Origin of the sequence: Nitrospira moscoviensis (assembly GCF_001273775.1) — a bacterium.
Classification (GTDB): Bacteria; Nitrospirota; Nitrospiria; order Nitrospirales; family Nitrospiraceae; genus Nitrospira_D; species Nitrospira_D moscoviensis.
On the sequence record NZ_CP011801.1, the window covers coordinates 228,340 to 445,968 of the forward strand.

Here is a 217,629-nt window from a genome sequence, read left to right on the forward strand (position 1 = left end):
CATTATCGTCTTTAATACTTTTGCTACTGTTGACGCATGTTGACTCTGTGCAAGGAGAGCCTACAACGCTTGAGCTTGTGTCGAATCAGAGGCGGTGTGAGCAGGCTGCAGATAAATCTCTCAAATGCGAATATAAAATTGGAAAGACGCTACATATTTCAATTGACGGTATCGGACAGCCCGACACAGGAATCACTTTCATGAAGTCTGATTTTGACGGAGACTTTTATGCCAGCTTTGGTGTATTGCACGGTTGCATAATTGTCAAAAGTGGCCCCAAAAGTAGCTCCCCAAACGCGCTGGATTTTGCTTTCATCTCTCCTCGGAACGGAAAAGCCTATGGGAATTGGGAAGATTGTCAGTCTGATATGTAGTTCCCTTGTAGATGCTCTCGATGCTGCACATATCGTCTCACGTTACCATTCCCGATTCCGAAATAGACATTCATGCCGTCCGATCCCAGGGGGCCGGCGGGCAGAATGTCAACAAAGTCGCAACGGCCGCCCATCTCCAATTCGATATCCGCGCGTCCTCGTTGCCTCCGTTCTACAAAGAAGAGCTGCTTAAGCTGAAGGATCATCGGATTTCGGCCGACGGCATCATCACGATCAAGGCGCAACAGCATCGGACCCAGGAGCGGAATCGGGAAGACGCGCTGGAACGGCTGCGCAGCCTGATTCAAAGCGTGGCGATTCCCCGGAAAAAACGAAAACCCACGAAGCCGACCAAGATTTCAAAACAGCGGCGGCTGGAAAGTAAAGCGAAGCGAGGGCGCCTGAAAGCGCTCAGGCGAACGATTGAGTAGCCGTTGTCCGTATCTCGTAGAGTTTCATGCGCTTCACGCTTTACGAGATACGCTTCACGTTACTCCATCGAAGCCAGTGATCCCAAAATGTGATAACCCCCGTCCACATAAATCACCTCACCGGTGATGCCCCTGCCCAAGGGACTGACCAAGAATAACGCGGTGTCCCCTACCTCTCCCTGTTCGGTCGCCCGGCGCAGCGGCGCAAATTCTTTGTGGTGGTCCACCATCTTGCTGATGCCTGATACACCGCGGGCGGCGAGCGTCTTGATCGGTCCCGCGGAGATGGCATTCACCCGAATGTTTTTCGGGCCAAGGTCATGCGCCAGATAGCGCACGGAGGCTTCCAACGCCGCTTTGGCGACGCCCATGACGTTGTAATGCTGCACGACCCGTTCGGCGCCCAGGTACGTCAGCGTGACGATGGAGCCGCCGTCGGTCATGAGCGGCAGCGCGGCTTTCGTGACGGCGACGAGAGAATAGGCGCTCACATCCAGCGCGATCGCAAACCCCTGGCGGGTCGTATTGACGAATTGACCGGTGAGTTCCTCCCTTGGCGCGAAGGCGACGGAGTGAACGAGAAAGTCGAGCCGCCCGAATTCCTTCTGCGCATGCTGCATCAGCGCAGCGATCTCCGCATCGTTCCCCACGTCGCAAGGGAAGGCTTTGGCGCCCGGCATGGTGGCGACGAGTTCCTCGACGTTCTCCCGCAAGCGCTCATTCTGATAATTGAAGAGGAGCTGAGCCCCCTGGTTCGACACGGATTGCGCGATGGCCCAGGCGATGCTGTGTTTGTTCGCCACACCGATGACCAGGCCTTTTTTCCCGCTCAACAACATAGACGCTCCCCTGACATATGGACGAGTGACGGATAGCCCTTCCAGGGCGCGCTGAAGATAGCACGATTTGCGGGACGGTTCTAGAAGGTAGCCGTAGCCCGTTTCACTGGGTGGCGATGACCAAACGGTTATTCTCGACCCTGATGGATGCGATCTGCGGCGGCAATTGAAAGTGGTCGCGATTCTGCGGTGAGTCGAAGAGCTGATGGACGACCTGGTTCAGGGTCGCCGACGGAATGGGTAGTGTTCCCAGCTTCCCGCCGTCGGTTTCAGGCGCAGCATGCCGCCCTGCGTTTCGAGCTCTCCGTCCAGTTGCAGGGGAAATATCTCTCCCATACAAGGTAAAGAGCGCGTAGGCCCGGAGCTGATGGCCGGTGAGCGCGACCCGGAGGTCTTTGAGCGCCGATTGCACCTCGTGAATCGTAGCCTCGTGGCCGGGCGGTACTGAGATTCCCGCTTGCTGCGCTTGATGGGCTACGGCGACGGCGAGATTGTCCCGCATCCACTGATTCAGCTCCGCTTCGTTGAGCGTCACCGTCCGGGGCAGGCCGCCCTCCATCGCCAGCTGTAACTGAGCCATCTTCTCCGCCACGCGCTCCGCCGCCTGTGGATCGGTCTGTATCGGGAGCGGCGGGGCCTGGCGAAGAATCAGCGTCAGCACCGTCGTTGTGCCGAGAAGCGAGATCCATGGAAGCCAGGCCAAGAGACGGGCGATCATGCCCGAGGCAGGCGCATCCACTCGCCGCACATCTCTTTCGGAGCGGGACCGTTCTGCGGCCGGAGACGGCGGTTTATATTTGGAAAAGACGATCCCGCATCGTCGGCAGTCGAGGTCCCCGATCTGTTCCCACCCGCATTTCGGGCAAGCGAGGGTGGGATTGCGCTGTAGTGCAGCGGGGAGCAGATGAAAAGAAATACGTAAATAGCCGCCGGCTAACGCGGCGAACACCGCGCCGCGGCCCGGCGGAGATCCCGAAAGGCGGTCAGCATCCGAGCATGGGAGTAATGGGCGTTGCGCCCACTGGGATTGGGGAGGAGGAACACCGGCACGCCGGCCAGGCGGGCACGGGTTCTGCCTAGTTCCCCGTAATCTTCATCTGGGAAAATGATGTGAAAGATGGTCACGCCCAGCAACGCTACGAGGCGGGGTTGATAGCGCCGAATTTTTCGGAGGAGACTCCTGAGGCCTCGGCGATATTCAGCCGGCTCCAGCGTGTCAATGCCGGCACTGCAGCGGGCGATGATATTCGTGAGACCCAGGCGCCATTCAGGCAGCCGCCAATCGTCCCGATACATGAGCGGTTCGGTGACCAGTCCGGACTCGTACAAGAGTTTCCAAAATCGGTTGGAATGGCCCGCAAAATGATGACCGGTAAGGGCCGAACGCAGCCCCGGGTTGATGCCGACGAAGAGAATCCGCATGCCCGGTTTCATGTGATCCGGGAGACGGCCAAACGTGGTGCGGCGCCGCTTCATAGGCTTGAGGCAGTTTAGTGGGGGTTTCACCATTCCGCCACAGAAAAGCGCGGGAGGAGTGAATTCCATACATAAGGCAAGTTCGATCTAAGTGATGGAAAGATAAACGATTTGAAATGGCATGTCGGTCGGCACCAAGCTTGCTCACTCTCGAGGCCAACGCCGAATGGTCGGCGTGAATCCCCAACCTTAAAGGAGGTGACTTCGTATGAAGCGCATGCTTATGGCAATCATGGCGGTGGCAGTGGCGATTTCCTTCAGCGCGCCTTCTTTCGCGGATGAAAAGAAGAAGGACGAGAAGAAGTCCGGCGGAAAGCTCATCGAGCAGGTCTACGGTGAGGAGAAGAAGGACAAGAAGGACGAGAAGAAGGGCGGCCATGCCGACACCTTCGGCGAGAAGAAGGACGAGAAGAAGAAGGACGAGAAGGGCAAGTAACTTCCGTCCATTGGCGAGGCTTAGCTGGCTTGAGAGGTTCCCCGCGTCCTGCGGGGGACCTCTTGGGCGGTTCCCCTACCGAGCGATTCCCCGAAGATAGGCCGCCTGCACACCGACGATCGTCTTGGCGTCTCGAATCGTTCCCTCCGCTATCTTCCTGACCGCTTCGGCCAACGGCATTTCGACCACCTCCAGGACCTCATCCCGATCCAGTTGTTGTCGTCCCTTCGTCAAGCCGGTGGCTTGATAAATATGGATGACTTCGTCGGCGAAGCCCGGCGCCGTGAAGATGCTGGTGAGCAGGACGAAGGACGCGGCTCGATAGCCCACTTCTTCCTCCAGTTCTCGGGACGCACAGTGGAGCGGGTCCTCGCCGGGATTCAGCTTGCCGGCCGGGATTTCATAGATGAAGCCACCGGCCGCATGGCGGAACTGGCGGATCAACACGACCGTACCGTCGTCCTTCACCGGGACCACCGCCGCCGCGCCGGGATGGCGGATCGTTTCCAGATCCACCGTCACGCCGTTGGGCAGCTGTACGGTCTCGATGTTCAGCGTCACGACGCGGCCGTTGTAGATATTTCTGATCATGAAGAGCCGACGACTAACGGCTTATAGCCGATAGCACAAACAACAAAAAGATTCCGATGGTGTTCGTGCTCTCAGCCATCAGCTATACGCTCGTGGGTTTTTTATAGAACGGTGTCTTGACGACCTGGGCCGGAAGGGTTTTGCCGCGGATGTCGATTCTGAGGACGGTGCCTGGTTGAGCATAGGGGGATGGGACATAGCCCAGCCCGATCCCTTTTTGGAGGAGCGGCGAGAGGTTGCCGCTGGTGATTTCTCCGATCGGTTCGGCTTGGTTCCGGTCAAGAATCTTATATCCGTGGCGCGGGACGGCCTTTTCGAGCAACTCCACTCCGACGAAACGCCGCGGGACCCCGCGCTCGTTCTGTTCTTGAAGAGCGGCCCGTCCGATGAACTCCCCTTTGGAAAAATCCACCGTCCACTCCACGCCCGCTTCCAGCGGAGTCGTCTCTTCGCCGATATCGTTACCGTAGAGCAAATAGCCCATCTCCAGTCGCAGCAAGTCTCTGGCTCCCAGCCCGGCCGGCTTCAGCCCTGAGGTGCGACCTTGCTCCATGAGGCGTTCCCACAAGGAGGCCGCCTGATCGGCCGCGACATAAAGCTCGAAACCCAATTCGCCGGTGTAGCCTGTTCTGGCGATCAACACGGGGATCGAGGCCACCTTCGCATCGCAGGACCGATGCAGCTTGAGGCTCGCGGCTTCGGAAGCTCCGAGCGAGGCGAGAATCTCACGCGACCGGGGACCCTGTAGCGCGAGTTGCGCGAGGGCGTCCGATTGATCTTCGAGGACGACCGTGCCGCCCCCCGAGCGCTGCTCGAGCAGCCAGGCCACGATCTTCCCGCGGTTGGAGGCGTTGACGCAGAGCAGATAGTCGTCGGCGGTGCGGCGGTAGACGAAGATATCGTCCTTGATGCCGCCGCGTTCGTTGCAGACCATGGAATACTGGGCTTGGCCGACGGCGAGCTTGCCGATATCGTTGGTCGTGGTGCGTTGGAGAAACGCCGCTGCGCCGGATCCCGCGACCAGCACGCGCCCCATGTGGCTGACATCGAAGAGGCCGGCCTGGGAACGGACGGCATGGTATTCGTCGACCACGCCGCTGTACTGGATGGGCATTTCCCATCCGGCAAACTCGACCAGCTTGGCGCCGGCTGTCCGATGCTGTCTGATCAGCGGCGTCTGCAGCATGCGCTACCGCAGGCCGAGCAGTTCGACGTCAAAAATCAACGTGGCGTGGGGAGGAATCACCCCGCCTGCTCCTCGTGCGCCGTAGCCCAGCTCCGCCGGAACGGTGAGCTTCCGCTTGCCGCCGACTTTCATTCCCTGCACGCCTTCATCCCATCCCTTGATGACGCGCCCGGCTCCCAGGGGAAATGAGAAGGGCTGGCCTCGGTCGACGGAGCTGTCGAATTGTTGGCCGTTGGTCAGCCAGCCGGTGTAGTGCACGGTGGCGGTTTTGCCCGCGACGGCCGCTTCTCCGGTGCCGATCACCTGGTCGACATACTTCAACCCCGACGCGGTCGTGATTTCCTGTGCGCTCTTGTCCGCTTCTGCCACATTCCCTCCCCATCCCGCCGCCGGTATGCCGATCAGCGTGATCGTGATCATGAGTCGGCCTATACAACGTGTCATGGCTACTCCCTGGTGCAACGCTTGAGACCGCGAGCCCGCCTAGTGGTGAATCGTGCCGGTCGGCCGCTCCGCGAAAATGGCCAAACTGGCCGTATACCCGTGGAGAAAATTCCGTCCGCCGACCGGGCCGATTTCACCCTGGGCAAAAAAACCGGCCAGCGGAATCGTGCCCAACCGCTCCGCGGCCGTCTCCGAGTCGTGGTGCAACCGCCCGAACAACCCCTGGCCGCGCCCGCAGCAACTGAACATCAGGGCCCCGAGCGGCGGATTACGATGATGGGCGCGGTCCGCGGCGAGGAGGAGATTCAGGTCTTCGCTGGCGGACTGCGCGTCGCGCAAATGGAACTGTACCGTCTGCCCTTCCTGCACGATATCGCCGATGGCGACCGCTCCGGTCGCCTGGTCGGCCCCGACCAGGTTACGCACGAGGAAATCTCCCCGCTCAAAGTGATTTCGCTGCTCGTCGATGACGATGCCGATGTGGAGCGCGCGATGCGCCCGGCGCCGGTCCTCGCTTCCCAACGACTCGTAGACGGCTTGCAGGCGTTGGAGGGCGGGCGCGCCGCTCAATTCGTGAATGAGGTTGTGCTCGGCTTTGGTCACCACATAGCGCTCACCGATGGGGCGGCAGCCCTGGGAGATGATCGGACGAACGTCCAACGGACCGGACAGACGCGCGCCGACCAAGCCGTCCTCGAAAACCTCTTCCTGGAGGATCAGGCGATTTTCTCCGGCATCCTGTCCGCCTCCGGCCAAGCCCCCGACAGCCGGGGTTCCCGGATAGCGGTGATTGAGCATCGTGAGGACTTCCTGCATCGGCGTCGTGAAAGGATCGGCCAGCAGAAGAAAGGAGGCATCCGGTACATCGGGATCCGGCCATCCGGCTAAATCGAATCGATCCTGCGCCGGCGAAAAGGTCAGCCGCACCGGCTCGACCGTGACAGCCGGGAGACAGGCTGTCCAGAGCGCCACCGCCGGGGCGGTTTCCAACTCCTCCGGACCGGCGATCACTCCCTCTCCGCTGCATCCGATCATCAGGCGCGGGCGAAGTCGTTCGACGAGGATCTCCGACAGTAAGGAGACCTGCCCGCGGTGATGGGAGGAAAAAAACAAGCAGGCCAGATCAGACGGTGAGGCGTTGAGCTTCGCTTGAATGTCGTCGGCGAGGTCCCGCGCGGCCGCTTCGGTGTCGGTTTTCCGTGAAAGGGAGGCGGCAAAGTGAAAACCGGTCGTCGGCCGGGATGAGGTGGAAGAAAGGCTAGGCATGAGCGCGACCCGACAGCTTAGACGCCTGGGTCCATCCGCTCCGAGCGGGCCTGGGCGAGCTTTTTGTAATACCGCCACATATAGGAATAATAGTCGTCCAGTTGCGCGAGGAGATAGTGCAGCTCCGTGGGATCTTCAGTTTCCAAGGCTCGAACCATGCGGGTCTTAAGAAAATCGGCAAAGGCATCGGTTTTTTCCACCGCCGTCAGCAGACGCAGTCCGCCGCCGATCTGGTATTCGTTCATCGCTGGTCCCCACCTCTCCGACCCCACGGCAGAATAACGAGCCGCGAGAGCAAAATGCAAGTCGCGGACATCCGTCAACGGCCGCGGCCCACCAGCGTCTTGAGGCGATCGAGATCAATGGCCTCAACCCGGTGGCCGTCCCGCCCGACGACGGTCGTCGCCATGGTGAGGGCATTCAGGATGGCTTCTTCCGTGGCCTCGACCGTCGCGGTGAACAAGGGATTCAGATAGGTGTCGGCCAGATGGGTCAGGCTATACGTCGGTTCTTTTGGATAGTGCGGGATCACGTTGGCCGTGGAGAAAGCCAGGATGAAATCCCCGCTGCCATGCCTGCCGGTGGAGCCGGTGCGCGCAAGCCCCAGCGCCGCGCGCTTCGTGAGCCGGGTGAGCTGGCGGCCATCGAGCGGAGCGTCGGTGGCGATCACGATGATAATGGAGCCTTCGCTCAGGCCCGGGTGGACGGGTTGCGCCAGCGGTGGGGGGACCTCATACAACCGGCCGACCGGCACGCCGGTGACGAGCAGTTCCGACCGGCGGCCGTGATTCGCATTCACGAGCACGCCGACGGTATACCCGCCCTCGCCGCTCGGGAGACTCCGTGACGCGGTGCCGATGCCCCCCTTGAATCCGTACGACACCATGCCGGTTCCCGCACCCACCGCGCCTTCCGGCACCGGACCTCCGGCGGCGTTGTCCAAGGCCGCCATCACATCCTGCTCGGACACGTGGCGGCCTTGAATGTCGTTCAATCGCCCGTCGTCGCATTCCGCCACCACCGGTGTGAGCGTATCGTCCGAGATGCCGATTTCAGGATACTTCCGGATCATCCAGCTGATGACTCCATTGGCCACGCGCGGCACGTTGAGCGTATTGGTGAGCGCCACCGGATACTCTAGAAATCCTGATTCGGCGATCCATGACACGCCGGTCATTTCCCCGGTGCCGTTCAAGACGAAGGCGCCTGCCGCCACTTTGTTGTGCCACACGTCGCCGCGGGGAATGACGACGGTGACGCCGGTTCTGACCGGCCCCTCGCCCGGCTTGAGCGGCCCTTCGCCGCGGATGAGCGTCGTATGTCCGACTGTGACGCCCGCTACATCAGTAATGGCGTTCAGCGGGCCCGGGTCGTACTGTCCCACCGTGATGCCGAGTTCCCGCACGCGGTGGCGCCCCTCACCTGATTCCGCAGCGGCGGCCGTGACGCCCGCGAGGAGCGCGAGAAGGCAGAAAGCCGGCAGCGCCGCGTGCAGCGGCGGGCCGCTGCGAAACGATCCGAAGCCGTCACACGTCATGGGTACTGCCTCGGTGAGGAATACGGACGTCGAGCGCGGGATGCTCGGCCTGGATGGCTGCGCCCAATGAAAGGGCCTGCTTTTCTTCTCCATGCACGAGGAACACGATACCGGGCAAGGGGTCGATAGCCCGGATATAGGCGAGCAGATCGTGGCGGTCGGCGTGGGCCGAGAGCCCGTTGAATTTCACCACCTGAGCGCGGCGCGGCGTCGGCACGCCGAAAATCGGCACGACGTCCCAGCCCTCGACGAGTTTTCGGCCCAACGTATGCTCGGCCTGGAATCCCACAAATACAATGACGTTGGCCTCGTCCTGAATGGCATGTTTCAAATGGTGCAGGATCCGGCCCCCTTCGCACATGCCGGACGACGAGATGATGACACAGGGGCCTCTCATCGCGTTCAGCCGTTTGCTGTCCTCGACGGTGGAGACGAAGTGAATATACCGCGAGGCGAAGGGATCGCCGTCCGCCGAAAACGTCTTAGAGGTCTCTTCGTCGTAGCACTCGGGGTGTTGCCGGAACACGGCGGTCGCCCGCGCCGCCAGCGGCGAGTCGATATAGATGGGGATCGGCTCGATGCGGCTTTCTGTGACGAGCTCCTTGATCCGCATGACCAGTTCTTGGGTCCGCCCGACGGCGAAGGCCGGCACGATGATCTTGCTCTTGTGGGCTCTGGCATGGGAGATGAGCGCTTCGGCCTTCTTTTTCATCTCTTCGGCGGCCTGCTCGTGCAGCCGGTCGCCGTAGGTCGATTCGAGGATCAGGATGTCGCAGGGCGGCGGCGGATCCGGGTCGCGCAGGATCGGCATGTTGGCACGGCCCAAGTCTCCGCTGAACAGGACCGTCGTGGTGTTCCCGCGCGCGGTGTATTTGACGCGGATGGCGGCGGATCCCAGGATGTGTCCGGCGTCATGGAACGACGCCGTGACGCGGGGCTCAAGTTTCAGCGCATCGCGATAGCGGGCGCCCGCGAACCGCCGGGTGATCGCCTCGACGTCGTCCGAATCGAAAAACGGACGGACGCATTGCATGCCGCGCCGCCGTTCCTTCTTGTTGACGTAGGCGCAGTCGCTCTCCTGAATGCGAGCCGCGTCCTGTAACATGATGGCGGCCAGGTCGGCCGAAGCTCGCGTCATATGCACCTTGCCGGAGAAGCCGTGTTTGGCCAACACGGGGAGCGCTCCCGAATGGTCGATGTGCGCATGCGACAGCAAGACGGCCGACAGGGATTTCGGCTCGAATCCCAGCTCGCGATTCTGCCGGGCCGCTTCCTCTCGCCGTCCCTGGAACATGCCGCAGTCCAATAATAAGCGGGACGTGGGCGTCTCGATGAGATGGCGGCTTCCCGTCACCGACCGGGCCGCGCCGTAGAACGAGAGCTTCATGCTGGCCTCGGGCGATGGTGTTCGAGGATGAGGTCCCAGGCCTCTTGCGCGGTTTCGGCAAAATGGAATAGGCGCAAGTCCTGCGTGCTGATGAAGCCGTCGTCGACGAGCATGTGCCAGTTGATCGCCCGTTCCCAAAACGCCCGCCCGATGAGAATCACGGAGAGCCCGACGGCCTTGCCGGTTTGAAGCAGCGTGAGCGTCTCGAACAGCTCATCCATCGTGCCGAAGCCGCCGGGAAACGCGACGAGCGCTTTGGCGCGGATGAGGAAGTGCATCTTGCGCAGGGCAAAATACCTGAACTGGAAGCACAACTCCGGCGTAATGTAGGCGTTCGGCCGTTGCTCGTGCGGCAAGGTGATGTTCAAGCCGATGGATTTGCCTCTCGCATCCGCCGCCCCCCGATTTGCCGCCTCCATGATGCCGGGTCCACCGCCGGTGACGATCACGTAGTCGCACCGTCCGTCGGTTTGACAGGTGGCGGAGACCAGCCGTCCGAATTCGCGGGCGATGTCGTAATAGGCGGACAGCTCAAGCTGCCGGCGGGCCGCGGCCGCCGAGCGGGCGAGCTCCGCATCGCCAGGAGCCCGAGCCGCGGCGTCTTCGGCGAGCCGGAGCGTTTCCCGCGCGGTGGCTGGTTCTTGCAGCCGGGCGCTGCCGAAGACGACGATGGTCGACTGGATTCCCTGCTCTTTTTGAATCAACTCCGGTTTCAGCAGCTCAAGCCCGAGGCGGAAGGGACGGAGTTCTTCGCGTTGGAGAAAGTCGAGATCGCGATCGGCGGGAATGTAAGAAGGAGCGGCAAGAATGGCGTCAAGGAAGCCGGAATCCCGAGCAGGCGGATCGGACATGGGACGGCATTATAGCCAGACGGACAGAGGGCGGCAATCCGATCCCTCGTTCAGCGGGCTGACTCGCGGAACGGCCAGAAACGGAACTCGGAGGAATTGGCGTGCCAGGCAAAGGCATGCTCGCGGACGACCCACTGAGCGTCGCACGTCACTTGGAAAATATCCGTGCCGAACCCGCCGCCTCCGAGCACGAGATCCGGCGCGAGGAACGGGATCACGAAGCGCAATCCCCACCCATAATCGGCACGGAAATACTTGCCGTCGGAAAAGTGATAGCGTGCGATGACGGACTCTCCGACGGACTGCACCTCGTCCGGAGCGCCGAGGCGGCCGACGACTTCCGTGAGGTGGGTCGTTCCGTCGGTAATGAACGCGATCTCCTGTTCCGAGATGTGGTCATTCAACGTCAGCCGCTGCCACGCCAGCGGACCGCGCAGGCAGCCGGCCAAGCTCCCGGCGAGCATGAACGCGAGGACGCTGCGGAGGACCACGGCCAACATGGCTAGGGCCAGTCGAAGGGCCAGAATTGGAACTCGAGCGGCGGCTTCTTTCTTCCGACGAGGACTTCTTCGACGATGCCGGCCTTGTCATAGATCACAAAGACATCTTCGCTCTTGATGTTGGTCCTGGAAAAAAAGAGCACAAAGCCCGATTTCACGTCGAATCGATAGTAATGGTGGATTTCATGATCGTTCGCCTCGACAATCTTGTCCGGGGCGCCCAGGACCGCAGCCACGTCCGCCCGCGTGCTGACGCCTTTCTTGATCGCCGTCACGTCTCCTTGGTTCACCTCTTCTCCATAAGTGCCGCGGACGAAGGCACAGCCCTGTGTGAGCACGAGCAGAACGAGCAAGCCGATCAGTGTCTTGGCCCCCGACATAACGCTCCTCGGTTAGGCTTCATCGGGACGGTCCTGCAAGACCGGCCGACGGGGATATAAAAAGTCCTGCTCAAAGACGACGTAGGGCGACGGAGTCAGCCCGACCCGCCGGTAGGCGGTCTGCGCGATGCGATTGGTTTCGTCCACATAGAGCCGGATTCCGCAGACCGCGGGATCAGCCTGGGTTCGGGCCAAGATGGCGCCGTGCAGGCGGCGAAAGACCCCCTGCCGACGCCAGGCCGGATCCACGTAGACGCTTTGAATCCACCAGAAGACACCGTCGCGCCAATCGCTCCATTCATAGGTCACCATCAATTGGCCGACAATGCGCCCTTCGGTTGTCGCCTCGGCGACCTGGAAGAACCCATACCTCGGGGAATCGAGAAATGTCACAGTTCCACGCCGGAGGCGCTCGCGGTCGAGGTGTCGGCCCTCGGTTTCCATCGCCATGGCGGCGCTGAAGGAGACGATCGTGTCGACGTCTTCCATGCGAGCGGGTCTGACGAGAAGGGGCGATACGGGTTCCACGGTGTTCGTCAACGCGGGGACTGTAACCAGCCCCGCTGAGGCTTGAAGAGACCGGCGGAAAATTCCATTTTCATCGCGTCCTCCGGCAAAAGATTCAGCCGATGCACGTGGTCCTCCGGAACAAAAGCCAGGTAGCCGGTGAACGGATGAATGGCCGTCGGGACGAACACCATCAGCAGTCGGCCCAGTGTGCCGATTTGGAGAGCGGCGGGAGCTGTGCCCATGACGAAGCCCAGCGCCCAGAGTCCATCTCGGGGGAACGGAAAGGCCACAACGGTGCTTCGGCCGAACCGGGACCGGAAGTGAAAGAGATCCGTCATGCCCTTGAGGGTCAAATAGATGCTTTGGACCAGAGGAATTCGTTCCAGGCGTCGTTCAAGGCGCTCCAGCACATGTTGGTCCAACACATGGGTGGAGAGAGCGCCCGCGAAAAGCAAGAGGAGCACCAGCAGGAGCACACCGAGTCCGGGCACCGGGTATGGTATATAAGCTCCGACCAGGCTGTCTAACGCCCGAAAGAGGGCGAGCAGAATGAAAAGAGTCGCCCAGGCAGGCACGATGAGCAACAGGCCCGTGAGGAAAATTTTCCACGCCGTGGTGAGCATAGGCTGGATCACGGTGAAACCCGACAGTCCGGCCCTAGTGTAACAGAATCGCCACGCGGAAGGGACAACGGATCCTCTTGTCCTTGGTGGGGCGCTGCTCTATGCTACAACCATCTCGTGAAGAGAGGGGGCATCCATGAGCATCGACAAAGATCTTCTGGCCATCTTGTGTTGTCCGGAAACCAAGCAGCCGGTCAGTCTGGCGGACCCGGTCTTGGTCAACAAAATCAATGAGGCGGTGAGTCGCGGCAAACTGCAGAACAAAGGGAAGAAGAGCGTGGCGGAGCCTCTCGATGGAGGACTGGTCCGCGCGGATCAGAAAATTCTGTATCCCATCAGGGAAAACATTCCGGTCATGCTCATCGACGAAGGGATTCCGCTTGAACAAGTCAATTAGCGGGTTCAGGGCACGGCCGCGGGTTCCGTATCCGCCATGCCGACCGGCGGTTTTGCTAGGAGCCCGGCGTCGTAATGGAAGCTTGCGGGCCTTCGGTCTTGGATCCCGTGGATGTCCCGCATTGCATGCAGAGATACTCGTAGAGATTGCCGGTGGGCAGAACCAATAACAGCCGCTCCCTTGTCGGCGTTGCGACGCGGCAACGGGGACAGTACAGCAACGACGCCTTGAGTGACTCGAACTGATCCTGCTGGTCCGCCGAAGGGCTCAACCTGGTCGACCGACGCCCCACGCCGGGCGGCCATGGAGGCGGTGGTTTTCGAGGAGGTTGCATGGCGCTATTCTAGGCAGAGCCCTCCCGATGGTCAACGGTGCGGAACAAACCCTCAATAGCGGCGAGGCTGAGAATCAGAGGAGCTGTTGTTCTTTAGGAGGTGCCAGAGCCATCGTGCCAGTTGGACCATCACATAGACGGCCAATCCGCTGAGCAAACCGTACAACCCAGCCCTGCTCCACGGCCACAGATCGGGAGCGTGAAGGACGAAGGCCAGCGCAATATGCCCGCCTATTCCCAAGCATAGCGCGAAAATGACCCACTCTCGGATCAACGCCATACAAGACAAGATCCTGCGGGGGACGTCGGGAAGACCGGAACGCAAACGGGAGGACTATACCGATGTCTTTGCAGACTCGATCTCTGTCGCCGTGATGAGGCTGGACAGGTAATCGGCGACAAAGTTCAACGCTTCTTCTCGGCCATCCGCTCGACGACCCTTCTCACGCCTCTGCACCGAAAGCTCATGGTCCAGGTCCGATTTCACTTCTCCCAACACACGCTGTAGGGAAGAAGGCGTGAGATTCGCGTCCATTTCTTCGAGCTCTTGACAACGGTCAAGGACCCAGTTGAGGCCCTCGATGCGTCCGGCATAGTGCTCTTGCTCGGCGGTATCGATGCGCGCCATCGCGGTCGCGAAAGTTTGGGCTTCATACACCAAGTTGTAAAAACTGGTCACGGCTCGCTGTAGGGATGGATTCATTGAGGCTCCCTTCTCTCGTAAGTGAACCAGTGAATTATACATGAGATTGAGGGCGTCACAAGGGTTTTTTTACACCCTTTTTACGCCTTATGTGAAGAGAAGGGAATGGAACTCGTTCATGAACCCATAATACAGGGGAGCGAAGTCTTTGAGGCTTTCCGGGCTGGTCTCTTTGAGTCGTTTAAAGAAGAAGACTTGCGCACGGGGGTCCAGCTGCTCGAGCAACTGGCTGAGTTGAGCCATCGTATAACTACCTGTCGGTACACTGAGGACGTAATGAACGAGACGTTCGACGAATTGCTGAGCAATATATTCGCTGGTCAGGTAGCCGTCCGGCAGCTTGCCCGAAGCCAGGAATTCGTTGAAAGGTATAGCCTGCGCCGCAAATGGGAGCGCCTGCTGATGAGAGGTCACGCCAGAGCCCTCGGTAAACCAAGCGATTGGTGCGATCACTCTACTGGGTCCCCTATGGGCCGTCAAGTGCGCAGATGGAGCACGTGTGTCTGAGGCTAAAGGCGAACGGCCGCTGGGTATGACGCGCGCCTTTTGTACTGTCTTCCCCGTTCTTGTCAGCCGGTAGACCTACTTGAAACTGATCACGCTTCTTTGGCTGGAGGTTATTGCCGAAGCAGAAAGGGCGAGGCCCCTTTCGGAACCTCGCCCTTCCATGAAGCGATCCCTAGCTGAAGCTTACAGCCAGGTTACGCGCTCGGCCGGCCGAATGTAGATCGGCTCTTCGACCTGGATGCGCGCCACTTCCTTGCCCGACTTGTTGAAGCCCAGCACGGTGTCGTTGTACATCTCGAACCGCTTCCCGTGGATCTGGGTTTCGAACACCTTCGGGCCCGGAATCACATCGTACCGGAAGATGATCTGCTGGCTCGCTCGCCAGAGCTGGAGGACGGCCAACAGTTCCCGACTCGGTACCAGGTACTTCTCGATGGCGTTGTCCACGCCCGGGCCGAACATCTGCCGCGCATACCCGCGCGGGCTGTGCCGCGGCGGAATGTAGTAGCCGTTGGGCTCCGTCCCCCACTGCGGGTATAGCGGGAGCGCCACCTGCTCCACGCGGATCGCGTAGTACAGGGGATGCCACCGGTCTTCGGCCCACAGGCCGTCCTCCCCGATGCGCACCAGGCTCTGCATGCGGATCTTCCCCACGCAGGCCGCCATACAGCGCGTCTCCATCGGCTCGCCGCCCGTCAACGGATCTTTGCCTTCGATCCGCGGATAGCACGCGATGCACTTCTCGCTCACGCGCGTCGTGCCCCGGTACATCGGCTTCTTGAACGGGCACTGCTCCACGCACTTCTTGTACCCCCGGCAGCGGTTCTGGTCGATCAACACAATGCCGTCTTCCGGCCGCTTGTAGATCGCCTTCCGCGGGCAGGCCGCGAGGCAGCCCGGGTACGTACAGTGGTTACAGATCCGCTGGAGGTAGAAGAAGAACGTTTCATGCTCCGGCAGCGAGCTGCCCGTCATCTTCCACGGCTCGTCCCGCGAGAACCCGGTCTTGTCGATGCCTTCGACCAAGGCCCGCATCGAGGTCGCCGTATCCTCATAAATATTGACGAACCGCCACTCCTGGTCGGTCGGGATGTAGCCGATCGCCGCCTGGCCCACTTTGGCCCCGGCGTCGAAAATGGTCATCCCTTCGAACACCCCGTAGGGCGCATGGTGTTTGCGGCCCACCCGCACGTTCCACACCTGCCCGCCCGGGTTCACTTGCTCGATCAGCTGCGTGATCTTCACGTCGTAGAACTGGGGATACCCGCCGTAGGGCTTGGTCTCCACGTTGTTCCACCACATGTACTCCTGCCCTTTGGAAAAGAGCCAGGTGGACTTGTCGGCCATGCTGCAGGTCTGGCACGCCAAGCACCGGTTGATGTTGAACACGAAGGCAAACTGCCACTTCGGATGCCGCTCCTCGTAGGGATACAGCATCTTCCGTCCCAGTTGCCAGTTATAGACTTCTGGCATTGTGACTCCTCCTTCTCATAATCAAATGGTTAACGGGCTTACACCTTGATCTTAATGTGCTCACCTTTGAGCCACTTGATCATGAACTCGTTCTCTTGGCCCGGGGTAAAGCCGGTCCGGACCGGTTCCCACGGCCCGCGCGCCCCGATGCCGCCGTCTTCCGCCTTGGTGATGCGGATCAGACATTCCTTCGGCACCGTGTTGATCGCGTGGTGGTCGACCTGATAGCCCCACTTGAACTTCCAGGCAATGGCATGTTTGCCCGGCAAGCTGTCGGTCTGGTGCATCGGCATCAACCAGTTCCGGGTAAAGGACTGCTGCGCCCCGTACCGGAAGTTGGATTGATAGCCGGTGTCGACCGCAATCGCTCTGCCGTCGGGTCGGGTCTCGTGGCCCTTCACCGACTTCGCCGTCGACACGTACGGGGCGTGCTTCGCCATCGTGACGTGGTACGGGTAGCTGGGGTTGTACTTGGCCCGGATCATCAACCGCGCGACCTTGTAGTACGGGTCCGAGGGCTTCCAGCCGCGATAGGGCCGGTCCACCGGGTTGCCGTCCACATAGACGTAGTCGCCGTCGTTGATGCCGCGGTCTTTGGCCGCCTGCGGGTTGATGTGCAACTGGTGCTCGCCCACGCCCGGCGTCCGCTTGTCCATCCGGTACGGATCGCCGAAGTTGCTCTCGTAGATCTGCACCCAGTCGTTCACCGACCACTGGCTGTGCACCCGGTGCCGGGTCTTCGGGGTCACGCAGTAGAACTGGTACCCCTTCTCCCACAACGGATTGCTGTGCCGCTTGATCTCGTGCCACGACAACTTGATGTTGCGGACCGTCTTGTCGTCGTGGTGTTGCGCCGTGATGGGAATGCCGTAGTCATCCGGCCGACAGTACGGGTTCGTCGTAAAGATGGCGTTCGGCAGGTACGGCGTGGCCTCCGGGCCTTCCCGGTGGCTGATGAAGTTCTCGCCGTACTCGATAGCTTCCGGCTCGATGCGATAGTTCTCGTACCGGCCGCTGCGGGTCCACATGGGCTTCGACTCGTTGGTCTCTTCCCAGAACGGATGCCGCGGATACGTCCGGACCATCACCATCCAGCCCTTTTCCGACTTCAGCATCGTATCGGCGCTGTAGCCGTAGAAGGTGCTGGAGGCGTCGAGCATGCGCTGCGCATAGACGTCCACGCGATTCAGATAGACCATCGCGAAGTAGTCCTTCATGCGCTTGTCGCCCGTCATTTCACTGAGCTTCGCCGCCGTGCCCGCAAAGGTGTCGAGGTCGTTGCGGGTGTCGTACAGCGGCCGGATGCCGCCCTTCCAGATCTGCACCCAGGGATTGGACACCGTCACCGTCATTTCCGGATAGGTGAACTCCATCCAGGAGTTGCAGGCAAAGGCGATATCGTTGTGGTTCACGTCCGAGGTCATCTCGATGTCCTGCGTGATCAGGGTCTCGATGTTCGGATCGACGTTGCGCACCATGTCATAGTGGTGCTTCGCATTGTTGAGCACGTTCACGTTGGTCACCCAACGCAGTTTGCTGGGCGTCGGCATGTGGGTCTTGCCGGTGAAGACCTTCCGCCCATATTTCGGGGTATTCACAATGAGGGCGGTATCCCCGTGGTTCCAATAGCCGACCTCTTCACCGTAGTAGTACGACTTGGTCTTGATCTCCTTGCCGTGCGCGTTCGGATCCGTGGTGATGTTGAAGGGATCCTCACCCGTGTGCACGGCCAGACCCGCGCCGGACCACGGCGTGGCCGTCCAGGTGCCGGCCTTGTAGTTGCCGGCCCAGGTGTGCTGCCCGGTGCCGAACTTCCCGACGTTGCCGGTGATGATGAGCACCATCGCGGCGCCGCGGGCATTGATGGTCTGATGGAAATAGTGGCAGGTGCCTTCACCGTTGTGGATCGCGGCGGGCTTGATGGTGCCCGAATCCCGCGCCCACCGGACGATCAGGTCCTTCGGTGTCCGGCAGATCTGATGCACGGTGTCCAGGTCGTAGTCCTGGAAGTGCACCAGGTACATCTGCCAGACCGGCATCGCGTCGATTTCGCGGCCGTTGAGCAGCTTGACACGGTAGGTCCCGGTCAACGCGGCATCGATGCCGCTGTTCACGTAATGCCAGCCCACCTGTTCACGATGGAGCGGCACGGCCTGCTTCTTGTTGAGATCCCAGACCATCATGCCGCCCAAGCGCTCGATCTGCTCCGGCTTCAAGGACTGAATCCGGCCCGAGTAGCTCTTGGAGAAGTCCGGGAACTTGTAGTCCGCCACCACGTCGCGCGGATCGAGGTATTGCAACGTATCCGTGCGAACGAGGATCGGGGCGTCGGTGAAGCTCTTCAGGAAGTCGATGTCGTGCATGTTCTCATCGACGATGATCTTCATGGCCCCCAGGAACAAGGAGCCGTCCGACTCCGGCCGTAAGGGCATCCAGTAGTCGGCGCGATAAGCGGTCGGATTGTATTCGGGCGTGATGACGACCACGCGGGCGCCGCGCTCGATACATTCCAACTTCCAGTGCGCTTCCGGCATCTTGTTCTCGACGAAGTTCTTGCCCCAGCTGGTGTTCAGCTTGGAGAAGCGCATGTCGGAGAGGTCGATGTCGGAGCCTTGCGCCCCCGACCACCAGGGATGGGCCGGGTTCTGGTCGCCGTGCCAGGTGTAGTTCGACCAGTAGCGGCCGCCCTGCGCCTGATCCGGGCTCACCTTGCGGATCCAGGTGTCGAGCAACGCATTGATCCCGCCGTTCATGCGGGTGTTGCCCATCTTGCCCAGGATGCCGAGGACCGGCATGCCGGCGCGGTGCTTGAAGCAGCGCGTGCCCGCGCCCTTCATCATCTCGATCATTTCCGGCGCATAGCCCTGCTCGCGCAGCCGCCGCGCGCCCGCTTCACCGCTGTAGCGGGTGGCCACGATGATCATCGCCTTGGCGGCATAGGTGAAGGCCGTGTCCCAGGACACGCGCAGCATGTCGTCCAGGAAGCGGCTGTCGAATTTGTACTTGCGCTTGGTTTCGGGCGTCAGCTCGGGGGAGCCGTCGTCCATCCATTGCTTCCAGCCCTTGCGCATCAATGGGCCCTTCAACCGATACGGGCCGTACACGCGGCGGTGGAACGTGAACCCCTTCAAACACATGCGCGGGTTGTGGGCAAAGGTCCCGCGGTTCCCGTAGAGGTCTTCGTAGGTCTGGTGGTCGTAGTTCTGTTCGACCCGCATCACGACGCCGTTCCGGACGAAGGCCCGGATGCGGCAGGCGTGTGTGTCGTTGGGGGAGCAGCACCAGGTAAAGGATGAATCATACCGGTATTGATCGTGATAGACGCGCTCCCACGACCGGTCCGGATAATCGCCCAGCGGGTTCCCGACTTCGATGACCGGCTGCAACGCGGTCAACGCCAGGACCTTGTCCGCCACGGCCACGGCCGCGACGGTCCCCGCGGAGACTTTCAAGAATTGCCGACGTGACAAAAACATTGTGGACACCTCCTAAGTTGAGGGCTGCCGTCAGCCCACGCTTCCTGACTCAAACTCCTGAAATTTTTCCCACCCCCTTCCGTCCTCAAGCTGCCAACCAGACCGAATAAAAAGGGTTGATTTACGGATCGCGGATGAGGCGAATCTTTCAGTTCTGGTGGGCATAACGGTCTATTATGGTTCGCAATAACCAAACCATAGGGCCGGATGGTCTTCTGAAACAGGAGAGCAGTATAAACGTAAGACAAATAAAGAGAATATTCTTACATGGAGAAAGGAAGCCAGAGAGGAGAGAGCCTGCTCTTGAGTAGTTCTGGTACCAGAATTACAATATCCTCAAATGAGAACACACAAAAATACTAACGAAATCAAAACTTTGTGATGAACTGAAGGGGAAATATCTGACGTTACTGCAGAGTAACGGTTTCTGGAGCTGTAACCTAACACTGTGAGGATTCAGAGCCGTATCGTTGCTTGACAGCGCAGCTGTGTGTCAGTAGAATCCGCCCCTCTTCAACACGCCATGATCGAGCGGGAATAGCTCAGTGGTAGAGCATCGCCTTGCCAAGGCGAGGGTCGCGGGTTCAAATCCCGTTTCCCGCTCCAAACCGCACTTCGTGCGATCCGGATGCCGTTCATCATCCCTTGCCGGGGATGCCCGGAGGACAGAGGTCAGGGTGCCGGACCCGATCCGCCGTTCGGGATTTGTAGCCTGATCGAGACTGCATGCCCGTCCGCCGTCATCGCCGCCTCGATTTTGTCACCGGTCTTCAGCTTGCCGGCGACTCCTTCGATCTTGGTCTCAGCGTTCACATGCAAGCGCACTTCGCGGCCGCTCATTTCTTTGACGACCAACTCCTCGCCTTCCCAGTACAGCACGTCGCCTTTGACTACGGCGCTGGGCTTCGCGCCCTCCTGCGACTGGGCGAGGGCCCCGGTCGGCACCAGTGCGAACAAGAGCAGAATGAACCACGCCATACCGTCCTCCTTCCGCACAGCCTATGAAAAGTCCGTAAGCCCTGTCAATGAAGAGAACCGGTATGGGCGTGTTGGCTGGACGTAGCCGAAGCACTATATTCGTTCGGTAGCCGACAGGACGGCGCTCACCGCGGTGGTGGCATGAATGAAACCCTGTCGTTTTCTTCCATCCTTAGAGCGGCGGACACGTTGCGCGGGGTCGCGCATGTGACGCCGGTTGTGACCAGCGGACAACTCGATCGGCTGGCGGGCGCGCATGTATTCATGAAATGCGAGAACCTTCAGCGGACCGGCGCGTTCAAGTTTCGCGGCGCCTACTATGCCCTCTCACGTGTGAAGTCCGGCGGGACTGCCCGGACTGTGGTGACGCTCTCGTCCGGCAATCATGGTCAGGGTGTCGCTTTGGCTGCCCGCCTTTTTGATCTGACAGCCCATGTGGTGATGCCGGCGCCGCGCTCGGCGGTGAAGTGTGAAGCCGTGGTCGGCTATGGCGGCATCGTATGGCCCACCGACGATCGGCAGTCGGCCGAACGCAAGGTGGCGGATCTCCAGGCCGAGGAGCGGGCCGCTTCTATCCATGCGTTCAACAACCTGGATGTCATGGCGGGACAAGGGACGGTCATGCTGGAGCTGCTCGACCAGGTCGAGTCGGTCGATGTGCTGTTGGCGCCGGTCGGTGGGGGCGGGCTGCTGTCCGGGCTCTGCGTCGCAGGACATCAACTTCGTCCCGCGCTGAAGATCTTTGCGTGTGAACCGGAAGGAGCGGCGGATGCCGGGGAGTCGATCAAGCTGGGTCGGATCGCTCCGATGCCGAACCCCCGGACTATCGCCGACGGATTGCGAACGAGCTTGGGGAGCAGAACCTTGCCGATCCTCCGCGAGCATCTCGCCGGCATGTTTCTCGTCAGCGAACAGGAGATCGTCGGAGCGATGCGCTTTGCGTTCGAGCGGATAAAAATAGTGATCGAACCATCAGCCGCCGTCGCGCTGGCTCCGATCCTGCGCGCGGAACCGCGGCTCGCCGGCCGACGGATCGGCGTGGTCCTCACGGGGGGGAATGTCGACTTGACGGGCTTGTGGAGTTCCCTGACGACGACGTAGAGGAGCGGTGTTCTACGCCCGCTCCAAGGCGAGTAATTCCCGAAGCGAATGCTGCGCTTGGAGTAGGTCTTCTTCCGACAACGCAGCCGGGCCGAATCGTCCGCGGCAGTACAGGTCCGTGAGGATCGCCGCGGGGGCGCCGGCCTGGGTCCATTCCTGCCGGATCAGGGCAAGAAACTCGAGCGGCCCGCTCGCGTCGGGTTTGGCGAAGCCGTTTCGCGCGAAGTGATGAAGCATGGCCTTGTAAAGCCGGGTGATCGGTTGTTCTTCTCTGCGTACGGCGGTCGATCCCAACCCTCTCCATGGGCGCTTCCAAGCCAGCCAGATCATAGCCCCCAATCCCAGAAGAACCAGGCCGAGAAACTTGCCCATGAGTCGGACGTTGCCTTCGCCGGCATAGGCCACAAGACTGCCAATTTTGTTCGCCAGCGGATTCAGAAGCGATGCAAAGGAATCCCAGACGCGGGTGCGCACCGTCTCTCCGCCGGCTTTCAACTCCCGCACGACGGCGAGTTGGTCGGCCGCGCTGTATTGGACGAAAAAGCGATTCCACCGCAGCCGGAAGCTGTCCACGATCCGGCTGAACGCCTGCCAGCCGGGCACCGAGACGGCTTCTGTCACGCTGGGCGTGGGGTCCATCGTGATCCAACCGGAATGGGGCAGGTGGACTTCCACCCAGGCATGGGCATCCTGTTGGCGCACCACATAGTAGTTCCCATACTCGTTCCATTCGGTCGCCAGAAACCCGGTCACGAGGCGAGCGGGAATGCCGATCGCGCGGAGCATCAAGACCATGGCCGTCGCATAGTGCTCACAGTAGCCGGTCTTCCGCGTGAAAAGAAATTCATCGATCGGCCGGGCCTGGTCGGAGAGCGGGACATCGAGGCTATAGCGGAAATTCGTGGAGAGATATTGTTCGATCGCGAGGGCTTTTTCGTAGCGGCCGGATTTGTCCTGCGTGACGGCCACCGCGAGCGCAGCGAGACGTTCGGACTGCCCAGGAATCTGCAAGAAGTGCCGGATGAAGGATTCAGGATAGGCGACGGATTGGGGTTGCAGATCGGCCGGAAGAAGCGGATTGATCCGGGACAGGACGGAGTACTCAATGCGCGACGAGGCCGGGAACGGCAGCGACAAGGCTCCCGCCGCATCGGCATGGACGGTTAAGAAGCGGCCGGAGACACTTTCCGCAAACGGGGCCGCGAAGAGCACCGCCGTGTCCAACGGCTCCAGCAGAATGTTCTGCCGGACGGCGGCGGACTTGGCGGGCGGGCGTGACGGGTTCGGGCGGACCGAGAAGGTCATCGGCGCCGTCTCCGCCAGGGAGCGCCGATGGGTCAGTTGATTCGTCCAGGAAGTCCCGTCGTACCGGTCGTAGGCGGCTCCGCGAAGATACAATCGTCCCACGTCACGAGCGGATCGTTCGGAGAGCTCCACCCGCATGACGATGCTGGGGTCACGTTTGATGGGACCGATGGCGCCCAAGTCGACCGTGTCCGAGAATCCGGACGTGCGAATGCTGTCGCCATAGCCCTTCTGAAACAATCCCGCGCTCACCCGGGGAATCGCAAAGAAAATCACGAGGGTCAGGCAAAGGGCGGCGGCCGCCAGCCCGTTCGCCAGCCAGAACAACTGCGGAGTGACGTGGCTGTGGGGTGGTGGCTGATGCTCGGACTGGCCGGGTGTGTCGTCCGACTTCTTCGACAACTGGAACAGCAGCAGCGTCCAGACGCCGGTCAAGAGATAGGCGAGGAAAATGGGGAGATACCAGAGATCCGTCGTCAAGGCGGCGGAGGCGACGATGGCCATCAGGCTGATGGCGTACAGATGCAGATAATCGCGGCGCGTCTGTAAATTGCACAGCTTGATCACCATGAGGACCAAGAGGAAGTGAATGCCCGCCGGGAGGAATTCAGCGGAGATCCACAGCGCATCCATCCAGAACCCGGCGAAGCCGAGAATGAGCAGGATGTTCCAGGTCGTCGTCGACAAGACGATGAGATTGGCCAGACGCTCCATGGCCTGTACCCGTAAAGCGCGCACCAGCACCAGAATGAGAACGGAGCCGGTCAGCAGCACCAGCCACTCCGGCAGGCTGGCTCCCAGCGCCAGGCCGATGAAAGAGGCCGACGCCAAGAGAATGGACGTAAGCCGCAGCGCGTGATCAAACGACATGCGAGACTCCGACGACATGAGCCGCATCAAGAACCGTCACGCCCTGCCCGGCCGGTGGATCGGCTCCATCCCACGACCGTACGAAAATCGTCATAGCTTCTCCGGCCTGGCCGGTATCGAACGAGGCCTCCGCCGATGGGGCGGCGCTTCCGGGCGGGCGCCGTTCGCAGAGCGCGACCGTACGCAACAGCTGGATCATGTGAGGCTCGCCTTGCCCGAAGGAGGACGCGGCGTCGCCGGCGACCAGCCGGAGATGATACCCGCGCTCGGCCAGATGGACCATCAAGGACGCGGTGAACGCCACCGCTGCTTCGAATTGGGCCTCGTGCGTCGCGGGTGCCGTGGTCGGGAGATGAATCGTGGCGCGGCGTTGGTCCTCCGCTTCGGTCTCGCGCACGATCAGTTTGGACGTCTTGGCCGTCGTCACCCAATGGATGTTGCGCGAGTCGTCTCCCGAGTGATAGAGGCGCAGATTGTACAGATCGCTGCCATGCCCTCGCCGATAGGCATGCTGCTCGCGCCCGGCTGAGACGAGGCCTTGCACGAGCGACTCATCCAGGGGGGTGATCTTGGGACAGGCGACCGTGGCGCCCTGGATCGGATAAAAGGCTTTCTTTACGAAGAGGCCGAAAGGAAAGGACGTTACGACACGGATGCCGTCCAACTGCAAGAAGCCGCGCTTGCGGGCTGTCAGCGGATAGGACAAGAGCCCGCTTCCGCCGGGAAGCAGCTGGCGAATCGCCAACCCGCGGTCGATATCCTGCCCGTCGATCACGTCGAAGAGCTGAAGCGAAAAGCTGGGCAGCCGGCCGTTCCCGTTTTTAATGACCAGCGAGACCGTGGCCGGTTCCTCGACGAACAGCACATCGGGGAGATGTCGGTGGAACTCCAACCGGCGCAGGCAGTGTTCCGCCACGATACCCGACAATAAAATGAGGCTGAGCATCATGGACAGGAGCAGGTAGAAGAGATTGTTGCCGGTATTGATCGCCGCCACACCGACTGCGAGCGTGAACAGCAGGAATTGCACGCCCTCCGATGTAAAGCGCGTGGACCGATGTCGCGTGAGCCGGTGAACGATCGTGCGAAGGCGAGACAGCATGCGTCACCAGACGTTGGGGCGGAGAGCCGGAGCCTAGACCGGAACGGGGACCGATTCGACGAGGTCGCGGATGAGGCGTTCGGCTTGCTCGGAGCTGCGCTGGCGCAATCCCTGTCCCCGCGCCAGCATGACGCGATGGGAGAGGACCACCGGGGCGAGCTCCTTGATGTCGTCCGGCAGGCAGTACGTCCTCCCCCGCGCCAGAGCCAGAGCTTTGGCCGCCCGACTCAACGCCAAGGCGCCTCTGGTGCTCACGCCCAACGACAACAACTCGGTCTGCCTGGTCGCCAGCACGATGGCGAGGAGATAGTCCATCAGGCTTTCTTCCATCAGCACCTTGTCCACCTGGGCCTGCAGGTCCAGCACATCCTGGGCGGCGAGCACCGGTTGCAGCTCCTCGGCGGGATGGAGACCTTGTGGACGGTCCAGGACTTTCTTTTCTTCGTCCGGCGTGGGATAGCCGATGCGCAGGCGCATCAGAAATCGGTCGAGCTGTGATTCGGGGAGTGGAAACGTCCCGTGGTATTCGGCCGGATTCTGCGTAGCAATGACCATGAACGGCTGGCTCAGCGGGTAGGTCTGGTTATCCACGGAAATCTGCGCCTCGCTCATCGCCTCCAACAGGCTGCTCTGGGTCTTCGGCGTCGTACGATTGATTTCATCGGCCAGCACGATATGGGCGAAAATGGGACCCGGCATGAATTCGAAGGCCTGTTTCTGTCGATTGAAGATCGACACTCCCACGATGTCGGACGGGAGCAGATCGCTGGTGAACTGAATGCGCTTGAAGGAGCAGTCGAGCGAGCGGGCCAGGCTGTGGGCGAGCGTGGTTTTCCCGACGCCCGGCACGTCCTCGAGCAAGAGATGCCCGCGCGCCAAGAGCGCCACGACGGTCATCTCGATGACCTGCGGCTTGCCCTTAATGACCCGCGCAATATTCTCCTGAATGGCCTGGACCGTTTGGGTGGCGTTCATGATGGGAAATTAAATGGGATGATGACGGGTGAATGGGTGGTCAACAGACACCGCTGAAGTCTAGCAAAGGGTCGTAAGACGGTCAATTTTTCGCGCTCTTCGCACCTAATGTCGCGGTCGCCGGTGGTTATGATGGGACCAACGCCAGACACCAGGGGGTCGTTTCCTCGATCATCGAAGCAAATTTGCGGGCCGTGCTGCTGGCAGGCGCGTCGGGAAACGTGGGGCCTCGCCGTACTTGAACGTGGCGGAAGGAGGGAACACCCACAGCCTTTCGCATCGAGCTAACGTCCGCCAGGTTGAGAGACGAACCGATCGGCATCCGGTCGAGTCTTCGATAGACCTCGCCGAAGACCTCCGGGATATTGTCCGGCGTGAACGGCGTTTCGGACGGTCGATAGCGATCGTCGTCGAGCAGCTGCGCCAGAGTTTCCCAGAAGACTTGCGCATCCACTGCGCCGAGGACGCACAAGGAGCCGCGCCGCGCGAGGAGATTTAGGAGCGCCAACGGACCCACGATCTCGAATTTCCAGGGAGGAAACAGGAGCGTCCGGTCGCCGTGCTTCACTTCCAGCGCCGCTTCGCCCTCCACTTTGGTGTGCCGGAACGTCCCCTTGGTGCGTCTCAAATGCTCGGCGATCGTCGCCGCGGACAAGCGGGAAGGCTCATAGGCGAAGGTCGGAGTGGCCGGCGCCCAGCAGGCCGCGATCGCATAGCGCGGGGCGAGCTTGCCCTGTTCGTCCAGGGAATCGAGCGCGAACATGTCTTGATCACCGAAGAATCCGAACGAAGGGCCCAGCCGCTCCCGCAAGGAGCGCAGCCGTTCCGCTTCCGGATGGAGCGGGCCGCCGAGCTTGGAATAGGGATGGAGACGGTCTATGCAATGCAGGATGAGAGGACGATTGTTTTGTTGCAAGTGCGGGAGATAACGATCGGTCAACTCGGCGGCGAAAGACAAGTCGCCCGCGCCGAGATCCAGCACGGAGGCGACCTCGCTCCCGAGCAGGAGATCGAAGGGGTTGGGACTCTGCTCCGAAATGCGTTCGACGATGTCACTCGACATCGTCGGCACCGGCCAGCGGGCCGCCGGATGCTCGACCAACTCGAAATAGACGCACAGCGCCCGGACGGCTTTGGTCGCCGGCAAGCCGGTCAGCTGCTTGAGGGCATCCCCATCGAGATCATGAATGCGGTGCGCTTGTTGACCGAGGGCCAGACGCAACCGGTCTTGGACGGGCCCGGGCAGCGCGTGCTCTTGAGAACAGACGCGCAGGCGTTCCAGCGTGGAAGGAACCAGATCATCCTGGATGAGACGCCGGGACCCTTCCCACTGGGCCGCCGACTGTTTGGCGCGCCGGCTGACGAGTTGGCGAAATTCGGTGAGAGGGTCCGGCGAAGACGTCATGAAAGAGTCCGAAGCAGGCGATGACGACGAAGTGCAGGATAGTGGCGGGCCCACGGCATCGTCAAGGCAAGGCTTGTGGCCCGTCGCGGCCCTGTGCTAGGAGATGAGCATGCTTGTGTCATCGTGGATTTCTGCGGCGCGACTGCCGGCGCTCATTATCCTCGTTCTGAATCTCGGCTGCAGCCCCGGCATTCATACCGTTTCCACTGCTTCACAGGCCGAGCCATGGCAAGCCGGGCAAGTGATCGAGACGAAGAGCGGCCGTGTGGTGTCTCCTGCTGAACTGCTGAAGGAGTTGGAACAGTACGACATCATTTATATAGGCGAGGAACACTACAACCGGCACCACGTTGAGGCGGCCATCGGTGTGCTGTCCGGATTGCTGGCGGACGGTTTCAGTCCGGTGCTCGGGATGGAAATGTTCGCGTGGGATGCGCAGCCGGCGGTGGATCGTTATCTGGCGGACCCCGGCGTCGGCAGGGGCGCGTTTCTCGAACAGGCCCAATGGAAGGCGAACTGGGGCGGTGAGTTCGACAACTATGAACCGCTCGTGACGTTGGCGCAAGCGCGCCATCTGCCGTTGCGGGCGCTGAACCCTCCCAAGGCGCTCATCCGGCGGGTGGTGAAGCTCGGCTTGGCCCAAGCCCGCGACGGAGACGATTGGAAACGATGGGGATTGACCGAGGAAGAAATCGTCGATGATCCGGCCTACCGCGCGAAGATCCTCGATCAGCTTCGCCGCTGTCACGGAGGAGGAGCCGAAGAAGATTATCGGACCATGTATGAAGCCTCGATGGTTCGGGACGAAGGCATGGCGAAAACGCTGGCGGCGGCGGTTCGTGACACCGGCCGCAACGCAGTCGGACGCCGCCACATCGTAGTGAGTTACACCGGCGGCGGGCACATTCAGTACAACCTTCCCGTTCCCAGACGGGTGGCGCGGCGTCTGGGCGGTGACATCCGTCAAGCGACCGTCTATCTCACTGCCTATGATCCAACCCGGACGGACGACATCCGGGAGCTTCTCAAGGAGCCGATCGCCGATTACCTGTGGCTCACGCCGACGGCGGGATCGGGGCCGGTCCAACGCTGCCGTTAGACCGGCCAAGCCACCTCGCGTTCCCGTGCTAAACCAGGCTGTCCTTGACAGGACGGGGCTTGCTCGTCAGACTGGGAGCACGCGTTGTGCCCGGAGCGCGCCGCCGATGCGAAACAAGATACCCTGCAGCGCCGATCGATTAGGCCTCCTGGATCCGCAGATGATCCAGGGCGTATCCGAACCCTCGGCCTTTCAAATCGGCCACCAGTATCTGACCGAAAACCGCGTCCGTATCGTGGAGGCCGACGACGCGCAGATTTCTTCCGCCGTCATCGGCAACTCGGGTCTCTACGAACAAACCATCCGGCTCAAAGACGGCCACCTCATTTCCAAGTGTTCCTGTACGCTGCCGGAAGAACCGATGTGCCGGCATTCCATCGCGGTGTTGCTGGAGTACCACCGGTGGGCCCATCCCCGTCAGTCGCGCAAACCTCCAGAATCACGGGAGGCAAAACCGCAGCCCACGACCCAGACCCATCCGGCCGGCAACGCCCAAGCTTCCACGACCGAGGCCTCTCCGCCTGATGTCAAATTAAGTGAGGTGATGCAGTTCGTGGAATGGCTTCAACCGGCCATGAAGGCGATTGAAAAAGGCGCGCCGATCCCCGAGGCTCCCAAGCTGCATCCCGGCGAGGTCGCCACCTGGATTCAGACCATACGCAACCTTGAGGACCGGCGGCGCGAGAGCGAAGAGGTGCAGGTCAATCTCGAAGCGGACATGAGGGATCGTGAAGCCTACGTCGGCCGCTTGACGCAGCAGCTTCAGGCATCGATCGCCGAGGCCAAGGCGGCGCAGGCGGCGTCCCAGGATCTGCAACGTGAAGTGGCGATGTATAAGGGCATGTTGGCCAAGGTCGGCGAGCTGGCCGGTGAGGTGGCCCGGTACGATACCCAGATCAAAGCGGTGGCCGGCGACCTGCTCGGCAAAGGCGCCCAACTCGATAAGCTCGCGCAGTCCTTCAAGGAAGTGGCCGAGGCGCTCAAATCGGCCGCCAAGCCCCACGACTCCCGATAACCCGGCCCTGCCGTTTTCTTCACAACGGAAGCCTGTCAGAGTCCTCTTGCGCCATCGCGGGGGACTTCAGTACAATGCGCCCACTTTTTTGCCATAGGGAGGAGTGCCATGAGGAAGGTCCTTGCGCAGGTTGGTGCGATAGCGGTGACGCTGTTTCTGATCGCTGCCTCTCAGGTGTCGGCGAACGCTCCGGCGGCCGACGGACATGTCGACTATAGCGGGATCACCGGCATGTATTATACGCTGATCGGGTTGATCCTGGCCTACGGCGTGTACGACACGTTTCTGAAAAAGTCTTAATTCCCTCGGACACCCAGTGTGTTTATCTCCTGCCCGGCCTCTGAGGCTGGGCGGGGGAAACCCTTCCGTTCCGGTGATCCAGTATGGGTTGCAGTGTCGTCAGGATCTGGCTGACGATCACCCGGTACCCTTCTTTCGTCGGATGAATGCCGTCCGCTTGGTTCAAGGTGGCTGACGCGGCCACGCCTTCGAGAAAAAACGGGATCAACGGCACGTCATGGCGCGCCGCCAAGGCCGGATAGATCGCCTCGAAGCCGTTCCTGTACTCGGCTCCGTAATTCGGCGGCAGTTTCATGCCCGCCAGAATAACTTGCACCCCGGCCGCAGAGAGTTGTTGCATAATCCGGTCGAGGTTCTGTCTCGTCTGGGCCGGACTCAAGCCTCGCAGGCCGTCGTTCGCGCCGAGTTCCAGAATCACGAGGTCCGGTTTGCTGTTCAATATCCACGGCACCCGGCGCACGCCGCCGGCGGTCGTATCGCCGCTCACGCCCGCGTTGATCACGCGAGCGCGATACCCCAACTGGTCCAAGCGCTGCTGCAGTTGCGCGGGGTAAGATTCATGAGGGCCGACGCCGAGTCCCGCCGTAAGACTGTCGCCGAAAGCCACGATGCGGAGCGCCGGCTCGTCCGCCTGCGACCATGGCGGAAGCAGGACGACCTGAAGACACCACCACAGGCCGATGAGCCATCGAGTCGAGATCATATGCCGCTGGTTCACTCGGAATCGCGCCTCCGTCTAGGAGTCTGTCGGACAGTGATCTTCTACTGTGGCGAACGGCAATGTCGGACGGACTCCTAGTATAATACCAGCCAATCCTCGCACAGGGACGGGAAGGAGCAGTGATTCATGATTGCGGTGAGCCATGTCTCGATGGTGCTGGAGGCGGCCGGCCGTTCCGTCACGATTCTGGACGATGTGACGGTGACGATTCCGGCGAAACAAACGGTGGCGATCGTCGGGCCGTCGGGCAGCGGCAAGTCCACTTTGCTCGGGCTCATGGCCGGGCTCGATCGCCCGACGTCGGGCTCCATCGAATTGGACGGCGTCGACATTACCCGCATGTCCGAGACGGTCATGGCGCGGTTTCGGCGTGAGAACATCGGCTACATCTTTCAATCCTTCCATCTGATCCCCACCCTCACGGCGCGCGAGAACGTGGCGGTGCCGCTGGAACTCGCCGGCGATCCCCACGCCGGCGCGCGAGCCGCCGAGTTGCTGGCGGCCGTGGGGCTCGCCGACCGCATGGACCATTATCCCGTGCAGCTCTCCGGCGGCGAACAACAGCGGGTGGCCGTCGCGCGGGCCTTTGCCTGCCGGCCGCCGATTTTGCTGGCGGATGAGCCGACGGGGAATCTGGATACCGCGACCGGCACGCAGGTGATCGAGCTGCTGCTCTCGCTCCATCGCGATCACGGCACGACGCTGGTACTGGTCACCCATGATCCTGCGTTGGCGGGATCGATGGAGCGGGTCGTGTCTTTACGCGACGGGCGTATCGAGGCCGATTCCCTGCCGCCGATCGGCGCGCATGCGGGAGACTCCTCCGCGTGATCCCGTTTGTCCTCACCATGGCCTGGCGGGAAACGCGGGCCGGCTGGCGGCATTTTCTCTATTTTCTCGTGTGCATCGCGGTGGGCGTCGGAGCCTTGGTCGGCGTGTCGCTCTTCGGCGCGCACGTCGAACGGGCCGTGACCAAAGAAGCCCGAGGGCTGTTGGGCGGCGATCTCGAAGTTCGGCTGTCGCGCCCCATCAGTGCCGACGGCCGGGCCGTCCTCGATTCCTTGTTGGAGCGCGGTGTCGAAACCACGCATGTCAGCGAGCTGGTCGCGATGGCGGCAACACTCCAGCCGGCACCGGGTCAGGGACAGCCGACTCAAATCATCGAATTAAAGGCGGTCGAGCCGCAGTATCCGTTCTATGGCTCCGTCAACGTGGAGCCGGAGGGGCGCCTACAAGAATTGCTCGCGCCTCGTGCCGGATGCCAGGGCGCGGCGGCACCCGAGACCTGTTACGGCGCGGTGGTGCAGGAGTCTCTGTTGATCCGGATGGGACTCCGCGTCGGAGACGGGCTCAAGATCGGGCAGGCGTATGTCACCATCACCGGCGTCGTCCGGACGGAGCCGGATCGGATGGCCAACGCCTTCAGCCTGGGGCCGCGCGTCTTGATCTCACAGGAAGGGCTCCGCGCGACGGAGCTGGTCCAAGTGGGCAGCCGCATTCGGGAGCGGTATTTGCTGAAGGTCCCGTCCGGCTTGGCGCCGGAGCCGCTGGTCTACGAATTACGCGGGCGGTTGTCGTCCGAGGCGGCCCGTGTGTCGGGCTATCGGGACGCCCAACCGCAGCTCAAGCAGTTTCTCGAGCAACTGACGAGATATTTGGGGCTCATCGGACTGACGGCCCTGTTCATCGGAGGGCTGGGCGTCGCTACGTCCGTTCACGCCTTTATCCTTGAAAAGTTGAACACCATCGCCATTCTGAAAACCGTCGGTGCCGGATCGGCGACGGTGATCTGGGCTTATGCCCTGCAGGCCTTGATATTGGGCTCGATCGGAAGCGCCGCCGGTCTGGTCATCGGCATTCTGCTCCAGCAGGCGCTGCCCTGGGTCATCGCCGGCTTCTTGGCCTCCGATCTGCTGGCGCAGCTTGGGTTTACGGCGGACCTTGGCCTGTCGTCGCTGGTTCCGCTTGGGAAGGGCATGGCGCTGGGGCTCTTGTCCACGATGCTGTTCGCCCTCTGGCCGCTGCTCACGATCCGCGAAATCAAGCCCGCGATGATCTTTCGCCGTGATGTGGCGCCGTTGGCTTCCGATCAACCCGATCGGGTCTCTCAATGGGGGCGATCATGGAGGACGATCGACCGGGTGAAAGGGGCGACGGCTTCCGGCATCGGCATCGGCCTGGTCGGACTGTCCATGTGGCAGGCGGGGTCGTGGAAAGTCGGAGTCTTGTTCATCGGCGCGTTTCTCGCCGCGGTCATCGTCTTACGCCTTTCCGCCTCCGCCGTGGTGCAGGCGCTGAAGAAAAGCCCGCGTCCCGCCGCCCTGACTCTGCGCCAGGCGCTCGGCAACGTGATCAGGCCGGGGAGCGGGGCGGTCGGCATCACCATGGCGATCGGCATCGGCGTGATGGTCGTGGTCACGGTGTCGCTCGTGGAGCGGTCGCTTCTCCTGCAGGTGGGGGAAAATCGTCCCACCAATGCGCCGACGTTCTTTTTCATCGACATTCAGCCCGATCAGAAGGACGGCTTTGAACGGCTGATAGGAGAGCTGGCTCATGATTCCGCGCCGCAGCTCACGCCGCTGGTCCGTTCCCGGCTGTCCGCGGTGAACGGACATCCGATCAAGCTGGAAGCCGCGACGGAGGACGAGGAGCGGAAGGAGCAGGACGCCGAGAAGGACGAGCGGCGGAAGAAGTGGTACTTCACGCGCGAATACGTCCTGACGTTTCTGGACGACCTGCCGAAAGACAACGAGGTGGTGCAGGGAGCATGGTGGAAGCCCGGTGAAGTGTTTTCGACGCCGCTGGTGTCGGTGGAGGAAGAAGCCGCGAAAGCGTTGGGACTGGGGATCGGCGGCACGGTGGAGTTGGATATTCAGGGAACGGCGATCACGGCCGCAGTCAGCAGCATCCGGAAGGTGGAATGGGGCAACTTTTCGACGAACTTTTATTTGATCCTGTCGCCCGGTTCGCTGGACGGTGCGCCGATCACGTACGTCGCGACGGTGCGCGTCCCTCCCGCTCAGGAGGTGCCGGTGCAACAGGCGGTCGTCGCCGCCTTCCCCAATGTGACGGCGATCAATATCGGCGACGTGTTCCAGACCTTTGCGACTGTGCTGGATCGGTTGTCGCTCGCCATCCGCGCCGTCGCGCTGTTTTGCGTCTTGTCCGGCGCTCTGGTCATGGCCGCGGCGTTGGCGGCCACGCGCTATCGCCGGCTCTATGAATCCGTCATCCTCAAAGCGATGGGGGCCACGCGGGGCGTCATCGCCCGTTCGTTTGCCGCCGAGTACGCCCTGCTCGGCGCGGTGGGGGGCTTGCTCGGGTGCGCGCTTGCGAGCGCCCTATCCTGGGGCGTGCTGGCCTTCGTATTCGATCTTTCCTGGAGTCTTCAGCCGATGATTCTCCTGGCCGGTTTTTCCGCCACGATCGCCCTCACCGTGCTCGTAGGGTTCTTGAGTACATATCGGATACTGGGGCAACCTCCGTTGGCGGTCCTGCGATACGAGTAGGGGTCGTTGAAAAGGCGGGACGGCCGTTTTGAACGACCCCCATAATAGAATAGAACGACTAGGGTTGAGATTCGGCCTGTTCGGGCAGCCAGAGATCGATGATCTGCCTGATGCGCCGCTCGTCTGCCCGTTGTAGCTGTACGAAGCGGAGCCCGATGCCGTCCTCCGTTATGGATCGGACGACTGCCTCATCGATGGTGATGGGGAACGAGGTGTCGGCGTACTGGAATTCCAACTCCACCCGTGTTCCGAGCGCGAACGGCGTCTCAGCACGGATGCGACACCCACGAAGGGATAGGTTCTCGAGAACTCCCTCCCGGCCCATATGCAGCGGGGGAGCCGGTCGTGGTTTGATCCACACCGGAAAAGAAACCGACACCCGCTCGAAGCCGCGCCGCGGCAGCTTCGCCCGGTGTCCGAGAAAGGTGCGGAACCGTTTCGCGCACAGCTGACAACGGAAGGGATAGATGGTGAAGGCGCTACAGAGGCTATCCGACAGAGTCTTGCGCGGAGCCAGTTTCGTCTTGATGGTCCCGCAGCGCGGGCAGCGGCGGCTGGTCACGCAAGCACCTCCCAAGGCTCGGCGCCTTGAGGGTACCGGGATGGGGGATGGCGGGGCAACCCTTCTAGAGAGGTAGAAGGGGGCGGTCTTGAGCGAGCCGGCCGCGCGCATCAATTCGGCGCAATGCGCCACAGGCCGCCGCCCTGCGTCAGGATATACAGCTCGCCCTGGGCGTCTTCGCCGAAGCTGGTGACGAACCGTCCCGGCGGGCGGAGGGTCGGCCAGTCAAATTGATCGAGCACCTGGCCATTCTGAAAGCGGAAACTTCGCACGAAGCCGGCGCAGAAATCGGCATAAAAATACGTGCCGTCGAGTGCGGGGATGGCGCTCCCGCGATAGACATAGCCGCCCGTGATCGCGCAGGCCTCGCCGGTACGGGGGTAATCAAGCACGGGGCCGTTCAATGTGGCTTGCGCGCAATTCGCGTCGAAATTGAACGTCTGCTGGGTACCTTCCATGCAGCGCCACCCATAATTGACGCCTCGTCCGCCGCCCTGCGCTTGAAGCACGACGTTGATTTCCTCCCGGGCGCTTTGGCCGACGTCGGCGATGTAGAGATCGCCGGTCCGGCGGTCAAATGAAAAGCGCCAGGGGTTCCGCAGCCCGATGCTCCAGACTTCCGGAGCGCCGCCCGCTAAGAACGGGTTGAGCGTCACGTTGCTGCAAGGCCCTCCGGTCTGCGGATTGAGCCGAAGCAGTTTACCGAGACGCGATGATGGATTTTGGGCATGGTTATCGGGATCGTTCGCACTGCCGCCATCGCCAGGGCCTGCATACAGACAGCCATCCGGGCCAAAGGCCAACATACCGCCGTTGTGGTTCGTAAAGGGATGAGGAATCGTTTGAAGAATGATGCCGGTCGTGCCGGCGAGATTCGGATTGCTTGGATTTCGTTCGTATCGGGCGATGACGATGTCGCCGTTCAGGTCGGTGTAATGCACGTAGAACCGCCCGTTCGTGCCATAGTCGGGATCGAACGCCATCCCGAGCAGCCCTTGTTCCCCGCCGCTTATGATGATGCCCGCAATAGTGAGGAACGGCGTGGAAAGGAGTGCGCCGCTGGTCAGATCGAATATTCGAATTGCTCCCCCTTGTTCGACGAGAAAGAGGCGCGTGTGGTCTCCCGGAGCCGAGGTCATGAATACCGGATCCGCGAGGCCGCCGACGATGGGCTCGAGTCGAACACTGATTGACGAGGCGGGCGGAGGCGCCGGTTCTCCTCCCGCGGGGGCGGAGTCGTTTCCTCCGCCGCAGGCCGACATGATCCCCGCCATGGCGAGGGAGCCTATGATGAAGCCAGTTCGCATTGTGCGCTCATCCTCAGGCGCGATCAGGATGACGAAGGCGTTCGCAAGGAATATTCCCGTGCGCCTGGAAAGCAGAAAGCTTTCCAAGTTCAATCCCTTGGCAGATCGAACGGAATAAAGGCGCGACTACCTGAAACCAGATAATGACTTCAGTGTAGGAGGCGGAGTACTAGGGACCTTCCCAGGCGTTGAAGATCGGCGCGGTTCTTCGCTGGAAGAGAGAAGACGGCCGGGCAAACGAAAGGATCAGACCTTCAGGCGGTCTTTCAGGGTGGGCAACTCGCGCTCGCGGAAGGCGACGGTCACGCGCAGGTGTTCCAGATACTGCTCCAGCGTTTTCCCGCCGAGGTCGATGTGGCGCGAAGCGAAAAACTCGCGGACGTCCCGTTCGAGCGCGGGCGTCGCGAGGGCCACGATCCCGCCGCACATGCGGCGCAAGCCCTGTTTGGGGAAGAGGCGGTCCATCTGATCCCAGTTGGTCTTCACGAAGGTCCAGGCCAGCTCCCGCCCATAGACGTTGCCCAGCACGGCGCTCACGATGAAGGGCGCGTCCTGCGTGCGGATCTCCCCGTTGATCGTGCGGGACAGGGTGCGCGAGAGGAGCGCCGGATCCCGGAAGGACGCCAGCGAGAACAGATAGCGCCGCTCCTCTTGGGGAGTGGCCGCCGTTTTATAGTGCTGTGAAAACTCTTCATAGCGAGCGGCGTCACCCAGGTACGCCAGAATCTTCACGAACGCCGGGATGACGTTCGGATCGACAGACGCAGGATCAGTTCGATACCGCCGATAGCGGTCCACGGCCTGCCGTTGGGTGGCCGGATCGTTGCCGAGCTTGCCGAGCGCGCCCAGCAGCTCGCCGCGCAATTGGCGGGTGAGATCCGATTCGCCGGGACGGGGATCCCAGCCGAGATCCTTGACGGCCGGCTCCACCCGGTCGCGGACGAAGGCTTCGAGGGCCGGGCGCTCGGCCGGCGTGATGATCCGATTCAGAAACGAAAACGAGTCGAGCAAGACCGTCCAGACGTTCTTGTCGCGCTCCTCTTTGAACTGCGCAGTGAGGTGGAGGTATTCGGCGAGCGGCATCAATCCGGCCACGGTCGTGGCCCAGGCGTCGCTCACGAGGTTGAACCGTTCGATGGGCGCCAATCGTGCGAGCCCTCCGTCAATCAATTGCCGGAGCAAGGGAGCGCGGTGGCGGACGCGGTAGAATCCCTGTCCGCCCGCGTTGACGAACAAGGCCGTGACGCCGGCCGGCAGCGCCACCGTGACATCGCGCTCGGTCAACAACAGACGACGATAGTCCTCGCGACCGCCGATGGAGAGGCGAATTTGGATCGGAATGTGCCACAGTTGCTCGGACGCCGGCTCTTGCGTCACATAGGTGAAGCGCTGTTGTGAGAGCCGGAGTTCCCGCTCGCTCTGCAGCTCCGCCGTGACCAACGGGAAGCCCGGCTGGAAAATCCAGCCGTTCATCAGCTCGGGCACCGGTTGGCGGGCCACGCTGCCGAGCGCGATCCACAAGTCCTTCGTGTCGGCGTTGCCATAGGCATGGGTCCGCAGATACTCACGCACGCCGTCGCGAAAGACGGCGGGGCCGATGTGCTGCTCCAACATGCGCAGCACCGAAGCGCCTTTTTCATACGTCAGCACGTCGAACATCGCTTCGGCGTCCTTGGGGGCGCGCACCGGATACTCGATCGGCCTAGTGCTGTGCAGCCCATCCAGGGAAAAGGCCGCGGCCCGCGAAACCGCGAAGGTCTCCCACCGTTTCCATTCCGGTTTCCAGGCGTCCACGGCCAGCATCTCCATGAAGGTGGCGAAGGCTTCGTTCAACCACAGGCCGTTCCACCAGGACATGGTGACGAGATCGCCGAACCACATGTGCGCATTCTCATGCGCGACGACATCGGCGACTCGTTCCAGCTCGCCGTGCGTACCGGTGCGCTCATCGACCAGCAGGGCGGTTTCGCGGAAGGTGATCGCGCCGAGATTCTCCATGGCGCCGGAGGCGAAATCGGGAATCGCCAGCAGGTCGAGCTTGTCGCCCGGATAGGGGATGCCGTAATAGTCCTCGAAAAACTTGAGCGAGGCGGCTGCGATGTCCAGGCCGAAGCGGGTCAAGGCGTGCTTCCCGGGAACGGCCCAGAGCCGCAGCGGCGTTGGGCCGACAAACACCGGTGCGGTCGATTCGATGCGCCCGACGATGAACGCGACAAGATAGGTGGACATCTTCATGGTGTCTTCGAAGCGCACGGTCTTCTTGCCGCCCTCCACCGATTCCGACGCAATGCGAGTATTCGAGACCGCCGTCAGCGCCCGGTCGATGACCAAGGTCGTGGCGAACACGGCCTTGAAGTCCGGCTCATCCCAGCAGGGAAAGGCCCGGCGCGCGTCCGTGGCCTCGAACTGTGTGGCGGCGATGGTCTGGGTGGCTCCGGCGAGGTCCGTATAGGTGCTGCGGTAAAACCCGCGCAGCTTGTCGTTGAGGATCCCGGCGAACGTCAGATGCAGGCGCCACCCGCCCGGCGCGATCGGCTGTGGAAACGACAGCCGGCACCGTTGAGTGGCGGCCTCCATCTCAACGGTGGCTGTAAGCGGTTGTGTGTTCGGTCGGTCGATCGTGGCCGACGAGATGGCGAGATCCAGCGCATTGAGCAAGATCGTGTCGGTGACCTGATGGACGGTCAGGCTAATGGTGACCAGGCCGGAAAAGCGAGCCGACGCCAGATCCGGCTCCAGCCGGAGCTCGTATCGATGCGGAACGACGTGGCGGGGCAGGCGATAGGGATCGATGGTCGGGATGGCACTCTCGGAAGTCATGTCCTCCTCTTTCGGCCGACCGGCGGCAGCCAGTATGGAAGTCGGCCGCTGCGCGAGCGGGACCGCGAGGAAGGCGCAAGCCCACTGAGCGAGGCATCGGAGCAGCCGCCGCCGGCCGACCGGCCCGCTCATCGACGCGGCGCATACTGCACGTCGACGCCCTGCGGGGTCCCGACGATCAGGATATCGGTGCGGCCGACGAAGAGACCGGTTTCCACCACGCCGGGAATCAGGTTCAACGCCGACTCCAGTTCCTCCGGCCGGTCGATGCGGTCGATATGGGCGTCGACGATCAGGTTCCCCGCTTCGGTTCGAAACGGATTTCCCTGGCGTTCCCGGAGCACGACGCGACTCTTGGTCAGGCGCTCGATCTCCCGCGCGGTGCTGCCCCAGCCGAACGGCACGACTTCGATCGGCAGCGGAAAGGTGCCGCCGAGCGCCGGCACGCGCTTCGTATGATCCACCAGCACGATGAACTGCCTGGCCGAGGCGGCGACGATCTTTTCTTTCAGCAGCGCCCCCCCGCCGCCTTTGATGAGATTGAACGCCGGATCGACCTGGTCGGCCCCGTCGATCGCGACATCGATGTCCCATCGGTTCTCGGTATCGATCAGCGTGATACCAGACTGCCGCGCCAACGCGGCGGTTTCCTGCGACGTCGGCACCCCGCGCAATGTCATCCCGGCCTTCACCTTCTCGCCCAGCGCGATCACCATGTGTTTGGCCGTCGAGCCGGTGCCGAGGCCGATGACCATCCCGTCTTTGACATAGTCCACCGCCTTCAGCGCCGCGGCCTGCTTGAGTTGATCCAGGTCTTGGAGGGTCGTCATGGTGCGGGTGTATAGGCGGCCAAGGCGGCGGCCACCGAGGCGGCGCCGAGCAGGCCGGTCTCTTGGTTCATCACGACCTTGACCGGGATGGTGCTGAGGAGGCGTTTGTACCGTCCCTTATTGGTAAAGGCCTTCATGAAGGTGCCGTCCTTCATCTTTTGAATCAGCTTCGGCGCGATGCCGCCAGCGACATAGACCCCATCGAGCGACAAGGCCTTCAAGGCGAGGTTCCCGGCCTCCGCTCCGTAAATGGACGCGAACAGATCGAGCGCCTGCTTCGCGATGTCCGCCTGTCCTTTCAGCCCGGCTTCGGCAATTTCCGCCGCCGGGATTCCGGCCTTGATCTTTTCCGCCAGCCACGTCGGCTCGTTCTTCTTGGTGTCCCGAATGAATTCGTAAATGGCATGCAGGCCCGGACCGGATAACACCCGCTCATAACTCACGTGGAGATATTGGCCGCGCAGATACCGGAGCAGCTCGATTTCATAATCATTGTTGGGCGCAAAATCCGCATGCCCCCCTTCGGAGGGCATGGGACGGTACGACTTGCCGTCCCAAAACAGAATCCCTTCGCCCAGTCCGGTGCCGGCGGCGATCAGCGCCAAGGCTTGGCGCTTTTTCGGCGGATTGCCCAGATTGAGCACCTCAACCTCGTCAGGCCGCAGCCAAAGAATGCCGTAGGCCGTCGCTTCCAAGTCGTTCAACAGCTGCACAAGCGGAATGTCGAACTGTTTGGCGATGGAGGACCCGTCGATCACCCAGGGCAAATTCGTCGTGCGGCTCCGGTTCTCTATGACCGGCCCCGCGATGCCGAAGCAGGCGGCGGTGAGCTTCACCGGTTCAGGCGGCGGCTCGTCGGGTTTCTCGCCCTCGTCGCCTTCATCTATGGCGTCCAGGGGTGTCGGCGGCTTGGGCGGCGTCAAAAACTCCACCAGAATGTCTTCCAGCGATTTGTAATCCGCGCTGTGAAAACTTTCCATCCGGACCGGGTCCACCCGCTCGGTGGTCCAGTCATACAGAGCCAAGTTGGTTTTCGTGCCGCCGATGTCGCCTGCGAGAATCATGTCGCGTTCTGTCCGGTCGCTACGCCGTCCGCAACTGTGCGGCGGCGGACTGATCCAGCATCCATATGAGCCGGCCCGATGCAGGGGAGACCCTCGCGGCGGGCAACGCACGGTCGGCCTCGGATTGCGGTTCGACGACCCTCCGCACCATCGAGGCCTTGCCGGATCCGGTCACGAGGAACAGTACCACAGACGCCCGGTTGATCACACCTAGGGTGAGCGTGAGGCGCAGCGCAATGCCGGCCGGCGCCCGGCCCACCGTGACGAGATGGGATCGGTCGTTCAGCGCTTCAGTACCGGGAAACAGCGAGGCGGTATGGCCGTCCTCACCCAAGCCGAGAAGGATGAGATCAATTTCGGGCATGTCAGGCGGCCGACAATCGGTCAGGCTCCTCAGGGTGTCCTCGTACTGCCAGGCCGCCTCCATCGGCTCCGGCAGCTCGCCTTTCATCCGCGAAATCTGGGCGGGAGGAATTCCGATCGGCTGAAACAGCTCCCGATCCGCCATGCCGAAATTGCTTTCGGGGTGATCGGGCGGCACGCAGCGCTCGTCGCCGAACAGGAAATGCAGGCGCGGCCACTCACATCGCCGTTTCCACTCCGGCTGTGCGAGGGTGCGGTAGAGGGTTCTCGGCGTGGAGCCGCCCGAGAGGGCGATCAGCATTCGCCCGCGCGCTCGGATGGCATGGTCGCAGATGGAGCGCAGGAATGTCGCGGCCTCATGCGCCCAAGCCTGACCGTCGCCGGCTATGCGGATCTCAGGCTTGATCGACATGTCAGCGGCGGCTCTTGGCGCCCGGGCGCTTCGCCGGGCGCCGCTGGCTGTGCGAGCGAGGGGAAGTCAAGGCGGCCAACAGGGCGGAGACCGTCGCTGCCGGGTCTCGGCCGAATTCGACGGAGACAGCGATACGCTGGTGGGCCCGGAGTGATTCCAGATCGCCGGCGGCCTGCGCGCGGGCCAAGGTTCCGAAGGAGAACCGTTTTCCGGGAATCGGCAGATCGGGGGTCATACGATCGATCAACTCAAGAAAGATCCCGCTGTTCGGTCCGCCCTTATGGAGCTGACCGGTGGAATGGAGGTAGCGCGGCCCGTAGCCGAAGGTGGTCGCCGCGCCATGGCATGAGACGAGCGCCGCGCGCAGCCGGCGGATCGCCGACTCCAATGAACGCGAAGGGGTCGTATAGGCCAGGATGGCCACATACATGCCGGGCTCTGCGCGGGCCGTCAATTCCTGAGCGGCCTGGGCCGGTGAGGAGCGGGACTGTTTCGGCAGGCGGCCGGCCGATTCGAACTGGGCGAGGACCCGGTTCGTGTTGTCTTTGCTTTCTTGAACGTTCGGTTGGTCAAACGGCTGGATGCCGAGGACATGCCCTGCCACGGCGGTGGCGAATTCCCAGCGAAAGAACTCCGCGGCCAGGTCGTAGCGATCATTCAGATCGAAACGGAGCACCGGGTGGGAGGCTTTGCGCAGGGCCTGCTCCTGACGATCCAGTTCCGTGTTCTTGTCGCCCCTGAGCCGGAGGTAGAGAAAGAGGCGATCGCTTCCATACAGGCGGGGCGCCACGAGCGGCTCCTGCGCGACCGGGATCAGGCCGGTGCCTTCCTTGCCGGTGCTTTCCGCCAACAGTTGTTCCGCCCAGAGGCCGAACGTCGCGATGGACGGCGACGCCATGATGGTCGTCTTGTCGCGGCCGGCTTTGGCGAGCGCGCCCATCGCCGCGCCGAGATACGCGCCGGGGTTCGCTGCGGACTCCGCCTTGCGGCAGCGCTGAGCCATCCCACCGGCGCGGGTCAGCAATCGCTCGACGTCCACACCCATCAGCGCGGCGGGAACCAGGCCGAACAGCGAGAGCACGGAATAGCGCCCGCCGATGTCCGGAGGATTGATGATCACCTGCCCGAATCCATACTCCAACGCCATCCGTTCAAGGCCGGTCCCGGGATCGGTAATCGCGACAAACTGCCGGCCGCCGTGGTTGCCTTTGGCGTTGGAGACCAGGTCCCAGAAGTGCGCGAAGAGCGACAGGACCTCGATCGTGCCCCCCGACTTGCTGGCGACCAGAAACAGGGTCCTGGCAGGAACGATCGCGTGGGACACCTGTTTGACCCAGCCGGGTACGGTGGAATCGAGCACCCACAGACGCGGCGCGCCTTTCTGTCGTCCGAAGGACGTGCGGAGCACCTCGGGACCGAGGCTGCTGCCGCCCATACCGAGCAGCACGACATGTTGGATGCGCAATTCATTCGCCATCGAGACCAGCGAGCGGAGCTCATCGACCCGCTCCGGCATCTGCTCATGAAGGGTCAGCCAGCCGAGTCGATCGGCAATCTCCCGCGGCTCCGGTTTCCAAACCCGATACTCTTTGGCCCAAATTCGGTTGATCAAGTCCTGCTCGTTCAGTTGCCGGAGAGTCGGGCTGATCGCGTCGGCAAAGGCGGGGGGAAGTGTGTGTCCGGTAGGGGTCGCCATAGCGGTCCTCAACAACCCGTTCAAAAGCAATCGGGTCATCTTAGGTAGAGGAGGAGGAAAAAGGCAACGCCAAACGAGCGCGCACGGATCCTTACGGGTGTGAGGAAGCGGCGGGGCGACGGATCACCAACGCCATTCCGTCCACCAACGACCAGGCGAGGGATCGGGCGTCCTCGGCGGAGAGCGTCAGCTGGAGGTGCGGCGGCGATGGCCGATCGCGGTCGCCGAAGAAGCTGCGGCTCCACTCGATGAAGGAGCGCCACCAGATTCGGCGCGAGGACCAGGCCCATTGGAGAGGATGCTGCGCCACGCTGGGCACGACCGCCAGCGTCAGCGCCGGCGTGCAGGACAGATCGTAAGCCACCGGCATGTCGGCGAGCGAAATCGGTTCTTGCTCCACGGTCGCGGTCGGATTGATCTTGCGCCGCACCACCGGGGGGCGCTCGACGATGCGAAACACGCCCGTCGCATCCTCGCCCGCGGCAAAGGACCATCGTTCGATCGGAAGTCGATGCAGCACGACGCCGCGGCCTTTGATCAGGACGGAGGCGGCGGCGAGATCGATTACCAGATAGGTCTGCGGCTTGGCCGCCAGCTTGACCTCTTCTTCCAACACGCGGGCGGCTTCCTGGAGCGAGACCGGATCGTCGAAACGCAGGTTGGGAAACGGTTCCGGTTCGGCCGCGAAGCCCGGCGTCGTGAACGAGAGGAGCAGGAGGACGGTTGCGCAGCGGCTCATGAAGGGGTGTCTGGGCCGGATCGGCGTGGTCAGAAAATCAGGATCGGCGTCCCGACCCGCGCCAATTGGTAGACGCTCTTGAGGTCGCCGTCGTTCAATCGGATACAGCCGTGCGTCACGTTTTTGCCGAGGAGGCGCGTATAGAGTGTGCCGTGAATGAAATAGCCCTTCCCGAAGCCGAGCGCATATTCGCCCAGGACTCCCTGCTCCACCCGGTCGGCGGGGTTCTTCGGCACCGCCAGGCCCTCTTCGATGAAGGCCCAGTCTGGTTTCACCCAGACCGGATTCGTCAGTTTCGACTGGACGAGAAACTCGCCTCGCGGCGTATCGAAGACCCATTGCCCGCTGGCATCGCCGGGCTTGTCCAGAATGGTCCCGCTGCCGGTGGAGGCAATCGCGTCGAGCATGATGTCTTGGTGGTGCTTTACGTACAGATGGTTCCGGGCCGTATCAACCAGGATATACGGTTGCTGTGGCATCAACTGGGACAGTTGCTTGGAGAGGCTGCGATAGCGGGCTTGCAGGGCACGCAGGTTCGCGTCGTTCCGAACGGAAGGCTCGGGCGGATCCCTCTCGGTGGAGACCTGGCTACTGCCGGGGACGGTCGAGGCCAGGAGCCCGATCACCACGAATGCGGACAGGGAGGGCAGCACTCTTGGCATAGGGCACGCTCACGTGTCTTCTTTTTGCTGCCCGAGCTGCGCCAACGCCAGCGCCACGGAGTTGTTGCCGGTCAAGGCTCCCACGATCGTCACCGGCGTGCCGGGCGACACCCGCTCGAACAGCACGGCCATCTGCGGATTCTCGAGCATGATGCAGCCCAGCGTCTGGGCCATCAGCTCATTGTCCACTCCGTGGATTTCGATCTGGCCGCCGATGCTTTTCGTGGTGGCGATGCGGCCGGCCTGCTTCGCAGACTCGAAGCGCCGCCGATCGTCGGCGTTGGGATAATCCAGCGCCAGCGCCCGGTAGAACTGGGTGTGACCGGGGCCGCGCTTGGCGGTGATATGGTACCGCCCTTCCGGCGTGGCCCCGTCGCCCTGATATTGCTTTTCCCGGATCCCATTGAATCCCAACCGGACAGGGTATGTTAGCACTTTGCGACCGTTCTTGTAGAGGATGAGCATACGGTCGGCCTTGCTCACCACGATGGCGGCCGCCTGATGGGTTCGGGACCATTCCACCGTCCGTTTGACCATCGTTTGCCAATGGCTGATGCGGGCATCGTCGGCGTAGCGGCCCAGCTCGCGCGCGAGCACGGTCGTCTGCGCGGCGACGGCGTGGGCGGCCTTCTCCGCCGCGTCGATCGAGCGGTCATAGTCGCCTTGCTCGAAGAAGGCGCGTGCCTGCTTGAGCAGGAGATCGGTCTGCACCGGCTTGTCGCCCAGCACGATCCGCCCGTCGATCGAGTCCACCTGCGCGGCGATCGTCTGCAGCCGTTCTTCCACGCGATGGAGCTTGGCTTCCGCCAGCTGCCGGCGGGCGCGCAGGCGTTCCTGCAGCCGGCTCACCGTCGCGCCGCCTTCCTCCTGCAACCGGTGGAGCGCCTCTTCGAGGTCGTTCGACTCCCAGGGCCATCGGATGAGATCGTCTTCCGCCTGCACGCGCGCCCTGAGCGATACCCATTGCTTGACGAATTGTGCGTAGTCCTCCGGCGCCGCCTCCGGCGCCCGCACGGCGATCAGCTCCCGATCGATCGACTCGACGGCGGCGATCAGATCGGACGGCACGGCCTGGACGCAGCCGGCGGCCGCGAGCGCGCCGAGGCCCATGCAGAAAATGAAGATGATGTGTGGCCGCACGTTCATACCGGTCGTCCGCCGCGGGAGCGCCTACTTCTTTTTCGCCGGCGCGGGCTTGCCTTTGCCGACCTTCGCCAGCGCCTGCTGGATCTCCGCCGACACGGCTTGGCTCTTCTCGTGAATGGCCTTGGCCTGAGTTTGGGCGGCCGGATAGTCCTCTTTGTCGATGGCGATCTGCACCTGGTTCAGCGACGCCTTGAGCGCCTCGGTGTCGTTCTTGATCGCTTCCAGCGCGGCGCGATCTTTTCCGACGGGAGCCTGCGCCACCAAATCGACCGTCGATTTCACCGCTTCCTGCGCGACTTGCTGGGCTTGCAGGGCGGCGGCCTTGGCTTCCTCTTTTTTCTTGGCCGCCTCGGTTTTCACGCGCTCGGCGTCGGCCTTCATGGAGGCGGCCAATTGCTCGGCTTTGCCGTAGTCGCGGAACAAGGCAAACTTGGCATCCTGCTCGCCGACTTCCTTCTTCAACGCGGCGAGGGTGCCTTCGAGCTTTGCGTATTCATCCGCCGTATAGGTGGCGGCGCCGCTTTGCCGCGCCTCCGCCACGGCCTTTTCCGCCGCGTCGATCTGCTCCGTCGGCGGTTTGGCGCAGCCGGCGGCCAACACCACGGCCAGGGCGACGGGCCCAAGGATCTGTCTGGTCAGCTTCATAGTCTCCTCCTCGTCATACTCGACGGATGTCGCGGCGCGAATCGTGCCCTGTTCCTCGTTCGGATTCTAGTGGTCAAAACAGGCGGACGCGATACATTTCACACAACCTGCAGCCGGCGCCGCCGGACTTTTCGCGGACCCTGCGGCTTCGACCGGACGGCTCCGGCTACCCGTTCTTCTTGTCCTTCTTCTTACCCTTGCCGCCTTTCTTGCCCTTCTTGTGCTTCTTCTCCTTTTCCTTTTCGCCGTCCATTTTCTTCTCGGGCTCAGCAGGGGCCGGAGCGGTGGTCGGCGGAGCGGCCGGAGCGGGGGGCGGCATGCTCGGGGCGGTTTCCTGCGCGCGAGCGACCGTGCCGGTCGCGAACGTTGCCAGCACAATCAGGGCCAATCCAGTCACGAGCACTTTCGGCATGATTGATGACCTCCCTTTCACGGTTGATATCGTAGGCCGCTGCCAGGCCGCGGCAGGATGCGAAACCTCTACTCTCTGGCAAGGGCAGTGCCACGGGCCATGCGCTCAAACGGGACAAAAGAACCACCTAATCCGATGTTTAGCCAAAGTTTTCTCGGTTGCCGTGGGGTGTTCTGTGGCGGTCTGGCGCAGCAAGGGCAAAAGCGCCTCAAAAATCCCGTGCAGCTTGCCTTGTGCATCGCGCATCTTTGCCTTACGTTGGCCAGCCATGCCGGTCTTCTCTAAATTGACAGCTCTGGAAGCGGCTCATATAATGCGACACTTAATTCGCGCTGCAATGAATCACCAAAGAGGAGCGTCATGTCATTCACCTATCAGCAGCCGTCCAAACTGAAGCGCAAACGCGAGCACGGCTTTCGGAAACGCATGAGTACCAAGAACGGACGGAAAGTGTTAGCCCGGCGCAGGGCCAAAGGTCGGGCGCGGCTGACTGTCTAGGGTCCGGGCGGTGGGCCTGACTGTGGGCGGTCCGGGCGTAATCTCCAGCCCCTCCACGCTTCTTCGATAGAGGCGTGCTCCCTGAATCCGTCGCGTGCGTACCTGCCACTTGCTTTCCTGAACGGTATCACGAGTAACGCGCCGGTGTGGAGTTGTCATCAGAGATGATGCCGAAGCAGCGAGGACCGGGCATCTTCTTGCGCGCCAGCCGGGACATCGAACTGGTGAAGCGCCACGGACGGCGCTGGTCCACCAGTTTCTTCAATCTGCTGGTGTATAAGATGGAGGGCGCGCCGAGTCGGGCCGGTATTGTGGTCGGAAAACGGTTCGGCAACGCGGTGCGCCGGAACCGCGCCAAGCGCGTGTTCCGCGAGCTGATCCGGCAATCGCAGCCGGACCTGCTCCCGGGGCAGGCGCTGCTGGTCTTTCCCAAGCGCGAGGCGCTGCTCCAGCCCTTTGGAGAGATGAAACAGGTATGGGAGGCGACGCTACAGAGAATGCGCGTGGTGCGGTCGAGGCCGGTCTGATGCGAGGGCTCTGTCTCTCTCTCATACAGGGCTATCGCGTCCTCGTCTCTCCGTTGCTCGGCCCGGCCTGCCGGTTCGAGCCGACCTGCTCCCGCTACGCCATGGAGGCCGTCTGTCGATACGGCGTCTTGCGAGGATGCGGGATGGCCGTGTGGCGGTTGCTGAAATGTCATCCCTTTCATCCCGGCGGAGAAGATCCGGTCCGGTGAACATGAGACGTCTGTAAGGATCTATCGCCGATATGGAGAAGCGCGTCATCGTTTTCCTGGTCCTCTCCCTGGCCATTATCTTTGGCTATGAATTTGTGTTGAAGGAGTTGGGGCTTGCCCCGCTGCCGGCGGTCACGACGACCGAGAGCCCGGCGTCGCCTCCGGCGACTGAGGCTCCACCGTCGGCGGTTCAAAGCAAGACCGATGCTGCTCCGTCTCAAGCGGCCGTCGAGCGCGCCGAGGACCAGGCGGCTCAAACTCCGGCCCCTCCTCCAGCGGGCAAACCGGAGGCGGTGGAAGTCTTCGAAGTCGAGACGAACCTGTATCGCGCGACGTTCACCACCCGCGGCGCGGTCCTTACCGGCTGGGAGCTCAAGCAGTACCGGGGCGCGTCCGATGGGCAACAGCCTGTTCAACTGGTGCGGCAGGGAACGAAATTTCCCGCGCCGCTCACGGTTAGCACCGACGGCCCGGCCGCGCAGGAATTGCGCGAGGGCCTCTATGCGGTGGAGAAAGATTTTGCCGCCCTGGATGCGGCCCATCCGACCGGCCACGTCACGTTTCGCTACGACGGCGGTGCGACCGGAGTTCGGCTGGAAAAGCGGCTGACCTTCCATGCCGACAGCTATCTCGTCGACGTGGCGTTGACGCAGCGAGGCATCGACGGATCGATGACGGTGGTGCTCGGCACCAATTTCGGCATCGTCGAATGGGGCGACGGATTCATCGGGCTGATCGGCTCGGCTTCTCTGGTCGACGGAAAGGTGGAGAAGGACACGCCGGAGCAGGAAGCCGAGCGCAAAGGCCATATTGAATGGGCGGGACTGCAAGACAAGTATTTCCTTTCCGTGTTGATTCCCAAACAGACCGGGACCGTGCACGTAAGGAAAGAGGGAGACAAGCTGGTTTCCACGAGTGTGCGCTTGCCGGCGCCGCCGTCCGAAGGCAGGGTGGATCTGCAACTGTATGCCGGCCCGAAGGAATACGATACGCTGCGAAGCCTGCAAATCGGACTGGAGGATACGATCGACTTCGGCTGGTTCATCTTCGGCAGCTGGGGCGTCGTCAAGGCGGTCGCCAAGCCGATTTTCTATGTTCTGCGGTTTTTGAACGAATTCACCCACAACTACGGCCTCACCATCATCCTGCTCACGATCGGCATCAAAATGCTGTTCGTCCCGCTGCAATACAAGAGCTACAAGTCCATGAAACAGATGCAGATGATTCAGCCGAAAGTAGTGGCGGTGCAGGAAAAGTTCAAGGACGATCGGGACCGGTTGAACAAGGAATTGATCAAGCTCTATCGTGATCACAAGGTCAATCCGGTGGGCGGCTGCCTGCCGATGGTCCTGCAGATGCCGGTGTTCGTGGCGCTGTTCAATATTCTGTATATGACGATCGATCTCCGTCAGGCTCCCTTCATGCTGTGGATCCAGGACCTGTCCGCGCAGGACCCCTATTATGTGCTGCCCATCATCATGGGCGTGACCATGGTGATTCAGCAGAAGATCACTCCGACGACGATGGACCCGACGCAAGCGAAGATCATGCTGATGCTGCCGGCCTTCATGACCTTCCTGTTCATCAACTTTCCCGCCGGGCTGGTGCTGTACTGGCTGACGAACAACACGCTGACCATCATGCAGCAAGTCGTGACCGACCGATTCATCTTCCGGAACAAGCCGGCCGCGCCGGAACAGGCCGACAGTTCCGGCAAAAAGTAGTGATGCGGGTTCCGCTATGGATCAGGCGCCTGAGGAGACCATTTGCGCCATCGCCACTCCTCCCGGTGAAGGGGGGGTGGGGATCGTCCGTATCAGCGGCGCCGGCGCGCTCCAGATCGCCGAGAAAGTCGTCCGCCTGCGGTCTGGTCTCCCGTTAGCATCGGTCCCATCCCATACGCTGCATCTCGCCGATATCAGTGCGACCGGCCTCTCGGGGTCGAGCTCGCCGTCTGCTGTGGCTGCTCCTTTGGACGAAGGACTGGTCGTCTATATGGCGGCACCGCGATCTTACACGGCCGAGGATGTGGTCGAGCTTCACTGCCATGGCAGCGCGCTCGTGCTGGCCCGGGTCTGTGCCGCCTGTATCGCGGCGGGCGCCCGCCTGGCCCGAGCGGGCGAGTTCACCAAACGGGCATTTTTGAACGGGCGGATCGACTTGTCCCAAGCCGAGGCGGTGTTGGATACGATCCGGGCGAAATCCGATGAAGGACTGAGGCTGGCGCAACAGCAGTTGCGCGGTGACTTGGGCCGTGAAGTGGAGCGGTTGCGCGCGAGGCTTCTGACGCTGTTGGCTCATGTAGAGGCCGGTATCGACTTCGCGGATGAGTCGATCGAGTTCGTCGGCCGCGACGAGTTGCTGCGATCACTCAAGGAGACCACGGCATCCATTGAAGCCATGCTTACCACCTGCCGCAGCGGCCGAGTCTTGAGGGAGGGGGCGCGGGTCGTCATCGTCGGGCGGCCGAATGTCGGGAAATCCAGCCTGTTGAACCGGCTGCTTCAAGAGGAGCGGGCCATTGTCACCAGCATTCCGGGCACGACGCGCGACGTCATTGAAGAAGGGACCGTTCTGGACGGTGTGCCGGTGACGCTGGTCGACACAGCCGGGTTGCGTGAGACGACCGACGAGGTGGAGCAGCAAGGCATTCAACGGGCGAAGGCGGCGCAGGAGGAGGCGGACATCATCCTACAGGTGCTGGATGCCGCCGAGGTGGCAGCGGACCGGACGCCGGAGTTGCCGGAGGACGCGGTAGCCGGAAGGCGGCTGGTGCTGTTGAACAAGATGGATCTCTTCGGAGAAGAACGCGGGCGCCGGCTGGCCGAGGTTCTTCGTCATCGGACGAACGCTCCGGTGATCCCGGTGTCCGCCGTGACCGGTGTAGGGTTGGACGACGTCAAACAAGGCATCCGATCACTGCTGTCGCCCGGCTCCTTGGAATCGCGCGAAAGCGTGGTGGTGACGAACGTGCGGCATCAAGCGGCTTTACAACAGGCGGCTTCATCTCTGCAGCAAGCCTATGCTTCGATCGAGGCACGGATCGCTCCGGAATGTGTGGCGGTGGATCTGCGGGGTGCCGCCGACGCGTTGGGAGAGATCACCGGCGCGATCACCTCCACCGAAGTGCTGGAACGGATTTTTTCGGAGTTTTGCATCGGAAAGTAACGATCGAATGGCGCAGGAATTCGACATCATTGTGGTCGGAGGCGGCCATGCCGGCTGCGAGGCGGCCCTCGCGGCCGCCCGCATGGGAGCCAAGACGCTGCTGCTCACGATGGAGAAAGATCGGATCGCGCAGATGTCCTGCAATCCGGCCGTGGGCGGCATCGCCAAAGGACATTTGGTCAAGGAGATCGACGCGCTGGGCGGTGAGATGGGCCGGAATACGGATCGGGCCGGGATCCAATTCCGCTATATCAATACGAGCAAAGGTCCGGCTGTCCGGGCGCTGCGGGTCCAGTGCGACAAGGCCAGGTACCGCAGCGCGATGCAAGACACGCTTGCCGCCTGTCCAGGTCTCACGATCGGCGAAGGAGTCGTGGATCGGCTGCTGACGTCCGGCGAGCGCGTGTCCGGGATCGTCACCGGATCGGGAGCCGCGATCGCGGCGCGGGCAGTGATTCTGACATCAGGTACATTCCTTAAGGGACTCATCCATATCGGGCTCAATCATTTTCCCGCCGGCCGCGCGGGTGAAGTGTCCGCGGAGCATTTGTCCGACTGCATGAGGGACCTCGGGTTCGAGCTGGGGCGCCTCAAGACCGGCACGCCGCCCAGGCTGGACCGGCACACGATCGACTTTTCCGTCATGGATCCTCAGCCGGGCGACGATCCACCACCGCCGTTTTCGTACCGGACCCAGCGCATCACCACGCCGCAAGTGTCGTGTCACCTCACGTACACGAATCAGCAGACGCACGAGATCATCCGGGAGAATTTAGATCGATCTCCGTTATACAGCGGCGTGATCGATTCGATCGGCCCTCGTTACTGTCCGTCGATCGAAGATAAAGTGGTTCGATTTGCAGAAAAAGAACGCCATCAAATTTTTATCGAGCCGGAAGGCCTCCACACGGATGAATTTTATCCGAACGGGATTTCGACCAGCCTGCCGGTCGATGTGCAGGCGGCCATATTAAAGACTATACCAGGGTTACAACAGGCCAAGATGCTGAAGCCCGGCTATGCGATCGAATATGACTACTTTCCTCCGCGTCAGCTTCACGCCACGCTGGAGACCAAGCGTATTAAGGGTCTGTACCACGCTGGTCAGATTAATGGGACGTCAGGATACGAAGAAGCCGCGGCGCAAGGGCTGATGGCCGGCATCAACGCCGTGCTTAAATTGAAGGGCGAGGCGCCGCTGGTTCTGGATCGTTCTCAGGCCTACATCGGCGTACTGATCGACGACCTCATCACGAAAGATACGCTGGAGCCCTATCGAATGTTTACGTCTCGGGCCGAGTATCGTCTGTTGCTGCGCCACAGCAATGCCGACCTTCGGCTCATGGAAATCGGGCACCGGCTAGGGCTAGTGAATGCCGATGCCTATGACCGGCTCGTCCGTAAGAAAGATTGCATCGACCGGGAACTCCGGCGATTGCACGAGACCAAGCCGCGTGTGACGCCCCAGATGGTGGATCAAACCAAAGGAACATTCCTCGATGACCTCTCTGCCGCTCAGACTGTCGCCCAGCTCCTCAGGCGACAGGACGCGACGTACCAACATCTTCTGCAGATGTTGGACATGCCGTTTGTCGAAGACCAGGAAATTTCTGATGAGGTGGAGCTGCAGATCAAGTATGATGGCTATATCCGACGCCAGCTGAAGCAAGTCGCGCAAGTGAAGAAGTTTGATAGAAAAGTCATTCCACCAACATTGGATTACGATGGCATACCAGGATTCTCACGAGAAGTCAGAGAGAAGCTCAAGAAGGTCCGTCCGGAGACATTAGGTCAGGCGTCCAGAATCTCCGGCGTCACGCCAGCGGCGGTCTCGCTGCTCATGGTCGCGATTGAGAAATTCAAAACCGGCAGCCGAGCCTAAAACCATTCCTTCCATATTGATCTTTTTCTTCCGTTCAAGTAATTGTTCCACGTGGAACGTGGGCATCTCGCCGAATTCTTGCGAAGCAGCACACGCGACCTCTTCGGCATTCCACTCGCCGATCAACAGCTTGAGCAGCTTATGATCTATCTTGATCAGCTGAAGGCCTGGAATGCATCCACGAACCTGACCAGCATTACCGTTGACGAAGATATTGTCGTGAAGCACTTCATTGATTCCCTTGCTGCTCTATCAGCAGACGTGATCAGTCAGGGAGTGAAGGTGCTCGATGTCGGATCAGGGGCCGGATTCCCTGGGATTCCAATGAAGATTGTACGACCAGATCTCTTTGTGACGCTGTTGGAGCCGGCACACAAGAAAGCCTCCTTCCTCCACTTTGTTGTCGGTGTATTAAGACTCCCAGGTGTGAGCATTGTCGCTGAGACGCTAGAGCGATTTATCACTGAACGCGGCGGGCAGTTCGATTACGTGGTCACCAGGGCACTCAGGTATGACATTGTCTTGCGATTCGCTCGTTCACTATTGAAGCAGGGTGGAAAGATCCTTCTCTATACATCCAGGCCCATTGCGGCTGAAGGCCGCCATGATTGGTCCCTTGTTAAAGAATTTCAATTTGATCTGCCAAGGCAGGGTGGAAAGCGGGTGGTTTCTGTTCTGCAAGCGGCAGCTTGAGCACAGAGTTCCACGTGGAACAATGATGAGAAGGTCTACGTGATGGGGCGCATTATCGCTGTTGCTAACCAGAAGGGAGGTGTTGGGAAAACAACTACTTGCGTCAATCTTTCTTCTGCAATCGCCATTCAAGGCAAGTCCGTCCTCCTCGTAGATCTTGATCCACAGGGCAATGCGACCAGCGGTCTCGGTGTCGATCCAAGATCATTAACTAAAACTGTCTACAACTGCTTGATAGAAAAAGATAATCCAAAAGATATTTGGATAAAGACCGATGTGCCGGGACTGTTCTTGCTGCCGGCGAACGCAGATCTTGCCGGCGCTGAGATTGAGCTGGTCAATGTAGAAGGACGGGAACAACACCTCAAAGAGGCCTTGCTCAAGGTTGCTGGGCTCCATGATTTCGTCTTTCTCGACTGCCCTCCGGCTCTCGGACTGTTGACGATCAATGCCTTGAACGCCGCTCAGTCGGTGCTTGTCCCCGTTCAATGTGAGTATTACGCCATGGAAGGACTGAGTCGTCTTCTAAGCAGCATTGACCGTGTTCGCCAATCCTGGAATCCCAGTTTAATACTTGAAGGCATTGTTTTGACGATGTTTGACGCTCGCAATACCCTCGCTCGACAAGTTTCGGAACAGGTTCGTTCCCATTTTGGAGCGCAGGTGTTCCAGGCCGTGATTCCCCGCAATGTGACATTGGCCGAGGCGCCCAGCTATGGGCGCCCGGGAATCCTGTATAACGCGGCCTCGTCCGGATCACAGGCCTATGTGGCCCTAGCCAAGGAGTATCTTTCCCATGGAGAAAAAAGCGCTCGGTAAAGGACTCGATGCCCTCCTGCCGTCTGCGAAACCCGCTCAGCCGGCCGAAGGGGCGGAAGTGCAGTATCTCCGCGTCGACTCGATCGTGCCGAATCGGTACCAACCCCGGCATGTCTTCGCGCCGGGGGAACTGGCGGAGCTCACCGCGTCCATCAAGGAGAGCGGGGTGCTGCAGCCGGTCATGGTCCGCCGGAAGGGAGACGGCATGTATGAGCTCATCTCCGGAGAACGGCGTTGGCGGGCTTCGAAAGAAGCCGGATTGGAAACGATCCAAGCGGTGATCCGGAATTGCAGCGATCAGGAATCGCTGTTGCTGGCCCTTGTCGAAAATTTGCAGCGTGAAGACCTGAACCCCATGGAAACGGCCCGCGCCTATACCAGAATGATGAAGGAATTCGGGCTGACTCAGGAAGTCATCGCACAGCGCGTCGGCTGTGACCGATCCTCGGTGGCCAACGCCGTGCGCTTGATGAATCTGCACCCCGACGTGCAATCCCTCGTCGAATCCGGAACCATTTCAGCCGGACATGCCAAAGTGATTTTGAGCCTGGAGTCGCCGGAAAGCCAGGTCCGCATCGCCCGCATGGCGGCGTCCCACGGCCTCTCTGTGCGCGAAGTGGAAAAGCTCGTCGAAGCGGCCCTGGCCGGAAAAAAACGGACTCGCAAGTCCGCCACCGTCTCTCCGTTTGCGGACTTGGAAGCGCGGCTCCAGAAAAAGCTCCGCACCAAAGTCCTGATCCAGCCAAGAGGACAAGCCGGCAAGATCGTCATCCATTATTTTTCTTCACAGGAATTGGACGGCCTCGCCGAGTCGCTGTTGTCCTGATCGCGGCCTCGTTCACCGCCTGAATCCGCCCGCCTTGTCGGGAAAAGGCATATTGATTGCTTTTTTCTCGATCAACGCTAAATATCTTCTTCAGACAGACCGATACAGCACACAACGGTCCCCAACCCTTTATCAACGACCCTGTCAGCGGAGAAGAGGAGGCAGCGCTATGTGGAAGCAGGATAAGCAGGACGGGAAACGCTCCGACGAGATCGAAGTCGAAGACAACGGCTCGCCGGCACAGTCCACGAGGCCGGAAACCGGCGAGGACGTGAGCGCGTTCGTCGGAAAAGGCGTCGAGTTCAAGGGCACGATCACCTACAACGGGACCGTCCGCATCGACGGATTCCTCGACGGGGAGATCCATACCGAAGGTGTGCTGTTGGTCGGCGAAGAAGCCGTGATCACCGCGAAGGTCACCGCCGGCACGATCGTGTGCAAAGGGAAGATCACCGGGGACATCAACGCGAAGGAAAAAATCAAGCTGCGGGCTCCGGCCGTAATCAACGGCGGCGTGAAAACGCCGATGCTATCGATCGAGGAAGGCGTGCTGTTCAACGGGACCCTCGAGATGGTGCAAGGAGTTCGCGACGCGCAGCGCGAGGCACAGTTGCATCCCATCGGGGTCGCCGGGACACAACCCGCGGTGCGAAGAGTCAATGGCTAGTATTTAATCCTAGTTAATTAACCTCGTTTACGGGGCGCCGCAGATGGAATCAGCGGGAGCAGGAGACACGCATGTGGGCCATCGGCGATAAAAAAACGCAGGATGGAAGCGATCAGGAGAATTTCACGTTCCTCGGCAAAGGCGTCGATTTCAAAGGTGTCGTCAATTTCGACGGCACGGTCCGTATCGACGGCCGGCTGGAGGGGGAAATCCACACCACCGGCACCCTCATCGTCGGCGAGCATGCGGTCATCAAAGGAATCATTTCCGCCGGTACGTTGATGACCAGCGGCAAGATCAATGGGACGGTGACGGCGACGGACAAGATTCAGATTCTCAAACCCGGCATTCTGATCGGCGACATTCGCACGCCGGCCATCTCGATCGAAGACGGCGCGCATTTCCACGGCATGTGCGACATGGGCGCCCATAAATGGGTGGAAGACCACACCGCGCCCGGCAAGAACGTCCACGATCTCACCGTCCATCGCGGAAAAGTCCGGAGCGCCGATCTCTAGCCGGCCTCCATGCGGGCTGGCCCTTTCACGCCTCACCCAGTACAATACTGGTCCTATGGACCGTCCAACCGTGCTGCTTGGGATGAGCGGCGGAGTCGACAGCTCCGTCGCGGCCGCCCTTCTGGTTCGCCGGGGCTATGACGTCCACGGCGTGACGCTCCAGGTGTGGGAGCACGAAGACGAAACCGTCGCCGCATCGAAGAAGTGGCAGGAGCGCGGCTGTTGCAAAGTCGGCATCGCCCGCCATGTCGCCGGCCGCCTGCAGATCCCCCACGAAGTCATCGATACCCGCAGCCGATTTCATCGGGCGGTGATCGACGATTTTCTTGCCGGCTATATGGCCGGCACCACACCGAATCCCTGTGTGCGCTGCAACGAACGCGTCAAGCTCCGTTCGTTGATCGATTTGGCCGATGCGCGAGGCATTCAATATGTGGCGACGGGACATTATGTCCAAACCGTCTGCGAGGACGGCCTGCGCCGCTTGCACCGGGCGGAAGATTCCAGAAAAGATCAAAGCTACTTCCTCTATCGCATCCAAGGCGCCTGGCTTCCGAGACTCCTGTTCCCGGTCGGCGCCCTGCAGAAGGCCGATGTCTGGGCGGAGGCCGAGGCCCTGGGTCTTCCCGCCGACGAACTGAAGGAAAGCCAGGAAATTTGCTTCGTGAGTCATGGCGACTATCGGACATTCATCGAAAAGGAGAAGCCCGAAGCCAAGCGGCCCGGCCGCATGGTAGATGAGCACGGCCGCTACCTGGGCGAACACGAGGGCATCGCGTTCTACACGCCCGGTCAACGCCGCGGTCTCGGCGTCGCCGTGGGTGAGCGTCTCTATGTCCGGGAAGTCCACGCGGCAACCAACACCGTCATCCTCGGGCGGGAAGAGTCGCTGCAGCGCAGCACCTGCGAAGTGGCGGATCTGAACCTGTTCGATGACACGCTGCTGGCACGTGACGCCACGCCGGCGGAAGTCAAGATTCGCTACGCGACCCCTGCGGCGCCCGCCACCGTGCGCCCGATCGGACCGGGGCGCTTGCGGATCGACTTTGACTCGCCGCAGCGGGCACTGGGTCCCGGCCAGTCCGCCGTGTTCTATCGCGGCGGCGCGGTCCTCGGGGGCGGCATCATCCAACCCTTCGCGTGATGAATCCTGCCGCATCGTATTGACAGTTCCCATCATCCAGTGATACGTTTCTGGGCCATTTTTTCGTGCGACCCGCACGGAAGCTTCCCGTTTGTCTCAAGAGCAAAGAGCGGATCTGGACAGTGATTAAGACAGCGGTTGCGCGACGTTACGCCCAAGCACTCTTCGAGCTTCTCGATTCAGCTCACATCGAAGCGACGCGGAGTACGCTGAACGGCCTGAGCCGGGCATTGAAGGAATCCGTGTCGCTCCGGCACGTCACGGCTTCGCCCGCGTTCGGCATGGAGGAGAAGATCGGGGTGCTGACCGCGCTCGGCGATCGACTTGGATGCCCGCCGGTCGGCAAGGTCTTTCTCGGACAGTTGGTGAAAAAGAACCGCGTCGGGTTTCTCCCGGACATTGCCGAGGCCTTCGCCAAATTGGTCAATCAATCCAAAGGTACACAGCAAGTCACCGTGTCCTCCGCGGCGGCCCTGCCGTCCTCGGAGCAGGAACGGATCAAGACCCGCCTCCGCGAGACCCTCAAGCGCGATGTCGATGTCACCTTTCAGCACGATGCCGGCCATCTGGCCGGGCTGCAGATCCATATCGGCAGCATCGTCGTCGATAGTACCGTCCGCGGCCGGTTGAACAGCCTGCGCACGACGTTGACGCGCGACTAGCCGAGATCCCATTCAAGGAGTAGCCATGCAGATCAAAGCGGAAGAGATCAGCGCGATCATTAAAGAAAAAATCAAAGGCTTCGACAAACAAGTCGACGTCAAGGAAACCGGCTCGGTCATCCAGGTCGGCGATGGCATCGCGAAGGTCTACGGCCTCGAGGGAGCCATGGCCGGCGAGATGCTGGAGTTCCCGGGCGGCCTGTACGGCATCGCGCTCAACCTGGAAGAGGACAACGTCGGCGCCGTGTTGATGGGCGACGAGGTCGGCATCAAGGAAGGCGACCCCGTGAAGCGGACCGGCCGCATCGCGGAAATTCCCGTCGGCGAAGCCTTGATCGGCCGCGTGGTCAACGCCATCGGCCAGCCGATCGACGGCAAGGGGCCGATCAAATCGTCACTGTCCTCCCGTATCGAAGTGGTAGCGCCGGGGGTCAATACGCGTCAATCGGTGCGCGAGCCGCTGCAGACCGGTATCAAAGCCATCGACGCCATGATTCCGATCGGCCGAGGCCAGCGCGAATTGATCATCGGCGACCGGCAGACCGGGAAGACTGCCATCGCGGTGGACACGATCATCAATCAGAAGGGCCTCGGCGTCTTCTGCATCTATGTCGCCATCGGCCAAAAGCGCTCCACCGTCGCCCGCGTGGTCAAGACGCTCGAAGAAAACCATGCGATGGATTACAGCATCGTCGTGTCGGCGACGGCCAGCGACGCGGCTCCCATGCAGTTCCTGGCGCCCTTCGCCGGTGCGGCGATCGGCGAGTATTTCCGCGACAACGGCAAGCACGCGTTGATCGTTTACGACGATCTGTCGAAGCACGCCGTCGCCTACCGGCAGTTGTCCTTGTTGTTGCGCCGCCCGCCGGGCCGCGAGGCCTACCCGGGCGACGTGTTCTATCTGCATTCACGCCTTCTGGAACGGGCCGCGAAATTGAGCGACAAGCTGGGGGGCGGCAGCCTCACGGCGCTTCCGATCATCGAAACGCAAGCCGGCGACGTGTCGGCCTACATCCCGACCAACGTGATTTCGATCACCGACGGCCAGATCTATCTCGGCAGCGATCTGTTTTATTCGGGCATCAGGCCGGCCATCAACGTGGGTCTCTCCGTGTCCCGCGTCGGCGGCTCCGCGCAGATCAAGACGATGAAGCAGGTCGCCGGCACGCTGCGGTTGGATTTGGCGCAGTATCGCGAGATGGCGGCCTTCGCGCAGTTCGGCAGCGAACTGGACAAGGCCACGCAGATGCAGCTCGCCCGCGGCGTCCGAATGGTGGAGTTGCTCAAGCAGGGGCAATACAAGCCGATGCCGGTGGCCGATCAAGTGCTCTCGATTTATGCGGGCGTCAACGGCTTTCTCGACGATGTGCCGGTGGACAAAGTCCAGCAATTCGAAGCCGACTTGCTCCATTATGTCCAGCAGCACCATCCCGAGGTCAAAAAGGAAATCGTGACCATCAGCAAGATCGACGACAAAGTCGGCGGCCGGCTCAAAGAGATCATCACCACCTTCAAACAGAAGATGGGATATGGGGGAAAGTAAACATCGGTGATTGGGTGATTGGGTGATTTGGTGAAGTGAGGGAATCAGACGGATGTCTTCATACTTCATGAAATCACCACTTCACCCACTCGTACTTTCGTAATCGATGCCAAGTCTACAAAGTCTCCGCCGCAAGATCGCGGCGTTCAAAAATACGCAGAAGATCACCAAGGCCATGAAGATGGTGGCCGCGGCGAAGCTCAAGCGGTCGCAGGACCGCATCCTGGCCGCGCGCCCCTACGCGCACAAGATGCGCGGCGTCCTGGGCAATCTGAGCCAACGCGTGAACCGGGCCGCCCATCCCCTCTTGCAGAAGCGGGAAGGACGGAAGGTCGAAGTGCTCGTCATCACCAGCGATCGCGGACTGTGCGGAGCCTTCAACGGCAATATCGTCAGAAAGAGCGCGGAATTCCTCCGGCAATGCGAGGCGCGCGGCCTGCACGTGAACCTCAGCATCGTCGGCCGCAAGGGACGCGACTACTTCCGCCGGCGTGCCTGGCCGATCCGGCAAGAATGGACCGGGGTGTTCGACAAGCTGTCTTTCGAGCATGCCCTCGACATCGGCGGCGACCTGACCGACAACTTCATTAAGGGCACCTTCGACGAACTGTACGTCGTCTACAACGAATTCAAGTCCGCCATCCAGCAGCGGGTGATCGTGGAAAAGCTGTTCCCCATCGATCCGGCCGTCGAGTTCGGCATGCCCCAGACCGAGTCGGCGGTGGGCGGCAGCTATCTGTACGAGCCGGACGAGGGTGATCTGCTCAATGCCCTCGTCCCCAAACATTTTCAGGTGCAGACCTATCGCATTCTCTTGGAATCGGCCGCCGCGGAGCACGGCGCCCGCATGGCGGCCATGGACGGGGCGACGCGAAACGCCGGGCAGCTGATCAAGAAGGTGACGCTCTATTACAACAAGACGAGGCAGGCCGCGATCACCAAAGAGCTGATGGATATCGTCGGCGGGGCAGAGGCTCTCAAATAAAATGTTGAATGGTCAAGGTTCAATGTTGAATGGCTGCTGTCCTGCACGGCATTCCGTCATTGAACATTCAACATTCAACATTCAACATTTCAGTGAAGGTGAAAGATGAGCACAGGAAAAGTCATTCAGGTTATCGGCCCGGTGGTCGACGTCGAGTTTCCGCCCGGCCGTCTGCCGAACATTTACAACGCCCTGAAAGTGAATCAGGAAGAGAACAAGGCGGCGGGAAAGCCGGCCGTGCGCTTGACGCTGGAAGTCGCCCAGCACCTCGGCGAAAACCGCGTGCGCGGCGTCGCCATGTCATCGACGGATGGCCTGACGCGCGGGATGGAGGTTCAGGACACCGGCGCGGCCATTGCCGTCCCGGTCGGGCGTGAGACCCTCGGGCGCTTGATCAACGTACTGGGCGAACCGGTCGACGAGAAGGGGCCGATCAAGGCGAAAAAGACTTATCCGATCCACCGGCCTGCTCCCAAGCTGGAAGATCAGGAGACGAAAACTGAAGTGCTCGAGACCGGCATCAAAGTCGTCGACCTGCTCGAACCCTACAGCAAAGGCGGGAAGGTCGGTCTGTTCGGCGGCGCCGGCGTGGGCAAGACCGTCATCATCATGGAGCTGATCAACAACATCGCGCTGCACCACGGAGGCTTCTCGGTCTTCGCCGGCGTGGGCGAGCGCACCCGCGAAGGCAACGATCTCTGGCATGAGATGCAAGAGTCGAAAGTCATCGATCCCGATGATTACACCAAATCGAAGGCGGCGCTGGTGTACGGCCAGATGAATGAGCCCCCCGGCGCCCGGCTGCGCGTCGGCTTGACCGGCCTGACGGTCGCCGAATACTTCCGAGACGAAGAAAATCAGGACGTGCTGTTGTTCATCGACAACATCTTCCGGTTCACCCAAGCCGGCTCCGAAGTCTCCGCCTTGCTGGGTCGTATGCCGTCCGCCGTCGGGTATCAGCCGAACCTCTCGACTGAAATGGGTGCGCTTCAAGAGAGGATCACCTCGACCAAGCGCGGCTCCATCACATCGGTTCAAGCCATTTATGTGCCGGCCGACGACCTGACTGATCCGGCGCCGGCCACGGCGTTCGCGCACTTGGACGCGACGACGGTGTTGTCCCGGCAGCTCGCCGAGCTCGGGATCTACCCGGCGGTGGACCCGCTCGACTCCACGTCTCGTATTCTGGACCCACAGATTATCGGGGAAGAACATTATAAAGTGGCGCGCGGCGTGCAATCCGTCTTGCAGCGGTACAAAGACTTGCAGGACATTATTGCGATTCTCGGTATGGACGAGTTGTCCGAAGACGATAAAACGGTCGTCGCGAGGGCGCGCAAAATCCAACGGTTCCTCTCCCAGCCGTTCCACGTCGCCGAAGCCTTCACCGGCGCGCCGGGTAAGTACGTCAAGCTCAAGGATACGGTCCGCAGCTTCCGGGAGATCCTGGACGGCAAGTACGACCACCTCCCGGAGCAGGCGTTCTACATGGTGGGGCCCATCGAAGAAGTGGTGGCGAAGGCGGAAAAGATGGGCGTGAAAGTATAGGCGGAGCAAGCGAGATGTCCTCCGTGCTCGCGCACCCCCCACGATAAAACTGTGGTCGGTGCATGCGCGCAGTTTGAGGACATCCCGCTCCCTCCGCCTGGGTGAAGTGCAATAGAGGAAGGGAAGATGCCAGGCAAGATTCTGTTGGAGGTCGTCACTCCGGAAAAGCAGCTCTTGAGCCAGGAGGTCGATGAAGTCATCGCGCCGGGCTCGGAGGGCGAGTTCGGCGTATTGCCCGGCCATTGCCATTTTCTGTCGACGCTACGGATCGGCGAGTTGCGGTATCGGATTGCCGATCAGGTCAACCACATGGCCGTCCTCTGGGGCTTTGCCGAAGTCACGCCGAACAAAGTGACGATCATGGCCGAGATCGCCGAGAAAGCCGAAGACATCGATATTGAGCGGGCCACCGCCAAGGTGGCTGAAGCCGAGCGGCGTCTTCAGGTCGGAGGCCTGCCGTCCGAAGCCAAAGAAGCTCAAATTAGCCTTGAAAAAGCGCGCCTCAGAAAAAAAATCGCCGAACGGTCCCGCCGAAGCGGTGCTCCTGCCTGAACGTTCCAATCCCCTCTTCCGGACTTGTAAATTCAATAGGCATGCTCCCTGTCCAAGGGTATGCTAAGGACCGTAAGCACCCTATCGCCACTGTTCGGGTATGATCCATGGCGAGAATTCTCGTCGTCGATGATGAGCCGTCCATTCGGGATCTCCTGCAGACCGTTCTGACTCGGCGCGGCCATGAAGTCATCACCGCTTCAACCGGCCGCAACGGGGTGGCTCGTTTTCGTGAAGATCGCCCGGGCCTGACGATCCTGGACCTGGCCATGCCGGATATCGGAGGGTTCGAAGTGCTCAAACAAATCCGGACCCTCGACCAGGCGACGCCGGTGATCATCCTGACCGGGGTCGGGACGGAAGAGCATGAGGCCCAAGCCAAAGAATACGGGGCGACGGACTTTCTCCGTAAAGGCTTCTCGCTCCATGCGCTGGGCGAATCGTTGAAGCGAGCCTTGCGGGAATAGACGCCGGTTCCCCTCCTGCCCTGTCGGCCCATCATCTCATCAACGTACCCGAGCGGATGGAGAGGCCCAATTCTCTCCATCTGCTCCGCCTGCGCGGCATGCGTGCGCCGCTTGCAAGACTCCCCTCAAGCCTGGTACCTACCTCTGCCGCCAATGATCACTGAATTCATCGTGACAGCCGGCGAACAGCCGAAGCGACTGGACGTCTTTCTGGTCAACCGGGAACGGGACATCTCCCGCTCGGCGCTCCAACGCTTGATTGAGTTGGGCCGCATCCGGATCAACGATCAAATCGTCAAGGCCAGCCACAAGATCAAGCCGGGCGACAAAATCACCATGGATGTGCCGAAGCCCGAGCCGCTGGAACTCAAAGGCGAGCCGATCCCTCTGGAAGTGCTCTACGAAGATGATCAGCTCCTCGTCCTCAATAAGCCGGCGGGTATCGTCGCGCACCCGGCGCCGGGCAACTGGACCGGCACATTGGTGAATGCGCTGCTGCATCATTTCCAAACGTCCGGCGGAACGGTCTCGACCATCGGCGGCAAGGAGCGGCCCGGCCTCGTCCATCGCTTGGACAAGGAAACGTCGGGCATCATGGTCATCGCCAAGACCGATGTGGCGCATCGCGCGCTGGCGGCGCAGTTCAAGCTGCATACCATCGCGCGCGTCTATGAGGCGCTGGTCTGGGGCGTGCCGAAGAAAGGCCATGGGCTCATTGAGCTCGCGATCGGCCGCGATACCAAAGAGCGGAAAAAGTTTTCGCCGCGGACGACCAGCCCCAAGGCATCCATCACCGAATACGCGGTCGATCGACGATACGGCAAAGCGGCAGCTCATGTGCTCTTATACCCGCGCACGGGGCGGACTCATCAATTGCGCGTGCATCTCACGTCAATCGGGCATCCGATTCTGGGCGATCCGACCTATGGCGGACGCAAGGTGTGTCTGGTCGGCGGGATCGACATTCCGCGGGTGATGCTGCACGCCCGGACGTTGGGATTTCGCCATCCCACCAGCGGAGCCTGGCAGGAATTCACCAAATCCTTTCCGTCCGATATGGCGGCGGTGGCAGAGGCCTTGGCGGTGGCGCGGCACGAGCCATCGGCGAAATCTTGACCGGCTCTTCGGCCTATCGAATGGACTGAACCGGTCCTGATAGGATACGGACATGCAGACAGCGGACGTTCTCGACGCCATCGGTGGGCTTACCTCGCAGCTCAAAAGCTACGCTTCGAAACTGCCTCCGGTGGTGCATCTGGCGGCTGTGCCCACCGGTGTGAAACCCAAACCGGAAGCAGTGGACGACTATGAAGAGATCGTGACGCGATTCCGGCAACAGACGGCCGGGACGCCCTACAAGGGACTCACCGAGTCACTCATCGAATCGCTGGAGGCTTTCGAAGCAGGAAAATTGCTTGGGTCGGTGCAGCCGTTGCTGGCCGTGCTGGATCATCTGGAGCGGATGCAGCGGGACAAGGAGATCGAAGTCGGTCGGATCGACGAAAAACGTCTCGCCGAATACCGGGCGGCGCTCCACAAGATTCTTCCTGGGAACAAGCCCGAGCTGGACGGTGCGGGACGGGGAATGTAAAAGAGGTCGCAACTCACGCCTGCGTAGAGCTAATGGCCCATTTTGGGCCCGGTCGCGTTGGCTCCTTCGGTCACGAGTTTGAACCGGACCGTCGAGCCGCAGTGGGGACACTTCGCGCGGACGGTCCACTCATCAAGCGGCTCGTACTGGTCGGTTTTCAACCACATCAATCGGAAACATTTCGGGCAGCTACGGACTTGCGTTGACATGCGTTTCCCCGTACACTCGCACCCCTTGGCATTTCTGTGACCGGCGTAATTTAATACAAGATGCCCTCGACCCTCAAGAGCGCCATTACCTTCTCTGAAAAGAAGGATCTGAGTCCCGAACAACTCCTGAAGCTCTTTCACCAGGCTCCCTGGGCCAAGACCCGGACGCTGGAGGACGCCCGTGAAATGCTGCGCCATACGGATGTCGCGCTTTGCGCCTGGGATGGTGACCAGCTCGTCGGCTTCGGCCGCGTGTTGACCGATTTTGTCTATCGCGCCACCATCTGGGACGTGATCGTCGACAAGGGCTATCAAAAGCAGGGCATCGGCACGGACATCGTCCAGCGCATTCTCAACCATCCCCGTCTCAAGAAGGTGGAACTCTTCTGGCTCTGCACCAGACGTCCGGGATTTTACGAGAAGCTGGGATTCAGCTCGAAAGAACAGACCGGCATGGTCTGGAGCCGAAATAAACCGGCTCGGACTGAATAGCCGGTCGGCGGTACCGGCTGCTAAGGCGGGTCAAGGTCCCGGTGCCCCTTCAGAACACCGGGACGCCAGCACTTTTCTAGAAAAACAGCTTCGCACCAACCAAGAAGCCGAACGACGACGCATTCCAGTCGTCCACGCGGAGGCCATTGATCGTGGCGTGGCCGTCGTTTCGCTTGTAGGCCATCTCGGCGTTCAGCGCGAATTGCCTCGTCAACATGTAATCGGCGCCCCAGCCGAGGCGCCATGCGAAGGTATTGCTGGGAGAAATGCGTCCAACGCCGCGGTCTTCGCCAAAGCTGTTGACGTTCACACCGAAGCTCATATTCACATAAGGGCTGATGGGGCCGAATTTGATCGGACGAAGCTCGACGGTCGGCAAGACTGAAACGGTATCCTGATGCCCCAGGTCGGCGGACGGACGTTCCTGATCGACGGCGTGCCGCTCCCATTCCAGCATGAGGCCGACCAGCAGCCACGTATTGAGGCTGTACATCGCTTGGAAGTTGACCAGTGAACCAACATCCGTGGAGCTCCGGAAGCTGTCTGTGATCGATTGTGTCAGCGGAGCGAAACCGGCCCGCATTCCGAGCACCCATTTACCTGCTTCGATGCCGCCAAAATTTTGCCGGCCCTCCTCGGCCCACGCGCTCGGCAGTGGCGCGAGAATCGTGAGAAGCGCTGCCGTGAGTCCTATCACCATCCCGGACCGTACCTGTACGTGCATTGACCCCTCCTGTATGATGGACGACACAGTATCGTTATCCTGAGACTAAGCCGCAAGTCTCATGCCTTGGTGATTCTGCACTGGGAACGCACGAAGAAGCGCGAAGGCAGTGAGTTTCCTCGGTCACGGTGTACCATCTAAGCATTGGTGAGTACTCTGTGACACAGGCCTGTACGGATGAACCTACACGTGCAGCACCGAACTCAATGAGAATGTGCGTGCAGAGTCGTTCGCCTACGCTTCGGCGAGAAAAACACTGACAGAAAGAAGACTGTGGTGGCAAGAAGGACAATGGCGGGACCTGAGGGCACATCCCACCGGGCCGAAATCAGGACGCCGGTGATGGCGGTGGCGACGCCGATCACCACGGAATACCATGTCAGCGTCGTCAAGCTATTCGTCAATTGATAGGCGGTGGACGCAGGGATCAGAATCATGGCGAAGACCAGAATGGCGCCCACGGTCTTCAATGAGACGACCACCGTCAATGCGACCAGTGTCAGCAAGAGGAAAAAAATACGGCGGGCCGGAATACCGGAGGCTTCGGCCATTTCTTGGTCGAACGCGATGAAGTACAGTTCCTTTGAGAACAGCAGCAGGAGGCCCAGCACTAAGACGCTGAGCGCCCCGATCACTCGTAATTCCTCCTCCGTCACCGACAAGACGCTGCCGAACAGATAGCCATACACCTCGGCATTGTAGGTCTTCATCAATCCGATGAAGAGGATGGCGAGCGCCATGGTCGTCGTGTAAAGAATCCCGATCGACACATCCAGCTTCATCCGACCCTTTTCTTCCATCCATCCGGTAATCCACACCGTCGCCAGGCCGAACAGAATCGCCAATCCCAGCGGCGGCCAGCCCATCAAATAGCCGAGCGCCACCCCCGCAAACGCCGCATGCGACGTGCCGGCTCCGACGAAGGCCAGACCCCGCAGCACCACGAACACGCCGATGATCGAACAAAGCCCGCCCACCGTCGCCGCCGCGAGGAGAGAGCGCTGCATGAAGTCGTAGGTCAAAAGATCGAGCATGGAATCAAGCTACTGAACTAGTGATGATGGTGATGATAGTCCTCCACGATGATGAGGTCCCTGTCTGTGATCACCAGGTCTTTGCCGTACACTTGCCTCAAAATATCTGGCTTCAGCACGTCGGCCGGAGGCCCGGCCGCAAACAATCTGGTCTTCAATAAGACCAATCGATCCACCCGTGTGCGGATCAAGTTGATGTCGTGCGTGATCAGTAAGACCGTCAGCTTTAGCTCTTCATGAAGATGTTGGACGAGTTCGATCACGTTATGCTGCGTGGTGATGTCGAGTCCCGTGGTCGGCTCGTCGAGGATCAACACTTTCGGCTGCTGGGCGAGCGCGCGCGCGATGAAGACCCGTTGCTGTTGGCCGCCGGACAACTGGCCGAGTGCGGTATCTTTGTGGCTCTCCATGCCGACATGAGCGAGCGCGTCCATCGCGATGTCCCGATCGTTTCGGCTGGGCCGGCGGAAGAGGCCGAGTGCGCCGTAGCGTCCCATCATGACGGTTTCCAGCACCGTCACCGGGAAATTCCGGTCCACCACGCCCTTCTGCGGCAGGTAGCCGATCTGCGCCCGATGGTGGCAGCGCAGTTCGTCGCAGGCGCAATCGAAAATATGGAGATGTCCCTGGCTGGGCGCCATGAGGCCCAGCACCGCCCGGCACAGGGTCGTCTTTCCAGATCCGTTGGGGCCGATGACACCGACGAACTCGCCGGCCGTGATCGACAGGGTAATATCTTTGAGAGCGACCACGCCCCCCGGAAATTCGAAAGAGGCCTGATCGAATCGAATAATGGGTTCGCGCGACTGGCCCACGGACACGATGCTCCTTCCGGCAGGCGCTCGATCGACTACGTCGTCTCCAGAGCGTTGCACAATTGGAGCACATTATAACGAAGCATGTCGAGGTAGGTTCCCGTCCCCGGCACGCCGCCCGGAAGGGTGGTCAGCACGACGACGCGGGCTTTCGTTTCCTTGGCAAGGAGATCGGGAATCTTCTGGCTCAGCTGCACCTCGGACACAATCACCTTAATCCGCTCTTTCTTGATCCGGGCGATCAGCGATTGCAGATGGAGCGCGGACGGTTCGGTCCCTGATTGCAGTTGGATGACTCCTGCGATCTCGAACCCGAACCGCCTGGCGAGATACGGCCAGGCCGGATGATGCGCGATGAACCGGCGGTCCGATACCTGGCGGACTCGGATGGACAGGTCCCTGACGAGGCGATCCAGTTGTTGGAGATAGGCGGCTTGATTATTCCGAAAGTCGGCGGCATGAGCTGGGTCCGCCGCGATCAGCGCTTCCGTAATATGGCGCAGCATGATGGCGGCATTTTCCGGGTCCAACCAGATGTGCGGGTTCCCGGCCGCTTTCCTGTCCTCACCGGTCTGGTGGTGATCGTCCAGTTGATCGCGCACGAGGCCGATCCCCTGCGATGTGGTGACCACCCGCAGCGACGGGGTGCCGGCATTCTTGACCAGCGAGGAGACCCATACCTCCAGTCCGACCCCTACTTCGAACAGCAACCGCGCCTTCCGGACCGCCACCAAGTCGCTGGGCTTCGGTGAATAGGTGTGTTCATTTTCATAGCCGCTCAGCAACGATGTGACGCGGACATGGCCCTTTCCGACTTGTTCGGTCAAATCCTTGAGCACCGGGATGGTGACCACGATGTTGACCGGCTCCTGGGCTACCGCCGGTGGAATGATGCCGGCGAACATGACCAGTGCGATGAGAAGCGGTGTGACTCGCTGTCCTGCGGATCGGACTGAAAACATCGGCGCGGACCGTAACATCCGGATCGCGCCCTGTCAACGAGGGACGCCGCCTTCTTGACCGCAACGGAACATTCGATTAGCGTAGCGCCGGCTTGGCACTGGAAGTTCGCCTCACACAGACGTCACATTCCGAAGAAAGGATGCTATGAAAGTCGTTGGGTTGATGTCGGGTACATCCGGTGATGGAGTCGACGCGGCCCTCGTTGAGATCGGTCGCCTGAAATCAGGGCTGCACGTGAAAATGCTGGCGTTTCAGCCGCTCCCCTATCCACGCTCATTGCAGCAACGCATTCTGGCCGCCTCCGTCTCAGGGACGGTATCGGAACTCTGCCATCTCAACGCTCTGTTAGGGGAATGGTTCGCCAATGCCGCGCTCGGTGTCATCCGCGCGGCCAATGTGCATCCCAAAGACGTCGGGCTCATCGGATCGCACGGCCAAACCGTGCATCATTTGCCGCACGGCATCAAAGATGCCGGGGTGGGTGCAATCCGCTCCACATTACAGATTGCGGAACCGGCCGTCATCGCTGAGCGAACAGGCATTACGACCGTCGCCGATTTTCGCCCCCGCGACATCGCAGCCGGTGGACAAGGGGCTCCGCTGACCCCGGCGGTCCATGCACTCCTCTTTCGCCATCCGAAGCGGGCCCGCCTGATCGTGAATCTCGGCGGGATCAGCAACGTGACTTATCTGCCGCCCGGCAGCGGCTATGCGGGATTAGTGGCGTTCGATACCGGTCCGGCCAACATGGTCCTCGACGGCCTCATCGCCCGGATGACGAACGGACGGTCGTCCATGGATCGAGACGGGCGGCTGGCCGGTCGCGGACGCGTCGATGGAAGGCTGTTGGCTAAGTTGCTCGCCCATCCGTACCTGTCTCAAGTGCCGCCCAAATCGACCGGTCGGGAAGCGTTCGGCGCCAAGATGATCGACGAGCTGGCGGCCTTGCAACAGACGCGGAACTTGTCCATCGAGGATCTGCTCGCAACCTGCAGCCGGTGGACAGCCGAAGCGGTGGGGACGGCCAGGCGATGGATCGGCGGACGAATCGACGAAGTCCTTGTCGGCGGCGGAGGCGTGCGCAATCGGGCGATCATGGGCTATCTGGCCGACGTGTTCGCCCCTCTCCCCGTCACGACCGTTGAAACCCATGGATGGGACAGCAAGGCGCTGGAGGCCGTGGCCTTCGCGATTCTCGGTTATCAGACGGCCATGGAGCAATGTGGGAACGTTCCGGCCGTCACCGGCGCCGATCATCCGGTCCTTTTGGGCTGCATCGTGCCGAGCGGTCCCGGCTGGATGGCGCGACTCCGGAACGGCGGAAGGGCGCCGAGGCGCTGAACGTGGAGATCACACTTCTTGTCGGCGGCGCCGCCTCGTTGTTGGCGATTGTGTGGCTCTCCCTGCGTGGCACACGGCCATCGGCCGAGGGGGCACCGCCGCCGGTCCTCTCTCCCGGCGTACAGATCAGCCCGACCCCGCTGCTGACTGAATCGGACCTCTCACTCTACAACATGATCCGGTTGGCCGTTCAGGATCAGTTCCTCGTGTTGGCGCAGGTTCCGCTCCTGGCGTTTGTCTCCGTGGAGGCGATGGGGAAGGCGCGCGCGCAGGTGCTCAATCGGATGGCACTCAAGCGGGTGGATTTCGTCCTGCTGCATCCGGGGTCGAGACAGGTGGAGCAGGTGGTGCAGATCGAGGAGCCCTCCCCCCGTCCCCATCAAGTAGAACGTCAACGGGTGATTGAGGCGGTGCTGGACGCGGCGGGGATCAAAGTCGTGAAGGTGCGGGCGCAGAAGGCCTACAGTACGCCGGACCTCGCTACGCTCTTAGGGCTTCAGTCCGAAGAGTGAATTGGAGTTGGGCTGGAGAACTTATTCCGTCTGGGGAGAAGCGTCCGACTTACCGGCCGCCAGTTCGATCGCCTTCCGCGCCAGTTCCGCCTCGGAACTGTCCGGGTACTGGTCGACCACGCGGTCGAACATCATGCGGGCCTTTTCGTGATCTCCCAACTTGCTGTACGTCTGGCCGATCTTCAGGGTCGATGCCGCGAGTTTCGGGCTGAGGGGATAATACGACACGACGTTGTAGAAGGAATTGAGCGCGTCTTTATAACGCCCCAGCCGGTATTGGCATTCGCCGATCCAATATTGGGCGTTGGCGGCCAAGGCGGACTGGCCGTGTAGTTCCATGAACAGTCGGAAGCCGGCCAACGCGGCTTCATAGTCACGATGCTTGAACTCTTCCATCACCCGGTCGTACAAGCGGCGAGAGGTATCGTGCATCTGGGCTGGAGCGGCGATGGCCGGAGCCGCGACTCCCAAGACGGCAACGAGCAGGAACGACGAACAGAATATCCGTGCCATACGGTGCCTCCCTACTGCTCAGGCGAACGTTCCGGTGATTACGCAATCGCTGTGCCATATGGAGGCCGCCATGCTCCGGTGAAGAGACATGAAAACAATGGCTTACGCGTGAATCCTGGGTACAGAAGCAGAACAAATTTTGTCCCTTCCAGCGCCGCCGACAGATTTGTACGACTTGTGTCTGATCCGCCTCGATACGGTCATCGCCGCCGTATCGACGGAAACGTTCAGGCCGGTGACGGAATGAACAGCAACGGTGGTGGGATATGAGCGCGGCTGCCGACTCGATTCCTCCCAATCCGCACGGAGGCAGGACGCTCATTGTGGATGCACAGGATGCCCGGCATTATCCGCGGCCGAGTGCCGCGCTCGAGGAGGCAACCGAGCATGATCAAGTGTACGTCCGGCCGGGGAGGTATGAGGACAAAATATTTCTCAGTGACCGGCCCGTGTGGCTGATCGGTGCGGGCCGCGATGCGGTGCAGATCTTCAATCGGCGGGGCGGTCCCTTGTACTTGCAGCGAGTGTCAGCAGGACGGATCGAGGGCATCACGTTCCGCTACGTCGGCAGTGATCAGCATGCGGCCATGAACGTGCTCGATTCCACCTGCGTCATTACCCATTGCCGGGCAACGGAAGGCATCCTGTCCGGCGTGCTGCTGTACGGCCCGGACTGTCGCGTGGTCCTGGCGGAGAATGAGGTCTGCCGCAATCGCGAGTCCGGTATTTTTGTCTTTGCCGGCGCGCAACCGCGCATCGTGGGCAATCAGTGCCGGGAGAATCACCATTTCGGGATTGCGGTCCGGGACCCGGGGAGCCAGCCGGAAATCGTCCGCAATCACTGCGAAGGGAATATGCTCAGCGGCATCCTGCTCTTTCACCATGCCGCAGGCCTGTTGGCGGACAATGTCTGCCACGGCAACCAGCAATGGGGTCTCGTCCTGACGCCCGATTCCCGTCCCAACCCATCCCTCCAAGAGCTGCCTGCCGCCAACCGGCTCACGGGGAATCCGCGTGGAGCCTATGCTCTGTTGGACCAGCCGCTGGCCGATATCGGACGGTAGCCCGATGTGTAGGCTGGATGTGCTTACGACGATGTGGAGGACAGCGAAGGACCGGACGCGTGCAGCGGCGTATGGAACTGGAAGGAATTGCCCCCTTGCTGTTTCGCGCGGTACATCGCCGCATCCGCGTGTTTCAGCAGGACATCGATCTCGTGGTCATCGGACGGATAGACGGTAATGCCGATGCTCACGCCGATGGAGGCCTGGTGTTCCTTCAGAATGAACGGTTGGGCGAGTGATTCGGTAATGCGCCGTGCGACGATCGCAATATCCCCTTCGCAGGAGAGCCCCTCCAGAATGATCGTAAATTCGTCTCCACCCATTCGCGCGACGGTGTCGACCTCCCGCACGCAGTCCTGCAGCCGTCCCGCCACCGCCTTCAGCAAGTGATCGCCCACGTCATGCCCCATCGTGTCATTGACGGCCTTGAAGCGATCCAAATCGAGCAACATCAGCCCCAAGGGTTGCTGTAGGCGCTTGCTGCGGGCCATGGCTTGGATCAGCCGATCGCGAAAGAGGGTGCGATTCACCAATCCCGTCAGTTGATCGTACTGCGCCAGATAAGTCAGCCGCTCTTCGGCGCGCTTGCGCTCGATCGCGTAACGGATGGAGCGCGTGAGCAATTCCGGTTGGCCTTGTCCCTTCACCAGATAATCCTGCGCGCCGTTCTGCACCGCCTGCAGCGCCAAGGCCTGATCACTGACTCCGCTCAACACGATGATCGGGATCGTGGGGTTCGCCGCCTGAACCTGACGGAGTGTCGGCAGCCCGTACCCGTCCGGGAGCGAGAGGTCCAGCAGCACCGCGTCAAATCGTTCCTTCCCCAAACGTCCGAAGGCCTCGCTCAGCCGGGTGACGTGAACCACGTCGAACTGCTCGATGCTCCATTCGGCCAGAATATCCTGGGTCAGATGGGCATCGACGTCGTTATCTTCGACCAGCAAAATCTTGATCATCGCTCTTCAGGCGCGGTGACCTGTGTCTAGCGCCAATTATAGCGTAAGCCGTTGTGCCAACAAGCGATTGCTGGTTTCGGGGGAATCGAACGCAGTCAGGGGCCGCAGAAAGCAGGCCTCAGGAGAAGAGGCGGCACGTCGTGCCGCCTCTTCTCCTCAAAGAAAGGCTTAGCTGCAGTGCAGGGCTTCGGCTCGCCGGCGGACTTCTTCGGCTTTCTGCGCCTGGCCCAGGTTTTCATACAAGGAAGCGATATTCGCATGCAGATGGGAGAGAAGCTGGCCGAGCTGTGCCTCTTGCGCGATCACGTTGGCTTCGAGCGCCAGCTTCTTTTCCTCGCTCCGGCGGAAGCGCTCCTCCAAACGCTGCACCAACTGGATCCAACCGCGCACTTTGCCCGAGTCCAGATCAGGCAGGGCGGGAAGCGGTTCTGCGCGATCAAGCGCCTTCTCCGTTTGGTTCATCCAGTTGATGAACACCAGAAAGTCGCCCAACGTGATTTTCAGTGCGGATGATGTGCCCTCTTCTTCGATGACGAGATCTTCCATGCGTACTCCTTTGTCTGCTCTGATCGTCCAGAGAAAAGTATTCCCGTCCCCTCTCTTTGCTGATGCAGCCGGCACAGAGCGATGATGTTGTCTTCGGTTCAGGCACCCGGCGCGCAGGACCAATACGCCGGCTGTCCGCTTTCACCTCCCTTCCTCTGAAACGGATGGGGAAGATGCGACTCCTCGGCACCCACAACATCATGTGGAGGCGGAGTAATACTGCGCAACGGCCGGTGTTGTCAACGGTGAAATCTACTGGAAAGGGTTTTTTTCTACTGGTTTCGTTCGAAAGGGCCGACGGCGCTGAAGGAACCGGTCATCGTGGTAGGCGTAGGGGGTATGTGAAAGGTCTCCATGGGATAGGCGCCGCTCGGAAGCTCTTCGGGGCCAACGGCCGCTTCGCAGGCATAACCCGGCTCGAACGGCCATAGGAGCGAACGACCGACGGTGGATCCTCTGACGTGGATATGACGGAAGGTCACCCCCAGCCGGGCGGCGTCCGCTTTCACCTCGTCCAAGCACCCCTCGGGACTGAATGCGCGGCGGGAAATGATGAGAGGGGCGCCGCTCTGGCTGTGATACACGATGAATTCCTCAGCGCACCCGCCCAACAGGCAGCCGATGAGACCGAACGCTGTAAAGAGAGAAGCTTTGGCTCGCATCCCAGTTCCCTATTACGCCGACCCTCTCCTCATAGCATAAGAGCCCCTTATCTGTCCTCCCTCAATGCGAATACGACAAAGTGCGGTTCGCTGACAAAAAACGCCTGTGGCCGAGCAGCGCATTCCCTACGGAAGTTGGGATGGAGGACGGGACCTAACTGATTGCTTTACCAATGGAAAAGACATTCTTCTCGCAGCAACGGAATGGCATGGAAGGTGCGCATATCCCTGCCGTGCGGGCGAGCAGACAATGGAACACCTGTCAGCCACCTAGCTGATGGAGGAGGAGGAGATGAAGATCAAGACGCTGACAATCGCTGGACTGGCGACCCCCAGCAGAGATGGGATGACGTCCACTTATGGGTTGATTCGGAAGGGGCGCCTGGCGGGCTGGGCTGCCCTCATGATCCTTGTAACTTCGACCCCGTCAGTCCTGGCGGATGCCGACATTTATCGCTACGTCAGCCCGAACGGGACTGTCTATATAACCAATGTGCCGTCTGACGCGGCATTCACGCCGATGACGGGCAAAGGACGCTACCACGCGTCGATCTCCGATCGTGAGCTGGAAGAAGCGGTGGCGCGCTATGCTCGGGAATACCGGCTGTCGCCCGCCCTCCTCATGGCGGTGATGAAAGCGGAGTCCGACTTCAATCCCACCGTCATCTCCAAAGCAGGCGCCGTCGGCCTCATGCAGTTGATCCCGGAAACCGCCATTCGTCACGGCGTGCGCAATCTCTATGACACGGGGGAAAATATCGCCGGCGGCGCCAAACATCTTCGCTATCTGCTGGACCGCTTCAATGGAAACATTCGCCTAGCTCTGGCCGCGTACAATGCGGGCGAACGCAAAGTGGACCGGTACCGACAGATCCCGCCGTTCAAGGAAACGAAGACGTACGTGAAGAAGGTGATGGGCTTTTATCGGGATTACCGTTCGAGCACGACGGTGATGGCACTGAACGACACTCTGACCTTGAGATGAGGGTGAACGGACGGCTCTGGACGTATTCCGAGCTAGACCGGCTTCTCGGCGATGTATTCAATGTACTTCCAAAACTCCTTGGCTTCTTCTTCGTTGAGCACTACGGGCGTATTGTTCGCCATCCCCGTCATATAAATCTTCACCGATACTGCATCGTGCCACACCTGCACCTCGCAATGCGTGACGCGATCGAGGTTCAGCGCGCGGTTGCCGATCCGGACGAAATGCACGGAACACTCCCTTCGTCGCGCTGGCGATAGTACAACAAGTCGCTGAATGGGTTCAAAGAGGAGAGAGGAAAGAGAGGCGATTGGTTGCGGGGAGAGGATTTGAACCTCTGACCTTTGGGTTATGAGCCCAACGAGCTACCAGGCTGCTCCACCCCGCGGTCGGATGCTAACAAAGCGCTGAACGGCAAGTCAAGCTGATGGGCCACGCGATTGCATTCCCAGGACCGCGGTGCTAAAGCCTTAAGCATGCGTATCGTTTTTATGGGCACACCGGATTTCGCGGTGCCGTCGTTGGAGGCGTTGCTGCGCTCGGATAATCAAGTCGTCGGCGTGGTGACGCAGCCGGATCGTCCGAAGGGACGGGGCCAGCACCTCATGCCCCCGCCGGTAAAGCTCGTCGCCGAGCGCGCCGGCATTCCTGTCCTGCAGCCGCTGAAGATCCGGACACCGGAATTTCTTGCAGCTCTCTCGGCCTGGAAGCCGGAGCTGATCGCTGTGACGGCCTTCGGGCGGATTCTGCACGCGCCGATCCTGCGGCTTCCACCGAGGGGCTGCGTGAACGTGCATGGCTCCCTGCTGCCGAAATATCGGGGCGCCGCGCCGGTACAATGGGCCGTCATCAACGGCGAAACAGAAACGGGCATCACCACCATGTTGATGGACGAAGGGATGGATACCGGGCCGATGCTGCTGCAGGAGAAGCTCGCGATCCTACCCGAGGATACGGCCGGCACGTTAGCCCCTCGCCTGGCGAAGCTCGGCGGACGGCTCCTTGTCGAGACGATCGCACGGCTCAAGGCCGGTACCCTCACGCCGCAAAAGCAGGATGAGACGGAGGCCACCATGGCACCGCTTCTCAAGAAGGAAGACGGCCTGATGGATTGGACGATGGGGGCTCAAGCGCTGGCGAATCGCGTCCGCGGCTTGTCGCCGTGGCCCGGCGCCTATACGTTTCTCAGTGCGGAGCGGTGGAATATCTGGAAGGTGGTTCCTAACGCCGCTTCGTCCACGGACAAGCCGGGAACCATCGTCGCGATGACGAAACAGTCTATCATTGTTGCGACGGGCCATGGTCTTCTGGAAATTCTCGAAATCCAGACAGCCAACTCCAAGCGCATGCCGGTCGCGCAATTTCTTGCCGGCCATCGTGTGGCGGCCGGCCTTCAGCTGGGCACGGCTGCTCCATAAGACTGTTTAACATCCCGCTCTCATCGCAATCGGCTCACAATGCCTGCTGAACCAATTCAGCTTGCCGACACACCGGCCTCCTCCTCCCGGGCCATGGCGCTTGCTGTCCTCCTCGCCTGTCAACGCAACGATCGTGGGCTCGATGAGCTGATCGAGCAAAAAACTGCGGCCTTGCCGGATCCTCGGGATCGCGCGTTGGTGATGGAGCTGGCCTATGGCGTGCTGCGGCGACAGGAAACGATCGACTGGCGGTTGGGCGCTCTTCTCGGCAAGCCACTGTTCCGGCTTCCGATGATCGTTCAAATGTTGTTACGGTTGGGGACTTACCAGCTTCTCTACTTGGATCGGATCCCCGCTCGCGCGGCGGTGGATGAGACCGTCACGCTGGCGAAATCCTCTGGCAAGCACCTGGGGCGTGATTGGAGCGGATTGATCAATGGAGTCTTGCGCAATCTGATCCGTCTGCCGGAACCACCGCTGCCGGATGCGGCCGCTCATCCTGCAGAAGCCTTGTCTGTCCGTTACGCCGTTCCCTTATGGCTTTGCCGCCGATGGATCGAGCGCCTGGGGGCCGAGCAGGCGGAGGCTGCCTGCCGGGCGAGCAGCACGATCCCCGGCGTGACGCTGCGCGTCAATCGCCGTCGTGTCGACAGGGAGGCGTTGCTGGAGCGTTGGCGGCAAGAGGGGATCCCGGCCCATCCGACCTCCGTCAGTCCATCCGGTGCGACACTCGACAAAGGCCAACCGGTGACCTCCTTGCCGGGATTTCTGACCGGTGACTTCTATGTCGAAGACGAAGCGGCTCAGCTCATCCCGCCGCTCCTCGATGCGCGACCGGGGCAAGTGGTCTTCGATGCCTGTGCGGCGCCGGGCGGGAAGACTACTCATCTCGTCGAATTGATGGACAACCGAGGCCACATTGTCGCGATGGACCGGCAGCAGGAGCGGCTCAAGCTGCTCCAGGAAAATTGCCGGCGGCTCGGTGCCTCGGTCGTTCAACCGGTGCTGGGTGATGCGCGAACGCCGATCGCAGCCTTGAAACAGGCGGCATCCCCGGGAGCATTCGATCGGATCCTGCTCGATGCTCCTTGCAGCGGTGTAGGCGTGTTGCGCCGCCATCCCGACGCGAAATGGAAGAAGCACACCGGCATGTTTGAGCGGCATCGCCAGTTGCAGAGAGACCTCCTCACCGGGGTCTCCGCTGTCTTGCGGCCCGGCGGGGTGCTGGTCTATAGTACGTGTTCGACGGAGTGGGAAGAAACCGAAGCGGTGGTGGGCTGGTTCTGCGAGGCCCATCCCGAATGGACGCGCGAATCCGTGGCCCCGTGGCTTCCCCCCGCCGCTCTCCCCTTTGTCACCGTTCGCGGCGCGCTCTCGACCATGGGCAATGATTGCGGAATGGACGGCTTTTATGCCGCCCGTCTGCGAAAGAAAACGTGATGGGTCATCCGATTTACATCGCTCCGTCGATTCTCTCGGCGGATTTTGCCCGCTTGGCCGATGAGGTCGCAGCGGTCGAGCGGGCCGGCGCGGACCTGTTGCACGTCGATGTGATGGACGGCCATTTCGTGCCCAATCTGACCGTCGGCCCGCCCATCGTCGAAAGTCTGAAGAAGGTGACCAGGCTGCCGCTCGACGTCCATTTGATGATCACCAACGCCGATGCCTTCATCCCGGAATTTGCCGAGGCCGGCGCGGATTATTTGACCGTCCATGTCGAAGCTTGCCCGCACCTGCATCGTACGATTCAGTCCATCAAGGAACGCGGGGTCAAAGCCGGGGTGACGCTCAACCCTGCCACCCCCATCGGATCGCTGCAAGAGATCCTGGGTGATGTCGACTTGGTCTTGATCATGTCGGTCAACCCGGGATTCGGCGGCCAAAAGTTCATTCCCTCGGTGCTCAAGAAGATCGCGGCCGCCCGGACCATGCTGGACCAGATCAAGAGCCATGCGCTGCTCGAAGTCGACGGCGGAGTCAAAGCCGACAATGCGCGCGAGATCGTGGCAGCCGGCGCTACCGCTCTCGTCGCGGGGTCGGCCATTTTCTGCCAGCAGGACTACACCGCCACCATCGCGGCCCTGCGCGCGGCGGGAGAAACGGTCGCGTCTCCGACGCCGCGAGCCGCCGCCCATCGATAGGCAATCAGGGTGGACATTTCCGCACTCATCGACAGTCTGCATCCGTTGGAAGTCAAAGTCCTGACGGCTTTCGGGACCCGTCCGCCAGGGACCGTGCTCGACAGCGAGCAGCTGGCGGCTGCGGCGGAGTTGGAACCGTCTCAGCTCAGCATGGCGATCGAGTGGCTGCTGGCCAAGTCCCTCATCGCGGTTCACGCGGAGACCGTGACTCCCATCGTGTCGCTGACCAAGGTCGGGGAGCAGTATGTCGCCGCCGGCGCCCCGATTGAGCGGGTATTGGCCGCCGCGCGGGAAGCGTCCGGCACGGGCAAGCGGCTCACCATTCCCGATCTCCAGGCGCACGATGGGCTGGATCCCTCCGACGTCAGCAAAGCCATCGGACGACTGAAGAAAGAAGGGGCCGTGCTCATTGTTCAGGGAGGGTGTATCGAGTCGACCGGGCGCCCCAGCCAGACCGTTGAAGCGCTCCGCACCCTGCTGCGGCAAGTCCGCGAGTCGTCGCGTGAGCTGCAGAGCTTTCCCGAGGCCCATCGGCAGGTAATCGAAGACAATGCCGTCAAACGCGGCAACGCCCAAGAGCCGTTCCGGGTGGACGAACGGGTGGCGCGCTCCTTCACACTGTCGTCTGCGGGAGCCGGGGCGGCAGAACAGTTGCTGAAACAAGGCGTGGCGGAAGAGGTCTCCCAATTGAGCCCGGAGCTGTTGAAAGACGGCAGCTGGCGACAGAAGCGCTTCCGGAAGTACACCATCAGCCTGCGCGCCCCCCGTGTCGGGATCGGAAGGAAGCACCCCTATCGCGAATTCCTCGATACGGTGAAGACGAAGCTGATGAGCATGGGTTTTCAGGAAATGCGCGGGTCGCTGGTCGAGACGGAATTCTGGAACATGGACGCCCTTTTCATGCCGCAGTTCCATCCCGCCCGCGACATTCACGACGTGTACTTCGTCAAGCAGCCAACTCACGCGACGAAAATCACCGAACCGTTTTTGACGCGCGTGGCCCAGGCGCACCAGGACGGAGGGAAGACCGGGTCCACCGGGTGGAACTATGCGTTCAATACTGAACGGGCGAAGCGGTTGGTGCTGCGCAGCCAGGGAACGGCCGTCTCGGCGCGGACATTGGCGTCGGCTCCGGCCGTCCCGGGGAAATATTTTTCCATCGCGCGTTGCTTCCGCTACGATCAGGTCGATGCCACCCACGCCACCGACTTTTTCCAGGTGGAAGGCATCGTGCTGGGCGAGGACATCAATTTTCGCACGCTGTTGGGACTGCTGAATCTCTTCGCGCGCGAAGTCGCTCAGGCCAAGGACGTGAAGTTCCTGCCGGCCTATTTTCCGTTCACCGAGCCGTCGGTCGAAATGCACGTGCGCCATCCCCGCCTGGGCTGGATGGAGCTGGGCGGCGCCGGCTTGTTCCGCCCGGAGGTCACGTTGCCGCTGGGCGTCGGCGTACCCGTGATTGCCTGGGGGCTCGGCCTGGACCGGATGGCGATGGTCGCGCTCGGCATTCACGACATTCGCCAGTTGTTTACGGACGACTTGGACCTCGTTCGGACGATGCGAGGCATCTTCTAGACACCGCCATGCCGACGATTTCCATCTTCAAAGACGATTTCGAAGCGCTGCTCGGCGGCAAGGCGAAGGGAGTGGTCTCGATCGAGCAACTGGAGGAGTGGCTCACGCTCGTAAAGGGCGAGCTGAAGGGGCACAATCCCGAAACGGGGGAATTGCGCGTCGAGTTGCAGGACAGCAACCGTCCCGACCTCTGGTGCTGTGAAGGGATCGCGCGGCAGATCCGCATCAAGCAGCAGGGGAAACTGAAGCCGTATGCCTTCTTTGGGAACAAACGGAAGTCGCATCAGCGCCTGATCGTCGGGCAGGGCCTCGAAGAAGTCCGTCCCTACGTCGCCGCCTGCATGGCCAAGGGTTACCGAGTGACCGACCAGGGATTAGCTCAGCTGATTCAAACACAGGAAAAGTTGGCGGATATTTTCGGTCACAAACGCAAGACGGTCTCCATCGGGATCTATCAACTGCCGAAAATCGTGTTTCCCGTCGTCTATGAGTTGGTGAAGCCGGACGAGGCGCGGTTCACGCCGTTGGGCATGGAAACCGTGATGACCTTGTCGGAAATTCTCATGGTCCATCCGAAGGGCTTGGAGCATGGGCATATCTTGGCCGGGCAAAAGCTGGTGCCCTTCTTGCGTGACGCGCAGCATCAGCCGCTCTCGTTCCCTCCCATCATCAATAGCCGCGAGATCGGGGAAGTGCGGGTGGGCGACGAAGAACTGTTCGTCGAGGTGACCGGGACCGACCTCTCGATGGTGATGCTCACATTGAACATCTTCGCGGCGAATCTAGCCGACCGCGGCGCCGACGTCGAGCCGATCGAAGTGCAGTATCCACGAACCACGCCGCTCGGCAAACGGGTCGTGGCGCCGCGAGACCTCGGCCGGCCGCGGACCATCGACATCACCACCATCGAACGGGCGCTTGGTCAGGAACTCGGCGCGAAAACGGTCAAGCAGGCTCTGGAAGTCTACGGATACGACGTCTCGATCGGAAGAGGGACGGTCAAGGCGAAGCTGCCGCCCTATCGCCAGGACCTCATGCATGCGATGGACGTGGTCGAAGACGTGGCGATCAGCCGCGGCTATGGCTCCTTCCTGCCGGTCATGCCGGCGCAGTTCACGGTGGGAGGGCTCTCGCGAATCGAACAGACGTCCGACCGGGCGCGCGAGCTGATGGTCGGGATGGGCTTTCAGGAAATCATCTCCAATATTCTCGGCTCGCCGGAGAACTATTGCAGCGCCATGCGCCTGGACGGTACGGAATGGGGCCGAATGGTCGAGGTCGATAACGCCATGGCCGCGACCTTTTCCTGCCTGCGGCAATGGATGCTGCCCTCGCTGCTGCGCGTCGAAGCCGCGTCGAGCCGGGCCTTCTATCCGCATCGGCTCTTCGAAGCCGGCGAGGTGGCGATCCCTGACGGTTTTCATGAGTTGGGGTCCCGCAGCGAAACCGTACTGGGAGCCGTCATCGCCCACGCGTCCGCCCATTTCTCCGAAATCCACTCCTGCCTCGACGTGCTGTGCTATCACCTGGGCAAAGAATACGGCCTGGAACCGGTCCAGCATCCGTCCTTCCTTGAAGGCCGCGCGGGGCGGATCGTCGTTGGAGGCCAGTCGCTCGGCGTGATTGGCGAGGTTCATCCGGAAGTGCTGGAACGGTGGCAGATCGCCGTGCCGGTGGTGTCGTTCGACCTCAACCTCACGCAGCTCATTGAGGCCGGCGGATAACCTCTCGCCGCGAAGAAGCATTCGACAAGGGGCGGCAGATCGCCGCCCCTTGTGTTGCCCATGTGCGCCAAATCGGAAGAGCGGACGGAGTTACGCGGTGGCGGGAGCCAGGTGCTGTTTGGCCAGACCGCACAGCTTTTCAAAGCCGGCGGCATCCTTGATCGCCATGTCGGACAGGACCTTGCGATCCAACAATACATTGGCTTTCTTCAGCGCGTTGATGAACCGGCCGTAGGTCAAGCCCTGCGCCCTGACCGCCGCGCTGATCCGCGCGATCCACAATTGTCGGAAGTCCCGCTTTCGGTTCTTGCGTCCGGTATAGGCATAGGTCAAGCCCTTATCGACACTCTCCGTAGCCGACCGGAAGAGCCGACTCTTGCCGCCGTACTGTCCTGACGCCAGCTTAATCCGCTTCTTACGACGTTGTCTGGTTTTTGATCCACCCTTTGCGCGAGGCATAATCCATACTCCTTTTCGTGACGACCGTCTCGATTTCCGGTGTTAGCAATAGGGGAGCAACCGATTGAGGGCCATGGTGGCGGTCGTATCCACTACGTCGGTCCCGCTCAAGCGCCGCTTCCGGTCCCGTCCCTTGTGGGTCAGGAGATGCCGTCTGCCGGCCTTCCGCCGGACGATCTTCCCCGTTCCCGTTTTTGCGAAGCGCTTGCTGGCGCCCTTGTGCGTTTTGGCTTTCATAGGTCTTCCTTTGGTTAATCCGTTCGCTGTTCTTCAGTGCTTCGGCGCCACGATCATGATCAGACTGCGGCCTTCCATGCGCGGGGCATATTCGATCGTGCCGGCGTCCGCGAGTTGCTCGATGACGGAATTCATCACCGCCCGTCCCATTTCCTGATTGGCCATTTCGCGTCCGCGAAATGTCAGAGTAACCTTGGTCTTGTTGCCTTCTTCCAGAAACCCCTTCATCTGCCGGATCTTGATCTCTAGATCGTGCTTGTCGGTCCGGGGCCGCAATTTGATTTCCTTGACCTGGGTCGACTTCTGGTGCCGCCGGCTTTGGTGCTCCTTCTTGCTCAGTTCATATTTGTACTTGCCGTAGTCCATGATACGGCAGACCGGGGGCACGGAGGTCGGCGCGACTTCGACCAGATCGTAGCCCTGCTCCTGTGCTTGACGGAACGCTTCAGGCGTGGGAAGGATGCCAAGCTGCTCGCCCTCGGGACCAATCACCCGCACTTCTCGCACACGGATTTCACGGTTCACGCGCAGTTTTGGGACGATAGGCCACCTCTTAGTGTGTAGGTTGAAGATCCTGCTGCGGCCGGGCGGTCTCCTTGCGGAGAAGATCCAGCACTGCCGTCACGGTCATACTGCCCAGGTTTGCCCCGCTCCGTCCTCTGACCGACAAGGTGCCGCTTTGGACTTCGCGGTCCCCCGCCACCAGCATGAACGGCACCTTGGCCTTTTCCGCCTCACGGATTTTGAATCCGATCTTTTCGTTCCTCAGGTCCGCTTCGGCCCGGAAGCCGGCCGCCTTCAACTGAGCGACCACGGCGGCGACGTAATCACGCTGATGATCGGTGATATTCATGACCATGGCTTGCACCGGAGCGAGCCAGGTCGGAAACGCGCCGCCGTAATGTTCGATCAAAATCCCGAAGAACCGCTCGATGGAGCCCATCAATGCGCGATGGATCATAATGGGCTGATGCGGCTTGCCGTCTTCGCCGATGTAGGACAGCGCGAACCGCTCCGGGTTGTTGAAATCCACCTGCACGGTCGAACATTGCCAGGAGCGGCCCAGCGCGTCTTTGATCTTGATGTCGATCTTTGGCCCGTAGAACGCGCCGCCGCCGGGGTCCAGCTCGTATGGAATGTTGCGGTTTTTCAGGGCTGCTTCCAACGCGCTGGTCGCCAGCATCCAATGTTCATCCGAGCCGACCGATTCTTTCGGCCGCGTCGACAAAAACACCTCGAACTCGTTGAAGCCGAACGTCCGCAGAATGAAGAACGTGAAATCCAGCACCCGGCTCACTTCCATTTCCATCTGGTCCGGGCGGCAGAAGAGGTGCGCATCGTCCTGCGTGAATCCGCGGACACGCAACAATCCATGGAGCACGCCGGTCCGCTCGTAGCGGTACACCGTCCCGAGCTCTCCGTACCGGATCGGCAGATCCCGGTAGCTCCGCAGATGCGATTTGTAGATCATGATGTGATAAGGACAGTTCATCGGCTTGAGCTGATATTCACTGCCCTCGATCTTCATCGACGCAAACATATTGTCGCGGTAGTAGTCGACGTGGCCGCTGGTCTTCCAGAGATCCAGGCGGGCGACATGGGGCGAATACACCAATTCGTATCCGTCCTTGATGTGCTGCTCGCGCCAGAAGTTTTCGATCAGGAGGCGGATCGCCGCCCCCTTGGGATGCCACAGGACCAGACCGGGACCGATCTCGTCCTGCACGGAAATCAAATCCAATTCCTTGCCGACTTTCCGATGGTCGCGGCGCTTGATTTCTTCGAGCCGCGCCAAGTGCGCATCCAACTCCGCCTGGGTCGGAAACGAGGTGCCATAGATGCGCTGCAACATCGGATTGCGCTCGTCGCCGCGCCAATAGGCTCCCGCGGTCGTCAGCAGCTTGAAGGCCCCCACGCGGCCGGTCGCGGGCACATGCGGGCCTCGGCAGAGGTCCACGAAGTCGCCTTGCGTGTAGGCCGAGATCGGTTCGTTGTCGGGAAACCCTTGGATCAGTTCGACCTTGTAACCCTCGCCGCGCGACTTGAAGAACTCAATCGCGTCGGCCTTCGTGAACTCGCGCCGTGAAATGGTCAAATTGCGCTTGATAATTTCGTTCGCCCGTGCCTCGATTTTCTCCAAATCGTCGGGCGTAAAGGGCCGTTCGAAGGCAAAATCATAATAAAAGCTGTCTTCCAGCGCCGGCCCGATGGTCAATTGGGCAGAGGGAAATAACTCCTTCACCGCCTGGGCCATGATGTGGGTACTGCTATGCCGATAGACTTCGCGTCCTTCGGCACTGGCGAACGTAATGGGCTCCAAGGTGGCGTCTTCATGCAGAGGTTTGGAGAGGTCCACGATCTGTCCGTTAACCTTGGCAGCGAGCAAGTCGCCGCGATCCCTGACGCCCAGCGCCGCGAGTGCCGCCCCTACTGTTTCACCGGGCCGCACCTCGCTGCTGCGACCGTCGTTCAGTGTGATCTTCATGGATGTAGAAGGTTCTGTCCCAAAAACGACAAAGGCACCCGCCTCCGAGAGGCAAACGAGTGCCCTCAGTTGGATGGTAGGCGCGGACGGTCTTGAACCGTCGACCTCTACCGTGTCAAGGTAGCGCTCTCCCCCTGAGCTACGCGCCTATCGTCCGGATGGGCATGCTAATATAGGCCACGAGGCAGTGTCAAGAAATGCACAGCGAAGGAGGCGGTCATTCAATAGGAAAACCGCCTCCTTCGCGACGGCAGGATGATCCGTGCGGATAAAAAACTTATTTCACAGCCGAGCGGAGCTCTTTCCCGGCGGAAAACTTCGGAACCTTGGCGGCCGGGATCTTGAGAGCTTCACCCGTTCGGGGATTGCGGCCCATGCGGGCCTTGCGCTTGGAAATGGTAAATGTGCCGAAATTGACCAGCGATACCCTTTGGCCCTTCTTCAGCGAGGACGTGACGGCTCCGGTAAACGCTTCGAGGGCGGTACCGGCGGCGACTTTGGTGATTCCGGCTGAGGCGGCCATCTTCGCGATGAGTTCTTCCTTCGTCATCTAGTCCCCTCCTTGGTTAGTTGAATGATTCGCCCACATTGATTGCGTACAGGCCCAACTTCATGGAGCTATACCGTACGGACGGCTTTCGTCCTGATGCGCTTCAAGGGAATATGAAGATCGACGATTTTCTTCCGCAGCGTGTTGCGATTGAGCCCCAGCAGTTCCGCAGCCTGGATTTGATTGCCCTGTGTTTCACGGAGCGCGGAGGCGATCAACGGTCGTTCGACCGCAGAAATGAGAATCGGGTGCAGATTGCGGGCCGACCCATTGCGCATGCCTTTGACGAAGTCGCCCATTTTCATTTCGAGGTAGCCTTCCAGCGAGGCGTCGCGGAACTTGCCGTTCAGCGCATGGCCGTTGGGCTGAGTCATCGATTGCATCACCTTGGCGGTGCGCTTCAGGACGGTCCGCGAGCCGGTCAGGATCAACGTACGAGAAGGGTCGATGTATGGTGGCAGCGCTGCGGCGGCGTCCTGCCCGTCCCGAGCCTCCACGACGACGGCGTCGAACGGCCGTTTCAGCGGTTCTTTTTCAAGCGCAGCGCGATCGCGCACGATGGTGATAGAGGCGTCCTTGAAGAGTTGTTTGAACTGCGCCTGCACATCCGCATCGGCCGTGAGCAGCAGGACTGTAAAGACAGATGAAGAGACCGGCATGAAGGCACCACGCGAAGAGGGCGGGATTATTGCCCAGGGTGCACAGGATGTCAATTGCTATTTGGATCAATCGGCTGCGATCTCCGACTGGTCTGACTTTCCGACAATCGGGTTTGAAAATGCGCGGGGACTTTCCCGGCACATAAAAAAGGTTGTTCACGGGAGACAATAGGACATCGGATGAGGAGATCATTCGACCGAACCGGGTCGCCGGTTCACAAAGGAGGTCTTGACACAAGCTATCAAGCGTCTGTATAAGAAGCGGTATTTCCTACCGGAATACTAGAGTATGAAGGTGTCCCAGCGTGTAACTTATGGAATCCTGGCAGCAGTTGACCTCGCTATGAACGGCAAGGAGATGCCGATCCAGGCGCGGGCGATCGCGCGCCGCCAAGGAATTCCGGTCCGTTTTCTGGAACAAGTCCTCCATGCGATGAAAAAAGCCGGCTTGGTCGAAAGCCAGAGAGGGGCACAGGGAGGTTATCTCCTGACACACGAACCGGCGGCGGTCTCGATCGCGGACATTCTCGAAGCGTTGGAAGGACCGGTGTTTCATCGATCATTTGCCGGCCATGGAGTCGGCGCCCGACGCGCCACCAAACCGGAACTGTTATTGGGCGATGTCTGGGAACAGGTGCAGCAGGCGGAGCGGAAAGTGCTCGAAGGGATTACCGTCGAACAGTTGGCGGGGCGCCAACGAGCGATCGACGCCCAACGCAACCCGATGTACCACATTTGACGTGCAGCCCTCCTTTACGACGAGAGAGGAGACGAGATATGGATTCGGTCCAGCCCCTCGCCATTCCCAAAATTGAAACCAGTCCGATCCCCCCGGCGATCGCTGAAGAAATCGAAACCTTCGAGGCCGAGGCCCAACGGGCGTTGACAGGAGAGGTCTCCGGCGATCTCTTCAAACCCTTCCGCCTGCAATACGGCATCTATGGGCAGCGGCAGCCCGGCGTGCAGATGGTGCGGATCAAGATTCCATTCGGCGGCATTTCCGCGAATCAGCTCCGCCGGGTGGCCGAATTGGCCGATCGTTATGCCACCGGCGTCGGGCATGTCACGACCAGGCAGGACATCCAGATGCATTTCGTCGAGCTGAAGGATGTGCCGGCCATCATGCGCGGCTTGGCTGAAGTCGGCCTCACGACCAGGGAAGCATGCGCCAATACCGTTCGCAACGTCACCGCCTGCCATCTGGCCGGGGTGTGCCAGGGTGAAGTGTTCGACGTGACGCCCTATGCGAAGACCGTCGCCTATCATCTGCTGCGCAACCCGCTGAACCAAAGTTTGCCGCGGAAGTTCAAAATCGCCTTCTCCGGTTGCCTGCACGACTGCGCGCTCACGCCCATTCACGACATCGGGCTGCTGGCCTTAAAAAAGACCGACGGCACGATCGGCTTTCGCATGGTGGCCGGCGGCGGGCTCGGCGCCGCGCCGCGCTTGGCCCAAGTGCTCCGTGGGTTCACGCCGATGGACGAGTTGATCCCGAGCATCGAAGCGGTCATCAAGGTCTTCGATACATTGGGGAACCGGAAGAACCGCAACAAGGCTCGCATGAAGTTCGTCATCGAAAAGTTGGGGTTCGAGGAATTCAAGCGGCGCTGGGAGGCGGCCTATACCGCCATGGGCTTCGCGCTGCCGAATCACAAGCCCCTCACGCTGCTCCAACATCGGGACGCTCCACCGCCGCTCATCATGCCGACCCGTAACGGTACAGTGAATGGGAACGGGAACGGCAGCGGCGTCCATGCAACCGGTCGCGAAACGCCGTTCGAGATGTGGAAACGCACCAACGTCGTGAAGCAAAAGCAGGACGGCTACGTCACGGCGGCGGTCAAATTGTTCATGGGGGACATCACGGCCGAGCAGATGTTGTTTGTGGCGGATCTGGCCGAGCGGTATTCCAACGGCAATCTCCGCACGACGATCAACCAGAATCTGGTCATTCGCTGGATTCCGGCCGACATGATCGCGGACCTCTACGAGGACCTCGCGTCCCGCGGCCTGGCGGATCCGGGCGCTGAGCTGGTCGAAGACATCATCGCCTGTCCCGGCACCGATACGTGCGGTCTCGGCATCACCTCATCCAAAGGCCTCGCGCGGGCTTTGGCGGAAGTCTTTCCGGCCGGCCGCGTGCCGGCGGATCTCCAGGATGTGAGCGTCAAGATCAGCGGCTGCCATAACTCCTGCGCGCAGCATCATATCTCCACGATCGGCCTGCACGGGGTCGGCAAGCGGCTCGGCGACCATGTCGCCCCGCACTATGAATTGCACCTCGGCGGCTCCGTCGACGGCACGCCCAAGATCGGCCAGATGACCGTGAAGCTGCCAGCCAAGGCGGTGCCGGCCGCGATTTCCCATTTGATCGACGTCTATCGGCGCGACCGCCGACCGAACGAAGGACTGCCGGCCTTCATCGCCCGCGCCGGCAAGAACAAACTCAAAGACGAATTGATTCCCTACACCATCGTGCCGCCCTACCACGAGGACCCCACCTTCTACTACGACTGGGAAGGCGAGGAAGAATTCGTCCTCGAGGATCTCGGCCCCGGGGAATGCGCCGGCGGCGCGCTCGAAATGATCGAGAACGGCATCCTGGAGGCGGACCAGGAGCTGTATCAGGCCAAGCTGCTGGTCGAGAAGCATCAATATTCCGTGTCGGTGAACAAGTCGTATCGCGCCGTGCTGGCCGCGGCGAAAGCGCTTCTGGTTACGGAGGGATTGGATCCGGCGACCGATGCGGAGGTGTTTCAGGAATTCGAACGCCGCCTGGCGCCCAAGGGCATTGTCCCATCGATGTACCGGGATCTCGGTAAGCAAGTGGGAGATCTGGGCCCGAAGGATACGACGGCTCAATCGGCGCAGGAGAAGATGACCTTTGCCAAGGGCTTTGTCGATGCCTGCCGTGCCGCAACAGAGAAGATGGGCAAGGACCTCAAGTTCGGCGCCGTGCCGGAAGAACCTCGGCAGGCCGTCGCAGCCAAGCCAGCGGCGATTCAACCTGCGCCTGCGCCGGCCGCGCCCGCTCCCACCGGCGCGCCGGTCTACGATCTGCGCGGCGTCGCCTGCCCGCTGAACTATGTGAAGACGAAGCTCAAACTGGAAATGATGGATGCGGGCGAGCGACTGGAAGTCTGGCTGGACGCCGGGGAACCGATCAAAAACGTGCCCATGAGTCTCAAGAACGACGGACACAAGATCCTTTTGCAAGAAGCGCTGGAGCCGGAAGCGGCCCATTACCGCGTGCTGGTGGAAAAGGTCGAAGCATAACGGAACGGATCACTGTGTGACTGGGAACGGACAGGCGGACAGCGCCAAAGAGTTGAAGACCTGGAGCGATTCATTCGAAGCGAAGCAGCCGCAAGACGTGTTGGCTGCCGTGATCGAACGCTACGCGCCCAAGATCGTGCTCGCCTGCAGTTTCGGGGCGGAGGACGTCGTTCTGTTGGACATGGTGCATCGGCTCAATCCGACCGTGCCCTTGTTTTATCTCGACACGGATTTCCTGTTTACCGAGACGTATGAAACGCGGGACCGGGTGATCGAACGGTACGGTTTAAAGCCGGCGCAGGTCATTCAGATGAAGTCCCTGCTGACTCCCGAGCAACAGGCGGACCAGTATGGCGCGGCACTCTGGTCCACCGAGCCGGATCGCTGCTGTCAAATCCGTAAAGTGGAACCGCTCACCCGCGTCCTGAAAGGATTCGATGCCTGGATCACCGGCATCCGCCGGGACCAGGCGGCCACCAGAGCCCATGCCGGCTTGATCGAGTGGGATACCAAGTTCCAGCTCGTGAAGGTGAATCCGCTCGCCCGCTGGACGTGGGCGGACGTGTGGACCTACATCAAGGTGTACGAGGTGCCGTACAATCCGCTCCACGATCGGGGCTATCCCAGCATCGGCTGCACGCATTGCACCGCGCCGGTCGCGCCGGGAGAAGATCTGAGAGCCGGCCGCTGGAAAAATTTTGCCAAGACCGAGTGTGGGTTGCACAAGTCGTAAGATGTCGTTCCAACCGATCCTCGCAAAAATCGCCAAAGGTCCCAAGGTCTCCAAGGATCTGACCTGGGAAGAATCCAAGCAGGCCATGAAGGCCTTGATCGAGGGAGACGCCACGCCGGCTCAGGTGGGCGCGTTTCTCATTGCGATGCGCTTCAAAATGGAGTCGGTGACCGAATTGGCGGCGTTCACCGCCGCCGCGCGTCAGTATGTGGCTCCGCTGCCGATCTCAAAAGATCTGGCGCTCGTCGACGTTCCCACCTATGCGGGCAAGCACGATACGTTTCACGCCTTGGTGGCCGCCTGCATTGTCGCGGCTTCTGCCGGGGCCGCGGTGTTGATGCATGGCTACGATGGAGTGCCCGGCCGGCTCGGTGCCGCCGGCGTGCTGAAGGCCTTGGGCGTCCGGATCGATGCGGAGGCGAAAGCCGTTGCCGAAGAAGTGAATCAGAAAGGGTTCGCCTATCTCGATATCGGCCTCTATCATCCGCCGGTCTATCGCTTCCTCGAGATGCGGCAGGAATTGGGCGTGAGAAACGTCTTCCATCCAATCGCGCGGCTGCTGAACCCGGCCAGGGCGCGCGCCCAGCTGGTGGGGTTGTCGCATCCGCCGCATTTCGAGAAAACCGCCGAAGCCCTGCGGATGCTCGGCTCTCCCCGCGCGCTCGTCGTGCGCGGGGTGGAAGGCGACCCCGAATTGTCGGCGTCGATGACGACGCGCGTGCTGGAGCTGCGGGACGAACGCCTCACGCCGTTGGGGGTCAGCCCGAAAGATTTTGGGATGAGCGTCGCGTCGTCGCGGGACATGGCCGGCTTTCCTCCCGATCAACGCGAGAAGGAAGCGGATCTGCTCAGGCGCCTTCTTCACAACCAGGTCCAGGGCGGACAAAAGGACTGGGTGCTCATGAACGCCGCAATGGTGCTGTACGCGGCCGGCAAAGGCGCCTCGCTCGCATCCTGTCTCCCGCTGGCCCGGACGGCGATCGAGGGCGGAGCGGCGGCCCGCAAGCTCGAAGAATTGGTCCAGCAGCCGATCGCCGCGTAAACCACGACGCAGAGGAAGGGAGCCAGGGTCGTGAAACATCTCCGGCAGCTCGAAGACCAAAGTGTCTACATTCTGAGAGAAGCCTACAAACACTTCGACAACCTCGCCATGCTGTGGTCGATGGGAAAAGACTCGACGGTCCTGCTGTGGCTGGCGCGCAAGGCTTTCTTCGGCCATGTGCCCTTTCCGCTGCTCCATGTCGATACGAGCTATAAGATTCCCGCCATGATCGAGTACCGCGATCGGCTGGCCCGCGAATGGCGGCTGAATCTGGTCGTCGGCCAGAACAAAGAAGCCCTGGCCGCCGGCATGAACCATACGATGGGTCGAGTCGTCTGCTGCACGGCGCTGAAGACCAACGGGCTGAAGCAGTTGCTGGAGAAAAAGGGCTACACCGGCGTGATTCTCGGCGTCCGCGCGGACGAGGAAGGGACGAGGGCCAAAGAGCGCTATTTTTCTCCCCGCGACAAACACGGCGATTGGGATTTCCGCGATCAGCCGCCGGAACTTTGGGATCAGTACAAGACGACCTTCCCGCCCGGCACGCATATCCGCATCCATCCGCTGCTGGATTGGACCGAAATCAACATCTGGGAATACATCAAGCTCGAAAATATTCCGTTCATCGATCTCTATCTCGACAAGGGCGACGGCACGCGTTACCGCAGCCTCGGCTGTGCGCCTTGCACCACGCCGATCAAATCGACCGCGAAGACCGTCGACGACATCATCGAAGAGCTGCGCCATACGACGGTGGCTGAGCGATCAGGACGGGCGCAGGACGAAGGCCGCGGCATGGAATTACTCAGGAAGGATGGTTACATGTAGCCATGAGCAACGCGCCGGTCGTTTCAAAACCATCCGAGAACCTCAATATCGTCATCGTCGGCCATGTCGATCATGGCAAGTCCACCCTGCTGGGCCGGCTCTACGCCGATACCGGTTCACTCCCTGACGGCAAGCTGGAGAAAGTCCAGGCGATCTGCCGCCAGCAGGGCAAAGAATTCGAATACGCTTTTCTCTTCGACGCCTTTTTAGAAGAACAGGAGCAGGGCATCACGATCGACACGGCCCGCACGTTTTTCATGTGGAAGGGTCGGCAGTACATCATCATCGACGCGCCCGGACACAAGGAATTCCTCAAGAACATGATCTCGGGCGCGGCCCGCGCCGAGGCGGCCTTGCTGCTCATCGATGCGCTGGAAGGCGTGAAAGAGCAGTCGAAGAAGCACGGCTATTTGTTGTCGCTCTTGGGCGTCCGGCAATTCGCGGTGATCGTGAACAAGATGGACCTCGTCGGCTACCGCCAGGACGTCTTCGACGGCATCGAAAAGGAATATCGGGAATTTCTGGGACAGTTCAAAGCGGTGCCGGCGCAGTTCATCCCCGTGAGCGCCAAGCTCGGCGACAACATCGTGAGCCGGAGCGAGCAGATGCCGTGGTACAGCGGTCCGACGGTCCTCGATACGTTGAGTTCATTCAAGAAAGAAACCGCGCGGGTCGAGCAGCCGCTCCGGCTGCCCGTGCAGGACGTGTACAAGTTCGACGCACGCCGCATCATCACCGGCCGCATTACGGCGGGACGGCTCAAGGTCGGCGATCACCTCGTCTTCTCGCCGTCGAACAAACGGGCCAACATCCGCACGGTGGAAGCCTTCAACATCGAACCGCAGCCCACTGAAGGGCAGGCGGGGCAGTCCATCGGCATCACGCTGGACGAACAGATTTTCGTGGAACGAGGAGAGATCGCCGCGCACGCGGAACACCTGCCGCTCGTGTCGACGGCCTTTCGGGCCAATCTCTTCTGGCTCGGCAAGCGGCCGCTGGAGAAAGGCCGCAAATATCAATTACGCGTGGCGACCAAAGAAGTGGACTGCGAAGTGGCGTCGATCCATCGGATCATCGACACGATGGACCTCGCCCAGCAACAGGGCAGCAGCACCGTAAACAAGAACCAAGTGGCCGAACTGATGCTGCGCACGAAAGCGCCGGTGGCGTTCGACCTGTCGTCTTCGTTCGAAGCGACCGGCCGGTTCGTCCTGGTCGACGAATACGACATCGCGGGCGGCGGCATCATCACCGAGCTGGTCCACGACGATCAGGAATTCCTCCGCGAGGAAGCCAGACGCCGGGATTTCGCCTGGGTCAAAGGCGAAGTGACGGTCGAAGACCGGGCGCAACAGTACGGTCATCGCGCGGCCGTCATCCTCATCACCGGCGGGCGGCACACGGGCAAATCGTTCTTGGCGAGAACGCTCGAGGGGCGTCTGGTGGCCGACGGCCGGCATGCCTATTTATTGGACGGCCAGAACCTATTGCGTGGGCTCGATGCGGATCTCAGCGAAGCCGAGCGCGGGCAAACCGCGGAAATGGCCCGGCGCTACGGCGAAGTGGCGCGACTCCTCATCGATACCGGCTTGATCGTCGTCTCCACCACGAATCCCTTCGGCTTGGCCTATCGGGAAGCCTCGCAGGTGATCCGGACGCTGGTGCATCCCGCGCCGGTCATCGCGGTTCACATGAGCAAGTCGGAGGAAGAGTCGCCGCCGAATACCGACGTCGTGCTCAGCGGTCCCATCGACTTCGATGCGGCGACGAAGCGGATCATGGAAGAACTGAAGCGGCGCGGCGTGCTGGCGCAAGCCATCGGAGCCAAGCCGACGTTTCAGTATTCCATTTAGCCGTGGCGCATCGGCCGGCGGCAAGAAAGAATCGGCTGTTCAGATGCGTGCTGCTTCCTTTGGGTGGTTTGACTCGTCAGAAATCGCTGTGCTACCGTACCTCCCTTAACGTTCCCTTTCACGGGGTATGGAATGGATATGGCGCCTGAAAAAGACCTCAAGACGATCCTCGGGAAGCTCCAATATTCCGACGACGCCAAGGTCATCCAGCAGATTACAGAACAAACGAAGCAAGTCCATGCCCGTATGGCGGGCATCAAGCACAAGCTGGTGGTGATGAGCGGCAAAGGCGGGGTGGGGAAGAGCATGACCACCGTCAACCTCGCGCTGGCCTTCGCCCGCCAAGGTTCGCAAGTCGGTTTGCTTGACGTGGATTTGAACGGTCCCTGCGTGCCGCGCATGCTGGGGCTCCATGGGCATCAGCTCACCATGACGCCTCAAGGCGCCGTGCCTCCGACCGGACCGCTGGGAGTGAAAGTGGCATCGATGGATTTTTTCCTCGACGACGCGTCACCCGTCCGCTGGAAGGGGCCGATGGACGTGAGCCCTGTCTGGTTGGGTCTCATGGAAATGAACGTCATTCGCGAGTTCCTGGCCGATGTGGCTTGGGGCGAGCTGGATTATCTGCTCGCGGATTTGCCCCCTGGCGCCGCGGCCGATAAGCCGCCGGTGATCGCCGGCTTCATTCCGGACTTGGCCGGCGCGATCGTCGTCACCACGCCGTCGGAGGTCGCTTCAGATGTCGTCCAAAAGTCGGTGACGTATGCGCGCGACATGGGGATCAAGGTGCTCGGCATCGTCGAAAATATGAGCGAGTACCGCTGCCCCTCCTGCGGCGAGTTGAACGAATTGTTCGAAGGCAATACCGAAGCGATGTGCGAGGTGCTCGATCTGCCGCTGCTCGGCCGGATTCCGTTCGACCGCAAACTGGCCCGCACCTTCGACAAGGGCGCGCCGCTGTTGGATGAGTCGTACCCGACGATCCAGCGGTACCAGGAGATCGCCGGCCGCATCCGGACGTTGCTCGACTATAAGAAAGTCTTGGCGGAGAAACTGTAAGCCTCTGCCGCCGAGAGAGGAGTCTCTATGAAATTTGTTTGCCTCAACTGCGAAACCTACATGAACTTCGAAAAGGTCGAGAAGCCCGGCGAAGGATCGCTCGGGGTCTTTTTCGGCTGTCCCTCGTGCAACGCGAAGTTTTCGATGGTGACCAATCCCGGCGAAACCCAGATGGTCAGTTCTCTGGGCGTGAAGCTCGGCGGACGGACGGACGCCGCGGCGCCGTTTGAAATGACGCGCGGCACGTTGAAGGACGAAGCGCAGGCCGGTGCCGGCCAGATGGGCGCCTATCTGAACGAGAAGATCCAGGGTGGCCAGCCGGTGGCCGCTGCCCCTTCTCCGGCCAAATCGGGCGAGAAGACCGGCGGCGGCTGTCCCTTCTCCGCCATGGTGGCCGAGATGGGGCTGGCGACGGGCGGCAAGCCGGGCAACGGCACCACGCCGGGACCGTCCGAGTTCACCTGGACTCCCGATGCGAAAGAAAAGCTGGATCGGCTCCCCTCATTCGTGAAGCCGATGGTGCAGGGCAGCGTGGAGGCCTACGCCCGCAAGCAGGGGTTCAAGACCATCACGCTTCAAGTGATGGACGACTCGAAAAACGACTCGCCGAACGGCATGACCTGGTCGCGTGAGGCGGAGCAACGGTTGGAAAACATCCCCGACTTCATTCGCCCCATGGCACGCAAGGAGATCGAGCGTCTGGCGAAGGAACGGGGGCTTGCCACCATCACGGCGCAGGTGATGGATGACGCGAAAGACAAGTTCATGAAGTTCATGTAGCCGCGCTCGCTCGACGGTATGCAGTCGAATTCACCAAGGCCCATCCGGCCGTCCGGATGGGCCTTTCGATTCTTATCCCTCCCCCGTAAGGTGCCGGTCCTGTTTCTCGGGCTGCTCCTGCTGCTCGCTATTTTTACCGAGTCGACTTCAGCGCAGCATGGCGCAGAGGGGTACGAGCCGGATCATGATTCCGCCTCACCGCATGAGCACCGTGGAGCGGCGTCAGCCGATGCCTGGGAAGGCTCCGTCGCCGGGGTGGCCTATTCGGAATTCAACCATCACGTGGCCGGGTGGCTGCTGGTGCTGCTTGCACTCGCCGAACTGCGTCTGGCTCTGCCGCCACCGGTGCCACGCTGGATCGGGTTCTTATTGCCCGGAGCGCTGGGAGTCACGGGGATCTTCCTGTTGATATGGAGTGATCATGAAGCCTGGCCCATTGGATCGATGAGCCTGTCCCAGACCTTTCTCAGCGGCGACCGTGAAATCCTTCAGCACAAGATCTATGGCGTCTTGGCGTTGACGATCGCGTGCATCGAAGTGCTCCGCCGATCGGGGATGATCAGACACGCAGTCTGGATGGTCCCGCTTCCCGCCTTCGCCTTGATCGGCGGGTGGATGTTGTTCAGCCATTCTCATGGAGTTCATCCCTCCGCAGACAAGATCGCCGTCCACCATGCCATCATGGGCACGCTCGCCATCACGGCCGGCTCCTCCAAGCTCGTCGGGGTCTGGAAGAACGGCCTCTCGCTCCCCGTTTCGTCGCGCTGGGAACTCCTGTGGGCTGGATTGATTCTTCTGATCGGCGTGCAATTGCTCTTCTATAGCGAATAGACACGTCCGCTTCGTCCTCCCCAAAAATTCGGTGACAGAAGGAATTCGATTTTTCCTCGGCACAGCCGCCGTTTCATCTTACTATCCGGGGATGCATCGCGCCCCCCTGACTGATCAGAGCAATCCCGCCACACCGGTTCTTTTTGCTGGGACGAGCCGCGTGCCGGAAGGTGAGCAGCTAGTTTCTGCCATGTCTGCGGGGATCCTGGGACTGTGCTGTTCCCCAAGCCTCTTCAGATGGTCCCCCGGAGGCTCGCGGCCGAGATGAGATGGACATTTCAGCCGGCCGCTGAAACGTTTTCCCGTTATCGTTCTTTCTGGGACGAGATCAACCGCGCCAACGGCAATCACATCCTGCTGGACTCGGCCTTTGTCGGACCGCTGCTGTCCCACTTCGGGTCGAAGCGGATACTCCTGGGACTGCTCGATAGAGATCACGGCCGCGGGGCCGCGCTGCTCCGCCACGTGCGGGCGGGCGCATGGGAAACCTTTACTCCTTCCCAATGTCCGCTCGGGCTGATCGTCTTGGAAGACGACATCGAGGCCGTTGAACAAAGCCATGCGCTGTTGAAATCGCTGCCTGGCTATCCGCTGAGCTTCTCCGTATTGCAGCAGGATCCCCTGGCAACTGCGTTCACCGACGCGGACTGTGTTGGGTTGGCCGAAAAGATGGAGTATATTGAGACCCCCTGGCTGGCCGTGAAGGGGCGCTTTGCCGACTATTGGCAAACCCGCAACCGCAACTTCGCCCGCAATCTCGCTCGGCAAGAACGGCGGTTAGCGGAGAAAGGGATCACCCTGGCGCTTCAGACGATCCGCGCGCCGGGCCTCGTCTCGGATTGTATCGCTCGCTACGGTGCGATGGAGTCGAACGGCTGGAAAGGCAGGGAAGGCAGCGCCGTGTCGGCGACGAACGCACAAGGACTGTTCTATCGCGAGTTGCTTGAAGGATTCTGCGAGCGGCAGGAAGGCGTCGTCTATGAGCTCACGGCCAACGGCAAGACGATCGCCAGCGACTTGTGCCTGGAGCGAAACGGATCGCTGATGATCTTGAAAACCGCCTACGATGAAAGCCTCAACGGGATCTCACCCGGTCTCTTGCTGCATAAGTTGATCTTGCAATCCCTGTTTGCCGAAGGGCGCATCCACACGGTCGAATTCTGCGGCCGGATGGTCGAATGGAACAGGAAATGGACCAACGAGGCTCGTCGGCTCTATCATGTGAACGTGTTTCGGCACAGGTGGGTCCTGCGGGCCCGCGAAGCCGTGAGGACTGTCGCGAGATTGTGGAGCGGCATACCGATGGGTATCGGATCGTTCGGGAAGAGGCCGGACGGACGGCCCGCCGCAATGGAAGATCGCGTGGCCTGACCGCCGTGATCGATGTCAGTTCGTGAGTGACGGTGGCATGACCTATATCCTGGGACTCTCAGCCTACTATCATGACAGCGCAGCCTGCCTCATTCGGGATGGAGAGATCGTCGCGGCGGCGCAAGAGGAGCGCTTCAACCGCAAGAAGCACTACGCCGGATTCCCGGCGCAGGCCGTCCGTTACTGCCTCAAGGCCGGCGGGATCTCGCTCGCCGAGCTGACCTACGTCGTCTTTTACGATAAGCCCCTCCTGAAGTTTGAGCGGCTTCTGGAAACGTACCTCGCCTTTGCCCCCGCCGGGCTTCGATCGTTCCTTGCCGCGATGCCGGTGTGGCTGAAAGAGAAGCTCCTGCTCAAATCGCAACTGCAAAAGGAATTGTCCTCCCTGCACCCGACCGCGTCCAAGGTCGGGTCGCTTCCGATTCTGTTCGGCGAGCACCACGAGTCCCATGCGGCCTCGGCTTTCTATCCGTCGCCGTACGAGCGCGCGGCGGTGCTCTGCATGGACGGAGTCGGCGAATGGGCCACCACGTCGGCCTGGGTAGGAGAAGGACAGGCCCTGACCCCGCTGTGGGAGATTCCCTTTCCGCATTCCCTGGGGCTTCTCTATTCGGCCTTCACCTACTACACCGGTTTCAAAGTCAACTCGGGCGAGTACAAGGTGATGGGGCTGGCTCCTTATGGGAAGCCGAAGTACGTCCAAGCGATCTACGATCACTTGGTCGATCTGAAAGCCGACGGCACATTCCGCCTCAACATGACGTACTTCAATTATTGCACCGGACTCACGATGACCGGATCGCAGTTCGACCGCTTGTTCGGCGGGCCGCCCAGAAAGCCGGAGAGCCCCTTGACCCAGCGGGAGATGGACCTGGCTCGGTCTATTCAGGACGTGACCGAAGAGGTGATGCTGCGGCTGAGCCGTACGCTGCATCGGGAAACCCGGATGGACCAGCTCTGTCTCGCGGGAGGGGTGGCCTTGAACTGTGTCGGGAACGGAAGAATCCTCCGCGAAGGACCCTTCACGGGGCTTTGGATCCAGCCAGCGGCGGGCGATGCCGGGGCCGCAGTGGGCGCGGCGCTGGCGGCCTGGCACCGGTTCGAAGATCAGCCGCGCCGCCCGGCGCCGACCGGCGACGGGATGAAGGGAACATATCTGGGACCGGCCTTTAGCGACGAAACAATCGAGCAGGCGCTCGCGACAAGGGGCGCCGCCTACAGCCGGCTGCCCGATCATATCCTCTTCGATCGGGTGACGGACGAGTTGGCTGCGGGAAAAATCGTGGGGTGGTTTCAGGGGCGCATGGAGTTCGGCCCTCGGGCGCTCGGCGGACGGAGTATTCTAGGAGATGCGAGAAATCCCACAATGCAATCCGTGATGAACCTCAAGATCAAGTACCGGGAATCCTTTCGGCCGTTTGCTCCCTCGGTGCTCAGAGAGCGCGTGTCCGACTACTTCGATATGGCGGTCGACAGCCCCTACATGCTCCTGGTCGCCCCCGTAGCCGGCAAGCGACGGCTGCCGACCACCAACCAGGACGGTGATCGGTGGGGAATCGAGCGGCTCAATATTCCACGATCCGATATTCCAGCGGTGACCCATGTGGATTATTCCGCTCGTGTTCAAACCGTCCACGAAGACACGAATCCCCGCTACTATGCGCTCCTGAAAGCTTTTGAAGCCAAGACCGGCTGCGCGGTTCTGGTGAATACCTCGTTCAACGTCCGAGGGGAGCCGATTGTCTGCACCCCGGACGACGCCTATCGGTGTTTTATGCGGACCGGTATGGACGTGCTGGTCATCGAAAACTGCCTGCTGCAGAAAGCGGATCAGAAGCCATTGGACGGAGATTCCAACTGGCAGGAAGAGTTTTCGCTGGATTGAAGGGGAGAGAGCCATGCAGGACGGCGACGGAAAGGCGCTTCGTTCGTTCGGTTTGATTGTGGGAGGGGTCTTTGCGGCCATCGGCGCCGGCCCCCTGCTATTCGGTCGGGGCCTCCGAGGCTGGGCGCTTCTGTTGGGCGGCCTACTCATCGTGTCAGGCGTGGCGTGGCCCGCTGCTCTGCAACCGGTCTACCGGATCTGGATGGCCGCCGGCCATGTGCTGGGACGGATCAACACGGCCGTGCTCCTCAGCGTCGTGTTCTTCGGCCTCATCACTCCGATGGCGGTGGTGATGCGAATGCTCGGCAGAGATCCCATGCGGCGGAGTTTGGCGCCCCAGGCGGAGAGCTATCGGGTCGTGCGAGGGGCGCGACCGGGAGCGCACATGAAGCGCCAATTCTAGAAAAAGGAGCCCTATGAAGGAATTGCTCGGCGAGCTGTGGGCGTTCATGCGCGAGCGCAAGAAGTTTTGGCTTCTGCCGATTTTTGTCGTGCTCATTTTGCTCGGCACGCTGATGATCCTGGCGCAGGGCTCCGCGGTCGCCCCGTTTATCTACACCTTGTTTTGAGCGGATCTATTCACGACGGTATCACCATGGCGCTTCGCGAACGCATCGAGAGAACGCTGGTGTGGGTGAGGGACGCGTGGAGCATCGCGGGAATATCCCTGCTCTTGCTCATCGTGGGGCATTACGCCGTCGGGGCCGCCTTGGGCCTCAGGCAGGGCTCCGGCGGCTCCGGTGGATCGGACCCTCGGGCCAACCTTCCGGTCTACGACGGTTTCCCGGAGAAACATGCATTTTGGAAAGAGCAACTCGAGGCGCGGAAGGCGAACCACTTCGAGCCGTACGTCCATTGGAAGAAAGACGGATTCACCGGCACCTACACGAACATCAGCCCGGACGGCGTTCGACGCACGGTCAAACAGCAGAAAGAGGCCGGGACGACGACCGTGTACATGTTCGGCGGTTCCGCGCTCTGGGGAGACGGCGTCCCGGATCAAGAGACCATCCCCTCCCTCGTGCAGTCGGCGCTGGGTGGCGCCTACGACGTCTATAACTTCGGCGAAATCGGCTATGTGTCCGCGCAGGAACTGAACGCACTGCTCTATCTCCTGAGCTTCGGGAATACTCCGGACATCGTGATATTCTATGACGGAGTGAATGACGGCTATGCGGGCGCCTATTCGCCCGCCATCCCGCGCGATCCCGAAAACCTCCGGGAGAAATATAAGCGGGAACGCCACCCACCGAGCCCGGTGGTGGAGCTTTTCAACCGCACCACCTACAAGCTGCTGGGCGACTATCTCATCGCCAAATTGGCCGGCGGCGGTGGTGCCAGCCATGCGTGGGATGAAAAAGTCGCGCCGCATATCGAACAGAACGCCAAGGCCGTGCTCGACGTCTACGAGGCCCACATCAGGCAAGTGAAGGCGCTCGCGGCGGAATACGGCTTCAAGCCGTTGTTTTTCTGGCAACCCAATCTCCTCAGCTTGACGAGAACGGTCTTGCCGTATGAGCAAGACATCATTAACGGACATTCTCCCGTGATGGTCCGGTCGCAAACCGCCGTGTATGAGCAGGCCCGACGTCGGCTGTCAGGACGTGAGCGAGAAGGGATCGTTTTCTTGGGAAATGTCTTCGATAGCGTCCAGGAACCGATTTACATCGACTATGTCCACTTGGGCCGACGAGGGAACGAAATTATTGCCGATGAAATGGTGAAATCGCTGCGGAACTATGAGGGCCTTCCGCATGTGGTGAAAGAACACCGCCTTTCACGGTCGTGAGCGATCCTCCGCCTGACGGCCGGCCTCCTTCGCCGTTCGGTTCCACCGGCTCGACGATGTCTCCCGCCAGAGCTTTCGGGGGAACCCGCGCGTCAATTGACACTTCCGGCAGCCCTGTGTTACCTGTACGAATCCCAAATCAAACCGCGAGGCAGATCTGGATCGGATGCCGATCCAGGGGAGGGTTCCATGGGCGGCCATAGCCATTGGGCGACGATCAAACGCCACAAATCCGCGCAGGACGCCAAGCGTGGCAAGATCTTTACCCGCATCATCCGTGAGTTGACCATCGCGGCTCGATCCGGCGGCGATCCGGACGGCAATCCCCGCCTGCGCCTCGCGATCGCCAAGGCTAAGGAAGCCAACATGCCCGGCGATACCATGAAAAAGGCGATCCAACGGGGAACCGGCGAGCTCCCGGGTGTCACGTACGAAGAATTTTCATTGGAAGGATACGGTCCCGGCGGGACGGCGCTGCTCATTGAAATCACCAGCGACAACCGTAACCGGACCGTCGCGGAAATCCGCAGCCTGCTCACCAAAAACCACGGCAACATGGCCGAGGCCGGCTCCGTCGCCTGGCAGTTCCAGAAGAAGGGCCTGATTACGATCGAGAAGGGTAAGGTGGACGAAGACACGTTGCTCAGCCTCGCGCTCGATGCGGGGGCTGAAGACGTGAAGGTCGGTGAAAAGGTGTATGAAGTCGTGACGAGCCCCCAGGATTTTGAAGCGGTGAAAAAGGCGTTAGGCGATGCCAAGATCGAGACGGCCTTGGCCGAGATCACCTACATTCCCCAAAATACGATCCGCCTGGAAGAGAAGTCCGCCGAGCAGATGCTCAAACTCATGGAAGTCATGGATGAGCACGATGACGTGCAGAAAGTGCACGCAAATTTCGACATCCCCGATGAAGTGATGGAAAAGGTGGCGGCCACCGCCGCGGGATAGGCCCTGCGGCATGGCGCCATCCGGCACAGGTCAAACAGACTGGATGAGATGATCGCCTTTCTGACGGGGCGGTTGGCGTTCAAATCCCCCACTCACCTCACGCTCGATGTGCAGGGAGTCGGCTACGAAGTCCATATTCCCCTCAGCACGTACTACGCCCTTCCGAATCTCGACGAGACCACCGCGCTCAACATCCATACGCATTTGCGTGAAGATGCGATCCAGTTATTCGGCTTTTTGTCGCAAGCCGAAAAGGAATCGTTTTTGCTCCTGACCACCGTATCGGGAATCGGCCCGAAGCTGGCCCTGAGCGTGTTGTCGAGTCTCTCGGTGACCGATCTGCTCTCCGCCATCCAATCGGAAGATGTCGACAAACTTTCGACGGTGCCGGGCATCGGCAAAAAGTCGGCCGGCCGCATCGCGCTCGAGCTCAAGGATAAGGTGGGCAAGATTCACCTGCCCGGTGCGTCGCGCGCCGTGGCGGATCAATCCGACCTGGGAGGTCCCTACGAGGATGCCTGGTCGGCACTGGTCAATCTCGGCTATCGTCCGCAGGACGCGAGGGACGCCCTGAAACGGGTCTCCAAGAAATCCAACGGACCCGTTGTGCTCCAAGAATTGATTCGTGAAGGGCTGAAAGAGCTGACAAGGGGGTAAGCATGTCTCGATGTTTCCGGACGACCCACTTCCTCGGCCGATCTGTTGTGGCGCTGGCGTTGACCACGATCCCCGTCGCCGGTTTGGCCGAAGACGCCAAGGAGCCGAAAAGCATCAGGATGACCTGCGGGGCCTGCCCGGAGGGCTACGCGACAACCGGTGTCACGCAATCGCCGGAAGTGTGCAAGGACGGAGATCCCACGTTGGTGCAATGTGTGCCTATCGGCGCCAACATGTTGCCGGTCTGCGGGTCCTGTCCGGAGGGGTACAACGAGATCGGCAGTTCGTCAGTGCCGGCCCGCTGCGGCAGCAAGGACGGAGGCCGGTTGACGCAATGCCAATTACGGAGCATGGAGTCGAATCTGCCGGATCCGACTCAGGGATTCAAAAAGTGCCCGCCCGACTGCGGCAGCACCGCAACACCGGGGCAAGGCGCCCTCCCGCCGCCGCCCAAATATCAACCGGCTCCCGAGAACAAGTGAAAGAGCCTCGATGAGCGAGCGCCTCATGACGAATCGCATCACGGAGGAGGAACGCAGCATCGAGAACGTGCTGCGGCCTCAGTCGCTGGACGACTACGTCGGTCAGGACAAGATGAAAGAATCGCTCCGGATTTGCATCGAGGCGGCCAAGCAGCGGAGAGAGGCGCTCGACCATGCGATTTTCTATGGTCCCCCCGGACTGGGCAAGACCACCATCGCGCACATCATCGCCAAAGAAATGGGCGCCGCGCTGCGGAGCACCTCGGGTCTCGTCCTCGCGCATGCGGGAGATCTCGCCGCGATTCTCACGAACCTCCAGGAGTATGACGTGCTGTTCATCGACGAAATCCACCGGTTGCCGGCGTCGGTGGAGGAAGCGCTCTACCCGGCCATGGAGGATTATCAACTCGATCTGGTGATCGGGCAGGGGCCCGCCACGAGGACGGTGAAGCTGGACTTGCCGCGGTTCACGTTGGTCGGCGCCACGACGAGAGCCGGGGCGCTGACTTCTCCGCTCAGAGACCGCTTCGGCCTGGTCTATCGCCTGGAGTTTTATTCGCCGGCTGAGCTGGAAGCGATCGTCGTCCGCTCCGCCGGGGTGCTGGGGATCGGCATGGACCGTGAGGGTGCGGCTGAAATCGCGCGGCGGGCGCGCGGCACCCCACGGATCGTCAACCGGTTGATCAAGCGGGTCCGGGACTACGCTCAGATCAAGGCCGGCGGACGGGTCACCCGCCGGGTGGCCGAAGAGGCCCTGGCTTGGCTGGGGATCGATCAGGCGGGATTCGACGACATGGACCGCAAGATCCTGCTCACCATCATCGAAAAATTCAACGGAGGTCCGGTCGGCATCGAATCCCTCGCCGCGGCGGTCCAGGAGGATAAGGGCACGCTCGAAGACGTGTACGAACCCTATCTGATCCAGGCCGGGTTTCTTGAACGAACCGGGCGCGGACGCCAAGTCACTCGGGCGGCCTTCGATCACTTTCACAAGCCTTCCACGCTCCTGATTTAGGACCCGCCGTTCACGCACGGCGCCGTGGCGGATCGCTCCAAAGTTTTTGAAAGTACAGGACTATCCTTGCAATCGCCTCCACCGTTCCGGTAAGATTCACCACTTGTCCCAGCGGGTTCAAGCCGTCCGAAGAGAAATCGGAGCGTCTTCAATTCCAGCCGTTCGAGGTACGGTCGCCCATGTCGAAGGATCTGTCCGACTATCGCAAGGAAATCGACCGGATCGACGACGAGATCCTTCGTCTGCTGAACGAGCGTTCGAAGAGCGTCATCGAGATCGGTAAGCTCAAGAAGGAGCGGGACGCAGGGGCCAACTTGCACACTCCGGGGCGGGAAGCGGCGATCATCGAACGGCTGACCAAGCAGAATACGGGACCGTTTCCGACCGACGCGATCCAGTCCGTGTATCGCGAGATCATGTCGGCGTCGCTGTCGCTCGAAGGCCCGCAAAAAGTCGCCTACCTCGGCCCCAGAGCCACCTTTACCCACATGGCGTGCATGCAGAAATTCGGCTCTTCGGCGCAGTATGTGCCTGTCCACAGCATCAAAGACGTGTTCAGCGAAGTGGAACGGGGCCGCGCCAACTTCGGCGTCGTGCCGATCGAAAACACGACGGAAGGGGTCGTCAATCATACGCTCGACATGTTCATCGACTCCAACCTGCTGATCTACGGGGAGGTGCTTCAAGAGGTCTCACACCATCTCCTGTCGACGTCCGGCCTGTTGGACGATGTCAAGAAAATCTACTCCCATCCGCACGCCATCGCCCAATGCCGCAATTGGCTCGAAACGAACCTCCCCCACGTGCCGGTGTCCGAGGTGGCGAGCACCGCCCGAGCGGCCGAGCTCTGCATGGACGAACCGTCGTCCGCGGCCATCGCCTCCGAATTGGCCGGGCAACTCTACGGGCTCAAGGTGGTCAAGGCCCGCATCGAAGACAATTTGAACAACTTCACCCGCTTTCTCGTGCTGTCGCAAAAGCCGCCCGAGCGGACGGGCAAGGATAAGACGTCGTTGATGCTCTCCGTAAAAGACAAAGTGGGCGCCCTCTATGACCTGTTGCGGCCCTTCGCCTCGCATGGCTTGAACATGACGAAGATCGAATCGCGGCCCTCTCGCCGGAAGGCCTGGGAGTATATCTTTTTCGTCGATGTGGAAGGGCATATCGAAGAGGAACGGGTCAAGAAGGCCGTGGAAGAAGTTACGCCGCGCTGTCTGTTTCTCAAGATCCTCGGCTCCTATCCCGCGCACAGTTGATTCCATGGCACTGCACGTCCACCACGATATTGCGTCCTTGAGCCCCTACGTTCCGGGCAAACCGATCGAGGAACTCCAGCGGGAACTGGGGCTGAGCCGGGTCGTCAAGCTCGCGTCCAACGAAAATCCGCTCGGACCGTCACCGAAGGCGTTGGCGGCGCTGGCCGGGGCAGAGACGACGCTCCATCGCTATCCGGACGGCGGCGCCTATCGGCTCAGACAGGCGATCGCCGACCGGTGGAAGGTAGCGATGGACCAGGTCATTCTCGGCAACGGCTCCGACGAGATCCTCGGCTTGTTGGCGCGGGCGTTCCTCGCGCCGGGCGACGAAGCGGTCATGGCGGATTGCACCTTCGTCATCTACAAAATGGAAGTCACCGCCGCCCACGGCAAGCCGGTGGTCGTGCCGCTCAAGGAGTGGACGCACGATCTGGAGGCGATGGCCGCGGCCGTAACCCCTCGCACGAGATTGCTGTTCGTCTGCAATCCCAACAATCCCACCGGGACGATGGTGTCGGCCGAGGCGGTCCGTCGCCTCATGGCGAGCGTGCCGGAGGATGTCATCGTCGTCTTCGACGAGGCCTACTTCGAGTACGTCCGCGATCCGCATTTCCCCGATGCGCTGGACTATGTGAAGCGGGGCCGGAACGCGATCGTCCTCCGCACGTTCTCGAAGATCTACGGGCTCGCGGGGCTGCGGATCGGCTACGGCATGACGACGCCGGAGATCAACGGCTATTTGAACCGCGTTCGGCCGCCGTTCAACGCCAATACGCTGGCGCAGCGCGCGGCGCTGGCGGCGCTGGGAGACGACGAACACGTGGCGAGAAGCCGGGCGGTCAACGCGGCCGGCATGGAGCACATCGAAAACGGCCTGCGAGCGCTGGCATTCGACCCGGTGCCGAGTGAAGCGAATTTCCTATATTTCGATGTCCGGCGCGACGGGCGGCAGGTGTTCGACGCGTTGTTGCGCGAGGGGATCATCGTGCGGCACATCGAGGGCCCCATGCTGCGGGTGACCGTCGGGCAACCCGAGGAGAACAGCGCCTTCCTGCACGCGTTGAAAAAGGTTGTAGCGTAGCGAGAGCCGAACAGCGAGGGAATTATGATCATCGTCTTGAAACCTGAGGCGACGGAACGGGAAGTCGATCATATTATCGATCGGCTGCGCGAGTTGGGGCTGAAGTCGCAAATTTCCACTGGACAGGAGCGCACGATCATCGGCGTGATCGGCGACGACCGGATTCTTCAGAACCAGCCCCTGACTGCGCTGCCGGGCGTCGAAAGCGTCCTGCCGATTCTGGCCCCATGGAAGCTGGTGAGCCGGGAATTCAAGCGCGAGGGCACGATCATCGAAGTGGGCGGCGTGAAAATCGGCGGGAAGAAGCTCGCCATCATGGCCGGTCCCTGCGCCGTGGAACGGCTGGAGCTGACGGTCGGCATCGCGCACGAGGTCAAGTCGGCCGGCGCGACGGTGCTCCGCGGCGGGGCCTACAAGCCGAGGACGTCGCCCTATTCCTTCCAAGGCTTGGGCCGCGAGGGGCTCGATTATCTGGTGGAGGCCAAGAAGCAGACCGGGCTGCCGGTCGTGAGCGAGATTCTCGATACCCGCGACATCGAGCTGTTCCTGGAAAAGGCTGACATCATCCAGATCGGCGCCAGGAACATGCAAAATTTCGAGCTGCTGAAGGAAGTGGGCGCCTATGACAAGCCGGTGCTGCTGAAGCGGGGCTTGTCGGCGACGATCAAAGAATTCCTGCTGTCCGCCGAATATATCATGTCGCGCGGCAACCGGAACGTCATGCTCTGCGAGCGCGGCATCCGAACCTTTGAAACCCAATACCGCAACACGCTCGACCTCGCCGCCATTCCGACCCTGAAAGAACTATCGCACCTGCCCGTCATCGTCGATCCCAGCCACGCCACCGGCAAATGGAACCTGGTGGCCCCGATGTCCAAGGCGGCTGTGGCGGCCGGCGCGGACGGCCTGTTGATCGAGGTCCATTCCAATCCGGAATGTGCTCTGTGCGACGGGGAAGAATCGATCAAGCCGTCCAAGTTCAAAGAACTGATGCACGATCTCAGCAACATCGCCCGCGCTGTCGGCCGAGAGATTTAGACGAGCACGGTCATGGCCGTTCATTTCAAACAGGTGGCGATCGTCGGCGTAGGCCTCATCGGGGGATCGCTCGGGATGATTCTGCGCCGGAGGGGTTTGGCTGATCAGGTCGTCGGCATCGGGCGCCGGGTGGAGAATCTCAAAACCGCCGTCGAACTGGGCGCGATCGATCGGTATGTCTCCGATCCCAAGGAAGGCGTGCGCGGAGCGGATCTCGTGGTGCTCGCAACGCCGGTGGATACCTACGATCGGCATCTCAAAGACTGGGCCTCTTGCCTCGCGCCGGGGGCGATCGTGAGCGATGTGGGGAGCGTGAAGGGCCCTTTGGTGGAGCAGTCGGAGCAGGCCATGCCGGCCGGCGTCCATTTCGTCGGGGCACACCCCATCGCGGGGAAGGAAAAAACCGGCGTCGCGGCCGGCACCGATCAATTGTTCCAAGGCGCGCGCTGCATTCTAACCCCCACGGCGCGAACCGACCGGCAGGCGCTGGAGCGGATTCACGAGCTGTGGCGGGAGACCGGCTCCATCGTGCTCACCATGGATCCGTACCTGCACGATCAAATTCTGGGCGCCGTCAGCCACTTACCGCACGTCGCGGCCTTTGCCCTGATGAACGCGCTGGCAGAATTGCGCGATCGACAATTGCCTGCGCTTGATTTGGCCGGCCATTCGGGCGGCGGCTTGCGGGACACGACGAGGATTGCCGCCAGCTCGCCGGAAATGTGGCGCGATATTTTTGTCTGGAATCGGGCCAACGTCGTGGCTTTCATCGAACGCTATGAACGGGCGTTGGGAGAATTAAAACGCTTGATCCAAACCGGCGATGCGGCGGGCATCGAAAAGGCGTTGGAACGGGCCAAAGCCGAACGCGAGAAGTTGAACGCGCGTCCTCCCGTCACGGTATGAGCAGCATGACCGCACTGACCATTACCGCCGGCCGGCCGTTGGCAGGCACGACGACCGTGCCGGGCGACAAGTCCGTTACCCACCGGGCGATCATGCTCACGGCCCTCGCGGAGGGAACCAGCGTCATTTCACGCTACTGCCGGGGCGAAGACTGCCTCAATACGATGCGGGCCTTGCAATCGCTCGGCGTCCCGATCGACGAGACGCCCGAACAGTTGACCGTGCACGGGAAAGGGTTCTGGGGACTGACCGAACCCCAGGGCCCGATCGATTGCGGCAATTCGGGAACCGGGATTCGCCTGCTGGCCGGCCTGCTCGCGGGCCAGGATTTTTTTACGGTGCTGACCGGCGACGAGTCCATCCGCCGCCGGCCGATGGGACGGGTGGTCAAACCGTTGCGTCAAATGGGGGCGGTGATCGCCGGCCGTAAGGGCGGCGAGCTGGCTCCGCTCGCGATTACCGGCACGCGATTGTGCGGCATCGACTACCGGTCACCGGTCGCCAGCGCCCAGGTGAAGTCGTCCCTGCTGTTGGCCGGTCTGTTCGCCGAGGGCGCCACGCGCTTTTCCGAGCCGCGGCTCTCGCGGGATCATACGGAGCGGATGTTCCGGTTTTTCGGCGTCCCTCTCACCCGGGAGGGCGACACGCTGGTGCTGCAAGGCCGCCCGGCGGTCGGGTGGACCGGCCGCGACCTCGTCATCCCCGGAGATTTTTCGGCGGCGGCGTTTTTCGTCGTGGGAGCGACGATTGTCCCCGGCTCGGATATCACGATTCGGAACGTCGGGATCAATCCCACCAGGACCGGCCTGCTCGACGTCATGCGTTCGATGGGCGCGGACATCCAGGTGCTCAATACCCGGGAGGAAGCGGGCGAACCGGTGGCCGACCTTCGGGTGAGGTCCGCGCCGTTGAAGGGCGTGACGATCGGGGAGGATCTGATTCCGCAAACGATCGACGAATTTCCCGTCCTCTGCGTGGCGGCCGCCGTGGCGGAGGGAGACACGGTCATCACGGGTGCAGAAGAGTTGCGCGTCAAAGAGAGCGATCGCATCGCCACGATGAGCGCGGAATTGCGGGCCATGGGAGCCCGCATCACGGAACGATCCGATGGGATGGTGATCCAGGGCTTGGGCAAGGCCGCTGAAAACGGGAGGCTCCAGCCGGCGCGGCAGGCGCAGAGCCATGGCGACCACCGTGTCGCCATGTCGCTCGCGATCGGCGCCTTGACCGCCGCGTCACCCATGACGATCGGGGACACGGCTTGCGTAGAAACCTCGTTCCCGGACTTCGAATCGACGCTGACCGCGTTGTTGACGGAGCCCGCGCGAGGGCTATAATACGGCTCCCTATGATGCAGGGCCGAGTCGGAGGATGGACCAGGGCGTGATCATTGCGATCGATGGACCGGCGGGAGTCGGAAAGAGCACCGTCGCCAAACGGCTGGCGGCGCGCTTGGGCTACTTGTATCTGGATACGGGCGCGCTGTATCGCGCCGTCGCCTGGAAGGTGCTCCAGTCCAAGATCGAGCCGGCCGACGCGGAACGGGTGGCGCGCGTGCTCGGCCATACGACGCTGCACATGCAGTTTCAGCACGGCGCCATGCAGGTCCTCGTCGATGGACAGGACGTGACCGCGTTCCTCCGCACGCCGGAGGTGACCGCCGCGGCCTCGGTCGTCTCCGCGATTCCGGCCGTCCGCGAGTGGCTGCTGCCGGTGCAACGGCAGATCGGCCAGCGCGGCTCCGTGGTGGCGGAAGGCCGCGATGTCGGGACGAAGGTCTTTCCTTCCGCGCCGGTCAAGTTTTTTTTGGACGCCGATGCCTCCGTGCGCGCCGAGCGCCGGCACCGGGAACTGGTCGCCGCCGGGCATGGGGGGGCGCTCGAAAAGACGCACCAGGAATTGTCCGGCCGCGACAACCGCGACCGCAGCAGAGCCGTGGCGCCCTTGATGGCCGCCGCCGATGCCCGCCATATCGACACCTCGACGCTGAGCGTCGACGAAGTGGTGGAGCACATGATGGCCGCGGTATCCGCCGTCTCGTGAGCAGCGTCGCGTATGCGGTCTTATGGCTCCTGACCCGCGCGATTGCGCGGCTCGTGTTTCGTTACCGGGTCGATGGGGAGGTGCCGTTGACGGGCGGGGTGCTCGTCGCCGCGAACCATGCCAGTTACCTCGACATTCCGCTGCTCGGCTGCGGCATGAGGCGGAGGGCCTGGTATCTCGGCCGCAGTGATTTGTTTCCGGTCCCGATCGTCAATGGGATGCTGCGGTCGCTGGGCTGGATTCCATTACGGTTGGGACGGTTGGATCGCGAGGCGTTCGGTAAGGCGATCAGCCTGATTCAGGCGGGAAAAGTCGTGGTGATCTTCCCCGAAGGGGGCCGGAGCCACGACGGGCATTTGCGGCAGCCGAAGGCCGGTATCGGCGTGATCGTCTCTCAGACCGGCTGCCCGGTGGTGCCGGCCTATATCAAAGGGACCTTCGAGGTCCTCCCGACCGGGGCTCGGTGGCCGAGGTTCCGGCAAGTCACCGTCCGGTTCGGCGCGCCGCTCACGTTCCAGACAGGCGGCCACAAAGAAACGGTGGAATCCAAGCGGTTTTATGAACAGGTCAGCCGAACGGTGATTGAACAGATTGCTGCCCTCGGCAATGTTCCCCTGCCGAAGGGGCATCACGAGGCAGCGCAGGAGACACCGAACAGGACGGCCGCCGGGACTCGCAAGGCTGAGTGAGCCCGGCCATTTCACCATCAGCACCCGGCGCAAGCCGGAAGAGTAGGATGCTCACATGGGTACCGTGTCCACAGGCAGTGACGCACAGTTAGACCGCAACGCCCTCGCGGCGTTGTACGAAGAGACCTTCCGCAATCTGGAGGAAGGAACGATCACCGAAGGCCGCGTCGTGGCCCTCACGAAAGACAAGGTGGTCGTCGACATCGGCTACAAGTCGGAGGGGATGATCCCGGGCGACCAGTTCTCCACGGAAGAGCTGCAGAACCTCAAGCTCGGCGACAAGCTCCAGGTCTACATCGAAGAATGCGAAGACGCCGACGGCAATCTCGTCCTGTCCAAAGAAAAAGCGGACAAGATGAAGATTTGGGAAGAATTGGAAAAGCTCTACAAGGAAGAAAAGAGCATCGAAGGCAAAATCATCTCCCGCATCAAGGGCGGCATGATGGTCGACATCGGCGTGAAGGCGTTCCTGCCGGGCTCGCAGATCGATCTCCATCCGGTCCGCGACCTGGACGGCCTCGTCGGCAAGACGTTCCCGCTCAAGATCATCAAGATCAACCATCGGCGCGGCAACGTCGTGGTCTCCCGCCGTGTGCTGCTGGAAGAAACGCGCGACAAGAAGCGACAGACGACGCTCGCCAATTTGAAGGAAGGCCAGCTCATTCAAGGCATGGTGAAGAACATCACCGACTACGGAGCCTTCATCGACCTGGGGGGGATCGACGGGCTGCTCCATATCACCGACATGTCGTGGGGCCGCGTCGGCCATCCCTCCGAGATGTTCAGCGTCGGGGACAAAGTCGAGGTGACGGTGCTGAAGTACGACCGGGAAACCGGCCGCATCTCGCTCGGCCTCAAGCAAAAGAGCGCCGATCCCTGGACGAACGTGGCCGGCAAGTATCCGATCGGCACGCGGGTGCGCGGCCGGGTGGTCAGCCTGACCGACTACGGGGCCTTCGTCGAATTGGAACCGGGCGTGGAAGGGCTGGTGCACGTGTCGGAAATGTCCTGGACGCACGAAGTCCGGCATCCGTCGCGCGTCGTGGCCGTCGGCGACCAGGTGGAAGCGGCCGTGCTCAATGTCGATCCTGCGAGCCGCAAGATCTCCCTGGGCATGAAGCAGACCGCGCCCAATCCCTGGGATATGATCGAAACGAAGTATCCGATCGGGACACGGATCGAAGGCAAAGTGAAGAGCCTGACCGATTTCGGCGCCTTCATTGGATTGGAAGAGGGCATCGACGGGTTGATCCATATCTCGGACATGTCCTGGACCAAGCACATCAAACATCCGTCCGAGCTGTTCAAGAAAGGCCAGAAGGTCGAAGCGATCGTGCTGCGGATCGACAAGGAAAAGGAGCGGCTGTCCTTGGGCTACAAGCAGCTCACCAGGGATCCGTGGGATGACGAAATCCCATCGCGCTACCACGTCGGCGATTCGGTGACCGGCAAGGTCAGCAAGGTCGCCGATTTCGGCATCTTCGTCGAATTGGAGGGCGGCGTCGAGGGTTTGATCCACATCAGCGAAGCCGGTCTGGAATCGCAAACCAAGCTCGAAGAGAAGTTCAAGCTCGGAGAAGAGGTGACGGCCAAGATCATCAAGGTGGACCGGGAAGAGCGAAAGATCGCGCTCAGCCTGCGCGAGCACCATTTGGATACCGATCGCCGGCAGATGGACGAATATCACGCCTCGCAGGGTTCGCTGGATCAAAGTCTGGGTCGGGCGGCGAAACAAAGCCGGAAACGTCAGCAGTCGGACGATTAGTCAAAGCCGGACCGGCACAAGGTGATGCGCCATGGCGGATGACCTGACACCAGCGGAACGCAGCCCAAAGCGCCGGCCGTGGCGCACCTTCTTCTGGGTGCTGGCGGCCGGCTTCGGGCTGTTGGTGCTGTTGAATATCTTTTTCCCCGACCTCGATCTGTCCACCGAGGATCGGATCGCCTTGATTCGCGTGGAGGGGGTCATCCTCGACTCGCACGAGACGGTGGGCGAGCTGAAAAAGTTCAGCGAGAACCCGTCGGTGAAGGCGATCGTGCTCCGCATCGACAGCCCGGGCGGCGGCGTGGTGCCCTCGCAGGAAATCCATGACGCAGTTCAGCGCGTGCGGACAAAAAACAACAAGGCGGTCATCGCCTCCATGGGGAGCGTCGCGGCTTCGGGCGGCTACTACATCGCGGCGGCCACCGATCGGATCGTGGCGAATCCCGGCACGCTGACCGGCAGCATCGGCGTCATCATGGAGACGGCGAACGTCGAAGGGCTGCTCCAAAAGATCGGCGTCGAAGGCGTCGTCATCAAGAGCGGCAAATACAAGGACGTGGGCTCGCCGTTGCGAAAAATGAGCGAGGAGGAGCGCGGGTTGTTGCAGACCGTCATGGACGACGTACACAAGCAATTCATCGAGGCGGTCGCCGCCGGCCGTGCGCTGGAGGTGACGGACGTACAGGCCTTGGCGGACGGGCGTATCTTTACCGGCCGCCAGGCAAAAGAGGCCCGGCTGGTCGACGAGCTCGGCGACCTGGAAGATGCAATCCAACTGGCCGCCGACGTCGTGGGGATCGAAGGGGAGCCGAAAGTGGTGGAGCCGAGACGGCGGTTTTCGATCCGCGAGCTGCTCGATTCGCAGCTTTCCGGCCTGTTTCCCAAGCTGGACTTCCATCCGGGCGTCAGCCTGAAATATCTTATGGCTTTTTGACCGCGCGGGGCGCGGAGGCACTTGTCCACCGACGAAGGGGGAACGGACATGACCAAGGCACAGATCATCGAACGGGTTTCCGAGCAAGTGACCACCTTGACGAAGCGGCAAGCCGAAGTCGTCGTCAATACCATCTTCGACTGCGTGCGCGATTCGCTCAAGAACGGGGACAAGACGGAGATCCGGGGGTTCGGGAGCTTTCGGCTGCGCGCGCGGCGTATGAAGGAAGGCCGCAATCCGAAGACGGGTGCGACCGTCGCCGTGCCCGCCAAGCGGGTGCCGTTCTTCAAAGCGGGCAAAGAGCTCAAGGAATTATTGAACCAATAGCCGCCGTAAGGAGTCGCCATGTCAGCTTCAGATTCCTCGGAGTCCGTCGCCGCCGAGGTCCGCTGGACCGAGGGCGCGCTGAAACGGATGGAGCGGGCGCCGTCGTTCCTCCGCGGGATGGTGCGCCGGCTCGCCGAAAAGAAGGCCCGCGAGCTGGGCTATGAAGAGATCACCGAAGAGATCCTCGATCGGTTCAAAGGCCAGATGATGGGCGGCATGGGCGGGGAGGCCGGCATGGCGTCGGCCGCCGAAGCGATGGCGCAGGGCCAACTGCCCTGGACCGCCGCGGCCAAAGACCGGCTCGCCGCCGTGCCCGAGTTCATGCGCGGCATGATCAAACAGATCGCCGAGGAGATCGCCAAAGAACGCGGTCACCTGGAAGTCAACGTGGAGCTGTTCGAAAAGGTCGAGGCGCTCGGCGATCTCCAGGAATCGGCCGGTCCGCCGCTGGAGTGGACGGACGGCGCGCTGGCGCAGCTTCAAGACAAGCTGAAGCAGTCGCCGCCGATCGCATTGGACTTCGTGACCGACATGTTGAAGCGCGATACCGAGGATCTGGCGCGGGAGAAAGGGCTGGCCCGCATCGACGAAGCCGTCCTACGCGAGCTGTGGGACGCGCCGCAGGAACGGATCGCCTGGACGGACGAAGCCTGGAAGCGGCTGCAAACCTCGCCGGACTTCGTGCGCAGCGGCATCAGGAAAGCCGCGGAACGGCGGGCCCGGAAACTGGGTCTCAAGGAAATCGACTCCGAGCACCTCACCTCCTTCCGCAATCAAGCGATGATGAAAGCGGTGAAGCGCATCCGTTCGTTCGGCTATCACGAGCTCACGTTCGACGCCTTCGAGATGGCGCTTCAAAAGACCAAGCGCCTGCAGGGAAATGAGCAGGCGGAAAAACGCCTGCAGGAAATCCGCGGACATTTTGCCGACCCCTCGACGAAGAAACCGGAGGGCGGGACGCTGGGAGCCGAGCTGATGGATCGCTTCCGCAGATACCTCAAGGGCGAAGGGTCGCTCTAAGCCGTCTTCTTCCGGCGCTCGCCTGTGCGGAAGTCCGCATCGCGAACAAAAGGTCTCCGAGAGGATTACCGGAACCGCGGAAGCGGCTCCGGCGCACACAGGATGTCAGTGCGTGACGACCTGTTTCGGCCAAAACTTGTGGCGGATCTGCGGAAGCGGTTCGTTGTCGAAGTTCGGGATATCGTAGAGACAGCGGTCGATCGTCGCCACTTCTTCTTCGGTCAGCTCAAGCGTGACTTTCTTTTTCCAGAACTGGTCCAGAGTGAAATAGTCGCCGGATTGAGGCTTCTCCGCCAGCAAGGCCTTCATCTTCTCGAATCCGGCGGTATCGACGCCGGAGATGCGGCCTTTGTTGCGGTCATGGCACCAGTGCAACACTTCGGCGATGCCATACATCGTAATGTCGATCTTCACGGTAGTGCCCATGGGATTCCTCCTCAAAAGAACGCCATTCTAGCGCAACCCGACACTGGATTTCAAAGCCCGAGGCGGCGATTGCCACGGGAAAGAAGCCCTCGGTATACTGGTCTTCCGCGTTGAACATGCTGGGCCTTTTGGTCCGGGGCGATGATCATTTGAGGACGCTCGTGCATCGGTCTCATCGGTTTCGTGAAGGCCTGACCCTCATCACCGTGCTCTGGCTATCGCTGGTCTCGACGGGACTGCAGGGCTGTTCCAAAGCCGATCCCTACAACCCCCCAGATGTCTTCTATTACTTTGCCAGCTATAAAGTCGGGAAAAATCCGACGACGATCACGACCGGCGATCTGAACCATGACTCGTTTACCGATCTCGTGACGACGAACATTTCGAGCAATACGCTGTCGATCCTCTTGGGGAACGGCGACGGGACCTTCAAGGACCAAGTGCAGCTCAACGTCTGCAAGGAGCCCCGCGCGCTTGTGATGAACGACTTTAATCACGACGACCATGGCGACGTGGTCTTGGCCTGCTCGGGGGGCGACGAAGTTGCGCTGCTGCTCGGCCACGGGAACGGCAAGTTCGAGGAGGGGCCGCATTACCCGGTGCACCGCACGCCGGTCGCGCTCGCGAGCGACGACCTGAACGGCGATCAACACCCCGATCTCGTCGTCGCACTCCGCAACGACAAGGTCAAAATCTTTCTCGGCACCGGCACCGGCGAGTTTCGGCACGGCGCTCAGTACGAGTACGGCGACACGCCCACCTCCGTGGCGTTGTCGGACCTTAACGGCGACGCCAAGCTGGATCTGGTCGTCACCAACGGCGGGCCGATGTCGAACGGCGTGTCCATCTGGTTCGGCAACGGGGACGGCACCTTCCGGGATCCCAAAGACTACCGCACCGGCAAACGACCGCTGGGCGTGAGCTTTGCGGATTTCAACAACGATCGGCAGCGCGATCTGCTGGTCATCAACGGCGAACGGGACAGTTTCACGACGTTCTTGGGCAACGGCAACGGCACCTTTCAGGCCGGTAAAGATTCCGGCGCGGACGCCGGCCCTAACTTCGGTCTGGCGCGGGACTTCAACGGCGACCGCCTGATGGACGTGGCGATCGTCAACCTCCAGTCCAACGACCTGTCGATTCTGTTCGGTAAGGGTGACGGGACCTTCCACTATCCTCCCCGAAATTACCGGACCAAAAGCGGGCCGTTTGCCGTGTCCTCGTTTCGCGTCACGACCACGGGCGTGGAGGAGCCGGGGCTCGCCATCGCCGACAATGGAGACGGCAGCGTCTCCATTTTTCTCCATCGCGGACTGAAAGGCGTTCGTCCGCCGGCAGAGCAAGACGGCGAGCCGCGACGAGAGGGACAGTCGGCCGCCCGTTCTTGACAGCCGCCGGACCCTCCGCTACAGTGCCCCCGGCAAGCCGGCGTTCCTTCCTGTCGACTCATGGCCCTTCGCTCATTCGCATGGTGGTTTGTCATCGGGTCGCTCATGACCCTCTCCGTGCTGATGGTGCAAGGGGGCCTGCGCGATCTGTGGGAAGGGACGCAGCCGAGCGGAGGGACGAACGCCGTCGTCTATTTCGGCACGACGATCTTCGGCGGGGGCTTGTTGGCCGGATGCGTCGCGTTGGTGCTGAACCGTCTGCGCTGAGCGGAACGCCCAGGTGCATGATGCAATGTCTCAAGTGCAAGGGCTTCATGATGGTCGAGCGGCACTACACGGTGGTGAACCGGCGGATTTACGCCCGCTGCCTCAACTGCGGGTTCTGGATCGACCTGGCCGACCTCTTACGCTTTTTCCACAAAGTGATTGATAGCGGCGTAAAAGGTGGTAAGGTGCGGGAATCATTCACCCTCTAAGAGGCGGCGGTTCATGCGGCACACTCGGCTTTGTGGCTTCGCGCGGCGTCTTCTCCTTCGACGGCTTTCGTGCTTCGCGTTGTTCCTCGTCGGTGCCTTCCTTCAACAGGCGCTTTGGACGCCGGCGGTATGGGCGGGAACCGCGCCTGCCGGCAAGCGCCCGGTGCGCGCGGTCGGTCTCCTGCCGGAGACGTTGCCGTGGCGGATCGTGCCGGCGCACAGCATCCTGCTCAAAGAGCTCCGGTCCGGGCGGGTGTTGTACGAGCATGAATCCGAGAAGCGCTTATCGCCGGCCAGCCTCACCAAAATCATGTCGGCTCTGGTCATCCTCGAAAAGGGACGTCTCGAGGACCAGGCGACGGTGAGCAAGAACGCCGCGCGGGCGCACAAGACGCACCTGCGGCTCAAGGCCGGGGAAGTGTTCCGCTTGGAAGATCTTCTGAAGGCGATGCTGATCGTGTCGGCCAACGACGCCTGCTTGGCGGCCGTGGAACACGTCGGAGGGGATGAGGGTCAATTCGTGATGCTGATGAACGCGAAGGCCGCCGCATTGGGATTGGCGGACACGCACTTCAGCAACGCCTGCGGCTTCGACGCCTCGGACCATTACTCCACCGCCGAAGATCTGGCCAAACTGAGCGAGGTCGCGCTGCAACATCCGGTCTTCCGCGAGCTCGTCCGGGAGGAACGGGGGATCATCACGCCGATCACCGGGCACAGGGCCTATGTGCTGCACAACACCAATCGTCTGCTCGGCCGCATTCCCGGCGTCGAAGGCGTCAAGACCGGGTTTACCTCCAAAGCCGGCCGGTGCCTCATCGCCAAGGTCTCTCAGAACGGCAGCGACCTGCTGCTCGTCATCCTCAACAGCAATCGTCGCTGGAACACCGCCAAAAGTCTGATCGATTACGGACTCCGCGTGACCGAGGCGATCCGCTAGTCTTCGGCGCTCAGTTCAAGTCGGTAGGCCGCGCGCTTCTTCATGCCATGACACTGGACGGCTGTATCGCAGTGGGTGAGTCGGAACGAGGCGGGATTCAGTGCGGCGCGGCGAATTCGATGTTGATGTCCTTCCCGAGATAGTTCACCTGGAATCCCTGCTTGTCGTAGGCCATCACGGCGCCCATCACGTTCTCGTCCCCGTACTCTTCCTTGCCTAAGAGCTTGCGGATGTCGTCGGGACTCTCGCTGTTCAGGACGTTTCTGAAGATGCCGCGGGTCTTGTGGGCGAAACGGTTGTTGATGAAGATGAGGTCCACCTTTCCATCCTGGACCCGCACGCCGGCCATCGGCCCCGTGGGCTTGCGCTGATCGAGCAGAAAAATGAAGGTGGCTTCCTGCTCGGCCTTGATGCCGGAGATTTTCTCGTTGACCAGCACGTCCAAGGCCTTGGCTTCCGGATCGCCCAGCTTGACGCCGAAGAGTGAAATATTCTCGCTGCTGATGCTCTTGGGATCCATCACGTCATTCTTGCTCAATTCATAGGGTTCCGCCTGCACGAAGACCGGTGTCCCGAGGGCCGCCACGGCCAAGGCTGCTGTCCAGAATCCACGTGTCTTCCTCATCGACTCCTCCTTCATCTCAGACGCGTATGGCGTGATGATCGGCGCGCGAGCGGTTTATTTGAGGTAGGCTGATAAACAATGCGCCATTCTATCCAAGCGGCGGTCACACTTGCAACAAACCACGATTCCGCGGGCAGCGCCCGCACCGCGCTTACGGCCGGATCGCTGTGGCGAGCAGCCGTTCGCCGAGTTGTCGGAGCCGCAGAAAGTAGGTCTGCGAATCGCCGTCCAGCTCCGAGGTCAAATCGTCCAAGTCGTCGATGCAGTCCTTGAGAATGCCGATCCGCTGCTCGTCCAGTCCTTCGGGTGTGTCAAGATAGAACACCGCGCAACCGCTGATGACGGTGTCCAGGGTCATCAGTTGGCCTTCATGCGGGCTCGAAAACCGGGGCCATCCCTCGGCGCAATGTTGCGCCCAGGCTTCTGCAATGTCGGTCCTCGTCATCGCCGGTGCCGGTCCTGTTCTCTCGATGTGTGGACCACTGTGTGCCAGCCTAGCGCAGGACGGAAGGGCGCCGCAACCCGCCCTCTGTCACGGATACAGCCCGCGCTGGGAATGGGCCTCCGCCACTTCCTGGATGCCGCTCATGAGTGCGGCCATGCGCATGGAGGTCCGGCGCTCCGTCGCGAAATGGAGCGTGCGCTGGAAGGCCGACGTGATGATGGACTGCAGGCGGCTCTGAATGTCGGTCGCGCTCCAGAAGAAACGCTGTAAATCCTGCACCCATTCGAAGTACGAGACGATCACGCCGCCGGAGTTGGCCAAAATGTCGGGAATGATGAACACGCCGTTGTCCCCCAGGATCCGATCGGCGTCGAGCGTCGTCGGTCCGTTGGCGCCCTCGGCCAGCACCCGGCAGCGGAGCGTGTGCGCATTCTTGCCGGTGATCTGTTCCGAGAGGGCGGCCGGGACGAGCACCGTGCAGTCCAGTTGAAGCAACTCCTCGTTCGTGATCGCGTCCCCCAGCTTGGCGTCCTGCAGTCGGGTGCCGGCGATACGGTACCGGCGAACCAGCTCGGCGACGTCGAGGCCCTTCGGGTTATAAATCCCGCCGGACACGTCGCTCACCGCGACAACCTTCGCTCCGTGCTGCTGCATGATGAGAGCCGTGTGCGAACCGACATTGCCGAACCCTTGAATGGCGACGGTGGTCCGATCGATGGGGATGTTGAGATGCTTGAGCGCTTCCAACGTGACGTAGACTACGCCGCGGCCGGTGGCTTCCTCGCGACCCAGGCTGCCCCCGAGGACGAGCGGCTTGCCGGTAACGACGCCGGGCACGGCGAACCCGACCTGCTGGCTATACGTGTCCATGAACCAGGCCATAATTTGTGCGTCCGTGCCCACATCCGGCGCCGGCACGTCTTTGTCCGGGCCGATGAGGGGATAGATCTCCGCCGCGTAGCGCCTGGTGAGACGCTGGAGCTCCCCGGATGAAAGCTTTTTGGGAGCGACCTTCACGCCGCCTTTCGCGCCGCCGTAGGGCAGGCCGGCAAGGGCGCATTTCCACGTCATCCACATCGCCAGGGCGGCGACCTCGCCGAGGTTGACATCCGGATGGTATCGAATGCCGCCTTTGCAGGGACCGCGAGACGAATCGTGTTGCACGCGGTATCCGGTGAAGACCTCCACCCGTCCGTCGTCCATGCGGACCGGAATACTGACGACCAAGGATCGCTGCGGAAGCTTCAGGCGCTGCCGGAGGGCCGGATCGAGTTGCATGGCCTCGGCCGCCTCATCGAATTGCGCGACCGCCAGCCGAAACGTATGGGTGTCGAGTTCCTGCATGGCCCCTCACGTAGGCAAGGTGGATGAAGAGAGCGACGGGATAGCAGTGATCGGCCAGTGGACGCCTAAAACCTCGGTGAGGTGACGGGCCAAGTCCTGCTTTACCCGGTGAAGCTCCGGGGTTGTTCCGATCTCGTCGGCGATCGAGGTCATCCGGCAATCAGCGAAGCCGCAAGGCTGGATGACTCGAAAGGGGGAGAGGTCCATGGCAACGTTCAACGAGAATCCATGGAGGGTCACGCCCTGTTCGATGCGGATGCCGATGGACGCGATCTTCGCCGGTCGCGCCTCTCCAATCCAGACGCCGGGCCTTCCGGCGACCCGGCGACCGGCGATACCCCACTGTCTCAGCAAGCGCAACGCGGTCTCTTCGAGAAGCCTGACGAACTGCTTCGGCCCGCGCGCATGGTCGCTGAGCTTCAAGATCGGATAGACGACGATCTGTCCCGGGCCGTGATAGGTCACGGAGCCACCCCGGTTCACCCAGTGCAGGTCCGCTCCCAGGCGGCGCAACGATTCTTCATGCCCTCCCCAGTGCGACAGATCCGTGCGCCGCCCCAGCGTGTAGACGGGGCGATGTTCGAGGAGCAACACGGTATCCGGACGGCCGCCGCCGACTCGGCCGCGATGCAGCTGTACTTGGTGCTCCCAGGCTTCGGCATAGGGGACCGACTGATGAACGAGAAACACTCGACCGGGAAGCAAAAGGCGGGGCTCAAACGTCTCCGACGAAACGTCCAAGACGACAGCCCGTCGGTCGCTCACTGGCTCACCCTTTGTGAAGAGGGCCGTTGCAGAATCACGGTGGAGAGCCCGCTCTTGCCCTGCACCGTGAGTTGCATGGTGCGCGGTTCTCCTTCCCGCATCACGCTGTGCCAGAAGTCGCCCAAATTGTAGATCTGATGCTGATCCAACGCCGTAATCACATCACCGCTTTGGAGCCCGGCCTGAGCCCCGGTCTTCGTCGGGTCCACGTTGAGCACGAGGATGCCGTGGTCCGCCTCCAGCCCGAAACTGGCGGCCAGACTGGGCGTCACGGTCACCGGAGTGAAGCCGAAATCCGGCCTAGTCACGGCTCCGCGCAGGATCATCGACTGAATATGGGCGTACACGGATTCCAGGGTAATGGCGTAACTGATGGCCTGTGCCGACGGTGCGATGGCGACGTTGATGCCGACGACCTCCCCGTGCAGATCGACGAGCGGCCCGCCGCTGTTGCCCGGGTTGATCGCGGCATCGGTCTGAATCAAGTTGTACAACGTCTCGCCGTTGGGCGTCAGCACCGAACGGTCGAGGGCGCTGACGACGCCGACGGTCACCGTCGAGCCGCCCTTCAGCGCCAAGGGATTGCCGATTGCAATCACCGTTTCGCCGATTTCCAGGTGCGCCCGCTGGTTCAGAGTGGCGGGAACCAAGTCCTCGGCCGTGATCTTGACCAGCGCCAGGTCGAGCAGGAAATCCCGCGCCACGACCCGTCCGGGAGTCAGGCGGCCGGTGTGTAGACCCACCACCAGGCTTTTCACGCCTTCAACGAGATGGTTGTTGGTCAGGATATAGCCGGTCTGGTCGATAATGATTCCCGAGCCGGAGCCGGATTGTGCCGAATGGGGCAGAGGGCTGGCGGGGGCTCCTCGGCTCAAAATGGTGACGACGGAAGGACGGACTTTTGCTACGACCGCCGGAACGGAGAGAACCTTGTCCTCGGCAGAAACCAACTGGCCCCCTGCCACGGTCATGAAGAGGGCCGCGGCAGCCATCGACAGGAAGTTGGAGGGTCTGCGGGGATGAACGAATGGGAACGGCCGCGGGAGCTGCGGGGAACCTGCGCGCGGACAGACATTCCACATAGGCGAACGTATTGTCGCATATCCGGCCGGGAATGCCAAAGCGTAGGCACGGAGGATGATCCTCCGTGCCTGTCCAATGCAGGAGTTACTTGATGGCGGCGAACAGCTCCTTGATCTCCGGCGTCTTGAGCTTCTTCAGCGCCTTCGCTTCAATTTGCCTGATCCGCTCACGGGTCACCGAGAGGCTTTGGCCGACCTGTTCCAAGGTGCAGGCCTCGTCGTACCCGATCCCAAACCGAAGCCGAATGACCGTCTGCTCCCTGGGCGTCAAGTGACCGAGGATGCGATCCAACTGCTGCGTCATTTCGGTCCGATGGACGTTGGCGTCGGGCGGCACGGCCTGTTGATCGGGGATCATGTCTCCGAACTCTGTATCGCCGTCTCCGATCGGATTTTCCAAAGCCACCGGCTCCTGGAAGGCCTGCACCGTTTCATGCAACCGCTCCGGTCTCATCCGGAGGACGTGGGCGATCTCCTCCAGCCTCGCCGGCCGGCCGAACTGTTGCCCAAGTCGTCGGGTCACGCGCAGAATCCGGTTCGACGCTTCCGTCTGGTGTACCGGAATGCGGATCGTCCGCGATTGATCGGCGAGGGCGCGGGTAATCCCTTGCCGGATCCACCAGGTGGCGTACGTGCTGAACTTGAATCCCTTGCGATACTGGTACCGCTCCGCGGCTTTCATGAGGCCGATGTTGCCTTCCTGCACCAGGTCGAGCAGAGTGAGGCCCCGTCCGGTGTAATGCTTGGCCACATCGACCACGAGGCGGAGGTTGCAGCGGACCAACTCGTCCTTGCCCTGTTCCAAGATTCGCCTGGCCGTCTGCACTTCCGTCAATAACGTCTTGAGCCGCTTCGCCGTGGCCGCCGCAGGCTTCATCTCACGGGCCGCCGGTTTCATGACAGCCAGCAGCGCTTTCTCGGCGTTGTCCAAGGCCGTCGCGGAAAAGCCGCTCAGCCGTCTCACCGTCTGCAGCGTGTTCAGCGATTCCGTGAGCACCGGGGTTCGTTTCGCACAGGTCAACGCCTTGACCGCATGACGAAGGGCAACGCGGATCCGTCGTGTGCCTTCGTCCACGCGCTTGGCCAACGCCACCTCTTCGTCGCGCGTCAGGAGCGCCCGCTCTCCGAAGGAGCGGAAGTACAACGATTCCAGCAGGAAGGGGCTGGCGCCCTGGCTCGTGCGCATGACCGGCGCCGGCTTTTCCTCGGGAAGGAGGTCCTGCGTATTATCGCGACCGATCGCTTCGAGGATGCCGCTGGCCTGCGAGTCGTCCGCATCGACATCGGGAATGATCGCCGCCTCATCCTGGGGGTTGACCTCATCGGTCAGGCGGAGTTCTTCATTATTCATGGAGTCACCTTTCATCTCGTCATGTCTCATCTGTCCACTCCTGTTTAGAGCCGCGGGGCGCTCGGAGGATTCAGCGAGATCATATCGTTCTGCCCATAACTACGAAGCAAAACGGATGCTGGATTGAAGATGAGAAGCGGCGGATCTGATCCGGCCGGAATTGCAGGGAGATTAAAGGGGTTTAATGAGGAGGCGCGGGAAGAAATGTCTCATTCGTGCGGCAAGGGTGTAGCATCCGCACAGAGTGCCCGCCGATCCGCCACACTACGGCCGGTTCAGACCCTTGATGAAAGGAGCCAGCGTGTCGATCGGAATCGGGAAGATGGTGGTGGAGTTCTTTTCCGCCGCGATCTCCACGAGGGTCTGCAGGTAACGGAGCTGCAGCGCGGCGGGGTTCTGGCTGATCACATTGGCCGCATCGGCCAGACGTTGCGAAGCTTCGTACTCGCCTTCGGCGTGGATGATCTTGGCCCGCCGCTCCCGCTCGGCCTCCGCTTGTCGCGCAATGGCGCGTTGCATCTCCTGCGGCAGGTCCACATTCTTCACCTCGACGGCCGTCACCTTCACGCCCCACGGTTCGGTCTGCTGATCGATGATCCGCTGCAGCTCGGCGTTGATCTGTTCGCGTTTCGCCAGCAGGTCGTCGAGCTGGCTTTGGCCCAACACGCTTCGCAGCGTCGTCTGGGCCATCATCGAGGTGGCGTAGAGATAGTCTTCGACCTGCACGATCGCGCGCTGCGGGTCCACGACGCGAAAGTAGATCACCGCGTTCACCTTGACGGTGACGTTATCCCGCGTGATCACGTCTTGCGGCGGAACATCCATGGCGACGGTGCGCAGACTCACTCGGATCATCTTGTCGATGAGCGGGAGCAGAATGATCACGCCGGGGCCGTTCCCGCCCACGAGGCCGCGCGCCAGCCGTCCCCACCGGAAGATGACCGCCCGCTCGTATTCGGGCAGCACTTTGAACCCCATGAAGACGATCACCAGCAGGAGGATGAGCAGCGTGAGCGGGCTGAGCAACATGTTAGGCCTCTTTCTTGTTGAGCACCGGAGTGACATACAGGGTCAGTCCTTCGACCCGGAGCACTTTGGCGAGGGCGCCGCGGTCGGCCGGGGTGTCGCTGACCGCGTCCCACAGCTCGCCATGGATGGAAAGCTTGCCCCGCGGAGACAGGGCGGTTTGGGCGACGCCGACCGCGCCGATCATGCCTTCGCTGCCGGTTTGCGGCGGCCGCCGCATCGCGCGCACGCCCATGCCGATCAAAAACAACGAGACGCTGGCCGACGTGATGACGACGGGAATAATCACGGCCCAGGAGATCTGAAAAAACTCCGCGTCCGATTTGATGAGCATCAGCGATCCGAAAATCATCGAGGCAACCCCGCCCAGGGCGAGCAGCCCGTAGCTCGTCACGGTCGCTTCCAGGACGAAAAACACGATGCCCAGGATCAGCAGCAGCACGCCGGCGTAATTGATGGGGAGCGACTGCAACGAGTAGAAGGCCAGAATGAGACTGATCGCTCCCACGACGCCGGGCAGGATCGCGCCGGGGTTGTAGAGCTCGGCCAGGATGCCGATGGTGCCGATCGTCATCAAGAGATACGCGATATTGGGATCGCTGAGCGCCTTCAAGAGCTCCAGACGGAGTCCCATGGGGAACTCCCGAACGGTGGCGTCCTTCGTCGTGAGGGTGACGGGGCCGGCGGGGAGCGTGACGGTTCTTCCCTGCAATTGTTTGAGCAGCGCGGGGACGTCTTCCGCGACGAGATCGATGATCTTGAGCTTCAACGCTTCCTGCTCGGTGACCGACGCGCTTTTCCGGACCGCGTCTTCGGCCCAGACGACGTTCCTCCCGCGCTGCTCCGCGATGCTCTTGATATAGGCGACGGCGTCGTTTTCCACCTTCTCCTTCATCGTGGTATCCATCTCGCCGCCGCCCATCGCAACCGGATGGGCCGCGCCGATGTTGGTTCCGGGTGCCATGGCGGCGACATGCGCTGCTAGGGTGAGAAAGACACCCGCGGAAGCCGCACGGCCGCCCGAGGGCGCGACAAAGACAACCACGGGAATGGAGGCGCTGGTGATGTCTTTGATGATCAGACGCATCGAGGTGTCCAAGCCGCCCGGCGTGTCGAGTTTCACGATCAACGCCTTCGCTCCGCCGGCTTGAGCGGATTCGAGGGCATCGTGCAGGTATTCCGCGGCGACGGGATTGATGACGCCTTCGTAGGTCGCGAGGACGATCTCGTCGGCTTGCACGATCGTCGCAGTCGTCAAGGCCCCGAGGCCCATGACGAGAAGCAGCGCGGTGATGATACCGATGTGAGGTGACAGGACGCGCCCCCTGAGGTGAATCCGAGACATCGACGACTCCCTGTCGCCCGGCAGGAGTTCGTGAGGTTTTGCGATCCGCTTCCCACCCTATCAAGGAAGCCGGTTCGGTTGCAAACCACGGAATGAACCACCTAGAATGCGCGCCATGTCGCAGTTGAAAACCGGCGAACGCGTTCACCTGGTGGACAAGAAAGGCCGCCAGTATGCCCTGACATTGAAGGCCGGCGAAACCTACCAGTTCAGCGGGCAAACCATCCCCCATGACGCGCTCATCGGCCGCCCCGACGGGACGCTGGTGACCTTGTCGGGCGGCAAGAGAATGCTCGCCCTGCGCCCTACCTTCGGTGAGTACGTCTTGAAGATGCCGCGTGGAGCCCAAGTGCTCTACCCGAAAGACTTGGCCTTGATTCCGATGTGGGCCGACATCTATCCGGGCGCGCGGGTCTTCGAAGCGGGCACCGGCTCGGGGGCCCTGACCATGGCGTTACTGCGGGCAGCGGGCCCGAAGGGCCTCGTGGTGACCTATGAAATGCGTGAAGAGTTCGCGCGCATCGCCATGACGAACATCGATCGCTACATGGGCGTGCCGTCCAACCTCGTCGCGTTGCGCCAGAACGCCTATGACGGCATCGCCTTGCCGGAGGACGGTGTCCCGTTCGATCGCATCGTGCTCGATTTGCCGGAGCCCTGGCAAGTGGTGCCGCATGCGGCGCAGGCGCTTCGCTCCGGCGGCCTCTATCTGAGCTTCGTTCCCACTGTGCCGCAGATCATTCAGACCGTCGAGGCGCTGGAACGGGCGACCGTCTTCGGCATGGTCCATACCTTTGAAACGCTGCTGCGGACCTGGTCGGTGCAAGGGCGCAGTGTTCGGCCCGACCATCGCATGGTGGCACATTCCGGGTTTATTACCGTGGCGCGCAAGGTTGAGCCGGGACTTCTGGAGCCGACCCCGAGACTTGGGGAGGACGATAGAGAGCACTCCGGCGGCGAGTCGGTAGACGAAGATGAGGACCGGGCCGCATGAATCGGCTGGCAGGGAAAGTCGCCCTGGTCACGGGAGGCAATGCGGGGATCGGCGAGGCGATCGTAAGGGTATTTGCCAAAGAAGGAGCATCGGTGGTCGTCACAGGCCGCCGGCAAGCGGAGCTGGATCGGGTCGTTGAGGACATCGGCCGAGAGAATGGACGAGCGCTCGCGGTCGCCGGGTCGGTGACCGATGATCGGCACGCGCGGACGGCCGTCGAACAGGCGGTGCGGCAATTCGGCGCGCTCGATATTCTGGTCAACAATGCCGGCGTGGGCGAGTTCGGCCGCCGGATTCACGAGCTGGATGATGCCACGTGGGAACGAGTCCTCAACGTCAATCTCACGGGCGTCTTCCACATGACGCGCGCCGCCGTCCCTCACATGTTGGCGCGGCGGCGCGGGTCCATCGTGAATATTTCCTCGGTTGCCAGTGTGGTCGGAATCCCGATGCTGCCCGCCTATGCCGCGTCCAAAGGCGCGCTCGACGCCCTGACCAGGGCCGTGGCGATCGATTACGCCCAGGACGGCATTCGGTGCAACGTCGTCAATCCCGGTCTCATCGCCACGCCGATGGCGGCTCCGCTGATGGCGAATCCCGAGCAGTTGGATCCGATTCTTGCGCATTACCCGATTCGCCGTCCGGGAACGCCCGAGGAAGTAGCTTACCTCGTACTGTACTTGGCGTCCGATGAAGCGGCATGGGTGACAGGGGCCACCTATATGATCGATGGAGGAAAGACGGCCTGGTGACGGCCGCCCTCCAGAATGATGACCATGGACATCAACGCCCAGACTCAGTTTTGCGGGGTGATCGGCAATCCCGTCGAGCATTCGTTGTCGCCGGCGATTCATAACGCCGCCTTCCGCAGCGCCGGCGTCAATTGCGTGTACCTCGCCTGGAAAGTCGAGGCGATCGCCGACGCGATCCGTGGGCTTCGCGCGCTGGGCAATTTCCGCGGCGCCAGCGTGACGATTCCTCATAAGGTCGCCGTGATTCCGTTTCTCGATCAGATCGAGCCGACCGCTCAAAAGATCGGCGCGGTCAATACCATCGTCGCAGACAAGGGAGTGCTCACCGGCTCCAACACCGATGCGACGGGAGCGTTGCGCGCGTTGAAAGACGCGGCGGTCGATCTGCGCGGCCGGCATGTGGTGATTGTGGGATCCGGCGGCGCGGCGCGCGCCATCGCCTTTGCCCTGGCTGCGGATGCTCAGCTTGAGCGATTGACCTTGCTGGGGATCGATGATGGGGAGCGTATCGCGTTGGCGAAAGACCTCCATGCTTTCTGCGCGCAGCCTGTCGACGAGGGGCCGCTCGATGAAACCGCTCTCGGCAAAACGCTGCCTCGAGCCCACGTTCTGATCCATTGTACGCCGATCGGCATGTCCCCGAAAGTCGATGGGAGCTGCGTTCCCCCGCCCCTGCTCCACGCCGGCCTCGCCGTCATGGATATCGTCTACAATCCACGCGACACCCGGTTGTTGAAGGACGCCGCGCGGGCCGGGTGCAAGACGATCCCCGGCCTGGAGATGTTTCTCCATCAAGCGGTGGCACAGTTCGAACTCTGGACCGGGCGGCACGCTCCGATCGACGTGATGCGCCGGGTGCTGGAGTCGCGCTTTCAATGAACGTCGTCTTGATCGGCTATCGAGGGACGGGAAAAAGCACGGTCGCCAAAGCGCTGGCGGCCCGTCTCGGGCGCACCGCCGTCTCTACAGACGCGGAAATCGTGAAGCGGGCACAGCGCGGTGTGCCCGAGATCGTCGCCGAACATGGGTGGGAGTACTTTCGGGATCTGGAATCGCAAATCTGCCGGGAGGTGGCGGCCAGGGATCACCTGGTCGTCGATACGGGCGGGGGGGCTATTCTGAGACCGGCGAACGTCGACGCGCTCAAGAAGAACGGGCGTCTGTTCTGGCTCCGGGCTTCCGTGGATACGATTGCCTCCCGGATCGGACGTGACATGCAACGCCCATCGTTGACCGGCACCAAATCCTTCATCGAGGAAATAGACGAGGTGTTGCAGGAGCGGACTCCCAAATATCAAGCGGCAGCCGATCACGTCATCGAGACCGATCAGCGTTCGATCGTCCAAATTGCCGACGAGATTCTCGCACGGCTATGACAATCCTAGGGCCCGCATTCTTGACAACCGGTCCCCGACATGTTTGAAGTGAGCGGCGTGCGCCCGTAGCTCAGTTGGATAGAGCGCCGGGCTTCGAACCCGTAGGTCGCAGGTTCAATTCCTGCCGGGCGCACCAAATCATTTCAAGGACTTAGCGGATCACGGTCACACGTCAGACACCGCAAAACTCCTCCGGTGTCGGTATCTGTATCGGCGTTTCGCAAGACACACCTCCCGAAGGCTTCAAGCTCCACCCTTCGGAGCTGTCTAAAGTCATGGCGCAATCCAGCGCCCGGCTAAGGTTCGACCCCCCTACGTCCGAATAGCTGACTGACCCCTCTTCCTGGGAAGGCGAGTGACACCGCTCCCTTGGTAGCCTGGCATAATATGAGCCATAACTATGAATAGGCACGCGTCCACAGTACGCGGGAGCGAGCGATCGGATGAGGTGACGGAGAACGAGCGCCGCGGGCGTCGGGTGGATCTTTCGTGCCGGGTGTTTTTCTTTGGCAAAGACGACTTTGAAGGAGAAGCCGTGCTGGTTGATGTCTCAACCGGCGGATGTCAGATCTCTACATCTGAAACGATTGCTGTCGGCGCATTGTTGAAACTCTCGATCTTCCTCCCGGACCACAAGTGGCCAATGCGTGTTGATGAGGTCATCGTGAGGTGGGCTCAAGACGGACGGTACGGAATCGAGTTCACCTCAATCCGGTTGGCGCAGCGGGAGCGGCTTCGGGCGCTTGTCATGAAAGGTAAAGGGTAACGGGTCATATGGCCAAAGTCTTAGTCATCGAAGATGATGCCCGAGACCGAGAACTTCTCGCTGCTGTCTTGGAGGAACGAGGGTATGAGGTCATTGTGGCGGACAATGGTCGAACGGGGTTAACGTTATGTCATCGAGGGCATCCTGATGCCGTCGTGTTAGACCTCCACATGCCGGGGATAGACGGGCGCAGCGTACTCCGGCAATTGCGGACACTCCACCCCAAGCTACCCGTGGTCGTCTTTAGTGGGCACAGCGCCGAAGAGGTTCAGCAAGAAATGCTGAACCATGGCGCCACAGCCTTTATTCAGAAGGCCTTTTCGCTGGATCACCTCGGGTTGGCATTGCAGGAAGTTTTGCCGTCGCCCTCAGACGCTCACACCTGATATCTATCGCGGCTGAACGCCCGGCCGGTATCCGGCTGCAGAGGTGGTGACCGTCCCGTATCTGTCTCCTCCGATTTCCGCTTCTCCCAAAAAAGTACCGAAGCTGAGACAGCAAAAGGGGGCAGCGGGCAGGTCTTTGAAGATAGGTCACCAACGGCGCACTCTTCGATCGCCAGGAATTCTGAGCTGGGCTGATCCATGAGCTGCTACCAGGCGCACCAAATCCTTTGGGTCAAGGTCTTAGCGACACAGCTCCGTCTTCTTGGTCCCCCTCCTAAGCGGCATAGAAAGTTCAACGCTCTTGATCTACACTCTCGTCAAAAGCGACAATACCGCTGTTATGCTGTGGAGCCCTTGAGCCGAGAAGATATGCTAGCGCGCAAGGACGACTGGTCATCAAACGAGGGGAAAAGAGGGGTCTGGACTAGACAGTGTCCCTGTTGTGGGAGGGTCTTGCGCAAGGCCGATCCGATGCATCCTTGGGTCTGCGAGTGTGGATGGCAAAGCGGATAAGACGAGCAAGAGGAGGGGAGGAACATGGTCCCTGTATTGCACGATGTGAAAGCGGGTTTCGTCCTGGTGTTGGCCCTTGCGTTTCTCCTGTTGATCTGTGCGGTGGCCGGGTTGGGGGCTGTGTTGCGGCCGGTTCGGTGGTCTGATCGGAAAGCGCTCCGCTAAATCGGTTTCCGTTGTTACGATTCTGTTTACCTGCCTCAGTGGTTTCCCGCTTTTCTTCCTGATCCTCCATAGTCGCTTCGTAGTCGCTTCCGCCCTGTCCCGCGCAGATCGCACCTTCTAAGCCTTTGATTTTTATCGACCCGTAGCTCTCCGGCGAGAGAGCATGCGCTGGACCGGCCGTTTTTCGGGCCGGTGCTATATTTGTCCTGAAGAGTCAACGTCATCGGGACAAGTCCGGATCTGTGCCGAACAATAGAGGAGAGGGGCCATGAAGAGAACGGTGAGAACGTCGGGGTTAGCGGTGGTGTTGGGCATGTCGGTGTTGCTGAGCCAGGGCTGCGGCACGAAATGGCTACGGTCCGGCGGCGACAACGAAACGGGCTCTGCGGGGTCAGGCACCGCGGGATCTGCCTCCACGGGATCGGGTTCCGTGTCGGGCAGCGGCGGCTCAAGCTTTCCCGGCTTTTCGGGCAGGAACTCGAGCGGCGAGTTGAGCGGTTTCTCGCAGAACCCCTCCGAAGAGCGCCTCGCGCAAGCGCAAGGCGGGTTCGCGACATCGCTGTCTCCCTCGGACGTCGGTGTCAGGCGGAGAGCCGAATTGACGAAAGAGGAAAAGGCGGCACTGGAAGCCGGTCTCCAGGACGTGTTCTTCGGATACGACCAATGGACCATTTCAAGCGCCGGGATGGAGTCGCTGAATCGTGATGCGAGTTATTTGAAAGACCACCCGGGCGCCGTGCTGAAGATCGAAGGCCACTGCGATGAACGCGGCACCAGCGACTACAACATGGTGCTCGGCGACAAACGCGCCAAAGCGGCGCGCAGTTATTTGATCGAAGCCGGCGTGAGCCCGAAACAGGTGGCCATCGTCTCGTACGGCAAAGAGCGGCCGTTCTGCTTCGATCACGACGAGTCCTGCTATCAGCAGAACCGCCGGGGGCACATGTTGTTGGGCATCAAGAAGTAAGTGCCTTGTGCGGAGACCGCCGGGGTTCCCCGCGATGGGAGGCCTGGCAAATGAAACGGAACAGTCTGGCAAGGATGTCGGAGAAGCAGATGGGCGTATCGGCCAGCCGGCGGCTCACTTCCCCGTTCGCTCCATCCGCCAAAACATCCGTGAAGCGATCGTCTCGGGAACGACGCGTTCAACCGCGCTTCACCGCGCAATTCCGCGGCACGTTTTCCGGTGTGCGCGACGAAGGACAGGGGCGGACGCTCGATATCTCAGCCGGGGGCTGCAAGATCGAAAGCGACATGCCGGTGACCGTGGGCGAGTCGTTCGAATGTCGACTTCATGTGCCGGGCTTGGACTGGCCGCTTCGGATCGACGAGGTGACCGTCCGATGGGTGGAGGGGAAGCTCTCCGGCATCGCTTTTACCCGCATGCGACAGGACGAAGCCGTCAAACTCACCAGGGTGCTTGGAGAACTGGAGCAGAACGACTAAGCCGATCCTTCAGCATTGGCTCACAAGGGCTCGCATCATCTCCCGCCACGTTGATCGTCCCTCCTGCGCGCTATCTCGGTTGACACCGCGACCGCGTCTATCAGAAAGTGAAGCTTCGCTCTTCAGCGAGCGCGGGTGGGCAATTCGTGTCAGCCGGCATCTGGACAGCGGTACACTCTGGCGAACAGCGAAAGGAGAGGCGTGTGGACCAACAGTACGCAATCACGGTGAAGTTTCTGGTCAATGCGGATTCGGCGGAAGACGCCGAAGAGATGGTGGAGACCGCCTGCGAAAAAGCGGCCGCCGCGTTTCCCGACATGAGTTACGAGGGCATTGAAGATATCGAAGAAGAGGAAGAAGAGTAAGCATGGAAATCGCGACTCTCGCCGGCGGCTGCTTCTGGTGCTTGGAGGCGGTCTACGATCAGGTCACCGGCGTCGAATCGGTAGAGTCCGGCTACATTGGCGGGAGCCTCGATCACCCGACCTATGAGGCGGTCTGCAGCGGTCGCACCGGACATGCGGAGGCGCTGCGGATCACCTTCGATCCGCGCGCCATCTCCTATCGCGAGCTGCTGGAAATTTTCTTCGTAATCCACGACCCCACGACGTTGAATCGCCAAGGGAACGACATCGGCACCCAGTACCGATCGGCCGTCTTCTATCATTCTCCCGAGCAGAAGCAGGTGGCGGAGTCGCTCCTCGAGACGTTGAATCGTGAGAAACTCTATTCCGATCCGATCGTCACACAGATCGTTCCGGCAACGCAATGGTATGAAGCCGAAGCCTACCACCAAGCGTATTTTGCGCGGAATCCTTTGCAGGGCTATTGCCAATTTGTCGTCGGGCCGAAGGTCGCCAAGTTCCGCAAACAGTTCGCTGCACGACTGAAGTCGTAGAGCGCGCCGCCTCACCGACCCAGAAGATACGTGAGAAGCTCTTGCGCCTGCTTGAGGACATCGGGCTTCTGATAGATCTGATGGGCTTTGAGGAGTACCTCGGCGTGGGGAGGACAGAAGGGCCATTCGATGGCCGGGTTGCCCTGGACTTGGGCAAGAATCGCCTCGTCCGGCTGATCACCGGGAGTCCCGATGATAATCAATGGATTGCCCGGATCGAGCAGGCAGATCTCGCCTTCCTGAAGTGAAGACGCTCCGGATGCCGTCCTGAGCAGCACGCGCTGTTGCCCCTCAGAAAAGATCGTATCCCCTTCCCGCAGCGGGCCGCTGGGCGCCAGCGAGTACAACACGAGGGGAGCCAGCAGAATGACGACGACTGCAAGACCGATCGACCAGAGCGGAGGCTCCGATCGGCTGAGGCTGTCTCGATCTCCTGTGCCCATGCGGCGATGAATCGATCAGGGGCAGGGCTGCACGCAAAAACTGTCAGAGCGCGCCTTGCGGTTCTTGATCCAACCAGCTGTCTCCTTCCGGCGCGACATCGTCCGGCGCGGCAAGCGAGCCGAAGTCGAACAACCGCCGATCCATTAGGAGTGATGGTGCCACGTTTGCCAGCGCCGCGGCGATGCTGTCCGAGCAACCGGGCGAGGCGGTTTCCCAATCTCGGAGGAAGGCCTTCACCTTTTTGCGTTTCAAGTCTTCCTGTGAGCCGCACAAATCGCAGGGAATGATCGGAAATGCCCGCAGCTCGGCGTAGCGCGCCAGATCCGACTCCTTCACGAAGGCCAACGGACGGATGACAACATGGCGGCCGTCCTTCGACCGGAGCTTCGGCGGAATGGCCTTCAGCTTGCCGGTATAAAACAGATTTAAGAATAGGGTCTCGACGATATCATCCCGGTGATGACCCAAGGCGATCTTCGTGGCGCCCAGCTCGCCGGCGATCCGGTACAGATGGCCGCGCCGCAACCGCGAACAGAGGGAGCAGGTGGTCTGGCCTTCGGGAATGAGGCGTTTCACAATGGAGTAGGTGTCCCGTGTTTCAATGTGATACGGAATGCCCCGGGTTGCGAGATAATCGGGCAAGATGTGCGCCGGAAATCCGGGCTGCTTTTGGTCCAGGTTGACGGCGACGAGGTCGAAGCGGACGGGAGCGCGGCGTTGCAGGACCAACAAAATGTCGAGCAGGCCGTAGCTGTCCTTTCCGCCGGACAGACAGACCATCACTTTGTCGCCTTCTTCAATGAGGCGGTAGTCGGCGATCGCCTGCCCCACCAGCCGGCACAGGCGCGTTTGGAGCTTGTCTGTTTCGTCGTCGAGCTTCAAGGGAGAGCGCGTTGGAGTCGTCGAGTTGCGCATGGGCGGCATTCTACCTGCTCCCGCATTTCTCTGTCGACGGACCGGGGGATCGATGAAATCTGAGCAGGCCCTTCCGTTGATTCTGTTCGTGTGCACGGGCAATATCTTTCGCAGCATGGCGGCGGAGCATGCGCTGCGCGCTCAGTTGGGGCGCTATAGCCCTTATCTCGTAGGATCGGCCGGCATCGAAGCCAAGCCGCAAGCAGTCCATCCAATCGTCCGAGCACGACTTATCCAAAAAGGCATCGATCCCGCCAAGCATGTGCAACGGCGGCTCACGGCTGAATTGATTCAGGATGCCGCGCTCATCATCGCCATGGGATATGATCACCAGATGCATATCGCCCAGGCATTCGGCCGGCACGCACCGCTCTTCAATCAGGTATCGAGCGGCTCCGAGACGCCGATCCTTGATCTCCATGAAGCCCTGCCCGAATGGGAGCGCGATTTGGAAGCGGCGAAGGCCTATGTCGAATCGATTGTGGATCACATTTGGAACGCGACGCCGACATTGATGGCACGATTGCCACAGTTTTTCGGCTAAGGAGCCCGTTTCGCGCCCTTCTCGGTTCATTCTTGTACCCCTCGGGACAAATTTTTCCTCTCCCGGCGCGGCGAGCGGGCCTCCAGCCGCTCGTACAGCGGTGATTGGCGGCCCGCATGCTATATTTTTTACGGAGATGGCGCGATCAGAGGCTGAGACCGGACCATGCAACGTGCTGCCGCCGACGTGCTGAAGACGCCCGTGACCGGACAGGAAGAGCCCCACTGGGCCTCATGGTCCGACGAGGCGCTGTTGGATCTCCCCATATGCGATCTCCACGTGGACATCAAAGGCGGATTTCTCGCCGGCCCGATCGCCGAATTGACTCGTGAGTTGGAAGAGCGGCGTCTTCTGTTTCGCCCCCATTTCTGGCTCTCGAACGAATGGTTTACACCGGACGGCGTGCCGGGGATTGCCGTCCCCTTCTATCTGGCCCATCCCCGCCTGGCCAAACTGGAACTGGCGCAGATGTTGGAAGTGGAGGGGGGCACGCCGGAATGGTGCCTGCGTATCCTCCGCCATGAAGCCGGCCATGCCATTGAGAACGCCTATAAGATCCGCCGGCGGAAGACGCGCCAACAGATGTTCGGCCGTTCCTCGCAGCGCTATCCGCGGTATTACACACCGAGGCCGTACAGCCGGAGCTTCGTCCGGCACCTGGATCTGTGGTACGCGCAGAGCCATCCCGACGAGGATTTTGCGGAAACGTTCGCGGTGTGGCTCACGCCGGACTCGCTGTGGGAAGAGCGCTATCGCGGTTGGCCCGTCTTGAAGAAACTCCGCTATATGGATCAGCTGATGAACGAGCTGGTCGGGACAACTCCTCCCGTGACGACTCGCGAAGAGGTCGATCCGCTCTCCAGCCTGAAGAAAACGCTCCGCGAACATTATGAGCACAAACGCAGCCATTACGGCGTGGAACGGCAGTCGCTCTACGACCCGGACCTCAAACGGCTGTTTTCCAGCGCGCCGGCCCACGGCGGCAAACCCAGCGCAGCGACGTTCTTGAATCGCTTTCGACGGGAAGTGCGCCGCAAGGTCGCGGCCTGGACCGGAGAATACCAGTACACCATCGACCAGGTATTGGAAGACATGATCCGGCGCGCCCGCGAGCTGGACTTGCGCGTGCCGATCCCCGAAGAGCAGGCCAAGCTGGACTTCACCATTCTGCTGACCGTCCACACGATGAATTTTCTGCGAAGCGGTCGCCACCGGGTGGCCCTATGAAACGTCTGCGCGTTCTGGTGTTGATGCACGAAGACCTCGTGCCGCCGGACCACGCCAACGGGCACGATCTGAAGACCGTGGAATGGCGGACGGAGTACGACGTCGTCTCGACGCTCAGGAGGCTGGGCCATGAGGTGCTGCCGCTCGGCGTCAAAAGCGACTTGGGGGTGATCCGCACGGCGATCGAGCAATGGAAGCCGCACATTGCGTTCAACTTGCTGGAAGAATTCGACGGGGTGGCCGTCTACGATCAACACGTCGTGTCCTACCTGGAATTGCTGCGGATGCCCTATACTGGGTGCAATCCTCGCGGGCTCATGCTCGCCCGCGACAAAGCGCTGACGAAGAAGGTCCTATCGTTCCATCGTATTCCCTATCCGGAGTTCATGGTGGTGCCGCAAGGACGGGCGGTCAAACGGCCCAAGTCGCTGACGTTCCCCCTGATCGTGAAATCGGTCAGCGAAGAAGCCTCGCTCGGCATCTCGCAGGCCTCGATCGTGGAAGACGACGAGAAGCTCCGAGAGCGGGTGGTTTTTATCCACAACAGCGTCGGCTCCGGCGCGCTGATCGAGCGCTACATCGAGGGCCGAGAATTCTACGTGGGCGTGATCGGCAACGGCCAACTGCAAGCCTTGCCCGTCTGGGAATTGATTCTCGACAAGCTGCCGGAGGATGCGAAGCGGATTGCGACGGAGCGAGTCAAGTGGAGCCGAAAGTATCAGGATAAGTACGGCATCACTTCGCGCGAAGCGAAGAATCTTCCGGAGGGCAAAGCGGAGGAAATCCAGCATCTCGCTAAACGGGTCTATCGGGCGCTGGGACTGAGTGGCTATGCCCGCATCGACATGCGGATGGACGAGCAGGGGCAGCTCTATGTGCTCGAGGCGAATCCCAATCCGCAGATCGCGCATGACGAAGACTTCGCCGATTCGGCGGAAAAAGCCTGCTACGACTATAAGAATCTCCTCCAGGAGCTCTTGAACGTCGGGTTACGCTGGCGGCCGGCCAAAGCGGCGTAAGACATCAGGAGACCCCCCTCCAAGCGGCGGAAGGACCAGCGGCCTTCCGCCGCTTCTTTTTGTCGAGGGCATAGGAGAATCGATTACGGGCCCCAGCGGAATCCGAACAGCAGAGACACGCTCGTATGATCATGCTCGGGCAGGGATGGAGACAGATTGATGTCGTGCAGGTTGACGATGAGGGTCGTGGCGAGGGCGATGTTGTGGACGACTTGATATTCCAGCGACACGCCAATGGGAATATACCAACTGGTGTCGTTGCGATCGATGCGCGAAGGGCCGGTGCCCTTGTCGAGGCTGGCGTGAATGAGTCCGATCCCGGTGAACGGCACGATATTGAGGCCGTTGCTCAAACGGACGTGGTACTTTCCCACCCCGGCCAGCGCGATTTGAAACAGATCGCCCGTCGGCGTGATCTGCATCATCGGGCCGAAGGAAAAATTACGGTCGGCATAGTAATCGAGATGGAATCCGAGATTGAACACCGTGTCGTTCACGGTGCCGGTCATCAAACCTAAGTCTGAGCCGAATCCCCAACTGCCGGCGTGCGCGGGGCGGATGTGGAGGCAAACCGAGACGAGAGCGGCGCACAGAAAAGCCACTGCGCGACGAGAGTACCGTGTCACCATGCGGTGTCCTTTCTCCGAGGGCGAGCGGACTCTAGCATAGGCCGGTAAGGCGGACAAGCCGCTTGAGAGACGATGGGACGCTCCAGTATGCTCCGTTGACCTTCACCAAAGGACGACAGCTCGTGACGCCAGCAGAAGCCGCCGCCGCCCTCTTTCAGATGATGCCGCAGCCGTTGTCCGCTCCTCAGTTGGAAGAGTACGGCATCGAGGCGACGGAGGATCACGCGCGCCACATCGCGCGGGAAATCCTCTCGCTCAATTTATATTGGATACTGGCCGCCATCGATGCGCATATTCCGCAGAAATATCGCGCGGCCATTCGCGACGCGTTGTTCCAGCGGATCCGCACTGAATGGTGGGAGCAGCAGCGGCTGGGACCTGGGACCTGGGAGGAGTATCGAAAGGAATTGGATGAGCGCCGGGCCGGCTACGCGCGTCTCGTGGATCAGGAAGGCATGAGCCACATGGCCGTGAGCGCGGAAGCAGCCTCGCTCATTGAAGACCAGGGGTTGGTGACGCCGGAGGACCGGCAGAAACTCCTCGTCCTCCTGATCGACTACGCGCCCGCCGCGGAATACGGCCAGCTGCTCGATAGCGTCGGCTAGCGGGCGAATTCACAAGTACCGGTGCGACACGACATTCCCGTTCTGGTCGAACTCGTACAAGAGCGGCGCCCCGGTGGGGATATTGAGCTCCAGCACCTGTTCCCGCGACAACCGTTCCAGCTCCATCACCAGGGCCCGCAAACTGTTGCCGTGCGCGGCGATCAGGATCGTCTCGCCTTTCAGTACATAGGGTTTGATGTGCCGTGCATAATACGGAAGGACCCGCTCGGCCGTGTCCTTCAAACTTTCGCCGCCCGGCGGCCGGACGTCGAAACTGCGCCGCCAGATCTTGACCTGCTCGTCGCCGTACTTTTTGGCCGTTTCGGCCTTGTTCAACCCTTGCAGTTCGCCGTACATTCGTTCGTTGAGCGCCTTGTCCTTCTCGATGGGAATGGTCGTCTGGCCGATGGCCTCCAATACGATCCGTAAGGTCTCGTTGGCGCGGACCAACACGGATGTGAAGGCGCGGTCGAATGTGAATCCGCGCAGTTTGTCTCCCGCATTCTTGGCTTCCTGCATGCCGCGCTGCGACAGCGGCACATCGACCCAGCCGGTGAAGCGGTTCTCCAGATTCCATTGCGACTCTCCATGCCGCAGCAAGACCAAACGCCCCATACGCAGCCTCCCATCCAAGAAGAATGGTTCAACATTTACTGGATTGTGTACCCAAGTCAAGCGGTTGCTTTCATCGTCACGGCGGCAGTACCATCCGCCCACTTCCCACCGGAACGCGGTCACGATGGCCACTGCCCAGCCCAACGACACGAACTGGCCCGCTCTTGAAGCCTGGTGGGGGGCGATGAGCCGGCGCCTCCAAGTGGCGGATCGGGCTGAGGCGTTCTTCGCGGGCGCGAAAGCCGGACGGTTGTTCGACCGCATCGCACAGGTGGGCGGGCAGCTGGACTATGTGCTCTTCGTGCTGATGCGCTACTGGGTGCCCACGGTGTTGCCGCCGGCCGGGCGCGAGCGGCTCACGAAGAACGATCCCGATTATTGGATCGAGTCCGAACAGATCCTCAAGGCTGCGGCGGCGCGCCTGCGCCAGCTGAAGCCGCTGATTGAATTGCTGGCGACCCCCAGCCCTCTGTCGGAGGCGCCGCCCGGCAAGAGCGGCAGTCCGTCGCCGGTGGCGGAATTGGAGCTGTCCGGCATCATCGAAGGCATCGCCGAAGCGGCGGGCAGTTATGGCGGTCCGGACTATACGTCGATCGTGAAGGCCTTCGACCCGGTTCCTCTCCGCCAGACGCAGCCCTTCAAGCACAACAAGAAACACAGCGCCGAATTATGGGTCGTCTTTCTCCTGCGCGAGCATTTCCGCAGCCTGGGCCTCGGCAAAGACCGCTACTGGCCCCTCGTCGCTCCCTTGTGCACCGCAGCCGGGATTCTGAACCAGAATGGGCAGGCCTACAGCCCGGACGAGCTCAAAGCCTGGTGGCAGAAAAACTGGCCGCGCACCTACCAGCAGTTGGAACAAAAACAAGAGGCCGCCGATTCCGGCGGCGCCGCATATGAACAAGATTTTCAGTGGTTCCAGGCCTGGATGGCATGGCAGCGAAGCAGACCGGCATAGATCAGAAAGGCCTTACGCACTGCCGACAGCCGTCGGTTTGCCGGGCTTGGTCGGCATCTTGTCGGGCGGGCCGCCTTCGATCATCTTGGCGAGGGTGGCGAAGAAGATCAGGTAGAGTACCACACCGACCCAAATGACGTAGGGCTGCACGCCGCCCGCCTCCTTCAAGGCCGCCGCCTGCGCGGCGTCATTCAGCCTCGTTGTTTTCTTGATCTCGGCGATCTGCTCCTTACAGTGCCAATAGTAGAGGTAGTTCGCCGTGCCGCCGGCCATGACGCTCCACACGATCCCGACCGTGATATCACCCGTGACATAGGTCGAGATCATCGGTCCGACGGCGTAGACCAGCGCGTGCAAGTACATCTTGCGGTAGAGGAACCAGAGAAACGAAATGAACAGGAAGGCCGGCCAGTTCCAACTGAGCGCAAACCGCGGTTGTCCGTTCATCGAAAATTTTTTGAACCGTGCCAGATAGTGATCGGCATTCGGGCCGATGAACTGCCGCCACAACGCCTCGTCGGTTTGAACCGCCGTGATCCGAGGGACGGAATCGCCAGCCACTGCCTCCGCGACGGGGGCCGGCGATCCCAGCGCCGTTCCACATTGATGGCAGTAGTTCGCGTCCTCCGGATTCTCCTGACGGCACTGTGGACACATCTTCATGGCGCGGCAGCTTAACACAGTTGGAACGGGCGGCGTCCTCCTTGTTGCTTTCACCGTGACCCTGTGCTAACTTCCCTTTCTTTCTGAGGGGATACGTTTGCCATGCCGACTGAAGAACTGAAAGACGATGCAGCGAAGTACCTCATGCAGACCTATGCGCGCCAGCCGGTGTCGATCGTGCGCGGCCGGGGCTCCAAAGTGTACGACTTGGAAGGCCGCGAGTACATCGACTTCGTGGGCGGCATCGCAGTGAATATCCTGGGCCACGGCCATCCCGATCTGGTGCAGGCGATTCAGCGCCAAGCCGCACAGCTCATTCACGTTTCGAACCTCTATTACACCGAGCCGCAAGTCAAGCTGGCGCAGATACTGGTCGACCACTCGTTTGCCGATCGCGTCTTCTTCTGCAACAGCGGCGCCGAAGCGAACGAGGCGGCGATCAAGCTGGCCCGGCGCTATGGACACGAAAAGCACGGAGCGGGCCGGTTCGAAATCATCACGATGAAGAATTCCTTCCACGGCCGGACCCTGGCAACCATCACGGCGACCGGTCAGGAAAAGGTCCAAAAGGGATTCGAGCCCCTCATGCCGGGCTTCGCCTATGCGCCCTTCAACGATTTCGGCGCGATCGAGAGCCTGATCAGCGACAAAACGGCGGCGGTCATGTTGGAGCCGATTCAAGGCGAAGGCGGCGTGTATGTGGCGGATGAAGAGTATCTCAAGAATCTGCGCGAGCTCTGTACGCAGAAAGACATTCTGCTCATTTTTGACGAAGTGCAAACCGGCATGGGGCGCACCGGGACGCTCTTCGCCTATGAACAACTGGGCGTCGAGCCGGATGTCATGACGCTGGCGAAGGGGCTCGGCGGCGGTGTGCCGATCGGCGCCTGTCTTGCGAAGGACTCCGTGGCGGCCGTCTTTACGCCCGGCACCCACGCCTCGACGTTCGGGGGCAACCCTCTGGCTTGCGCGGCGGCTTTGGCGGTCTGCCGCGTGCTGCTCGAAGGCCGCATGTTGGAGCAGGCCAAGCGGATGGGTGAATATCTCGCCAAGGGGCTAGCCGATTGCAAAGATCGCCATCGGGTGGTCCGCGATGTTCGGGGGCGCGGGCTCCTGCAGGGCATGGAATTGGACATCGACGCCAAGGCCGTCGTCGCCGACTGCCTGGCCCGCGGCATCCTAATCAACGCGACCAGCGAGCGGGTGTTGAGATTCGTGCCGCCGCTCGTGATCACGCAGCGGGAAATCGACAAGCTCGTCGACACGTTGTCTGCGATCTTCAACCAGCGGTTGTTGGCGGGAAAGGACACGCATCACTGATGGCGGGCAAAGGTCAGAGCCTGCGCCGTTCGGCCGCCTATGCCGGGGATCTGCTCGACGTCGCGGCGATCCCGCGCCGGCAAGTCGAAGCGTTGCTGCGGCTGGCTGCCTCGTTGAAGGTCAAGCAGCGACGCGGCGTGCCGCATCGGCTCCTGGCCGGGAAGACGCTCGGCCTGCTTTTCCAGAAGCCCTCCACGAGGACGAGAGTCTCCTTTGAAGCGGGGATGAACCAGTTGGGCGGCCATGCGCTCAGTCTTCCGATGGCGGACATTCAACTCTCGCGGGGGGAAACGGTCGCCGATACGGCCCGGGTGCTCTCGCGCTATCTGGACGGCATCGTGGTCCGGACCTACGACCATGCGACCGTCGAGGAATGGGCCCGAGAGGCGACCATGCCGGTCATCAATGGACTGACCGACCACAGCCATCCCTGCCAGGCCCTGTCGGATTTGCTCACCATTCAGGAGATCAAGGGCCGCCTGAAAGGCCTGACGATCGCCTACGTCGGGGACGGCAACAACGTGGCGAACTCGCTTATCGAAGCGGCGGCCAAAATGGGCATGCGGATGACGGTCGGTTGTCCGGTGGGTTACCAGCCGGATCAGCACGTCGTCGATCGAGCCCGGGCGGAAGCGGAGACGACCGGCGCAGAAATCGAAGTCATGGACAATCCGCAGGTGGCCGTGAAGGAAGCGGACGTCGTCTACACCGACGTGTGGATCAGCATGGGGCGGGAGCGCGAACAGGCACGGCGGTTGAAGACCCTGTCGCCGTATCAATTGAACGGCCGATTGCTCCAAAAGGCCAAACCCGATGCGATCGTCATGCATTGTCTGCCGGCCCATCGCGGGGAGGAAATCACCGCGGAAGTGCTCGACGGTCCGCAATCGGTCGTCATCGATCAGGCGGAAAATCGCCTGCACATGCAAAAGGCCATCCTCGTACAACTGCTCTCCAACAAGAAAGGCGGGACGTAGCCTCCCATTATGAAGCACAAACCGATCAAGAAAATCGTTTTGGCCTACTCGGGCGGGCTGGATACGTCCGTCATTCTCAAATGGCTCCAGGAAACCTATCAGGCCGAAATCATCGCCTTCTGCGCGGATCTCGGACAGGGGGAGGATCTGCAGGCGATCAAGGCCAAGGCGCAGTCGCTGGGCGTCAAAAAAGTCTATGTCGAGGACCTCAGGGAAACCTTTGTGAAAGACTATGTGCTTCCGATGCTCCGTGGGAATGCCATGTACGAAGGCTGCTATTTGCTCGGCACCTCGATCGCCCGTCCGCTGATCGCGCGGCGGCAAGCCGAGATCGCGCTCAAGGAAGGGGCGGAGGCCGTTTCGCACGGCGCCACCGGGAAGGGCAATGACCAGGTGCGGTTTGAAGTGACCTATCAGGCGCTGGCCCCCAATCTGAAGATCATCGCGCCCTGGCGCGAGTGGGCGATGCGATCGCGCCGCGAACTCATCGAGTACGCGGACCGCCACGGCATTCCGGTGACGGCGACCAAAGCCAAGCCCTACAGCATGGATTTGAACCTGTTCCACGTGAGCTACGAAGGCGGCATCCTGGAAGATCCCTGGGAATCCCCGCCGGACGAAATCTTTCAAATGACCGTCTCGCCGGAGAAGGCGCCGAACAAGCCGCTCGAAGTGGAGATCGACTATGAAGCCGGCAATCCGGTCGCCGTGGACGGCAAGCGGATGAGCCCCGCGACGCTGCTGGCGCACTTGAACAAGCTCGGCGGCGCCCACGGCATCGGCCGGGTCGATTTGGTGGAAAACCGCTACGTCGGCATGAAATCACGAGGTGTCTACGAGACGCCGGGCGGCACGATTCTGCATGTCGCGCATCGGGGTCTGGAATCGCTCACGATGGACCGGGAGGTGCTGCACTTGCGGGACAGCCTCATTCCGCGGTTCGCCGACCTGATCTACAACGGGTATTGGTTCAGCCCGGAGCGCGAAATGCTGCAGGCGGCGATCGACGAAGCCCAGAAAGACGTCAGCGGGACCGCCCGCGTGAAACTCTATAAAGGCAGCTGCACGCTCGCCGGCCGGAAGTCCAAGAACTCGCTCTACCGCCTCGACATCGCGACCTTCGAAGAAGACGACGTCTACAATCAGAAGGATGCCGAGGGCTTCATCCGGCTCAACGCGCTTCGGTTGAAAATCAGAGCCCAACGGAAGAAAGCCTCCTCCTGATGCCGCAGGCAAAAGGAAAATCTCGGCCGCGCGGCGTGAAGAAAGCCTGGGCCGGCCGTTTTGCGGAGCAGACCGACCGGCTGGTGGAGGCCTTCACCAGATCCATCGAGGTCGACCGCCGGCTCTATCGCTACGATATCGACGGGAGTATCGCGCACTGCCGAACGCTGACGAAAGCCCGCATTCTGACCGGCCGTGAATCGGCGGCGATCATTCGAGGACTGGAATCGGTGCGAGCGGAACTGGAGCGCGATCAGTTCAAGTTTCTCCCGGAGGACGAAGACATCCACATGGCGATCGAGCGGCGGCTGACGGAGCTGATCGGCCCGTTGGGGGGTAAGCTGCACACGGGCCGCAGCCGCAACGATCAGGTGGCGCTGGACGCGCGGGTATACGTGCGTGATCGACTCGCTGTGATGATCAACCGGCTGAAAGCATTGCAGCGGGTCCTGGTTCGCCAGGCGCAGGCCAACCGCGACGTTGCCATGCCGGGCTACACCCATCTGCAGCGCGCGCAGCCGGTGTTGTTCGCCCATCATCTGCTGGCCTATGTCGAAATGTTCGAACGGGACAAGGGCCGATTAAGGGACGCGCGAACGAGAGCGAATGTCATGCCGTTGGGCTCGGGCGCGCTCGCCGGATCCAATTATCCGATCGACCGCCGATATACGGCTGCGCTGCTGAACTTTCCGGCCCTGTCGCAGAACAGTCTCGATGCCGTGTCGGATCGCGATTTCATGGTCGAGGCGGTCGCCGCCATGGCCCTGCTCATGATGCATCTCTCGAGGCTGAGCGAAGAATTGATCCTCTGGTCGACGCAGGAGTTCCACTTCGTGGACCTCCCCGACGCCTTTTGCACCGGCAGCAGCATGATGCCGCAGAAGAAGAATCCGGACGTACCCGAGCTCGTGCGCGGCAAAACCGGACGGGTCTACGGGCATCTCATGGGCCTGCTGACGACCCTCAAGGCTCTGCCGTTGAGTTATAATCGAGATTTACAGGAAGACAAGCCGGCGCTCTTTGACGCCTTCGACCAGACCGACCGTGCCGTGGAAGTGATGACGGAGCTGATGCGTCGGCTCGCGGTGGATCGTGAAGCCGTGACCAGGGCGCTGAGCGGCGGCGGTATGCTGGCGACCGAGATCGCCGATTACCTGGTGACGAAGGGCGTGCCCTTCCGGGAGGCCCATGAAATCACCGGGCGCATCGTGCGATGGGCGCTGGATCAGGGACGGGAGCTGAGCGAGCTGTCGGTCGAGGAGCTGCGACGATTTTCGGAGAAATTCGACTCGTCCGTGCTGCAGCGACTGACCGTCCGCGGCGCGATCGACCGGAAGGCGCAGATCGGGGGGACGGCGTCCAAGCAGGTGGATCGACGCCTGCGCGACTGGGCCAAGACCTTGTCATGAGCCGCGCGACCTGGGATTGGCGGGCGTGGTCTGTCGCCGGCGTCGTGTGCGGCCTGGTCGGGTGCGGAACCGTGGGCCCCCCCGTCCCGCCCGAGGATGTCGGCGTGGCGCCGTTGATCGAGCGGCAGAAGAAAGAGCAGGCCCGGCAAGGAGGGCCGGGATCTGCGCTTGACACCCGGCAGACCGACGGGTCACAGTTGACGGAGCCCGTCGGACAAGACGTAGATTTGCCGCCGCTGAGGCCGGTCGGCGGGCGATAAACGAATACACAACGAATCTCTACGCTACGGCACCGCGCATTTCCGGTGAACGAGACCGGGCGCGGCATGAGGAGGGACCAGATGAAGCAGCTCATCCAGCCGACGAGGGTTGCACCGGATCATGGACGCACGGTCGCCAAACGGCGGCTGCTCTTGGTCGATCCGTACCCCCGGAACAATCCCTATCATCTGACGGCATCCGAGCGCCGTGCCGTCTGGTTTCCCAAACTGAGCCTTCCGACGATCGCCGCCTATACTCCCGACAATTGGGACGTCGATTTGGTCGATGAAGCGGTGGAGGACATCGATTTCGACGATCCCTGCGAGATGGTCGGCCTCTCGATCATGACCTGTTATGCGCCACGGGCCTACGAAATCGCCGCGGAGTTCCGTAAGCGCGGGAAGATCATCGTGATGGGCGGCGTCCACCCGACCTATTGTCCGGAGGAAGCACTCCAGCATTGCGACGCAATCGTGTGCGGGGAGGCGGAAGATCTCTGGCCCGAATTAGTGGCCGATTACGAAGCCGGCCGGATGAAGCGCGAGTACCGGATGACGTCGTTCCCCTCGCTGGAAAACTATCGGAGTCCCCGCGTTGAGCTCCTGAGCCCCGACGCCTATATGACGCGGCAGTGCAGCTTTACGACGCGCGGATGCCATTTCGACTGCGAGTTCTGCAGCGTCTCGCCCTTCAACGGCAAGACGACCAGGCGGCGGCCGGTGCAGGAAGTGGTCAGGGAAATCGTTCAGGTTCAACGATGGGTGCGGAGCGAGCTGATCGAGCGCATTTCGAACGAGCCGTTCTGGCAGGCGTTGAAGACCACGTTCCGCATCCGAGTCGGCATCGACGACGGCGGCATCGTGGCCTTCGTGGACGATCTGCACAACAGCAACCGCGCCTACTGCCGGGAGCTCTGGGCGGCCTTGAAGCCGCTCAAGATCAAGTGGGGTTGCCAGTCCACCTTGTTTCTCGGCGACGACGAAGAAATGGTGAAGCTGGCGGCGGAGAGCGGCTGCGTGTCGGTCTTCGTGGGCATGGAATCGCTCGACGAAGATTGCCTGGAAGAAACGAACAAGCCCTTCAACCGCGTGCAGAAGTTCTCGCAGGAGATCAAGATGTTTCACGACCACGGGATCATGGTCAATCCCGGGATCGTCTTCGGCTTCGACAACGACGACGAATCGGTCTTCGAGCGGGCGGTGGAGTTTCTCACCAAGAACCAAGTGGAGCTGGCCTATTTCAACGTGCTCACGCCGTTGCCCGGCACGGCGCTGTTCGACCGCTACAATGCGGCCGGCCGCATTTTCGATCGGGACTGGGCCAAGTATGACGGGAAGCACGTCGTCTTTCACCCGAGCCGCATGACGCCCGAGCAATTGCAGGAAGGCTTCCACTGGGCGAACCATCAATTCTACTCCTTGCCGAACATCTGGCGCCGCCTGTCCGGCACGCAGCAGCGGCTGATCGCCCGCTGGGAAATGAACCGGGAGTTCCGCAAACTGGTCAAGCGCGCCTGTCCGAAAGGGCGCCTGTCCCCGACCGCCAAAGTCCTCAAGAATCTGCAGGCGAAACTGCCGACCTTCGACACGGAAAATTTGATTCCGAGCGCGCTGCACGCCATCAAGCAACGGCTCGATCACAAGCCCGCCGCGCAGAACCTGGTGTTGAACATCAAAGCCAAGCGGCACGACAAGTTTGCGGCGCTCTTCGTCGATCTGGAGGGCGCGCTCGACCGGCTCAACGCGCAGGAATTGCTGCAGCGCCTCAAGGAGGCGTCGGAGAAGGCTCGCATGGACGTCATCATCAATTTCGAGCACCTCAAGCAGGCCACGCCGGATGCGTTGCGGACCTTGATCGATTCCGACGCGATCAAGGCGGCTATCCCGCACGTGAAGGTGCGCTACCGGAAGTTCCGCGACGCGTTCGAGGCCTCGCTGCAGGGCCTGTCGCTGGCGGGCATCGAATTCTTACACGAGGATTTCCAAGATGCATGATTTCCACTATCGCGACGGCGAGCTGTACTGCGAACAGGTGCCGGTCAGCCGGATCGTCAAGGAGCTCGGCACGCCCTGCTATGTCTACAGCCATGCCACGCTGGTCCGTCACATCCGGGCCTACGACGGCGCGTTCAGGAACATTCCCCACATCATCGCCTTCGCGATGAAGGCCAACTCGAATCTGGCCATCTTGCGTCTCATGGCCAAGGAGGGGAGCGGCGTCGACATCGTGTCGGGCGGCGAGCTTTTCCGGGCGCTCAAAGCCGGCGTGCCGCCGTCCAAAATCGTGTTCGCCGGCGTGGGCAAGAATCCCGATGAAATTCGGGACGCGCTCAAGGCCGACATTCTGATGTTCAACGTCGAATCGCCGGCCGAGTTGCAGGCGATCAACGACGTGGCCGCGTCGCTGGGGCTGAAGGCGCGCGTCGCGCTGCGGATCAATCCCGATATCGATCCGAAGACCCATCCCTACATTTCCACTGGATTGAAAAAGAGTAAGTTCGGCATCGCGGCTGACCGGGCGCTGGAGGAATTCAAGATCGCATCCACCCTGCGCCACATCGAAGTCGTCGGCGTCCATAAGCACATCGGCTCCCAACTGACCGAGGTGACACCCTTCGTCGAGGCGATGAAGAAGATTCTCAAGCTGGTCGAAGCATTGAAACAGGACGGCATCGACATCCGCTACATCAACATCGGTGGCGGTCTCGGCATCACCTATGCCGACGAAACGCCCCCGCAGCCCCAGGATCTGGCGGACGCGATGTTCCCGCTCGTGCGGGACCTCAAGGTGACGCTCGTGATGGAGCCGGGACGTGTGATCGTCGGAAACGCCGGCATTTTGGTGACGAAGGCGCTGTATCTGAAGGAGGGAGAATCGAAGCGGTTCGTGATCGTCGATGCGGCCATGAACGATCTCATCCGTCCGAGCCTCTACGGGGCCTACCATGAAATCAGGCCCTTGAAAGAAGAAGCCGGTCATCGGCCCAAGCATCAAGTGGACGTGGTCGGACCGGTCTGCGAATCGGGAGACTTCCTGGCGAAGGACCGCCCGCTGCCCGACGTGAAACCGGGCGAGCTCTTGGCCGTCATGAGCGCGGGGGCCTACGGCTTCGTCATGTCATCCAATTACAATTCGCGTCCGCGCGTGCCGGAAGCGCTGGTAAAGGACGGCGAAGTGCACGTCATCCGGGCGCGCGAGACCTATGAGGATCTGGTCCGAGGCGAGACGATTCCTGCATTCTTATCGTAAGAAGTTCACAGGAGCAGATGTATGTTTACCGGTTCACTCGTCGCCATCGTCACGCCGTTTCGCAAGGGCAAGGTCGATGAGCGGACGCTCGCGGAGTTGATCGAATGGCAGATCGCCAAGGGCACGAACGGGATCGTCCCCTGCGGTACGACCGGAGAATCGGCGACGCTGTCCCATGAGGAGCATAATCGCGTCATCGAGCTGACGGTCGAAGTCGCCAACCGGCGCGTGCCGGTGATCGCCGGCACCGGCTCGAACAGCACGGACGAAGCGATCGCCCTCACGAAGCACGCGAAGCAGGCCGGGGCCGATGGAGCGCTGCTCATCACACCTTACTACAACAAGCCGACGCAGGAAGGGCTCTATCGCCATTACAAAGCGGTTGCGGAGGCTGCCGACCTCCCGTTGGTCCTCTACAACATTCCCGGACGCACCGGCGTCAACATGCTGCCGGCCACCGTCGCCCGTCTCTCGGCGATCAAGACGATCGTCGGGATCAAGGAGGGCAGCGGGTCGGTTCAACAAGCCTCGGACATCGTCCAACTCTGCGGCGACCGCCTGACGCTCCTGGCCGGCGACGACTCCTTGACCCTTCCGATGATGGCGGTGGGTGGCAAGGGCGTGATCACCGTGACGGCGAATCTTTTGCCGGCGGAGATGGCGGCGCTCGTGAAGGCGTTCGCACAGGGCAAGGTGGAGGAAGCGAGGCGCCTGCACTTCCAGCTCTCGCCGCTGTTTGCCGCGCTGTTTTACGAAACCAATCCGATTCCCGTCAAAGAGGCGCTCGGGATGATGGGCAAGATCGATCCCGAATTGCGCCTGCCCCTCTGCCCGATGGCGCAGGAGAACCGGGACAAACTGGTCCGCGTCCTGAAAGACGCCGGGTTGATCTGATTCAGCTGACCGAGGGGCATGGCGCGATGATCAAAGTCGTGGTGGCGGGGGCGGCGGGACGGATGGGTTGCCGTCTGGTGTCGCTGGTGCGCGACTCGACCGCCTTGACGCTCACCGGCGCGCTCGAAGGCAAGGGCCACCATGCCTTGGGCGAAGACGCGGGAGAGACGGCCGGCTCGGGTCGGGTCGGCGTGCCGATCACGGATAATCTGTCGGCGCTGATGGAGCGGGGGGAAGTGGTGATCGACTTCTCGGCTCCGGAGGCCTCGTTGGAGCATCTGCGGATCGTCGCGCAGCACCGCCGCGCCATGGTGATCGGCACGACCGGATTTTCTCACGTTCAATTGGACGAATTGAAGTCGCTGGCCCGCCAGGTTCCCTGTGTGTTTTCCCCGAACATGAGCGTAGGTGTGAATCTGCTCTACAAGGTCATCGGCGAAATGGCCAGGACGCTCGGCGACGATTACGACATCGAAGTGATCGAGGCCCATCACCGGCTGAAGAAAGACGCCCCGAGCGGAACGGCGTTGAAAATCGCCGAGGTCCTCGCGCGTGCCGTGAACCGGGATCTCAATCAGGTGGGCGTCTACGCGCGCAAGGGACTCATCGGCGAGCGGGCGAAGGGCGAGATCGGCATTCAGACGATTCGCGCCGGCGACATCGTGGGGGACCACACGGTGCTCTTCGGCGGGATGGGCGAGCGCATCGAAGTCACGCACCGCGCGAGCAGCCGGGACACGTTCGCCCGCGGCGCCCTGCGCGCAGCCCGCTGGGTCGTTCGCCAACCGCCTGGTCTCTACGACATGATGGATGTGCTGGGCCTGCGCTGACCATCTCTCGTCTTGACTCAGCCGAGACTCAGCACCGAGAAGCCCATCTTGGTAGAAGCTGGAAGCGAGGTCAGGGGAAGGCAGCAGCGGTGGGCGCCGTCACACGGCGCACGAATCGCGCCGGTTCACAAAGGCCGGAGGCGACCGTCTGCTCGTCAGTCGACGGGTTCGATTCTGTCATGCGGTCAATGTCTGGCCGTCAAAGGCCGAGGTTCCTGGTCCGCTGCTTTTCGACGACCACAGTTCAGGCACGCAAACACTGTGATCGCGAGTCCGGCGTCCAAATCCACCGCCCGCTCCGGCAACATTGTTCCGCGGCACTTATCGCAAGTCTTCATGGGGCCCACTCTAACATTCCCGGAAATACCAGCATATCCTTCTGAAGTACTGGATGACGAAGAGCAGAGTCCCCATGATCGGCCCTATCCATGGGCCTTTTGGGCCGCGACGGCCCGTAGTATTCCAGAAGGAGCGTGCCAGGCTTTCGCTTGACACCTCCCACCCTGTCTCATAGGATTGTGGTCCCGCAGCCTATTGCCCACTATGTATAGACTCCTGCTGATTCTCGCCCTGCTTCTGCTGCTCTACTTCCTGCTGCGCCGGGCTTTCCGTGAATTCAAGCATCGGCACCTCGATGACCGAGGGGTGTCCGGTGATCCCGACCAAATGGTGCAGGATCCGGTCTGTCACACGTTCGTACCGAGAAAGACGGCGTTCGTCGAGACGGTCGGCGGGCAAACCTACTGTTTCTGCAGCCGCGCCTGCGCTGCGGCGTTTCAGCAACAACTGTCGCGCTAACAACCGGAGTAGCTATAGTCGGAGAGTTTGTCTTCCTTGTCGAACTTCAACGTGATCTGGCACTGATTCGGAGAAAAGTTGAAGAGGGGAGGACCGGATTTTCCACCGGCGATGCGGTAATAGGTCCAGGTTTCGCCGCCGAAAAACCGCGACGCCTTGCCGTCCGGCGCGCCCCAATTTTTCTCAAACCAGGCCTTGTCCTTGCCTTGCAACTCGGCCGGCTTCAGCGAGGCTTCCAGGTAGGGATTCCCGCCGCCGCAGGCGGTGAGCAGGAGGCACAGAGACAAGAGCCAGATCGATCGTCGCATCATGAACTCCTCGGGCGAATGGCGTATGCACATCAACGCGGGAGCGCGTCGTCGGTTGACGGATTCTAGCGGCCGGTCGGGGACCTGTCAAACTACGCAGAAGGAATTTGCAGCGCCGTCGAGTTCACCATAGAATAGCCGATAAGAAACGCAGCCATCTTTCCATAGCGAAAGGAATTCCCATGAAATTCTATCTGGACACCGCCAGCGTCAAAGAAATTCAGGAAGCCGCGAGCCTCGGTCTGTTGGACGGCGTCACGACGAATCCGTCCCTGGTCGCCAAGGAAGGACGGGTCTTCCGTGAGGTCCTCGTCGAGATCTGCAATATCGTCGATGGGCCGATCAGCGCGGAAGTGGTGAGCATCGAAGCGGACGCGATGGTGAAGGAAGGCAAGGAGCTGGCGAAGATCCACAAGAACATCGTCGTCAAAGTGCCGTTGATCCCCGAGGGCTTGAAGGCCACGAAGCGGCTGGCCGCCGAGGGCATCAAGGTCAACGTCACCCTCTGCTTTTCGCCGACCCAGGCCCTGCTCGCGGCCAAAGCCGGCGCCTGGTGCGTCTCGCCCTTCATCGGGCGGCTCGACGACGTCAGCTCGAACGGCATGGAACTGATCCGCCAGATCCTGACGATCTACAAAAACTACGACTTCCAAACATTTGTGTTGGTGGCGAGTGTGCGACACCCCCAGCATGTCGTGGAAGCGGCGCTGGCCGGCGGCCACATCTGCACGATGCCCTTTGCCGTCTTCCAGCAGTTGGTGAAGCATCCGCTCACCGACATCGGTTTGAAGAAGTTCCTCGCCGACTGGGAGACGCAGAACAAAAAGTAGCCTGCGCTAAACAGGACCGGCCTTGTTCAGCTCGCGCCGCGCGGCGGCGAACACCGAATGGAACATCGGGCGGGTGAGTTTCCCCGTAAACGTATTTTGCTGGCTGGGATGGTAGGAGCTGAGCAGCAACACGCTCCACGGAAGCCGGTATGAAACGCCGTGCCCGAATTTCGGAACGGGAGAGGGAATCGCCAGGCCTTCGAGTTGGCAGACTTTAAGGTAGTGGTCGAACGCGATCTTGCCCAGCGCAATTACGACCCGTATCCGATCCAGCAACCGGACTTCTTCCCGCAGAAACCGCCGGCACCGTTCAAATTCGTCGGGCAGCGGCTTGTTATCCGGCGGCGCGCAGCGCACCGTCGCGCCGATGTAACAATCCGTGAGAGCCAATCCGTCGTCACGATGGATCGACGTGGCCTGGTTGGCGAACCCATACCGGTGCAGCGCGCCATAGAGCCAGTCGCCGCTGCGGTCGCCGGTGAAGATGCGGCCCGTGCGATTGCCGCCATGGGCGGCGGGGGCCAGGCCCAACACGTAAAGCCTCGCGGTGGGATCGCCGAATCCGGGGACCGGCCGGCCCCAGTAGATCCAGTCCTTGAACTGGCGCCGCTTGGTTCGCGCCACCTCCTGGCGATAAGCGACCAGCCGTTCGCAGGCCGTGCAGTCCACGATCGCGGCGTTCAACACGTTGAGGCTTCGCATGCCGCCGGAGTCTACCATGAACGAGAACCGCATTCCGCTTGCCGGTGGTAGGGTGAGCTGTTAGCATGGCGTCGCCGGGTCACCTGCTTACGCTCTGCCGGGAGGAACGTCCTGCATGATTGCCGCGACCGTACGTGTCTTCTGTTCCGCCGTCGTGCTCAGTCTCTTCATGACGATACCCTTCAAAGCCCAGGCCGTGACGGATGCCGGAGACGGCAAAGACGCCGCCAAAGAGACGGAGCGGGATCTGATCGTGCCCGAGCCTCTCGAAGGACCGCCGGAGCCGGAGGATCGTCTGGTGATCCTGCCCGAGATCAAGCGGGAAGGGGAGCGGTTCTTCCTCAGTTCCTTCAAACTGCCCGACAAGCTCATGTTTGCGGGGCAGCCGGTTCCCTTGGACAATTGGCAGGTGCGCGAACGGATCGAGTACGAGTTCTACCAGTTTTTGGAAGACCAGGGCGAAAGCATCATTCTCGCCAAGCGCACGGGGCGTTGTTTCCCGCCGGCCGAGAAGCAGCTCGCCGAGGCGGGCCTGCCAGATGATCTCAAATACATGCTGCTCGTCGAAAGCAAATGCGTCGCGGCGGCCTATTCGCGCGCCAAAGCGTCGGGGCCCTGGCAATTCATCGGGTCCACCGGACGGCGCTATCAGCTGAAGAGCGACGCCGTCCGCGACGAGCGCCGGAATCTTGAAATGTCGACCGAGGCCGCGATCAAGTATCTGCGGTATCTGAAGGATTTCCAGCACGGCGACTGGTTCCTGGCGATGGCCTCCTACAACGCCGGCGAAGATCGCGTGCGGAAACTGCTCAAGGAACAGAAAGTGACGGACTATTGGAAGATGCACGGGCCGCGGGAAACCATGCGCTACGTGCCGCGCATCATCGCGGCCAAGGAAATTTACTCGCAGCCGGAGAAATATCTCGGCCTGACGAAGAAAGACCTCTATACGCCGGTGGAGACCGAAACCGTCACCGTCAATATCAAAGAAGCGCAGCGCGCGCTGACCTCCGTGGCGGAAGAATACGGGACCTATTACCTGGAATTGCGGATGTTGAATCCGGAGTTCAAGAAAGACGTGTTGCCGCGAGGGACGTACCAGATCAAAGTCCCGCGGCAATCTTGTCCGAACCGGTGTTTTAAACAGGACAAAGCGCCCTCGCCCGCTCCGTAATGCCGCTGCGCGTGCCAGCGTCGCCGGTCCGATCGCTTCTGCGGAAGACGATTACCGCGGGGCTGCAGGCGGCCGATCCCTTCCAGGCGGTTCTCCGCGCCGTCTCGTTCACTGGCGCCTCGCTCCGCGTCGGCCGCCGTCGATACGACCTTTCCCGGTATGACCGCGTCATCGTGATCGGAGCAGGAAAGGCGTCGGCCCGCATGGCGCAGGCGCTTGAATCACTGTTGGGTCCTCGGGTGGACGGCGGCCTCGTTGTCGTCAAGCGGGGACATGGAACCCGGACCAAGCGCATTGAGATTGCCGAAACAGGCCATCCGATTCCGGACCGTGCCGGGCTGCGGACAGGCCGGCGCATCAAAGGGATGGTCGAAGAACTGACGCCGCGCGATCTCGTCATCGTCGCCTTGTCCGGCGGCGCATCCAGTCTCTTGCCGGCCCCCCCGCCCGGCGTGAGTCTGGCGGAGAAACAGCGCACGACTCGATTGTTGCTCAGAAGCGGCGCGACGATTCAGGAGATCAACGTCGTCCGCAAGCATCTGTCGGTGTTGAAGGGCGGCGGCTTGGCGGCGTCGACGAACGCGACGATCGTGACGCTCATCCTGTCCGATGTCATCGGCGACGATCTTGGTTCGATCGGCTCCGGGCCGACTGCGGCGGATCCTTCCCGGTTCGCCGACGCCATCGCTGTGCTGCGGCGGTACAAGATCTGGAATCGGATTCCAGAATCTGTGCGCCGTCATTTACGAGGCGGCCGGCGCGGCCTCGTCCCGGAAACGGTGAAGCCCGGCGCGCGCCTGTTGCGCCGAGTCCACCACGAGATCGTCGGCAACAATCGGCTCATGCTGGCCGCGGCGGCGGATGCGGCTCAACGAGCCGGGTTCCGCACGATCCTATTATCGACGGCCATCACCGGTGAGGCGCAGGAGGCGGCGCGGCGGTGGGCGGCTCTGGCTCATCTGATTGCAAGCGGAAACAAACCGCCGTTACGGCGGCCCTGTTGTGTCGTCGCGGGGGGCGAGACGACCGTGACGGTCACCGGCCGAGGCAAGGGGGGACGGGCACAGGAGTTCGCCGCCGCGGCGGCGCTGGGCATCGCAGGCCTTCCGAAGGTCTGGGCGGCGGCGCTGGGGACGGATGGAACCGACGGCCCGACGGACGTGGCCGGCGCGGTGGTAAGCGGAGGCACGGCGGCGGTGGCTCGGATGATGGGAGTCGATCTGCGGCGCGCGCTCAAGCGGCACGATACCTATCCGGCCTTGCAAGCCCTCGGCTGCCACATCGCCACCGGTCCCACCGGCACCAATGTCAATGATCTTTACCTCCTCCTGCTTCCGTAGCTACTATCCGAGCGGATGGCACGCCCACTCATTCTTCCGTTGTCCCATTGTTCCGATGCCAGGTTGGCTGGCGGCAAGGCGGCGGGCTTGGCTCGACTGTTGGGCGCCGGCTTTCCCGTGCCGCCCGGCATCTGTCTCACCACGGAAGCGTATCGCCGTTACGTCGAAGGGCAGGCGCTTGTCGAGCCCGGTCTCTGGCGCAGTGCCCTTGGGTTGCCGGAAGCAGAACGGCTGGCGCTGCTTGCGGATAGCCGACGCCGTATCAAAGAGCTGAACCTTGCCGAGTTGGCGGGGCAATGGGAGGCGCAGCTCGAATCGTTGCATAGCCCGCCCGATACCACATGGGCCGTCCGCTCGTCGGCGACCAACGAGGACCTCGGCGCGGCGAGCTTTGCCGGGCTCTATCGGACCCATCTCGGTCTCGCCCGTGATCGTATTGAGGCGGCCGTTACGGATCTCTGGGCATCGCTCTGGGAGGATGCGGTCGTGCGATACCTACTGCAACGCTCCGCCGCCCCTGCCGCTCCTTCCATGGCGGTGGTGGTCCAACCCACGATGGAAGCCCGAGTCTCCGGTGTCTGTTACTCGATCCATCCGGTGACCGGACGATCCAACCGCGTGGCGGTGAACGCAGTGCCGGGATTGGCCGAACCGCTCGTCGAAGGACGAGTCATGCCGGACCAGTACGTCGTGGAAACGAGCGAGACCGGCCGCCCGGTATCCATCCGGACACGCACCATCGCCGAGAAATCGGAACGACTCGTTGTGACCCGCGACGGCCTGCGGTGCGACCCTCTCCCGGACGCCGCCCGGCATCAGTCTGCTCTGTCCGACGAAGAGCTCCTCTCATTGGCGCACACGGCCAAGGACGTGGAGCGCGCTTTGGGCCATCCGGTGGATCTCGAATGGTTGTTCGACGAGCGGCAATTGTGGGTCGTGCAGGCCCGGCCGATCACCGCCGTCCGGCCGTCCTCGGATCTGACGAACGAAGACTGTGAGTGGTCGCGGGCGAATTTCAAAGAGACCATGCCGGACGTGCCAAGTCCGTTAGGCCTCTCCTTCCTCGAATATTTCATGGAGGCCTATATCGTCGCGAAGTACCGCCGACTGGGCTGCCGGATTCCCCAGGGAGTGACGGCGGTGCGCACCTTGCACGGTCGTCCCTATCTAAACGTCACGTTGTTCCACAGCTTCATCGGACAATTGGGCGGCGACACCTCCTTATTGACCGAGCAACTGGGAGGCGAACCGCTGGCCCGCCCGCCGGCGGTGAAACGGCTGGCGGGGGTGAAGCTGGCCCGGGCCGCCGTCCTGATCTTTGCCGAGATGAGACGAGTCCAGAAGGATGGCCCGCGTCTGTTCGCCGAGATGGAACAGCTGGCGAGCACGTATCGTCAGGACCGGGTCAAATCGTACTCGTTGGACGAGCTGGCGAGGCATCTCGATGAACTGGGCCGCTGGCTCGATCGCCACGAGGTGACGTTCGGCATCGCGGCGGCAGTCGGGCAATGTCTGCAGGCGTTCAGCTCGCTCCTGCCTCGTTGGCTCGGGGACGATTGGAGAATGCTGCTGAACGATGCCCTGCGGGGGCAAGGGACCGTGATCAGCGCACAACAAATCGTTCGGCTGGCTGAGGCGGCCAACATCGCGCGGCATGAGAAAGAAATCCAGCACGGTCTGGTGCAGGACAATTGGGATCTCGCAGCGTTGCGACGGTACGCTCCCTCGTCGACCTTTACGGCGGCGTTTGATCGATATCTGGAGGACTATGGCCACCGTGGAATTGCCGAGTCCGATATCATGTCGCCGAGAATGTCCGATCATCCGGATGCCATCCTCGACGTCATACGCACTCAGCTGCGAGGACCGGCGCGCAACCCCGAAGACATGCTTGACCGCCAACGCCGCGTGCGAACGTCGGCGCTTGCGACCATCCGCACCCGCTTGGGATGGCGATGGGATCGCCGGGCCGTCTTTTCCTGGTGGTATCGCCGCCTCTGCCGGTTCTTCGCGCTGCGTGAAGCCAATCGGCACCATCTGATGCACTATTCCACCGCCGCGAGAAACCTCTTGTTGTGTTTCGGTGAGCGGCTCGTCGAGCGCAGGATCTTCCGTTCGCCTGAGGACATCTTTTTTCTCACGGTGAACGAACGGACGGCCGTGCTTTCGGAGAGCGGACGGAACTGGGCGGCGCTGATTCAGCGGCGGCGGGTCGATCGGGAGCGCTGGCTCGCCATCCAAGTGCCGGATACCATCAGGGAGTGGGAAGAGGCGGCCGGCGGCTCGGCGCCGGCCGCCGATCCGGATCGTGACGGTCTCTTGCGGGGGATTCCGATCAGCAGCGGCATCGTGACGGGTCCCGTACGTCTCCTGCGGTCGCCGGAGGACTGGAGCCGCATCGGACGGGGCGACATCATCGTGGCGCCGGTGATCGATCCCGGCATGGCGCCGCTCTTTGCCGTGGCCGCCGGCTTGATCGCCGAACTCGGCGGCACGCTGTCGCACGGCGCGATCATTGCGCGGGAGTACGGACTGCCGACCGTCGCCAACGTGCCGGGCGCCATGGCGCGTTTGCAGGATGGACAGCGCGCCATACTGGATGCGGGCGCCGGGACGATCCGCGTCGGGGAGCCTCCTGATTCGTGATCCTTAGCGAGAAGGGCTAGGGCCGATTGACTCTGGCAATTGCTGTTCTTGACGTTTGGAGATCCTTTGCGTACCCTTCGGCAGCTTTCTCCCCCGCATGATTCACCACCGATCGATGGTCAATGTTCGCGCCCGATGGCGCGGTGACGAGAGGCGAGCGCATGAGTGAAATCATTACGCTTGTGACGGTCGCTGCCGCCGGCGTGCTGCTCGGCGCCGCCCTGGCCGGCCTTTGGGTCTCGGTTCGCCTGCGTGCCCAGTCGCAGCGGGCGGAAGCGACGGTCGACGAGCTCCGGAAGCAGCTGGATCGCGAACGTGACGCGGGGGCGGAGCTGCGCCGGGAATTGGACGAGAGCCGACAGGTCCGCGTGGCCGCCGAGACGAGGCTCGCCGACACGGTCAAGCAGGTGGCCGATCAACAGGCGCTCCTCGACCAGGCGCGCCACGAATTGGTCGCGTCCTTTCAAGCGCTGTCCGGGGAAGCGCTCAAACAAAACAACGAAGCCTTTCTGAAGCTGGCCAAGGTCTCGTTCGAGGCGCTGCAGGCCAAGGCCGAAGGGGATCTGGCCCAGCGGCAGCAGGCGATCGACGGCCTCGTGCGGCCGCTGCACGAGTCGTTGCAGCGGTACGACGAACAAATGCGCCTGTTAGAGCAGTCGCGCCAGTCCGCCTACGGCGGGCTGGATCAGCATTTGAAGCTGCTGGCGGAATCCCATCAACGGTTGCAGCAGGAGACGGGCAATCTCGTGAAGGCCTTGCGTGCGCCGACCGTGCGCGGTCAGTGGGGCGAGATTACGCTGAAACGGGTCGCGGAACTAGCCGGTATGGTGGACCATTGCGATTTTGTCGAACAAACGACGGTCGGCGGCGATGAGGGCCGGTTCCGGCCGGACATGGTCGTCAATTTGCCGGGCGGGCGGCAGATCATCGTCGATGCGAAAACGGTGCTCTCCGCCTATCTCGATGCGCACGAAGCACCGGACGACCAGCAGCGGACTGAGGCGCTGCGCCGCCATGCAGGCCAGGTCCGGAGCCGCATGGAAGAGTTGTCGCTCAAGGCCTATTGGACGCAGTTCGACCGCGCACCCGAGTTCGTGGTGCTGTTTCTACCGGGTGAACAGTTTCTCGGCGCCGCCTTGGATCAGGACCCGCGCTTGATCGAAGAAGGGTTCGCCCGCGGCGTCGTGCTCGCCACCCCGGCGACCTTGATCGCGCTCTTGCGGGCCGTCGCCTACGGCTGGCGGCAAGAGCAGCTCGCCGCGCATGCGGAAGAAGCCGGCAAGCTGGGAAAGGATCTGTACGAGCGCATGGCGGTCCTGGCGGAACATCTGAACGATGTCGGGCAGGCACTCGGGAAAAGTGTCTCGGCCTACAACCGGGCGGTCGGCTCGCTGGAGACGCGCATTCTGCCCGCGGCGCGGCGCTTCAAAGAGCTGGGCGTGTCGTCCGACAAGGAGATTCCGCTGCTGGAACCGGCCGAGCTGCTGCCGCGCAAGACGCTGCCGTTCGAATCGGAATAAAGGAGCCCGCATGACCCGCGAGCAAGCCATGGTCGAGGAGTTTCATCGCACGTTCGACATCCTGGTCCAAGATCGGCCGGCGGTTCCCGCCGCCGGGACGAAAGAGTTGCGCCTGCGCCTGATTCAGGAAGAGTTCGATGAACTGCGGGAGGCCATGGGACAAGACAATCTGGCCGCCGTCGCAAAAGAGATGGCCGACTTGCTCTACGTCGTCTATGGCACGGCGGTGTCCTATGGGATCGACATGGAGCCGGTGTTCCGGGAAGTGCATCGCTCGAATCTGAGCAAGGTCGGTGGCTACAAGCGAGCCGACGGGAAATGGGTCAAGCCGCCGACCTATTCACCGGCGTGCCTGCAGCCCATCTTGGATCAACAAGCCGAGCCCGCACTGACGACCGGCGCAGCGGCTCACCGCGGTCCATCCGATTCGCAGGTTCCATGAGACACCTGCATTGTCCGACCTGTGGCACCCCCTTCGTGCGGGTCACCGCCCAGGAAGGGACTATGGAGCGGCTGCTCAATCGCGTCAACGTCTTCCCCTTCCGCTGCCAGCTCTGCACCGCGCGTTTCCATGCCTTCTGGACCGGGTCGCCGAACGGCACGCAAGCGGTCGATCGCCGGCAATACAAACGCTTGCCGACTTCGCTGCGCGCGCAGCTGCTGGCCGACAATGCCGTACGGACGAACAATCGCGTGACGGATATTTCCATGGCGGGATGCACCTTGGAGGGCGCGACGGCGTTGCCGCGCGGCACGTTTCTCGAACTGCGGATCACCCCGGTGTCGGATGAGGAAGAGATCAAGGTCGACACGGCGATGATCTGTTCGCTTCGGCCGGATTCGACGGGCGTGCGGTTCCTGGAATTCCATGCGAACGAGAAGCAGCGTCTCAGCCGACTTGTCCTGAGCCTGCTCGTCGGCCAGAGCGTCCATCCGAATCCCTATTCGTAACGCTCCACGTCAACGCTTCACCCCGACAGTGACCAGCAGATTATCGATGAGCCGGACGGAGCCCAGGCGCACGGAGCCCAGCAGGACGGCCCGCCTGTCTACGGCGGTCAGAGGCTCCAACGTCACCGGATCGCACACGGCCAGGTACTCGACCGTGACGGAGGCTTCGCGCCGGACGACGTCCGCCATGACGCGTTCGACGGCCGATCCCTCCCGCACGCCTCGGCGGATCGCTGCGGCGCCGGCTTGCAGGCTCCGATACAGAAGCGGCGCGGCGGCCCGCTGGTCGGCGGATAGATAGACGTTGCGGGAGCTCATGGCGAGCCCGTCCGGCTCGCGCACGGTCGGCTGCACCGCGATCTCCACGCCCAGATTCAGATCCGTCACGAGCCGCCGGACCAGCGCGGCCTGCTGAAAATCCTTTTGCCCAAAGAGTGCGATATGGGGCCGGACGATCCCGAAAAGTTTCGTAACGACGGTCGCGACGCCGGCGAAGTGGTGCGGCCGTGCCTCGCCCTCCCATCGGCGGGCGATTCCGGGCACCGATACGATCGTCTGGAAGCCTGGCGGATACATGGCGGCGGCGGTCGGCTCGAAACAGATGTCCACACCCTCCGCCCGGCACAGCGCCCGATCCCGGGCAATCGGCCGCGGGTACTTCGCCAGATCTTCCTGAGGTCCGAACTGGGTGGGATTCACGAAAATGCTCACGACCAACGCGTCGCAGGCGAGCCGCGCGGCCCGGATGAGCGAGCGATGGCCGTCATGGAGGGCGCCCATCGTCGGCACGAAGCCGATCGTCACGCCTTCGCGCCGGAGGCGATCGCTCCAGGCGGTTACGGCAGCCGGGGCACGAACGATTTTCATGATTCCGCGCGTGGACTGCACGAGGGGCGGGAGCCGTAGCGGGTCGAGGGCTGCGGAAAGAGCAACCGGACTTCCGGCCGATCCGGCACCTCGGCCAGCAACTGGCTGATCGACTTATGCAACGTCGGATGTTCCCAGAGGGGATCGAGCTCGCTCATCGGCATGAGGACAAAGCGCCGGTGGTGCAGGCGGGGATGCGGTACGGTGAGGTCCGGCTCGTCGATTACCATCTGATCGTAAAAGAGAATGTCCAGATCGATGGTCCGCGGGCCCGAGCGATTCTCTTCGTCGCGCCCCAACGAGCGTTCGATCTCGCGCAGCACGGTCAAAAGGCTCTTAGGGGTCAGGTCCGTCTCCAGCCGCACCACGCCGTTGAGGAACCACCCTGTTCCCGGCTGCGCATGGTCGTAGACCGGTTCGCTTTCGTACAGCAGCGAGACGCCCGTGAGTTGAGAATGCGGCAGCAAGCTTAGCAGCGTCACGGCCCGATCGCAGAAATCGACGCGATTGCCGACGTTCGAGCCGAAGCCGATGAAGACAGTTTCTCTCATAGCGACGAGTGACGAGTGACGAGTGACGAGACAAGCAAGGACGGACATGCACTTACTTGTCACCCGTCACCGGTCACTTGTCACGGTAGTTCAAAATCCCGCCTTCTTAATCCGCTCCACCGCCTCGGCCAGCCGCTCTTTGGTCGTGCAGACGGTCATGCGGATGTAGCCCTCGCCCGGGGCGCCGAACCCGTTGCCCGGCGTCGTCACGATGCCGGCCTTTTCCAACAGATGCGCGGTGAAGGACGCGGAGGTATAGCCCTTCGGCACCGTCACCCAAATATAGAAGGCGGCGGGCGGCGGATCGACTTCGAGCCCCAGCTTTGTCAGGCCGGGGATGAGGGTGTCACGCCGCTCCTGATAAATCTTCCGGATGCCGTCCGTGACGGAATCGTCCAGCCCCAACGCCGTGATGCCGGCCGCCTGCACCGCCTCAAAGACGCCGCTGTCCAGGTTGCTCTTCACCTTACCGAGACCGGCCAAGACATCCTTGTTCCCGACGGCGAAGCCCAGGCGCCAGCCGGTCATATTATAGGTCTTGGACAGGGAGTGAAACTCCACGCCCACGTCTTTCGCGCCATCGACCTCCATGAAGCTGGCCGGCCGTTTGCCGTCGTAATAGATCTCGGAATAGGCCGCGTCGTGGCAGACGATCACCTGGTTCTCCTGCGCGAATTCCACGACACGCTTGAAGTAGTCCTTCGTCATGATGACCGACGTGGGATTGTTCGGCGAATTGAGCCACATCAGCTTGGCTTTCTTCGCGACGTCTTTCGGAATCGCGTCGAGGTCGGGCAGGAAGCCGTTGGCCTTCGTGAGCGGCATGATGTGAGACACCCCGCCGGAAAAGCTGGTCCCCACGGGATAGACCGGATAGCCGGGACTGGGCACCAGCACCACGTCGCCCGGATCGACGAACGCCAGATGGATGTGGCCGATACCTTCTTTCGACCCGATCAACGTCAATACTTCGTTGGCCGGGTCGAGCGTGACGCGGAACCGCCGCTTGTACCAGTCGGCCACCGCCTTACGAAAGGCCGGCATGCCCTCGTACGACGGATACTGATGGTGCTTCGGGTTCGTGGCCGCCTGTGCAAGGCTGTCGATGATCGGGGCGGGCGTCGGCAAATCGGGATCCCCGATGCCGAGGTTGATGATGTCCACCCCGCGCGCAATCGCCTCCTGCTTCATTTTATCGATGGCGGCGAACAGGTACGGGGGAAGCGTCTTGATGCGGTTTGCGACTTCGATCGGGAAACCAGCCATGATAGTGTGACGCACTCCTTTCTGATATGGAGACTCAGCCTGACGCTCCGGTACGAGAGCGCCTAGGCTACTTCAGGAGTCGACCGGGAATCAATTGGCGGCGGAGACGAGATGGTGAATCAGCCGGTCGGCGAACTGATGCAGCGTCGGGAGGTGCGGCGCCGCCTGGATCTTTACCTCCTGTGCCGTCAGCTTCGCCTTGATGAGATCCGGCGTGCATTCGCGGCAGAGCGCATCGATGCCGGCTGCTTCCATCTCTAAATGGAAGAGCAACCCATAGGCGCATGAGCCGTAGCGAAAGGCTTGTAACGGCGCAATGGCAGAACCGGCCAGCGGCTCGCAGCCTTGGGGCAGGTCGAAGACCTCGCCATGCCACTCGAACACCTCGAACGAATCAGGCAGGGCCTTGAACACCGGATCGTGCCGAGCCTCCGGTGCCAGCTTGATCGGCGTCATGCCGATCTCAAGCGCCTTCCCCGGTCTGATAGTGGCACCGAGCGCCTTCGCCATGAATTGACTGCCGAGACAGACCCCAAGCACCGGTTTGCCGGCGAGCAATGCTGCGCGGATAAGAGCCGTCTCTTCGGCGATCCATTGATCCGGATCATTCACCGACATCGGGCCGCCCATGACGATCAGCAGATCACCGGCGTCCTTCGGTAACCCGTCTTTGGGGATGAGATAGCGTTCGAGTGCCGCGCCGCGCAGAGCCAGCGAAGCGGCGAAAGCACCGGGACCTTCGAAGGGGACGTGTTGAAGACAGATGGCGCGCATAATCGTTCCGTTGACAATTAATCAGGAGTCCTCGTACTCTCCTACCCGATAAAGAGACTACACTGCAAGCCTATCGTCGACCGAGGAGCCGTGTCATGGAGCAGAATTACACTGCTGTGATCAAACAGGACGTCGGATGGTGGATCGGCTGGATCGAAGAAATACCGGGTGTAAACTGTCAGGAGCGTAGCCGCGAAGCCTTGATCGAAACGCTTCGGGTGACCCTGCGAGAAGCACTGGAACTGAATCGCCAGGAAGCCTTAGGGGGCGGCAGGGGGAACTTTGAAGAAGCCTCAATCGCCGTATGAACATCATCCTTCACTAAACACTCGTTCTGCTGTACCGCGCCATACCGAAATCAGCGACCATCTCGCCAGAAAAATCTGCTAGGACCTAAAGATCTCAAAGGTTCCTTAGAAGAAAGTGGCCTCTTTTAGCCTATCTCGACAACGTCGCTAATGAACCATGTCCGCTACAGTCCGCGCTATTCGGGCCGACATCACCACGTTGAATGTTGACGCCATCGTCAATGCCGCGAACTCTTCGCTGCTGCCCGGCGGGGGGGTGTGCGGGGCGATCCATCGGGCGGCTGGTCCGGCATTGGTTGAGGAGTGCCGGTTACTCGGAGGCTGCCAAACTGGAGATGCGAAGCTGACGAAGGGCTATCGCTTGCCCGCTCGGTATGTCATTCACACGGTCGGACCAGTCTGGCACGGAGGACGGAGCGGCGAAGCGGACCAACTGACTTCCTGTTATCGCCGCTCGATCGAAGTGGCCGCCGCACAGGGGATTACCACCCTAGCCTTCCCGAGCATCAGCACCGGCATCTATGGATATCCCATCGATGAAGCCGCGAGTCTTGCCGTAGCGACTGTTCGCCGGTCCTTGTCTGGATTCCCCACCGTGCGCGAGGTGATCTTCTGTTGCTTCTCGCCGGCCGACTTGGCCGTGTATGAAAGACAGCTCGGAAAACCGGAGACCTAAGCGTGCGGCCGTTATCTTGCACGGTCGCGTCCGTCCGGCGCATGGAGTCTAGCCGTCCCCCATCAGGCTGCGTTACAATCCGCGCCATGACGCATTCGATCAAATCCGAAGACGACCTGCGCTGGCTGATCGGCCATACGGGCGGGTTTCGCGGCGGGTATGTGACCGATGTCCATCTGTCGAAGCGGCGGCTGTTCGACGAAGAGTCGGGCCGCGATGTGTTGGCCGATACGATCGTGACGATTACGATCCGCTATCAGGTTCGCGGGATCGTGCGGGTCGCCAAGCTCGTGATGAACGGGGTGACGGATTTTTCCGTCTTCGAGCAGGAAGGCGCCGATTGCTCGGCGCTGACCGTCATTCAGGCCGAGGCGACCGGCGGCCGGCTGCGGTTGTGGTTCGATCCGCAAGGAGAGTTGTACGTGGTGTGCGAAGAAGCGGAATTCGAAGAGGTCTCCGCTCCGCTGATCGAGCAGGGGCCGGGACAGGAAGTGGCGCGCTGGACCTTTCAAGGCCAAGCCGGCGAAGGGCCGGGCCTGGAGCGGCTGTTGGCGGCGCTGGACCGCGCCGGCATGCCGTGCGTCTGGCGTGAGGTGAAGCGGGGCGGCCGCGCGCATCCCGCCATCCAGTGGGAGGGGGATCTCATCCCCAGCGGCGAGTCGAGCGACCCCGCGGCGAGCCGTGTGCGGGTCATGGTCTACAGCGCGCTCGATGGAGAGGGATTCGGCATCATGCTGCGGGTGGAGGCGTCACGCGGCGGCGCCGGCTCGCGGGTGCTGGCCGCGCTGGCGGAGCACATCACGCAGTCGTACTGCGGGCGGTGTCTGGTCGGGACGACGATTATTCCCGGAGAACAGTGGGAAAGCTGGGTCGCGCAGGCCGGCCGGCGTTAAACGAACGCGCTCAGACGGAATGCTCGCTGGCGTAGTGCCCGCCGGCGTTGCCGTGCGCATAGCCGGCTGCGCCGTTCCCGTTCGCATAGCTCGCTGCGGCGCCGTTCAGCACGACATAGCCGTTCTTGGCGTTCACGCATTCCACCAGGGCCCAGAATCTGAGCGGATTCACCTGCTGCTTGCGGGCGACATGCAGGGTCGTGCCTTCCAGCACCGTGCTGAGCGACAGATCCGTGCGCCAGCCGAGATGTTTGGTGAGCGGGGAAATCACCTTCTCCACGGCGGCGATCAGCTTGTTCCCGTTGCGGAAGTGGTTCAGCATGACGATGCGCCCGCCGGGACGGCAGACACGGATCATTTCGTTGACCACCTTGCGATAGTCGGGCACCGCCGTGACCACGTAGGCGGCGACGACCGTGTCGAAGGTATCGTCGGGAAAATTCATCGCGCCGGCGTCCATGCGCTGCAGCTCGACGTGCGTCAATCGTAACGCTTCCGACCGCTCTTTGGCTTTCGCCAACATGCCTTCCGACAAGTCGATCCCGACGATGCGGCAATGGCGCGGATACATGGGCAGCGCCAAGCCGGTGCCGACGCCGACCTCGAGCACCCGCTCGTTCGGTTGGACGTTCAGGTTGCGAATCGCCGATTCGCGGCCTTCGTGAAAGACTTTGCCAAAAATCTGATCGTAGACGCCCGCATAGGAGGTGTAGACCCGTTCGACCTTCTTGAGATCCATAAATCCCTTATCTCCTCAACGCACCACAAGATTCACATCCTGCGCACCCCGGAGACCAGGGATGGCTGTTGCCAATGTGACCAGTGGGAGAACACCCGAAGGCGGGAAACTTATAGAGAAGTGCGAGACGCCCGCCCAACCTCTGATTTTCGTACTGTAGCCAAGTCCATACGAACGAGTCAACAGCTTCTTCATACAAGGCGGCACACCCTGCGGAATATCCTAGGGGACTCGCCGAAAGACTCTAGCCGGCGGCGGCTTGATTCGCGCTTCTTCCTGTGGGATAGGTACGCGCATGATCTTGGCCGGGTTGTTCGCGGCGATTCTCTTTCTCGGGCTGGTCGTCGGCGATTGGTTGTACTTCGTCCGTCTTACGCCCGATGCGGTTCGGTACGGCTGCAGCGTCGCGCGGGTGGAGGATCGCTTCAAAGCCACCAGCGTCGCGTCGCTGCGCGCGCGGTTTCCGGCCGACGGCCTGTTGCTGCTGCCGCACGGCGTGGCGCGACTTTCCGGCGAATGGAATTCCATCGCCATTCGCCCGCAATATCACCTCTTCTCCATGAGCTTTCGGACGGCGTGGCCGGTGAAAGGGTTGATTCACGTGTCCGATGACGGGCAGGACGTGCGCGCGTTGTGCGTGAAGCGCATTCCGTGGTCGTCGGCGCTTCTGACGCTCGGCTGGTTTGTGGTCGTCGCGTTCGGCTCGCTCACCTTCGTCGTGCGGTACACGTTGGACGGAGGGTTCGGTTCGCTGAGCGGCATCCTGATGGGCGCGGGCATCATCGGCATCGCCCTGCTCGTCTTGGCCTTCGGTCTCGTCACGGTCGTCTTTTCGTATCGCCTCGAAAACAGCCGTTTGGCGAAAGTCTACGACGAGCTGCGCGAACGGCTGGAGTCCGGCGCGGGCATCACGCGGTAAAGAGCGAGAGAAAGTGGTCGTATTCGGGCGGCAGATCGAGCGCGGCGCGGTTACGCGCCAACCCGGCGATGATGCCGCGATGCTTCTTCGCCAGACCGGACGAGTCGAACGCGCGCCGGAATTGCTCCCATTGCAGAGCGGGATCGGCGGCGATCCGTTCTTGTTCCAACGGCGGCAGCGCGTGCAGGTTCGTCGTCAACGCGCGGATCGCCTTTTCCACGCTCTCGTAAGGCGGGGCCAGCTTCAGCTGCGCGTAGAAGATCTCCAGGTGGCGGCGGAACTCCTCCCGCAGTCGTTCGATCACGGAGATGGAAGACCGATCGGATGGCGCCATGATCGGCGGGATGATACGGGATGGCGGTTCGCGCTGACAACCGGGGGGAGAATGGCAATCGCCACTCACCGGGGCCCCGCCGGCGCCGCGGCTTTGAGCGGCATGGGAGTCCAGTTCTCGCCGCCGTCCGTCGAACGGTACAGGCCGCTGCCGTTGGTGCCGGCGAAGAGTTCTTGAGCATTGCGCGGGCTCATCGCGAGCGTGCGGATGTTGAGCGTCGCCAGGCCATTATTGATCGTCTGGAACGTCCGGCCGCCGTCCGTGCTTTTCCAGACGCCGCCGGGCCCTCCGATATACAGGAGATCGGTTTGCGCCGGATGGATCAGGATGCTGCTCACGAAGGGATCGGGCAGCGTCAGGCCGATCCGTTCCCAGGTTTCGCCGCGGGTCTTGGTCATGAACAATCCCTTCGTGGTGCCCGCATAGACGACGCGGGAATCGAGCGGATCGATCACCAGCACGTTTACGCCCAGCGCCATGGCGGCCATGAGCTCCGACTCCGGAATGAGGCCGGTATTGATTTTCTTCCAGCTCGCCGCTCCGTCGTCCGACCGGTAGACGCCGCCCGTCGTGCCGGCGTACAGCACGCGCGGGTCTTTCGGATCGATCGCGATCGAGACGACGATGTGCACCTCCTTCATGCCCCCCATCCGCTCTTCCCATTCCCGGCCGCCGTCTTTCGTGTAATAGGCGCCGACCGTCGTCGCCGCATAGATCTGCTCGTTGTCGCGGGGATGGAAGACGAACTGATTGACGAAGGAGACGTGTTCCTTCAGCCCGACGTTATGCGGCAGCCAATGCTGGCCCCCGTCGGGACTCTTGTAGACGGCGTCGCCCATCGTGCCGGCATAGACCGTCGCGGGCAGTTTCGGGTCGATCGCCACGGTCGTGACGCGGCGCGCGCTGAAACTGGGAAACCGCTCCCAGGTCGCGCCGGCGTCGCGGGATTTATAGACCGCGTCGTTCGTGGCGACGTAAAGGATGTGCGCGTTCGTCGGATGAAGCGCGATCGAGACGATCGACTCGCTGTCCTTTTCGCAGGCCGTCAGCCAGAGGCAGGAGACAAGCGAAGCGAGCAGTCCGAGCTGCCGGAGTCGTGGATGCAGGCAAGGCCAAGGGGGCATGGAGCGTGATCGAACCGAGCGACCAAAGTGGCGGGAGACCTAACCATAGGCGAGAGACGTGAGTCAAGCAGGAAGCCCCGCCGGCGCCGTGGCGCCTCGCCTTGCCCGGCTCCTGCGTTCGAGCCTAAGATGAATCAACTATTCCAACCGGGAGGTGTGCTATGCCGACCTACATCAGCTTGGTCAAGTTCACCCAACAGGGCCTCACCACGATGAAGGACAAGGGCGTCGAGCGGGCGGAGCTGGTCCAGAAGCATGCCAAGGCGCAGGGCGGCCGGTTGGTGCAGGCCTATTACTGTCTGGGCGAGTACGACGTCGTGGCCGTGTGGGAATTCCCCGACAATCGCGCGGCCATGAAGGCCGCCGTGCTGAACGCGTCCATGGGACACATCCAAATCACGACGATGCCCGCGGTCGCCCGCGACGAGTGGAAGAAGCTGCTGCAGGAAACGCTGGGCAAAAAGTAACGGCTCACCCCGCTGCCCGCAGCCGCATGCGGCAGAAGCGCCGGATCGGGTCGTCTTCCGCATCCGGATCGTCCTCGTCCCAGAGAACGGAGCGGACGTTCCAGCGGATGAGCGGATACACCAGCAGCGCCCCCGGCGAGGCGGCGAACGAGCCGAGGACGGAATAGAGGATGTCATCTTCTTCGAGTCTGGTCTGTACGCGCCGGGCCACGTCTTTGTACCAATTGCGATCATGGTTGTGCCGCCGCCGCGACTCGACCAGCCGCTGATACAGGACGTCCGGCCGATCGGCGCCGCTCAAAGAGGCCGTCTCGTCTTGCGGCGCATGCGATACCGCCCTGGCCGGCGGCGCCGGGTCGCCGAGGCCGCGCCACCGCGGCGCCGCATCCGGACCACGCGCGGACTGGCCGGCACGCCAGTCTGCTTCGAGCCGGTCCCTCGTCCGCGTGGATTCCCACACGTCGACCATCAGCGCGCCGAGACAGCGGGCTTCCTGCTCGCGCACGGTGGACAAGCAGCCGACCGACAGGATGGCAACGATGACGACAATGGGCAGAGCCCCCATGGGCTCAAGCCTACGCCCGCGACGATCTGCGCTTCAAGAACACGTAGCCGCAGTCCCTACGTTGGATTCCAGGCTATCTCCCATACGTGCTGGTCGGGATCGCTACTTCTTGTCGGCGATCTGTGCCCTGATCCGTTCTTCCTGTTCTCGCAGCTCCGGCGTAAATTCGGCGCCGAAGTCCTCCGCTTCGAAGATTTGGCGGATTTCGATCTCGCCGTCTTTACCGTCGACGGCCGGATTGGGACAGCGCTTGACCCATTCGACTGCCTCTTCCATCGACCGGCACCGCCACAGCCAGAAGCCGGCAATCAGCTCCTTCGTCTCAGGAAAAGGACCGTCGGTCACGGTCCGTGTATTTCCCGAGAATGTCACGCGCTTCCCCTTCGAGCTGGGCTGAAGGCCTTCGCCCGCCAGCATGACGCCGGCATTGGCGAGTTCTTCATTGAACCGGCCCATCTCGGTCAAAAGTGTCTCGCTCGGCATCACGCCGGCTTCCGAGTCCTTCGTGGCTTTGACGATGATCATGAATCGCATGGCAGCCAGCTCTCCTTGTTCTTTTACGGGTGAGTAGGGTTGACGAACACGCCGACCATCCGGCGAGCCGATTGTTCTCTACCTCATAGTCGAACGAACACCGAAAAATCGACCGCCATGCGGACCCATGTGGATGAGGCCAGCGCCCCGGCTTGAGCCGATCTGGTTCGATGCCGTGTTGGCCATGCGCCCCTCTCCCCTACGACCCAGCCAGTCGCTGATAAATCCTCCGCACATCGAGCATGATCTGGGCGCCGTAGGTCGGGCCGCTGTCTGTGCCGCCCAACCAGTCATTCCATGTTTCCACCATCCCATAAGGAAATCGAAGGGCGAGAGAGCCGAACCGCCGTTCGATGGATCGCCCAGTCGACGTGGCGAACAATCCCGAGTCGATCGTCGCCGCAAACTCCAGTTCCCAGCCCGGAGGGGTGACGCCGCCGTCATAGGCGGCAAGCGACACGGACACCTGCCCGATCCATGACTGGGGGGCCAAGGCTGAGTTCCCATATGCGGCTCCCCCGAACACCTGCCCGTACTGTCCCATGGCGGAAAACCGGACATAACGGGAGAAGGCTTGAAGGGCGGGATTCGTCCCCATCACCGGCTGCAGCAGATCGGCCGGCGAAAGCCGTCGCAGCCCGATCCGACCGAACACTTCATGATAGAGCGACCCTGACGCAACACCGACGCTCGCGAAGCCGACGTCCGGCTGTCCGAACAGGTGGATCCATTTCGAGACCGAGCCGTTGATCATAAAGTCCGTTTCCTCGCGCCGCCGCCCGACCGGCACCGAACCGTTACCCAACAGGTGATGGACGAAGCCGTTTTGGATCGAGCGGGTCGGCTCCGGGTAGGTCGGCCCGGCACCGACCGTCAGGTTGGTATTCCAGCCCGGCCATCCCTGGAGGCGCTCGGTCCAACTGATGGTGGCAAAATTGAATCCTGCCGATTCCGTGACCGCGCCAAACCGTTTTCCATCTTGGGTGAATTCGGTGAAGCGATTCAACGTGAGCCCTGTGACCAGCGTCCGTTCCTGATCCGGATATCCGATCGCCCCCCAATGCACGCTCGGCGCGACCGGCTCGGCCCGCGCGATGTGCACCCCTGAATGGACTGCCAGAACCGTCAAAGCTGCCGCGAGCACACAGAAAGCATGCTTCATGACCGTCGATCCAATGGAACGCGGTGCCCATGCGATCGCCCCATTCTTCTCGGCTGGCTTCCACCGGGACAGCGATCCCGTCACGTATTCATCCGCACGACTGTTGTCGTGCGAAGGAACTCTCCAGAGAACAGCTCTGTGGGGCGAGCCGACCGAGGGTCGTCCCCTTGGCGGCCGGATCGAGTGATAGCCGCGCGGCAAGCTTGAGTCGTTTCAGGGCCGCCAGATGCAGCAGGATCGACAGGGGCACGGCATAGAGCGGCACCGCCGCCAGCGGAAATCCCGTAATCAAGACGTTGGGGTTCTCCAAGGCAAGCGTTTGGAACGGTCCTGGTGAGGACAGAAACCCTGCGGTCACCGCCACGATGAGATCGATGAGGCCGAATATATTCCAGCCCGCCGCCGCAAGGCAGGACCAACGATAACCCTTGTAAAGCGCGTAGCCGATCGCAGGGGCCGTCAAACCTACCGCGACGTCGCCCCAGCCTGCCGGTATCGCGAACTCACCCGGCATCCGGTCCAGGGAATACAGCACCAAGAAGATCAGTCCCACCACCCGATAGCATTGGACACCGATCAGCCAGGGCAGCGGAATCGACGCAACCACGGTCTTCAGCACCGAGGATCGATTCAGCAGCCACGCGCCTGTGATCACCAGTAGTGCGATGCCGAATACCAGTCCCGGAAATGCCCGCGAGGGAGCGGCTTGCACTATCCCATTGCTTCCAAGGACGAAGGCGAGGACGAGCCACCCGACGAGATACGCTCCCGATGCGAGGCCAAAACGCCGCCGCGTCCCGCTGTCGAGCGCAGCGCGCCGGGCAGAGACCATGAGCAGGGCCCACACGGCACCGGCGATCACCAGAATCAACGATACGACCGTTCCTGAGACGACTGACGGCATAGGGCACCTCCTTCTTCAGGATCTCTGACATCCCGCGCCATCTCCTCACCTCGCCGGGCGCCATCGTTCGCATCACCACGCTGCGACCGGCACGGAGGGCTGTCATGGTTCGGAAAGGATGAGCAACGACCATTCCGCAAGAAGCGTCAGGCTTCCGACGGCTCGTAACACTGGATTGTCCGAGAGCTTTTCGAAAGAAGAGGCGGGGCGCAGGCGCGCTACCGCTCGCGACGCTATGCCGAATTATCGGCACAGCGCCGATAGATCGGCGTGTCAGTTGGGGCGGGCAATGCCCAGTTTCTGCATCTTGGATTGGAGGGTGGTGCGTTTCATCCCAAGTTTGGCAGCTGCGCCCGATGCACCGCCGATGATCCAATGGCTGTCTTGGAGAACTTTGACGATATGCTCGCGTTCCAGGTCTTCCAGCTTCGCCGTCGCACCGTTCGTTGTGCCGGCACCGCGTTTCAGTTCCGCCAGCGGAACGGCCAGCTCGCTCCCGGATGAAAGGATCACGGCCCGTTCGATGAAGTTTTCCAGCTCCCGCACATTGCCCGGCCAGGGATACGCCTGCAGCGCCTTCATCGCCGCCGCGGGAATCGTCTCCACGCGCTTTTTCATCCGCTGGGCGAACTTCTGGGTGAAATGCCTGACGAGCAACGGGATATCCTCCACCCGCTCGCGCAAGGGCGGCACCGTGACAGGAAACACGTTGAGCCGGTAAAACAAATCGCTGCGGAATGCCTTGCCTTCCACCATGGCCGCCAAGTCCCGATTGGTCGCGGCGATGACGCGCACATCGACCCGGACGGTCTTGGTGCTCCCCAGCCGCTCGAATTCCCGTTCCTGCAGCACCCGGAGCAATTTGACTTGAAGATCCAGCGGAATCTCGCCCACTTCGTCGAGGAACAGCGTCCCGCGGTCGGCCAATTCAAAGCGTCCGATTTTTCTCGCGATGGCGCCGGTGAAAGCGCCTTTCTCGTGCCCGAACAGCTCGCTCTCCAGCAGGCCGGTCGGAATCGCCGCGCAGTTCAGTTTGACGAACGTCCGCTCGCGCCGCTCGCTCAGGTTGTGGAGCGCGCGTGCGACCAGCTCTTTCCCGCTGCCGGTTTCTCCCAGAATGAGCACCGTGGCGTCGGTCGCCGCGACGGTCTTCACCTGCGTGAGGACCTGCCTGAGCGCGCGGCTTTCGCCCACGATTTCCTCGAAGTTGTATTCCGTTTGGATTTCCTCTTCGAGATACAGCTTCTCCTTCGCCAGCTTTTCTTTGAGCTCGGCAATTTCCCTGTAGGCCAGTCCGTTTTCCACCGCAATGGCGATCTGCTGCGCGACCTGATGCAGCAGCTCACAGTCGGCCGGGGTGAAGGCTTCCTCGCGCGTCCGTCCCACGTTCAGCGCGCCCAGCACCCGGTCATGCGACAGCAGGGGCACGGAGCAGAACGAGCGGACGCCCTGAGCCAGCAGCCGCCGGGCGATGTCGGAGTCGGCCGCCAACTGCTCCAGATCCCGCAGGCGATAGACCACGGGCTTTCTGGCGGCGATGGCCTCATCCGAGGGCGACGTGCTTTGCGGCGTGACCGGCACCTCCTCCACAAACTCTTCCTCTTTGTCGAAATCCAGCACGTGTACGCGGCAGCGCTGCATCGCGGCCTCGTACAGCACGAGGGCCGAACCGTCGTGCCGGATGACTGTTCGCAAGCAGGCGCTCACCGCGGCAAACACGTCCCGGAGGTCCAAGTGCGAGACCACCGCGTTGTTCACTTCCAACAACAGCCGCACTCGGTCTCGCTCGTGTTCGAGCTGGCGCTGAGCCGATCTGGCGCTCTCCGCGTTCAAGACGTTGTCCACCGCCACCGCGACCTGTGCGGCCACCTGTTGCATGAATGCGATATCCGTTTCGTGGTACACGCGCCGGTGCAGGCTGCCGAACCCCATGGCGCCGAGACGCCGCTGCGCCGTCGTGAGCGGCACCACGCAGAACGACTGCACGCCGTTTTCCCGCAGCTTCGCAATCAACATCGGAAAACGTTCCTCTTGCGCGGTATCGTTCACGACCAGCGGCCGTTGGGTTTTCCACACCAGACCGCCCGGGGATTGGTCCAGAGGGATCTCAAGCCCCGGGCTGATCGTGCTGGGCTGCGACGTCACCAAAAAACACAACCGCATGACGTCGCGCTCGGGCTCGTGCAAGACGGCGTTGATGTAATCGAACGGCACGACATGAGGCAGCCGTTGGGCCAGGTCGTGGAAGAGCTCGTTGAGATCCTGGTGCGAGGCGATGGCCTCCGACACCTCCAGCAGGAGCCGCAACCGGTCCCGATCACGTGTCAGGTCCTGGTGGTGGAGCACATTGTCCACGGTGACCGCGATTTGCCGCGCCACCTGCCGAAGAAACTCGACGTCCGTGTCGTCATAGGCGCCCGGCTGCACGCTGGCGAACCCGATCGTGCCCAGCCGCCGCAGCGCCGTGGTGAGGGGCAGGATGCACAGCGAGCGGATGCCGTCTTCCCGCATCCGCCCGATGACCTTCGGCCAGCGCGTCTCGTCGGAGATGTCCGTGAGGATGAGCGCCTGTTGCTGGCGCCAGACCAAGCCGGTCGGCGTTTCATCGAGCGGCTCTTCGTGGCCTCCGATGAGATCGGCGGGGACGTTGGCTTGCAGCGTGTGCAGCCGCATCACCTGGCGCTCCGGATCGTGGAGGGACAGGGCGACGAAATTCACGGGGACGACGCGAGGGAGGCGCTGGGCGAGATCGTGGAAGAGCTCGGTCACACTACGCCGCCTGGAGATCAGATCCGTGATCTCCAACAGCGTCTGGTACTGTTCTGCCAATGTGTCGCAGGGCGATGCGGCCGGCCTACCCATGGCCCTCACCGTGATGGACATCGATCATAGTCGCCTGGGCGGCGGAACCGCAATGGCCGTGCGCCGACGCGCCGGCGGCTTCCCATGTCCCCTTCGCATAGAGATAGAAGGCCAGGCTGGCCAAAAACATTGCGTACCAGGTCCAATTCCGGCCCGGAATGAAATGCGCCGTGATATGAAGCGCAAAGACATCCATCCAGGGCTGATGGGCCGCCACGAGGAAGTTCCAAAGGAGATCCGGAAACATGGCAATCATATGACCGGTGAAGATCCAGAGTAACGGATGCCGCGTGCTTCGCCCCCATCCGAGTATGAGCGTCCCCATGACGAGGAGCGCGGCCGAGGCGCCCACAAAGAAGTGCAGGAACCAATGAAACCGCGCGTCGCTCCGCTGATACGAGACGTACAAGATGACTTCGGCAGTCCCGAACAGGACCCAGGGCCAGAGAGCATGATGCGGTCTCATGATTTCATGTCGCTCAGGAGCAGCCGGATTTCCCAGGCGCGCCGGGCATATCCCGGATCGAGCGTGCGGAAGCGGATGGAACCGGAGGCATCCACCAGCGCATAGCCGACGGGATACCCCTTATCGATCGGCCGGCGCAGGCGGAAGGCCTCGGCGATCGCTCCGTCCTGATCACTCAGAACACGATCGATTCCAGCCTCGATGATCGGCCTCGATCTATCGGATGTCACCACGATCAGCGCTGCATTTTTCGTGATGTCCGATTGATCCGCCAAGTCGTGGAACAGGTGTCGTCCGGCGAGGCTGCGGTCAAAGATGATGACCGCCGGGCGGCCGTGGATATCGAGAGATGAAATCGTCGGCGCCGGCTCTTGTCCGGGCGGCAACACGACTCCCGTTCGCTGCCGAGCCGCATCGGGATCGTTCAACGGATTGCGTTGGTATTCGGCCAGACCGAGAAACCCGGCAAAGAACAGGGCCACAGCGATCCAGATCCTGACAGAGAGGTGGACGCTCTTCCCTGCCTCCTCGGACATCGACCGCCTTTCTGCTGCGTCATCCACTCGTCCGCGCCTTTCTTGAATTCCTCGGCAGTCCGAACAGAGACGCAAACCACTTCGCCGAGGCCCTCTTGTCGCGCGCCGGGACAATGGTGTGATTGAGCTCGATGGTCATGGATCACCTCGTTGCGATGGAGACGGTGCGCTGCCGATCGCGGTCCGGCGTGCTCGTCAACCGCTCCGCCAGCCAAGCCGCCAGATGTTCGGACACGTCCGGGCAATAGAGCGCGGATCCTGCGGCCTGCGGTCGTGAGTCGGCCTGGTTGTCCGCTGCGACAAACAATCCCCGGTATCCGAGCCACCCGAACAGCCAGGTGTCCTCCGTGACGGCGATAGGAACGTCGGCACAGTGGAGCAGCGACGGTTCGATCACATAGGCCGCCGCCACCAGATCGAAAGGATAGAATCCCTCCAGGCCGATGTCCTCCCGCCAATAGGTGAGCCAGTGGCGGGCGCGCTGCGCGACCCAGGCGGCGGTTCCGCCGCGGTCGGCCATGCGGTCCAGTATGGCCGGGTCTACAGCGACGTCTCGAGCGGCCTCGTACGGAACCAAGGTCATCGGCAAGGCCATCGCGACGACGGCCGCCGCCGCTTCCGGATCCTCCGTGACGTTGAAATCCCGAAAGACAGGACCGTGTCCGAGGAACGAGCGCGCCGTGGCGCCTTCGATCGGGTGAAACACATGCCCCTTTCGCCGACCCATCACCGCAACGAGGCGCGTCACGTTCGCATGCAACTCCGGGTGGTCCTTGAGCCCCAGCGCGATGTTCGTCAGCGGTCCCAGGGCGACGATCGTGAGAGGCCCCTGCCCCAGCGCCGCGCGCAATCGTTCATGGGCCGGCGGGGGAGCGGCGGCGGGCGATTCGACGTGAGCCATTGGCGCCCACGATCCACGGTACACCGGGATGCGGGGTCCGCCCTCTCCTTCGATGAACGCCATGAGCGCTCGCGTCGTCTGATCCGTGTCCACGAGCGGCGCATTGCCGAAGACCGTAGAGGCGCCGATCACCTCGACTCGCTCCTCCTGGGCGAGCAGCAGAAGGGCCAGGCAGTCATCGGGGTCGGTCCGGGGACCTTGCCCGCAGGCCGCATCCGTGTCGATCCACAGTCGAGCCGGCGCGGGCCAGTCCGCTCGTGCCGGTGCGACGGGCAACGGGACGGTCGGAAGCTCCCCTGTCCGCCAGACCTTCACGGGCAGCATCAGTGAAACGAGCAAGAGGGCGGCGGCAGCCCCCGCGACGGCGCCGGCTGTAACCAAGGTAGTGCGAACGTACCGCATGATGTGGGATGTGGGCATGATGAGGCCCGCCTCCGGTCACTGGGCCTGAGCTTGCTGCAGATAGGCCTGCGCCTCCCGGATCTCGACCAACTGCGGATCGGCCTGCCGCCACTGCCGGAGGAATGTGGTATACAGCGCGGCCGCCCGGCGCGGCTCTCCGCTTTGTGCCGCGGCCTGCGCTCCGCCCAGCAAGGAACGGGCACGGTCAGGATGGCGAGCCAGGGATTTCTCGAATTGCGCGGCGGCCTCTTTGGCGCGACCGGCGCGCAACAGGATCTCGCCGAACAGTTCATAGGCGGGCTTGATCAGGGCAGGCGGACCGGATGGCGCGGGCATGGCGTCAACGAGGGCGATCGCGTGCTCCATGCGCCTGATCGCGGCCTCGAACGTTCCTTGCTCGGCATCGCCCGCCGCGGCGATCTCCAGCGCTTGGATCCCGGCAGCCCGGCGCAACTCCTTCACAAACGGAAGAGGAACGTCCGTCTGGTCGCGGCTGATCGTTTGCAAGACCCCCATGCTCTCTTGTGCCTGAGACGATCCGCGCATCGCCGCGGCCAAGCCGCGGGCAAAGACCGAGGGGGTTTGGGTCAGCACGGCCGGCGCTTGGTACGGTCCTCCGGCGTCTCGCGTCGCGCCGGCGTCTATAGGGGGCGCGGAGCCCAGGATCCGGTCCGCCTGCTCCCACCGCTGAGTTTCCACCAACTGCGCCGCGGCCATGGAGGACAGGATATAACCGCCGTAGGCGAGATTGCGCTGATCCTCTTTGGGAAATGTGGAGAGGCTCGCTCTCATGGTCTCCAAAAGCTTCCCAGCCTCCTCAGAGCGGCCTTGCTGCAGATACGCGTAGTGCAGCCACTGCAGGCTGTGGTAATCGCGCTCGCTGATGGGGAGCTGCCGTTGTGCGACCCAGGCGTCCGAAGCCGCCCACGACGCTTCGTTTGCCGCCGCCGTCTCCGGCCACATGCCCAGTTGCAGGAAGATATGGGACGGCATGTGCAAGGCATGCGGCGCGGCGGGCGCGATCTCGGCGTACCGGCGAGCTGCGTCGAGCGCCAGATGCGCGTGTTGTGGATCGTCATAGGCATGGATGACATAGTGCGCGGCGCCCGGATGATCCGGCTTTCGCTCAAAGACCTGGGAGGCGATCGCGCCGGCGCGCAGACGCGCCTCCAAGCCACCCGGGCCTTTGCCGGCGCGTCCCATCAAGGCCAAGGCATAGAACAACGCCGCCTCGGCATCGTCCGGATACTCCCGATAGATCCGCTCCATCGCGCCGGCATAGGCCTTGTCGCGCGCCGCCTTGTCGCCTTCCCCGTACAAGACCGTGACCGCGTGGAGATAGGCGCGCTCACGCGCCGTCAGCTCCGGGGTCATCCGGATCGTCCGGATCACCTGCCGCGCCGCGTCGGTCTCCTGCGGATCGCCCCACAGCGGATGGTTGTGCGCCATCGCCTCTCCCCAGTACCCCATCATGAACTCCGGATCGCGCTTCGTGGCCGCCCGGAACTCCTCGAGCGCCACGGGATACCAAAAGGAATGGAGCGCGGCGACGCCGCGCAGAAAATGCGCCTGCGCCTCGTCCGACCGGGTCGAGGTCGGAAAATGCACCACGCCGAGTTTGCCGAGCTCCGCTCGCTCGGATGGCGGCACCGCTGTCTGATCAGCGGTCGCTTCCAGGCCGGGTACGACCAACAGGGATGCGAGCAACAGGGCCGAACCGGAGATTCTGGTGCACGTCATGCCGACCTCCTTGTGATAGTGGAGGAAGGTTCTTCAGGATCAGCGGCGTGTTGCGAACGGGGTCACGAGAGGATCCCGGATTCCGCAAACAGTGTCAGCTCACGAAGACTGCGCTCGAAGAGCGGCCGCCAATCCGGCTGCGACGCATAGTGCATGGGATCGCTGAGAGACTGCCGATAGAGCCCCGCCGCCCACTGCGCCCATTGCCGGGCGGCCTCGAGCCCGTCTCGGCTGCACAGCCGTTCCAATCGGATCCGTTCATTCATGCCCCGGGCACCGGTGGTCGAAAGCTGACTCAAACAAATCCGGCTGCGAAATACAGCTCGCAAAATACCTAGAGGACACGCGCCCGGGCTCCGCTGCGGGAGCTATCCCGCCGCCATGGCATCCACGATCAGCAGCGGCTCGCGGCCCGCCGTCCCGTACGATCGGCCCCCTGTCACCGCCGTCGGCCGACGCGTACACTTGCCGGCCGGTGGTGCCGGAGTCGGTCTCACATCGAATAGAAAAACTCCTCCTTCACGACTTTTCCATTCTGGACAGTGTAGAGCCCCGTCTCGTCCAAGGTGATGCGTTGCCCTGTCTGTTTGGGGGTGACGTCGTACTTGAAATGCAGGATGAAGCGGTCGTCGTGAGGATAAGGGCCGTCGACCGAACCACCGTGAATCTCGTGATTGTCGACCCACCATTGGTTCTTGTCCTTAATGGCTTGAATACCTTTCTGAGTCCGCTCCATGCCCGGCATCGCGCAGGCTTCGATGCTCACGACGTTCGGCGCGTAGAACCGATCGATCGCGTCTTGGTTCTTCCCCTGCTTGCACAAGGCGGCCACCTCTTTGCCGATCTCCATTGCGGTCATGATGTCCTCCTCCTGTTGTGGTGAACGGTCGTTGATGTGGACCGTGCTGGTTTTCGTTTCTTGGGCGGTACACCGGCGACGAAAGTGAGCCCCTTCGAAAGCCACGTACGCAATTGAGAGCCGGTCTTCACACCGCCAGGCCCGACATAGATGTAGCCCCTCATCGGCTTGCCGGTGAAATCCATCGGTCTGGTGTGTGGTTCTTTGAGAGCGGCGTCGTGGCCATCCGCCCCGACACGGACGACCAAGTCGTCGTTCAAGATGCCGACAAACATCTTGCCCTGCGACATGTAGGCGAGTCCGCCGAACATCTTTCTCTCGACCAATGCGGGATGTCCTTTCAACAAGCTTCTGACTCGCTCGGCGAGCCGCTCATCGTAGGCCATGAACTGGTACTCCTCTCGCGTAGATCGCACCCATCACCGCGCCGACGAACGAGAACTGGAGCAGATAGTAAACCGTCTCCAACGCGATCCAAGTGGGGTAACGATGTCACGGTGTGTTTGGCTGCCTCGGCGATGACGGCAATGCTGGAAAAAAGTATCCCTACCAAGAGACCGAAGCGTGCACCGGTCCCCGCAGAATGAGTCCCTTGCGCGAAGAGTGGATAGGCATAACTGAGGATGAGCCCTTGGATCAGCATCGACAGAAGGCCGAGAGGAATAATCGGCTCCCGTCTCGAAAAAATGGCCAGTTCGTCGTAGAGGGGTTTGAAGATGACCAAGTGCCAGGGCGCGGCGATAAGAAACGTACAAACGACGTAAGCCAGCACAGCGAGCCAATATGGTTTCTTGTCCACGGTACGTCCTCCCGGTTCGTTCATCCCTCCGCGAAGGCCCCTTACGTACAGTGATGAACTTCCGCAGTTGAAGGGTACAGTGCCACAGCGGACTTGAATGTGAAGAGCGCATATATCTGCAGGACGGCGAAGCAGGCGACGATATCCGCTACGATGCCGATGGCCCATAGACCTGATGTGGAGAGTGGCAAGAGCTCTCCCAGCAGCAGGAGCGCACTGCCGATCACCCAGACACCGTCGAGTGCAATTGCACTCCACACTTCGCGGCAATCGGGAGTCGAGCGGCGACTGATAAAACCAAGCCAGAGTGCATAGACGAGCAAGCCTGGTCCAAGGGCTCGGACCATCCATGGCGCATCCAGGCCTAAAAATGTCGCGACCGGGTGAGCGGCGAGGAGAAACAGCAATCCAGAGAGGCCCGAGAACCAGGCATTCGCCCGGAGCGAGTGCCGGAGCAGGGAAGCAGGGTCGGTGCTGGTGATCATGGCGACCTCCTTCATGTTCGATCAAGAACGATCGTTCAAAAACCAGCTAAAAAAAGAGCACCTCGTTCAGTTCAAGACTGCCAGCGCCGTCTCTGCGGTTTGCGTAATCTGCTCCGGTGGCGCTCCAGCTTTAATCATCACAATAGTTCCCTGCAGCATGGTCGTGAGAAAACGCGCGAGAGCACGCGGATCTTTGTCGGGGCGCAATTCACCCTGCTGCTGGGCGCGAGTCAGTAGACCGAAGAACGCGTCCTCTCCCATTTTCAGAGCCTGGTTGACTTTGCCGGCGATATTTTTCTCATGTGGTGCCAGTTCCATCACCGTATTGGCGATCAGGCAGCCGCGACGTTGCGGATCGGCGAGAGCCCCGTCGATCATACCGTGGACAAAGCGGCGGAGCAGGGGTAGGGCAGGTCCCGGCTGGTCGAGCAGCGAGAACTTTGGTCCAACGAAACAGGTGCAGTAGCGGTCCATCACTTTCAAAAACAGTTGCCGCTTGTCGCCGAACGTGTCGTAGAGCGAGCCCCGGTTGAGGTCCATCGCCTCCAGCAAATCTTCCATCGAAGTGGCTTCATAGCCCTTGTGCCAAAAGACCTGCATGGCCTTGTCGAGTGCCTCGTCCGGGTTGAATTCTTTTGGCCGCGGCATGGTAATCTCCGTCGCGGCAGAGTGATTAGCACATATTGGAATGATCGGTCAATATTGTTAACCTCCTGCCATGGCTCCCACGATCAGCAGCGGTTCTGATCCCGTTGCCACCGCGTCCGGCAAGGGTGCATCGGGGGACTCATGCGAGAGATCCTCCTCGCAGGCGAAGAAGCGGATGAACGGCCGGCGCTTCTGCGTCACGTGGTCGCGAATCGTCCCGCGCAGCATGGGATAGCGGGCTTCCAGCGCATCGAGCACAGCCCGCTGCGTCACCGGACCTCCGACTTCCAGCGTGACTTCGCCGTCCACTCGGGCTAATGTTCGCAGATGTTGCGGCAGCACGACTCGAATCATTTCGTCTCTCGTCTCTCGTGAAGCGTCTCTCGCGGACGACTCCTTCGCGTGCGCTTCACGAACGACGCTTCACGCCTCACAAGGTTTGAACTTCCACCGACAGCACCGCCGGCAAGTCCCGCACGATCGGCTCCCAACTGTCACCGCCGTTGGCCGAAGCATAGACTTGCCCGCCGGTGGTGCCGAAATAGATGCCGCAAGGGTCCAATCGATCGACTGCCATGGCGTCACGCAGGACGTTCACGTAGCAATCGCGCTGCGGCAGGCCTTTGGTCAGCGGCTCCCAGTCGTTTCCGCCCGTCCGGCTCCGATACACGCGCAGCTTGCCGTCGGGCGGAAAATGCTCCGAGTCGCTCTTGATGGGGACAACATAAATCGTATCGGGCTCATGCGCATGGACGTCGATCGGAAAGCCGAAGTCGCTCGGCAGATTGCCGCTGATCTCATGCCAGACCCCGCCCGCGTCGTCGCTCCGCAGGACGTCCCAATGCTTCTGCATGAACAGCACGTTGGGGCGGGACGGATGCATCGCGATTCGATGCACGCAATGCCCCACGTCGGCATCGGGATCCGGGAGCTCATACTGGGATTGGAGCCCCTTGTTGATGGCGCGCCACGTCCTCCCTCCATCATCGGTGCGGAAGGCGCCGGCTGCTGAGATGGCGACATAGATGCGCTGCGGATTCGTCTGATCCAGCATGATGGTATGCAGGCACATGCCGCCGGCGCCGGGTTGCCAGAGGCGGCCATTGACGTCGCGCAGGCCCGCCAGCTCCTGCCATGTCTTCCCGCCGTCGGCGGACCGGAACAAGGCGGCATCCTCCACGCCGGCATACACCGTATCCGGATCGGTCAGCGACGGCTCCAGGTGCCAGACTCGTTTGAATTCCCAAGGCTTTTGCGTGCCGTCGTACCATTGATGGGTCGTGAGCGGCTTGCCGGTCTCCGCCGAGGAGTCGTACAGAAACATGTTGCTGGCCCCCTTCGGCATCCCATCCGGCCCCATGAGATCTTCCGGCTTGGTTCCAGGCGCGTGCCACGTCTTCCCGCCGTCGTCCGAGCGCTGAATGACTTGCCCGAACCAACTGCTGGTCTGTGACGCGTAGAGCCGGTTCGGGTCCACGGGAGATCCCTTGAGGTGGTAGAGCTCCCAACCGGCGAAATGCGGCCCGCTCACGTCCCAGTGTTTGCGTGTGCCATCCGCTGTCAGGATGAACGCGCCTTTTTTTGTTCCTACCAAGACTCGAATGCCATTCATCGTCGAGCTCCTTTCCCTACGATCTGCTTTTGGCTGCCAGCCATCGGCCGTTGGCTATTCGTCATCAGCCATTTCATCAACTGGTCGTCGGGCGGCGGCGAAATCGACATCGCAATCCGTCCGTTGGTCTTGAGCGAGCCGGCCAGAGAACCAAAATAAACCACCCGCTGGTAGGCCAGCTCCGCACAGCCGACGAGCGATAGGGCCGCGATCAGCGCCGCTCCTGCCTTGGCCGTAGATCTCCTCATGACGTTTCTCAGTTTGCATCACGACGGTTGCCGACCGCTTACTGTTTGCGGGTGTAGGTGATTTCCATCATTTTCATCTCTTTGCCGGAGTCTTTGCCATGGCCATGCGACCCATACATCTCAAAAATCTGGGTGTTGCTGTCGACGAGCTTCCAGATGGCGCGGTGATGCATCTGTCCTCCGCCCGGCTCCGGATGTGACCCTCGAAGGGTGATGGTCTTCCCGTCAGGGCTGCCCGTGCCTTCCATCATGAAAATCCCGGTGCCCATGGAATCCATCCAAGCGGTGACGTACTTCTTTTTCATGTTGTCGTATGCGTCGATGCCGATACCCGCGAATGGTTGTCCCATCATCTGACCGGTAAATTCCTGGTACAAAAAGCGCCCGTCCAACAACATTTTCATTTCCGCCGTGCCCTCGGATTCCGCCGGAGGCTTGCCGGGTTCCATCCACTCTTTGGTTTTGGTGGTCCAACTGCCGGCCAGGGTGGCGAACAGTTTGTGCGGTTCGCCAGGCGTCGCCAACTGCTTCCAGACCTCCATCATCGCCTGGGGATCCATCGGCTTCTCAGGCTTCTTCTCCTTCGCCAAAACCGGGGCAACAGTCAGGATGATGCACAGTGTGGTCACTGCCAAATATCGCATCTGCATGGTGGCCTCCTTTGATGGTGAGTGATGAGTGTAATCGAATCGTGTGATGTTGTCCTGCCTGTTACCTGCGTAAGGGAATGAGTGCGTGCGCTCCTTCTGCTCGTGCGACGGGCTCGGTACACTCACAGCTTCCCGGAGTCAGCGGTTCGCCCACGATGCGACTCGGTGAGCGCGCGGATCTAAAATCGTTCCAGTCTGGGCTCATGTCACACATATCGTGTGGTGGCGGCCCATCAACGGGCGCAGCGGCGCGTGCACCAAGTGCGCAAGCCGCGGGAACTCGCCCCGTCCAGCCCCGCTTGTGGGAGGCAGGCGTGCGGTTTGCTCGCTCAGCGCTGGTCGCCCCGTTCTTGAAAGCAATCAACCTTGTCGCACAGCTTCAATCACCGCGATGTCGATTTTTGTCATATCCATCATCGCATCGAAGGCGCGCCTGGCGGCGGCAGGATCGGAGTCGGTGATCGCCTTGGTCAGCGCCACCGGAGTGATCTGCCATGACACGCCCCATTTGTCCTTGCACCAGCCGCAGGCGCTTTCTTGGCCGCCGTTATTGACGATGGCGTTCCAGTAGCGATCGGTTTCGGCTTGGTCGGCGGTTGCGACTTGGAATGAAAAAGCTTCATTGTGCTTGAACGCAGGTCCGCCATTGAGGCCGATGCAGGGAATGCCCATGACGATGAACTCGACGAGCAACACGTCGCCTTTCTTCCCGGAGGGAAAGTCCCCCGGCGCGCGGTGGATCGCGCCAACGGCGGAATCGGGAAAAGTTTTGGCGTAAAACCGCGCCGCCTCCTCGGCATCGCCGTTGTACCAGAGACAAACTGTGTTCTTCGCAGGTTGTTTCGTCATGTCACTTCTCAATCGTGATTGATTTTGTCGTCATATCGTTGTTGGTCTTTGTGGTCACTGTTTATTTTTTGAGAACCTCCACCGTGATCAGCGGCCACCGAACGCCGAGCCCTTTCCCGGTTCCCAGGAATGACTTCATGCTGGAAAGTACGCGCGGCCGGCCCAATATTGACGGGCGAGTTTGGGTTTGGTGATGGCAGTCCACAGTCTGCTCGCCTTTTATCAATCAGGTTCGCGGTAGCCCTGAACTGGGTCTCTATGAATTAGTCGAACCAGTAGGCCTCAAATCGACAGCGTCGCGCAAGCCGATTCACTCCTGCTGTCGTCAATGGCGATAACAAATTTCCAACCGATTGCCGCTGGGATCTTCAAAGAAGACGGCGTAATAGATCGCTTCCTCCGGTTGAGGAATTTCATGCGAGGGGCCTTCGACGTTTCGGGCACCGGCCTGGACGGCGGCCGCCGCGAGACGGTCGACCTCCTGGATACTCTCTGCCCAAAACGCAATGCGGCACTCGTTCGCCGCATGGGTCGGAGACTCCGTGACGCCAAAAAATTCCATTGAACCATCCGAGCCTGGTGCTTCGAACTGGAGCCACTCTTCTATCGTCATATCCTGTGTGAATCCGAGCGCCGGGAGGAGCGCCCGATAAAAGGGCCGAGCTTCGGCTAGGCTGTGCACCCGAAGGTCCACGTGATCGAATCGACGCGGCATGGTTACGCTGTGGGTTGGATGGCGTTACTCCTTCCGGATGCTCACGCTTCCTGAGCAGTCGCGCTATTCTCTCGGCAAGCCCGTAATCTCTCGGAGCGGCCGGACTTCCACCGACCCAATGCGTGCGCCCGGCACGAGACCGGCGATGCGAATCGCGTCGTCACGATCCTTGGCATCGATCAGAAAGTAGCCGGCCAGTTGCTCATGGGTTTCGATGAAGGGCCCATCGGTGACGGTGGGTTTGCCGTCACGCACGCGCACGATCGCCCCGGTCGCGGCCGGTTGCAACGGCGATGCATGGACATACTGTCCCTTGCCGTTGAGTCGGTGGCAGAGCTGGATCGACTCCGCCAGCAACTGCGCACGAGTGGCCGCGCTCATCTTGGCAAAGGCTTCTTCATCGTGGTGAACCAGCAGCAGGTATTTCATATGAAACCTCGTGAAGGTCTCGGATAAGCTGTGAGCTATCAGACGTCAGCTGTCAGCGACCTCATAAGATAGTCGTCGCCGGCAGGCAAAATCGACAGGAGCGTCCGCCTCATCTCACGGGAATTGACTCGTTCCCGTAAGAGAGCGATATTCCATGCTTCTACGAACGGCTGGGCTTTCGGTTCGTCGAACGGCGCCGGTTCGGCCTGGGTGACTGCTGCGTCTACCGCCTAGATCGAAAGGAGAACACTATGAAGGTGATCGAGATCGCATTCACGTGCTATCCGGTTACGGACCTGCGGCGGGCTCGCCGGTTTTATGAAGAGGTGTTGGGTCTGAAGCAGTCGCGGTTCTTCGGCACGGAGGACGCTGGCTTCGTCGAATATGATATCGGTTCCGGTACGCTCGCCATCGGCAACGGCGCGCCGGAGTGGAAGCCCTCGCCGGGCGGCGGCTCGGCCGGACTCGAAGTGGAGGATTTCGACGGGGCGATCAAGCAACTCAAAGCGAGCGGCTGTCGCTTTCACCTGGAGCCGATGGAGACCCCGGTTTGCCATATGGCCGTGGTAGCCGACCCGGACGGCAATTCGGTGACGATTCATCGCAGGAAAGCGGGATGAACGTCCACCACCCCGGAGGCCATAGACATGGTCAGCATTGATCCACAGGGAGGACGATCATGCCCGCTTTACAGGTCTACGCTGGAAGCACCCTCTCGGCTGACCCGCTAGTCCGCCAGCTCCCTCAACCGCCGCTCCAGAAACCGCCGTTCCGGCTCTTGTTTCGTGAGGGTGAGGGCGCGCTCATAGGACGATCTCGCTTCCGAGTTTCTGCCCAGTCGTCGGCAGAGATCCGCGCGGGCGGAATGGAGCAGGTGATAGTCCGCAAGCTCGCCGCCTGCCAGGATACGGTCGATCAGTTCCAGCCCCGCCGCCGGCCCGTCGCGCATCGCGACCGCCACGGCGCGGTTCAATTCGACGATCGGGGACGGCTCCACCCGCATGAGAAGATCGTACAGGGCGACGATCTGCGCCCAATCGGTCTCGGTGGTGCTCGCGGCTTCCGCATGGACGGCGGCGATCGCCGCTTGCAACGTGTAGGGGCCGAACCGCCGCGACGACAGCGCCTGCTCCACCAGCACGATGCCTTCTCTGATGTGGTCGCGATTCCACCGCGCGCGGTCCTGCCGTTCCAAGAGAACGAGATCGCCGGTCTCCGACGTCCGCGCGGCGCGCCGGGATTCATGGAGCAGCATGAGAGCCACCAAACCCATGACCTCCGGCTCCGGCAACAGCTCCAACAGCAGGCGTCCTAACCGGATGGCTTCGCCCGACAGGTCGGCCCGCGTGAGGAACGGCCCGGACGAGGCGGAGTAGCCTTCGTTGAAGACGAGATAGATCACGTGGAGCACGGCGTCCAACCGCTCCCGCAATTCCGACGGCGGCGGCACTTCGTAGGGAATGCGCGCGTCGCGGATTTTCGCCTTGGCCCGTACGATGCGCTGGGCCAGGGTGGACGGGGCGGACAGAAACGCCCGGGCGATTTCCTCGGTCGTGAGGCCGCAGACTTCCCGGAGCGTCAGGGCGATTTGCGCCTCCGGTTTGAGCGACGGATGGCAACAGGTAAAGATCAACCGCAGGCGGTCGTCGTCGATGTGCTCGTCCGTCTGCTCCAGCGGATCGCTGGTGGTCGTCTCGATGTGTGTGGCGAGCTCCTGGAGCGAGGCGTCGTAGCGGGCCCGCCGTCTCATGCCGTCGATCGCCTTGAAGCGGCCGGCGGAGACGAGCCATGCTCGGGGATTGGCCGGCACCCCGTCACGCCCCCATTGCTCGACCGCCGCGGTAAAGGCCTCGTGAAGCGCTTCTTCGGCGGCGTCAAAATCGCCCAGCAATCGAATCAACGTGGCGAGGACGTGGCGCGATTCGGCGCGGTAGACGTCTTCCACCATCTGACGTGCGCGGTCGGTCGTCCCTTCGTCCACGGCCATCTCCCCATCACGCCTCCACCGTGACCTCGGTCGTCACCGAGTTCGCGATGAAACATTCGGCATGGGCCCGCTCATGCAGCTCCTTGAGCTGCTCCGGCGTCGGCGGCGTGGGCCCGCCGAACACCACGTGAGGACGCAGCACCACGCGGGTGATTGCGAGTTTGCCCTTCTGGTTCTTTTCCAGAACGCCCACGGCGCGATCTTCGTAGCGATCCACGACGAATCGTCTCTTGGCCGCCACCGCCAGGAAGGTCAGCATGTGACAGCTCGACAAGGCGGCCACGAGGGCTTCCTCTGGATTCACATGGGCGGGATTGCCCCGATAGGCCGGCGCAGCCGACGCCGCCACGCGCGTTCCGCCTTCGAAGGTCAGTACGTGATCCCGGTTATAGGACTCATACGTGAACGTCTCCGATTCCCGCTTCCATTCGAGCGCGATCTTGTGCTCCGACATACGTCGTCCTTTCTGTAGGGGCGCAGCGGTCCGTGAATGGGAAGGAAAATAACGGCCGGGGCTCGGGTTCGTCAACGAGCGCTGAGCGGGCTGGCATTTCTCCACGCCTCCGGCTACGCTCACCCGGCCACGCCATGGCCCAGGACGTCGGCGGGAGCATCGGACGCATGAGCGAATCCGGCGAAGGACCGAGAATCGTCGCGCGGTATCAGCTGACCGGCCGGGAAGCAGAGGCCCGCGCCGCCGCCGACCGCGTCTGCTTCGACCAAACGGTCGAGGCCGCCGAAGAGAGCCTTCCCCCCGGTCTGCGGGCGGAGGTCGTGGGCCGGATCGAAGCCTTTCGCCTCCTGTCACCCGCCCGCTACGAAGCCGCGATCAGCTATCCCGGTCGCCTGCTCGGCGGCCGCTGCGCCGGGCTCCTGAATCTCCTGTTCGGCACGAGCAGCCTGCGCGCCGGCGTCCGCTTGCTGTCGTTCGAGCTCCCCGATGAATTGCTGTTGAGATGGCGCGGACCGCGGCTCGGCATCCGAGGACTCCGGGACGCGACCGGCGTGCATGACCGGCCGCTGGTCTGTGCGGTGCTGAAGCCGCTCGGCCGGTCGCCGCGGGATCTGGCGGAGCTGGCCGCGCAGTTCACCCGTGGCGGCGTGGATCTGATCAAGGACGATCAAGGTTTAATGGACCAGTCGTTCTGTCCCTTCGACGAACGGATCGCGCGGTGCGCGGAAGCCGTGGCGCAAGGAGCCGCGGAGCGCGGGCGGCCCTGCCTCTATTTCCCGCATGTGAGCGGTGAACCGGAAGAGATGCGGCGGCGCGCGCGACGGGCCGTGGTGGCCGGCGCCGGCGGCCTGCTCGTGGCTCCCGGCCTGACCGGATTCGGTGCGCTCCAGGAGCTGGCCGACGACGAGGCGTGCGCCTTGCCCATCGCCAGTCATCCTTCACTGCTCGGCACATACGGGGTCGATCCGGACAGCGGGGTCGCGCCCGCCGTCCTGTACGGCCGGCTGCCTCGGCTCGCCGGCGCCGACATCTCGATCTATCCCACTTTTGGAACGGGCTACGCGATGACGAGGTCGGACTGTACGGCCGTCGCGGAAGCTTGCCGCGCGCCGTGGCGCCAGATCACAGCGACACTGCCGACCGCCGCCGGCCGGATCGCGGTGGAGCACGTGGCGGAATTGGGAGCGCTGTACGGACGGGACGTGCTGTTCATACTCGGGAGCCGTATCCAACAGGATCCGGCCGGCGTGGCCGCCGCCACAGGGCGATTCGTCCGCGAAATCGAACGGGCGGTCGGCTGATCGATCCGCCGGCGGGAGCCGGCTCAGTCCGCGCAGCCGAGCTCTTTCATCGGCCGCACTTCGACGCTCCCGATGCGGGCGGCCGGAAAACTCGACGCGATGCGGATCGCGTCGTTCAGGTCCCGCACGTCGAGCATCAAAAACCCGCCCAATTGTTCCTTCGTTTCGGCAAAGGGCCCGTCGGTGACCGAGGCCTTTCCGTTCCGGACCCGCACGGTCGTGGCGGTGTCCACCGGATGGAGCGGCGAGGCGGCGAGGAGTTGGCCGGCCTTCTGCAGCTTGTCGCAGTAGGCCATCGATTCGTCCGACAGGGCCTGCCGTTCGTCCTTCGGGATCGCGTTCAACACCGCTTCTTCGACATACACCAGACAAAGATATTTCATGACGGCTCCTTTTCCCGGCCCTCCGGCCGACGATGTGGTCATAGGATAGTCGTCGGGAGGCCCCAAAATCGACAGAACGTCGGCCCCCTTGCAACCGATTCGGCCTCCGTCCCATACTCGATTCCGCGATGTCCTCCTCGTCCGGCGAATCTCCTCTTCCACTTCACGGCCTTGAAGCCGATGCAGCGTTGCGTGCGATCCTCGAAGGCACGGCCACCGAAACGGGGCACGGGTTTTTTGCCGCGCTCGTGCAGAACCTGGCCAAAGCCTTGGGCACGCACGGCGCCTGGGTCACCGAATATTTTCCGGAGACCCGCCGGCTGCGCGCCTTGGCGTTCTGGATGGACGGCGGGTGGGTCAAGGACTATGAGGTCGATATCGCCGGCACGCCCTGCGAACGCGTGATCGACACGGCGCAACTGGTGCATTTCCCGGACCGGATTTTGGAGATCTATCCGCACGAAGAGGAACTGCGGCAAGCCGGTGCCGTCAGCTACATGGGTGTGCCTCTGCTGAACACGGACGGGACGATTCTCGGCCACATGGCGGTGATCGACCGGCGGCCGATTCCCGAAGAGCCGCGGGTCCATGCGATCTTTCGGATCTTCGCGGCGCGGGCGGCCGCGGAACTGCAACGGCTGCGGGCGGAAGCCGAGGTCCGGGCGCGTGAAGAAAAAGTCCGGCGGCTGCTCGGCAGCGCGATGGACGCCATCATCGAGTTGGACGATCACTTCCGCATCAGCAGCGTCAATCCGGCTGCGGAGAAGGTCTTTCAATGCCGATCGGACAGGATGATCGGGGAGGATTTTCGCCGCTTCATCGATCAGGAGGACGCCCGGCGGTTGGCGGGTCTCATCGCCGATCTGGATCGCCGGCCGCCCGGCCGGCAATTCTGTTGGGTGAGCGGAGGCCTGACCGCCCGCTGTCCGGAAGGATCGTCCTTTCCCGCCGAAGCCACCCTCTCGCGCTTCGAGGTGCGCCGGCAGAAATTCACCACGCTGATTCTCCGCAACGTCCGCGACCGGATCGAGGCCGAGCAGAAGATTCAGTCCCTGCAGACGGAGCGGGAGATTCTCCGTGAAGAGCTGGACGCGCTCCAGCGAGACGGCGCGCTCATCGGCGAGAGCCCGGCGCTCACGCAGGTGTTGCGGGACATCGCGCAAGTCGCGCCGACCGATGCCACCGTCTTGATCGCGGGAGAAACCGGCACGGGCAAGGAGCTGGTGGCCCGCGCCGTCCATGCCGCGAGCGCGAGGCGCGAACGGCCCTTGATCACCGTCAACTGCGCGGCGATTCCCGCCACGCTCATCGAAAGCGAGCTCTTCGGCCATGAGCCCGGCGCCTTCACCGGCGCCACCAAAAGACGCGAAGGCCGGTTTGCCCTCGCCGACAAAGGGACGATCTTCCTGGATGAAATCGGCGAGCTGCCGCTCGACTTGCAGCCGAAGCTGCTGCGCGTCTTGCAGGAAGGCGAGTTCGATCCGGTCGGCGGCTCGGCCACCAAGAAGGTCAACGTGCGCGTGTTGGCCGCCACCAACCGCGATCTCGCCAAGGCCGTCAAGGACGGGCGGTTCCGGGAGGATTTGTTCTATCGGCTGAACGTCTTCCCCCTCCGCCTTCCGCCCCTCCGCGAACGGGGCGACGACATCGTTCGCCTCGCCGCCGCCTTCGCCCAGCGGTTTGCCGCCAAAATCGGGCGTCCGCTCGCTCCGTTGACCGCCGATTGCGCCCGTCGGCTCAAAGCCTACGGCTGGCCCGGCAACGTGCGTGAGCTGCAGAACGTGATCGAGCGCGCCGTGATCACCGCCGCCGACGGGAAACTCAACTTGGATCGCGCCCTGCCGGAAGCTGCCGCTCCGCCGCCGATGCCGGCCGCCATGCAGGAACCGTCGGCAGGAGGCATCCGCACCGCCAAGGAGTTCGAAGAGCTGGAGCGCGCCAACATCCTGCGTGCCCTCGCCACGACCAACTGGAAGGTATCCGGCGAGGGTGGCGCCGCGCGACTGCTCGGCATGAATCCTTCCACCCTTTCCTCCCGCATGAAGGCCCTGAAGATTCACAAGCCCTCCTGACCGTCGCTGACCGCAACCGTTCCTTGCGAACATTCATGATCGCGCTCGTGAGTTTTCATGAATCACGAGATCTCACGAGCCCCCGCTTCCCGCCTCAGCATCTAACTCGTTGAATTGTCGCTCGTGCCGCTGCGTCGTGATCTGGCACTGATGCTGCTGTAGGGCATGGCATCGGTTCAACAGCGAAAGGAACGAGGCCATGAAACGGATGCAGGATCTCGGCTGGTGGTACTGGCTCGCGACGGTCAGCCTCCTCGGCGGCGGGTTGTTCGGCTGGCCCTGGGGCCTCTGCCTCGCGATGGCGCTCACGATCGTCCAGATCGGCCACGTGTTCTGGATCACCGGCGACGTCACCGCCTTCGCGCTCCAGGTCAGGGCGGCGTATCTGGCCATGCTCGTGGCCGGGCTGTGGGGGCCGTTGAAATGGCTCCACTGGATGCAGCTGATCGGGACGATCGCCCGGGTGGCGGCGGGCTACTGTTTTCTCGCGCGGAGTCTCTCGCTCGCCCCGTGGAACCGGCGGTACCCGCTGTCGTGGGACTTGGTGAAGCGCACCTACTTCGCGGCCGCGGCGGCCGTGCCGCCGTGCGGGGCCGTGTTCCGCCGGATGTCGCTGGAGCGGGTGTGATCATGCAATGGGACTGGTTCTGCCGGAATGCCGACCGGCTCTTGTTTCGGCAACTCACTCATCACCGTGATGGAGAAGGAGGAACTGTCATGTCACAAGCCACGATCAACACAGTCGTCAACGGCGTCGATGTGGAGCGGATGGGCGCCACCGTACAGGCGGTCCAGCAAAATCCCACCCTGGCCGCATTTCAATTCCGCGCGGCGAATCGCTGGATCACCGGCGGCCACAATCGCTCGACGATCCAAAGCTTTTACGGCGCGGGGCAGGAAGACACGGTCCGCACGCAGCCGTTCGTCCTGGACGCCGACGAGCCGCCGGTCCTGCTCGGCGAGGATCATGGAGCGAATCCGGTCGAATACGTGCTCCATGCCTTGGCCGCCTGTTTGACCACGTCGCTGGTCTATCACGCCGCGGCGCGCGGCATTCGCATCGAGTCCGTGGAGTCGCGGCTGGAAGGGGATCTCGATCTGCGGGGCTTTCTCGGGCTGTCCGATACCGTCCGGCGCGGCTACCGGCAAATCCGTGTCCACTTCGCGATCAAGTCGGATGCGCCCGCGGAGCAACTGAAAGAGTTGACCACGTTCTCGCCGGTCCACGACATCGTGTCCAATCCGGTGCCCGTGCAGATTACGATCGAGTCGCGGTAATCGGTTCGGCCCGGGCACCCATGGGGATGCCCGGGCTGCTTCCATTCAGAGAGCGGCGCACCGGTGTGGGCGGGGTGGCGAGGTCAGGCGTGGATGTCCTGTCGTTGCCGCTGTGTGACCACCCGGCGGATCGTATCGCAGACCAGATTGAAGGCCGTGCCCTTCGACAGATAGGCCGCCGCGCCCGCCTCGTACATCAGCTGCTCCAGCTTCGGATCTTCGTGCATCGAGAGGCCGATGATCGCGACGTCGGGCCTGAGTTGAGTGATCTGCCGCGTGGCGTCGATGCCGTTGAGCCGCGGCATGTTGATGTCCATGAGCACGACGTCGGGGCGCAGGCTGCCCGCCAATTCCACCGCCATTTCGCCGTCGACCGCCTCGGCCACGACCTCGTAATCCTTCTCGCTCTCGATCATGCTGCGTAGCCCCTGCCGCATGATTTGGTGATCGTCCACGAGCAGCACCCGGATGCGGGCCGCCGAGCGGTCCGGCGGTGAGGCGGCCGCCGGCTCGCCGGCCAGGCCGCTGTCCGGTGCAACGGCGTGCTCGACCCGGTCCACCGTGCGGAGCGGCAAGAGAATCGTCACCCGGGCTCCGCCGCCCGGCACGGACGCGGCGCGCATGAAGCCGCCGGCGACGGCGAGTTGTTCCCGCAAATTGAAGAGCCCGAACCCTCCGTCCTGGGTGGGAGACGTCCGGCTGCCCGCGCGGAATCCCATGCCCCGATCGCGCACCTGCATGGCCACGTACCGGCCGAGCCGGCGGATCCGGACCGTCGCGGACGTCGTGCCCGAATGTTTCAGCACGTTGAAGAGCAGCTCATGTAAGGACTGATGGGCGATGCGCAACGCGTCGGGATCCAGCGGCTTGGGCCTCCGGTCGTCGGTCACCGTGACCGTAAGGCCGTGTCGTTCGAGCTTGGCCGTGACCCACTGCACGGCCGCCGCCAGGTCGCCCTCGTTCCCCAAGGTGGGTGGGCGCAGATCGCTCATCAGCTCGCGCGTGTAACTCAGCGCTTCCTTGAGCAAGCCGGTGACGGACATCAGAGCCATCTGGAGGGCGGCCGGCGCCGTGCGCTGCAAGGCCGCCAGCTTCATATGGCACAGGGCCAAGGTCTGGGCGAGGTTGTCGTGCAGTTCGGTCGCCAGGCGCTGGCGCACCTGTTCTTCGATCTTCCGCAGTTGCGCCGCCAGGGATTGGAGCCGCGCCTGGTAGCTCAACAGAGCCTCCGTCCGCTGCTTGCGTTCCGCGATCGCCAGACAGGTGAACACGTAGCTCGTCCGGTTGCCCGCCTCTTCCAACGGAAAGGCCGAGCATTCCACATCCAACGGGGCGCCATCTTTTCGCCGAAAGACCTGCTCCGTGCCTGTCCCGCCGCGGCCGGTCTCCAACACACGCCTCACCAGACACGGCTCCGCAGGGCAACAGTGGGAATCTTCCGGTGGATGGAGGACCTCATGCAGCGGGCGATGCAGAAGCTCGTCCGCTTCGTACCCCAGCATGGCGGCGGCCGCCCGATTGATGAAGGTGCAGCGGCCGTCTTGGTCCAGCCCGAAGATCCCCTGGTCCGTCGTTTGGAGCAGGAGATGGTACTGCGCCTCGGCCGACGTAGCCTTCAGCCGTTCGGCTTGGGCCAAGTCGCATTCGCGACGGAGGCGTCGCTGCATCCAGATCAATAAATAGAAGATCGGCGACAGAATCGCCAGACCGATGGTCCCGATCCGGAGATGATAGGTCTGGATCGGGGCGATCAGCGCCTCGGTGGGCATGCGCACGAGCACGGTCCAATGAAAGGGGTCCGCCTGTCCCCATCCGCGCGTGAGGCTGTACCCGGTCATGACGCGGATGTGGCGCCGCAGATGGTCTTCTTCGATATAGCCCGGCTCCCCGCCTTTGCTCAACTCGAAGGAGGGCAGGTGCAGGGCGGCGATATTCATGCGCCCCTTGTGCAAGAGGTCCGAATCGATGTAGGCGATCCCGTCGTTGTCCAGCACTTGATATTCGATGTTGGCCAGCATGGAGTGACGGCCCTGCAAACTGCGGATCGTTTCCACGGCGATGGCTTCCAGGACCGGGATGGACACGCGGCTGGTGATCGCCCCTTGAAAGGACCCGTCCTGATCGTAGAGGGCCGCTGAAATGGCGATCGTATCCGGCGCGCCGTGCTCCGTGACAAACGCGTCGACCCCGCCCATGAACATGGCATCGGGTTTCACGGCCGCCCGCGCATGGATCTCCTCGAACCAGGTCGCGCGGCTCACGTCGGTCCCCTGCATCGTCGGCGGAGAGGCGGCCACGATGCGCCCCGATCGATCCGCTACGCCGAGCCAATGATAATTGCCATAGGTCTCCCGCATGCGGTCCAGATACGTCTGGACGAACTGGGGGTCGCCGTGAGAGGGGGACGATAAGATGCCGGCCATGATGCGCATGTCGGCATAACGCTCGAAGACCATCCGATCAAATTTGATGGCGATCTCCGAGGCGCCCAGTGCCAGCGCTTCGCCGGCCGTCTGGAGAAGGGCCCGTTCCACGTATCGCCAGCCGATGACCCAGGTAGCCACCGTCACCAGGGCGATCGCGGCAATGAGAAACGGCAAGCGGAGGTAGGCCCGCATCGGTGGATGAGAATCAGAGAGGTACCGCACGGCACGGAGGCTGTACGTGAAATGCGGCCCACTAGCAGCTAGGAAAACCCCTAGTTTCACGGCCGGGCCGGCGATCCTCGCCCGTCGCGCCTGCCGAAGAGCGGGTCAGCGCGGCGTGATGTCGGCTGTCATCACAGTGTAGAGAGTGCGGCTTGGTTACGGGGATCCGGGAAGAAGCGCGGTGCCCTTGCGGCTTTCGGGAGGACGTGAGGTCGGCGCGCCGCCGGCTCACATCCTCCCGCCGACTCCTATTTCACCGTGAATTCTGAGATCATGCCCTCGGCAAAATGCGGTTGGCCGGTCTTCTGATCGGGGAAGAAACACATCAAGGCATAACGGCCGGGCTCGAACGTCGCCGTAAAAAATGCCCGGCGGCCGCGGTCAAGGCCGACCAGCCCGCCGGCCAGGCGCCCGGGTGGAGGACCGGACGCGCCCGGCTCGAAGGACGCGATGAAGTCCTTGACGGAGGCGCCCGGCTCCAGTTTCACCACGACCACTTCATGCGGCTGCGTGCCGCCGTTGTTCACCTGGATGGTCTGTGTCCCCGCCGTGATCGGCTTGGACAGATCGAAATGAAAATCCCGCGGCGTCATGATCAGGTCGGGAATCGGTTCGGACGTCGACACCGTGCGCACGGGCACCACGGTGAACGGCTTGGTCATGCCCAGCATGACATGCGGCACGCCCTGTCTGTCGGGAATGATACACAGCACCATATAATGGCCGGCGTCCAGGTTCATGGTCGCCGAGGCTCGCTCCCCCGGCATCACCCCGTTCGGGCCTCCGGCGAAATTGACCCATCCCGGCCAGTGCACCGGGTCGGCCTTCATAGCCGACACGAAATCTTCCACCGTTTTCTCGGCGGCGAGCTTCACGATCTGGGCGTGGTGGACGTCCTGCCCGTGATTGACGATCTCGACCGTGGTCATCCCGGCCGGAATCCGATCCGGACCGGTGTACCCGTGATCGTGGGCGACAAACTGGACCGGAGCGCCGGCCTGCCGTGGCGCCGCCGCTCCCTGGCCGGCCTCGGCCGGATTCAGCATCGCGGATCCCACAACGGACAAGCCGATCAACATGGCAGACAATGACGCGCGTGACATAGGAACCTCCTTCCGTCTTCCACGGCCGGGTGAATCATGGATGCCTGCGGGCCGGTGCGGCCTTCACCGTCCGACAAGCGAACGCTAGCATGGGGGGCGGCGCGGCGGTTCCTAAGAATGTGCTATCGTGGCCTTAATTTTTTCTTAAACGGGCTCAGGATTGGACCGTTCCATGATTCCGCCGAGCATCGTCGAGCTGCTGCAAACCGGTGTGTCCGTCGTGGTCGGGACGAGGGATGCCGCCCTCATGCCGGAGTGCACCCGCGCCTGGGGCATTCAAGTCGGAAAGGACCGGGCATCCGTCACGATCTTTCTGACGGAAGCCATTTCGCAGCAGACGCTGCGCAATCTGAAGGACAACGGCCGGATCGCCGTCAGCTGTACCAGGCCGACGGACCACGTGGCTTGCCAAGTGAAGGGCATCGTTCGCAAGATACGGTCCGCCACCAAACGGGAAGCGGAACACAGCCGGGTGTGGCATCGGGAATTTGCGGGAGAACTGGTCGCCATCGGTGTACCGGCTGCCCTGTGCGAAGCCTGGATCACCGAGCCGGCCTTGGCCGTCGAAATCGACGTCACGGAGGTCTACCATCAGACCCCGGGTCCCGGAACCGGGGAGAGAGTGTAGCGATGGAACCGGCCTCGCCGCGCCTGGAAGATCTGTGGGCTTGTCTTCAAGGCATGGTCCCGGCCGCCCTCAGTACGTGCGCGGCGGACGGCACGCCGAACATCACCTTCATCAGTCAGGTGTATTACGTCGATCCGGCGCACGTCGCCATTTCGCATCAGTTTTTCAATAAGACGCACCGGAACGTGCGCGAGAATCCGTTGGCCTGCGCGATGATGTTGGACCCGCGCACGCTCCAGGGCTACCGGTTGGGCCTGCGGTTCGATCACTCCGAATCGTCCGGCTCCTTGTTCGAATCGATGTCGCTCCAGCTGCAGGCGATCGCGTCCCATGCCGGCATGGCGGATGTGTTCCGCCTGCGGGCGGCCGACGTCTACCGCGTGCTGCGCATCGAACGGATCGACGGCTTCACCCGCTTGTCCACGCCCCCGCCGTCGGAATTGCCATCGCGCCTCTTCGTGCCGGAAGATGTGGAGCGGCTGCGGCTCTGCGCCGAACGGCTGAATCGTGCGGAGTCCCTGAACGATCTGCTCGAAACGGCGCTTCAGCTGTTGGACGATGTGCTGCAATTCCGGTATGTCCTCATCCTGTTGGCCGACGAGCGCAACGGCAAGCTGTTCACGATCGCGAGTCGAGGCTACCCGGAGAACGGCGTGGGCTCGGAAGTCGGATTCGGCGAGGGGTTGATCGGCATGGTGGCCCGCTCGCGCCGGGCGTTGCGGCTGTCGGCGATCGACCACAGCCTCCGCTACGCCCGCGCCGCGCGGGAGCAGGCGCAGGCGGTCGCCGGCGCGGAAGCCGTCTGCCGCGAAATCCCGTTTCCTGGTCTCCCCGGCGCGGCGGCGCAGATCGCCGTTCCGCTCGTGACGCGGGGGCGGCTCGTGGGAGTCGTCGCGGTCGAAAGCACCGACCCGCTCGCGTTCATGCCGCGCGAGGACACGATGCTGACGATCGTCGCCGCGCAATTGGCGACCGGCATCGAACAGCTCGGCCGCGAGGCGGACGAGTCGGCGGCCTCGTCGCCGGCGCGCGCCGAATCCCGGCCGCCGGTCGCACGGCGCACCAGACGTTTTTGTTTCTATCGCCAGGACGACTGCGTCTTCGTCGACGGGGATTATTTGATCCGCAATGTCCCGGGCCGCATCCTGTGGCGCCTGCTCAGCGAGCACCGGGAGAAGGGCCGCGTCGAATTCACCAATCGCGAGCTGCGGATGGACGCCTGGATCGGCCTGCCCGAATACAAAGACAATCTGGAAAGCCGGTTGATCCTGCTGCGCAAACGGATGGAGCAGAAGTGCCCCGACGTCCGGCTGGTCGCCCGAGGGCGCGGGCGGTTCGCGCTGGAAGCGGACGCCGCGATCGAATTGTCGGAAAAGCCCGGCTAGCGCCGGACTCGCAGCTCAGAGCTTTTGGGTGATGCGCTCCGCGTAGCCCGTCAGTTCGACGTAGCCGTGCCCGGCCGCCGGCCGGCCTTGTTTCGTTCCGGAGGCCGCCGCGGCGCCTTCCCAATAGGTCACCTGCGTGCTGCGGGACGTTCTCAACTCCTGATCGGCCAAGAGGGGAACCACGTCCAACGACAGGTCCAGCGACGGAATCGAAATCCGCCATCGCGCGGGATACCGGGCTCGACTGTGTGGGCTGGTCCAGAAGTCGGTGGCCTCGATCGTGAACTCGTCCAACGCGAGGTGCCGCGTCCGACCGTCCGGGCCCACGACGGTGCCGCTCGACACGGGATCGGACGAGCCGTCGCTGCGCCGCAAGCGGTAGAGCATCAGCTCGCTGTGATCGTTCAGTTGGATGCTGAACCAATCCCACCCCACCATCTCGGCCGCCAGATCGGCCGAGCCGAACTCATGGTCCATCCAACTGATGCCGGTCACGTCGAAGCGCTCCTGTCCCACCGTCAGCGTGCCGCTGCTGCGTAACCGGGTGAAGGAATAATAATGGGACGCCTGTCCCGGTGCCGGGCCTTTTCGGCTGACGCCGCGCTCGCCGTGGATCACGGGCGGCTTGTCCGGCTCAAGTGCGAGCGAGAGGGTCAGATCGCCGTCGCGAGCAAAAAGGGAATGGGACACGGCGCCGTCCGACGCGGTGGCGTGCCAGTCGTCGATCCAGACATGCAACCGGCCCTCGTCGGCACCCGCTTTTCCCAACCCGGCCCGGCTGAGTTTTTCGGAGAAGTGAAACCGCCGGCCGGTGACGTCGGTGACGGCAAAGTGCGCCAGGTACAGTTGTGTGACCGACCACCGCGACGGCAGCGTTTTGACGTCCTCCGGCGCGATGGCGCGCCGAAAAAACGTCAACTCGAAGCCGAAGGCCCGGCCGCCCGCGGTGTGGAGATGGCCCGTGTAGTACCACCATTCGGTGCGAAACGTCGGATGCGCGCCATGGTCCTTGGGAAAGGAGAACTGATAGCCCGCCACGGCCGGTTGAAAAGAGGCGGTCGATGAGCCGGCGTGAAGCGGCGCCCAGCTGACGAGCAGTATCGAACCGGCCAGCACGGAGGTCCATGAGCGGCTCACTGCCCGGGACCCGCTTCCGAAGGCGGGAAACGATCGAAGCTGTCGGATCGCGGCGCGCCGCATCGCGGATTCTTTATAGCACGCGCCTCGTGGATGCACAAATCGCCAGTCGTGAAGCGGTGTTTCGGCGTTTGTGACGACTGCCTCAGATTCGGGCGCGGCGTTGACAATTTTCACGAGTCTCGGCTATCGTGAGCCCATGCACATCGACCACAACCGAGAACCATCGAGTCGTCCTCTGTCTTCCGAGAAAGCCGAGCCGTTTCCCATTCCGGAGCGGCTGCCCGTGTTCCCGCTGCCCAACGTGGTGTTTTTTCCGAAGACCTATTTGCCGCTCCATATTTTCGAGCCGCGCTATCGCCGCATGGTGGCCGATGCCACGGCCGGGGGACAATGCATCGCGATGGCCCTGCTCAAGGAAGGATGGGAGACGGATTACTACGGCAACCCGCCGATCTATCCCGTGGCCTGCGTCGGCCGACTGGTGAGCGTGCAGCCTTTGCCGGACGGCCGATCGAACATTCTGCTCCAGGGACTCGAACGGTGCGACATCACGGAAGAGCACTTCGACAAGCCCTACCGGCAAGCCTCCGTCCTCACGAAGCCGCAGGCGGCCGAGCCGGAGCTGGACCGCGCCGTGCGGCGCCGTCTGGTGGAGGCGCTGGCCGAATACCTGCAAACCCGCGAGGACAGCACGGCCTGGCAGGGTTTTTTCCGCGATGAAGTCCGCGACGAGGTGCTGATCAACACCCTCTCCACCTACTTGGATTGCACGCCGCTCGAAAAGCAATTTCTCCTGGAAGCCGACGGTCTTCACCAGCGGGCGCGCCGCCTGAACGATCTGATCCAATTCATGCTGCACGATCATCACGGCGCGAAAGGCTGGGAGTAGTAATGGACCGCGCGATCGCCATCGAGGTCAGTCATCTGTCCAAATCCTACGACGGCCACACTGCCGTCGACGATCTCTCGTTCCAGGTCTACGCCGGCGAGATCTTCGGGTTGCTCGGTCCGAACGGCGCCGGCAAGAGCACGACCCTCCGAACGCTGATCACCCTCCTGCACCCGACCTCCGGCTCGGCCACCGTGCTTGGGCATGACACGGTCCGCGAGGCCGACCGGGTTCGCCAGATGATCGGCTACGTGCCGCAGGAGCGCGCGATCGACCGGTTTCTGACGGGGCGGGAACATCTGGAGCTGCTCGGCGCGCTGTACCATTTATCCAAAGACGACGCGCGAAAACGGATCGGCGAGTTATTGAAGCTGGTGGAGCTTGAGGCCCACGCCGACCGGCCGGCCAAGACCTATTCAGGCGGCATGAAGCGCAAGCTCGACATCGCCTGCGGCCTGCTGCCGGATCCGAAAATCCTCTTTCTCGACGAACCGACGTTAGGGCTCGACGTCCAAAGCCGGCTGCGGATTTGGGACTATGTCCGGATGTTGAAAGCGCGCGGCATGACGGTGGTGATGACGACGAACTACTTGGACGAGGCGGACCAGCTCTGCGATCGGTTGGCGATCATCGACGGCGGGAAGATCAAAACGCTCGGGGCGCCGGCAGAATTGAAGATTGCCCTCGGGGGCGACATCGTCTCGCTCACGATCAAAGAAACCGGCCGGATTCCGGCTTTAGCGGCGGCAGTCACGAATCAGCCGGCCATCCGCACCGTGAAGACGACGGCGAACGGCCTGGATATCCGTGTGGACTCGGCCGAGAAAGCGATCCCGGCGATTTTGGACGCGGCGAACCGGCTGGATTGCCGGCTGGACTTTATCGACTATCACCGGCCTCGATTGGACGACGTGTTCATCGCCCATACCGGACGGTCCATCAAAGACGACGTGCCGGCAAAGGAGGGGTAGACGTGATGCGTGAAACGTCATGCGAGAGGCCGTGGTCTATCCGCGGCTTGCGCTTCACGCTTCACGTGTCACGCTTCACGCTATGAAGGACTATTGGCAGGAAATATCGGCTTTGACGATGCGGTGGGTGCGGCGGTTGAGCCGCGAGAAGTTCAGCATGCTGTTCACGCTGGTCCAGCCGATGCTGTTCTGGTTGATCTTTTTCGGGAACCTGTTCCAGCGGGCGGCGGATACGCAGGTCACGCAGGCGCCGAACTACATCAGCTTCCTGGCGGCCGGGGTGGTCGTCATGACGGTGCTGAACAACGGCCTGGCCGGCGGCGTCGATCTGCTCTTCGACAAGGAGAACGGCTTTCTCGAGCGGCTCATGTCCACCCCGATCCACCGCAGCTCGGTCATTCTCAGCCGCTTCCTCTTCGTGATGACGATCACGTCGCTGCAAGTGCTAGTGATCCTCGGCGTCGCGTTCCTGTTCGGCGTCCGGCCGGCCACGGGGCTGCTGGGGGTGGCGACCATCTTGGTCATCGGCATGCTCTTCGGCGTCGGGCTCACCGCGATCTCGATGGCCATGGCGTTTTCCGTGAAGAGCCACGGCGACTTTTTCTCCGTGCTCGGGTTCCTCTCGCTGCCGATGATTTTCCTGAGCTCGGCGCTGGTTCCCTTGGCCGCGATGCCGGGCTGGATGAGCGTTCTGGCTCAGTTCAATCCGATGACCTGGGCCATCGATGCCGTGCGGCCGTTGATCTTGTCCGGCTGGAGCGAGGCCCTGCCGCACGTCGGCATGGTGCTCGTCGTACTGGTGATCTTCGATGCGCTGTGTCTCTACGGCGGCGCCAAGGCGTTCCGCCGGGCGATGGGATGATGCGGAGCGGGACGATGATCATTCCTGAAAGCCAGATTCGCGCCTTGATCAGGCTCCTGTCCGACGAGGACGACCGGATCGTGCAGACCATCAGCGGCAAGCTGATCGACATCGGCCCGTCCGCCGTCCCCCTTTTGCAGGAAGCCGAGATCGAACAGCCCGAGATGGCGGACCGGATCGCCTCCATCCTCGAAGAAATCCGCGGCGGCAAGTTGGAGGAGGAGCTGGCGGAACAGGCCCGGCGGTCCGACGATGCGATGAGCCTGGAAGCCGGCGCCTTCATCATCGCGCGCTATGCCTATCCGACGCTCGACGTGGCCCGGTACCGCAGCCTGCTCGATACGATGGCGCGGGAAGTGCGCGACCGCATCGGGTCCCGTGCCTCGGGAGAGGAGACGGTCAACGCCCTGAACCGGTACGTCTTCACCGAGCAAGGCTTCAGGGGCAACACCAAGAACTACTACGAGATCGAAAACAGCTATATCAATTGCGTGATGGACCGGCGGGTCGGCATTCCGATCAGCCTCTCGGTCGTCTACCTGTTGATCGGCCATCGGCTGGCGCTGCCCCTGTTCGGTATCGGCATGCCCGGCCACTTCCTCGTCAAGTACGAGTCCGACCGCTATAAAATCTTCATCGATTGTTTCAACGGCGGCGCGCTGCTCACGGAAAAGAATTGCGCCCGATTCCTGACGGAGGCGGGCTACGGGTTCGATGAAAAATATCTCGCCAAGAGTCCCACCAGAGCCATCCTCTCCCGCATGCTCAAGAATCTGCTGGCCATCTATGCCAAGATGGACGAGCCGGTGAAGACCGCCCGGTTGACGAAGTTCATCGAGATCCTCGGCGGAGAGCCGCGGGAAGAAGGCTTGTAAGGCGCCTCCGTTCGTGGTGAGCCCGTCGAACCATGCACAGTTTGTTGTGACACCTCGGGGTATGCCCTTCGACAAGCTTCCTTCGACAAGCTCAGGGCAGGCAGGGCACGTCTTTCATAGGCGGATGGTCATCAAGTCGCTCGCTTTCGTGATTCTGCCGCCGAACTCCTCCGCCGCCTGCGCCGTGACGTCATACCGCTCCGCCAGCGGATAAAAATGGGAGAGAATCAACCGCGTGGCGGCCGCCTCGCGCGCCACTTGCCCGCATTGCCCGGCGTGGAGATGGACGGGTCCCGGCCGATTGGCGGGGTAGGAACAGTCCAGAATCGCCGCATCGGCGTCGCCGCAGAGCCGCACGAGATTTTCGCAATATTCCGAATCGCCGGAGTAGGCCACCGCCTTCCCCCCATATTCCACGCGATAGCCGAGACAGTGCAGATCGGGACTGTGCGTGACCGTGCGCGGCCGGATGGTGGTGTCGCCGATTTTGAAAGGCCGGTCCGAGACCTCTTTGAACCGGACGGCGAACCGGGGTTCCGTAAATCCCGGCAAGGTCTCGAAGAGCGTGCGAAACAGCCGCTCCGTGCCGTGAGGGCCGATCACGGTGAGCGGGCCGCGCGTGCCGCCCTGATATTTCGTGACGATCTGCGCGTCGAAGAAGAACGTCAGGAAATCCGAACAGTGATCGGCATGGAAATGGGAAAACAAGATGTGCGTGATCGCGTGGCGGTCGACACCGGTCTTGAGGAGATTCGTCAAGGTACGCGGCCCGAAGTCGAACAGCAGGGTCTGATCGGTCCGGACCAGGTAGCCGGCGGCGGCGCGGGTCGGATGGAGATTCGTGCCGGAGCCCAGGATCGTGACGCGCATCACGAGACCGCCTCATCCTTCTTAAAACTATCGCGGAGCCGCAGCAGCAGGGTGCGGGTCTGCTCGACTTCCTGCCGGCTGAGGGCGCGCTCGAAGAAGGGACGCAAAAAGGCGATGTGGGAGGCAAACGTGCGTTGGAACAGGGCATAGCCTTTGTCGGTGAGGCGGATCTTGGTGAAACGGCGGTCGCCCGCCACCGCGTCACGCCGGATCAGCCCCTTCTTCGCCAGCCGGTCCAGCACGCCGGTGAGTGTGCCCTTTGTCACCAGGGTGCGCGCCGATAACTCGGAACAGGTCAGTCCGTCCGTGTCGCCCAGGGTGGCGATCACGTCGAATTGCGAGGGGGTCAGTTTGAGGGTCTTGATGTGCCGATTGTCGGCGCGGGCAAAGGCCAGATAAGCTTCGACGAGGGGACGGACGAGCTTCAGATAGGGATCGTCCTTGAGATCCGGCAATTCCATGGCCGGAGAATAGAGGGAACCACAGCAACCGTCAAGCTGCTGGCCTTGAGCGAGTCGAAAGGTCGAGGGCGGCATCTCCGGTGAGGGCTCTTGCTCACCCACCCGCAGCCCCGTATGATCCTGCTCCCATGACGCGTCGCGACGAACGAGGCCAAGCCAATCTTACGGCCATTGCGATTCTGATCGGCCTGGTCATCGCCGGTGTGTGGGTCTGGAAGCGGCTTCCCACCGAGACGCAGGAATATATCATCGATGACGCGTTGCCCCTCGCGGCCGGGGCCATCCTCGCCGTGGTGCTGGGGCAGGTCATCGTCAAGAAAATCCGGCGACGGCGGCACGTCCGCCGGGAGCGGGACCGGCTCATGGCGGTCTTTCAGAACGAAACCGCTCAGGACAAAAAGCTGGAGTTGTCTTTTGCGCTCGCCGAGCTCAACGACTACCGCATCGAAGGATTGGAGGCGGTCGCTCCCGAGCTCAAAGCCCTCTGGATCGGAACGCTCCGGCGCGCTGTCGGAGACAAGCAACATCGCATTCGCGGCATGGCGGCCAGCCACTTGGGTATCTTGCAGGACAGCACTGTCGTGCCGCTGCTTCTGAAGGCGCTCGACGACGACCATGCCTACGTGCGCTCCTGCGCCGCGCTCGGGCTGGGCCGCCTGCGCGCGACGGAAGCGCGCGACCGGTTGATGGCGGTGATGGAGGAAGATTGGGATCAGACGGTCCGCAGTCGCGCGAAGGAAGCGGTGGAGCGGATGCGGTAAGGTCCTATTCCCACTCGACCAGGACGATTTCCGGCCGGCAGTTGAACCGGAAGGGCAGAAACGACCAGCCCAAGCCTCGATTCACATACAGTCGCCGGCCCTGGACTTCATGATGGCCGTCGATGCGCCCCGCGCACCCGGGCGGCAGCCAGAACGTCGGCACCCCGGGGATGCGCCATTGCCCGCCATGGCTGTGCCCGCAGAGAATCAAGTCCACTTCGTGATGCGCCTCCATCTGGTCCAAGATATTGGGCGCGTGAGCGAGCAGAAGCGTAAAGCGGCGGTCGGTCCGAGGCGGCAGGCAGCGCAGATCGGCCCGGTGGAGCGAAGGATCATCCACCCCCACGATGGCCAGTTCGCCGGCGCCGGTGTCGATCAAGGCGGTCTGGTTGACGAGCAGGGTGATCTTGTGCCGGTCCGCCAGCTCCGCGTAGTGCGACACCGGCACGCCGCTGTAATGATCGTGATTGCCCAAGGTGATGTAGAGCGGCGCGATCTCGCGCAGGCGGGCGAGAAAACGAAACAGATGGGGCAGCCCTTCCGGCACGTTCAGAAGATCGCCGGTGATGAAGATCCAATCGGGGCGGAGGCGCTCGACTGTCTCCACCACGCCGTCGTGGCGCGAGTGATAGCGGTCGAGATGGAGGTCGCTCAGATGGACCGCGCGGCGGCCGGCCAGCGCCGGATGAGCATGCGTCAGCGTCGACACATCATGGGAGGAAAGGCCGTATTCCCAGTGCGGCACCCAGCTGAAGACGCGGTAGAACGGCTCGCTGAGGCAATGGCCCACGAAGTACCGCAGGCGATCCGACCAGGGCATCCGCCGTCGCATCATTGGGCGACTCGATCCAACTCGGCGCGGTCGGCGGCGGTGACGCGGTACCCCTTGTCGTAGAGCTGTCCCATGCCGTTCATCAAGCTTTCCAGATTGCGCGATTGGTACCAGGCGTCGAAGCGGTCGGTGAGGGCGGCGGCATGGGTGAGGACCGAGTGGGTGGGGTCATAGGTCAAGGCCAGCGACTGGAACAGATCGCCCAATTCTTCGCCGCTGTAGCGGGCGTCGTCGTCCCGGTCGCCGACGAGGGCGAATTCATAGAACGTCAAACTGACGGACAGGGAGGTCTGGGTCCGATGAAAATCCTGGCGCACCGCCTCCAGCCCGCCCGGATACTCGCGCAGGCACTCTTCGCGGCTGGGCGGCTGCAGGACGGGATCCCAGCGGATCGATTGGACCGCCGGAGGAGCCGGTTTCTGTTTTTCCTGCTGATAAAACCAGTTGGTGCAGCCGCTGGCTTTGGCGAAGGCGATCTTGTCCGTCTGGACCTGGCGCTCAATGTGACGGCTGAAGCGATCGAAGACGCCGTTCGCTTCGTAGGCCTCGGCGCCGGCAACCCAAGAGGGGAGGCTCAGCGGTACGAGCATCGTGAGCGACAGCATGGCGCGGCGCATGAGCCTCTTTCCCTCAACCGTGAGCATTGGCGAAACTCGAGACGTGACAGGGCCGACAGGGCAAGTATACCATGAACGACGGGTCCTCTTTTCTACGGACATGAATCCCGCATCACAACAAGAGAGGCATGGCGACGGCGCCGTGACCGACCGGCCAGAGCCGTTCCTGACCGCGTCCATTCCGGGGATCGGGGGTCGGATCCGGACTGCGCCGGAGGATTTTCAGGTCGAGGAACGGCCCTTATATCTGCCGTGCGGGGAGGGCGAGCACCTCTATGGCAAGATCACGAAACGAAATCTATCGACGCCGGATCTGGTGCGGCGGCTGTCGTCCGTTCTGGGCGTCAAAGCGCAGTCGATCGGCGTAGCGGGGCTCAAAGATGCCAGGGCGGTCACCACGCAGATGATTTCCTTCCAGGGCGTTGTTCCGGAGCGGCTGGCGGGTCTCAAGCCGGACGAGCAGGTGCTGCAGATCGAGATCCTCGGGAGACATCGAAACCGGCTGCGCACCGGGCACCACGCCGGCAATCGTTTCCGCATCGTCATTCGGGAGGTCGCCGGTCACGCGGCGGAGTCTGTGCCCACCGTGCTGGATGCGCTGCGCCGGCGCGGGGTGCCGAATTATTTCGGGCCGCAGCGCCAGGGCAAGGGCGGCGACAATTACGCGCTCGGCGCGGCCTTGCTGAACGACCCACGCCGCCGTGCGAAGATGAGCCGGAACCGGCGGATGTGGTTTCTCAATGCCTATCAGTCCTTCTTGTTCAATCGCATCGTCGCGAAGCGGATCGAGTCCATCGATCGGCTGTATGCCGGCGACTGGGCGATGAAATTGGAAAACGGGGCCTGTTTTCAGGTTCAAGATCCCGAGCAGGAGCAGCCCAGAGCCGACCGGTTTGAAATCAGCCCGACGGGCATCTTATTCGGCTCCCGTGTCTCCTGGGCGGCGGGTGAGCCGGGCCGCATCGAAGAGGCCGTGGTGGCGGAAGCCGGGACGACGCGGGAAGCTCTCATCGCAGCCGCCAAGGCGTGCGGGTTTCGCGGCGAGCGCCGCGCGCTCCGGGTTCCGCTCGCCGACCTCGACTGGTCGCTGGAGGGATCAGCCCTCACCCTCTCGTTTGCGTTGCCTCCCGGCGCCTATGCCACCAGCGTGTTGCGAGAGGTCATGAAAGCAGATCTCGGCCCATCGTAAACACTTCTCTTCCAGCCTCCCTCCATGCCTGCCAGGTGGTAGAATCAGGACCATGACGCATTACCAGGAAACGGTCGTGTTGAGCGGCCATATTATCGATTCGCTGTTGCTGGCCAAGGTGCTCGACATCATTCTCATGATGGGCGGCACGTTCGATCTCGCGGAAGTCACGATCGGCAAGACGCGTGAAGAACCGTCCCGCGCCCGCATCGTCGTCCAGGCCGGGTCGAGCGCGCTGCTCGACGACATCCTCAAGGCCATCCAGCCGCACGGCGCGGCCATCGAGCGGGAGTCCGACTGCCGCACGGAAGCGGCTCCGGCGGACGGCGTGCTGCCGGAGCACTTTTACGCCACCACCCATCTCCCGACGGAAGTGCGTGTGAACGGGCGCTGGCTCGAAGTGCACGGGATGGAAATGGATCTGGCCATCGTCGTCGATCCGCTCGCCTGGTCGGCCCGCACCGTGCCGATGGGTGACGTCCGCAGCGGGGATCGCGTCGTGGTGGGCCGCGAGGGTGTCCGTGTGACCCCGCTGCGGCGCCCGGCGGAGCGGGACGTGTTCGGCTTTATGGAATCGCAGGTGTCCGCGGAACGGCCGCATGCCCACGTCATCGCCGATATCGCGGCTCGGATGCGGCAGTTGCGGGATCGCATGGGCCGAGGGGAAGCCGGGGGCAAGGTGCTGCTTGCCGGGGGACCGGCGATCATCCATTCAGGGGGCCGGGACGCGCTGACCTGGTTGATCGACGAAGGCTTCATCCATGTGCTGTTTTGCGGCAATGCCCTGGCCGCGCATGACATGGAGGCCGATCTCTATGGAACGTCGTTGGGGTATGGCCTCACCGCCGGCCGGGTGGTTCCGCACGGCCACGAGCATCATCTGCGAACGATCAACCGGATCCGCGCCATCGGCAGCATCGACGCGGCGGTGCGGTCCGGCGTGGTGAAAGACGGCATTATGGCGGCCTGCGTGCGGCGGCATGTCCATGTCGTCATGGCGGGCACGATCCGCGACGATGGGCCTTTGCCGGGCGTTATCACGGACGCGGTCCGGGCGCAAGCCGCGATGCGGGCCGCGATCCCGGACGTCGGGCTGGCGTTGCTCGTCGCCTCCACGTTGCATTCCGTCGCCACCGGCAATCTGCTGCCGGCCACGGTCCCGTCGGTCTGTGTCGATGTGAATCCCTCCGTGCCGACGAAATTGGCGGATCGCGGCAGTTTTCAGGCCGTCGGGTTGGTCATGGACGCCGCCTCGTTTCTGGGGGAGTTGGCCAGGAATTTAGGGAGGCCCGCATGAGTCGTTTGCTGGTCTGCCCGCCGGACTATTTCGGCATCGAATACGAAATCAATCCCTGGATGCGCGTGAGCAATCGCGTGGACCATGCCAGGGCTGTGACCCAGTGGCATGAGCTGATGCGCGTGTTCGAAGAAGACGTGAATGTCGTGCTGGAGCGCATGGCGCCGGTGCCGGGCTTGCCCGATCTCGTCTTCACCGCCAATGCCGGCGTCGTGGTCGGTCGCACGGCGGTGGTCAGCCGCTTCCGCTACGCCGAGCGGCAACAGGAGGAAGCCCATTTTGAAAACTGGTTCCGAACGCACGGATACGAGGTGATGACGCTCGATCAGGGTCTGTACTTCGAAGGGGCCGGCGATTTGCTCGGCTTTCCGGAGTGCTGGTTCGGCGGCTACCGGCAGCGTTCCGACATTCGGGCCTTTTCGATCCTGAGCGAGCGGTTCCATCGCGAGATCATTCCGCTGGAGCTGATGGATTCGCGGTTCTACCATTTGGACACCTGCTTCTGTCCGTTGAGCGGAGGAGACGTGCTGTATTTCCCCTCCGCGTTCGATGCCTACGGTCAGACGGCGATCGCCGACCGAATCCCTGCCGCACACCGCATTCCTGTTCGCGAACCGGAAGCCCTGCGCTTCGCCTGCAACGCGGTGTGCGTAGGCAAAGACGTCGTGCTCCCCGCCGGATGTCCCTCCACCGAGTCCGCCTTACAGGCGCGAGGCTACCGCACGCACGCCGTCCACTTGGACGAGTTCATGAAGTCGGGTGGGTCGGCTAAGTGCCTCACGCTAGCTTTGGACTAGCGGCTGCTGAAAATGCCTGTGATCTCACCCGCCCAACCCTAGCGCGCCGAGACGCGCTTCTCCCAGGCTGCGTTCTCGGCTCGCCACAATCCTCAACGTACCCCACGGAGAACGAGCTGTCTTGGCAGCTCGGGGCGGGTGGGTGATAACTGGTACGCCTCCGGTTTTCATTCGCCTGCGGCCTTGTGATCGGGACATTTTGAGCAGCCGAAAAAGCAGTGCCGACCTACTTCTTTCTGAACAGAAACGCGCCGTACAGACCGGCGATGGCCAAGGTCACCAGCTCGATGGTGAGGAGCATGCGGCTGACGATGGCATCGGGGGTGGGCGGGGAGAGGATGAAGTGCATGCCGAGGAATTCCGGCGGCTGATCCGGCGGGGTCTCCCAAGGCGGAAACAGGACGGCCAGGATCAACACGGCCACCATGCCGTACAGCACGTTGAGGTTGAGTTGCTCCGGCGCGGAGCCGGATTTTGATGCAGACCGTTCCTCAGCCGCCGGCCGATCCCCAAGCCGCTGCCCGCAGTACGTGCAAAAGCGATTGATCTCCGGCAACGACCGCCGGCAAGAGGGGCAGGTTTGCATGAGCCAGAGCCAAGTATGAACAACGGCCCTGCGCAATGCAATGTAAGCCCGTGCGGAAGATGCGTTCGACTATCTAAAAATGGTAGCTCAAGCCAAATACAACCAAGTGCATATCATAGTTGGTGGAATAGGCGGGCTGAGTATCGCTCTCTTTGAAAGCAAATTTAACTCGATTGTACTTCCATTCTGCGAAGACGCTCATGTGTCTGGTGACGAAATAATCCAGACCTGCTTTGGCGTTGAGACCCAGCCGGGTAGACGATTGGGACCCTTCAAAGCCCTGCGTTGTTTGGCTTATGCGCCCGAAGAACACACCGGGACCCACGCCTACGTAGGGCTGCAATCGAGTCTTGTGATATCGAAACATGAAATTGACGGGTGCCCACGTAATCACTCGAAAGTGGTCGCCTGAAAGAGTATCGGTTGCGGTGCCGCTTCCAGGAACAGAAATACCTTTAAAAGTCGTACCGGGCTGGATGGTTATGGACACTTGCTGTTGCTTGATATGAGGGGTCGTATGAAATACTTCCGTTTCAAGCCCGAACCAACGTGCCCGCGGGAAGTAATAGCCCGCTTTTATGCCGAGGACAAGCGAGGAGCTCAACTCTCTGTCCGAGATGGTTCCCGCCGGTGAGAAGTCTGTAAACTCGCCGCTTGTTAAGCCCTTGCCTACTGACGGCATTGTCGCTCAGACTTGTCCACTTATGTAGGCTTCCGGATACGCTTTCGAGACTTGCAGCGTGGCGGAAATTAAAACCGTGACGGCCGCGATGGTGATGCAACGCCCGACTGCCTTCATCCGATTCATAGCAATTCCTCGGTGTTAGGCCCGTTCATGACTGTCCCATGCTAAGTCCGCCGCTGCTGCTGCAGAAGGGATTTCGCATTTTCTTCGTGGAGGGAGAGCAAGCGATATGCCATTGTCGCGACGGTCTGAGTAATTTCCCGTTCTCCTCGTTTGACAAAATCCCAAGCCTCGTTCCACTTCGTTGACAGCCTGTTAATGGGGTTCCTATAATCCGCGCCGCTCGCGAAAGCGTGAAACGTGAAGCCTCGTGGGTCAAAGTGAAGACATGGTGATGCGATCAGTTCGGCACATCAGTGTGATCGGCGCCGGCGCGTGGGGCACGGCGTTGGCGAAGCATCTCGCTGAAAAGGGCTTGCACGTTCGGCTGTGGGCGTATGAGCAGGAAGTGGTCAACGCGATCAACGCGACGCATGAAAACGCCCTCTATCTGCCCGGCGCGAAGCTCCCGCGCACAGTGATCGCCACCGGCTCGATCGCCGATGCGCTCGAAGGGTGCGAGGGTATCCTGTTCGTCGTGCCCTCTCATGTGACGAGGGCGGTGTTGAAAGCGCTCGCCCCATGCTTGTCGAATATCGTGCCGCTGATCAGCGCCACGAAAGGCATCGAAGAAGACACGTCCAAGCTGATGACGCAGATCATGGAAGAGGTGCTGCCGGCCGAGATGGCGCCGTACATCATGGCCCTGTCCGGTCCGAGCTTCGCCACCGAGCTCAGCGAAGGCAAGCCCACCGCCGTGTGCCTGGCCGGCCGCGACAGCGAGACCGTGCAACGGTTTCAACAGGCCTTCATGACCTCCACGCTGCGCGTGTATGCGGATACGGATCTGCTCGGCGTGCAGTTGGGCGGCGCGCTAAAAAACGTGATGGCCTTGGCGGCCGGCGTGGTGGACGGTCTGGGTCTCGGCCTCAACGCCCGCGCGGCGCTCATCACGCGCGGCCTGGCGGAAATCATCCGCTTGGGCGTGGCGATGGGGGCGGACCCCCGGACGTTTTACGGCCTCTCCGGCGTCGGCGATCTGGTGCTGACCTGCACCGGCGCGCTGAGCCGCAACCACATGGTCGGCGTGCGGTTGGGCCAAGGCGAGAAGTTGGAGACGATCTTGAGCGGCATGCAGGCGGTCGCCGAAGGGGTGCGGACCGCGCACGCGGCGCTGGGATTGGCGCGTCGCCATGGCGTCGAGATGCCGATCACGCAGGAGATCAACGCGGTGCTGTTCGACGGCAAATCCTGCCGCAAGGCGGTCAGCGACTTGATGGAGCGGGGAGCCAAACCGGAGAAGGGCGGCCTATGAATCCCGAAGAACTCGAACGGCTGCTGCGGCGCGTCCACCAAGGGCGCGTCACCGTGGACCAGGCGCTGCAACGGCTCCGCTCGCTGCCCTTCGAAGACCTGGGCTTTGCCTCGCTCGACCACCACCGCTCCTTGCGGCAAGGGTTCCCCGAAGTGGTGCTCTGCGAGGGGAAAACGCAGGCGCAGATTGTCTCCATCGTGCGGGCGCTGCTCAAGCGGCGCGGGCCGCTGCTCGCCACGAGGGCGGAACCGGCCGTCGCGCGGGCGATCCGCCGGCTCGATCGGCGCGCGCGGTACCATGAAGACGCCAAAGTGGTGGTGGTCCACGATCCGAAGCGCGTCCGCCGAGGACACGTCTTGATCGTGACGGCGGGCACGGCGGACGTCTCGGTGGCGGAAGAAGCGCGGGTGACCGCGGAGGTGATGGGCAGCCACGTCGAGACATTGTATGACGTGGGCGTCGCCGGGTTACATCGGCTGCTCGGACGCAAAGACCGGCTCTTTACCGCCCGGGTGATCGTCGTCGCGGCCGGTATGGACGGCGTGCTGCCGAGCGTAGTCGGGGGGCTGGTG

The 217,629-nt window shown here is 61.9% G+C and carries 239 protein-coding genes, 4 tRNA genes and 1 pseudogene (2 of these 244 cut by a window edge); 130 read left to right on the forward strand and 114 right to left on the reverse strand.

Features of this window, described 5'->3' with window-relative positions:
* Together NITMOv2_RS23205 and arfB are read left to right on the forward strand one after the other, a co-directional pair.
* A protein-coding gene (locus tag NITMOv2_RS23205; protein ID WP_145976125.1) for a hypothetical protein crosses the window boundary here: on the forward strand, window positions 1-374 show its 3' portion. 43 nt of this gene lie to the left of the window's left edge; 374 of the gene's 417 nt are visible here — the last part of the coding sequence; its start codon lies off the left edge, out of view; the stop codon is at window positions 372-374.
* Window positions 375-394: 20 nt separating this feature from the next.
* The gene (gene arfB, locus NITMOv2_RS01020) at window positions 395-805 is read left to right on the forward strand and encodes an alternative ribosome rescue aminoacyl-tRNA hydrolase ArfB (protein WP_053381943.1); all 411 of its coding nucleotides are present in this window, start codon (window positions 395-397) and stop codon (window positions 803-805) included.
* Between the two features lie 59 nt (window positions 806-864).
* Here arfB and NITMOv2_RS01025 read toward each other — a convergent pair whose 3' ends face one another.
* The 3 genes from NITMOv2_RS01025 to NITMOv2_RS01035 form a co-directional block, all read right to left on the reverse strand.
* Window positions 865-1,644: an enoyl-ACP reductase FabI gene (locus NITMOv2_RS01025; RefSeq protein ID WP_053378123.1), complete on the reverse strand. Its 780-nt coding sequence runs from the start codon at window positions 1,642-1,644 to the stop codon at window positions 865-867.
* Between the two features lie 103 nt (window positions 1,645-1,747).
* The gene (locus NITMOv2_RS01030; RefSeq protein WP_145976126.1) at window positions 1,748-2,383 is read right to left on the reverse strand and encodes a hypothetical protein; all 636 of its coding nucleotides are present in this window, start codon (window positions 2,381-2,383) and stop codon (window positions 1,748-1,750) included.
* Window positions 2,384-2,577: 194 nt separating this feature from the next.
* On the reverse strand, window positions 2,578-3,078 hold the full coding sequence (locus NITMOv2_RS01035; RefSeq protein WP_238590430.1) for a mismatch-specific DNA-glycosylase: 501 nt from the start codon (window positions 3,076-3,078) through the stop codon (window positions 2,578-2,580).
* Between the two features lie 250 nt (window positions 3,079-3,328).
* Here NITMOv2_RS01035 and NITMOv2_RS01040 point away from each other — a divergent pair, with 250 nt between their 5' ends.
* Window positions 3,329-3,556, forward strand: a complete 228-nt coding sequence (locus NITMOv2_RS01040) for a hypothetical protein (RefSeq protein ID WP_053378126.1) — start codon at window positions 3,329-3,331, stop codon at window positions 3,554-3,556.
* Window positions 3,557-3,631: 75 nt separating this feature from the next.
* Here NITMOv2_RS01040 and NITMOv2_RS01045 read toward each other — a convergent pair whose 3' ends face one another.
* The 12 genes from NITMOv2_RS01045 to NITMOv2_RS01100 form a co-directional block, all read right to left on the reverse strand.
* Window positions 3,632-4,147 carry an NUDIX domain-containing protein gene (locus NITMOv2_RS01045; RefSeq protein WP_053378127.1) on the reverse strand — a complete coding sequence of 172 codons (516 nt, stop codon included), beginning with the start codon at window positions 4,145-4,147 and terminating at the stop codon, window positions 3,632-3,634.
* An 82-nt stretch (window positions 4,148-4,229) separates the two neighbouring features.
* The gene (gene gcvT, locus NITMOv2_RS01050; protein WP_053378128.1) at window positions 4,230-5,333 is read right to left on the reverse strand and encodes a glycine cleavage system aminomethyltransferase GcvT; all 1,104 of its coding nucleotides are present in this window, start codon (window positions 5,331-5,333) and stop codon (window positions 4,230-4,232) included.
* A 3-nt stretch (window positions 5,334-5,336) separates the two neighbouring features.
* On the reverse strand, window positions 5,337-5,672 hold the full coding sequence (locus NITMOv2_RS01055) for an FKBP-type peptidyl-prolyl cis-trans isomerase (protein ID WP_053381944.1): 336 nt from the start codon (window positions 5,670-5,672) through the stop codon (window positions 5,337-5,339).
* Window positions 5,673-5,816: 144 nt separating this feature from the next.
* On the reverse strand, window positions 5,817-7,043 hold the full coding sequence (locus NITMOv2_RS01060) for an FIST signal transduction protein (RefSeq protein WP_053378129.1): 1,227 nt from the start codon (window positions 7,041-7,043) through the stop codon (window positions 5,817-5,819).
* Window positions 7,044-7,060: 17 nt separating this feature from the next.
* Window positions 7,061-7,288, reverse strand: coding sequence for a hypothetical protein (locus NITMOv2_RS01065; RefSeq protein WP_053378130.1), 228 nt, complete (start codon window positions 7,286-7,288; stop codon window positions 7,061-7,063).
* A gap of 74 nt (window positions 7,289-7,362) precedes the next feature.
* On the reverse strand, window positions 7,363-8,580 hold the full coding sequence (locus tag NITMOv2_RS01070) for a DmpA family aminopeptidase (RefSeq protein WP_083447651.1): 1,218 nt from the start codon (window positions 8,578-8,580) through the stop codon (window positions 7,363-7,365).
* Window positions 8,570-9,967: an MBL fold metallo-hydrolase RNA specificity domain-containing protein gene (locus NITMOv2_RS01075; RefSeq protein WP_053378131.1), complete on the reverse strand. Its 1,398-nt coding sequence runs from the start codon at window positions 9,965-9,967 to the stop codon at window positions 8,570-8,572. The genes NITMOv2_RS01070 and NITMOv2_RS01075 overlap by 11 nt, the downstream gene beginning before the upstream one ends.
* Window positions 9,964-10,818, reverse strand: a complete 855-nt coding sequence (locus tag NITMOv2_RS01080) for an LOG family protein (RefSeq protein ID WP_053378132.1) — start codon at window positions 10,816-10,818, stop codon at window positions 9,964-9,966. Before NITMOv2_RS01080 ends, NITMOv2_RS01075 begins: the two co-directional genes overlap by 4 nt.
* 50 nt (window positions 10,819-10,868) lie before the next feature.
* Window positions 10,869-11,318: a hypothetical protein gene (locus tag NITMOv2_RS01085; RefSeq protein WP_053378133.1), complete on the reverse strand. Its 450-nt coding sequence runs from the start codon at window positions 11,316-11,318 to the stop codon at window positions 10,869-10,871.
* A gap of 2 nt (window positions 11,319-11,320) precedes the next feature.
* Window positions 11,321-11,698, reverse strand: coding sequence for an outer membrane protein assembly factor BamE domain-containing protein (gene bamE / locus NITMOv2_RS01090; protein WP_053378134.1), 378 nt, complete (start codon window positions 11,696-11,698; stop codon window positions 11,321-11,323).
* Window positions 11,699-11,710: 12 nt separating this feature from the next.
* A complete protein-coding gene (locus tag NITMOv2_RS01095; RefSeq protein WP_053378135.1) occupies window positions 11,711-12,187 on the reverse strand; it encodes a GNAT family N-acetyltransferase in 477 nt (158 codons plus the stop codon).
* A gap of 47 nt (window positions 12,188-12,234) precedes the next feature.
* Window positions 12,235-12,831: a DUF502 domain-containing protein gene (locus tag NITMOv2_RS01100; protein ID WP_053378136.1), complete on the reverse strand. Its 597-nt coding sequence runs from the start codon at window positions 12,829-12,831 to the stop codon at window positions 12,235-12,237.
* A 136-nt stretch (window positions 12,832-12,967) separates the two neighbouring features.
* Here NITMOv2_RS01100 and NITMOv2_RS01105 point away from each other — a divergent pair, with 136 nt between their 5' ends.
* Entirely contained in the window at window positions 12,968-13,228 is a 261-nt protein-coding gene (locus NITMOv2_RS01105; protein WP_053378137.1) for a Trm112 family protein, read from the forward strand.
* A 55-nt stretch (window positions 13,229-13,283) separates the two neighbouring features.
* Here NITMOv2_RS01105 and NITMOv2_RS23210 read toward each other — a convergent pair whose 3' ends face one another.
* The 5 genes from NITMOv2_RS23210 to NITMOv2_RS01130 all read right to left on the reverse strand — a co-directional run bounded on the left by NITMOv2_RS23210 (window position 13,284) and on the right by NITMOv2_RS01130 (window position 19,721).
* Window positions 13,284-13,562 carry a hypothetical protein gene (locus NITMOv2_RS23210; RefSeq protein WP_202967297.1) on the reverse strand — a complete coding sequence of 93 codons (279 nt, stop codon included), beginning with the start codon at window positions 13,560-13,562 and terminating at the stop codon, window positions 13,284-13,286.
* A gap of 334 nt (window positions 13,563-13,896) precedes the next feature.
* On the reverse strand, window positions 13,897-14,265 hold the full coding sequence (locus NITMOv2_RS01115) for a hypothetical protein (RefSeq protein WP_053378139.1): 369 nt from the start codon (window positions 14,263-14,265) through the stop codon (window positions 13,897-13,899).
* An 87-nt stretch (window positions 14,266-14,352) separates the two neighbouring features.
* Window positions 14,353-14,718 carry a hypothetical protein gene (locus tag NITMOv2_RS01120; protein WP_053378140.1) on the reverse strand — a complete coding sequence of 122 codons (366 nt, stop codon included), beginning with the start codon at window positions 14,716-14,718 and terminating at the stop codon, window positions 14,353-14,355.
* Between the two features lie 237 nt (window positions 14,719-14,955).
* Window positions 14,956-16,245 carry a 4Fe-4S dicluster domain-containing protein gene (locus tag NITMOv2_RS01125; protein ID WP_053378141.1) on the reverse strand — a complete coding sequence of 430 codons (1,290 nt, stop codon included), beginning with the start codon at window positions 16,243-16,245 and terminating at the stop codon, window positions 14,956-14,958.
* 38 nt (window positions 16,246-16,283) lie between these two features.
* A complete protein-coding gene (locus tag NITMOv2_RS01130) occupies window positions 16,284-19,721 on the reverse strand; it encodes a molybdopterin-dependent oxidoreductase (protein WP_053378142.1) in 3,438 nt (1,145 codons plus the stop codon).
* Between the two features lie 531 nt (window positions 19,722-20,252).
* On the opposite strand from NITMOv2_RS01130, the gene NITMOv2_RS01135 reads away from it, so the two are divergent.
* Window positions 20,253-20,327, forward strand: a tRNA-Gly gene (locus NITMOv2_RS01135).
* 66 nt (window positions 20,328-20,393) lie between these two features.
* Here the strand turns inward: NITMOv2_RS01135 and NITMOv2_RS01140 are convergent.
* Entirely contained in the window at window positions 20,394-20,699 is a 306-nt protein-coding gene (locus tag NITMOv2_RS01140) for a hypothetical protein (RefSeq protein WP_053378143.1), read from the reverse strand.
* Window positions 20,700-20,840: 141 nt separating this feature from the next.
* Between NITMOv2_RS01140 and NITMOv2_RS01145 the strand changes: the two genes are divergently transcribed.
* A complete protein-coding gene (locus tag NITMOv2_RS01145; RefSeq protein WP_053378144.1) occupies window positions 20,841-21,800 on the forward strand; it encodes a pyridoxal-phosphate dependent enzyme in 960 nt (319 codons plus the stop codon).
* A gap of 12 nt (window positions 21,801-21,812) precedes the next feature.
* Here the strand turns inward: NITMOv2_RS01145 and NITMOv2_RS01150 are convergent, their stop codons facing one another.
* The 4 genes from NITMOv2_RS01150 to NITMOv2_RS01165 all read right to left on the reverse strand — a co-directional run bounded on the left by NITMOv2_RS01150 (window position 21,813) and on the right by NITMOv2_RS01165 (window position 27,457).
* Window positions 21,813-23,975: a transglutaminase TgpA family protein gene (locus NITMOv2_RS01150; RefSeq protein ID WP_053378145.1), complete on the reverse strand. Its 2,163-nt coding sequence runs from the start codon at window positions 23,973-23,975 to the stop codon at window positions 21,813-21,815.
* Entirely contained in the window at window positions 23,965-25,077 is a 1,113-nt protein-coding gene (locus tag NITMOv2_RS01155; protein WP_053378146.1) for a DUF58 domain-containing protein, read from the reverse strand. Before NITMOv2_RS01155 ends, NITMOv2_RS01150 begins: the two co-directional genes overlap by 11 nt.
* A gap of 33 nt (window positions 25,078-25,110) precedes the next feature.
* Window positions 25,111-26,052 (reverse strand): AAA family ATPase, encoded by a 942-nt coding sequence (locus NITMOv2_RS01160; protein ID WP_053378147.1) that lies wholly within the window; start codon window positions 26,050-26,052, stop codon window positions 25,111-25,113.
* A gap of 127 nt (window positions 26,053-26,179) precedes the next feature.
* A complete protein-coding gene (locus tag NITMOv2_RS01165) occupies window positions 26,180-27,457 on the reverse strand; it encodes a hypothetical protein (RefSeq protein ID WP_053378148.1) in 1,278 nt (425 codons plus the stop codon).
* Between the two features lie 109 nt (window positions 27,458-27,566).
* Between NITMOv2_RS01165 and NITMOv2_RS01170 the strand changes: the two genes are divergently transcribed.
* The 3 genes from NITMOv2_RS01170 (at window position 27,567) to NITMOv2_RS23215 (ending at window position 29,871) form a co-directional block, all read left to right on the forward strand.
* Window positions 27,567-28,556 carry a ChaN family lipoprotein gene (locus tag NITMOv2_RS01170; protein WP_053378149.1) on the forward strand — a complete coding sequence of 330 codons (990 nt, stop codon included), beginning with the start codon at window positions 27,567-27,569 and terminating at the stop codon, window positions 28,554-28,556.
* 106 nt (window positions 28,557-28,662) lie between these two features.
* Complete coding sequence (locus tag NITMOv2_RS01175; protein ID WP_053378150.1) at window positions 28,663-29,571, forward strand: SWIM zinc finger family protein; 909 nt, start codon at window positions 28,663-28,665, stop codon at window positions 29,569-29,571.
* Between the two features lie 108 nt (window positions 29,572-29,679).
* A complete protein-coding gene (locus NITMOv2_RS23215; protein ID WP_145976127.1) occupies window positions 29,680-29,871 on the forward strand; it encodes a hypothetical protein in 192 nt (63 codons plus the stop codon).
* Window positions 29,872-29,893: 22 nt separating this feature from the next.
* Here the strand turns inward: NITMOv2_RS23215 and NITMOv2_RS01180 are convergent, their stop codons facing one another.
* The gene (locus NITMOv2_RS01180; protein ID WP_053378151.1) at window positions 29,894-30,574 is read right to left on the reverse strand and encodes an arylesterase; all 681 of its coding nucleotides are present in this window, start codon (window positions 30,572-30,574) and stop codon (window positions 29,894-29,896) included.
* Window positions 30,575-30,718: 144 nt separating this feature from the next.
* Here NITMOv2_RS01180 and NITMOv2_RS01185 point away from each other — a divergent pair, with 144 nt between their 5' ends.
* Both NITMOv2_RS01185 and NITMOv2_RS01190 read left to right on the forward strand, forming a co-directional pair.
* On the forward strand, window positions 30,719-31,423 hold the full coding sequence (locus NITMOv2_RS01185) for an ABC transporter ATP-binding protein (protein ID WP_053378152.1): 705 nt from the start codon (window positions 30,719-30,721) through the stop codon (window positions 31,421-31,423).
* Window positions 31,420-34,101 carry an ABC transporter permease gene (locus tag NITMOv2_RS01190; RefSeq protein WP_053378153.1) on the forward strand — a complete coding sequence of 894 codons (2,682 nt, stop codon included), beginning with the start codon at window positions 31,420-31,422 and terminating at the stop codon, window positions 34,099-34,101. Before NITMOv2_RS01185 ends, NITMOv2_RS01190 begins: the two co-directional genes overlap by 4 nt.
* Window positions 34,102-34,159: 58 nt before the next feature.
* Here NITMOv2_RS01190 and NITMOv2_RS22390 read toward each other — a convergent pair whose 3' ends face one another.
* From NITMOv2_RS22390 to NITMOv2_RS23725, 13 genes are all read right to left on the reverse strand, one after another.
* Window positions 34,160-34,663, reverse strand: a complete 504-nt coding sequence (locus NITMOv2_RS22390; RefSeq protein ID WP_187299321.1) for a PilZ domain-containing protein — start codon at window positions 34,661-34,663, stop codon at window positions 34,160-34,162.
* Window positions 34,664-34,773: 110 nt separating this feature from the next.
* Entirely contained in the window at window positions 34,774-35,802 is a 1,029-nt protein-coding gene (locus NITMOv2_RS01200; RefSeq protein ID WP_238590432.1) for a PQQ-dependent sugar dehydrogenase, read from the reverse strand.
* Between the two features lie 414 nt (window positions 35,803-36,216).
* Window positions 36,217-38,790: a M1 family metallopeptidase gene (locus tag NITMOv2_RS01205; RefSeq protein ID WP_187299322.1), complete on the reverse strand. Its 2,574-nt coding sequence runs from the start codon at window positions 38,788-38,790 to the stop codon at window positions 36,217-36,219.
* A gap of 128 nt (window positions 38,791-38,918) precedes the next feature.
* Window positions 38,919-39,620: a ribose-5-phosphate isomerase RpiA gene (rpiA, locus tag NITMOv2_RS01210; protein ID WP_053378157.1), complete on the reverse strand. Its 702-nt coding sequence runs from the start codon at window positions 39,618-39,620 to the stop codon at window positions 38,919-38,921.
* Window positions 39,617-40,684 (reverse strand): glucokinase, encoded by a 1,068-nt coding sequence (gene glk, locus NITMOv2_RS01215; protein ID WP_053378158.1) that lies wholly within the window; start codon window positions 40,682-40,684, stop codon window positions 39,617-39,619. Before glk ends, rpiA begins: the two co-directional genes overlap by 4 nt.
* A gap of 19 nt (window positions 40,685-40,703) precedes the next feature.
* Window positions 40,704-41,459 carry a 6-phosphogluconolactonase gene (gene pgl / locus NITMOv2_RS01220; protein ID WP_053378159.1) on the reverse strand — a complete coding sequence of 252 codons (756 nt, stop codon included), beginning with the start codon at window positions 41,457-41,459 and terminating at the stop codon, window positions 40,704-40,706.
* A gap of 1 nt (window position 41,460) precedes the next feature.
* The gene (locus NITMOv2_RS01225) at window positions 41,461-43,155 is read right to left on the reverse strand and encodes a glucose-6-phosphate isomerase (protein WP_083447655.1); all 1,695 of its coding nucleotides are present in this window, start codon (window positions 43,153-43,155) and stop codon (window positions 41,461-41,463) included.
* 91 nt (window positions 43,156-43,246) lie between these two features.
* The gene (locus tag NITMOv2_RS01230) at window positions 43,247-43,894 is read right to left on the reverse strand and encodes a hypothetical protein (RefSeq protein ID WP_053378160.1); all 648 of its coding nucleotides are present in this window, start codon (window positions 43,892-43,894) and stop codon (window positions 43,247-43,249) included.
* A gap of 29 nt (window positions 43,895-43,923) precedes the next feature.
* Window positions 43,924-44,556, reverse strand: coding sequence for a L,D-transpeptidase (locus NITMOv2_RS01235; protein WP_083447656.1), 633 nt, complete (start codon window positions 44,554-44,556; stop codon window positions 43,924-43,926).
* A 9-nt stretch (window positions 44,557-44,565) separates the two neighbouring features.
* Window positions 44,566-45,702 carry a L,D-transpeptidase family protein gene (locus tag NITMOv2_RS01240; protein WP_053378162.1) on the reverse strand — a complete coding sequence of 379 codons (1,137 nt, stop codon included), beginning with the start codon at window positions 45,700-45,702 and terminating at the stop codon, window positions 44,566-44,568.
* Between the two features lie 24 nt (window positions 45,703-45,726).
* Entirely contained in the window at window positions 45,727-46,347 is a 621-nt protein-coding gene (locus NITMOv2_RS01245) for a hypothetical protein (protein WP_053378163.1), read from the reverse strand.
* A gap of 166 nt (window positions 46,348-46,513) precedes the next feature.
* Window positions 46,514-46,759, reverse strand: a complete 246-nt coding sequence (locus tag NITMOv2_RS01250; protein WP_053378164.1) for a hypothetical protein — start codon at window positions 46,757-46,759, stop codon at window positions 46,514-46,516.
* Window positions 46,760-46,864: 105 nt separating this feature from the next.
* On the reverse strand, window positions 46,865-47,029 hold the full coding sequence (locus NITMOv2_RS23725) for a hypothetical protein (RefSeq protein ID WP_187299323.1): 165 nt from the start codon (window positions 47,027-47,029) through the stop codon (window positions 46,865-46,867).
* A 90-nt stretch (window positions 47,030-47,119) separates the two neighbouring features.
* On the opposite strand from NITMOv2_RS23725, the gene rpmH reads away from it, so the two are divergent.
* The 20 genes from rpmH to NITMOv2_RS01350 all read left to right on the forward strand — a co-directional run bounded on the left by rpmH (window position 47,120) and on the right by NITMOv2_RS01350 (window position 65,058).
* Window positions 47,120-47,257, forward strand: coding sequence for a 50S ribosomal protein L34 (gene rpmH, locus NITMOv2_RS01255; RefSeq protein WP_053378165.1), 138 nt, complete (start codon window positions 47,120-47,122; stop codon window positions 47,255-47,257).
* A gap of 164 nt (window positions 47,258-47,421) precedes the next feature.
* Window positions 47,422-47,784 (forward strand): ribonuclease P protein component, encoded by a 363-nt coding sequence (rnpA, locus tag NITMOv2_RS01260; RefSeq protein ID WP_053378166.1) that lies wholly within the window; start codon window positions 47,422-47,424, stop codon window positions 47,782-47,784.
* Window positions 47,784-47,993, forward strand: coding sequence for a membrane protein insertion efficiency factor YidD (gene yidD / locus NITMOv2_RS01265; protein WP_053378167.1), 210 nt, complete (start codon window positions 47,784-47,786; stop codon window positions 47,991-47,993). Before rnpA ends, yidD begins: the two co-directional genes overlap by 1 nt.
* A 32-nt stretch (window positions 47,994-48,025) precedes the next feature.
* Window positions 48,026-49,717, forward strand: coding sequence for a membrane protein insertase YidC (yidC, locus tag NITMOv2_RS01270; RefSeq protein ID WP_053378168.1), 1,692 nt, complete (start codon window positions 48,026-48,028; stop codon window positions 49,715-49,717).
* Between the two features lie 16 nt (window positions 49,718-49,733).
* Window positions 49,734-51,161, forward strand: coding sequence for a tRNA uridine-5-carboxymethylaminomethyl(34) synthesis GTPase MnmE (gene mnmE, locus NITMOv2_RS01275; RefSeq protein WP_053378169.1), 1,428 nt, complete (start codon window positions 49,734-49,736; stop codon window positions 51,159-51,161).
* Between the two features lie 7 nt (window positions 51,162-51,168).
* Window positions 51,169-53,043 (forward strand): tRNA uridine-5-carboxymethylaminomethyl(34) synthesis enzyme MnmG, encoded by a 1,875-nt coding sequence (mnmG, locus tag NITMOv2_RS01280; protein ID WP_053378170.1) that lies wholly within the window; start codon window positions 51,169-51,171, stop codon window positions 53,041-53,043.
* A 51-nt stretch (window positions 53,044-53,094) separates the two neighbouring features.
* Window positions 53,095-53,736, forward strand: a complete 642-nt coding sequence (rsmG, locus tag NITMOv2_RS01285; RefSeq protein ID WP_053378171.1) for a 16S rRNA (guanine(527)-N(7))-methyltransferase RsmG — start codon at window positions 53,095-53,097, stop codon at window positions 53,734-53,736.
* A gap of 42 nt (window positions 53,737-53,778) precedes the next feature.
* Window positions 53,779-54,555, forward strand: a complete 777-nt coding sequence (locus NITMOv2_RS01290; protein ID WP_053378172.1) for a ParA family protein — start codon at window positions 53,779-53,781, stop codon at window positions 54,553-54,555.
* Complete coding sequence (locus NITMOv2_RS01295; protein WP_053378173.1) at window positions 54,533-55,381, forward strand: ParB/RepB/Spo0J family partition protein; 849 nt, start codon at window positions 54,533-54,535, stop codon at window positions 55,379-55,381. The genes NITMOv2_RS01290 and NITMOv2_RS01295 overlap by 23 nt, the downstream gene beginning before the upstream one ends.
* A 169-nt stretch (window positions 55,382-55,550) precedes the next feature.
* Window positions 55,551-56,048 (forward strand): bactofilin family protein, encoded by a 498-nt coding sequence (locus tag NITMOv2_RS01300; protein WP_053378174.1) that lies wholly within the window; start codon window positions 55,551-55,553, stop codon window positions 56,046-56,048.
* 71 nt (window positions 56,049-56,119) lie between these two features.
* On the forward strand, window positions 56,120-56,566 hold the full coding sequence (locus tag NITMOv2_RS01305) for a bactofilin family protein (protein WP_083447658.1): 447 nt from the start codon (window positions 56,120-56,122) through the stop codon (window positions 56,564-56,566).
* A gap of 55 nt (window positions 56,567-56,621) precedes the next feature.
* Entirely contained in the window at window positions 56,622-57,710 is a 1,089-nt protein-coding gene (mnmA, locus tag NITMOv2_RS01310) for a tRNA 2-thiouridine(34) synthase MnmA (protein ID WP_053378175.1), read from the forward strand.
* Window positions 57,711-57,832: 122 nt separating this feature from the next.
* On the forward strand, window positions 57,833-58,372 hold the full coding sequence (atpH, locus tag NITMOv2_RS01315) for an ATP synthase F1 subunit delta (protein ID WP_053378176.1): 540 nt from the start codon (window positions 57,833-57,835) through the stop codon (window positions 58,370-58,372).
* A 25-nt stretch (window positions 58,373-58,397) separates the two neighbouring features.
* On the forward strand, window positions 58,398-59,915 hold the full coding sequence (gene atpA / locus NITMOv2_RS01320; RefSeq protein ID WP_053378177.1) for a F0F1 ATP synthase subunit alpha: 1,518 nt from the start codon (window positions 58,398-58,400) through the stop codon (window positions 59,913-59,915).
* Between the two features lie 106 nt (window positions 59,916-60,021).
* On the forward strand, window positions 60,022-60,900 hold the full coding sequence (gene atpG / locus NITMOv2_RS01325) for an ATP synthase F1 subunit gamma (RefSeq protein WP_053378178.1): 879 nt from the start codon (window positions 60,022-60,024) through the stop codon (window positions 60,898-60,900).
* 105 nt (window positions 60,901-61,005) lie between these two features.
* The gene (gene atpD / locus NITMOv2_RS01330; RefSeq protein ID WP_053378179.1) at window positions 61,006-62,448 is read left to right on the forward strand and encodes a F0F1 ATP synthase subunit beta; all 1,443 of its coding nucleotides are present in this window, start codon (window positions 61,006-61,008) and stop codon (window positions 62,446-62,448) included.
* A gap of 126 nt (window positions 62,449-62,574) precedes the next feature.
* Window positions 62,575-63,000, forward strand: coding sequence for a F0F1 ATP synthase subunit epsilon (locus NITMOv2_RS01335; protein WP_053378180.1), 426 nt, complete (start codon window positions 62,575-62,577; stop codon window positions 62,998-63,000).
* A 107-nt stretch (window positions 63,001-63,107) separates the two neighbouring features.
* A complete protein-coding gene (locus NITMOv2_RS01340; protein WP_053378181.1) occupies window positions 63,108-63,467 on the forward strand; it encodes a response regulator in 360 nt (119 codons plus the stop codon).
* Window positions 63,468-63,620: 153 nt separating this feature from the next.
* A complete protein-coding gene (locus NITMOv2_RS01345; RefSeq protein ID WP_053378182.1) occupies window positions 63,621-64,583 on the forward strand; it encodes an RluA family pseudouridine synthase in 963 nt (320 codons plus the stop codon).
* Window positions 64,584-64,635: 52 nt separating this feature from the next.
* Window positions 64,636-65,058, forward strand: a complete 423-nt coding sequence (locus NITMOv2_RS01350) for a hypothetical protein (RefSeq protein ID WP_053378183.1) — start codon at window positions 64,636-64,638, stop codon at window positions 65,056-65,058.
* Between the two features lie 29 nt (window positions 65,059-65,087).
* Here NITMOv2_RS01350 and NITMOv2_RS24340 read toward each other — a convergent pair whose 3' ends face one another.
* Window positions 65,088-65,225, reverse strand: a complete 138-nt coding sequence (locus NITMOv2_RS24340; protein WP_238590433.1) for a formate dehydrogenase accessory protein FdhE — start codon at window positions 65,223-65,225, stop codon at window positions 65,088-65,090.
* Window positions 65,226-65,327: 102 nt separating this feature from the next.
* Between NITMOv2_RS24340 and NITMOv2_RS01355 the strand changes: the two genes are divergently transcribed.
* Window positions 65,328-65,759 (forward strand): GNAT family N-acetyltransferase, encoded by a 432-nt coding sequence (locus NITMOv2_RS01355; protein WP_053378184.1) that lies wholly within the window; start codon window positions 65,328-65,330, stop codon window positions 65,757-65,759.
* A gap of 76 nt (window positions 65,760-65,835) precedes the next feature.
* Here NITMOv2_RS01355 and NITMOv2_RS01360 read toward each other — a convergent pair whose 3' ends face one another.
* From NITMOv2_RS01360 to NITMOv2_RS01375, 4 genes are all read right to left on the reverse strand, one after another.
* Window positions 65,836-66,483, reverse strand: a complete 648-nt coding sequence (locus tag NITMOv2_RS01360) for an outer membrane beta-barrel protein (protein WP_083447660.1) — start codon at window positions 66,481-66,483, stop codon at window positions 65,836-65,838.
* A 203-nt stretch (window positions 66,484-66,686) separates the two neighbouring features.
* Complete coding sequence (locus tag NITMOv2_RS01365) at window positions 66,687-67,517, reverse strand: metal ABC transporter permease (RefSeq protein ID WP_053378186.1); 831 nt, start codon at window positions 67,515-67,517, stop codon at window positions 66,687-66,689.
* Window positions 67,518-67,534: 17 nt separating this feature from the next.
* On the reverse strand, window positions 67,535-68,332 hold the full coding sequence (locus tag NITMOv2_RS01370) for a metal ABC transporter ATP-binding protein (protein ID WP_187299324.1): 798 nt from the start codon (window positions 68,330-68,332) through the stop codon (window positions 67,535-67,537).
* Window positions 68,333-68,367: 35 nt separating this feature from the next.
* Window positions 68,368-69,312 carry a metal ABC transporter substrate-binding protein gene (locus tag NITMOv2_RS01375; RefSeq protein ID WP_083447662.1) on the reverse strand — a complete coding sequence of 315 codons (945 nt, stop codon included), beginning with the start codon at window positions 69,310-69,312 and terminating at the stop codon, window positions 68,368-68,370.
* 127 nt (window positions 69,313-69,439) lie between these two features.
* Here NITMOv2_RS01375 and NITMOv2_RS01380 point away from each other — a divergent pair, with 127 nt between their 5' ends.
* Window positions 69,440-70,636: an anhydro-N-acetylmuramic acid kinase gene (locus NITMOv2_RS01380; protein WP_053378189.1), complete on the forward strand. Its 1,197-nt coding sequence runs from the start codon at window positions 69,440-69,442 to the stop codon at window positions 70,634-70,636.
* A 2-nt stretch (window positions 70,637-70,638) separates the two neighbouring features.
* A complete protein-coding gene (locus NITMOv2_RS01385; RefSeq protein ID WP_053378190.1) occupies window positions 70,639-71,148 on the forward strand; it encodes a DUF2726 domain-containing protein in 510 nt (169 codons plus the stop codon).
* Between the two features lie 21 nt (window positions 71,149-71,169).
* Here the strand turns inward: NITMOv2_RS01385 and ybgF are convergent, their stop codons facing one another.
* Window positions 71,170-71,661, reverse strand: coding sequence for a tol-pal system protein YbgF (ybgF, locus tag NITMOv2_RS01390; RefSeq protein WP_053378191.1), 492 nt, complete (start codon window positions 71,659-71,661; stop codon window positions 71,170-71,172).
* A gap of 266 nt (window positions 71,662-71,927) precedes the next feature.
* On the opposite strand from ybgF, the gene NITMOv2_RS01395 reads away from it, so the two are divergent.
* Complete coding sequence (locus NITMOv2_RS01395) at window positions 71,928-72,725, forward strand: right-handed parallel beta-helix repeat-containing protein (RefSeq protein WP_053378192.1); 798 nt, start codon at window positions 71,928-71,930, stop codon at window positions 72,723-72,725.
* 23 nt (window positions 72,726-72,748) lie between these two features.
* Here NITMOv2_RS01395 and NITMOv2_RS01400 read toward each other — a convergent pair whose 3' ends face one another.
* From NITMOv2_RS01400 to NITMOv2_RS01410, 3 genes are all read right to left on the reverse strand, one after another.
* Window positions 72,749-73,681, reverse strand: a complete 933-nt coding sequence (locus tag NITMOv2_RS01400; protein ID WP_053378193.1) for a GGDEF domain-containing response regulator — start codon at window positions 73,679-73,681, stop codon at window positions 72,749-72,751.
* A 168-nt stretch (window positions 73,682-73,849) separates the two neighbouring features.
* Complete coding sequence (locus tag NITMOv2_RS01405) at window positions 73,850-74,227, reverse strand: hypothetical protein (protein WP_053378194.1); 378 nt, start codon at window positions 74,225-74,227, stop codon at window positions 73,850-73,852.
* A 272-nt stretch (window positions 74,228-74,499) separates the two neighbouring features.
* The gene (locus tag NITMOv2_RS01410; protein ID WP_053378195.1) at window positions 74,500-74,889 is read right to left on the reverse strand and encodes a hypothetical protein; all 390 of its coding nucleotides are present in this window, start codon (window positions 74,887-74,889) and stop codon (window positions 74,500-74,502) included.
* A gap of 292 nt (window positions 74,890-75,181) precedes the next feature.
* On the opposite strand from NITMOv2_RS01410, the gene NITMOv2_RS01415 reads away from it, so the two are divergent.
* A complete protein-coding gene (locus NITMOv2_RS01415) occupies window positions 75,182-75,874 on the forward strand; it encodes a lytic transglycosylase domain-containing protein (protein WP_187299325.1) in 693 nt (230 codons plus the stop codon).
* 32 nt (window positions 75,875-75,906) lie between these two features.
* Here the strand turns inward: NITMOv2_RS01415 and NITMOv2_RS01420 are convergent, their stop codons facing one another.
* Window positions 75,907-76,104, reverse strand: coding sequence for a hypothetical protein (locus NITMOv2_RS01420; protein ID WP_053378197.1), 198 nt, complete (start codon window positions 76,102-76,104; stop codon window positions 75,907-75,909).
* Between the two features lie 81 nt (window positions 76,105-76,185).
* Window positions 76,186-76,262: transfer RNA gene (locus NITMOv2_RS01425), tRNA-Met, on the reverse strand.
* Between the two features lie 88 nt (window positions 76,263-76,350).
* On the opposite strand from NITMOv2_RS01425, the gene fmt reads away from it, so the two are divergent.
* From fmt to pheT, 5 genes are read left to right on the forward strand one after another with little or no spacing between them, the layout of a single operon-like run.
* A complete protein-coding gene (gene fmt, locus NITMOv2_RS01430; protein WP_053378198.1) occupies window positions 76,351-77,292 on the forward strand; it encodes a methionyl-tRNA formyltransferase in 942 nt (313 codons plus the stop codon).
* 39 nt (window positions 77,293-77,331) lie between these two features.
* Window positions 77,332-78,732 (forward strand): 16S rRNA (cytosine(967)-C(5))-methyltransferase RsmB, encoded by a 1,401-nt coding sequence (gene rsmB / locus NITMOv2_RS01435; RefSeq protein ID WP_083447664.1) that lies wholly within the window; start codon window positions 77,332-77,334, stop codon window positions 78,730-78,732.
* On the forward strand, window positions 78,732-79,433 hold the full coding sequence (gene rpe / locus NITMOv2_RS01440) for a ribulose-phosphate 3-epimerase (RefSeq protein WP_053378200.1): 702 nt from the start codon (window positions 78,732-78,734) through the stop codon (window positions 79,431-79,433). The genes rsmB and rpe overlap by 1 nt, the downstream gene beginning before the upstream one ends.
* A gap of 9 nt (window positions 79,434-79,442) precedes the next feature.
* Window positions 79,443-81,008, forward strand: a complete 1,566-nt coding sequence (gene pheS, locus NITMOv2_RS01445) for a phenylalanine--tRNA ligase subunit alpha (protein ID WP_053378201.1) — start codon at window positions 79,443-79,445, stop codon at window positions 81,006-81,008.
* 8 nt (window positions 81,009-81,016) lie between these two features.
* The gene (gene pheT, locus NITMOv2_RS01450) at window positions 81,017-82,732 is read left to right on the forward strand and encodes a phenylalanine--tRNA ligase subunit beta (protein ID WP_053378202.1); all 1,716 of its coding nucleotides are present in this window, start codon (window positions 81,017-81,019) and stop codon (window positions 82,730-82,732) included.
* Window positions 82,733-82,822: 90 nt separating this feature from the next.
* On the opposite strand, the gene rplT is transcribed toward pheT, so the two are convergent.
* The 7 genes from rplT to NITMOv2_RS01485 form a co-directional block, all read right to left on the reverse strand.
* Window positions 82,823-83,191: a 50S ribosomal protein L20 gene (rplT, locus tag NITMOv2_RS01455; protein ID WP_053378203.1), complete on the reverse strand. Its 369-nt coding sequence runs from the start codon at window positions 83,189-83,191 to the stop codon at window positions 82,823-82,825.
* Window positions 83,192-83,233: 42 nt separating this feature from the next.
* Complete coding sequence (gene rpmI / locus NITMOv2_RS01460) at window positions 83,234-83,428, reverse strand: 50S ribosomal protein L35 (RefSeq protein ID WP_053378204.1); 195 nt, start codon at window positions 83,426-83,428, stop codon at window positions 83,234-83,236.
* 33 nt (window positions 83,429-83,461) lie between these two features.
* Window positions 83,462-83,971 carry a translation initiation factor IF-3 gene (gene infC, locus NITMOv2_RS01465; protein WP_053378205.1) on the reverse strand — a complete coding sequence of 170 codons (510 nt, stop codon included), beginning with the start codon at window positions 83,969-83,971 and terminating at the stop codon, window positions 83,462-83,464.
* 10 nt (window positions 83,972-83,981) lie between these two features.
* The gene (gene thrS, locus NITMOv2_RS01470; RefSeq protein ID WP_053378206.1) at window positions 83,982-85,913 is read right to left on the reverse strand and encodes a threonine--tRNA ligase; all 1,932 of its coding nucleotides are present in this window, start codon (window positions 85,911-85,913) and stop codon (window positions 83,982-83,984) included.
* 74 nt (window positions 85,914-85,987) lie between these two features.
* A tRNA-Val gene (locus NITMOv2_RS01475) sits at window positions 85,988-86,062 on the reverse strand.
* A 128-nt stretch (window positions 86,063-86,190) separates the two neighbouring features.
* Window positions 86,191-86,463, reverse strand: a complete 273-nt coding sequence (locus tag NITMOv2_RS01480; protein WP_053378207.1) for an HU family DNA-binding protein — start codon at window positions 86,461-86,463, stop codon at window positions 86,191-86,193.
* Between the two features lie 68 nt (window positions 86,464-86,531).
* Window positions 86,532-87,122: a helix-turn-helix domain-containing protein gene (locus NITMOv2_RS01485; protein WP_053378208.1), complete on the reverse strand. Its 591-nt coding sequence runs from the start codon at window positions 87,120-87,122 to the stop codon at window positions 86,532-86,534.
* 289 nt (window positions 87,123-87,411) lie between these two features.
* Here NITMOv2_RS01485 and NITMOv2_RS01490 point away from each other — a divergent pair, with 289 nt between their 5' ends.
* From NITMOv2_RS01490 to NITMOv2_RS01625, 29 genes are all read left to right on the forward strand, one after another.
* Complete coding sequence (locus NITMOv2_RS01490; RefSeq protein ID WP_083447666.1) at window positions 87,412-87,861, forward strand: RrF2 family transcriptional regulator; 450 nt, start codon at window positions 87,412-87,414, stop codon at window positions 87,859-87,861.
* Between the two features lie 38 nt (window positions 87,862-87,899).
* Window positions 87,900-90,398 carry a sulfurtransferase TusA family protein gene (locus NITMOv2_RS01495; protein ID WP_053378210.1) on the forward strand — a complete coding sequence of 833 codons (2,499 nt, stop codon included), beginning with the start codon at window positions 87,900-87,902 and terminating at the stop codon, window positions 90,396-90,398.
* Between the two features lie 16 nt (window positions 90,399-90,414).
* Window positions 90,415-91,131, forward strand: a complete 717-nt coding sequence (locus NITMOv2_RS01500; protein WP_053378211.1) for a phosphoadenylyl-sulfate reductase — start codon at window positions 90,415-90,417, stop codon at window positions 91,129-91,131.
* Window position 91,132: 1 nt separating this feature from the next.
* On the forward strand, window positions 91,133-92,173 hold the full coding sequence (trpD, locus tag NITMOv2_RS01505) for an anthranilate phosphoribosyltransferase (RefSeq protein ID WP_053378212.1): 1,041 nt from the start codon (window positions 91,133-91,135) through the stop codon (window positions 92,171-92,173).
* Between the two features lie 30 nt (window positions 92,174-92,203).
* A complete protein-coding gene (gene cysD / locus NITMOv2_RS01510) occupies window positions 92,204-93,001 on the forward strand; it encodes a sulfate adenylyltransferase subunit CysD (protein WP_053378213.1) in 798 nt (265 codons plus the stop codon).
* Window positions 93,002-93,003: 2 nt separating this feature from the next.
* The gene (locus tag NITMOv2_RS01515) at window positions 93,004-94,854 is read left to right on the forward strand and encodes a GTP-binding protein (protein ID WP_053378214.1); all 1,851 of its coding nucleotides are present in this window, start codon (window positions 93,004-93,006) and stop codon (window positions 94,852-94,854) included.
* Between the two features lie 138 nt (window positions 94,855-94,992).
* The gene (locus NITMOv2_RS01520; protein WP_053378215.1) at window positions 94,993-95,913 is read left to right on the forward strand and encodes an Mrp/NBP35 family ATP-binding protein; all 921 of its coding nucleotides are present in this window, start codon (window positions 94,993-94,995) and stop codon (window positions 95,911-95,913) included.
* Between the two features lie 27 nt (window positions 95,914-95,940).
* A complete protein-coding gene (locus tag NITMOv2_RS22395) occupies window positions 95,941-96,693 on the forward strand; it encodes a PCP reductase family protein (protein WP_083447668.1) in 753 nt (250 codons plus the stop codon).
* Between the two features lie 18 nt (window positions 96,694-96,711).
* Window positions 96,712-97,524, forward strand: coding sequence for a hypothetical protein (locus NITMOv2_RS01530; RefSeq protein WP_145976129.1), 813 nt, complete (start codon window positions 96,712-96,714; stop codon window positions 97,522-97,524).
* A 264-nt stretch (window positions 97,525-97,788) separates the two neighbouring features.
* On the forward strand, window positions 97,789-98,895 hold the full coding sequence (locus NITMOv2_RS01535) for a GNAT family N-acetyltransferase (protein ID WP_053378217.1): 1,107 nt from the start codon (window positions 97,789-97,791) through the stop codon (window positions 98,893-98,895).
* Between the two features lie 37 nt (window positions 98,896-98,932).
* On the forward strand, window positions 98,933-100,780 hold the full coding sequence (locus tag NITMOv2_RS01540; protein WP_053378218.1) for a carbamoyltransferase family protein: 1,848 nt from the start codon (window positions 98,933-98,935) through the stop codon (window positions 100,778-100,780).
* A 13-nt stretch (window positions 100,781-100,793) separates the two neighbouring features.
* Window positions 100,794-101,183, forward strand: coding sequence for an SxtJ family membrane protein (locus tag NITMOv2_RS01545; RefSeq protein WP_053378219.1), 390 nt, complete (start codon window positions 100,794-100,796; stop codon window positions 101,181-101,183).
* 13 nt (window positions 101,184-101,196) lie between these two features.
* Entirely contained in the window at window positions 101,197-101,349 is a 153-nt protein-coding gene (locus NITMOv2_RS23730) for a DUF5989 family protein (RefSeq protein WP_187299326.1), read from the forward strand.
* Window positions 101,350-101,375: 26 nt separating this feature from the next.
* Window positions 101,376-102,569, forward strand: coding sequence for an SGNH/GDSL hydrolase family protein (locus NITMOv2_RS01550; RefSeq protein ID WP_053378220.1), 1,194 nt, complete (start codon window positions 101,376-101,378; stop codon window positions 102,567-102,569).
* A 189-nt stretch (window positions 102,570-102,758) separates the two neighbouring features.
* A complete protein-coding gene (locus tag NITMOv2_RS01555; RefSeq protein WP_053378221.1) occupies window positions 102,759-103,517 on the forward strand; it encodes a YebC/PmpR family DNA-binding transcriptional regulator in 759 nt (252 codons plus the stop codon).
* Between the two features lie 48 nt (window positions 103,518-103,565).
* Window positions 103,566-104,174: a Holliday junction branch migration protein RuvA gene (gene ruvA / locus NITMOv2_RS01560; RefSeq protein WP_053378222.1), complete on the forward strand. Its 609-nt coding sequence runs from the start codon at window positions 103,566-103,568 to the stop codon at window positions 104,172-104,174.
* A gap of 2 nt (window positions 104,175-104,176) precedes the next feature.
* Complete coding sequence (locus NITMOv2_RS01565) at window positions 104,177-104,656, forward strand: hypothetical protein (protein WP_053378223.1); 480 nt, start codon at window positions 104,177-104,179, stop codon at window positions 104,654-104,656.
* Between the two features lie 10 nt (window positions 104,657-104,666).
* Window positions 104,667-105,671 (forward strand): Holliday junction branch migration DNA helicase RuvB, encoded by a 1,005-nt coding sequence (ruvB, locus tag NITMOv2_RS01570; protein ID WP_053378224.1) that lies wholly within the window; start codon window positions 104,667-104,669, stop codon window positions 105,669-105,671.
* A gap of 179 nt (window positions 105,672-105,850) precedes the next feature.
* A complete protein-coding gene (gene pheA / locus NITMOv2_RS01575) occupies window positions 105,851-106,927 on the forward strand; it encodes a prephenate dehydratase (RefSeq protein WP_053378225.1) in 1,077 nt (358 codons plus the stop codon).
* Between the two features lie 4 nt (window positions 106,928-106,931).
* Window positions 106,932-108,008: a histidinol-phosphate transaminase gene (gene hisC / locus NITMOv2_RS01580; protein WP_053378226.1), complete on the forward strand. Its 1,077-nt coding sequence runs from the start codon at window positions 106,932-106,934 to the stop codon at window positions 108,006-108,008.
* 24 nt (window positions 108,009-108,032) lie between these two features.
* Entirely contained in the window at window positions 108,033-109,046 is a 1,014-nt protein-coding gene (gene aroF, locus NITMOv2_RS01585) for a 3-deoxy-7-phosphoheptulonate synthase (protein ID WP_053378227.1), read from the forward strand.
* A 12-nt stretch (window positions 109,047-109,058) separates the two neighbouring features.
* Window positions 109,059-109,952 carry a prephenate dehydrogenase gene (locus NITMOv2_RS01590; protein WP_083447670.1) on the forward strand — a complete coding sequence of 298 codons (894 nt, stop codon included), beginning with the start codon at window positions 109,059-109,061 and terminating at the stop codon, window positions 109,950-109,952.
* 5 nt (window positions 109,953-109,957) lie between these two features.
* A complete protein-coding gene (aroA, locus tag NITMOv2_RS01595) occupies window positions 109,958-111,289 on the forward strand; it encodes a 3-phosphoshikimate 1-carboxyvinyltransferase (protein WP_053378228.1) in 1,332 nt (443 codons plus the stop codon).
* 34 nt (window positions 111,290-111,323) lie between these two features.
* A complete protein-coding gene (gene cmk / locus NITMOv2_RS01600) occupies window positions 111,324-111,995 on the forward strand; it encodes a (d)CMP kinase (protein WP_053378229.1) in 672 nt (223 codons plus the stop codon).
* A complete protein-coding gene (locus NITMOv2_RS01605; protein ID WP_053378230.1) occupies window positions 111,992-112,684 on the forward strand; it encodes a lysophospholipid acyltransferase family protein in 693 nt (230 codons plus the stop codon). The genes cmk and NITMOv2_RS01605 overlap by 4 nt, the downstream gene beginning before the upstream one ends.
* A gap of 55 nt (window positions 112,685-112,739) precedes the next feature.
* A complete protein-coding gene (locus NITMOv2_RS01610) occupies window positions 112,740-114,449 on the forward strand; it encodes a 30S ribosomal protein S1 (RefSeq protein ID WP_053378231.1) in 1,710 nt (569 codons plus the stop codon).
* A gap of 31 nt (window positions 114,450-114,480) precedes the next feature.
* The gene (gene sppA, locus NITMOv2_RS01615) at window positions 114,481-115,383 is read left to right on the forward strand and encodes a signal peptide peptidase SppA (protein ID WP_053378232.1); all 903 of its coding nucleotides are present in this window, start codon (window positions 114,481-114,483) and stop codon (window positions 115,381-115,383) included.
* 48 nt (window positions 115,384-115,431) lie between these two features.
* Entirely contained in the window at window positions 115,432-115,710 is a 279-nt protein-coding gene (locus NITMOv2_RS01620) for an HU family DNA-binding protein (RefSeq protein WP_053378233.1), read from the forward strand.
* Window positions 115,711-115,728: 18 nt separating this feature from the next.
* Window positions 115,729-116,730, forward strand: a complete 1,002-nt coding sequence (locus tag NITMOv2_RS01625; protein WP_053378234.1) for a PCP reductase family protein — start codon at window positions 115,729-115,731, stop codon at window positions 116,728-116,730.
* Between the two features lie 105 nt (window positions 116,731-116,835).
* Here NITMOv2_RS01625 and NITMOv2_RS01630 read toward each other — a convergent pair whose 3' ends face one another.
* Window positions 116,836-117,156: a hypothetical protein gene (locus tag NITMOv2_RS01630; protein WP_053378235.1), complete on the reverse strand. Its 321-nt coding sequence runs from the start codon at window positions 117,154-117,156 to the stop codon at window positions 116,836-116,838.
* 161 nt (window positions 117,157-117,317) lie between these two features.
* Between NITMOv2_RS01630 and NITMOv2_RS01635 the strand changes: the two genes are divergently transcribed.
* From NITMOv2_RS01635 to NITMOv2_RS01650, 4 genes are all read left to right on the forward strand, one after another.
* The gene (locus tag NITMOv2_RS01635) at window positions 117,318-118,544 is read left to right on the forward strand and encodes an FG-GAP repeat domain-containing protein (RefSeq protein ID WP_187299327.1); all 1,227 of its coding nucleotides are present in this window, start codon (window positions 117,318-117,320) and stop codon (window positions 118,542-118,544) included.
* Window positions 118,545-118,649: 105 nt separating this feature from the next.
* Window positions 118,650-118,811: a hypothetical protein gene (locus NITMOv2_RS23735; RefSeq protein ID WP_187299328.1), complete on the forward strand. Its 162-nt coding sequence runs from the start codon at window positions 118,650-118,652 to the stop codon at window positions 118,809-118,811.
* A 17-nt stretch (window positions 118,812-118,828) separates the two neighbouring features.
* A complete protein-coding gene (locus tag NITMOv2_RS01645) occupies window positions 118,829-119,020 on the forward strand; it encodes a hypothetical protein (protein WP_053378238.1) in 192 nt (63 codons plus the stop codon).
* A 13-nt stretch (window positions 119,021-119,033) separates the two neighbouring features.
* On the forward strand, window positions 119,034-119,960 hold the full coding sequence (locus NITMOv2_RS01650; RefSeq protein WP_053378239.1) for a D-alanyl-D-alanine carboxypeptidase family protein: 927 nt from the start codon (window positions 119,034-119,036) through the stop codon (window positions 119,958-119,960).
* Window positions 119,961-120,057: 97 nt separating this feature from the next.
* Here the strand turns inward: NITMOv2_RS01650 and NITMOv2_RS01655 are convergent, their stop codons facing one another.
* The 8 genes from NITMOv2_RS01655 to NITMOv2_RS01690 all read right to left on the reverse strand — a co-directional run bounded on the left by NITMOv2_RS01655 (window position 120,058) and on the right by NITMOv2_RS01690 (window position 127,943).
* Window positions 120,058-120,585 (reverse strand): hypothetical protein, encoded by a 528-nt coding sequence (locus NITMOv2_RS01655; protein WP_053378240.1) that lies wholly within the window; start codon window positions 120,583-120,585, stop codon window positions 120,058-120,060.
* Between the two features lie 151 nt (window positions 120,586-120,736).
* On the reverse strand, window positions 120,737-121,030 hold the full coding sequence (locus NITMOv2_RS01660; protein WP_053378241.1) for a hypothetical protein: 294 nt from the start codon (window positions 121,028-121,030) through the stop codon (window positions 120,737-120,739).
* A gap of 87 nt (window positions 121,031-121,117) precedes the next feature.
* The gene (locus NITMOv2_RS01665) at window positions 121,118-122,374 is read right to left on the reverse strand and encodes a Glu/Leu/Phe/Val family dehydrogenase (protein ID WP_053378242.1); all 1,257 of its coding nucleotides are present in this window, start codon (window positions 122,372-122,374) and stop codon (window positions 121,118-121,120) included.
* A gap of 6 nt (window positions 122,375-122,380) precedes the next feature.
* Window positions 122,381-123,139, reverse strand: coding sequence for a lipoyl(octanoyl) transferase LipB (gene lipB / locus NITMOv2_RS01670; RefSeq protein ID WP_187299329.1), 759 nt, complete (start codon window positions 123,137-123,139; stop codon window positions 122,381-122,383).
* Complete coding sequence (locus NITMOv2_RS01675) at window positions 123,136-124,110, reverse strand: S1C family serine protease (RefSeq protein WP_187299330.1); 975 nt, start codon at window positions 124,108-124,110, stop codon at window positions 123,136-123,138. Before NITMOv2_RS01675 ends, lipB begins: the two co-directional genes overlap by 4 nt.
* A gap of 196 nt (window positions 124,111-124,306) precedes the next feature.
* Window positions 124,307-125,572, reverse strand: a complete 1,266-nt coding sequence (locus NITMOv2_RS01680) for an RNA polymerase sigma factor RpoD/SigA (protein ID WP_238590435.1) — start codon at window positions 125,570-125,572, stop codon at window positions 124,307-124,309.
* A 264-nt stretch (window positions 125,573-125,836) separates the two neighbouring features.
* The gene (locus NITMOv2_RS01685) at window positions 125,837-126,601 is read right to left on the reverse strand and encodes a slipin family protein (RefSeq protein ID WP_053378246.1); all 765 of its coding nucleotides are present in this window, start codon (window positions 126,599-126,601) and stop codon (window positions 125,837-125,839) included.
* 1 nt (window position 126,602) lies between these two features.
* Window positions 126,603-127,943, reverse strand: a complete 1,341-nt coding sequence (locus NITMOv2_RS01690) for an NfeD family protein (RefSeq protein WP_083447673.1) — start codon at window positions 127,941-127,943, stop codon at window positions 126,603-126,605.
* Between the two features lie 115 nt (window positions 127,944-128,058).
* On the opposite strand from NITMOv2_RS01690, the gene NITMOv2_RS01695 reads away from it, so the two are divergent.
* From NITMOv2_RS01695 to msrA, 12 genes are all read left to right on the forward strand, one after another.
* Window positions 128,059-128,937: a tRNA (adenine-N1)-methyltransferase gene (locus NITMOv2_RS01695; RefSeq protein ID WP_083448315.1), complete on the forward strand. Its 879-nt coding sequence runs from the start codon at window positions 128,059-128,061 to the stop codon at window positions 128,935-128,937.
* Entirely contained in the window at window positions 128,934-129,689 is a 756-nt protein-coding gene (locus tag NITMOv2_RS01700) for an SDR family NAD(P)-dependent oxidoreductase (protein ID WP_053378247.1), read from the forward strand. Before NITMOv2_RS01695 ends, NITMOv2_RS01700 begins: the two co-directional genes overlap by 4 nt.
* A gap of 24 nt (window positions 129,690-129,713) precedes the next feature.
* A complete protein-coding gene (locus NITMOv2_RS01705; protein WP_053381948.1) occupies window positions 129,714-130,568 on the forward strand; it encodes a shikimate dehydrogenase in 855 nt (284 codons plus the stop codon).
* Complete coding sequence (locus tag NITMOv2_RS01710; protein WP_053378248.1) at window positions 130,565-131,065, forward strand: shikimate kinase; 501 nt, start codon at window positions 130,565-130,567, stop codon at window positions 131,063-131,065. The genes NITMOv2_RS01705 and NITMOv2_RS01710 overlap by 4 nt, the downstream gene beginning before the upstream one ends.
* A 59-nt stretch (window positions 131,066-131,124) precedes the next feature.
* A tRNA-Arg gene (locus NITMOv2_RS01715) sits at window positions 131,125-131,201 on the forward strand.
* Between the two features lie 312 nt (window positions 131,202-131,513).
* Window positions 131,514-131,831 carry a PilZ domain-containing protein gene (locus tag NITMOv2_RS01720; protein WP_187299331.1) on the forward strand — a complete coding sequence of 106 codons (318 nt, stop codon included), beginning with the start codon at window positions 131,514-131,516 and terminating at the stop codon, window positions 131,829-131,831.
* An 8-nt stretch (window positions 131,832-131,839) separates the two neighbouring features.
* The gene (locus NITMOv2_RS01725) at window positions 131,840-132,217 is read left to right on the forward strand and encodes a response regulator (RefSeq protein WP_053378250.1); all 378 of its coding nucleotides are present in this window, start codon (window positions 131,840-131,842) and stop codon (window positions 132,215-132,217) included.
* A 537-nt stretch (window positions 132,218-132,754) separates the two neighbouring features.
* Window positions 132,755-132,895, forward strand: a complete 141-nt coding sequence (locus NITMOv2_RS23740) for a hypothetical protein (RefSeq protein WP_187299332.1) — start codon at window positions 132,755-132,757, stop codon at window positions 132,893-132,895.
* Window positions 132,896-133,163: 268 nt separating this feature from the next.
* On the forward strand, window positions 133,164-133,862 hold the full coding sequence (locus tag NITMOv2_RS01730; protein ID WP_053378251.1) for an OmpA family protein: 699 nt from the start codon (window positions 133,164-133,166) through the stop codon (window positions 133,860-133,862).
* Between the two features lie 50 nt (window positions 133,863-133,912).
* Window positions 133,913-134,341, forward strand: a complete 429-nt coding sequence (locus NITMOv2_RS01735; protein WP_083447674.1) for a PilZ domain-containing protein — start codon at window positions 133,913-133,915, stop codon at window positions 134,339-134,341.
* Window positions 134,342-134,544: 203 nt separating this feature from the next.
* Window positions 134,545-134,706 carry a hypothetical protein gene (locus NITMOv2_RS23745; RefSeq protein ID WP_187299333.1) on the forward strand — a complete coding sequence of 54 codons (162 nt, stop codon included), beginning with the start codon at window positions 134,545-134,547 and terminating at the stop codon, window positions 134,704-134,706.
* 2 nt (window positions 134,707-134,708) lie between these two features.
* Window positions 134,709-135,239 carry a peptide-methionine (S)-S-oxide reductase MsrA gene (msrA, locus tag NITMOv2_RS01740; RefSeq protein WP_053378253.1) on the forward strand — a complete coding sequence of 177 codons (531 nt, stop codon included), beginning with the start codon at window positions 134,709-134,711 and terminating at the stop codon, window positions 135,237-135,239.
* Window positions 135,240-135,250: 11 nt separating this feature from the next.
* On the opposite strand, the gene NITMOv2_RS01745 is transcribed toward msrA, so the two are convergent.
* The gene (locus NITMOv2_RS01745) at window positions 135,251-135,682 is read right to left on the reverse strand and encodes a hypothetical protein (protein WP_053378254.1); all 432 of its coding nucleotides are present in this window, start codon (window positions 135,680-135,682) and stop codon (window positions 135,251-135,253) included.
* 43 nt (window positions 135,683-135,725) lie between these two features.
* Window positions 135,726-136,607, reverse strand: coding sequence for a tRNA 2-thiocytidine(32) synthetase TtcA (ttcA, locus tag NITMOv2_RS01750; protein ID WP_083447675.1), 882 nt, complete (start codon window positions 136,605-136,607; stop codon window positions 135,726-135,728).
* A 43-nt stretch (window positions 136,608-136,650) separates the two neighbouring features.
* Between ttcA and NITMOv2_RS01755 the strand changes: the two genes are divergently transcribed.
* From NITMOv2_RS01755 to NITMOv2_RS01765, 3 genes are all read left to right on the forward strand, one after another.
* Entirely contained in the window at window positions 136,651-137,142 is a 492-nt protein-coding gene (locus NITMOv2_RS01755; RefSeq protein WP_053378255.1) for an arsenate-mycothiol transferase ArsC, read from the forward strand.
* A gap of 165 nt (window positions 137,143-137,307) precedes the next feature.
* The gene (locus NITMOv2_RS01760; protein ID WP_145976131.1) at window positions 137,308-138,369 is read left to right on the forward strand and encodes a putative zinc-binding metallopeptidase; all 1,062 of its coding nucleotides are present in this window, start codon (window positions 137,308-137,310) and stop codon (window positions 138,367-138,369) included.
* Entirely contained in the window at window positions 138,366-139,388 is a 1,023-nt protein-coding gene (locus NITMOv2_RS01765; RefSeq protein WP_053378256.1) for a D-alanine--D-alanine ligase family protein, read from the forward strand. The genes NITMOv2_RS01760 and NITMOv2_RS01765 overlap by 4 nt, the downstream gene beginning before the upstream one ends.
* Window positions 139,389-139,471: 83 nt before the next feature.
* Here NITMOv2_RS01765 and NITMOv2_RS01770 read toward each other — a convergent pair whose 3' ends face one another.
* A complete protein-coding gene (locus NITMOv2_RS01770; protein ID WP_145976132.1) occupies window positions 139,472-140,017 on the reverse strand; it encodes a porin family protein in 546 nt (181 codons plus the stop codon).
* Window positions 140,018-140,139: 122 nt separating this feature from the next.
* Between NITMOv2_RS01770 and NITMOv2_RS01775 the strand changes: the two genes are divergently transcribed.
* Complete coding sequence (locus NITMOv2_RS01775) at window positions 140,140-140,622, forward strand: hypothetical protein (protein ID WP_145976133.1); 483 nt, start codon at window positions 140,140-140,142, stop codon at window positions 140,620-140,622.
* Between the two features lie 9 nt (window positions 140,623-140,631).
* Here the strand turns inward: NITMOv2_RS01775 and NITMOv2_RS01780 are convergent, their stop codons facing one another.
* Window positions 140,632-141,237 (reverse strand): 2,3-bisphosphoglycerate-dependent phosphoglycerate mutase, encoded by a 606-nt coding sequence (locus NITMOv2_RS01780; RefSeq protein ID WP_053378259.1) that lies wholly within the window; start codon window positions 141,235-141,237, stop codon window positions 140,632-140,634.
* Between the two features lie 124 nt (window positions 141,238-141,361).
* Between NITMOv2_RS01780 and NITMOv2_RS01785 the strand changes: the two genes are divergently transcribed.
* The gene (locus NITMOv2_RS01785) at window positions 141,362-142,192 is read left to right on the forward strand and encodes a hypothetical protein (RefSeq protein ID WP_145976134.1); all 831 of its coding nucleotides are present in this window, start codon (window positions 141,362-141,364) and stop codon (window positions 142,190-142,192) included.
* Between the two features lie 12 nt (window positions 142,193-142,204).
* Here the strand turns inward: NITMOv2_RS01785 and NITMOv2_RS01790 are convergent, their stop codons facing one another.
* On the reverse strand, window positions 142,205-142,855 hold the full coding sequence (locus NITMOv2_RS01790) for a DUF2628 domain-containing protein (protein ID WP_053378261.1): 651 nt from the start codon (window positions 142,853-142,855) through the stop codon (window positions 142,205-142,207).
* 102 nt (window positions 142,856-142,957) lie between these two features.
* Here NITMOv2_RS01790 and NITMOv2_RS01795 point away from each other — a divergent pair, with 102 nt between their 5' ends.
* The 10 genes from NITMOv2_RS01795 (at window position 142,958) to NITMOv2_RS01840 (ending at window position 153,817) form a co-directional block, all read left to right on the forward strand.
* Entirely contained in the window at window positions 142,958-144,175 is a 1,218-nt protein-coding gene (locus NITMOv2_RS01795) for an acetylornithine transaminase (protein ID WP_053378262.1), read from the forward strand.
* A complete protein-coding gene (argF, locus tag NITMOv2_RS01800; RefSeq protein WP_053378263.1) occupies window positions 144,175-145,152 on the forward strand; it encodes an ornithine carbamoyltransferase in 978 nt (325 codons plus the stop codon). The genes NITMOv2_RS01795 and argF overlap by 1 nt, the downstream gene beginning before the upstream one ends.
* Before the next feature lie 9 nt (window positions 145,153-145,161).
* Window positions 145,162-146,376: an argininosuccinate synthase gene (locus tag NITMOv2_RS01805; RefSeq protein WP_053378264.1), complete on the forward strand. Its 1,215-nt coding sequence runs from the start codon at window positions 145,162-145,164 to the stop codon at window positions 146,374-146,376.
* A complete protein-coding gene (argH, locus tag NITMOv2_RS01810) occupies window positions 146,376-147,785 on the forward strand; it encodes an argininosuccinate lyase (RefSeq protein ID WP_053378265.1) in 1,410 nt (469 codons plus the stop codon). Before NITMOv2_RS01805 ends, argH begins: the two co-directional genes overlap by 1 nt.
* Entirely contained in the window at window positions 147,782-148,045 is a 264-nt protein-coding gene (locus NITMOv2_RS01815; protein ID WP_053378266.1) for a hypothetical protein, read from the forward strand. The genes argH and NITMOv2_RS01815 overlap by 4 nt, the downstream gene beginning before the upstream one ends.
* A gap of 81 nt (window positions 148,046-148,126) precedes the next feature.
* Entirely contained in the window at window positions 148,127-150,040 is a 1,914-nt protein-coding gene (locus NITMOv2_RS01820) for a B12-binding domain-containing radical SAM protein (protein WP_053378267.1), read from the forward strand.
* Window positions 150,033-151,295: a diaminopimelate decarboxylase gene (gene lysA / locus NITMOv2_RS01825; RefSeq protein ID WP_053378268.1), complete on the forward strand. Its 1,263-nt coding sequence runs from the start codon at window positions 150,033-150,035 to the stop codon at window positions 151,293-151,295. Before NITMOv2_RS01820 ends, lysA begins: the two co-directional genes overlap by 8 nt.
* A gap of 21 nt (window positions 151,296-151,316) precedes the next feature.
* Window positions 151,317-152,189, forward strand: coding sequence for a 4-hydroxy-tetrahydrodipicolinate synthase (gene dapA, locus NITMOv2_RS01830; protein ID WP_053378269.1), 873 nt, complete (start codon window positions 151,317-151,319; stop codon window positions 152,187-152,189).
* A gap of 26 nt (window positions 152,190-152,215) precedes the next feature.
* Window positions 152,216-153,019, forward strand: coding sequence for a 4-hydroxy-tetrahydrodipicolinate reductase (dapB, locus tag NITMOv2_RS01835; protein WP_053378270.1), 804 nt, complete (start codon window positions 152,216-152,218; stop codon window positions 153,017-153,019).
* Window positions 153,020-153,562: 543 nt separating this feature from the next.
* A complete protein-coding gene (locus NITMOv2_RS01840; RefSeq protein ID WP_053378271.1) occupies window positions 153,563-153,817 on the forward strand; it encodes a YHS domain-containing protein in 255 nt (84 codons plus the stop codon).
* Here the strand turns inward: NITMOv2_RS01840 and NITMOv2_RS01845 are convergent.
* Window positions 153,814-154,128: a hypothetical protein gene (locus NITMOv2_RS01845; protein ID WP_145976135.1), complete on the reverse strand. Its 315-nt coding sequence runs from the start codon at window positions 154,126-154,128 to the stop codon at window positions 153,814-153,816. The genes NITMOv2_RS01840 and NITMOv2_RS01845 overlap by 4 nt on opposite strands.
* Before the next feature lie 179 nt (window positions 154,129-154,307).
* Between NITMOv2_RS01845 and fsa the strand changes: the two genes are divergently transcribed.
* A complete protein-coding gene (fsa, locus tag NITMOv2_RS01850) occupies window positions 154,308-154,955 on the forward strand; it encodes a fructose-6-phosphate aldolase (protein ID WP_053378273.1) in 648 nt (215 codons plus the stop codon).
* 6 nt (window positions 154,956-154,961) lie between these two features.
* Here fsa and NITMOv2_RS01855 read toward each other — a convergent pair whose 3' ends face one another.
* On the reverse strand, window positions 154,962-155,657 hold the full coding sequence (locus NITMOv2_RS01855; RefSeq protein ID WP_053381951.1) for a uracil-DNA glycosylase: 696 nt from the start codon (window positions 155,655-155,657) through the stop codon (window positions 154,962-154,964).
* Between the two features lie 115 nt (window positions 155,658-155,772).
* Here NITMOv2_RS01855 and NITMOv2_RS01860 point away from each other — a divergent pair, with 115 nt between their 5' ends.
* From NITMOv2_RS01860 to NITMOv2_RS01885, 6 genes are all read left to right on the forward strand, one after another.
* Window positions 155,773-156,831: a lytic transglycosylase domain-containing protein gene (locus NITMOv2_RS01860; protein ID WP_053378274.1), complete on the forward strand. Its 1,059-nt coding sequence runs from the start codon at window positions 155,773-155,775 to the stop codon at window positions 156,829-156,831.
* An 11-nt stretch (window positions 156,832-156,842) separates the two neighbouring features.
* Window positions 156,843-158,171, forward strand: a complete 1,329-nt coding sequence (locus NITMOv2_RS01865) for a glycerate kinase type-2 family protein (RefSeq protein WP_238590436.1) — start codon at window positions 156,843-156,845, stop codon at window positions 158,169-158,171.
* A 15-nt stretch (window positions 158,172-158,186) separates the two neighbouring features.
* Window positions 158,187-160,817, forward strand: coding sequence for a PEP/pyruvate-binding domain-containing protein (locus NITMOv2_RS01870; protein WP_083447678.1), 2,631 nt, complete (start codon window positions 158,187-158,189; stop codon window positions 160,815-160,817).
* A 161-nt stretch (window positions 160,818-160,978) separates the two neighbouring features.
* Entirely contained in the window at window positions 160,979-162,337 is a 1,359-nt protein-coding gene (locus NITMOv2_RS01875; protein ID WP_053381952.1) for a DNA recombination protein RmuC, read from the forward strand.
* Between the two features lie 10 nt (window positions 162,338-162,347).
* Window positions 162,348-162,779, forward strand: coding sequence for a pyrophosphohydrolase domain-containing protein (locus NITMOv2_RS01880; protein ID WP_053378277.1), 432 nt, complete (start codon window positions 162,348-162,350; stop codon window positions 162,777-162,779).
* Complete coding sequence (locus NITMOv2_RS01885; protein ID WP_187299334.1) at window positions 162,776-163,288, forward strand: PilZ domain-containing protein; 513 nt, start codon at window positions 162,776-162,778, stop codon at window positions 163,286-163,288. Before NITMOv2_RS01880 ends, NITMOv2_RS01885 begins: the two co-directional genes overlap by 4 nt.
* A gap of 9 nt (window positions 163,289-163,297) precedes the next feature.
* Here the strand turns inward: NITMOv2_RS01885 and panC are convergent, their stop codons facing one another.
* The 4 genes from panC to NITMOv2_RS01905 all read right to left on the reverse strand — a co-directional run bounded on the left by panC (window position 163,298) and on the right by NITMOv2_RS01905 (window position 166,746).
* Window positions 163,298-164,155: a pantoate--beta-alanine ligase gene (panC, locus tag NITMOv2_RS01890; RefSeq protein WP_053378279.1), complete on the reverse strand. Its 858-nt coding sequence runs from the start codon at window positions 164,153-164,155 to the stop codon at window positions 163,298-163,300.
* Entirely contained in the window at window positions 164,152-164,706 is a 555-nt protein-coding gene (folK, locus tag NITMOv2_RS01895) for a 2-amino-4-hydroxy-6-hydroxymethyldihydropteridine diphosphokinase (RefSeq protein ID WP_053378280.1), read from the reverse strand. The genes panC and folK overlap by 4 nt, the downstream gene beginning before the upstream one ends.
* A gap of 90 nt (window positions 164,707-164,796) precedes the next feature.
* Window positions 164,797-165,972, reverse strand: a complete 1,176-nt coding sequence (locus NITMOv2_RS01900; protein WP_053378281.1) for an LL-diaminopimelate aminotransferase — start codon at window positions 165,970-165,972, stop codon at window positions 164,797-164,799.
* A 90-nt stretch (window positions 165,973-166,062) separates the two neighbouring features.
* Window positions 166,063-166,746 carry a type 1 glutamine amidotransferase gene (locus tag NITMOv2_RS01905; protein ID WP_053378282.1) on the reverse strand — a complete coding sequence of 228 codons (684 nt, stop codon included), beginning with the start codon at window positions 166,744-166,746 and terminating at the stop codon, window positions 166,063-166,065.
* Window positions 166,747-166,841: 95 nt separating this feature from the next.
* Between NITMOv2_RS01905 and NITMOv2_RS01910 the strand changes: the two genes are divergently transcribed.
* The 3 genes from NITMOv2_RS01910 (at window position 166,842) to NITMOv2_RS01920 (ending at window position 168,623) form a co-directional block, all read left to right on the forward strand.
* Entirely contained in the window at window positions 166,842-167,054 is a 213-nt protein-coding gene (locus NITMOv2_RS01910; protein WP_053378283.1) for a type II toxin-antitoxin system HicB family antitoxin, read from the forward strand.
* Between the two features lie 157 nt (window positions 167,055-167,211).
* Complete coding sequence (locus tag NITMOv2_RS01915; RefSeq protein ID WP_053378284.1) at window positions 167,212-167,730, forward strand: O-acetyl-ADP-ribose deacetylase; 519 nt, start codon at window positions 167,212-167,214, stop codon at window positions 167,728-167,730.
* 86 nt (window positions 167,731-167,816) lie between these two features.
* A complete protein-coding gene (locus tag NITMOv2_RS01920; protein ID WP_053378285.1) occupies window positions 167,817-168,623 on the forward strand; it encodes a hypothetical protein in 807 nt (268 codons plus the stop codon).
* A gap of 10 nt (window positions 168,624-168,633) precedes the next feature.
* Here NITMOv2_RS01920 and NITMOv2_RS01925 read toward each other — a convergent pair whose 3' ends face one another.
* Window positions 168,634-169,362 (reverse strand): class I SAM-dependent methyltransferase, encoded by a 729-nt coding sequence (locus NITMOv2_RS01925; RefSeq protein WP_053378286.1) that lies wholly within the window; start codon window positions 169,360-169,362, stop codon window positions 168,634-168,636.
* 295 nt (window positions 169,363-169,657) lie between these two features.
* Between NITMOv2_RS01925 and NITMOv2_RS01930 the strand changes: the two genes are divergently transcribed.
* Entirely contained in the window at window positions 169,658-170,281 is a 624-nt protein-coding gene (locus NITMOv2_RS01930; protein ID WP_053378287.1) for a hypothetical protein, read from the forward strand.
* On the opposite strand, the gene NITMOv2_RS01935 is transcribed toward NITMOv2_RS01930, so the two are convergent.
* Together NITMOv2_RS01935 and NITMOv2_RS01940 are read right to left on the reverse strand one after the other, a co-directional pair.
* Window positions 170,271-170,615, reverse strand: coding sequence for a hypothetical protein (locus tag NITMOv2_RS01935; RefSeq protein WP_053378288.1), 345 nt, complete (start codon window positions 170,613-170,615; stop codon window positions 170,271-170,273). The genes NITMOv2_RS01930 and NITMOv2_RS01935 overlap by 11 nt on opposite strands.
* Before the next feature lie 65 nt (window positions 170,616-170,680).
* Complete coding sequence (locus tag NITMOv2_RS01940; RefSeq protein WP_053378289.1) at window positions 170,681-171,739, reverse strand: WD40/YVTN/BNR-like repeat-containing protein; 1,059 nt, start codon at window positions 171,737-171,739, stop codon at window positions 170,681-170,683.
* A 161-nt stretch (window positions 171,740-171,900) separates the two neighbouring features.
* Here NITMOv2_RS01940 and NITMOv2_RS01945 point away from each other — a divergent pair, with 161 nt between their 5' ends.
* Entirely contained in the window at window positions 171,901-172,206 is a 306-nt protein-coding gene (locus NITMOv2_RS01945; protein WP_053378290.1) for a GYD domain-containing protein, read from the forward strand.
* A 4-nt stretch (window positions 172,207-172,210) separates the two neighbouring features.
* Here NITMOv2_RS01945 and NITMOv2_RS01950 read toward each other — a convergent pair whose 3' ends face one another.
* The 22 genes and pseudogenes from NITMOv2_RS01950 to NITMOv2_RS02050 all read right to left on the reverse strand — a co-directional run bounded on the left by NITMOv2_RS01950 (window position 172,211) and on the right by NITMOv2_RS02050 (window position 189,572).
* The gene (locus tag NITMOv2_RS01950) at window positions 172,211-172,771 is read right to left on the reverse strand and encodes a hypothetical protein (RefSeq protein WP_053378291.1); all 561 of its coding nucleotides are present in this window, start codon (window positions 172,769-172,771) and stop codon (window positions 172,211-172,213) included.
* 102 nt (window positions 172,772-172,873) lie between these two features.
* A complete protein-coding gene (locus NITMOv2_RS01955; RefSeq protein ID WP_053378292.1) occupies window positions 172,874-173,305 on the reverse strand; it encodes a YciI family protein in 432 nt (143 codons plus the stop codon).
* Window positions 173,306-173,504: 199 nt separating this feature from the next.
* Window positions 173,505-174,467 (reverse strand): hypothetical protein, encoded by a 963-nt coding sequence (locus NITMOv2_RS01960; RefSeq protein WP_053378293.1) that lies wholly within the window; start codon window positions 174,465-174,467, stop codon window positions 173,505-173,507.
* A gap of 88 nt (window positions 174,468-174,555) precedes the next feature.
* Window positions 174,556-175,371, reverse strand: a complete 816-nt coding sequence (locus NITMOv2_RS01965) for a hypothetical protein (RefSeq protein ID WP_053378294.1) — start codon at window positions 175,369-175,371, stop codon at window positions 174,556-174,558.
* A 273-nt stretch (window positions 175,372-175,644) separates the two neighbouring features.
* A complete protein-coding gene (locus tag NITMOv2_RS01970; RefSeq protein WP_083447680.1) occupies window positions 175,645-178,233 on the reverse strand; it encodes a sigma 54-interacting transcriptional regulator in 2,589 nt (862 codons plus the stop codon).
* Window positions 178,226-178,699: a hypothetical protein gene (locus NITMOv2_RS01975; protein ID WP_053378295.1), complete on the reverse strand. Its 474-nt coding sequence runs from the start codon at window positions 178,697-178,699 to the stop codon at window positions 178,226-178,228. The genes NITMOv2_RS01970 and NITMOv2_RS01975 overlap by 8 nt, the downstream gene beginning before the upstream one ends.
* Window positions 178,696-179,235 (reverse strand): hypothetical protein, encoded by a 540-nt coding sequence (locus tag NITMOv2_RS01980; protein WP_053378296.1) that lies wholly within the window; start codon window positions 179,233-179,235, stop codon window positions 178,696-178,698. Before NITMOv2_RS01980 ends, NITMOv2_RS01975 begins: the two co-directional genes overlap by 4 nt.
* A 55-nt stretch (window positions 179,236-179,290) precedes the next feature.
* Window positions 179,291-179,374 (reverse strand): annotated as a pseudogene (locus NITMOv2_RS24855) (VOC family protein); the annotation flags it as partial.
* Between the two features lie 3 nt (window positions 179,375-179,377).
* Window positions 179,378-180,556 carry a nucleoside hydrolase gene (locus NITMOv2_RS01985; protein ID WP_083447681.1) on the reverse strand — a complete coding sequence of 393 codons (1,179 nt, stop codon included), beginning with the start codon at window positions 180,554-180,556 and terminating at the stop codon, window positions 179,378-179,380.
* Window positions 180,557-180,574: 18 nt separating this feature from the next.
* Window positions 180,575-182,278, reverse strand: coding sequence for a tetratricopeptide repeat protein (locus NITMOv2_RS01990; RefSeq protein ID WP_053378298.1), 1,704 nt, complete (start codon window positions 182,276-182,278; stop codon window positions 180,575-180,577).
* 62 nt (window positions 182,279-182,340) lie between these two features.
* The gene (locus NITMOv2_RS01995; RefSeq protein ID WP_053378299.1) at window positions 182,341-182,544 is read right to left on the reverse strand and encodes a hypothetical protein; all 204 of its coding nucleotides are present in this window, start codon (window positions 182,542-182,544) and stop codon (window positions 182,341-182,343) included.
* Between the two features lie 227 nt (window positions 182,545-182,771).
* Window positions 182,772-183,137 (reverse strand): nuclear transport factor 2 family protein, encoded by a 366-nt coding sequence (locus NITMOv2_RS02000; protein WP_053378300.1) that lies wholly within the window; start codon window positions 183,135-183,137, stop codon window positions 182,772-182,774.
* Complete coding sequence (locus tag NITMOv2_RS02005) at window positions 183,134-183,523, reverse strand: TfoX/Sxy family protein (RefSeq protein WP_083447682.1); 390 nt, start codon at window positions 183,521-183,523, stop codon at window positions 183,134-183,136. The genes NITMOv2_RS02000 and NITMOv2_RS02005 overlap by 4 nt, the downstream gene beginning before the upstream one ends.
* 454 nt (window positions 183,524-183,977) lie before the next feature.
* Window positions 183,978-184,421, reverse strand: a complete 444-nt coding sequence (locus tag NITMOv2_RS02010) for a hypothetical protein (protein ID WP_053378301.1) — start codon at window positions 184,419-184,421, stop codon at window positions 183,978-183,980.
* A gap of 66 nt (window positions 184,422-184,487) precedes the next feature.
* Window positions 184,488-185,069, reverse strand: a complete 582-nt coding sequence (locus NITMOv2_RS02015) for a TetR/AcrR family transcriptional regulator (RefSeq protein WP_053378302.1) — start codon at window positions 185,067-185,069, stop codon at window positions 184,488-184,490.
* 57 nt (window positions 185,070-185,126) lie between these two features.
* Window positions 185,127-185,423 (reverse strand): MoaD/ThiS family protein, encoded by a 297-nt coding sequence (locus NITMOv2_RS02020; protein WP_053378303.1) that lies wholly within the window; start codon window positions 185,421-185,423, stop codon window positions 185,127-185,129.
* A gap of 76 nt (window positions 185,424-185,499) precedes the next feature.
* Entirely contained in the window at window positions 185,500-186,681 is a 1,182-nt protein-coding gene (locus tag NITMOv2_RS02025; protein WP_053378304.1) for a WD40/YVTN/BNR-like repeat-containing protein, read from the reverse strand.
* A complete protein-coding gene (locus NITMOv2_RS02030; protein ID WP_053378305.1) occupies window positions 186,678-186,929 on the reverse strand; it encodes a hypothetical protein in 252 nt (83 codons plus the stop codon). Before NITMOv2_RS02030 ends, NITMOv2_RS02025 begins: the two co-directional genes overlap by 4 nt.
* A gap of 38 nt (window positions 186,930-186,967) precedes the next feature.
* Entirely contained in the window at window positions 186,968-187,579 is a 612-nt protein-coding gene (locus NITMOv2_RS02035) for a DUF1579 domain-containing protein (protein ID WP_238590437.1), read from the reverse strand.
* A gap of 360 nt (window positions 187,580-187,939) precedes the next feature.
* Window positions 187,940-188,428, reverse strand: coding sequence for a VOC family protein (locus NITMOv2_RS02040; protein ID WP_053378306.1), 489 nt, complete (start codon window positions 188,426-188,428; stop codon window positions 187,940-187,942).
* 325 nt (window positions 188,429-188,753) lie between these two features.
* Window positions 188,754-189,143: a VOC family protein gene (locus NITMOv2_RS02045; RefSeq protein WP_053378307.1), complete on the reverse strand. Its 390-nt coding sequence runs from the start codon at window positions 189,141-189,143 to the stop codon at window positions 188,754-188,756.
* A gap of 63 nt (window positions 189,144-189,206) precedes the next feature.
* On the reverse strand, window positions 189,207-189,572 hold the full coding sequence (locus tag NITMOv2_RS02050; RefSeq protein WP_053378308.1) for a YciI family protein: 366 nt from the start codon (window positions 189,570-189,572) through the stop codon (window positions 189,207-189,209).
* A 251-nt stretch (window positions 189,573-189,823) separates the two neighbouring features.
* On the opposite strand from NITMOv2_RS02050, the gene NITMOv2_RS02055 reads away from it, so the two are divergent.
* Window positions 189,824-190,192, forward strand: a complete 369-nt coding sequence (locus NITMOv2_RS02055) for a VOC family protein (protein ID WP_053378309.1) — start codon at window positions 189,824-189,826, stop codon at window positions 190,190-190,192.
* Between the two features lie 107 nt (window positions 190,193-190,299).
* Here NITMOv2_RS02055 and NITMOv2_RS02060 read toward each other — a convergent pair whose 3' ends face one another.
* Complete coding sequence (locus NITMOv2_RS02060; protein WP_420799886.1) at window positions 190,300-191,520, reverse strand: RNA polymerase sigma factor; 1,221 nt, start codon at window positions 191,518-191,520, stop codon at window positions 190,300-190,302.
* A gap of 46 nt (window positions 191,521-191,566) precedes the next feature.
* Window positions 191,567-192,013 carry an OsmC family protein gene (locus NITMOv2_RS02065; protein WP_053378310.1) on the reverse strand — a complete coding sequence of 149 codons (447 nt, stop codon included), beginning with the start codon at window positions 192,011-192,013 and terminating at the stop codon, window positions 191,567-191,569.
* A gap of 167 nt (window positions 192,014-192,180) precedes the next feature.
* Between NITMOv2_RS02065 and NITMOv2_RS02070 the strand changes: the two genes are divergently transcribed.
* Window positions 192,181-193,314, forward strand: coding sequence for a RuBisCO large subunit C-terminal-like domain-containing protein (locus tag NITMOv2_RS02070; protein WP_187299336.1), 1,134 nt, complete (start codon window positions 192,181-192,183; stop codon window positions 193,312-193,314).
* Window positions 193,315-193,337: 23 nt separating this feature from the next.
* Here the strand turns inward: NITMOv2_RS02070 and NITMOv2_RS02075 are convergent, their stop codons facing one another.
* Window positions 193,338-193,697 (reverse strand): YciI family protein, encoded by a 360-nt coding sequence (locus NITMOv2_RS02075; protein ID WP_053378312.1) that lies wholly within the window; start codon window positions 193,695-193,697, stop codon window positions 193,338-193,340.
* Window positions 193,698-193,885: 188 nt separating this feature from the next.
* Between NITMOv2_RS02075 and NITMOv2_RS02080 the strand changes: the two genes are divergently transcribed.
* From NITMOv2_RS02080 to NITMOv2_RS02090, 3 genes are all read left to right on the forward strand, one after another.
* A complete protein-coding gene (locus NITMOv2_RS02080; protein WP_202967299.1) occupies window positions 193,886-195,769 on the forward strand; it encodes a sigma-54 interaction domain-containing protein in 1,884 nt (627 codons plus the stop codon).
* A 199-nt stretch (window positions 195,770-195,968) separates the two neighbouring features.
* The gene (locus tag NITMOv2_RS02085; protein ID WP_053378314.1) at window positions 195,969-196,397 is read left to right on the forward strand and encodes a hypothetical protein; all 429 of its coding nucleotides are present in this window, start codon (window positions 195,969-195,971) and stop codon (window positions 196,395-196,397) included.
* Between the two features lie 89 nt (window positions 196,398-196,486).
* Complete coding sequence (locus NITMOv2_RS02090) at window positions 196,487-197,047, forward strand: OsmC family protein (RefSeq protein ID WP_053378315.1); 561 nt, start codon at window positions 196,487-196,489, stop codon at window positions 197,045-197,047.
* A gap of 83 nt (window positions 197,048-197,130) precedes the next feature.
* Here the strand turns inward: NITMOv2_RS02090 and NITMOv2_RS02095 are convergent, their stop codons facing one another.
* Both NITMOv2_RS02095 and NITMOv2_RS02100 read right to left on the reverse strand, forming a co-directional pair.
* Window positions 197,131-199,665 (reverse strand): response regulator, encoded by a 2,535-nt coding sequence (locus NITMOv2_RS02095; protein WP_053378316.1) that lies wholly within the window; start codon window positions 199,663-199,665, stop codon window positions 197,131-197,133.
* 278 nt (window positions 199,666-199,943) lie between these two features.
* Complete coding sequence (locus tag NITMOv2_RS02100; protein WP_145976136.1) at window positions 199,944-200,798, reverse strand: cupredoxin domain-containing protein; 855 nt, start codon at window positions 200,796-200,798, stop codon at window positions 199,944-199,946.
* Window positions 200,799-200,970: 172 nt separating this feature from the next.
* Between NITMOv2_RS02100 and NITMOv2_RS02105 the strand changes: the two genes are divergently transcribed.
* Window positions 200,971-201,426 (forward strand): pyridoxamine 5'-phosphate oxidase family protein, encoded by a 456-nt coding sequence (locus NITMOv2_RS02105; protein ID WP_053378318.1) that lies wholly within the window; start codon window positions 200,971-200,973, stop codon window positions 201,424-201,426.
* Window positions 201,427-201,428: 2 nt separating this feature from the next.
* Window positions 201,429-202,811: a GAF domain-containing protein gene (locus NITMOv2_RS02110; RefSeq protein ID WP_053378319.1), complete on the forward strand. Its 1,383-nt coding sequence runs from the start codon at window positions 201,429-201,431 to the stop codon at window positions 202,809-202,811.
* A gap of 15 nt (window positions 202,812-202,826) precedes the next feature.
* On the opposite strand, the gene NITMOv2_RS02115 is transcribed toward NITMOv2_RS02110, so the two are convergent.
* Window positions 202,827-204,011 carry a lipocalin-like domain-containing protein gene (locus NITMOv2_RS02115; RefSeq protein WP_145976137.1) on the reverse strand — a complete coding sequence of 395 codons (1,185 nt, stop codon included), beginning with the start codon at window positions 204,009-204,011 and terminating at the stop codon, window positions 202,827-202,829.
* Window positions 204,012-204,081: 70 nt separating this feature from the next.
* Between NITMOv2_RS02115 and NITMOv2_RS02120 the strand changes: the two genes are divergently transcribed.
* From NITMOv2_RS02120 to NITMOv2_RS02135, 4 genes are all read left to right on the forward strand, one after another.
* Window positions 204,082-204,840 carry an LON peptidase substrate-binding domain-containing protein gene (locus NITMOv2_RS02120; RefSeq protein WP_145976138.1) on the forward strand — a complete coding sequence of 253 codons (759 nt, stop codon included), beginning with the start codon at window positions 204,082-204,084 and terminating at the stop codon, window positions 204,838-204,840.
* Between the two features lie 2 nt (window positions 204,841-204,842).
* A complete protein-coding gene (locus NITMOv2_RS02125; protein WP_053378321.1) occupies window positions 204,843-205,811 on the forward strand; it encodes an ATP-binding cassette domain-containing protein in 969 nt (322 codons plus the stop codon).
* Between the two features lie 82 nt (window positions 205,812-205,893).
* Window positions 205,894-206,673, forward strand: a complete 780-nt coding sequence (locus NITMOv2_RS02130) for an ABC transporter permease (protein ID WP_187299338.1) — start codon at window positions 205,894-205,896, stop codon at window positions 206,671-206,673.
* A gap of 14 nt (window positions 206,674-206,687) precedes the next feature.
* Window positions 206,688-207,548: a SirB1 family protein gene (locus tag NITMOv2_RS02135; RefSeq protein ID WP_187299339.1), complete on the forward strand. Its 861-nt coding sequence runs from the start codon at window positions 206,688-206,690 to the stop codon at window positions 207,546-207,548.
* 114 nt (window positions 207,549-207,662) lie between these two features.
* Here the strand turns inward: NITMOv2_RS02135 and NITMOv2_RS02140 are convergent, their stop codons facing one another.
* Both NITMOv2_RS02140 and NITMOv2_RS02145 read right to left on the reverse strand, forming a co-directional pair.
* Window positions 207,663-208,418, reverse strand: a complete 756-nt coding sequence (locus NITMOv2_RS02140; protein ID WP_053378324.1) for an MBL fold metallo-hydrolase — start codon at window positions 208,416-208,418, stop codon at window positions 207,663-207,665.
* A complete protein-coding gene (locus NITMOv2_RS02145) occupies window positions 208,418-208,879 on the reverse strand; it encodes a MarR family winged helix-turn-helix transcriptional regulator (RefSeq protein ID WP_053378325.1) in 462 nt (153 codons plus the stop codon). Before NITMOv2_RS02145 ends, NITMOv2_RS02140 begins: the two co-directional genes overlap by 1 nt.
* A 128-nt stretch (window positions 208,880-209,007) precedes the next feature.
* Between NITMOv2_RS02145 and NITMOv2_RS02150 the strand changes: the two genes are divergently transcribed.
* A complete protein-coding gene (locus tag NITMOv2_RS02150; protein WP_053378326.1) occupies window positions 209,008-209,640 on the forward strand; it encodes a HEAT repeat domain-containing protein in 633 nt (210 codons plus the stop codon).
* A 4-nt stretch (window positions 209,641-209,644) separates the two neighbouring features.
* On the opposite strand, the gene NITMOv2_RS02155 is transcribed toward NITMOv2_RS02150, so the two are convergent.
* Both NITMOv2_RS02155 and NITMOv2_RS02160 read right to left on the reverse strand, forming a co-directional pair.
* Window positions 209,645-210,475, reverse strand: coding sequence for a metallophosphoesterase (locus tag NITMOv2_RS02155; RefSeq protein WP_053378327.1), 831 nt, complete (start codon window positions 210,473-210,475; stop codon window positions 209,645-209,647).
* Complete coding sequence (locus tag NITMOv2_RS02160) at window positions 210,472-211,089, reverse strand: hypothetical protein (RefSeq protein ID WP_053378328.1); 618 nt, start codon at window positions 211,087-211,089, stop codon at window positions 210,472-210,474. The genes NITMOv2_RS02155 and NITMOv2_RS02160 overlap by 4 nt, the downstream gene beginning before the upstream one ends.
* 142 nt (window positions 211,090-211,231) lie before the next feature.
* On the opposite strand from NITMOv2_RS02160, the gene truD reads away from it, so the two are divergent.
* From truD to NITMOv2_RS02175, 3 genes are read left to right on the forward strand one after another with little or no spacing between them, the layout of a single operon-like run.
* Window positions 211,232-212,278, forward strand: a complete 1,047-nt coding sequence (gene truD, locus NITMOv2_RS02165; RefSeq protein WP_187299340.1) for a tRNA pseudouridine(13) synthase TruD — start codon at window positions 211,232-211,234, stop codon at window positions 212,276-212,278.
* A 52-nt stretch (window positions 212,279-212,330) separates the two neighbouring features.
* The gene (locus tag NITMOv2_RS02170; RefSeq protein ID WP_053378330.1) at window positions 212,331-213,575 is read left to right on the forward strand and encodes an ornithine cyclodeaminase, nickel-pincer nucleotide-dependent; all 1,245 of its coding nucleotides are present in this window, start codon (window positions 212,331-212,333) and stop codon (window positions 213,573-213,575) included.
* Complete coding sequence (locus tag NITMOv2_RS02175) at window positions 213,572-214,372, forward strand: dimethylarginine dimethylaminohydrolase family protein (protein ID WP_053378331.1); 801 nt, start codon at window positions 213,572-213,574, stop codon at window positions 214,370-214,372. Before NITMOv2_RS02170 ends, NITMOv2_RS02175 begins: the two co-directional genes overlap by 4 nt.
* Before the next feature lie 226 nt (window positions 214,373-214,598).
* Here NITMOv2_RS02175 and NITMOv2_RS02180 read toward each other — a convergent pair whose 3' ends face one another.
* Both NITMOv2_RS02180 and NITMOv2_RS02185 read right to left on the reverse strand, forming a co-directional pair.
* On the reverse strand, window positions 214,599-214,958 hold the full coding sequence (locus tag NITMOv2_RS02180) for a zinc ribbon domain-containing protein (protein ID WP_053378332.1): 360 nt from the start codon (window positions 214,956-214,958) through the stop codon (window positions 214,599-214,601).
* Window positions 214,959-215,031: 73 nt separating this feature from the next.
* Entirely contained in the window at window positions 215,032-215,640 is a 609-nt protein-coding gene (locus NITMOv2_RS02185) for an outer membrane protein (protein WP_053378333.1), read from the reverse strand.
* A 391-nt stretch (window positions 215,641-216,031) separates the two neighbouring features.
* Here NITMOv2_RS02185 and NITMOv2_RS02190 point away from each other — a divergent pair, with 391 nt between their 5' ends.
* The gene (locus NITMOv2_RS02190; RefSeq protein ID WP_083447685.1) at window positions 216,032-217,057 is read left to right on the forward strand and encodes an NAD(P)H-dependent glycerol-3-phosphate dehydrogenase; all 1,026 of its coding nucleotides are present in this window, start codon (window positions 216,032-216,034) and stop codon (window positions 217,055-217,057) included.
* Window positions 217,054-217,629, forward strand: the 5' portion of a protein-coding gene (gene larB / locus NITMOv2_RS02195) for a nickel pincer cofactor biosynthesis protein LarB (RefSeq protein ID WP_053378334.1). The gene runs 186 nt beyond the window's last position; the window shows 576 of its 762 coding nt (coding positions 1-576); it begins with the start codon at window positions 217,054-217,056; the stop codon falls past the right edge of the window. The genes NITMOv2_RS02190 and larB overlap by 4 nt, the downstream gene beginning before the upstream one ends.

What these genes read in the sequence shown, in the direction of transcription:
- arfB (WP_053381943.1), top strand. Translation starts at nt 395, where the DNA reads ATGCTGCACATATCGTCTCACGTTACCATTCCCGATTCCGAAATAGAC.
- NITMOv2_RS01025 (WP_053378123.1), bottom strand. Translation starts at nt 1,644, where the DNA reads ATGTTGTTGAGCGGGAAAAAAGGCCTGGTCATCGGTGTGGCGAACAAA.
- NITMOv2_RS01035 (WP_238590430.1), bottom strand. Translation starts at nt 3,078, where the DNA reads ATGAAACCGGGCATGCGGATTCTCTTCGTCGGCATCAACCCGGGGCTG.
- NITMOv2_RS01040 (WP_053378126.1), top strand. Translation starts at nt 3,329, where the DNA reads ATGAAGCGCATGCTTATGGCAATCATGGCGGTGGCAGTGGCGATTTCC.
- NITMOv2_RS01045 (WP_053378127.1), bottom strand. Translation starts at nt 4,147, where the DNA reads ATGATCAGAAATATCTACAACGGCCGCGTCGTGACGCTGAACATCGAG.
- gcvT (WP_053378128.1), bottom strand. Translation starts at nt 5,333, where the DNA reads ATGCTGCAGACGCCGCTGATCAGACAGCATCGGACAGCCGGCGCCAAG.
- NITMOv2_RS01060 (WP_053378129.1), bottom strand. Translation starts at nt 7,043, where the DNA reads ATGCCTAGCCTTTCTTCCACCTCATCCCGGCCGACGACCGGTTTTCAC.
- NITMOv2_RS01065 (WP_053378130.1), bottom strand. Translation starts at nt 7,288, where the DNA reads ATGAACGAATACCAGATCGGCGGCGGACTGCGTCTGCTGACGGCGGTG.
- NITMOv2_RS01070 (WP_083447651.1), bottom strand. Translation starts at nt 8,580, where the DNA reads ATGACGTGTGACGGCTTCGGATCGTTTCGCAGCGGCCCGCCGCTGCAC.
- NITMOv2_RS01075 (WP_053378131.1), bottom strand. Translation starts at nt 9,967, where the DNA reads ATGAAGCTCTCGTTCTACGGCGCGGCCCGGTCGGTGACGGGAAGCCGC.
- NITMOv2_RS01080 (WP_053378132.1), bottom strand. Translation starts at nt 10,818, where the DNA reads ATGTCCGATCCGCCTGCTCGGGATTCCGGCTTCCTTGACGCCATTCTT.
- NITMOv2_RS01085 (WP_053378133.1), bottom strand. Translation starts at nt 11,318, where the DNA reads ATGTTGGCCGTGGTCCTCCGCAGCGTCCTCGCGTTCATGCTCGCCGGG.
- bamE (WP_053378134.1), bottom strand. Translation starts at nt 11,698, where the DNA reads ATGTCGGGGGCCAAGACACTGATCGGCTTGCTCGTTCTGCTCGTGCTC.
- NITMOv2_RS01095 (WP_053378135.1), bottom strand. Translation starts at nt 12,187, where the DNA reads ATGGAAGACGTCGACACGATCGTCTCCTTCAGCGCCGCCATGGCGATG.
- NITMOv2_RS01100 (WP_053378136.1), bottom strand. Translation starts at nt 12,831, where the DNA reads ATGCTCACCACGGCGTGGAAAATTTTCCTCACGGGCCTGTTGCTCATC.
- NITMOv2_RS01105 (WP_053378137.1), top strand. Translation starts at nt 12,968, where the DNA reads ATGAGCATCGACAAAGATCTTCTGGCCATCTTGTGTTGTCCGGAAACC.
- NITMOv2_RS23210 (WP_202967297.1), bottom strand. Translation starts at nt 13,562, where the DNA reads ATGCAACCTCCTCGAAAACCACCGCCTCCATGGCCGCCCGGCGTGGGG.
- NITMOv2_RS01115 (WP_053378139.1), bottom strand. Translation starts at nt 14,265, where the DNA reads ATGAATCCATCCCTACAGCGAGCCGTGACCAGTTTTTACAACTTGGTG.
- NITMOv2_RS01125 (WP_053378141.1), bottom strand. Translation starts at nt 16,245, where the DNA reads ATGCCAGAAGTCTATAACTGGCAACTGGGACGGAAGATGCTGTATCCC.
- NITMOv2_RS01130 (WP_053378142.1), bottom strand. Translation starts at nt 19,721, where the DNA reads ATGTTTTTGTCACGTCGGCAATTCTTGAAAGTCTCCGCGGGGACCGTC.
- NITMOv2_RS01140 (WP_053378143.1), bottom strand. Translation starts at nt 20,699, where the DNA reads ATGGCGTGGTTCATTCTGCTCTTGTTCGCACTGGTGCCGACCGGGGCC.
- NITMOv2_RS01145 (WP_053378144.1), top strand. Translation starts at nt 20,841, where the DNA reads ATGAATGAAACCCTGTCGTTTTCTTCCATCCTTAGAGCGGCGGACACG.
- NITMOv2_RS01150 (WP_053378145.1), bottom strand. Translation starts at nt 23,975, where the DNA reads ATGTCGTTTGATCACGCGCTGCGGCTTACGTCCATTCTCTTGGCGTCG.
- NITMOv2_RS01155 (WP_053378146.1), bottom strand. Translation starts at nt 25,077, where the DNA reads ATGCTGTCTCGCCTTCGCACGATCGTTCACCGGCTCACGCGACATCGG.
- NITMOv2_RS01160 (WP_053378147.1), bottom strand. Translation starts at nt 26,052, where the DNA reads ATGAACGCCACCCAAACGGTCCAGGCCATTCAGGAGAATATTGCGCGG.
- NITMOv2_RS01165 (WP_053378148.1), bottom strand. Translation starts at nt 27,457, where the DNA reads ATGACGTCTTCGCCGGACCCTCTCACCGAATTTCGCCAACTCGTCAGC.
- NITMOv2_RS01170 (WP_053378149.1), top strand. Translation starts at nt 27,567, where the DNA reads ATGCTTGTGTCATCGTGGATTTCTGCGGCGCGACTGCCGGCGCTCATT.
- NITMOv2_RS01175 (WP_053378150.1), top strand. Translation starts at nt 28,663, where the DNA reads ATGCGAAACAAGATACCCTGCAGCGCCGATCGATTAGGCCTCCTGGAT.
- NITMOv2_RS23215 (WP_145976127.1), top strand. Translation starts at nt 29,680, where the DNA reads ATGAGGAAGGTCCTTGCGCAGGTTGGTGCGATAGCGGTGACGCTGTTT.
- NITMOv2_RS01180 (WP_053378151.1), bottom strand. Translation starts at nt 30,574, where the DNA reads ATGATCTCGACTCGATGGCTCATCGGCCTGTGGTGGTGTCTTCAGGTC.
- NITMOv2_RS01185 (WP_053378152.1), top strand. Translation starts at nt 30,719, where the DNA reads ATGATTGCGGTGAGCCATGTCTCGATGGTGCTGGAGGCGGCCGGCCGT.
- NITMOv2_RS01200 (WP_238590432.1), bottom strand. Translation starts at nt 35,802, where the DNA reads ATGACCTCGGCTCCGGGAGACCACACGCGCCTCTTTCTCGTCGAACAA.
- NITMOv2_RS01205 (WP_187299322.1), bottom strand. Translation starts at nt 38,790, where the DNA reads ATGACTTCCGAGAGTGCCATCCCGACCATCGATCCCTATCGCCTGCCC.
- rpiA (WP_053378157.1), bottom strand. Translation starts at nt 39,620, where the DNA reads ATGACGACCCTCCAAGACCTGGATCAACTCAAGCAGGCCGCGGCGCTG.
- glk (WP_053378158.1), bottom strand. Translation starts at nt 40,684, where the DNA reads ATGATTCTCGCAGGCGACATCGGCGGCACGAAAACCAACTTGGCTCTG.
- pgl (WP_053378159.1), bottom strand. Translation starts at nt 41,459, where the DNA reads ATGTCGATCAAGCCTGAGATCCGCATAGCCGGCGACGGTCAGGCTTGG.
- NITMOv2_RS01225 (WP_083447655.1), bottom strand. Translation starts at nt 43,155, where the DNA reads ATGGCGACCCCTACCGGACACACACTTCCCCCCGCCTTTGCCGACGCG.
- NITMOv2_RS01230 (WP_053378160.1), bottom strand. Translation starts at nt 43,894, where the DNA reads ATGAGCCGCTGCGCAACCGTCCTCCTGCTCCTCTCGTTCACGACGCCG.
- NITMOv2_RS01235 (WP_083447656.1), bottom strand. Translation starts at nt 44,556, where the DNA reads ATGCCAAGAGTGCTGCCCTCCCTGTCCGCATTCGTGGTGATCGGGCTC.
- NITMOv2_RS01240 (WP_053378162.1), bottom strand. Translation starts at nt 45,702, where the DNA reads ATGAACGTGCGGCCACACATCATCTTCATTTTCTGCATGGGCCTCGGC.
- NITMOv2_RS01245 (WP_053378163.1), bottom strand. Translation starts at nt 46,347, where the DNA reads ATGAAGCTGACCAGACAGATCCTTGGGCCCGTCGCCCTGGCCGTGGTG.
- NITMOv2_RS01250 (WP_053378164.1), bottom strand. Translation starts at nt 46,759, where the DNA reads ATGCCGAAAGTGCTCGTGACTGGATTGGCCCTGATTGTGCTGGCAACG.
- NITMOv2_RS23725 (WP_187299323.1), bottom strand. Translation starts at nt 47,029, where the DNA reads ATGGCTGGCCAACGTAAGGCAAAGATGCGCGATGCACAAGGCAAGCTG.
- rpmH (WP_053378165.1), top strand. Translation starts at nt 47,120, where the DNA reads ATGTCATTCACCTATCAGCAGCCGTCCAAACTGAAGCGCAAACGCGAG.
- rnpA (WP_053378166.1), top strand. Translation starts at nt 47,422, where the DNA reads ATGATGCCGAAGCAGCGAGGACCGGGCATCTTCTTGCGCGCCAGCCGG.
- yidD (WP_053378167.1), top strand. Translation starts at nt 47,784, where the DNA reads ATGCGAGGGCTCTGTCTCTCTCTCATACAGGGCTATCGCGTCCTCGTC.
- yidC (WP_053378168.1), top strand. Translation starts at nt 48,026, where the DNA reads ATGGAGAAGCGCGTCATCGTTTTCCTGGTCCTCTCCCTGGCCATTATC.
- mnmE (WP_053378169.1), top strand. Translation starts at nt 49,734, where the DNA reads ATGGATCAGGCGCCTGAGGAGACCATTTGCGCCATCGCCACTCCTCCC.
- mnmG (WP_053378170.1), top strand. Translation starts at nt 51,169, where the DNA reads ATGGCGCAGGAATTCGACATCATTGTGGTCGGAGGCGGCCATGCCGGC.
- NITMOv2_RS01290 (WP_053378172.1), top strand. Translation starts at nt 53,779, where the DNA reads ATGGGGCGCATTATCGCTGTTGCTAACCAGAAGGGAGGTGTTGGGAAA.
- NITMOv2_RS01295 (WP_053378173.1), top strand. Translation starts at nt 54,533, where the DNA reads ATGGAGAAAAAAGCGCTCGGTAAAGGACTCGATGCCCTCCTGCCGTCT.
- NITMOv2_RS01300 (WP_053378174.1), top strand. Translation starts at nt 55,551, where the DNA reads ATGTGGAAGCAGGATAAGCAGGACGGGAAACGCTCCGACGAGATCGAA.
- NITMOv2_RS01305 (WP_083447658.1), top strand. Translation starts at nt 56,120, where the DNA reads ATGTGGGCCATCGGCGATAAAAAAACGCAGGATGGAAGCGATCAGGAG.
- mnmA (WP_053378175.1), top strand. Translation starts at nt 56,622, where the DNA reads ATGGACCGTCCAACCGTGCTGCTTGGGATGAGCGGCGGAGTCGACAGC.
- atpA (WP_053378177.1), top strand. Translation starts at nt 58,398, where the DNA reads ATGCAGATCAAAGCGGAAGAGATCAGCGCGATCATTAAAGAAAAAATC.
- atpG (WP_053378178.1), top strand. Translation starts at nt 60,022, where the DNA reads ATGCCAAGTCTACAAAGTCTCCGCCGCAAGATCGCGGCGTTCAAAAAT.
- atpD (WP_053378179.1), top strand. Translation starts at nt 61,006, where the DNA reads ATGAGCACAGGAAAAGTCATTCAGGTTATCGGCCCGGTGGTCGACGTC.
- NITMOv2_RS01335 (WP_053378180.1), top strand. Translation starts at nt 62,575, where the DNA reads ATGCCAGGCAAGATTCTGTTGGAGGTCGTCACTCCGGAAAAGCAGCTC.
- NITMOv2_RS01340 (WP_053378181.1), top strand. Translation starts at nt 63,108, where the DNA reads ATGGCGAGAATTCTCGTCGTCGATGATGAGCCGTCCATTCGGGATCTC.
- NITMOv2_RS01345 (WP_053378182.1), top strand. Translation starts at nt 63,621, where the DNA reads ATGATCACTGAATTCATCGTGACAGCCGGCGAACAGCCGAAGCGACTG.
- NITMOv2_RS01350 (WP_053378183.1), top strand. Translation starts at nt 64,636, where the DNA reads ATGCAGACAGCGGACGTTCTCGACGCCATCGGTGGGCTTACCTCGCAG.
- NITMOv2_RS24340 (WP_238590433.1), bottom strand. Translation starts at nt 65,225, where the DNA reads ATGTGGTTGAAAACCGACCAGTACGAGCCGCTTGATGAGTGGACCGTC.
- NITMOv2_RS01355 (WP_053378184.1), top strand. Translation starts at nt 65,328, where the DNA reads ATGCCCTCGACCCTCAAGAGCGCCATTACCTTCTCTGAAAAGAAGGAT.
- NITMOv2_RS01360 (WP_083447660.1), bottom strand. Translation starts at nt 66,483, where the DNA reads ATGCACGTACAGGTACGGTCCGGGATGGTGATAGGACTCACGGCAGCG.
- NITMOv2_RS01365 (WP_053378186.1), bottom strand. Translation starts at nt 67,517, where the DNA reads ATGCTCGATCTTTTGACCTACGACTTCATGCAGCGCTCTCTCCTCGCG.
- NITMOv2_RS01375 (WP_083447662.1), bottom strand. Translation starts at nt 69,312, where the DNA reads ATGTTACGGTCCGCGCCGATGTTTTCAGTCCGATCCGCAGGACAGCGA.
- NITMOv2_RS01380 (WP_053378189.1), top strand. Translation starts at nt 69,440, where the DNA reads ATGAAAGTCGTTGGGTTGATGTCGGGTACATCCGGTGATGGAGTCGAC.
- ybgF (WP_053378191.1), bottom strand. Translation starts at nt 71,661, where the DNA reads ATGGCACGGATATTCTGTTCGTCGTTCCTGCTCGTTGCCGTCTTGGGA.
- NITMOv2_RS01395 (WP_053378192.1), top strand. Translation starts at nt 71,928, where the DNA reads ATGAGCGCGGCTGCCGACTCGATTCCTCCCAATCCGCACGGAGGCAGG.
- NITMOv2_RS01400 (WP_053378193.1), bottom strand. Translation starts at nt 73,681, where the DNA reads ATGATCAAGATTTTGCTGGTCGAAGATAACGACGTCGATGCCCATCTG.
- NITMOv2_RS01405 (WP_053378194.1), bottom strand. Translation starts at nt 74,227, where the DNA reads ATGGAAGATCTCGTCATCGAAGAAGAGGGCACATCATCCGCACTGAAA.
- NITMOv2_RS01410 (WP_053378195.1), bottom strand. Translation starts at nt 74,889, where the DNA reads ATGCGAGCCAAAGCTTCTCTCTTTACAGCGTTCGGTCTCATCGGCTGC.
- NITMOv2_RS01415 (WP_187299325.1), top strand. Translation starts at nt 75,182, where the DNA reads ATGAAGATCAAGACGCTGACAATCGCTGGACTGGCGACCCCCAGCAGA.
- fmt (WP_053378198.1), top strand. Translation starts at nt 76,351, where the DNA reads ATGCGTATCGTTTTTATGGGCACACCGGATTTCGCGGTGCCGTCGTTG.
- rsmB (WP_083447664.1), top strand. Translation starts at nt 77,332, where the DNA reads ATGCCTGCTGAACCAATTCAGCTTGCCGACACACCGGCCTCCTCCTCC.
- rpe (WP_053378200.1), top strand. Translation starts at nt 78,732, where the DNA reads ATGGGTCATCCGATTTACATCGCTCCGTCGATTCTCTCGGCGGATTTT.
- pheT (WP_053378202.1), top strand. Translation starts at nt 81,017, where the DNA reads ATGCCGACGATTTCCATCTTCAAAGACGATTTCGAAGCGCTGCTCGGC.
- rplT (WP_053378203.1), bottom strand. Translation starts at nt 83,191, where the DNA reads ATGCCTCGCGCAAAGGGTGGATCAAAAACCAGACAACGTCGTAAGAAG.
- rpmI (WP_053378204.1), bottom strand. Translation starts at nt 83,428, where the DNA reads ATGAAAGCCAAAACGCACAAGGGCGCCAGCAAGCGCTTCGCAAAAACG.
- thrS (WP_053378206.1), bottom strand. Translation starts at nt 85,913, where the DNA reads ATGAAGATCACACTGAACGACGGTCGCAGCAGCGAGGTGCGGCCCGGT.
- NITMOv2_RS01480 (WP_053378207.1), bottom strand. Translation starts at nt 86,463, where the DNA reads ATGACGAAGGAAGAACTCATCGCGAAGATGGCCGCCTCAGCCGGAATC.
- NITMOv2_RS01485 (WP_053378208.1), bottom strand. Translation starts at nt 87,122, where the DNA reads ATGCCGGTCTCTTCATCTGTCTTTACAGTCCTGCTGCTCACGGCCGAT.
- NITMOv2_RS01490 (WP_083447666.1), top strand. Translation starts at nt 87,412, where the DNA reads ATGAAGGTGTCCCAGCGTGTAACTTATGGAATCCTGGCAGCAGTTGAC.
- NITMOv2_RS01495 (WP_053378210.1), top strand. Translation starts at nt 87,900, where the DNA reads ATGGATTCGGTCCAGCCCCTCGCCATTCCCAAAATTGAAACCAGTCCG.
- trpD (WP_053378212.1), top strand. Translation starts at nt 91,133, where the DNA reads ATGTCGTTCCAACCGATCCTCGCAAAAATCGCCAAAGGTCCCAAGGTC.
- NITMOv2_RS01515 (WP_053378214.1), top strand. Translation starts at nt 93,004, where the DNA reads ATGAGCAACGCGCCGGTCGTTTCAAAACCATCCGAGAACCTCAATATC.
- NITMOv2_RS01520 (WP_053378215.1), top strand. Translation starts at nt 94,993, where the DNA reads ATGGCGCCTGAAAAAGACCTCAAGACGATCCTCGGGAAGCTCCAATAT.
- NITMOv2_RS22395 (WP_083447668.1), top strand. Translation starts at nt 95,941, where the DNA reads ATGAAATTTGTTTGCCTCAACTGCGAAACCTACATGAACTTCGAAAAG.
- NITMOv2_RS01530 (WP_145976129.1), top strand. Translation starts at nt 96,712, where the DNA reads ATGCAGTCGAATTCACCAAGGCCCATCCGGCCGTCCGGATGGGCCTTT.
- NITMOv2_RS01535 (WP_053378217.1), top strand. Translation starts at nt 97,789, where the DNA reads ATGAGATGGACATTTCAGCCGGCCGCTGAAACGTTTTCCCGTTATCGT.
- NITMOv2_RS01540 (WP_053378218.1), top strand. Translation starts at nt 98,933, where the DNA reads ATGACCTATATCCTGGGACTCTCAGCCTACTATCATGACAGCGCAGCC.
- NITMOv2_RS01545 (WP_053378219.1), top strand. Translation starts at nt 100,794, where the DNA reads ATGCAGGACGGCGACGGAAAGGCGCTTCGTTCGTTCGGTTTGATTGTG.
- NITMOv2_RS23730 (WP_187299326.1), top strand. Translation starts at nt 101,197, where the DNA reads ATGAAGGAATTGCTCGGCGAGCTGTGGGCGTTCATGCGCGAGCGCAAG.
- NITMOv2_RS01550 (WP_053378220.1), top strand. Translation starts at nt 101,376, where the DNA reads ATGGCGCTTCGCGAACGCATCGAGAGAACGCTGGTGTGGGTGAGGGAC.
- NITMOv2_RS01555 (WP_053378221.1), top strand. Translation starts at nt 102,759, where the DNA reads ATGGGCGGCCATAGCCATTGGGCGACGATCAAACGCCACAAATCCGCG.
- ruvA (WP_053378222.1), top strand. Translation starts at nt 103,566, where the DNA reads ATGATCGCCTTTCTGACGGGGCGGTTGGCGTTCAAATCCCCCACTCAC.
- NITMOv2_RS01565 (WP_053378223.1), top strand. Translation starts at nt 104,177, where the DNA reads ATGTCTCGATGTTTCCGGACGACCCACTTCCTCGGCCGATCTGTTGTG.
- ruvB (WP_053378224.1), top strand. Translation starts at nt 104,667, where the DNA reads ATGAGCGAGCGCCTCATGACGAATCGCATCACGGAGGAGGAACGCAGC.
- pheA (WP_053378225.1), top strand. Translation starts at nt 105,851, where the DNA reads ATGTCGAAGGATCTGTCCGACTATCGCAAGGAAATCGACCGGATCGAC.
- hisC (WP_053378226.1), top strand. Translation starts at nt 106,932, where the DNA reads ATGGCACTGCACGTCCACCACGATATTGCGTCCTTGAGCCCCTACGTT.
- aroF (WP_053378227.1), top strand. Translation starts at nt 108,033, where the DNA reads ATGATCATCGTCTTGAAACCTGAGGCGACGGAACGGGAAGTCGATCAT.
- NITMOv2_RS01590 (WP_083447670.1), top strand. Translation starts at nt 109,059, where the DNA reads ATGGCCGTTCATTTCAAACAGGTGGCGATCGTCGGCGTAGGCCTCATC.
- aroA (WP_053378228.1), top strand. Translation starts at nt 109,958, where the DNA reads ATGACCGCACTGACCATTACCGCCGGCCGGCCGTTGGCAGGCACGACG.
- cmk (WP_053378229.1), top strand. Translation starts at nt 111,324, where the DNA reads ATGGACCAGGGCGTGATCATTGCGATCGATGGACCGGCGGGAGTCGGA.
- NITMOv2_RS01610 (WP_053378231.1), top strand. Translation starts at nt 112,740, where the DNA reads ATGGGTACCGTGTCCACAGGCAGTGACGCACAGTTAGACCGCAACGCC.
- sppA (WP_053378232.1), top strand. Translation starts at nt 114,481, where the DNA reads ATGGCGGATGACCTGACACCAGCGGAACGCAGCCCAAAGCGCCGGCCG.
- NITMOv2_RS01620 (WP_053378233.1), top strand. Translation starts at nt 115,432, where the DNA reads ATGACCAAGGCACAGATCATCGAACGGGTTTCCGAGCAAGTGACCACC.
- NITMOv2_RS01625 (WP_053378234.1), top strand. Translation starts at nt 115,729, where the DNA reads ATGTCAGCTTCAGATTCCTCGGAGTCCGTCGCCGCCGAGGTCCGCTGG.
- NITMOv2_RS01630 (WP_053378235.1), bottom strand. Translation starts at nt 117,156, where the DNA reads ATGGGCACTACCGTGAAGATCGACATTACGATGTATGGCATCGCCGAA.
- NITMOv2_RS23735 (WP_187299328.1), top strand. Translation starts at nt 118,650, where the DNA reads ATGACCCTCTCCGTGCTGATGGTGCAAGGGGGCCTGCGCGATCTGTGG.
- NITMOv2_RS01645 (WP_053378238.1), top strand. Translation starts at nt 118,829, where the DNA reads ATGATGCAATGTCTCAAGTGCAAGGGCTTCATGATGGTCGAGCGGCAC.
- NITMOv2_RS01650 (WP_053378239.1), top strand. Translation starts at nt 119,034, where the DNA reads ATGCGGCACACTCGGCTTTGTGGCTTCGCGCGGCGTCTTCTCCTTCGA.
- NITMOv2_RS01655 (WP_053378240.1), bottom strand. Translation starts at nt 120,585, where the DNA reads ATGAGGAAGACACGTGGATTCTGGACAGCAGCCTTGGCCGTGGCGGCC.
- NITMOv2_RS01660 (WP_053378241.1), bottom strand. Translation starts at nt 121,030, where the DNA reads ATGACGAGGACCGACATTGCAGAAGCCTGGGCGCAACATTGCGCCGAG.
- NITMOv2_RS01665 (WP_053378242.1), bottom strand. Translation starts at nt 122,374, where the DNA reads ATGCAGGAACTCGACACCCATACGTTTCGGCTGGCGGTCGCGCAATTC.
- NITMOv2_RS01675 (WP_187299330.1), bottom strand. Translation starts at nt 124,110, where the DNA reads ATGACCGTGGCAGGGGGCCAGTTGGTTTCTGCCGAGGACAAGGTTCTC.
- NITMOv2_RS01680 (WP_238590435.1), bottom strand. Translation starts at nt 125,572, where the DNA reads ATGAATAATGAAGAACTCCGCCTGACCGATGAGGTCAACCCCCAGGAT.
- NITMOv2_RS01685 (WP_053378246.1), bottom strand. Translation starts at nt 126,601, where the DNA reads ATGTTGCTCAGCCCGCTCACGCTGCTCATCCTCCTGCTGGTGATCGTC.
- NITMOv2_RS01690 (WP_083447673.1), bottom strand. Translation starts at nt 127,943, where the DNA reads ATGTCTCGGATTCACCTCAGGGGGCGCGTCCTGTCACCTCACATCGGT.
- NITMOv2_RS01695 (WP_083448315.1), top strand. Translation starts at nt 128,059, where the DNA reads ATGTCGCAGTTGAAAACCGGCGAACGCGTTCACCTGGTGGACAAGAAA.
- NITMOv2_RS01700 (WP_053378247.1), top strand. Translation starts at nt 128,934, where the DNA reads ATGAATCGGCTGGCAGGGAAAGTCGCCCTGGTCACGGGAGGCAATGCG.
- NITMOv2_RS01705 (WP_053381948.1), top strand. Translation starts at nt 129,714, where the DNA reads ATGGACATCAACGCCCAGACTCAGTTTTGCGGGGTGATCGGCAATCCC.
- NITMOv2_RS01710 (WP_053378248.1), top strand. Translation starts at nt 130,565, where the DNA reads ATGAACGTCGTCTTGATCGGCTATCGAGGGACGGGAAAAAGCACGGTC.
- NITMOv2_RS01725 (WP_053378250.1), top strand. Translation starts at nt 131,840, where the DNA reads ATGGCCAAAGTCTTAGTCATCGAAGATGATGCCCGAGACCGAGAACTT.
- NITMOv2_RS23740 (WP_187299332.1), top strand. Translation starts at nt 132,755, where the DNA reads ATGGTCCCTGTATTGCACGATGTGAAAGCGGGTTTCGTCCTGGTGTTG.
- NITMOv2_RS01730 (WP_053378251.1), top strand. Translation starts at nt 133,164, where the DNA reads ATGAAGAGAACGGTGAGAACGTCGGGGTTAGCGGTGGTGTTGGGCATG.
- NITMOv2_RS01735 (WP_083447674.1), top strand. Translation starts at nt 133,913, where the DNA reads ATGAAACGGAACAGTCTGGCAAGGATGTCGGAGAAGCAGATGGGCGTA.
- msrA (WP_053378253.1), top strand. Translation starts at nt 134,709, where the DNA reads ATGGAAATCGCGACTCTCGCCGGCGGCTGCTTCTGGTGCTTGGAGGCG.
- NITMOv2_RS01745 (WP_053378254.1), bottom strand. Translation starts at nt 135,682, where the DNA reads ATGGGCACAGGAGATCGAGACAGCCTCAGCCGATCGGAGCCTCCGCTC.
- ttcA (WP_083447675.1), bottom strand. Translation starts at nt 136,607, where the DNA reads ATGCCGCCCATGCGCAACTCGACGACTCCAACGCGCTCTCCCTTGAAG.
- NITMOv2_RS01755 (WP_053378255.1), top strand. Translation starts at nt 136,651, where the DNA reads ATGAAATCTGAGCAGGCCCTTCCGTTGATTCTGTTCGTGTGCACGGGC.
- NITMOv2_RS01760 (WP_145976131.1), top strand. Translation starts at nt 137,308, where the DNA reads ATGCAACGTGCTGCCGCCGACGTGCTGAAGACGCCCGTGACCGGACAG.
- NITMOv2_RS01765 (WP_053378256.1), top strand. Translation starts at nt 138,366, where the DNA reads ATGAAACGTCTGCGCGTTCTGGTGTTGATGCACGAAGACCTCGTGCCG.
- NITMOv2_RS01770 (WP_145976132.1), bottom strand. Translation starts at nt 140,017, where the DNA reads ATGGTGACACGGTACTCTCGTCGCGCAGTGGCTTTTCTGTGCGCCGCT.
- NITMOv2_RS01780 (WP_053378259.1), bottom strand. Translation starts at nt 141,237, where the DNA reads ATGGGGCGTTTGGTCTTGCTGCGGCATGGAGAGTCGCAATGGAATCTG.
- NITMOv2_RS01785 (WP_145976134.1), top strand. Translation starts at nt 141,362, where the DNA reads ATGGCCACTGCCCAGCCCAACGACACGAACTGGCCCGCTCTTGAAGCC.
- NITMOv2_RS01790 (WP_053378261.1), bottom strand. Translation starts at nt 142,855, where the DNA reads ATGAAGATGTGTCCACAGTGCCGTCAGGAGAATCCGGAGGACGCGAAC.
- NITMOv2_RS01795 (WP_053378262.1), top strand. Translation starts at nt 142,958, where the DNA reads ATGCCGACTGAAGAACTGAAAGACGATGCAGCGAAGTACCTCATGCAG.
- argF (WP_053378263.1), top strand. Translation starts at nt 144,175, where the DNA reads ATGGCGGGCAAAGGTCAGAGCCTGCGCCGTTCGGCCGCCTATGCCGGG.
- NITMOv2_RS01805 (WP_053378264.1), top strand. Translation starts at nt 145,162, where the DNA reads ATGAAGCACAAACCGATCAAGAAAATCGTTTTGGCCTACTCGGGCGGG.
- argH (WP_053378265.1), top strand. Translation starts at nt 146,376, where the DNA reads ATGCCGCAGGCAAAAGGAAAATCTCGGCCGCGCGGCGTGAAGAAAGCC.
- NITMOv2_RS01815 (WP_053378266.1), top strand. Translation starts at nt 147,782, where the DNA reads ATGAGCCGCGCGACCTGGGATTGGCGGGCGTGGTCTGTCGCCGGCGTC.
- NITMOv2_RS01820 (WP_053378267.1), top strand. Translation starts at nt 148,127, where the DNA reads ATGAAGCAGCTCATCCAGCCGACGAGGGTTGCACCGGATCATGGACGC.
- lysA (WP_053378268.1), top strand. Translation starts at nt 150,033, where the DNA reads ATGCATGATTTCCACTATCGCGACGGCGAGCTGTACTGCGAACAGGTG.
- dapA (WP_053378269.1), top strand. Translation starts at nt 151,317, where the DNA reads ATGTTTACCGGTTCACTCGTCGCCATCGTCACGCCGTTTCGCAAGGGC.
- dapB (WP_053378270.1), top strand. Translation starts at nt 152,216, where the DNA reads ATGATCAAAGTCGTGGTGGCGGGGGCGGCGGGACGGATGGGTTGCCGT.
- NITMOv2_RS01840 (WP_053378271.1), top strand. Translation starts at nt 153,563, where the DNA reads ATGTATAGACTCCTGCTGATTCTCGCCCTGCTTCTGCTGCTCTACTTC.
- NITMOv2_RS01845 (WP_145976135.1), bottom strand. Translation starts at nt 154,128, where the DNA reads ATGATGCGACGATCGATCTGGCTCTTGTCTCTGTGCCTCCTGCTCACC.
- fsa (WP_053378273.1), top strand. Translation starts at nt 154,308, where the DNA reads ATGAAATTCTATCTGGACACCGCCAGCGTCAAAGAAATTCAGGAAGCC.
- NITMOv2_RS01855 (WP_053381951.1), bottom strand. Translation starts at nt 155,657, where the DNA reads ATGCGAAGCCTCAACGTGTTGAACGCCGCGATCGTGGACTGCACGGCC.
- NITMOv2_RS01860 (WP_053378274.1), top strand. Translation starts at nt 155,773, where the DNA reads ATGATTGCCGCGACCGTACGTGTCTTCTGTTCCGCCGTCGTGCTCAGT.
- NITMOv2_RS01870 (WP_083447678.1), top strand. Translation starts at nt 158,187, where the DNA reads ATGGCACGCCCACTCATTCTTCCGTTGTCCCATTGTTCCGATGCCAGG.
- NITMOv2_RS01875 (WP_053381952.1), top strand. Translation starts at nt 160,979, where the DNA reads ATGAGTGAAATCATTACGCTTGTGACGGTCGCTGCCGCCGGCGTGCTG.
- NITMOv2_RS01880 (WP_053378277.1), top strand. Translation starts at nt 162,348, where the DNA reads ATGACCCGCGAGCAAGCCATGGTCGAGGAGTTTCATCGCACGTTCGAC.
- NITMOv2_RS01885 (WP_187299334.1), top strand. Translation starts at nt 162,776, where the DNA reads ATGAGACACCTGCATTGTCCGACCTGTGGCACCCCCTTCGTGCGGGTC.
- panC (WP_053378279.1), bottom strand. Translation starts at nt 164,155, where the DNA reads ATGAAAATCGTTCGTGCCCCGGCTGCCGTAACCGCCTGGAGCGATCGC.
- folK (WP_053378280.1), bottom strand. Translation starts at nt 164,706, where the DNA reads ATGAGAGAAACTGTCTTCATCGGCTTCGGCTCGAACGTCGGCAATCGC.
- NITMOv2_RS01900 (WP_053378281.1), bottom strand. Translation starts at nt 165,972, where the DNA reads ATGGCTGGTTTCCCGATCGAAGTCGCAAACCGCATCAAGACGCTTCCC.
- NITMOv2_RS01905 (WP_053378282.1), bottom strand. Translation starts at nt 166,746, where the DNA reads ATGCGCGCCATCTGTCTTCAACACGTCCCCTTCGAAGGTCCCGGTGCT.
- NITMOv2_RS01910 (WP_053378283.1), top strand. Translation starts at nt 166,842, where the DNA reads ATGGAGCAGAATTACACTGCTGTGATCAAACAGGACGTCGGATGGTGG.
- NITMOv2_RS01915 (WP_053378284.1), top strand. Translation starts at nt 167,212, where the DNA reads ATGTCCGCTACAGTCCGCGCTATTCGGGCCGACATCACCACGTTGAAT.
- NITMOv2_RS01920 (WP_053378285.1), top strand. Translation starts at nt 167,817, where the DNA reads ATGACGCATTCGATCAAATCCGAAGACGACCTGCGCTGGCTGATCGGC.
- NITMOv2_RS01925 (WP_053378286.1), bottom strand. Translation starts at nt 169,362, where the DNA reads ATGGATCTCAAGAAGGTCGAACGGGTCTACACCTCCTATGCGGGCGTC.
- NITMOv2_RS01930 (WP_053378287.1), top strand. Translation starts at nt 169,658, where the DNA reads ATGATCTTGGCCGGGTTGTTCGCGGCGATTCTCTTTCTCGGGCTGGTC.
- NITMOv2_RS01935 (WP_053378288.1), bottom strand. Translation starts at nt 170,615, where the DNA reads ATGGCGCCATCCGATCGGTCTTCCATCTCCGTGATCGAACGACTGCGG.
- NITMOv2_RS01940 (WP_053378289.1), bottom strand. Translation starts at nt 171,739, where the DNA reads ATGCCCCCTTGGCCTTGCCTGCATCCACGACTCCGGCAGCTCGGACTG.
- NITMOv2_RS01945 (WP_053378290.1), top strand. Translation starts at nt 171,901, where the DNA reads ATGCCGACCTACATCAGCTTGGTCAAGTTCACCCAACAGGGCCTCACC.
- NITMOv2_RS01950 (WP_053378291.1), bottom strand. Translation starts at nt 172,771, where the DNA reads ATGGGGGCTCTGCCCATTGTCGTCATCGTTGCCATCCTGTCGGTCGGC.
- NITMOv2_RS01955 (WP_053378292.1), bottom strand. Translation starts at nt 173,305, where the DNA reads ATGCGATTCATGATCATCGTCAAAGCCACGAAGGACTCGGAAGCCGGC.
- NITMOv2_RS01960 (WP_053378293.1), bottom strand. Translation starts at nt 174,467, where the DNA reads ATGAAGCATGCTTTCTGTGTGCTCGCGGCAGCTTTGACGGTTCTGGCA.
- NITMOv2_RS01965 (WP_053378294.1), bottom strand. Translation starts at nt 175,371, where the DNA reads ATGCCGTCAGTCGTCTCAGGAACGGTCGTATCGTTGATTCTGGTGATC.
- NITMOv2_RS01970 (WP_083447680.1), bottom strand. Translation starts at nt 178,233, where the DNA reads ATGGGTAGGCCGGCCGCATCGCCCTGCGACACATTGGCAGAACAGTAC.
- NITMOv2_RS01975 (WP_053378295.1), bottom strand. Translation starts at nt 178,699, where the DNA reads ATGAGACCGCATCATGCTCTCTGGCCCTGGGTCCTGTTCGGGACTGCC.
- NITMOv2_RS01980 (WP_053378296.1), bottom strand. Translation starts at nt 179,235, where the DNA reads ATGTCCGAGGAGGCAGGGAAGAGCGTCCACCTCTCTGTCAGGATCTGG.
- NITMOv2_RS01985 (WP_083447681.1), bottom strand. Translation starts at nt 180,556, where the DNA reads ATGCCCACATCCCACATCATGCGGTACGTTCGCACTACCTTGGTTACA.
- NITMOv2_RS01990 (WP_053378298.1), bottom strand. Translation starts at nt 182,278, where the DNA reads ATGACGTGCACCAGAATCTCCGGTTCGGCCCTGTTGCTCGCATCCCTG.
- NITMOv2_RS01995 (WP_053378299.1), bottom strand. Translation starts at nt 182,544, where the DNA reads ATGAATGAACGGATCCGATTGGAACGGCTGTGCAGCCGAGACGGGCTC.
- NITMOv2_RS02000 (WP_053378300.1), bottom strand. Translation starts at nt 183,137, where the DNA reads ATGACCGCAATGGAGATCGGCAAAGAGGTGGCCGCCTTGTGCAAGCAG.
- NITMOv2_RS02005 (WP_083447682.1), bottom strand. Translation starts at nt 183,523, where the DNA reads ATGGCCTACGATGAGCGGCTCGCCGAGCGAGTCAGAAGCTTGTTGAAA.
- NITMOv2_RS02010 (WP_053378301.1), bottom strand. Translation starts at nt 184,421, where the DNA reads ATGATCACCAGCACCGACCCTGCTTCCCTGCTCCGGCACTCGCTCCGG.
- NITMOv2_RS02015 (WP_053378302.1), bottom strand. Translation starts at nt 185,069, where the DNA reads ATGCCGCGGCCAAAAGAATTCAACCCGGACGAGGCACTCGACAAGGCC.
- NITMOv2_RS02020 (WP_053378303.1), bottom strand. Translation starts at nt 185,423, where the DNA reads ATGATTCGAGTCGTGCTGCCGCAACATCTGCGAACATTAGCCCGAGTG.
- NITMOv2_RS02025 (WP_053378304.1), bottom strand. Translation starts at nt 186,681, where the DNA reads ATGAATGGCATTCGAGTCTTGGTAGGAACAAAAAAAGGCGCGTTCATC.
- NITMOv2_RS02030 (WP_053378305.1), bottom strand. Translation starts at nt 186,929, where the DNA reads ATGAGGAGATCTACGGCCAAGGCAGGAGCGGCGCTGATCGCGGCCCTA.
- NITMOv2_RS02035 (WP_238590437.1), bottom strand. Translation starts at nt 187,579, where the DNA reads ATGCAGATGCGATATTTGGCAGTGACCACACTGTGCATCATCCTGACT.
- NITMOv2_RS02040 (WP_053378306.1), bottom strand. Translation starts at nt 188,428, where the DNA reads ATGACGAAACAACCTGCGAAGAACACAGTTTGTCTCTGGTACAACGGC.
- NITMOv2_RS02045 (WP_053378307.1), bottom strand. Translation starts at nt 189,143, where the DNA reads ATGCCGCGTCGATTCGATCACGTGGACCTTCGGGTGCACAGCCTAGCC.
- NITMOv2_RS02050 (WP_053378308.1), bottom strand. Translation starts at nt 189,572, where the DNA reads ATGAAATACCTGCTGCTGGTTCACCACGATGAAGAAGCCTTTGCCAAG.
- NITMOv2_RS02055 (WP_053378309.1), top strand. Translation starts at nt 189,824, where the DNA reads ATGAAGGTGATCGAGATCGCATTCACGTGCTATCCGGTTACGGACCTG.
- NITMOv2_RS02060 (WP_420799886.1), bottom strand. Translation starts at nt 191,520, where the DNA reads ATGGTGGAAGACGTCTACCGCGCCGAATCGCGCCACGTCCTCGCCACG.
- NITMOv2_RS02065 (WP_053378310.1), bottom strand. Translation starts at nt 192,013, where the DNA reads ATGTCGGAGCACAAGATCGCGCTCGAATGGAAGCGGGAATCGGAGACG.
- NITMOv2_RS02070 (WP_187299336.1), top strand. Translation starts at nt 192,181, where the DNA reads ATGAGCGAATCCGGCGAAGGACCGAGAATCGTCGCGCGGTATCAGCTG.
- NITMOv2_RS02075 (WP_053378312.1), bottom strand. Translation starts at nt 193,697, where the DNA reads ATGAAATATCTTTGTCTGGTGTATGTCGAAGAAGCGGTGTTGAACGCG.
- NITMOv2_RS02085 (WP_053378314.1), top strand. Translation starts at nt 195,969, where the DNA reads ATGAAACGGATGCAGGATCTCGGCTGGTGGTACTGGCTCGCGACGGTC.
- NITMOv2_RS02090 (WP_053378315.1), top strand. Translation starts at nt 196,487, where the DNA reads ATGTCACAAGCCACGATCAACACAGTCGTCAACGGCGTCGATGTGGAG.
- NITMOv2_RS02095 (WP_053378316.1), bottom strand. Translation starts at nt 199,665, where the DNA reads ATGCGGGCCTACCTCCGCTTGCCGTTTCTCATTGCCGCGATCGCCCTG.
- NITMOv2_RS02100 (WP_145976136.1), bottom strand. Translation starts at nt 200,798, where the DNA reads ATGTCACGCGCGTCATTGTCTGCCATGTTGATCGGCTTGTCCGTTGTG.
- NITMOv2_RS02105 (WP_053378318.1), top strand. Translation starts at nt 200,971, where the DNA reads ATGATTCCGCCGAGCATCGTCGAGCTGCTGCAAACCGGTGTGTCCGTC.
- NITMOv2_RS02110 (WP_053378319.1), top strand. Translation starts at nt 201,429, where the DNA reads ATGGAACCGGCCTCGCCGCGCCTGGAAGATCTGTGGGCTTGTCTTCAA.
- NITMOv2_RS02115 (WP_145976137.1), bottom strand. Translation starts at nt 204,011, where the DNA reads ATGCGGCGCGCCGCGATCCGACAGCTTCGATCGTTTCCCGCCTTCGGA.
- NITMOv2_RS02125 (WP_053378321.1), top strand. Translation starts at nt 204,843, where the DNA reads ATGGACCGCGCGATCGCCATCGAGGTCAGTCATCTGTCCAAATCCTAC.
- NITMOv2_RS02130 (WP_187299338.1), top strand. Translation starts at nt 205,894, where the DNA reads ATGAAGGACTATTGGCAGGAAATATCGGCTTTGACGATGCGGTGGGTG.
- NITMOv2_RS02135 (WP_187299339.1), top strand. Translation starts at nt 206,688, where the DNA reads ATGATCATTCCTGAAAGCCAGATTCGCGCCTTGATCAGGCTCCTGTCC.
- NITMOv2_RS02140 (WP_053378324.1), bottom strand. Translation starts at nt 208,418, where the DNA reads ATGCGCGTCACGATCCTGGGCTCCGGCACGAATCTCCATCCGACCCGC.
- NITMOv2_RS02145 (WP_053378325.1), bottom strand. Translation starts at nt 208,879, where the DNA reads ATGGAATTGCCGGATCTCAAGGACGATCCCTATCTGAAGCTCGTCCGT.
- NITMOv2_RS02150 (WP_053378326.1), top strand. Translation starts at nt 209,008, where the DNA reads ATGACGCGTCGCGACGAACGAGGCCAAGCCAATCTTACGGCCATTGCG.
- NITMOv2_RS02155 (WP_053378327.1), bottom strand. Translation starts at nt 210,475, where the DNA reads ATGATGCGACGGCGGATGCCCTGGTCGGATCGCCTGCGGTACTTCGTG.
- NITMOv2_RS02160 (WP_053378328.1), bottom strand. Translation starts at nt 211,089, where the DNA reads ATGCGCCGCGCCATGCTGTCGCTCACGATGCTCGTACCGCTGAGCCTC.
- NITMOv2_RS02170 (WP_053378330.1), top strand. Translation starts at nt 212,331, where the DNA reads ATGACGCATTACCAGGAAACGGTCGTGTTGAGCGGCCATATTATCGAT.
- NITMOv2_RS02175 (WP_053378331.1), top strand. Translation starts at nt 213,572, where the DNA reads ATGAGTCGTTTGCTGGTCTGCCCGCCGGACTATTTCGGCATCGAATAC.
- NITMOv2_RS02180 (WP_053378332.1), bottom strand. Translation starts at nt 214,958, where the DNA reads ATGCAAACCTGCCCCTCTTGCCGGCGGTCGTTGCCGGAGATCAATCGC.
- NITMOv2_RS02185 (WP_053378333.1), bottom strand. Translation starts at nt 215,640, where the DNA reads ATGCCGTCAGTAGGCAAGGGCTTAACAAGCGGCGAGTTTACAGACTTC.
- NITMOv2_RS02190 (WP_083447685.1), top strand. Translation starts at nt 216,032, where the DNA reads ATGGTGATGCGATCAGTTCGGCACATCAGTGTGATCGGCGCCGGCGCG.